Source organism: Pseudomonas sp. GW823-FHT02F05 (genome assembly GCF_058797315.1).
In genome coordinates, this window is record NZ_JBXAJM010000008.1 from 1 (window position 1) to 230,686 (window position 230,686).

Below are 230,686 nucleotides of genomic sequence, written 5' to 3' on the forward strand. Positions count from 1 at the left end.
GCTTGCCTGCGATGCAGACACCTCGGTATATCTGGTACACCGAGGTGATGCTATCGCAGGCAAGCCAGCTCCCACATTGGGTTGGTGTGGTCAGTGTTTGATCAGTTTGTCCAAGCCATCCAGTAAACGCTTTAACGCGCCCTGGTTGGCCTGCATCACCTTGAGCCCAGCCTGCGCCATCTTGCGTGCGTCCTGGGGCAACTCAAACAACTGTCGCACCGCTTCGGCCAGCCCATCGGCATCGTCCACCTCTCGCAAAGCCCCGGCGTCGCGCATCATCGCGGTGATGTCGAGGAAGTTGAAGACATGCGGGCCCATGATCACCGGTTTACCCAGCGCCGCCGGTTCCAGCGGGTTGTGCCCGCCGGTCGGTACCAGGCTGCCGCCGACAAATGCGCTGTCGGCCAGGGCGTAAAGAAACAGCAATTCGCCCATGGTGTCGCCAAGCAGCACCGCGGTTTGCTCGGTGACCGGCTCACCGCTGGAGCGACGCACGGTGGCAAACCCTTGCTGCACGCAGCGCTCAAACGTCGGGCCAAAGCGCTCCTGATGACGAGGCACCAGAATCAGCAGTGCATTGGGATAGTTCGCCAGCAACTGGCGATGAGCTGCCAGCACCACGTCGTCTTCACCTTCGTGGGTACTGGCGGCGATCCAGACCGGACGCTCGCTGGCGCCCCATTGTTCACGCAGGGCGGCGGCGCGGGCCGTCAACTGAGAGTCGATGCTCAGGTCGAACTTGATCGAGCCGGTCACTTCCACGGTTTCAGGCCGTGCGCCCAGGCCGCGAAAACGTTCGGCCTCTGTCTCGGTCTGTACCGCGAACAAGCTCATTTCTGCCAGCATCGGCGCCGTCAGCTTGGCAAATCGCGCATACCCCTTGGCCGAACGCGCCGACAGCCGCGCATTGGCCAGCGCCACCGGGATACCGCGCTGGGCGCAGGCATGGATATGGTTGGGCCACAGCTCGGTTTCCATGATCACCGCCAGCGTAGGCTGCACGCGGTCGAGAAAACGCTTGGCGGCGCAGGGCAAGTCGTACGGCAAATAGCAGTGCTGGATGCGCGGTTCGTTGGCAAATAGCGCCTGGATACGCTCGGAACCTGTGGGTGTCATGCAGGTGACAGTCATCGGCAGCTGTGGATAACGCTCCAATAAGCCGCGAATCATCGGGGCGGCGGCAATGCTTTCGCCGACCGACACCGCGTGCACCCAGATCCCGCCGGGCCGCATCACCGGCAAGCCATAGGAAAACCGCTCGCCCACCCGCTTGGCATAGGCCGGCGCTTTGCGCGCACGCAACCACAAGCGTAAAGCCACCAACGGCAGCGCCAGGTAAAACAGACAGCTGTAGAGAGTTCTATTCATGGCGGCGGAGTTTATCGGCTTTTTCAGTCGATCGCCTGCAAGCACTCGGCAAAACGTTTGGCCAAGAAGCGAGCGGCGGGCCCCAGGTGCTCGTCGCGGCGCCACACCAGTTCCACCACCAGGGCGGGCGGGGTCCATTCGCTGGCCAATTCGACCATCTGTTGCTGGTAGGTCGGGTATTGCACGATATGCCGAGGCAGCCAGGCCCAGCCCAGGCCACTCATCAGCCATTCGGCCAATACATAGAAGCTGTCAGCACGCCATACCAAGGGGCTGGCCGCCTCGCTGCCGGGGTAGACGCTGGTCTGGGTCGACATCAGCAACTGCCGAAACTGGGCCAGGTGTTGGCACGTCACGTACTGCTCCTTGGCCAACGGGTGATTGACTCCGCACACCGTGACCATTTCCACACTGCCCACCACCCTTCGCTCCAGGGCTTCGGGAATCTGATCGTGATAGAACAACAGCCCCAGGTCCGCCTTGCGCTCCACCAGCTTGCGCGCCACATCGCCCTGAGCCGCGCTGGACAACTGCACCTCTAAAAGCGGGTAGTGCACCGCCAGCGCCTCCAGGCTGTCGAGCACAGGCTGGAACAACATCGCCTCATCCTGAGCCAGGCGCAGGCAGGCTTCCTCGCCGCGGGTCAACGACAACGCCCGGCCCGTGAGGCGCTCACACTGGCGCAGCACCTCACGCGCTTCCTCCAGCAACACACTGCCGGCCTCGGTCAGGCGCGGTTGCCGGCCGCTGCTACGTTCGAACAGGACAACGCCCAAGTCCGCCTCCAGCAGGGCAATGCCACTGCTGACCGCCGATTGCGCCTTGCGCTGCCCACGGGCCACGGCAGAAAACGAACGCTGCTCGGCGACGCTGACAAACAGCCGCATCTGCTCCAGATCCCATTGCACGCTCATGGCTCAACCCATCTCAATTCCAGATAGGTAATGACTTTACCCCATCTGGCGAACCTCTAGAATGCCGACCTTATCAAATGCGCATCACGTCGAGGATTGCCCCATGAATGCCGCCTACTACTACTTGGCCATCGCCATCTGCTCGGAAGTGATCGCCACCGTTTCCATGAAAGCCATCAAAGGCTGGAGCACCCCTATCCCGTTGCTGCTGGTGATCGTCGGTTACGGCGTGGCGTTCTGGATGCTGACCCTAGTGGTACGCACCGTGCCGGTCGGCGTGGCATACGCGGTATGGGCCGGGATGGGCATCGTGATGGTCAGCATCGCGGCGTTGTTCATCTATGGGCAGAAGCTGGATGTACCGGCGATGCTGGGGATGGGCCTGATTGTGCTGGGCGTGGTGGTGATTCAGCTGTTCTCGAAAACCGCCGGGCACTGACCGCCACTCAACAGCCTGTATACTGCGCCTCTTGTCTTGAACACTGAGGTCGCCGATGCCATCCGTTATTTCCACCGACGTTCTGATTGTCGGCGCCGGGGTTGCCGGCCTCTGGCTCAATGCGCGCCTGCGCGGCCAGGGGTTTTCCACGGTACTGGTGGAAAGCGCCACCCTGGGCGGCGGGCAAAGCCTGAAGTCCCAGGGGATCATTCACGGCGGTGCGAAATACGCCTTGCATGGCGCGCTCACCGGCGCCTCCGAAGCCATTGCCGATATGCCGCGCCGCTGGCGTGAAGCCCTGGCCGGCAGCGGCGAGCTGGACCTGTCCGGTGTGCGCGTGCTGTCCCAGGCGCATTACTTGTGGTCGCCCGGCACGATTGCCGGCAACCTCACCAGCTTTTTTGCCAGCAAGGCCGTGCGTGGCCGCGTCGATCAGGTCAAGGGCGACGAACTGCCCTTGGCGCTGCAGGACCGTCGCTTCAAAGGCAAGGTCTATCGCCTGGCCGAGCTGGTGGTGGACGTGCCCAGCCTGATCAACCGCCTGGCGCAATTGGCCGGTGACGGTCTGCTTGCTGGTCAGCACATCGAACCGTTGCTGGAGGGTGGCACCCTGGTGGGCTTGAAGGTCGATGGCCGTGAAATCCGCGCCCAACGCATAGTCCTGAGCGCTGGCGGCGGCACGGCAGACTTGCTCGCCGCCCTGGGCCATAGCCAGCCGGCCATGCAAAAACGCCCGCTGCACATGATCATCGCCAAAGGCCCCGGCCTCAAGCCGCTGTACGCCCACTGCCTGGGCGGCGGCACCAAGCCGCGGATCACCGTAACCACCCACCCGGCCGCCGACGGCAACTGGGTGTGGTACATGGGCGGCGATATCGCCGAGGCTGACGGTGTGGCGCGTACGCCGCAAGAACAGATCGCCACCGCGCAAAAAGAGCTGGCGCAACTGCTGCCCTGGATCGACATGAGCCAGACTCAGTGGGCCACCCTGCGGGTGGATCGCGCCGAGCCGCTGCAATCGGGGCTGAGCCGTCCCGATAACGCGTTCCTTGCCGAAGACGGCCGTCTGCTGGTGGGCTGGCCCACCAAACTGGCCCTGGCGCCGGACTTCGCCGACCGCGTACTCCACGCCCTGGAGCGCGACGGCATACGCCCCAGCGCCAGCGCCCCTCTGCCCGAACTGCCAACCCCGGCAATCGGCCAACCCGCCTGGGAGCAACTGTTGCCATGAGCCTGCCAACCCTGCACGACCTGCATCGCCCCCTGGGCAGCACCGGCCTGCTGGTGTCGCCCCTGGGCCTGGGCACCGTCAAGTTGGGCCGCGACCAAGGGGTGAAATATCCCAACGGCTTTCAGATCCCTGGCGACGACGACGCCCGCATGTTGTTGCGCCAGGCCCGCGAGCTGGGCATCAACCTGATCGACACCGCGCCGGCCTACGGCATGAGCGAAGAGCGCCTGGGGCCGCTGCTGCGTGACCAGCGCAAGGACTGGGTAATCGTCAGCAAGGTTGGCGAAGAGTTTGCCAATGGCGTGTCCCACCACGATTTCAGCGCGGCCCATACGCGAATGTCGATTGAACGCAGCCTGAAACGACTTGAAACGGATTTTATCGACCTGGTGCTGGTGCACTCCGACGGCAACGACTTGCATATCCTCAATGATTGCGAGGTTTACCAGACCCTGGCGCAGCTGAAGAAAGACGGCAAGATCCGCGGTTTCGGCTTCTCCGGCAAAACCGTCGAAGGCGGGGTGAAAGCGCTGGAGCAGGGCGACTGTGCGATGGTCACCTACAACCTCAACGAACAGGCTGAGAAGGCCGTGATCGACTATGCGGCCGCCCACGGCAAGGGCATCCTGGTGAAAAAGGCGCTGGCCAGCGGCCACGTATGCCTGGAACCGGGAATGGATCCAATTCAGGCCAGTTTCACCTTGTTGTTCGCGCAAACGGGCGTCGCCAGTGCTATTGTCGGGACCATTAATCCGCTGCACCTGGCCCATAACGTAGCAACTGCTGCCCGGGTCATTCGTCAACTCTGATGCCGCCCACGCGGCCGACCCCGTCGCAAGAAGGAGCCGACATGCCGCGTACGCTCATAAGAAAGAACCCCAGCAACTTCAAGACACTGCCGCTGCACGTCGAAGCCACCCCCGAAGGCCTGAGCTACCAGAGCGTCGGCATGCCGCTCAACTTCGCCCAGACCCTGCAACGGCGCAAGCCGGTCGAGGTACCAGATGCCGAACGCTTCGCCCTGGAACTGGCGAACCTCGGCGTCTCGGTACGCCTGACCCTGCACTGGCAAAACAAGGACTACTGGGTGCTGGTGCGCCAACGCCGCCAGGACCGTGGCGATGTGGTGCTCAAGCTGATCTCCGGCTACGTCCCGGCCCATGAACTGAACCTGCCGCTGCACACCGCCATCCAGGAAATTGCCGAAGAGTGCCTGCTCGAAACCCCCGAAGGCTGGCTCGGCGGGCGCTTCAACGACACCTGGCTGCCGGCGCCCTACTCCGCCGCCCTGCATTACCGCGAGGCCCTACCGTTTCGGCTCAGCCCCTTGTCCGGCGCCGCACGCCCGGTACGCTGCGCCACCATGCAACTGATCGAGCGCCCACGGGCCTATGTGCACCTGCCGACCGCCTCGCTGCAATTGATTTATGACCTGCGCCTGGAAGTGCCGAAGGAAGCCAAGTCCCTCAGCTTGTTTCATGTGGATGAGCGTTTGGAGGGTGACCAACTGGTGGCGCGCCTGGACCGTCAGCGCCCGGACCTGTACTTGATGCCGCTCAAAGATGGCGAGCCACTGGCAGAGTTGTACACGGTCAAGAAAGACCAACTGTACCCGGCCAGCACGCGCGGCCTCTATCTGGCGGAAAGTTTTGCCCAGCAAGAAGGCTGGCTGGTGCGCGATGAGCGGATTCGCTGGAAGGATTGGCTCAGGCAGCAGGGCCTGGCAGAACCGGAAAAAGACTCGAAGCTCAAGCGCTTGACCGGCAAGGCACGGCAGATGCTGCGCAAGATCGTGCCGAAGAAAAGCTAGGGGCGAGCAGGCTCGCCCCACGGGGTATCACTCGTTGTTGCGGATCTTCTCGACAATCGCAGTGGTGGAGCTGTTTTCAACCAACCCCAGCACTTTGACCGTGCCGCCGTAGGCGCTGACGATGTCCGCACCGACTACCTGATCGACAGTGTAGTCACCACCCTTGACCAGCACGTCGGGCTTGACCTGGGCCAACAGGTTTTCCGGGGTGCCTTCGGAGAAGCTGATCACCCAGTCCACCGCGCCCAGGCCCGCGAGTACCGCCATGCGCCGGTCAACACTGTTGATCGGGCGGCCAGGACCTTTCAAGCGGCTGACCGAAGCGTCATCGTTGACCGCAACGATCAAGCGATCGCCTTGGGCGCTTGCCTGCTCCAGGTACGTCACATGCCCGGCGTGCAGGATGTCAAAGCAGCCGTTGGTGAACACAATGCTTTCGTTGTGAGCTCGAGCATCGTCAATTGCCAGCAGCAACTGCTCCAGGCCCAGCACACCGCGCTCCGAGCCTTCGGAACGCTGGATCGCACGGCGCAACTCAGGTGCGCTGATGGCTGCAGTACCCAGCTTGCCCACCACAATGCCCGCGGCCAGGTTAGCCAAGGCCACGGCGTGGGGCAGTTCCTCGCCAGCCGCGATAGACGCAGCCAGAGTAGAGATTACCGTGTCACCGGCGCCCGTAACGTCAAACACTTCACGGGCACGCGCCGGCAGGTGCATCGCCGGGTGACCCGGACGCAACAGGGTCATACCGTGCTCGCCACGGGTCACCAGCAAGGCGCCCAAGTCGAGATCGGCCATCAGCGCCGCGCCCTTGCTCACCAGTTCGTGCTCATCAGCGCAACCGCCGACGATGGTTTCGAACTCACTGAGGTTGGGCGTGAGCAGGCTGGCGCCTCGGTAAACCGAGAAGTCCTTGCCCTTGGGATCGGCCAACACCGGAATGTTGCGAGCCTTGGCGGCCTGGATCAACACCTGGTGATTCTGCAAGGCGCCTTTGCCGTAGTCGGACAACACCAGCACCTTGATACCGTCGAGCAGCGCGTCGACCTGGTCGCCGAGGGCCAGGGCGTCGGTGGCGAAGGGTTCTTCGAAATCGATACGCAGCAACTGCTGGTGACGGCTCATGACCCGCAGCTTGACGATCGTCGGCTGATGAGCGATGCGCTGGAACAACGCATGCACGCCGGCACCCTGCAGGCTGTTGGCCAGACTTTCGGCCGCTTCGTCGTCGCCGGTCACCCCCACCAGGGAGGCCGGGGCGCCGAGGGCGGCAATATTGAGCGCGACGTTGGCAGCGCCACCTGGGCGGTCTTCGATTTGCTCGACCTTGACGACCGGTACCGGAGCCTCAGGGGAAATCCGTGAGGTACCACCATGCCAGTAACGGTCGAGCATGACATCGCCGACCACCAAGACAGCGGCTTGATTGAATCGCGGCATGGACAACTTCATGGAGCAACCCACATACAAAATGAACAGGGGCGCGATATTAGCACAGGGTTTGCGATGGCTTGCGACCACCGCAGGGCAAATGTGGGAGGGGATTTGCTCTCTGTAGGAGCGAGCTTGCTCGCGAAAAACTCACAGACGCCGCGTTTATTCAGGAAGCGCGGTTTATCGTTGAGGTTTTTCGCGAGCGAGCTCGCTCCTACATTTCCTTTACACCGTGATGCCGGTTGGATCAGGTGATATCAGCCTGCACCGGTGCATCCAGACCCATGGCATGCAGGCGGGCGTAGTAACCGTTCTGCGCCAACAACTCGCCATGGGTACCACGCTCGACAATCCGCCCGTCGTCCATCACCAGGATCAGGTCAGCCTTCTCGATGGTGGACAAACGGTGCGCGATCACCAGGGTCGTGCGGCCTTGCATGACCTTATCGAGTGCCGCCTGGATATGCCGCTCGGACTCGGTATCGAGGGCCGAGGTGGCCTCGTCGAGGATCAGCAACGGCGCGTTCTTGAGCAATGCACGGGCAATCGCCAAGCGCTGGCGCTGGCCGCCGGACAACAGCACACCGTTCTCACCCACCTGGGTATCGAAGCCCTTGGGCAACTGATCGATGAAGTCCTTCGCATTGGCATCCGCTGCCGCCGCTTCCACATCGGCACGAGGTGCACCGGCCAGGTCGCCGTAGGCGATGTTGTTGGTCACAGTGTCGCTGAACAGGGTCACATGCTGGGTGACCTGGGCAATGTGTTTGCGCAGGTTGAGCAACTTGTAGTCTTCAATCTCGATGCCATCGAGCAGGATTTCACCGCTTTCATGATGGTAAAAGCGCGGGATCAGGCTGGCCAGGGTCGACTTGCCACTGCCCGAGCGCCCCACCAGCGCAATCATCTGCCCAGGCTCGGCGGTGAAGCTGATGTCCTTGAGCACATGGCGATCGGTGCCAGGGTAGGTGAAGTTCAGGTGACGAACTTCCAGGCGACCGCTGACCTTGTCGCGTTCGAGAGTGCCGTGGTCGACCTCCACGTCTTCGTCCAGCTGTTCGAAGATACTTTCGGCGCCCGCCACACCTTTCTGAATAGTCGAGCTGACCTCCGAGAGCTGGCGGATCGGCTTGGGCAACAAGCCCGCCAGAGTGATGTAGGCCACCATGTCACCCGCCGAGGCGTCGCCACGCAGGTACAGCACCAGGAACATCAGCACGGCCATGGCGGAGTAGATCACCAATTGCAGCGCCGGGGTGTAGATCGCCCCGGTGCGGGTCATGCGCAGTTGCTTGTTGGTGTTGCTCTGGCTGGCCTTGAAAAAGCGCTTCTGTTCGTAGATTTCACCGCCGAAGCTGCGCACCACGCGGTAGCCCTGGATGGTCTCCGAGGCCACATGGGTCACGTCGCCCATGGCCACCTGGATCTTCTTGCTCTGCTTACGGAATTTCTTGCTGGCGGTACTGACCATCACGGCAATCAACGGCAGGATCGCGATCATTACCAACGTGAGGCGCCAGTTCATGTACAGCAAGGAGGCGAACAGGAAGATCACCGTCATGCCTTCGCGGATCACCACCTTGATAGCATCGGTCGCGGCCCCCGTGACCATGGTCACGTTGAAGGTGATGCGGGAAATCAGATGCCCGGAGTTGTGATTATCGAAGTAGCGGTTGGGCAGCGTCAGCAGGTTGTTGAACAGTTGCACCCGCAAGTCGTGGACCAGACCCAGGGAGACCTTGGCCAACAGGTAGTTGCCCAGGAACGAGCCAAGGCCCTGCCAGGCCGCGATCAGGATGATCAGCAGCGGCACTGCCTGCAGCAATTGCAGGTCGCGCAAAAAGGGCACGGTCGGGAATAGCACAGCTTCCGGATTGGAGAGACCGTCGACAAAGTACTTGAGGATGTAACCCAGCATCGGTTGGGTCGACGCGAAAATCAGAAATCCAAGGATACTCAACGCGAACAAGCCCATATAGGGCTTAACGTAACTGAGCAGGCGGAAGTATATTTTCAAGCTCGAAGGGCTTGCGCTCGGACTGGAGTCGGTCATATCACGCGGCGTTTTGAAAAAGGAGGCTGACTTTAGCACAGCTTCTCTGTTGTACTTGCACCCGGCGTAAGCCGCGGCCCGGTTGGATCCTACCGGCGACATTACTTAGCCACTAGCTTAAGATGGTCGGCTTTCTATTTCTGGAATGGCTTTACTGTATGCACTCCAAGCGCCTTACCTATGGCTCAAATCGCGTTTTCGACTTCCTGGTCCTATGGATTTTGCCTGTTGGCTTGCTGCTGCTCCTGAGTGCACTGTTCTTTGTCGGCAATCGCAATGTACTGCACCGCATTGTCTACATCCTGTTCAGCGTACCGACCTTGTTTCTGTTGTGCATGCGCCCTCGGGAATTCAAGGACCTGCTGCGCGAGCCCCTGGCAATCGCGTTCCTGGCGTTCTCCGCCTGGGCGTTGACCAGTCTGCTCTGGAGCCCGGCGCCCAGTTCCGATACTGACCTGTTCAAGCGACCATTGAATACCTTCATGCTGTTTGGCGGCTGCGGTCTGCTGCTGCATTACCGCAACGAATTGTTCAAGCCGATCTTCTTCAGCGCTGCGGTGATTGCGCTGGTGGTCAGCCTGGGTAACCTGGTGGCGTTCGCCAAGGGTTATTCGCCCGGCATGCGCATGATCGGCGGCCTGGGCGCCCTCGACAACCCACTGCTCAGCTCGCATCTGTTTGGCTTTTTCACGGTGTACTGGCTGTATGTCTGCATGACTACCCAGCGTCTCAAGGTGCTGTGGTTCAGCGTTCCGGCCCTGGCGGTCATGACCGCCGCGGTTTTGGCAACCGGTTCACGTACTGCATTAGTAGCGTTGACGCTGGCCATCCTATGGTTGAGCTTTGTCAGCCGTAACCGCCGCGCAGCGATGCTTTTCGCCGGTATGGTGCTGGGTGCAGCCGGGCTCTTGTTGTTTTTCCCCGAAATGATCACTGGACGCGGCAGCTCGTTCCGACTCGAACTGTGGACCATGACATTACAGCTCATCGCCGAACACCCCTGGATTGGGCATAGCTACGATTCCGAGCTATACCTGACCGTATCCGATGGCTACCAACTGCGCGAACCCCACAGCTTCGCCCTCGGGGTGCTTTATTACGTCGGCATCATCGGCTTTATCCCCTGGGCCTTCATGCTCGGTTGGGCTCTATACAAAAGTCTGCAGCAACGCGCCCAGCCGCTGTTCATCCTGGCTTCGTCACTGCTGGCCTACGGCATCGGTGCGGGCCTGACCGAAGGCGGCGGCATTCTGTCGCGCCCTAAGGAGCACTGGTTCCTGCTGTGGATTCCGTTGGCAATTATCACCGGCCTGAGCATCGCCCAGCGCCATCGCAGCCTGCTGCGCATGCCGGTGCAGAACCTCAAGCCCGCAGCGTTTGAACAACTTTGCAGCAACGCCCACGTGATTGAGGCCGATGGCCTGGGTCCCAAAGTCCTGCGCCTGGAGGACGGCAGTTTCCTCAAGCTGTTCCGCCCACGCCGCTGGTACACCTCCGGCAGCTTCAACCCGTACTCCGAGCGCTTTGCCAGCAACAGCGAGCAACTGCGCACCCTGGGCATTCCTACCCCGCACATCCTCGGGCTCTACCGCCTGAGCGACGCCAGCAGCGCGGTGCGCTACACGCCGTTGCCCGGCCTGACGTTGCGCCAAGCGCTGCAAAGCCTGGACAGCAGCCTGCGTGAATCACTGGTTGAGCGCTTTGGACGGTTCATGGCGCAACTGCACGAGCGCGGCGTGTACTTCCGTTCGCTGCACTTGGGTAACGTGTTGTTGATGGACGACGGTGAGTTCGCCCTGATCGACGTGGCTGACCTGCGCATCTACCCGTCTTCACTGCGTTACGCCTTGCGCCAACGCAACCTGCGCCACATGCAACGTTATCCTCAGGATCGCAACTGGCTGTTCGAAACGCACTTCGAACAATTGGTCAAAGGTTACGCCTCGGAGGCGAGCCCAGCGGCCACTGCGAAAATCCGCGAGCAGGTCCAGAGCCTGTAAACACCTGTAGGAGCGAGCTTGCTCGCTCCTACAGGGGGCGGCGTCGGTTCAGTTCTTGAGCGGCGCCAGATACAACCGCACTAGCCCGCGCAAGGTCTTGCGCCCCCAGAACTTCAAAGGGATCTGCTTGAGCACCTCCCGCGCCAACGGGCGGTCGCGGTCGGCGGTCTTGAGAAACATCGAGTTCAGGAAGTTGTAGCGAACCGCGTCATAGGCCGGGTGCTCGCTGAACTTGGCGTAGGTCTTGAGGATGTTCTGGGTCATGTAGCGGTGGTTCTTGTACGTGTTGCTGGCGTGCTGGCGATACTTGGCCATCACCACGTCAAGGGCGTCGATGGTGTAGCCCGCCGCCGTGATCTTCAGTTGGATCAGCAAGTCTTCCAGGGGAATCTGCGGGTCGAAACCACCGACCTCCTCCAGCACTTCGCGACGAATCAGCATGGTCGGCGCCGGTGGAAACGGCTTGCGGTCCAAGAACAGGTCATCGAAGTCCAGACGTCGAAACGGCACGTCGCGACGCTGTTTCTTCTCCGGGTGCAGGTTGCCATCCCCGTCGATCAGCTCGATATTGCCAGCACACATGCCCACCTTCGGCTTGCCGTCCATATACGCCACCTGGGTGGCAATACGGTCCGGCAACATGATGTCATCCGAGCCGAACGGTGCGATCAGGCTACCCTTGGCGCGAGCGACCGCACCGTTCAAGGTCGCGCTGAGCCCTTGGTTCTGCTGCACCTGGAAATCAAAGCCGTGCTCGGCCTGCAAGCGCTGGATGCGTTCGACGCTGTCATCCTTGGAGCCGTCGTCGACTACCAACAGCTCGATATTGGGGTAGGTCTGCCCCAGCACGCTAAGAATGCTTTGCTCGATGTACTGACCATGGTTGTAGGAAGCGATGATCACCGAGACCAGGGGTTGTTGCTGATTCATGCTCTACCTACTTCACGCAAACCGGTTTCAATCAGGGTCAGGTACTTGTGCTTGAACTCGTCGAGGGTGTGGTTGGCCTCCAGATAGCGGAACACCTCCTCCCCCTTGGCGCGCAATTGTTCATCGCTCAAGGCCAGGTAAGTGTCCAGGGCCGCAGCCAATTGTTCGACATTGCCTGGATCATGGGACAAGCCGCCCGCACCCTGCACCAGTGGCAGCATCGCCGGGCCGTTGGAGGCGATCACCGGAAGGTGGCCGCTCATGCCTTCCAGCAAGGCCAAGCCCAGGCCTTCGAACAGCGACGGCATGGTCCAGATATCGAAGCCGCGCACGTACTTCATGCCGTCTTCGCGAAAGCCCAGCAAGTGCGCACGGCCGGTCAGGCCGAGGCGCTCGATGTCGGCACGCAGGTCCGCTTCGGCACGGCCAGAACCAATAATCCCCACCTGCGCCTCAGGGTATTTGTCCTTGAGCGTGGCGAAGGCCTGCAGCAGATGGGTATGCCCTTTGATCGGCACGAGGCGGCCCAGGGCGCCGATCATCCGTGCATCCATCGGCAGGCCCAGGGCCTTGCGTGCGTCTTCACGGGACAGCTGCAAAGCCTCTGCCTGGGGAATGTCGATCGCGTTGGTGACGTAGGTGGTGTTCTCAGGGGTGAACCCGCAATTGAGGTCTACCAGGTAGTCCTTGACCGCTTCGGACACCCCGACAAAACGCCACGCCGGGCTGACCCAGCGCTGGGTCTGACGCCGACGGTAACCACGGGCGTACTCGCCAAAGCCGTGGGAGATGCCGATGCACAGCGGGATCTTCAACCAGCGGTTGAGCGACAGCATCATGTTCACCGACTTGAAGCGGTTACAGATGACCACGTCGAACTTCTGCTCGCGGCAGTACTTGTAGATCTGCCACATGGCGCCAAAGCGAATGCCCTTGAGGGACTTCTCCGGCAGCTCGAAATAATGGGAGTGCTCGGCCACGCTCAGGGGCTGGCCGGGCAGCGGGCGCCCACTGAGAAATCCGGAGGTCACCTCGAAGCGCTCAGCCGGCAGGGATTTGACGATTTGCTCACCCAAGTCCGCGAAGTCATGGGTCTTGACGTTGTAGTCCGGCTGTAACTGCAAAACCTTGAAACGAGGCTTCATAACTCTCCATGCAGCGATCTGGCTACGGGCATGCAGCCCGGTAAAAAGGGCGACAGGCGCATAACGGCCTGCCTTCAATCGGCTCTCAGTCCTGCTTCAGGACCCACAACAGCTCGTGACGGCGCACGGCCTTGCGGAAGAATTCGTTCTCGCCATAGGGCGATGGACTACGGCCCGCCAGCAGTTGCTGCAACCACCTACGCACTCGACGCTTGAACGGCGCTGGCGGCTGCAGGTCGTGCATCATGCCCAGGGCCATGGCCTTGTCCTGCTGCTGGCTCAAGGCGAGAGCGAAACTGCACGGCACCAGTTCCACAGCACCATCGAAACGTGGCGGCAGCGCCACGCCAGCGCCGGAATCGCCCATTGGCCAGCGGTCGTTATCATGCAGGTGATTGGCGTAGCCGAGCAATGTGTCGGGCTGCCACTCCAGGCCCTGCAAGGCTTCCAGCACTGCCGCGTGGGCGCAGATATGGTCGGCGTGAGGGTCAAGCAACGGCGTGGGCAAGACGATGACCTGGGGCCGCGCCTTGAGCAGCAGCGCCCGCAGGTCGGCGATCAGGTTATGCCAGGTCGGTGCACCATCAGCATCGCCAGGCAGGGCAAAACCATTGAACTGGCGGAACAGCCGCGTATCGGCCAAACCGGCTTCGCGGGAGGCTTGAGGCTGATCTGGCGCGGCCTGCATGGCTTGCAATTGCATGCAGAAGTACCCCAACTGCACGCACTGCGCCTCGGGCACGCCCGCCCAGCGGGGCACGGCGACGCTGTCCCAGGCCCGCAAACGGCCCTTGAGGCGCGCAGCTTCAGCCTTGGGCAGGCCCATGTTCTGATAATGCTCAGCTTCGATTTCACCGGCCGTCAGCGTGACGATCCAGCTTTCAGTCGCCTGGCTGTAAAGGCTGAACGCAGCCAGCTCGGCATCGTCGGCATGGGGCGCGATCACCATCACACGTTGCTGGCGATAGTCCGGCTGGCGAAAGCGCCACAGCGTCGGCTGCCCCTTTATCCGGCAAAAACGCCCGCGCAATTCGAGCTTGCCCGCGGCCAAGGCTTCGGCGGCGCCGGTCAGGTTCAGATAACGCCGCCCAGCGACGCCGCGCTCGAAGGCTTGCCGGTCCGGGCTTTGCAGGCCCAACAGGTCCACCGCAGGGTCGAAGAAACGCCCCAGCCAGGTACTTTTCAACTCAATGCCGACGATCAGGGTTTCATCCGCCGCCAACTGCGCATCCAGCAACAGCCGGCCCGCCTCCAGGCGCAAGCCGGGCTGTTCGCTGCCGGCCGGGAACGCGTACTCATAGCTGTCTTTGGGCGAGTAAAACAGGTGATCGGCAAACCAGGCTTCATGGGCGGCCCACAGCAGCACCGCAAGGATCAGCGGCAACCACCAGGCGACCAGTACGCCGGTGGCGACCAACACCAGCACGCCGATCAATAGCGCAATACGCTTGTTACGCCGATGGCGCTTGAGCAGTTGCTGTTTACGGCTCATACACTGAACACCGGCACCGGGTTGCACCAGCGCTCCTTGTATTCACGGTCGGAACGCCCGAAGGAGAAGCGCAGCGACTTGTTCGCCGCCCGTGCCTGCTCCCAGGCACTTTGGGTATTGAGAAAACTCAGCACGCTGCCGGGGCTGAATGCACGGGTTTCAGGGTCGACGCCGCCATTGACATACTCGGCACTGAACCACTCGTTGGACTGCACCTGATACACCAATTGCACTGCAATCGGCGCGTCGTTCAGAAACAGCACCGAGCCGAACAGGAATTCCTTGAGCAACTCCAGCACCTCGGCCAGACGCGCCGCGCCCGCCGCCGGGAAGCCCCAACGACGCTGGAACAGGTCGCAATAGATCGCCGCCAGTTCTACGCTGGAAAACTCACTGACCGCCCTTACCAAGCCGCCCGCCTCTTCCAACAGGCGCAGTTCACGCCGCTGGTTGTAGCGAAACTTCTTCGACAGGTCTTCGGGAGTACGCGCCATGGCCAATTGCTCGGCCTGGGGCTTGAGGGTGCTCACGCGCCCTTGATTGAGCGTCGACAGGTAGCGCGCACGATGACGCAACGGCAGTTGCGCATCGGCAGCAATCGGCAGGATGATCTCGGCGTTGCCCAGGTCAAACAGGCCTTTCTTGCCGCTGCGCTTGAGCACATCCTTGGACAGCGCCAGGTCGCGTCCCCAGGTGGCGATTGCCCCCTTGAGTTCACCACCGTGCTCCCAGCCCAGGTAGCGCACAGGTATCTGCGCCAGCCCGGCCAACCGCTCAATCACCTGGGGATGGGTCGCCACACTGCCGCCGTAACGCTGCCAGGCCTGGGCGTAAACCTCGGCCTCGACAGGCGCCCAGCCACGTTCCCGCCAGCCCTGGAAGCGGTTCAGCATTTAAACCACGGCGTCATAAGGGTCCACGCCGTCCTTGACCACCAGAATGTCTTCCATGATCAGGTACTGCAGGTCCGAGCCGAAGAACATGTTCAGCGCGTCGGTCGGCGAGCAGATCATCGCTTCGCCACGGCGGTTGAGCGAGGTGTTCAGGGACACGCCGTTACCGGTCAGCACTTCCAGCTCTTTCATCATGTCGTAGTAGCGCGGGTTGTATTCGCGCTTGAGCACCTGGGCACGGGAAGTACCGTCTTCGTGCACCACTTCCGGTACACGGGTCTTCCACTCTTCGGCGACTTCAAAGGTGAAGGTCATGAACGGCGCCGGGTGATCGACCTTGATCATCTGTGGGGCCACGGTGTCGAGCATCGACGGGCAGAAAGGCCTCCAGCGCTCGCGGAACTTGATCTGGTGGTTGATGCGATCCGCGACGCCGGTTGCACTTGGGCAACCGATGATCGAACGACCGCCCAACGCACGCGGGCCAAACTCCATGCGGCCCTGGAACCAGGCTACCGGATTGCCGTCGACCATGATCTTGGCAATGCGCTTAGGCATGTTCTCGATCTTGCGCCAGTTCGGCTTGCTCTCGTGCTTGGCACACGCGGCAATCACGTCTTCGTTGCTGTAGGACGGGCCGAGGTAGACGTGTTCCATCTTCTCGACCGGTACACCACGAGCATGGGACACGTAGGCCGCCGCACCGACGGCGGTGCCGGCATCGCCGGAAGCCGGCTGTACGAACAGCTCTTTGACGTCGTCACGGGCAATGATTTTCTGGTTCAGCTTGACGTTCAGCGCACAGCCGCCGGCGAAGGCCAGCTTGCCGGTGTCCTTGAGGATGTCGCCCAGGTAGTGGTCGATCATCTGCAAGGCCAGTTTTTCGAACAGCGCCTGCATGCTGGCTGCATAGTGGATGTACGGTTCGTCGGCGATGTCGCCTTCGCGTTTCGGCCCCAGCCACTCGATCAGTTTTGGCGAGAAGTAGAACCCCTTGCCCTTCTCTTTGTAGCGGCGCAGGCCGATGACGTTGGCGTAGTCGGTGTTGATCACCAGTTCGCCGTTTTCAAAGGAGGCCAGGCGCGAGAAGTCGTATTTGCTGGCATCGCCGTACGGCGCCATGCCCATGACCTTGAACTCACCATCGAGCATCTCGAAACCGAGGAACTCGGTGATTGCGCCGTACAGGCCGCCGAGGGAGTCCGGATCGTAGAATTCCTTGATCTTGTGGATCTTGCCGTTTTCGCCGTAACCAAAGAAGGTAGTGGCGTACTCGCCCTTGCCGTCAATGCCCAGGATCGCGGTTTTTTCCTGGAAGCCCGAGCAGTGGTAGGCGCTGGATGCGTGAGCCAGGTGGTGTTCTACGGGTTCAATCTTGATTTTCTTCGGATCGAAGCCCAGTTGCTCCAGGCACCAGACGATCTTGTTGCGATAGCGCTTGTAGCGACGGTTGCCCATCAGGATCGCGTCAAGGGCGCGGTCCGGGGCGTACCAGTAACGCTTGGCGTAGTGCCAGCGCGCCTCGCCGAACAGGCTTATCGGGGCGAACGGGATCGCCACCACGTCAACGTCCGAAGGCTTGATGCCAGCCTGCTCCAGGCAGAACTTCGCCGACTCGTAGGGCATGCGGTTCTTTGCATGTTTGTCGCGTACGAAGCGCTCTTCTTCGGCGGCCGCAATCAGCTTGCCGTCGATATACAGGGCTGCGGAAGGATCATGGCTAAGGGCGCCGGACAGGCCAAGAATCGTCAATGCCACTGGGGTCTAGCCTCTTTTAGTCTGCATGCAGGCGCATCGCGCCTGAAAAAAGTGTGTTTCCCGCCGGGGCGGGAAACAGCTAAAGGGCGGGATTATAGCTTAAAAGCAGTAGGAAGCTGTTAGCGCAGCTCGATGCTGCCGTCCGCGCTTTGGCGGTAGATCGTGTAGGGCAGGACGAGCGTGTCCAGGACAGCAGAAACGGGCACATCAAGAATGCCCCAGGGAATACCATTCAGCGAGAGATCACTTGCGGAGTTCGGCGGTCCATGCAAGACACACAAGTCATAAACCACGCCGCTATAAACACGCGGAACAGAGTTGCAGTACGTTTTCTTCCTCTTGAGGTTCAGAACAGTGACGTCATCGCCACGCAGTACCGTGGTCGTAGTGCCGCAGCCGCCCATGAGCAACGATATTCCCAGCAATACCAGCAACCTCAGAATAGGAGTCCGCATAGTTGATTCTTCTTGTTTGTTAATAAAGACCGAAAACCTAACACCACAGAACCAAGGCTTCAGGCTTACGCAGTCGACGCTAAGCGTAGGATGCATCCCATTGCGCCCAGCGGTAAGGATTTCGGCAAATCAGAGGGCGAGTCGTTAAACTTGTAACATTTTCGCCTACGCCCCTCACTTGCGCGCTACCAACCGGCCTTTTCATGACTCCTTCTGCCCCAACCTGCCTTGCCTTACTGCTGGGCCTGTGTAACACCGCCCAGGCCGACAATACGCCCCTGATCCTGGACCCCAGCGTGGTCACCGGCTCGCGCAGCGCCAGCCCGACGTTCGATTTGCCCTATTCCGTGGACGGCATCAACCGCGAGCAGATCAGTGACGGCCAGCTCGGCATCAACGCCTCCGAAGCCCTGTCCCGCGTGCCCGGCCTGGTGGTGCAGAACCGTCAGAATTACGCGCAAGACCTGCAGATCTCGTCCCGAGGCTTCGGCGCCCGTTCAGCATTCGGCGTGCGCGGCATCAAGCTGATCGCCGACGGCATCCCCGCCAGTACCCCGGATGGCCAGGGCCAGGCCGCGACGTTCAACCTCGACACGGCCGAGCGCATCGAAGTGCTGCGCGGCCCGGCGGCGACGCTGTATGGCAGCAACGCCGGGGGCGTGATCCAGATGTTCTCCCGCGACGGTGAAGGCCCGCCGCGTATCGGCGCCGAAACCCTGGTGGGCAGCGACGGCCTGAACAAGAACCACCTCAGCGCCGAGGGCGCGGCGAATGGCGCCGGGTTTGTGCTCGACGCCTCGCGCATGGACACCAACGGCTACCGCGATCACAGCAGCGCGCGCCGCGACCAGACCTTCGCCAAGCTCAATGTCGAGCCCGATGACGACAGCAAGCTGGCATTGATCTACAGCAGCCTGGAGCAGAACGGTACGCAAGATCCACTGGGGCAAACCTGGGCAGCGTACAAGGCAGACCCGCGCTCGGTAAGCGCCAATGCGCTGAACTACAAGACGCGTAAAAGTATCGATCACCAGCAATTGGGGATGAATTACGAGCGGTATTTCGGTGGCGCGACCTTGCAGGTCAATACCTACACCGGGAGGCGCAGTGTGATTCAGTACCTGTCGATCCCCAAGGGCACGCCCGCCAACGAACGCGGCGGTGGCGTAGTGCAATTTGATCGAAAGTTCTACGGCGGCAGCGTGCGCTGGCTGCAGCCCATCGAAAGCGCGCCTGGCGAGCTGACGATCATTACCGGCCTGGACTTCGACCAAAGCGAAGACAGCCGCCATGGCTATCAGAACTACAGCGGCAACACCCTCGGCGTGGAAGGCCAACTACGCCGCGACGAAATCGACACGGCTCGCAGCCTCGACCCGTATATCCAAGCCAACTGGGCCCTCGACCGCTGGACCCTGCAAGCCGGCGTGCGCCACAGCACGATGCAAATGGACGTTGACGATCAGTTCCTGAGCAATGGCGACGCCAGCGGCAACAAGACCTACCAGAAAAACACCCCTTCGATGAGCGTGATGTACGCGCTCACCCCCGACTTGCACGCCTACATCAGCGCAGGCAAAGGCTTTGAAACCCCGACTCAGGCCGAGCTGGCCTATGCACCGGGCAACGCCGAGGGCTTCAACTTCGGCTTGAAGCCGTCTGAAAGCACGCAATATGAAATGGGCGTGAAAGCGCAACTGAACAACACGCGGATCAACGCCGCCATTTTCCAGATCACCACCGAGGACGAACTGGTGGTGCAGCAATCCATCGGAGGCCGTACCAGCTACCAGAACGCCGGTCGCACGTTGCGCCGCGGCTTCGAACTGGGTGTTGAAAGCCAGCTGAGCGACCACTGGAGCACCAGCCTCGCCTACACCCGCCTGCAGGCGACCTACGACAGCGACTTTACCAGCGGCGCCAACACCATCGACAAAGGCAACTACCTCCCCGGCGTGCCACAAACCACCCTGTTCGCCGAACTGAACTGGAAACCACGGGACTGGGTCAGCACCGCCATCGAAGGCCTGTACCGCAGCAAGGTCTACGTAGAAGACACCAACCAGCAACACGCCGCACCGGCCTACAGCGTCTTCAACTGGCGCGCGCGGTTTGAGCAGAAGGTAGAGCACTGGACCTTTCACCAGACCCTGCGCCTGGATAACCTACTGGATCGTCAGTACGTGGGGTCGGTGATTGTGGGGGATGGCAATAACCGCTATTACGAAGCGGCGCCGGGGCGATCGTGGTATGCGGGGGCTGGGGCGCAGTACCAGTTCTGAATGCAGCGCCTGGACGGGCGCCATCGCGGGCAAGCCCGCTCCCACATTTTGACCGCGTTCAAAGATCAAGTGTGGGAGCGGGCTTGCCCGCGACAGGTTTAACTGCCGACACCCGCCTCTTTGGGCAACCGCTGATCAATCACCCGATACAACGCACTGCCTTGCGGCCAGTTACGCATAAACCTTGCACGATCTTTGGCATAGGCCGGCGCAAAGCTGGCAGCGGAAGAGTGCTGGCACATCGCATCCAGGTCAATCATCGCCCAGCGCCCGTCGCTCCAGAACAGGTTATGGCCTTTGAAATCCCCATGGCTGATGCGCTCGCGGATCAAGTCGGCAAACAGCTGGTCCAGCGCCTGCAACTCGCTCTCGGGCGCCTCGCCGCTCTCCACATACGGCGCAAAGCGCTCGATGATGTCCGGCCCAGGCAGGTATTCGGTGACCAGATAGGCGCGGCTGCGCAACCACAGGAACCGTTTCTCCAGCACCGCCAGCGGCTTGGGTGTGGCGAAGCCCAGGAAGGCCAAGCGGTTGCCTTCGCGCCAGGAGTGCCAGGCGCGGCTCGGGCGCCAGAAGCGCTTGAGCCAATGGGCAAAACCCTTGATGTTGTAGCGCTTGATCACCAGCGGCCGACCGGCCACGTCGACCTTGGCCACGCTCGCCGCGCCACCGGTCTTGTACAGGTGACCCTGGTCGAGCAACGCATCGGCCTGCTCAAGCACCGGCACCATGGCGGCTTCTTCTTCGCGGCGGATCGCACGCAAGCCAAAAGCGCCGCGCACCACACTGAACAGCGTGCATTCGCGGCCGGTCTTGTCCAGGTAGTCTCTCAAGCGCCAGGCGCTGACTTTACGCACCTGTTTTTCCAGGGCTTGCATTGGCAAGGCGTGTTCGCCGTTGGCCAGCAAGTAATACACCAGCAACTCCTCGGTAAAGGGCTCGAGGTTTTTCGGCAGTTGGGCGAAGAACACACCGAGGTTCTCCAGCACTCGATTGCGCGATAGCGCCTTGCCCGCCTCTTCGACACGAATGCCGGCGCCATCGATCAGATACAGCTTGCCATCCTTGCGTAGCAAGTTGTCCAGGTGCAGGTCTTCTTGCCACAGGCCCTTGGCATGCATCTGGGCGATCGCGCCCAGCGCTTCGGCGAGCACAGCGGCTTGTTCGTCCGCCAACGGCGGCAGGTTTTCGACGGCGAGCCAAGCGTCGGACAGGCTTTGGGCCCCCTCGATAAATTCAAACAGCAGCCAACCACCCTCGCCGTCCTGCAAGCCATCGGCCAGCAGCAACGGCGTGGTCAGGCCTTGCTCAGCCAACAGACGCACACCCGTGAGCTCACGCTGAAAATGCCGCGCCGCCTTGCTGCCCACCAACAACTTGGCCAACACCGGGCGACCACGCCACACGGCGGCACCCACGTAGCGCTGCCCCGGCAACACCCGCAGCAGGCTCAGCAATTGCAATTGCCCAGGGCCGGCGGCATCCGCCAGGTCGAGGGTCAGTGGCAGGCTGGGGGTACGCCCAGCCGATTTCAGCTCGGATAAACGCATCAGCGGTTCTCCTTGTGGCTGCGGCGCGCGGTCAGGCGCTGGTGCCAAGTGGACACCAGGGCACCGTCCTCGGGCTGCTCAAGGTACGCCGCCAGCAGTTGGCGCACCTGCGCATCCGACCATTGCGGCGCACGGCGCAGCAGCGGTTCCAGGTCCTTGACCCGGTCACGCCAGCCAAACAACAGCGGGCGAGTTTTCTCCAGGTCGATCAACTGTGCGGCATACCCCTCACCGGCAGGCTGCAGGAAAATATGCTTGGGGTAAAAACAGCCATGCACCTGCCCGACGCTGTGCAGATGACGCGCCAGCTTGCCGCAGGCCAACAGGATCGCACTGTGCTGGGCTGCGCTCAATTGCGCCCACTGCTCCAGCAACGAATCCAGGTCATTCCAGCCATCCAGGGCCCGTGTGAGCAGCATCGCCCGGCGCTCGCCTTTGACCTTGCGCTCACCGAAGAACGCCGCTTGCAGGGCCGGGATGCCGAGCTTTCGATACAGGCTGATGTTGCGAAACTCGCGGGCAAAACTCGGCTCGCCAAACGGCCGGTGCAAGGTGCGTGTGAGGTAGTTGCTCTGGCGTTTGAGGTAGTAGCCCTGCCCCTCAAGCTCCAGGCGATACACACTGCTCCAACCGTCGCCGCTGGTGTTCGGCTCGTCCACCGCATCCAGTTGCTTGGCCCACAGGGCGTCGAAGGTCGCCAGGCCGTTGCGCTCAAGCAGAGCGCGGTCTTCAGCCGCCAGGAAGTCACTCATTCGCGTCCCTCGAAAAACTTCACCACATGGCGAATTCGCTGTTTGTCCGACGCGGTCAGGTGCGCGCGCTGGCGATATTGCAGGTAGAAACGCAGGCGCTGGGTGGCCGACAAGTGATACTTGGCGACTTTGTCCAGGCAGGCCAAGTCCTTGGTGATGCGGTACTTGAGCCAGAAGCCGCGCCAGAAATCACCGTTGGGGCAGTCGATCAGGTACAGGGTGCGCTGGTCGTCCACCAGCAGGTTGCGCCACTTCAAGTCGTTATGGGTGAAGCGGTGATCGTGCATGGTGCGCGTGTATTCGGCGAGCTGGCGGCTGATGCCATCGACCCACCGGGGGTCTTTGAGGCGCTCATCGTGACGCTCGGCCAGCACCGACAGATCTTCGGTCTTGGGCAGTTCACGGGTGATCATGGCGCCACGGTTATAGGCCAGGCCCTTGCGGTCCAGGCCCCAGGCCACCACGTCGGCGGTGGGGATGCCCCACTTGGCGAAACGCTTGAGGTTCTGCCATTCGGACTTCACCCGCGGCCGACCCAGGTAACGACGCAGGCCCTTGCCGGCACCTACGTAGCGCTTGACGTAATAATTGACCCCGCCACGCTCCACCCGAATCACTTCCGACAACGGGTCGCGGGTCAGCCGCTCGCCTTGCAAGGCGAACACCGCGTCCAGGCTTCCAAAGTCATCCGCCAGGGCGGCGTAGGCAGGTTCCAGATTCCAACCCGCCATCAGATTGCATCCCCGTATCGTTGTTTACGCGCATACAGCTTTGCTGCCATGCGTTCCAGCGCAGACAACAGCGCGGTTTGCTCCGCCAGGATCTGGCGCAGCGGCTGCTGGAAATAGGCCTTGAGAAAACGCAGCTTGTCGCGCTGGGTCAAGCCGATCTCCAACGCGGAGTAATACAGGCCGGCCAAGTCTTTGTTGCGCCAGCGCACCGGGATCGTCGCACGCACCTGGGCACGGTGCAGGTCGATCACCGACAGCTTGAGGTTGTCGACACCGATGGGCCGGTCGGTGTGCAGCAGGAAATGGCAGAGGTAGCAGTCACGGTGGTTGACGCCACCGCGGTGCATCGCGCCCACGGTACGCGCCAGCTCAAGGGTCAAGGCATGCTTGATCGCCGGCACGGGCGGTTGCTTGACCCAGTCGAGGGTCAGGTCTTCCAGGCTGATGATGGGGGTCAGTTCCTGGGTGATGATGAACGAGTGCTGGTCGGCCGGGTTGCTGCCTTTTTCACCGAACGCCACGGCGGTCATGGTCGGTACACCAAGCGCCTGCAAGCGCTGGATCGCCACCCACTCCTGGCCCGCGCCCAACACCGGCAATTTGGCAGTAACCAGGTTCTTGAGGATTTCGCCCCAGCCGATCCCACGGTGGATCTTCACAAAATAAGGCTGGCCCTCGACCACCGTACGCAACGTACGGCGAGCGGCCAGCTCGCGGAACACCTGGCCTTCCAGCTTCTCGACCTCGGCGAACGCATCGCGTCCAGCCCAGAGGGTCTTGAAGGGTTCGGCTAGAATCAACTTCATCGGTTTGGCTCCGCCAGAATCAGGTCCGCAGCGTACTGCGGCATGCTAAAGAGGTCGGCCGTCTCGGCGAAGGCCAGACCATTGCGACTCCAGGTCGCACGCGCTTGTGGGTCGTCGAGCATATCGACCAGATACTGGTTGAGCTGGGTTTGCTCGAACGGCTCGTCCAACACCCGGCCGCTCTGGGCCTTGTCGATGTAGAACGCGTAGCCGCACACCTGGCTCACCAGTACCGGGAGGCCGGCGACCACCGCTTCGACCAGCACCATGCCGGCCGCCTCGTTGTACGCGGGGTGAATCAACAGGTCCGCCCCCAGCAGGAAACGCGGAATATCATTGCGGCCCTTGAAGAACTGCACCTGGTCGCCCAGGCCCAGCGCCGCGCTCTGCAATTGGAATACTTTGGGGTCGTCCTGGCCGATTACAAATAGCCGGGTACGTTTCTTCAGCCGCGAGGGCAGTGCGGCCAGCGCCTTGAGGCTGCGGTCGACGCCCTTGGTCTTGAACCCCGAACCGATCTGCACCAACAGCAGATCATCCTCGGCCAAGCCGAATTCAGCGCGGAACTCAGAGCGGATCTCGGCGGCGTTCGGCGGGGCGCGGCGGTCGCGGGCAATACCCGGTGGCAACAGGTGAAAACGCTCGGCCTGGGTGCCGTAATACTGGGTAAACAGCTGTTGCTGATGCTCGGACAACACCATGATCTGCGTCTTGGCGTTTTTATCGAACACGGCGCGCTCGTATTCGGCAAAGTGCTTGTAACGCCCGAACCAGCGATACATCGGGTTGCGCAGGGTCTGGGCCTTGTCCTCGAACACACCGTCGGCGGCAAAGTACAGGTCCAGCCCCGGCATCTTGTTGAAGCCCACCACGCGGTCCACTGGGCGCTTGGCCAGGTCGGCCTGGATCCAGGCGTAGAGCTTTTCGTTGCGGCGGTGGTTGACCAAGGCCTTGACCGGCGCCACCAGCACCTCAAAGCCTGGCGGGATATCACCTTCCCAGATCAGGGTGTACACCCGAATGCTGTGGCCGCGCTGCTGGCATTCCAGGGCGATGCGCATGAAGTCGCGCTGCAGGCCACCGAAAGGAAAGTACTTGTACAGAACAAAAGCCAGTTGCATCAGTGCTGCTCCTCGGCCAGTAACAACGTGCTCAGCCGGCTTGCGACACGCTCAGGGTTCAAGCGCGTGAAGCACAGGGGCGACTCGCGGGCGATGTCGAACCGCCGCAGGTCGTCGGCAGTGGGTTGATAAGTGCACTGTTTTTGCAGGCAAGGCGCACACGGCCAGTCGCTGGCCAAGTGAATCTGGCCCTTGCCGTAGGCACCGGTGAGGCCTGGGTTGGTGGGGCCGAACAGGGAAATGGTCGGCACGTCCAATGCCGCCGCCAAGTGGCCAAGGCCGGTGTCGACGGCCACGCAGGCACGGGCGCTCGCCAAGACACGGGCAACGCCCGCCAGGTTGAGCTTGGGCAACACTTCGGCGTTGGGCAGGCCGAGGGCCAGGCGTTCGGCCCGCGCCTTTTCGGCGGCGTTGCCCCACGGCAGCTTTACGTCCACGCCCAGGCGGCCCATGCGTTCGGCCAGCTCGCGCCAATAGGCTTCGGGCCAATGCTTGGTGTCCCAGGTAGTACCGTGCAGCAGCAATACGAACGGTTTTTTCGGCGGCAGGCCGAGCAGCTTTTCAACGCTCAGGCCGTAGTCGCCCAGGCGTTGGGGCAGGTCGTAGCCCAGCGCCACGGCGAACAGCTGGCGCAAACGCTCCACCGCATGCTGCCCACGGGCCACGGCCAGGCGCCGCGAATAAAAGCGCGCAGCCAGGGGTTCACGCGCAGAATCTTTGTCGAAGCCAGCGATGGGCGCCCGCACATAGCGCGTCAGCCAGGCGCTTTTGAGCAAGCCCTGGGCGTCGATCACCAGGTCATATTTAGTCGACTGCACCGCCTGCTTGAAGCGCCGCCATTCGCCGCTCTTGACGGTTTGCCAGAGGTTCTTGCGCCAGCGGCGAATCGCTACCGGGATGACCTTGTCGACCGCCGGGTGCCAGGTTGGGATTTCGGCAAAGCCTTCTTCCACCACCCAGTCGAACCGAATGCCGGGAATCGCCCGTGCTGCATCAGTGAGGGCCGGCAAGGCATGGATCACGTCGCCCAGGGATGAGGTCTTGATTACCAGAACCCGCAACTCAGTGAACCTCGACCACGTCGCCCTGCAAACGCTGCAAGGCATCGGTTACCGGCTGGGGCAGCAACTGGCGCAGGCAGTTGTAGTGGCCGAAGCGGCAGGTGCGGTCAAAACACGGACTGCAATCCAGACCCAGGCGCACCACTTCGACCTTGTCGGCCAACGGCGGAGTGAAGCCTGGGGATGTGGAGCCGTACACGGCCACCAGCGGACGGTTCAGCGCCGCCGCCACATGCATCAGGCCGGAATCGTTGGACACCACCGAGTCGGCGCACGACAACAGGTCGATGGCCTCAGCCAGGGACGTGTCGCCACTGAGGTTCACCGCTTCTTCACGCAGGCCGGGTATAAGGCGCTGGCGAATGTCTTCGCCCACCGAATGATCGTTCTTGGAACCGAACAACCACACCTGCCAGCCTTCGCGGATCTTGGTATCAGCGACTTTGGCGTAATGCTCCGACGGCCAGCGCTTGGACTCGCCAAACTCGGCGCCAGGGCACAAGGCCAATACGGGCCGATCCAGGGTGAGGCCGAACTTGGCCAGCGCCGCGTCGCGGGTCACCGGGTCGATCTGCAAGCTGGGGCGTGGGTACGGCTTGGGCAGTTCAGCACCCGGCTCGTAGGCCAAAGCCATAAAGCGTTCGATCATCAACGGGTAACGGGCTTTATCCAGGGTGCGCACGTCGTTGAGCAGCACATAGCGAAACTCGCCGCGCCAGCCGGTGCGCTTGGGGATACCGGCAAAGTACGGCACCAGCGCCGACTTCAGCGAGTTAGGCAGCAGGATCGCCTGGTCGTACTGGCCGGCCATGGACTTGCCGATGCGTCGGCGGGTCGCCAACTCAAGGGCGCCGTGGCCGAGCGGGAAGCTCAAGGCCTTGCGCACCTCGGGCATGCGCTCAAGGATCGGCCGGCTCCACTCAGGGGCGAGCACGTCGATCTGGCAGTCTGGATAGCGCAGACGCAGGCACTGAAACAGTGTCTGTGCCATCACCATGTCACCGACCCAACTGGGCCCAACGATCAGAATATTCATGTAGTTTCCACAAACGATGCGGGGAGGCCTATGCCTCCCCGCCTCGATAATGACTGTAGATCGCGGTGCGCCAGGGAGCATCTTTATGTGGGAGCTGGCTTGCCTGCGATCGCATCACCTCGGTATCCCTGATAAACCGAGGCGCCTGCATCGCGGGCAAGCCCGGCTCCCACATTAATCCGCATCCCATATAAAAATTGGCGTCGCCAATCAGTCGAGTTTCAATTTAAGCCCAGCGCCTGCCAGATTCGCATCACCTGTCGCCGCTCGTCGGCGAACTGGTCCCCGGCTACCGTACCGGCCTCGTTCTGCAAAGCCTGGCGGTGCGCGGCTGAGCGATAAGCCTTGTACACTTCACGCAGCAAATGGGCATCGGCGGCGGGCATCAGCCCGACCTGCTCCAGGCCCTCCAGAATGCGGATATTGTCGGTGTAGCGCAGCAACGATGGATGTTGCGCAGACCACGCCAAAGCCGCGTATTGCACCATAAATTCAATATCGACGATACCTCCGGCGTCCTGCTTGAGGTCGAACAGCGCCGTGGCCTCGAAGGCATTGGCGCCCCTGCCGGCCGTCGTGGCCTTGGTGCCCAGGTTGTCACGCATCTTGGCACGCATCTCGCTGACCTCCTGGCGCAGCTTCTCCAAGTCCCGCTCACGCCCCAACACGTTAGCCCGTACCTGCTCGAACGCCTGGCCCACATCCTGGCTGCCCACCAGTACCCGCGCGCGGATCAGGGCCTGATGTTCCCAGGTCCAGGCTTCATTTTGTTGATAGCGATCAAACGCCCCCAGGGAACTCACCAACAAGCCCGATGCGCCGGAAGGTCGCAGGCGCATGTCCACTTCATACAGTTGGCCGGAGTTGGTCTGGGTGGTCAGCAGGTGAATGATGCGCTGGCCCAGGCGTGTAAAGAATTGCGCGCCATCGATCGGCTTGGCACCGTCCGTCTCGGCCTGGGGGTCGCCGTCATGGATAAACACCAGGTCCAGGTCCGAACCATGCCCCAGTTCGATGCCGCCCACTTTCCCATAACCGACAATGATGAACCCAGGATCGCACAGGGTGCCGTCCAGTCGCTGCGGCGAGCCGTGACGGGCGACCGTCTGGCGCCAGGCCAGGGCCAGCACTTGTTCAAGAATCGCTTCGGCCAGCCAGGTGAGGTAGTCGCTGACCTTCATCAACGGCAGGCTGCCGGCGATTTCGGAAGCGGCCACCCGCAGGCGGTGCGCCAGTTTGAAATGGCGCAAGGCTTCCATTTGCTGCTCAAGGTCATCTTCGGGAATGCGCGTGAGGCGCTCGCGCAACTCAGCGGCCAGCTCCGGCGCCAGCGGCGGCTTGAACAAGCGGCCTTCGTTGAGCAATTCGTCCAGCAACAGCGGAAAACGGGTGATCTGCTCGGCGATCCACGGGCTGGCCGCGCACAATGTCAGCAGGCGACGCAGGGCGTCGGGGTTCTCAGTCAGCAACACCAGGTAGGCCGAACGCCGGGCAACGGCTTCCACCAGCGGCAACACGCGCTCCAGGACCAGGTCCGGGTTGGCATGTTCAACGGCCTGGGCCAGCAGGCGCGGGATGAACGCATCCAGGCGCTCGCGCCCCAGGCGCTGCATGGCGCGCAACTGCGGGCTGGCACGCAGGCTGGCCAACGCCTTGAGGGCCTTGGGGGCATCGGTGAAACCACCTTCACTCAGTTGACGGCACGCCGCGTCGTCATCCTGGGATTCCTCCCACAGTGGCAACCATTCACCACCGACCACCAATTCGCTTTCTTCGCCTTCTTCCTCATCAGGGTCGGCAATCACCTGGCGAAAGTGCCAGTCCACGCGACCACGCCAGTACATCAGGCGCTCGTGGAACGCGGCCCAGTCACTGAAGCCCAGCATAAAGGCAATGCGCGCCTGGTCTTCGGGCCTGTCCGGCAGCATTTGCGTCTGGCGGTCGGCAATCGCCTGGATCGCATGCTCGGTGTAGCGCAGGAACTCGTAACCGCTGCGCAGCTCGCTGATCACCGCCGCGGGCAAATACCCCTGGCCTTCCAGCGTGCCCAGCACGTTCAACAGCGGGCGTTGCTGCAGGCTGAGGTCGCGGCCGCCATGGATCAGTTGGAATGCCTGCGCGATAAATTCCACCTCACGAATGCCGCCCGCGCCCAGCTTGATATTGTCGGCCATGCCCTTTCGCCGCACTTCCTGCTGGATCAGTTGCTTCATGGTGCGCAGCGCTTCGATGGCCGAGAAGTCCAGATAACGGCGATAGACAAACGGGCGCAGCATGTCGAGCAGTTGCGCGCCAGCCACCTGGTCGCCGGCCACCACCCGCGCCTTGATCATGGCGTAGCGCTCCCAGTCCCGACCCTGGTCCTGGTAGTACTGCTCCAGCGCGTTGAAGCTCAGCACCAGGGCGCCGGCCGAACCGTAGGGGCGCAGGCGCATGTCGACGCGGAAGACAAAACCATCGACGGTCATCGGGTCCAGGGCCTTGATCAGTTTTTGACCCAGGCGAATAAAGAACTCCTGATTATCCAGGGCGCGCTTCACGCCCACCGTTTCACCACCTTCGGGATAAGCGAAGATCAAGTCGATATCCGACGACAGGTTCAGCTCCACTGCACCGAGCTTGCCCATGCCGAGGATGACCATGTGCTGTGCCTCGCCGCTGCGTGCGCCGGTCGGCGTGCCGAACTGGGCGCAGTGGCGCTGGTACAGCCATTGATAGGCCTGGTCGATGCAGGCGTCGGCCATGTCGGACAGATCGCGACAGGTTTGCACCAGGTCGGCCTGGCGTGTGAGGTCGCGCCAGATGATGCGCACCTGCTGGCGCGTGCGTTGGCGGCGCAGCACGCGGCCCAGTTCATCTTCTGTTTCGGCCTGTTGCACGGCACCGGCTATCTGGCTGCATAGCTCGCCGGGCGCGAAACCGCGGTCCAGCTCGCCCCAGGCCACCAGCTCCAGCAACATCAAAGGGTCACGAACACTCTGTTCAATGACGAAATCACTGGCGGCGCACACGCGGGCGAAGTCGGCCCACCGTTGCGGCGCCCACGCAGAAAGGCCATGATCGTCATCCAGCGCGGCCACCGCGTCACGAAATGACTGTTCGGCCCGGTTGGCGTAAGGCAACAGAATGGCCGGCAGTTCGGCCAGCGTTGGAAGGCTCATGGTCTATCCTTGATCGGCGTGTAAATGGCGTGTAGTTGTGAAGGCAAGAGCCATGCTCGGTGAAGGACTGTCGAACAAAGGTTAGAAATAGCTGAAATTAAATTAATCTTGGCAGGCAATATCAAAGTTTCACCTTTTCTTGTTCGCAATAGACCAACAATAACGATTATGCTCACCAGCAAGACCGAGCCATACGCTCAGTCTTGTGTAGTTTTACTACTCGTATATACATTCGAAAGGCTGAAATGGCCGACGATTTGTAGTAAAACTACAGGACGCCGAAGCAACCTTCGGCCATCCAAGAATTTATGTCGTCTGCCCACAAGGCCAGTCGCAAACTTCAGGCAACCGATTCTGGTAGCCTTTCCGCCCTGGAGCAAGCCATGCAAGACCTCGATCCCGTCGAAACCCAGGAATGGCTGGACGCCCTGGAATCGGTTCTCGACAAAGAAGGCGAAGACCGTGCTCACTACCTGATGACCCGTATGGGCGAACTCGCGACCCGCAGCGGCTCGCAACTGCCTTACGCCATCACTACGCCATACCGCAACACCATCCCCGTTACCCACGAAGCACGCATGCCTGGCGACCTGTTCATGGAACGCCGCATTCGCTCGCTGGTACGTTGGAACGCCATGGCGATGGTAATGCGCACGAACTTGAAAGATTCGGACCTGGGCGGTCACATCTCCAGCTTCGCTTCCAGCGCAACCCTGTATGACATCGGCTTCAACTACTTCTTCCAGGCCCCGACCGACGAACACGGCGGCGACCTGATCTACTTCCAGGGCCACACCTCGCCAGGCGTCTACGCCCGTGCGTTCATGGAAGGTCGCATCAGCGAAGAACAAATGAACAACTTCCGCCAGGAAGTCGACGGTCAGGGCCTGTCGTCCTACCCTCACCCTTGGCTGATGCCTGACTTCTGGCAGTTCCCGACCGTTTCCATGGGCCTTGGCCCGATCCAGGCGATCTACCAGGCACGCTTCATGAAGTACCTGGAAGCCCGTGGGTTCATCCCGGAAGGCAAGCAGAAAGTCTGGTGCTTCCTGGGCGACGGCGAGTGCGACGAACCGGAATCCCTGGGCGCCATCTCCCTGGCCGGCCGCGAGAAGCTCGACAACCTGATCTTCGTCATCAACTGCAACCTGCAGCGCCTCGACGGCCCGGTTCGCGGCAACGGCAAGATCATCCAGGAACTCGAAGGCGTGTTCCGCGGTGCTCAGTGGAATGTGACCAAAGTCATCTGGGGCCGTTTCTGGGACCCCCTGCTGGCCAAGGACGTCGACGGTATCCTGCAACGTCGCATGGACGAAGTCATCGACGGCGAGTACCAGAACTACAAGGCCAAAGACGGCGCGTTCGTTCGCGAGCACTTCTTCAACACGCCTGAACTCAAGGCCATGGTTACCGACCTGTCCGACGACGAAATCTGGAAGCTCAACCGTGGCGGCCACGACCCGTACAAGGTCTACGCGGCGTACCACGAAGCGGTCAACCACAAAGAACAACCCACCGTCATCCTGGCCAAGACCATCAAGGGTTATGGCACCGGTGCCGGCGAAGCGAAGAACACCGCGCACAACACCAAGAAAGTCGATGTCGACAGCCTGAAGTTGTTCCGCGACCGCTTCGACATCCCGGTCAAGGACGAAGAGCTGGAGAACCTGCCGTTCTTCAAGCCAGAGCCAAACAGCGCCGAAGCCCGCTACCTGAGCGAGCGTCGCAGCGCACTGGGCGGCTTCGTGCCACAGCGCCGCGCCAACAGCTTCAGCGTACCGACGCCAGACCTGAGCACCCTCAAGGCTATCCTTGACGGCTCGGGCGACCGTGAAATCTCCACCACCATGGCCTTCGTGCGCATCCTGGCGCAGCTGGTCAAGGACAAGGACATCGGCCCGCGCATCGTCCCGATCATTCCGGACGAAGCCCGTACCTTCGGTATGGAAGGCATGTTCCGTCAGTTGGGCATCTACTCCTCCGTCGGCCAGCTCTACGAGCCAGTCGATAAAGACCAGGTGATGTTCTACAAGGAAGACAAGAAGGGCCAGATCCTCGAAGAAGGCATCAACGAAGCGGGCGCCATGAGCTCCTTCATCGCTGCCGGTACTTCGTACTCCAGCCACAACCAGCCAATGCTGCCGTTCTACATCTTCTACTCGATGTTCGGCTTCCAGCGTATCGGCGACCTGGCCTGGGCCGCTGGCGACAGCCGCACCCGTGGCTTCCTGATCGGCGGCACCGCCGGCCGCACCACGCTGAACGGCGAAGGCCTGCAACACGAAGACGGTCACAGCCACATCCTGGCTGCCACCATCCCGAACTGCCGCACCTTTGATCCAACCTACGGCTATGAGCTGGCGGTGATCATCCAGGACGGCATGAAGAAGATGACCGAAGAGCAGCAGGACGTTTTCTACTACATCACCGTGATGAACGAGTCCTACCAGCAGCCAGCCATGCCGGCCGGTGTGGAAGAAGGCATCATCAAGGGCATGTACCTGCTCGAAGAAGACACCAAGGAAGCGGCGCACCACGTACAGCTGATGGGCTCCGGCACTATCCTGCGTGAAGTACGTGAAGCGGCGAAGATCCTGCGCGACGAGTTCAACGTCGGTGCCGACGTATGGAGCGTCACCAGCTTCAACGAACTGCGTCGCGATGGCCTGGCCGTAGAGCGCAGCAACCGCCTGCACCCTGGCCAGAAACCAGCCAAGAGCTACGTCGAAGAGTGCCTGGCCGGCCGTAAAGGTCCAGTCATTGCCTCTACCGACTACATGAAACTGTTTGCTGAACAAATTCGCCAGTGGGTCCCGTCCAAGGAATTCAAAGTCCTGGGCACCGATGGTTTCGGCCGCAGTGACAGCCGCAAGAAGCTGCGTCACTTCTTCGAAGTCGACCGTCACTTCGTGGTGTTGGCAGCCCTGGAAGCCTTGGCTGACCGTGGTGAGATCGAACCCAAGGTGGTGGCTGAGGCTATCGTCAAGTTCGGGATCAACCCGGAAAAACGCAACCCACTGGACTGCTGAGGAGATTTTTTGTGAGCGAACTCATTCGCGTACCTGACATCGGCAGCGGTGAAGGTGAAGTAATCGAGCTGTTTGTGAAGGTCGGCGACACCGTCGAAGCCGACCAGAGCATCCTGACCCTCGAGTCGGACAAGGCGAGCATGGAAATCCCTGCTCCCAAGGCCGGCGTGGTCAAAAGCCTGAAAGTGAAGCTGGGCGACCGTCTGAAAGAAGGCGACGAACTGCTGGAGCTGGAAATCGAAGGCGCTGCTGATGCAGCCCCTGCGGCCGCGGCTCCGGCCGCCGCCGCACCTGCACCTGCTGCTGAAAAGCCTGCCGCTGCCGAGGCTGCTCCAGCCCCGGCCGCTGCACCTGCCGCCGCGACCGTCCAGGACATTCACGTCCCGGACATCGGTTCGTCGGGCAAGGCCAAGATCATCGAGCTGCTGGTCAAGGTCGGCGACACCGTCGAAGCCGACCAGTCGCTGATCACCCTGGAGTCCGACAAGGCTTCCATGGAAATCCCATCGCCGGCTGCCGGCGTGGTGGAAAGCATCGCGGTCAAGCTGGAAGACGAAGTCGGCACCGGTGACTTCATCCTCAAGCTCAAAGTACAAGGTGCTGCGCCAGCCGCCGCACCAGCACCGGCTGCTGCTCCGGCTGCCAAGGCTGAAGCGGCACCTGCCGCTGCTGCCCCTGCTCCGGCCGCAAAAGCCGAAGCTGCGCCAGCCCCTGCGGCTGCTGCGCCTGCGCCAAGCGGTGCCAAGGTTCACGCCGGCCCAGCCGTGCGTCAGCTGGCCCGTGAATTTGGCGTCGAGCTGAGCGCTGTTGCAGCCAGCGGCCCTCACGGCCGTGTGCTGAAGGAAGACGTGCAGGTTTACGTCAAAGCCATGATGCAAAAAGCCAAGGAAGCTCCGGCTGCCGGCGGCGCTACCGGTGGTTCGGGCATTCCGCCGATCCGCACCGTGGATTTCAGCCGTTTCGGCGAAATCGAAGAAGTGCCGATGACCCGCCTGATGCAAATCGGCGCGGCAGGCCTGCACGCCAGCTGGCTGAACATCCCGCACGTGACTCAGTTCGACCAGGCCGATATCACCGACCTGGAAGCGTTCCGCGTTGCGCAGAAAGCCGTGGCCGAGAAGGCCGGCGTGAAGCTGACCGTGCTGCCACTGCTGCTCAAGGCCTGTGCACACCTGCTCAAGGAACTGCCGGACTTCAACAGCTCGCTGGCGCCAAGCGGCAAGGCGATCATTCGCAAGAAGTACGTGCACATCGGCTTTGCGGTCGACACCCCGGATGGCCTGCTGGTACCGGTCATCAAGAACGTCGACCAGAAGAGCCTGCTGCAACTCGCTGGCGAAGCGGCTGCGCTGGCTGCCAAGGCCCGCGACAAGAAGCTCACCCCGGACGACATGCAGGGCGCTTGCTTCACCATCTCCAGCCTCGGCCACATTGGCGGCACTGGCTTCACGCCAATCGTCAACGCGCCGGAAGTGGCGATCCTGGGTGTGTCCAAGGCCACCATCCAGCCTGTGTGGGACGGTAAAGCGTTCCAACCCAAGCTGATGCTGCCACTGTCGCTGTCCTACGATCACCGTGTGATCAACGGCGCCGCGGCTGCGCGCTTCACCCAGCGCCTGAGCCAGTTGCTGAACGACATCCGCACCATCCTGCTGTAAGTCGCAGGGCCTTCCTGTTGCCGGGAAGGCCCTTGCCACACCGATTTCCGAGCGCCACGCTCGTACCTCAACCCCGCCACTTGGCGGGGCTTTTTTTGCCTGTATTTTGTAGGAGCGAGCTTGCTGTGGCGAGGGAGCTTGCTCCCGCTGGAGTGCGAAGCGCTCCCAAGATTTTGGGGCCGCTGCGCAGCCCAGCGCAAGCAAGCTTGCTCGCCACACGCAAGCACCCTACCTGCGTCAACGCACCACCGATCACCCCAATTACAGAAATCCCTTGCGCGGCCGATAACAGGCTTATAGCACTTAGCCTTCATCCTCTCTTGTCACTGCGTCCTGCATGATGCAACCTTGCCGCAGTCGACAGTCAAGAGGGCGTGAGCCCAGCGCAGTGCGCATTTTCCCAAGCGAGTTTCCCCATGAAAAGCCAACCCGATGTCGCCCGTATGGCGGCCGAGGTAGTGACGCAATTACCGGTGCCTTCGCGCCTCGGTATGCTGCGTTTCGAGCGGCTTAATGAGGCAAGCTGGGCCCTGCTCTACCTCGATCCCAATTGCGAACGCCAGTTCGGCCTGCCGGCGGTTGAACTCTGCGCCTTGATCGGCACACCCTACGCCAGCCTGATGGAACCCCAGGCGCGCTACCAGTTGCACGATGCGATCCAGCAGCAACTGGCCCACAGCCCCCATTATCTGGTGCGCTACAACCTGCACACCCATGACGGCCCGCTGAGCGTGCTGGAGATGGGCGAGGCCTACAAACAACATAACCGCCACCTGGTGCGCGGCTACCTGATGGTGGTCGAGGGGCTGTTCAGCGAGACCAGCGCACCCGCCCCGACGGTCGACCTGGAAAACCAGAACAGCCGCCTGCAAATCGCCCTGGAGCTCAACCAGCGAGCGCAGCAGGAGCAGTTGCAACACCTGGAGCGAGTGCGCGCCCAGCAAGAACTGATCCTGCTGCTGGCGCGCCAACGCTACACAACGCCAAATTCCCTGCAAGAAGCCGCTGAACTCATCACGCGCAGCGCCTGCGACATTTACCAGATCGACTGCGCCAGCATCTGGAACCTCGAAGGCCATCATCTGGTACCGATCTCCGCCTATCACCGCGCCGATCAACAACACCATCTGCCTGAAGCCATCGATGCCAGCGGCTTCCCGGATTACCTGGAAGCCCTGCACTCCAGCCGCGCGATCGACGCCACCCACGCCCTGCGCGACCCACGCACCCGGGAAATGGCTGAAAGCCTGCGCGCCAAGGACATCCACGCGATGCTCGACGCCAGCATCCGCGTCGACGGCCAGGTCGTCGGCGTGCTGTGCCTGGAGCAAGGTGGCAGCCCACGCGCCTGGCAGTCCGATGAAATCGCGTTCGCCGGCGAGCTGGCAGACCAGTTCGCCCAAGTCATCAACAACCACAACCGCCGCACTGCCACCAGCGCCCTGCACCTGTTCCAGCGCGCCGTGGAGCAAAGCGCCAACGCGTTTTTGCTGGTCAATTGCGACGGCGTGGTGGAGTACGTCAACCCCAGCTTCACCGCGATTACCCAATACAGCGCCGAAGAAGTCCACGGCCATCGCCTGGCCCAACTGCCAGCCCTGGAAAACCTCAGCGAATTGCTGTTCGACGCGCCTTCGGCCTTGGCCAAAAGCAACAGCTGGCAAGGCGAGTTCAAGAGCCGCCGCAAGAACCTGGAACCGTACTGGGGCCAGCTGTCGATTTCCAAGGTGTATGGCGACAACCGCGAGCTGACCCACTACATCGGCATCTACGAAGACATCACCCAGACCAAGCTGGCGCAACAGCGCATCGAACGCCTGGCCTACACCGACAACCTGACCAACCTGGGCAATCGCCCGGCGTTCATTCGCAACCTCGACGAGCGCTTTGCCCGCGACAGCGACAGCCCGATCAGCCTGCTGTTGGTGGACATCGACAACTTCAAGCGCATCAACGACAGCCTCGGCCACCAGACTGGCGACAAGTTGCTGATCAGCCTGGCGCGCCGCCTGCGCAACAGCTTGAGCAGCGGCGGCAGCCTGGCGCGTTTTGCCAGTAACGAATTCGCGGTGCTGTTGGACGATGCCGACCTTGAGACCGGCCAACTGGTGGCCAGCCAGTTGCTGACTACCCTCGACAAGCCGATGTTCGTCGACAACCAGTTGATCAGCGTCACCGGTTCCGTGGGCCTGGCCTGCGCGCCGCTGCATGGCCGCGACCCGCAGACCCTGATGCGCAACGCCGGCCTGGCCCTGCACAAGGCCAAAGCCAACGGTAAGCACCAAGTGCAAGTGTTTACCGAAGCGCTGAATGCCGAGGCCAGCTACAAGCTGTTCGTGGAAAACAACCTGCGCCGTGCCCTGACCCAGAACGAGCTGGACGTGTTCTACCAGCCCAAGCTATGCCTGCGCAGCGGTCGCCTGCTGGGCATGGAAGCACTGTTGCGCTGGAACCACCCGGAAAAAGGCATGATCCGCCCCGACCAGTTCATCAGCGTGGCTGAAGAAACCGGGCTGATTATCCCCATCGGCAAATGGATCGCGCGCCAGGCCTGCCGCATGAGCCGGCAATTGACGGCCGCAGGCCTGGGCAACTTGCAGGTGGCCATCAACCTGTCGCCCAAGCAATTTTCCGACCCGGACCTGGTGGCCTCGATTGCCACCATCCTCAAGGAGGAACAGCTGCCGGCCAACCTGCTGGAGCTGGAGCTGACCGAAGGCTTGCTGCTGGAAGCCACTGAAGATACGCGCCTGCAACTGGACCAGCTCAAGAGCTTCGGCCTCACCCTGGCGATGGACGACTTCGGTACCGGTTACTCGTCGCTGAGCTACTTGAAAAAATTCCCCATCGACATCATTAAGATTGATCGCAGCTTTATCCATGAAATCCCGGACAACCAGGACGACATGGAAATCACCTCGGCGGTGATCGCCATGGCCCACAACCTCAAACTCAAGGTCGTGGCCGAAGGCATCGAAACCGCTGAGCAGTTGGCGTTCCTGCGCCGGCACCGTTGCGACGTGGGCCAGGGCTACCTGTTCGACCGCCCGATCCCGGGTGCCGAGCTGATGCAGAGGCTTAAACGCTACCCGCGCGGGCCAATCGCCTGACAGCGCTGTAACACTCGGGCACACTGGCTGTCTGACAATTTACTGTTACTCAACCTGACGAGAGGACTGATCATGGTCTTGCGCTCGGAAATTCTGGTGAACAAAAACGTGCTGCCTACTCAAGAACAAGCGTTGCCTGGTCGTGAAACCCCGATGAAGTTACCTGAAACGCACTTCGTCAACGGCAACCCACTGCTGGGCCCGTTCCTGGATGACGTCGGCTTTGCGATCTTCGGCCTGGGCTGCTTCTGGGGCGCAGAACGCAAGTTCTGGCAGCGCGACGGCGTGGTCAGCACCGTGGTCGGCTACGCTGGCGGCTTTACGCCTAACCCCACTTATGAAGAAGTCTGCTCGGGCCTGACCGGCCATAGCGAAGTGGTGCTGGTGGTGTATGACCAGGCCAAGGTGAAATACGAAGACCTGCTGAAAATGTTCTGGGAACTGCACAACCCGACCCAGGGCATGCGCCAGGGCAACGACATCGGCAGCCAGTACCGTTCGGTGATCTACGCCACCACGCCTGAGCAACTGGCGGCAGCCAAGGCCAGTGCCGAGGCGTATCAGCAAGAGCTGAGCAAGGCCGGCCTGGGTGAGATCACCACGGAAATCGAAGAGGCCCCGACGGTGTACTTCGCCGAGGCGTATCACCAGCAGTACCTGGCGAAGAACCCCCAGGGCTACTGCGGGATCGGCGGCACGGGCGTGACCTGCCCGATCTGACCCCTGTGCCATGATCATTCCCACGCTCCGCGTGGGAATGCCGTACTGGATGCTCCGCGTCCGCTTTTAACATCGTGACGCGGAGCGTCACAGGCTGCGTTACCACGCGGAGCGCGGGAACGATCGGTTACTCGGCGATCAGCCAATCCATCTGCCAGCCACCCTGGGTCTGGCCCAGTTGCTTGGACAACCATGGCAGCAACTCACGCAATTCCTCTTCCAGGCCCCACGGCGGGTTGGCAATCGCCAGGCCCGAGCCGATAAGGGTATTGGGCGTGTCCAGCGGATGCACCAGCAACTCCACACGCAGCAGCTTCGGCGCACCGGTACCGGCCAGGTCCTGATAGAAACGGCGCAACATGCGCTGGTCTTTCACCGGGTACCAGATCGCCGCCACCGTCTGGCGCATACGGCTAACAGCCTCCTTGAGGGACGCGGCGCAACGCTGCATTTCGTCGAGTTTTTCAAACGGCGGGTCGATCAGCATCAGCGCGCGCTTTTCCGGCACTGGCAGCAAGGCCCGTGGCACGTGCCAGCCTTCGCCCAGGTGCACTTTGACGCGGCGATCACCCTTCATGTTGTCCTTGAGCAGCACGCCATCTTCAGGGTGCTTCTCGTTGAGCAGCACACGGTCCTGGGGCCGCGTGAGGCGGCGCGCCAGTTCCGGCGAGCCCGGGTAGTAGCGTAACTGGCCATCCGGGTTCATCTCGTGCAACACGCGCATGTAGTCGGCGGTCAGCGGCGGCAGGTCGCTTGCGCCCCACAGGCGGGCGATGCCTTCCAGGTACTCACCGGTGCGGTTGGCCTGGTCGCCCTGCAAGTCATACAAGCCAATGCCTGCGTGAGTGTCGAGGTAGGCGAACGGCTGTTCCTTGCGCGACATCAGGGCGATGAGGCGGGTCAAGGTCAGGTGTTTGAAGACATCGGCATGGTTGCCGGCGTGAAAGGCGTGACGATAATTCATGGTTGCTCCTGCGCAGGGGGCGAAGTTTACCTTCTACCGGTGCAAAGGTGCAGGGCCGCATGGCGGGCGGCACGGAAGTGACGCTATCGCCAGGGGCTCAACTGAGCTGCGAGGCAAGGTAATCAGCCAATGCACCAGGGCTGATTTGCGGCCTGCGTGCGAAGTAGGCGACTTTATGCTGCAAGGTTGCTGGCGTAAACGCGGTATAGAGGTCAGGACGCTGCTCTTGGAGCCATTGCAGCAGATTGTCGACCAGCACCTGTGGAGACTGTTGAGCCATATGCTTGAGCAACGATGCCGGTACCTGCCACCAGGGGCTGACTGGGGCCGCAGTGACTGGTTTGGCCGCCACCGACAGCGGCTGGCCGTTGATCAAGTAGCGCTGGAACACCGGTAGCACGCCCCCGGCCCCGTCGCCTAATGACTGCAACATCGGCAAAAGGTGCGCGCCGTCCCAGAAACGCAAAAACACCGGTTGGCTTTCCGGCAGGTACACCTGGGTCAAACCCTTCAAATGCGCGATCACCACCTCCAGCGGGCTGGACGAGACCGCCAGCCAGCCCCAATCCGGCGCTTGGGTGGTGGCTATCCAATCGAGAAAGGCACTGCTCGGCTCAACGACGCCAACGTAGGGCATGACCTCATCCCAGTCAGCGTAGGCCGTGTCCGCCCAGATCGGTCGCGGCATCTTTGCAGCGGCCGTGGCTTGCCAGGCGGCGAGCGGCTTGGCGTCGCTGGCATTGCCCAGCACGGCGTACAGCTGTTCATCAGGCTGCAACGGGTATTGCGCCAGCCAGGCATTGGGCGTCAAGAGCGCGGGCATCAGGACGCACTCCGTGTATGGGCGTCGATGTCGCATTGGCCGTTCTTGCAGCGCTCGCATTCTTCGCAGAACGGCGCGCTGCGTTTGAGGCTGAACACTTGTGCACGGCTTAACGGCGCGGGAACCGCTGCCAATACAGCCTCTTTCAACCCAGGCATTAACGGCGCCGGCGTCGGGGCAGGCGCGCTGCCGAGCTGGATCGGCACACTGCTGAAAATCCCGCCCGCTGACAATGTGATCGACTGCCCGCCCGCCTGGATCGTCACGCTGGCACCCGCATCAATGATGATGCTTTGCCCGGCCCCCAGCGCAATGATTTGCCCGGCACGCATGTGCTGCGAACCGCCAACCACCAGATGGTCATCCTGCTTGAGCTCGGTCAAACGGTTGCCGTGGGTGATGCGCTGCTCCTGGCCCTGCAACTCATGGCGCGACTCGCCGCCCACCTGCACGCGACGCTGGTTATCGACCTGTACCTGTTGGTCGTGCAACACATGCTGGGTCCAGTCCCGCTGGGCGCGCAGGTAGATTTCCTCGGCACCCTTGCGGTCCTCGATACGCAGTTCGTTGTAGCCACCACCGCCAGGGCTGCTCTGGCTACGCCAGAGACTACGGGTCTTGTCCGCGGGCAGGTCGAGGGGCACAGGCGTGGCGGCGTTGGGCAGGCACCCCACCACCAGCGGCATATCCATGTCGCCATTGACGAACCCCACCAGCACTTCCATGCCAACCCGGGGTATCAGCACCACGCCATAACGGTCATGGGCCCAGCCACTGGCGACCCGCAGCCAGCAACTGGAATGGTCGTTGTGCTCGCCGACACGATCCCAGGCCAGTTGCACCTTGACCCGGCCGTATTCGTCACAGTGAACCTCACTGTCAACCGGGCCGGTGACCACTGCACTTTGATATCCCGATACCGTCGGGCGCGGCTGCTCCGGCAAGGGCGGACGAAACACCGCATCCCATGGCGCGGCGACAAATGCGTTGCGATACCCTTGGCGCAGTTCCCCTCCGTCCTCCTCGGTGACCGCTTCCTCCAGCACCTGAGGCTGCTTGCCTTCATGGCGCACCTGCGTCACCAGCCACAGGTCGTTCCAGTCCTCACGGGGGTGCTCACGCAACTGCAGAAACCGGCCACTGGCCAACGCCGGCTCATCGCCCTGGCCATGGGCACTACGATAGTCGCTGCGGTACCGCTCCAGGCCACGCTGGGCGAGGCATCTGCCTTGGGCTCGGTCGGAAAACTTGCCGGGGTAGTGCTGCGCTTCAAGCTTGGGCAATGACTTGTCGACGGCTGCGCTTTCCAGCTCGACATGGGGTTTGCGAAAGTCGTAATCGCGAAGATTCAACGCCGTGGTGCAGGTCGCCAATTGCAAGGTGAAGCGCTTGATCGCAGGGTTAGCGGCGACCATTCCCGAACCAGGCCGGTACGGCGTGGGCTGATCTGCCTGGGCAAATACGGTCTGGTCATCGCCAAACACCAGCAGATGCCCTGCGGGGGAATGCTGGAAGTGATAGTGAATACCCAGCTCGGCACACAGGCGCTGGATGAACGCCAGGTCGCTCTCGCCGAACTGCACGCAATATTCACGCTCCGGGTAATCACCGCTCAACCGGAACTCAAAGCGATCACTGTGAATCCCCTGCCCTGCCAGCACCTGAGCAACAATCTGCGGCACCGTCTTATGCTGAAAAATGCGCTGGTGGCTGCTGTGTGCCAGGTACGCCAGATGCGGCGCAAGGCTGAGCTGGTAACGCGTCAGGCGCCGGCCCGAGTCGCCCTGGGCAACCCGATACACCAGGCCGTGAACGCCATGCCCCTGATCGTCGAAGCCCAAGTACACCTGGCGATGCAGCAAGCCCTCCAGGTCGATATCCGGCTGCTCGCTGACCAGCTCAAGTTCAAAACGATAGGGCTGGCTGATGGCCTCGGTGCCGTCGAACGCGAACACCTCGAAATCACTCGGCGCCCCATCCAGGGCCAGGGTAAATGCAGGTTGGTTGGCAGGAGCGAACATCCGGTGTTTCTCTGCGAAGGGTGGGCGGTCGATTCTGCACCAGCCGTTCGCCTTGCCGAGCGCTGCCTCGGCAAATAAGTAAGGTCCTACGTGAGCACCGCTGGAACCCACGAGCATCGACGGCAATTGCACCAATCAGCCCACACAAAAAAAGGCCCAGTGTCCTTCGGACGTGGGCCTTTCTTGTTCGTTCAGCAGGCGTTAAACGCCCAGCGAATTACTTGTTCAAGTTGTAATCTTTTTCCGCAGCATCAAAACGCTCGACCATGCCCACCGTCGGTGCGCCCATCTTGCTCACGAAGTAGATCGCCAGGCTGGCGAAGATGAAGCCTGGGATGATTTCGTACAGGCCCAGCAATTCGAAGTGCTTCCACACGATCACGGTGATCGCGCCGACCAGGATGCCGGCCAGGGCGCCGTTGCGGGTCATGTGTTTCCAGATGACCGAGATCAGTACCACGGGGCCGAAGGCTGCACCGAAACCGGCCCAGGCGTAGCTGACCAGGCCCAGTACGCGGTTTTCCGGGTTGGCGGCCATGGCGATGGCGATCAAGGCCACTACCAGCACCATGATGCGACCGACCCATACCAGCTCAAGCTGGGAAGCGCCTTTGCGCAGGAACGCCTTGTAGAAGTCTTCCGTCAGGGCGCTGGAGCACACCAGCAGTTGGCAGCTCAGGGTGCTCATCACAGCCGCCAGAATGGCCGACAGCAACACACCGGCAACCCATGGGTTGAACAGGATTTTGGCCAGCTCGATAAACACACGCTCTGGGTTTTCAGTCACCGGGCCCGCCACTTCCGGGTGCGCCGAGAAGTAAGCGATACCGAAGAAGCCCACCGCCACGGTGCCGCCCAAGCACAGGATCATCCAGGTCATGGAGATGCGACGCGCCTTGGCGATCGACTTAACCGAGTCCGCCGCCATGAAACGCGCGAGGATGTGCGGCTGGCCGAAGTAGCCCAGGCCCCAGCCCATCAACGAGATAACGCCGATGAAGGTGGTGTTTTTCAGCATGTCGAAGCTGGTCGGGTCCTTGGCTTCAATGGCCAGGAAGGTGGTGTCTACGCCGCCGGTGGCCAGCAGCACGATAATCGGCGTGAGGATCAGCGCGAAGATCATCAGCGTGGCTTGTACGGTGTCGGTCCAGCTGACTGCCAGGAAACCACCGATGAAGGTGTAGGCAATAGTCGCTGCAGCACCGGCCCACAGCGCGGTCTCGTAGGACATGCCGAAGGTGCTTTCGAACAGGCGGGCGCCGGCGACGATGCCGGAGGCGCAGTAGATGGTGAAGAACACCAGGATCACCACGGCGGAGATGATCCGCAGCAGGCCGCTTTTATCTTCGAAGCGGCTGGAGAAGTAATCCGGCAGGGTCAGGGCGTCGCCGTTGTGTTCGGTCTGCACGCGCAGGCGGCCGGCCACGAACAACCAGTTGAGGTAGGCACCGACGATCAGGCCGATGGCAATCCAGCTTTCCGACAGACCGGACATGTAGATCGCGCCCGGCAAGCCCATCAACAGCCAGCCGCTCATGTCGGAAGCACCGGCGGACAAGGCTGTCACCACGCTACCGAGGCTGCGACCGCCCAGGATGTAATCGGAAAGGTTGTTGGTGGAGCGATAGGCCATCAGGCCGATCAGCACCATTGCTGCGATGTAGATCACGAACGTGATCAGGGTTGGATTACTAACGCTCATAGGAGTGACGCCCTGGCTTTGTTTTTATGTAGCGACGGTCATGGGGACGGCCACCCGTGGATAACCGGATAGACGAACCTGCATGCCGCGCATTTATGACTGGCGTTTCCCCAGGAAAGCCGCCAGCCGATGAACCCACCCAGAGGGTTGGTTGCACCTTGGTGCGCGAATGCTATTCAACAAAGCAAATAAGGTGCAACCAGTTTCTGCCGTTTAAGTTGCACCCAAGTATGTTTTAGGACAAACGCGCTTTTTTTGCTCCTTTTCGGAGCAAGAACAGCTGATCTCAGAAGCAAATGCACCAGCGCGAAGCGGATTCGGTCGTGTGTTTATTTTTTTCCGATCAAGCGTCGAATATTTAACCAACAAAAGGGTTGCACCCGGTTGCACCTCAGGATGGGCAAAGCTAATCTTGCCGCCAGCAGATGCCACTCGGTAGTGGCACCCATGAGGATAAAAAAATGGCAACGACCACCCTTGGGGTCAAACTCGACGACCCGACCCGCGAACGCCTGAAGGCCGCCGCGACCTCCATTGATCGCACGCCGCACTGGCTGATCAAGCAGGCGATTTTCAATTACCTGGAGAAACTCGAGGGTGGTGCAACCCTGTCCGAGCTCAATGGCTTGAGCACCAAGGAGGCCGATGATGCCGGCGAGGTCCAGGCCGACCACGCCCACCAGTGCTTCCTTGAGTTCGCCGAGAGCATCCTGCCGCAATCGGTATTGCGTGCCGCAATCACCGCCGCTTACCGCCGCCCCGAGCCGGAAGTGGTACCGATGCTGATCGAACAGGCGCGCCTGCCGGCACCGATGGCCGAAGCCACCAACAAGCTGGCCGCGAGCATTGCCGAAAAACTGCGCAATCAGAAGAGTGCCGGCGGCCGTGCCGGTATTGTTCAGGGCCTGCTGCAAGAATTCTCCTTGTCGTCCCAGGAAGGCGTGGCGCTGATGTGCCTGGCCGAAGCGCTGCTGCGTATCCCGGACAAAGGCACCCGCGATGCGCTGATCCGCGACAAGATCAGCACCGGCAACTGGCAGCCCCACCTGGGCAACAGCCCATCGCTATTCGTCAACGCCGCTACCTGGGGCCTGCTGCTGACTGGCAAGCTGGTGTCCACCCACAACGAAGCAGGCCTGACCTCGTCCCTGAGCCGCATCATCGGCAAGAGCGGCGAGCCGATGATCCGCAAGGGCGTCGACATGGCCATGCGCCTGATGGGTGAGCAGTTCGTCACCGGCGAAACCATCGCCGAAGCCTTGGCCAATGCGAGCAAATTCGAAGCCAAGGGCTTCCGCTATTCCTACGACATGCTCGGTGAAGCCGCACTCACCGAACACGACGCCCAGAAGTACCTGGCCTCGTACGAACAAGCCATTCATTCCATCGGCAAAGCCTCCCATGGCCGTGGGATCTATGAAGGCCCGGGCATCTCCATCAAACTCTCCGCCCTGCACCCGCGCTACAGCCGTGCGCAGTACGAGCGTGTGATGGATGAGCTGTACCCGCGCCTGCTGTCGCTGACTTTGCTGGCCAAGCAGTACGACATCGGCCTGAACATCGACGCCGAAGAAGCCGACCGCCTGGAGCTGTCCCTGGACCTGCTCGAGCGCCTGTGCTTCGAGCCGCAATTGACTGGCTGGAACGGCATCGGCTTTGTGATCCAGGCGTACCAGAAGCGTTGCCCGTATGTGATCGACTACGTCATCGACCTGGCCCGCCGCAGCCGCCATCGCCTGATGATCCGCCTGGTAAAAGGCGCGTACTGGGACAGCGAAATCAAGCGCGCCCAGGTCGAAGGCCTGGAAGGCTACCCGGTCTACACCCGCAAGGTATACACCGACGTTTCCTACATTGCCTGCGCACGCAAACTGCTGTCGGTGCCGGAAGTCATCTACCCGCAGTTCGCCACGCACAACGCCCACACCCTGTCGGCTATCTACCACATCGCCGGTCAGAACTATTACCCCGGCCAGTACGAGTTCCAGTGCCTGCACGGCATGGGTGAACCGCTGTACGAACAGGTTGTAGGCAAGGTTTCCGAAGGCAAGCTGAACCGTCCGTGCCGTGTATACGCACCGGTTGGTACCCACGAAACACTGCTGGCCTATCTGGTACGCCGCCTGCTGGAAAACGGTGCCAACACCTCGTTCGTCAACCGTATCGCTGACCAGTCCATCTCGATCCAGGAATTGGTAGCCGACCCGGTGGCCAGTATCGAGCAAATGGCAACCCAGGAAGGCGGTTTCGGCCTGCCACACCCGCGCATCCCTTTGCCGCGTGACCTGTACGGCAGCGACCGCGCCAACTCGGCCGGTATCGACCTGGCCAACGAACATCGTCTGGCCTCGCTGTCCTGCGCCCTGCTCGCCACTGCTCACAACAACTGGAAAGCCGCACCGATGCTCGGTTGCGCCGCCAGCAATGAAACGGCTCAACCGGTGCTGAACCCGTCCGACCTGCGTGATGTGGTCGGCCAGGTACAGGAAGCCACCGTCGAAGACGTCGACAACGCCATCCAGTGCGCCATCAGCGCCGCACCGATCTGGCAGGCCACCCCGCCCGCCGAACGCGCTGCCATCCTGGAACGCGCCGCCGACCTGATGGAAGGCGAGATCCAGCCGCTGATGGGCCTGCTGGCCCGTGAAGCCGGCAAGACCTTCGCCAACGCCATCGCGGAAGTGCGTGAAGCCGTGGACTTCCTGCGCTACTACGCAGTGCAGGCGCGCAACGACTTCACCAATGACGCCCACCGCCCATTGGGCCCAGTGGTGTGCATCAGCCCGTGGAACTTCCCGCTCGCCATCTTCAGCGGCCAGGTAGCTGCAGCGCTGGCTGCCGGTAACCCGGTGCTGGCCAAGCCTGCCGAGCAGACGCCGCTGGTGGCTGCCCAGGCCGTACGCATCCTGCTTGAAGCCGGCATTCCGGAAGGTGTGCTGCAATTGCTGCCAGGCCAGGGCGAAAGCGTCGGTGCCCGTCTGGTGGGTGATGATCGCGTCAAAGGCGTGATGTTCACCGGTTCCACCGAAGTGGCGCGCCTGCTGCAACGCAATGTCGCCGGTCGCCTGGATGCCCAGGGTCGCCCGATTCCGCTGATCGCCGAAACCGGTGGCCAGAACGCGATGATCGTCGATTCCTCGGCGCTGACCGAACAAGTGGTGATCGACGTCGTATCGTCGGCCTTCGACAGCGCCGGTCAACGTTGTTCGGCCCTGCGCGTACTGTGCCTGCAGGAAGATTCGGCAGACCGTGTGGTCGAAATGCTCAAGGGCGCCATGGCTGAATGCCGCCTGGGTAACCCGGAACGCCTGTCGGTCGACATCGGCCCGGTGATCGACGCCGAAGCCAAGGCCGGTATCGAGAAACACATCCAGGCCATGCGCGACAAAGGCCGCAACGTTTACCAGGTGGCGATTGCCGACGGTGAAGAGATCAAGCGCGGCACCTTCGTGATGCCGACCCTGATCGAGCTGGAAAGCTTCGACGAACTGCAACGCGAGATCTTCGGCCCGGTATTGCACGTAGTGCGCTACAAGCGCAAAGAGATCGACCAGCTCATCGGCCAGATCAACGCTTCCGGCTACGGCCTGACCCTGGGCGTGCACACCCGCATCGACGAGACCATCGCCAAGGTGATCGACAACGTCAATGCCGGTAACGTCTACGTCAACCGCAACATTGTTGGCGCCGTGGTCGGCGTGCAGCCGTTCGGCGGCGAAGGCCTGTCCGGCACTGGCCCGAAAGCCGGTGGCCCGCTGTACCTGTACCGCTTGCTGTCGACTCGTCCTACCGATGCGATCGAGCAATCCTTCGTACGGGGCGACAAGCTGGCCGCGCCGGATGTGCGCCTGCGTGATGCCATGAGCCAATCGCTGACCGCCCTGAAAACCTGGGCCGACGGCAATAAGTTCAGCGAACTGAGCGCGTTGTGCACGCAGTTCGCCGCCCAATCGCAGAGCGGTATCACCCGCCAACTGGCCGGCCCGACTGGCGAGCGCAACAGCTACGCCATCCTGCCGCGCGAGCACGTGCTGTGCCTGGCCGAAGTGGAAGGCGACCTGCTGACCCAACTGGCGGCGGTATTGGCCGTCGGTGGTTCGGCGGTATGGCCGGAAACCGAGCTGACCAAGGCCTTGTTCCCACGCCTGCCTAAAGAGATTCAGGCGAAGATCAAGCGCGTGGCCGACTGGTCCAAGGACGACGTGGTGTTTGACGCTGTGCTGCATCACGGTGATTCCGACCAACTGCGTGCGGTGTGCCAGCAAGTGGCGCAGCGCGGTGGGGCAATTGTCGGGGTGCATGGCATGTCGCAAGGCGAAACGGCGATTGCGCTGGAGCGTCTGGTGATCGAGCGTGCGTTGAGCGTTAACACTGCTGCAGCGGGTGGTAACGCCAGCCTGATGACCATCGGCTAACTGATACAACGCGGCTGATCGCGGCTGATCGTTCCCACGCTCCGCGTGGGAATGCAGCTCAAGGACGCTCTGCGTCCAGAAGCGTGACGCGGAGCGTCAAAAGAGGCGTTCCCACGCAGAGCGTGGGAAAGATCTCGATGCCTCGCCAGCGTTCTGCCCTTCTATCACTTAAATCAATCTTGCTATCCACCCTCCATTCGCGGACTTAGACTCAGGCCAATTCCTTCAAAGGTACGCCGCCATGTCCGAGACGCTGCTCAGTTCCCGCAATCTGGCTTTCGAGCTGTACGAAGTCCTCGATGCCGAGGGCCTGACCCAGCGCGAGCGGTTTGCCGAACACAACCGCGAAACCTTCGATGCCGCGATCAGCACGGCGCGCAACATCGCAGAAAAGTACTTCGCCCCTCACAACCGCAAGAACGACGAAAACGAACCGCGCTATGAAAACGGCCAGGCGATCCTGATCCCCGAGGTCAAACCCGCCGTGGACGCCTTCCTTGAAGCCGGCTTCCTCAACGCAGCACGTAGCTTTGAAGCAGGCGGCATGCAACTGCCGACCCTGTTGTCCCAGGCCTGTTTCGCGCACTTCCAATCGGCCAACGCCGCCTCGACGTCCTACCCGTTCCTGACCATGGGCGCCGCCAACCTGATCGAAAGCTTCGGCACCGAGGAGCAGAAACAACGCTTCCTGCAGCCAATGATCGACGGGCGCTTCTTCGGCACCATGGCCCTGACCGAGCCCCATGCAGGCTCCTCCCTGTCGGACATTCGTACCCGTGCAGAGCCCGCGACTGACGGCAGTTATCGGCTCAAGGGCAACAAGATCTTTATTTCCGGTGGCGACCATTCGCTATCGGAAAACATCGTGCATATGGTGCTGGCAAAATTGCCGGACGCTCCCGCAGGCGTGAAGGGCATTTCGCTGTTTATCGTGCCCAAGTTCATGGTCAACGATGACGGCAGCCTGGGCGCTCGCAACGATGTGCTGCTGGCAGGGCTGTTCCACAAGATGGGCTGGCGCGGCACCACGTCCACGGCGCTTAACTTTGGCGATAACGGCAACTGTGTCGGCTATCTGGTGGGCAAGCCGCACCAGGGGCTGAGCTGCATGTTCCAGATGATGAACGAGGCACGCATCGGCGTGGGCATGGGCGCGGTGATGCTCGGTTACGCCGGCTACCTCTACTCCCTGGACTACGCCCGCGAACGGCCCCAGGGGCGCCTGCCTGATAGTAAAGACCCGAGCACCGCACCGGTGGCGATCATCCAGCACGCCGACATCAAGCGCATGCTACTGACCCAGAAAGCCTATGTGGAAGGCGCCTTTGACCTCGGCCTCTACGCGGCGCGGCTATTCGACGACACCACCACCCTGCAAACCGACACCGAGCGCAAGCAAGCCCACGAACTGCTCGACCTGCTCACGCCCATCGTCAAATCCTGGCCGTCGGAGTTCTGCCTCAAGGCCAACGAGCTGGCGATCCAGATTCTCGGCGGCCACGGCTACACCCGCGAATACCCGGTGGAGCAGTACTACCGCGACAACCGCCTGAACCCCATCCATGAAGGCACCCACGGCATCCAGTCCCTGGACCTGCTCGGGCGCAAATTGGCGCAGAACGGCGGCGCCGGTTTAAAGCAGTTGATTCGCCTGATCGCCGAAACCGGAGCCCGGGCGCAAAAGCACCCTTCACTCACGGCACTGCGAGAGCCTCTGGAGCAACTGGTAAACCGGCTGCAAAGCGTCACGATTGGCCTGCTGACCGATCTCGCCCAAGGCAAGGTCAACAGCAGCCTGGCGAACTCGGCGCTGTACTTGAAAGTGTTCGGGCACACGGTGATTGGCTGGCGCTGGCTGGAACAGGCGATCCGCGCCGAAGAAGGGCTGGCCAAGGGTGACGCGGCTGACGCGGCCTTTTATAAGGGCAAGCTCCAGGCCGCCCGGTACTTCCTGACCTGGGAAGTACCGAGCTGCCATCATGAACTGGCGATTCTGGAGGCACGCGACGATACGTGCCTGGGGATGCAGGAAGCGTGGTTCTAATAGCGGCGAAATAGTCTGGCGCGCGAACTAATGAACTAGAGTTCTAAACGACTGTGATTTCTGACAGTTACTGACGTGGCTTCTCAAGGGGTAGGCTTTCAGGTATCGAGAGCGTGTTCACACTGACTTCCATACCGATGACCTCCTGCTGCCCCTTTTGAGGAATCAACATGAAAACCACCCCGAAAATTATTCTCGTCGATAAGAACGGCGATCCTTCCATCGCAAAGGATATAACGCTTGATGAATACTTGATCTCTGCCAACTCAGGCGATGTCTTGGACGTTTTGGGAAACAAGAAAACAGTAATTAACAAAGTTTTCAAATTTACAGCCAACGACGAATACAGCATCGAAATCGTGTACGAGTAAACATCGGAAAAAGCCTGGCGCGCGCGCTGACAAACGTTGCGCACCAGCATGCTTTTATTATGGCTGCCCAATCACCTTGGAGATCACGTCGACCGTGGCGCTGACTTGCTCTTGGTAACGGTCGAGTTCCTGCTGGTGAGCCTGTTGCATTTCAATCTGCTCGGCGCACAGGTTCAGCGCGGCCAGTACCAATAGCTTGTCACCGATCAGGGTCGGGTACTTTTTCTTGGTAACCGCCAGGGAGGCCTTGAGCATGGTCACGGCATGCATCAGGGTCTGATCTTCGCCGGCCGGTGCCTTGATCGAGTAATCCTCTCCGAGAATCGAAACGACCTTTATGCCCTCACTCATGCGCTGACAGGCCCTGCACTTACACGCTCAACCAGCGCCTGAATGCGGGCGGCGGTGGCGCCGTGCTTTTCTTCCTGTTCCATCAGGTTCAGTTGCAGGCTGTCGTTTTCGTCCTTGGCGCGGGCCAGCTCGGCCTTGAGGGATTCGTTGCTGCCCAGCAATTCTTGATTCTGCTGTACGAGGTCGCTGACCAGTTGTTCCAATTGGCTGAGGGATGCTTCTAACATTTTGATTTCTCGGGCTTTTAAAAAGGGCGGTGACGATAAAGAAAATTCACCTCGGATGCCAGGGTTATCCCTGGCCGCGCAGCCCGATGATGCAAGGCCGGGCCGCACTTTCGAGCCTTAGTGACTGCATTTACCCGATCTGGTTCCTGAACTCACCCAACCCCTGGTCCGATGCGACAAAAGCGCGCGCCCCCTTAAGACTTTAGTCGCATGGCCGATAAGGCGGGCACACCTCGTCTCATGGCCGCATGGATAGCGCCTCCCCCAGGACTCCAGCATGTCTCTTCGTAATATGAATATCGCCCCGAGGGCCTTCCTCGGCTTCGCGTTTATTGGCGCCTTGATGTTGTTGCTCGGTGTGTTCGCCCTGAACCAGATGAGCAAAATTCGTGCAGCCACCGAAGACATCACCTCGGCCAGCGTCCCCAGCATTCGCGCCCTGGATGAATTCACCCAACTGACCCTGCGCCTGCGCGTGCTGTCGTACCGCTTGCTGACCAACCGCGAGCCGGATGTACAGCAAAAGACCCTGGAAGCCTTTGAACTGCGCAATCAGCAGATTCGCACAGCCCAGGACATCTACGAAAAACTGATCACCAGCACCGAAGAGCGCAACGTCTACAACGAGTACGTCCGCTTGCTGGGCCAGTACCGCCAGATTGAAGAGCGCATGAAGAGCCTGTCTCGCGCCAATCAGGTCAACGAGCTGCGCAGCCTGCTCAACACCGAGTTGCTGGACAACTCCGAGCAGGTCAATGCGGTCTTGACCCGCTTGCTGGATATCAATAACGACGACGCCAACGCCACCAACCAGCGCGCCAAAGACCAATACGACATGGCCTTTGACCTGGTGGTAGGCCTGCTGGTGATTGCCACGGCACTGACCTTGCTGTTTGCCTGGTTGCTGACCCGCAGCATCACCCTGCCCATCGCCCAGGCGCTAGAAGCCGCCGAAGAAGTGGCCGAAGGCAACCTGACGCGCCCGATCAGTGTGGACGGCAACGACGAAGCCGGGCGCCTGCTCGCGGCCATGGCCAAGATGCAACACAAACTGCGCGACACCCTGCAACGTATCGCCGGCTCCGCCACCCAGCTTGCGTCTGCCGCTGAAGAGCTGAATGCGGTCACCGACGAAAGCGCCCGTGGCCTGACCCAGCAGAACAACGAAATCGAACAGGCCGCCACTGCCGTCAACGAGATGACCAGTGCGGTGGAAGAAGTCGCACGCAACGCGGTGAGCACCTCCGAAGCTTCGCGCAACGCCACCACCTCTGCCGGTGACGGCCGCGACCTGGTGCAGGAAACCGTTAGCGCTATCGAACGCATGAGTACCGATGTGCAGGCCACCGCCTCCCTGATTGGCGACCTGGCCAATGAATCGAGGGATATCGGCAAAGTGCTGGACGTGATCCGTGGCCTGGCCGACCAGACCAACCTGCTGGCCCTGAACGCCGCGATCGAAGCAGCGCGAGCCGGGGAAGCCGGGCGTGGTTTCGCCGTGGTGGCTGATGAAGTGCGGGCGCTGGCCCATCGCACCCAGCAGTCCACCAGCGAAATCGAGCGCATGATCGGCAGCATCCAGACAGGCACTGAACACGCGGTGGATTCGATGCGCAACAGCACCGAGCGCGCCGAATCGACACTCAACATCGCCCGAGGCGCGGGCCTGTCGCTGGACACTATCAACACGGCGATTGTGGAGATCAACGAGCGCAACCTGGTGATCGCCAGTGCGGCGGAAGAACAGGCTCAGGTGGCGCGGGAAGTGGACCGCAACCTGGTGAATATCCGTGACCTGTCGGTGCAATCGGCAACCGGCGCCAGCCAGACCAGCGCGGCGAGCGGTGAGTTGTCGCGCTTGGCGGTGGATCTGAATGGGATGGTCGGAAGGTTCCGCCTCTGAAATAAGCCTTTGCTCACACCGCATACCTTGTGGGAGCTGGCTCGCCTGCGATAGCAATCTGTCAGCTGACGCCCATGGCGCCTGGCACACCGCAATCGCAGGCAAGCCAGCTCCCACATTTGGCCGATGTGCAGCCACAAAAGCTTTTTGACAGCGCAGCAATTCAACAGGTTAGAATCCCTGGCACGCAGACTGCATGGTCAGTTTGCACCCTGTCTTCCCCTGCCCTGGAGTACTGCCTTTGAATGCGACGACCATCAACAGCCTGTTCTTGATCGGCGCGTTGCTGGTGACTGCGAGCATTCTGGTGAGTTCGCTTTCGTCACGCCTGGGTATCCCCATCCTGGTGATTATCCTGGCCGTGGGCATGACCGCCGGGGTCGATGGCGGTGGCATCATTTTCGATAACTACCCCACCGCCTATCTGGTGGGCAACCTCGCCCTCGCCGTGATCCTGCTCGACGGCGGTTTGCGCACCCGGGTGGCGAGTTTCCGCGTGGCGCTGTGGCCGGCCTTGTCCCTGGCCACGGTGGGGGTGTTGATTACCACCGGCCTCACGGGCATGGCCGCGGCCTGGCTGTTTAACCTCAACATCATTCAAGGCTTGCTGATCGGCGCCATCGTCGGCTCCACGGACGCCGCGGCGGTATTCTCGCTGCTGGGCGGCAAGGGCCTCAACGAACGGGTCAGCGCCAGCCTGGAAATCGAATCCGGCAGCAACGATCCGATGGCGGTGTTCCTCACCGTCACCCTGATCGACATGCTCGCCAGCGGCCAGACCGGCCTGCACTGGAGCCTGCTCACGCACCTGATCCGCGAATTCGGCATCGGTGGCCTGGTAGGCCTGGGCGGCGGCTGGCTGATGCTGCAACTGGTCAACCGCATCAACCTGGCCAACGGCCTGTACCCGATCCTGGTGATCGCCGGTGGCCTGTTCGTATTCGCCCTGACCAACGCCCTGCACGGCAGCGGCTTCCTCGCCGTGTACCTGTGCGGGCTGGTGATCGGCAACCGCCCGGTGCGCAGCCGCCATGGCATTTTGCATATGCTCGACGGCATGGCCTGGCTGGCGCAGATCGGGATGTTTTTGGTGCTGGGCCTGCTGGTCACGCCTCACGATTTGCTGCCCATCGCCGTGCCCGCCCTGGGCCTGGCGCTGTGGATGATCCTGTTTGCCCGGCCGCTGTCGGTGATGGTTGGCCTGCTGCCATTCAAGGCGTTCCACGGTCGCGAAAAAGCCTTTATAGCCTGGGTGGGCCTGCGCGGCGCGGTACCGATCATCCTCGCGGTGTTCCCGCTGATGGCCGGCCTGCCCCATGCGCAGCTGTACTTCAACCTGGCATTCTTTATCGTGCTGGTCTCGCTGTTGGTGCAGGGCACCAGCCTGCCGTGGGTGGCCAAGTTGCTCAAAGTCACCGTACCGCCAGACCCGGCGCCGATCTCCCGCGCGGCCCTGGAAGTGCACGTTACCAGCGAGTGGGAGTTGTTCGTCTACCGCCTGGGCGCCGAAAAATGGTGCATCGGCGCGGCCCTGCGCGAGCTGAAAATGCCCGAAGGCACGCGCATCGCCGCGCTGTTTCGTGGCCAGCAACTGCTCCATCCGTCGGGTAGTACGGTGCTGGAAGTCGGCGATTTGCTCTGTGTGATCGGCCACGAACACAACCTGCCGGCCCTGGGCAAATTGTTCAGCCAGGCGCCGCAACGGGGCCTCGATTTGCGCTTCTTCGGTGACTTCGTACTCGAAGGCGACGCCCAGCTGGGCGCGGTTTCCGCCTTGTACGGGCTCAAGCTTGAAGGTATCGACCCGGACATGCCATTGAGCCGCTTCATTACCCAGAAGGTTGGCGGTGCACCGGTAGTCGGCGACCAGGTGGAGTGGAACAACACCATCTGGACCGTCGCCGTCATGGACGGGAACAAGATTGGCAAAGTCGGCGTCAGATTCCCCGAAGGAAGTCGCCCGGGCCCCGGACTCTTCCTCTAAACTGCGGGACAACGACGCCCCGATTCTTCACTTTGCAAGACCGGTCTCTATGCCAACCCTGCGTACTTTTCTCGCCACTGCCCTGCTGGGCCTGACCCTTTGTGTTGGCAGCGTATACGCCGCCGACCCGCCCAGCGCCGAAGCCGTCCAGCAAAGCCTGGATAAACTGCCCGACCGCAAGCTGCCTGACGCCGACATGAAGGCGCTGCAGGCGACCCTGCAACAGACCCTGACCTACCTGGGCAATCAGCAGGACTACGAGCAGCGCCTGGCCGACCTCAAGCGCCAGCTGGAAGAGGCCCCGCGCCAGACCAATGAGAACCAGCGTGAGCTGGCGCGCCTCAAGGCCACCAAAATCATTCCGGTGGCCCAACGCTACGCCAGCCTGCCGGTGCCGCAGCTTGAGCAGTTATTGGTGCAACGCAGCACCCAGCAAGGCGACCTGCAAAAAGAACTGGCCGACGCCAACAGCCTGACCATCGCCGCCCAGACCCGCCCTGAGCGCGCCCAGACCGAGATCAGCAGCAGTCAGACGCGCATCCAGCAAATCAACGCGACGCTCAAGCTTGGCAAAGACAATGGCAAACCTCTCAGCGGCGACCAGCGCAACCAGCTCAACGCCGAACTGGCGGCCCTGAATGCCTTGATTCCCCTGCGCCGCCAGGAATTGGCCGGCAACAGCCAGCTGCAAGACCTGGGCAACAGCCAGCACGACCTGATTCAGGAAAAAACCGCACGCCTGGAGCAAGAAATCCAGGACCTGCAAACCCTGATCAACCAGAAACGCCTGGCCCAGTCCCAGCAGACGGTGACCCAACAGTCCATCGAAGCGCAGAAAGCCGGCGGCAGTAGCATCCTTGCCAAGGAAAGCGCAGACAACCTGAAGCTGTCCGACTACCTGCTCAAAAGCACCGACCGCCTCAACGACCTGACCCAGAAAAACCTGCAGACCAAGCAGCAACTGGACACCGTGACCCAAAGCGATTCGGCCCTGGACGAGCAGATCAACGTGCTCAAGGGCAGCCTGCTGCTGTCCAAGATTCTCTATAAACAAAAGCAGGCCCTGCCGCGTCTCACCGTGGACAAAGACCTGGCCGACGACATCGCCAACATTCGCCTGTATCAGTTCGAGGTCAACCAACAGCGTGAGCTGATCAGTTCCCCAAGCGCCTATGTGGACAACCTGCTGGCGAACCAGCCACCGGATGAGGTCACCCCGCAACTGCGCCGCACCTTGCTGGAAGTGGCGATCACCCGCAGCGACCTGTTGGAGCGTCTGAGCCGCGAGCTGAGTGCACTGCTCAACGAATCCATCACCCTGCAACTGAACCAGAAACAACTGCTCAGCACCGCCAGCACCCTGCGGGCCACGCTCGACGAGCAAATGTTCTGGATCCCCAGCAACAAGCCGCTGGACACTGAATGGCTGGAAACCGTACCGGCGCATCTGAGCAAACAGGTCACCACCCTGCCTTGGGCGTCCAGCGTCAGTGAGCTGTATGACGGCCTGACCCAACGCCCACTGCTGTTCCTGCCGTTGCTGTTGCTGATCGGCGCGCTGTTGTGGCGACGCAATGCGCTGTATGTGCGCCTGAAAAAGGTTCACCAGGACATCGGCCACTTCAAGCGCGACAGCCAGTGGCATACGCCGCAGGCCATCCTGATCAACATCCTCCTGGCAATGCCCGTGGCCTTGGGCCTGGCGCTGTGCGGCTACGCGTTGCAGATCGACGCCCGCGGGCAAAACGCCAACCTGGGCGCGGCCTTGCTGCAGATCGCCCAAGCCTGGCTGGTGTTCTACACCGCCTACCGCATCCTCGCGCCGGGCGGCGTGGCGGAGCTGCACTTTCGCTGGGAGAGGCCGCAGGTCGAATTCCTGCAAGGCTGGATACGCAAGCTCGGGCTGGTGGTACTGGCGCTGGTGGCCGTGGTCGCGATTGCCGAACATCAACCGGCCGCGCTGGCTGACGACGTGTTGGGTATCGCCGTGGTACTGACCTGCTACGGGCTGATGGCCTGGCTGCTGGGCCGCCTGCTGCTGAACAGCCCGACCCACGAAAAGGCCTCGTTGTTTCGCAAAGCTATCGGGGTGGTGTTCACCGCGCTGCCCATCGCTCTGTTTATTGCCGTGTGCTTTGGCTATTACTACACCGCGCTGAAACTCAGCGACCGGCTGATCAATACCCTGTACCTGCTGATGTTCTGGCTGGTGATCGAAGCCACCTTCGTGCGCGGCCTGGGTGTTGCCGCACGGCGCCTGGCCTACGCCCGGGCCCTGGCCAAACGCCAGGCAGCCAAGGAGGCCGGTGACGGCGAAGCGGTGATCGAAGAGCCGACCCTGGACATCGAGCAGGTCAACGAACAGTCCATGCGCCTGATCCGCCTGGCCCTGCTCGGCGGCTTTATCGCGGCGCTGTACTGGGTGTGGTCGGACCTGATCTCGGTATTTTCCTACCTGGACAACGTCACCCTGTACGAATACACCAGCGGCACAGGTGCAAATATCAGCATGGTGCCCATCAGCATCGGCGACCTGCTGGGCGCGTCGATCATCATCGGTATCACCTTCGCCCTGGCGCGCAACCTGCCCGGCCTGCTCGAAGTCCTGGTGCTGTCCAAGCTCGACCTGGCCCAAGGCAGCGCCTACGCCACCACCACCTTGCTGTCCTACATCATTGCCGGCGTGGGCTTTGTCACCACCCTTTCCACCCTCGGTGTGAGCTGGGACAAGCTGCAATGGCTGGTGGCCGCGCTGTCGGTGGGCCTGGGTTTCGGCATGCAGGAGATCTTCGCCAACTTCATCTCCGGCATCATGATTTTGTTCGAACGCCCGGTGCGCATCGGCGACACCATTACCATCGGCAACCTGTCGGGTACGGTAAGCAAGATCCGCATTCGTGCCACCACCATCACCGACTTCGACAACAAGGACATCATCGTCCCCAACAAAACCTTCATCACCGGGCAACTGATCAACTGGTCGCTGACCGACACCATCACCCGTGTCACCCTGAAACTGGGCGTGGACTATGGCTCCGACCTGGACCTGGTGAAGGAATTGCTACTCAAGGCGGCGCGAGAAAACCCACGGGTACTCAAAGAGCCGGAACCCCACGTGTATTTCCTCAACTTCGGCGAAAGCACCCTCGACCACGAACTGCGCATGCATGTTCGCGACCTGGGCGATCGCAACCCGGTGTTGGACGAGGTCAACCGCTACATCAATCGTGAGTTCAAGAAACAGCACATCAACATCTCGTTCCGGCAGATGGAAATCTACCTGAAGAATCTTCACGGCCAGGAATACAAATTGGTGCCGGCCGAAGACGAGCGCAAGACCATTGCCGAGCCGCTCGACAAGCCCGACGCCCCCGAGCCTCCTGCAGGCAAAGTCGTGGATGCGCCGGAGCCGCCACCCAGCAAACTCGACTAAACGCCCTATCCCCAGCAGAATGCTCGGACATTCTGCTGGAGATGGCCGGTGAAAGCCCTCGACGAACTGACCTTCGACAACCGCTTCGCACGCCTGGGCGACGCATTCTCGACCCACGTACTGCCAGAGCCCCTCGACGAGCCGCGCTTGGTCGTCGCGAGCAAGGCCGCCATGGCCCTGCTCGATCTCGACCCGGCCGTGGCCGAAACCCCGGTATTTGCCGAGCTGTTCGGCGGCCACAAGCTGTGGGCCGAGGCAGAACCACGGGCGATGGTGTATTCCGGTCATCAATTCGGCGGCTACACGCCGCAACTGGGCGATGGCCGCGGGTTATTGCTGGGCGAGGTCCATAACGAGGCCGGCGAGCATTGGGATTTGCACCTCAAGGGCGCCGGGATGACGCCTTACTCGCGCATGGGCGACGGGCGTGCCGTGTTGCGCTCTTCGATTCGTGAATTCCTCGCCTCCGAGGCCCTGCATGCGCTAGGCATCCCCACCAGCCGCGCCCTGTGCGTGATCGGTTCCAGCACGCCGGTATGGCGGGAGAAACAGGAACGCGGGGCGATGGTTTTACGCCTGGCCCACAGCCATATTCGCTTCGGACACTTCGAATATTTCTACTACACCAAGAAGCCTGAGCAGCAGGCCGAACTCGCCGAGCACGTGCTGAACCTGCACTACCCCGAATGCCGCGAGCAACCCGAGCCTTACCTGGCGATGTTCCGCGAGATCGTCGAGCGCAACGCCGAAATGATCGCCAAATGGCAGGCTTATGGTTTTTGCCACGGCGTGATGAACACCGACAACATGTCGATCCTGGGCATTACCTTCGACTTCGGGCCCTTCGCGTTTCTCGATGATTTTGACGCGCACTTCATCTGCAATCATTCCGACCATGAAGGGCGCTACTCCTTCAGCAACCAGGTGCCGATCGGGCAGTGGAACCTCAGCGCCTTGGCCCAGGCGCTTACACCGTTCATCAGCGTTGACGCACTGAAAGAAGCCCTCGGCCTGTACCTGCCGCTGTATCAAGCGCACTACCTGGACCTGATGCGCCGCCGGCTGGGGCTGACCACCGCCGAAGAAGACGACCAGACGCTGGTGGAGGGTTTGCTCAAGCTGATGCAGAACAGCGGTGTGGACTACACGCTGTTCTTCCGCCGCCTGGGCGACGAATCGGCGACGTTAGCCGTGGCGCGGTTGCGTGATGACTTTGTCGACATGGCCGGGTTTGATGCCTGGGCCGAGCGGTACAAGGCCCGTGTTGCACGGGATGGGGATTACACCCAGGAACAGCGCCGTGAGCGCATGCACGCGGTCAACCCGCTATATATCCTGCGTAACTACCTGGCCAAAAACGCCATCACCGCCGCCGAATCAGGCGACTACAGCGAAGTGCGGCGGCTGCATGACGTGCTGACCAGGCCGTTTGAGGAACAAGCGGGCATGGAGCAGTACGCGCAACGGCCCCCGGATTGGGGTAAGCATTTGGAGATTAGTTGTTCGTCGTGACCCCTTAGATAAAGGTCTCCACCGACACCCCGAAACGCTCGGCCAGCCAACGAATCTGGCGCACGTTGAGCTGGCGTTTTCCGCTCAGTATCTCCGAGACAACCGATTGCGCCCCAACGCCAGGAAGGTCACTCTGGGTAAGATTGTGCTCGCGCATCATGTAGCGCAGCACATCGACCCCGCTGGCTACGGGCATTGGGCGATGCTCACGATCATAAGCTTCGATCCAGTCGCTCAGAATGTCGACCAGGCTCATCAGCGGGCTGTCCTCGTCTTCACCCACCAGACTCAATAGCTCATCCAAACCGCATACCAATGCGTCGTAATCTGCCTCGTTTTCCGGCTTGCGCAGCACAGGCGAAACGAACTGCCAGTGCTCTGCCGCCACTCGCATAAGTGCGCTCATCTGATTTTTTCCTTCCATTTGTTTTTCTCATAATCACGGTGGTCAAGCAGGTGTTTGATGTAAACGCGCTGCATTCGATACTGCACCGACGCAATCAACCTCAGCTTGTTACCGCCAATATCAAATACATGAAATTCACCTACCTTGTCGGTGGCGGGAAACATGGCTTTCATTGCGGCAAAGTCCTTGGGGGCGTTGCGCTTGATCACGCGATACCACTGATCCAGAGCTGTTGCAGAGCGCGGCCATTTTTCTTTTGCTTCCCAGATCCTGCTTTCACTGATGACTCGCATGCAACGTCCTTATCGCATCTTGCTATGAAGGGTAAACCTGAATTCGAACTATCGCAATTTGCTATAGCCGCAAACAGACCGGTGGTGCACAACAAAAAGCCTAGCCACACCGTTCACGCTGGCGAGGACGAAAATGTGAGCGAATAAGTATCTATATCCTTGACAAACCTCTGTCTCGACACCAAATACCCAACTGGCCAAACCCCAGGAGCCTCCGATGTCCGAACCTCTTGTCATCCCCTGCCCTCATTGCAACGGCCTCAACCGTATCCCCGGCGAACGCCTGGGTGACGCGCCCAAGTGCGGGCGTTGCAAGCAGCCGGTGTTGCTGAACAAACCCTTTGATTTGAAACAGGGCGACTATGCCAGCCAGATCAAGGGCGACCTGCCGCTTTTGGTCGATGTGTGGGCCGACTGGTGTGGGCCGTGCAAGTCGTTTGCGCCGGTATTCGAACAAGCAGCCGGGCAGTTGGAAGGCAAGTGCCGGCTGGCGAAGCTGGACAGCGAGGCTAACCAGCAGCTGTCGGCGCAATTGGGGATTCGCTCGATTCCCAGTTTGATTCTGTTCAAGAACGGCCGCGAAGTGGCGCGCCAGAGCGGGGCATTCCCGTTGCCGCAGTTGATGAGTTGGTTGAGCAGCCAGGGGGTGTAAACATTCCCCTCAATCAACTCGGTCAATGTGGGAGCTGGCTTGCCTGCGATGCAGGCGACTCGGTCGGTCTGATACACCGAGGCGATGCCATCGCAGGCAAGCCAGCTCCCACATTGAATGCATTTCAGCTTCAGGTCAGCGGGGCTTCACGGTCCATCATCTGGCTGACCAGCATGACGCCCAGTTCGCTTAGCTGGTGGATGGCCAGCGCTACGTCGCGGTGTTCGCCGGTGAGGTCGTTGGACAGGTTGAGCAGCAAGGTGCGCACCGAGGAGAAGGTTTCGTAGCTGTTGAGCACCAGGGTTTCGGTGGGGAGGTTGGGTGTAACGGTGAATAAATTCATATTTTCGTTCTCTGCCAGGGCCATCGCCTTCTTGCTACTAAACAAGGGGCGGCAGCTGTACGCAGGTTAGTAGACCGGTAGAACGAAAGCAAAACCCGGCGCACCCTAAGGCGCCCTGCGCACAGCCACCATCAGATAGGCAAAAAACGCCATGCTTGGAGCGATGCACATGCTTTCGTCTGAGTGGGCTACTAAACCCGATCACTGAACATTCAGCGACCGGCAAACCTTAGAGACGCCCATCCAGACGCACAAGCCGGCGGATTCTGGCGTAGCTGTAGGCAAGGTTACAAGGCACAAGCCCAATTACCAGAGGAGTCCTACAGACTCTGTGAGACAAATCCAACTCACCTGTCGAAATGCAATCCAAACTGTGGGAGCTGGCTTGCCTGCGATGCAGTCAACTCGGTGATTCAGGCACACCGAGTCGATATCTTCGCAGGCAAGCCAGCTCCCACATTTGGATCGCGGTGCCTCATCTCGATCAGCGTGGGCTGTCAGGCCGTAACCGGCAAGCCCGGCTCCCACCGTGTTCGGTGTTGCCTGTTGGGTCAGGCGTTTTCCAGCAGGTTGTGCAGGTCTACGAACTGCTGCGTCAGCTTATGCCGTGGGTCCAGGTGGATCAGCGGCTTGCTCTCCTGGTGCGACTCGCGCATACGCACGGAGCTGGCCAGGTACACCGGCAGTACCGGCAGCCCTTCGGCAATCAACTCATCGAGAATCTGTTGCGGCAGGCTCGCCCGTGCCTGGAATTGGTTGACCACGATGCCTTCCACTTCCAGGCCTTCGTTATGGTCGTCCTTCAATTCTTCGATCTCAGCCAGCAGGCCATACAGGGCCTGGCGGGAAAAGCTGTCGCAATCGAAGGGGATCAGTACGCGATCGGCGGCAATCAGCGCCGAAACCGCGTAAAAATTCAGCGCTGGAGGCGTATCCAGGTAGATTCGATCGTAATCTTCGCTCAGTTCATCCAGCAGCTTTCGCAGCTTGTTGATCTTGTGCTTGGCCTCAAGCTTGGGCTGCAGGTCGGCCAGTTCCGGGGTGGCGGTGATCACATGCAGGTTATCGAAGGGGGTTTCGTAGATATCTACCCTGTTTTTCTTCGAAAACGGCCCCGTCGACAGGGTTTGCTTGAAAAAATCCGCGATTCCCATGGGGATGTCGTCGCCCGTCAGCCCGGTGAGGTACTGAGTTGAGTTGGCCTGTGCATCGAGGTCCACCAACAGGGTTCGATAACCTTCGCTGGCGCTGACCGCCGCCAGGTTGCAGGCGATGCTGGACTTGCCCACACCGCCTTTTTGATTGAACACCACGCGCCGCATGGAAAAACCTCCGTGTATCAATGAATCCCCCGAGTGTAGAGCGCAAAAGCGCTGGTTAGCTACCTCGTTCATCCTTACGCGCTGTCTGGCTCACAAATGAATGGAAACCGCGCAACGATCGAGTCCGGCCTTCGCTCGCCGATAATCTGTAAATTCTTCCAACTTATTTGGGATCAATAGTGAACAAACTTTCACCACTATTTGCTAGAACCCCACGGCACCGGGATAATGCGCGCCATACGGCCATTGCTCCCTGTCCCGGAATCCGGGGCCATTGGCCGCACATGGAAGCCCGCAGGGGCGGGATAACTTCTCAGTGATCAACTTCAACATCGCCCAATGGCGCGCCTGGGCTCCTGGCCTTGCGAGTGCGGACGACTGGTACGCCTGGTGCCGGGACCCGGTGTTGCCGCCTGTCAGCGAAGCGTCCCCCGATGTGTCATTTTTGCCAGCCATGCAGCGCCGCCGTCTGAGCCGGCTGGCGCGCATGGCGTTCAGCGTCGGCTGGCCGCTGGCAGAGGGCCTTGAAGACCTGCCACTGGTGTTTATTTCCCGCCATGGTGAAACCCCGCGCACCTTGGACATTCTCAGCGACCTGGCCAACGAGCAGCCGCTGTCGCCGACTCAGTTCAGCCTGTCGGTGCATAACGCGGTAATTGGCCTGTGGTCGATCCTGCGCAATGAAACCAGCGAGATGACCGCCCTCGCCACCGCCGGCGATGGCCTCGAACATGGCCTGCTCGAAGCCGCCGCTCTGCTCAACGAAGGCGCCGCTGCCGTATTGCTGGTGATCACTGAAGAACAACCGCCCCACGCCTACGCCAGCTGGATTACGGATGTGCCGTTCCCCTATGCCCTCGGCCTGTTGCTCACGCCGGGCGACGAGTGGCAACTGGAACTCACCACTGGCACTGTCCAACTCACTCAAACCCAGTGGCCCCACGCCCTGAACCTGCTGCGCACCCTGCTGACCGAACAGGGCGCCTGCCAACATGCCTGGAAGAACCGAGTATGGAACTGGCAACGCAAGCCCTGACCCACAAGCCACGGCAGGCCTATTATTGGCGCCTGTTCGCCACGGCCCTCAGCTTTTGCCTGTTCGGCATCGGCGGGCTGTGCCTGCGTTTGCTGGTGTTTCCGCTGCTCAGTTGCCTGCCGGGCGACGCCACCCAGCACCAACGGCGCGCACGCCACACCATCAGTTGCCTGTTCTGGTTTTTCATTCGCCTGATGAAGGGCCTGGGCATTCTCACCTACAGCGTCGAGGGTGCCGAAAAGCTCGGCCGCCCTGGCCAGATGATCGTCGCCAACCACCCGTCACTGATCGACGTGGTGTTCCTGATCGGCCTGATGCGCCAGACCAACTGCGTGGTCAAGCAGAGCCTGTTCCAGAACCCGTTCACCCGCAGCCCGGTACGCGATGCCGGCTATATCAGCAACGACGGCAGTGCCGATATGCTCGATGCCGCAGCCGATGCCCTGCGCGCCGGCCAGACGCTGATCATCTTTCCCGAAGGCACCCGCACCACGCCGGGCGCGGCGCCGGCCTTTCATCGCGGCGGTGCGGCCATTGCGCTGCGCGGTGCGACAATCATCACGCCAGTGGTGATCACGGTCAGCCCCACCACCCTGACCAAGGCCGAACCCTGGTATCGCATCCCCCACCGTCGATTTCACTTCAGTTTGCGCGTGGGCGCCGATATAGAGCCACAAGCGTTTGCCGCAGTCGGGCCCGCGCCCCAGGCTTCACGCAAGCTCAACGATCACCTGCATCACTATTTCATTAAGGAGCTCGCCGAAGATGAGCGACCAACACCGCCTTGAGCACGACATAAAGACGCTGATCATCGAGGCCCTGGGCCTGGAAGACATCAGCCCCGACGATATTGGCAGCGACCAGACCCTGTTTGGCGAAGGCCTGGGCCTGGATTCGGTCGATGCGCTGGAATTGGGCCTGGCGATCCAGAAAAAATACGGCATCAAAATCGATGCCGACGCCAAGGACACCCGCAATCACTTCACCAACGTGGCCAGCCTTGCGGCGTTCGTCACGGCCCGACAGGCAGCTTGAGACCGTACCATGCAAACTCGTGACGATATCTTCAACACCCTGCGCGACGCCTTGGTGGAACTGTTTGAACTGCCCCCGGAACGCGTCACCCTCGACGCCAACCTGTACCAGGACCTGGAAATCGACAGCATCGACGCCGTGGACCTGATCGACCACATCAAGCGCCAGACCGGCAAGAAAATCGCCGCCGAAGAGTTCAAGGCGGTACGCACGGTGAACGACGTGGTAGAGGCGGTGTACCGTCTGGTCCAGCCCGCCGCATGAGCCGGTTGATCGGCCTTGGCCTGTTATTGGCGGGGCTGCTGTACCCCTTCGCGGTGTATTACGGCACCGAGCATTTTGCACCTTGGCAGTTCGGCTTGCTGCTGGGCAGCCTGTGGCTGTTGCGCGCGTTCACCGCTGCGCGGCGCCCGGGCAGCCGTTGGATGGCGGTGGTGGTGATCGTGTTTTGCCTGGCACTGGCATGGTTCGATAACCCCCAGTGGCTGCGCTGGTACCCGAGCCTGGTCAGCGGATTCATGCTGGCGCTGTTCGGCCTGAGCCTGAAGTACGGCCCGCCGATAGTCGAGCGCCTGGCACGCATGACCGACCCGCACCTGCCGCCCCACGCGGTGGTGTATACCCGCCGGGTCACCCTGGTGTGGAGTGTGTTTTTTCTCTGTAATGGCCTGCTCGCCGCCGCGCTCACCCTGTGGGCGCCGCTGAGCTGGTGGACGTTGTACAACGGCCTGATCGCCTACGGGTTGATGGGCTTGTTGTTTGCCGTGGAATGGCTGGTACGACAAAGGGTTCGAGGCCGCGTATGAAAGGGTTGAAACTTGAGCACTTGCTGCTTGAGCCACTGCAAGATCGCGGGGTGACCGCCGAGCCCCTCATGAATCACGCGCAACTGTGCGAGCACTCCCTGAGCCTCGCCGCAGGCCTCAAGGCCCGGGGTATCCGGCGCCTGGCCGTGCACCTGGAAGACGCCGGCCTGCTGGCGATTGCGCTGCTGGGCGCCTGGCGGGCCGGTGCGAGCGTACTGCTGCCCGCCGACCTGCAACCCCAGACGCGCCAGCGCTGGGCCGACGCCGTGGATGCCTGGCTGGTCGAAGCCAGCGACCTGGACGCGCTGTATCAAGCGCCCTTGAGTGCCGCCGCCCTCGATCTGGACAACTGCCAACTGAGCCTGTGCACCTCCGGCTCCAGCGGCGAGCCCAAGCGCATCGACAAGTCCCTGCGCCAGTTGGCCAATGAAGTAGAGGCGCTGGAAGCCCTGTGGGGCAAAGATCTCAAGGACGCCTGCATCATCGGCAGCGTCGCTACCCAGCATATCTACGGCTTGCTGTTTCGCGTGTTGTGGCCGCTGTGTGCCGGCCGCACCTTTGTACGCAAGCAACTGGCGTTCCCCGAAGACATGCAGCGCGCCAGCCGTGAGCACCCGCAATTTGCCTGGGTGGCCAGCCCGGCGCTGCTCAAGCGCATGGGCGACAACCTCGACTGGCCGGCACTGAGCCAGGTTGCACGGGTATTTTCCTCCGGTGGCGCGTTACCGGTTGATGCGGCCGGCAGCCTCTACGACCGTTTGCAGCAATGGCCGACAGAAATCCTCGGCAGCTCGGAAACCGGTGGCATCGCCTGGCGCCAGGGCGCGCAACCCTGGCAGCCGTTTGCCGATGTGCAACTGAGCCAGGATGCCGACGGCGCTCTGCGTATCGCATCAAAATACCTGCCCGAAGGGCACATCGAACAGACTGCCGACGCTGCACGCATTCATGCCGATGGCCGTTTTGAGTTGCTGGGCCGCCTGGACCGTATCGTCAAGCTGGAAGAAAAACGCATCTCCCTGCCGATGTTGGAACAAGCGCTGATCGCCCATGAATGGGTGTGCGACACCCGCCTGGGCGTGGTGCAGGAAAACCGTGCGTCCCTGGGTGCCGTGGTGGTGCTCACCGACGCGGGGCTGCATGCCCTGCGCAACCAGGGACGCCGCACGCTCACCCAGACCCTGCGCCAGCACCTGAGCCAACATTGCGAAGCCCTGGCCTTGCCACGCCGCTGGCGCTTGTTGCGCCAACTGCCGCTGAACAGCCAGGGCAAATTGCCCCAGGCCGGTATCGAAGCCTTGTTGCTGGCGCCTCGCCCCAAGGGGCCTGAGGTGTTGGCACAAGTCGAAACCGAAGGTGAATGGACCTTGCAACTGAGCATCCCACCGGACCTGGCCTATTTCAGCGGGCACTTCCCGGTCACCCCGGTATTGCCGGGGGTGGTGCAGGTGGAATGGGCGTTCAACCTGGGCCAACAATTGCTCGACCTGCCAACCCGGTTCGCCGGCATGGAAGTGCTCAAGTTCCAGCAACTGGTGCGCCCGGGCGATCACATCGAATTGCATCTGCGCTTTGATCGGGAGCGTAGCAAACTGTACTTCGCCTATCGCAATGGGGTTGCAGCGTGCTCAAGCGGGCGGATCGTGCTGGATGCCGCGCATGCATAACCTGTTCTTGTGGCAAGGGAGCTTGCTCCCGCTGGAGTGCGAAGCGCTCCCAACCCAGGCATCACCCACTCCCAGGATGATCTCGGTCGCCTCCATTGGGGCTGCTTCGCAGCCCAGCGGGAGCAAGCTCCCTCGCCACGGGGTTTGCGCAGGCTTTGAATATGCATAACCCCTGCGCTTTGATCCCGGTATACAACCACGAAGCCGCCGTGCCGGCCGTGGTCCACAGTGTGCTGAAGAGCGGTCTGCCCTGCCTCTTGGTGGACGATGGCAGCAGCGCCGCGTGCGCAGCCGTGCTGGCGCAATTGGCGACGCTGGATAACGTCACCCTGCTGACCCTGCCCAGCAACCAGGGCAAGGGCGCCGCCGTGATGGCCGGTTTTCGCGAAGCAGCGCGGCTGGGCTATACCCACACCCTGCAAGTGGACGCCGATGGCCAGCACGACCTGCGCGAAGTCCAGACCTTTATCCACACCTCACGCCAGCACCCCGAGGCCGTCATCTGCGGCTACCCCGAATACGACGACAGCGTGCCCAAGGGTCGCCTGTACGCACGTTACCTGACCCACGTGTGGGTCTGGATTAACACCTTGTCGCTTGAGATTCGCGACTCGATGTGCGGCTTTCGCGTGTACCCGCTGGCGCCGACCCTGGCGCTGATGGACTCGGCCTACATCGGCACGCACATGGATTTCGACTCGGACATCCTGGTGCGCCTGGCCTGGCGCAACCAGCCGATGCGCTGGCTGCCCACCCAGGTGCACTACCCCGCCGACGGCCTGTCGCACTTTCGCTTGTTGCGCGACAACCTGCGCATCAGCGCCATGCACACGCGGTTGTTCTTCGGCATGCTCGTGCGCGCGCCGATGATCCTGTGGCGACGGTGGCAAGCATGAACGACAGCACCAAGCATTGGGCCGACCGCGAGGAACGCGGCAGCTTCTGGCTGATGAAATTCACCGCGGTCGCGGTCAAAGTCCTCGGCCGTCGCCTATTGAGCCCGTTGCTCTACAGCATCGTCTTTTACTTCTTCCTGTTCGGCCGCACCGCACGCCACAGCGCCTGGCAATACCAGCAGCGGCTGGCGCAATGGAGCGGGCGCAATGACTTGCTGCCGAGCCACCGCACAGTCTTTGCCCAGTTCATGGCCTTCGCCGATTCGCTGCTCGACAAGCTGGACGTGTGGAACGGCAAGCTGCGCCTGGAGCAAATCGAGATCAACGACCCGGCGCAGTTGCGCAGTCAACTGCGTGGCGAGCGCGGGCAGATGTTGGTGGGTGCGCACCTGGGTAACCTGGAAGTGTGCCGCGCCCTCGCGGAGATTGGTGAACAGGTCACCATGAATGTGCTGGTGCACACCAAGCACGCCGAGCGTTTCAACCGTCTGCTGGGCGAGGCCGGCGCGACCCATTTGCGCCTGATCCAGGTCAGCGAATTGGACCCGGCCACCATGCTGCTGCTCAGCCAGCGCCTGGACGATGGCGAGTGGCTGGCGATTGCCGGCGACCGCATCCCGCTGCACGGCGGGCGCACGGTGCGCGTGGACTTCCTCGGACACACGGCGGCATTTCCCCAAGGCCCATGGCTGCTGGCGGGCTTGCTCAAGTGCCCGGTCAATCTGCTGATGTGTCTCAAGCACCAGGGTCGCTATCGCCTGACTATCGAGCCCTTTGCCGATTTGATCGAATGGAAGCGCAGCACCCGTGAGCAAGTCATTGCCGAATGGACCACCCGCTACGCCGCACGCCTGGGCCAGTTCTGCCTGCAAGCGCCCCAACAATGGTTCAACTTTTACCCTTTCTGGAAGACCGATGACGACGCCTCTTGAGCCCATCACCTTTGGTGAACGCCCCCTGCGCATCGAAGACGTGCTGGCCCTGGCCAACCGCCAGGTGCCCACTCGCCTGCAGGACGATGCCGCGTACCGCCAACGCATCGCCAAGGGCGCGCAGTTCCTCGACTCGCTGCTGGACAAGGAAGGCGTGATCTACGGCGTGACCACCGGCTACGGCGACTCCTGCGTAGTGGCGGTGCCGCTGGAGCACGTCGAAGCCTTGCCGCGTCATCTGTACACCTTTCACGGTTGCGGCCTGGGCAAATTGCTTGATGCCCAGGCTACTCGCGCCGTACTGGCGGCGCGTTTGCAGTCGCTGTGCCATGGCGTGTCCGGGGTGCGTGTGGAACTGCTGGAACGCCTGCATGCCTTCCTCGAAAACGATGTGTTGCCACTGATCCCGGAAGAAGGCTCGGTCGGCGCCAGTGGTGATCTGACGCCGCTGTCCTATGTGGCTGCGACCTTGTCCGGCGAACGTGAAGTGCTGTTCCGTGGCGAACGCCGCCCGGCGGCCGACGTACACCGCGAGCTGGGCTGGGAGCCGCTGGTACTGCGGCCCAAGGAAGCCCTGGCACTGATGAACGGCACCGCAGTGATGACTGGCCTGGCCTGCCTGGCCTTTGCCCGCGCCGACTACCTGTTGCAACTGGCCACGCGCATCACCGCGCTCAACGTGGTGGCGCTGCAAGGCAACCCGGAACACTTCGACGAGCGCCTGTTCGCCGCCAAGCCGCACCCTGGGCAGATGCAAGTCGCCGCGTGGCTGCGCAAGGACCTGGCCATCGACGCGCCCACCGCCCCCCTGCATCGCCTGCAAGACCGTTATTCGTTGCGCTGCGCGCCCCACGTGCTCGGCGTATTGGCGGACAGCCTGAACTGGCTGCGCTCGTTCATCGAGATCGAACTGAACAGCGCCAACGACAACCCGATCATCGACGCCGAAGAAGAACGTGTGCTGCATGGCGGGCACTTCTACGGCGGGCATATCGCCTTCGCCATGGACAGCCTCAAGACCCTGGTCGCCAACGTTGCCGACCTGCTCGACCGCCAGCTCGCACTGTTGGTGGACGTGCGCTACAACCATGGCCTGCCGAGCAACCTCTCAGGCGCCCCGGCTGACCGCGCCATGATCAACCACGGCTTCAAGGCCGTGCAGATCGGCACCAGCGCCTGGACCGCCGAAGCGCTGAAAAACACCATGCCGGCCAGCGTGTTCTCGCGCTCCACCGAGTGCCACAACCAGGACAAAGTGAGCATGGGCACCATCGCTGCCCGCGATGCGATCCGCGTGCTGGAGTTGACCGAACAGGTCGCCGCCGCGACCTTGCTCGCCGCCAACCAAGGCGTGTGGCTGCGCGCCCAGGCCGAGGATGCCCGCCCACTGCCACCAGCACTGGCCGCGATGCACGCCGAACTGGCCCAGGACTTTGCGCCGGTCATCGAAGACCGCGCCCTGGAAGGCGAACTGCGCCTGTGCCTGCAACGTATCGCCGCGCAACACTGGAGGCTGCATGCGTAGCCCCGGCGTGTTGCACAGCGACACTGAAATCCTTGTGCCTTTTTTCGACATCGACACCATGAACGTGGTGTGGCACGGGCATTACGTGAAGTACCTGGAAGTGGCGCGCTGTGCGTTGCTGGACAAGATCGGCCATAACTATACGGCGATGCTCGAAGCCGGCTACGCCTGGCCGGTGATCGACATGCAGCTACGTTATGTGCGTGGCGCGACCTTCGGCCAGACCATCAATGTGCGCGCCAGCCTGGTGGAGTGGGAGAATCGTTTGAAGGTCAATTATTTGATCACCGACCTGGCCAGCGGCGAGCGTTTGACCCGCGCCAGCACCGTGCAAGTGGCGGTGCAAATCGCCAGTCGCGAAATGCAGCTGGCCTCGCCCAAAGTCTTTACCGACGCCGTAGAGAGAGCCCTGGAATGAGACCCCCTGTAGGAGCGAGCTTGCTCGCGAAGATCGCCAACGATAACGCGGGGCGCCTGACACCCCGTGGGGCCCTCAGGTTTTTCGCGAGCAAGCTCGCTCCTACGGTGGCTGCGTTGTTGCTGAGCTTCAGCGCCCAGGCTTTTGACTTGCAGCAGTTGAGCGATCAGCTTGCCAAACCCTCCGTGATCCACGGCAACTTCACCCAGGAAAAACACCTGCGCGCCCTGCCCCAGCCATTGGTGAGCAAAGGCACCTTCGTGCTCGCCAAGGACCACGGCCTGCTGTGGCTGTTGAAAGCGCCTCTGCAACAGGACTACCGCATCACCTCCCAAGGCATTGCCCGCCGTGACGCCAATGGCTGGCAACTACTGCCAAACAAGAGTGCCGGCGCCGAACAGAATCGTTTGTTCCTGGCGGTACTGCAGGGCGACAGCAGTGGCCTGCAGCGCGACTTCGACCTGCAACTGCAAGGCGAGGCCCAACAATGGAAGCTGACGCTGACCCCGCGTTCGCTGCTGCTCAAGCAAGTGTTCACCCAGATCAATATCGACGGTGGCGCACTGGTGCGCACCATTGAACTGCTGGAAACCCAAGGCGACAGCACGCTGTTGCGCATGCAGGACAGTACCGCCGACCAGCCGTTGAGCAATGCGGAGCAACACGACTTTGCCCAGTGAGCGCCTGCTGCCGCGTCTGTTCCTGACCTTGCTGGTGGCCGTGCTGGCCCTGGCAGGCTGGCAGTGGCGTGATGGCGCGCCGTTGTCGGCCAATCTGATGGAACTGGTGCCCGGCAGCACGCCGGACGCCTTGGAACTGCAAGCCGAACAGCGCATGCAAGAGCCGCTCAACCGCGAAATGCTGGTACTGGTGGGGCATGCCGACCGCCAGCAAGCGGTGGCCGTGGCGCAGCAACTGGGTGAGCGTTGGCAGGCCAGCGGCCTGTTTGAAAAAGTGCAGTGGAACCTGCAAGCCGACTTGCCAGCGTTGCGCGAACAACTGCTGCGTGGGCGTTTGTCGATGCTCTCGTTCAAGGACCGCGAACAACTGATCCAGCAGCCTGAGGCGTTCATCCAGCAACGCGTGCAATCGCTGTTCGACCCCTTCACCGGTTTCAGCCTGGTGCCAAGCCAGGACGATTGGCTCGGCCTCACCGGGCGCATCCAGAACAGCCAACCGCAACACGGTGCGGTGCAAATGGACATCGGCAGCGGCGCCTTGATCGCCGATGCCGACGGCAAAAGCTGGGTGCTGCTGCGGGCCCGCACTACCGGCAACGCCTTCGACATGAAGTTGCCGCTGCAAGTGGCGGACTTGCTGAAGGCCAGCCGCGAGCAAGCCAGCGCACACGGCGCGCAACTGCTCGCCGCCAGCGGTTTGCTCTATGCGGCCAACGGGCAACAGCAGGCCACTCGGGAAATGACCTGGGTCGGCGGCGGCGCCACCCTGGGCATCCTGTTATTGCTGCTGCTGGCGTTCCGACGCTGGCGGGTGTTGCTGGCATTCGTGCCGGTACTGGTGGGCATGCTGTTTGGCGCGGTGGCATGTGTGGCGCTGTTTGGGCATATGCATGTGATGACCCTGGTGCTGGGTTCCAGCCTGATCGGCGTGGCAGTGGATTACCCGCTGCATTACCTGTCCAAAAGCTGGAGCCTGCAACCGTGGCGCAGTTGGCCGGCGTTGCGCCTGACCCTGCCAGGGCTGAGCCTGAGCCTGGCCACCAGCGCTATCGGCTACCTGGCGCTGGCCTGGACGCCGTTCCCGGCGCTGACCCAGATTGCGGTGTTTTCGGCTGCCGGTTTGGTCGGTGCCTATTTGTGTGCCGTGTGCCTGTTGCCCGCGCTGCTCAAGGGCGTGGAACTGCGCCCGGCGCAATGGCCGCTGCGTGTCGCCCAAAGCCTATGGCAGCTGCGCACGGCCTTGCTCGAACGCGTGCCCAGTTCGGTGCTGCTGGTGGGGGTGCTGCTGTTCTGCGCGGCGGGCCTGTGGCAACTGAACACTAAAAACGATATCCGCCAATGGATCGGTGCGCCGCCGCAGTTGCTGCACGAAGCCCAGGCCGTGGCGCGCATCACCGGGTTCCAGCCCACCAGCCAGTTTTTCCTGGTGCGAGCAGACAATCAGCAGCAGTTGCTGGAGCGCCAGGCCGCCCTGGGCAAACGCTTGGAGCAGTTGGTGCAGATGGACAAGCTCCAGGGCTACCTGGCGCTCAATCAACTGGTCAACCTTCCCGGCGAGCAACAACAGCTGCGCGAGGCGCTGAACAACCTGGCGCCACACTGGAAACCGCTACTGGACCTCGGCGTGCCCCTCAGCGCCCTGCAAGCCGAAGTGGCGCAGTTGCAGGCGCTGCCCACCGCAGACATCGACGCCGCACTGCAAGGCCCGCTGGCCGAGCCTTGGCGCACGCTGTGGCTCGGCCCGGTGGATGGCGGCGTGGCGGCCATGGTCAGCCTGCAAGGCTTGAACAACCCGGCGCTGCTGCGGGTGCAGGCGCTGGACTTGCCCGGCGTGCAGTTGGTGGACCGCTTGGGTGACTTGAACCGGGTGTTTGCCGACACGCAGATCAGTGCTGCCGAATTGAAGTTGCTGTCTTGCGTGCTGATCGTGCTATTGCTGATTGCGCCCTTCGGCTTTGGCGGCGCCTTGCGTATCGTCGCCCTGCCGCTGCTGGCTGCGTTGTGCAGCCTGGCCAGCCTCGGTTGGCTGGGCCAGCCGCTGACTTTGTTCAGCCTGTTTGGCCTGCTGCTGGTCACGGCCATCAGCGTTGACTATGCGATTTTGATGCGCGAGCAGATCGGCGGCCCTGCCGTCAGCCTGTTGGGAACACTGCTGGCGGCACTGACGACTTGGTTGTCGTTCGGCCTGCTGGCGGTCTCCAGTACACCGGCCGTGAGCAATTTCGGCTTGTCGGTCAGCCTGGGCCTGGCGTTCAGCTTTATGCTGGCACCCTGGGCCAGCCGCCAGAAACACGCCTTATGAATGTGATTAGCGCCCATGCGGCAAGGAGCCCTCGTGCCCACAGTTGAAATGGAACGTCGCCAGGTGGTGGTGATCGGTGCCGGGCCTTCCGGTGCCATCGCGGCCGCGCTGTTAAAGCGCAAAGGGCATGATGTATTGATCATCGAGCGCGAGCATTTCCCGCGTTTCTCGATTGGCGAAAGCCTGCTGTCGCACTGCATCGACTTCATCGAAGAAGCCGGCATGCTCGACGCTGTGCAAGCTGCAGGCTTCCAGGTAAAAACCGGCGCCGCATTCGCTTGGGGCGAGCGCTACAGTGCCTTTGATTTCAGCGACACCTTCAGCAACGGCAAGCCCACCACCTTTCAGGTGCAGCGCGGCGAGTTCGACAAATTGCTGGCCGACCAGGCGGCGTTGCAAGGCGTGGAAATCCGCTACGGCCAAACCATTGTCGGCGTGGATTTTTCTGCCGAGAGCCGGTATTTGCATGTGCGCCGCCAGAATGGCAGCGAGTACCACCTCAAGGCCAGGTTCGTGCTCGATGCCAGCGGCTACGGCCGTGTGTTGCCACGCCTGCTGGACCTGGAAGCACCGTCGAATTTCCCGCAGCGCCAGGCCGTATTCACCCACGTCGAAGACCGTATCGAACACCCAGGCTTTGACCGCAGCAAAATCCTGGTGACCACTCACCCGACCAAGCGCGATATCTGGTTCTGGACCATCCCGTTCAGTAACGGCCGTTGCTCAGTAGGCGTGGTCGCAGCCAAAGAGCATTTCGAGGGTGCCGACAGCGACCTCGACGCCTGCCTGCGCGGCTTTATCGAGCAAACCCCAAGCCTGTCCGGCGTGCTGCAAAATGCCGTCTGGGATACCCCGGCGCGCACCATCGGCGGCTACTCGGCCAACGTCAAAACCCTGCACGGCCCAGGCTTTGCGCTACTGGGCAATGCGGCGGAATTCCTCGACCCGGTGTTCTCTTCCGGCGTGACCATTGCCATGCGTTCGGCCAGCATGGCCGCAGGAGTACTGCACCGCCAATTGAGCGGCGAAACGGTGGACTGGCAAACCGAGTTCGCCGAACCGCTCAAGCGCGGTGTCGATACCTTCCGTTGCTACGTCGAGGGCTGGTACGCGGGCACGTTCCAGGACGTGATTTTCCATCCTGGCAGTTCACCGGAGATTCGCCGCATGATCAGCTCTATCCTGGCCGGTTACGCCTGGGATGAACACAACCCGTTTGTCAGCGAGCCGAAGCGGCGCTTGCGGATGTTGTCGGATATTTGTGCGAGTGAAGCGGTATGAGCAGCCCTGGCGTCGAAAAAAACTACCTGAGTCAAAACTACGTCGAAGAAACCCGCTTCGGCTTCTGGTTCCTGCGCAGCCATACCTGGCAGCATCACGTATTGCGCGTGGCGATCAATGACCTGCGCAGCCTGTTCAGCGAACCGCTGCCGGTGGCGCCGGTGTTGCTGGATGCCGGTTGCGGCCAGGGCAAATCCTTCCAGTTGCTGCATCAGGTGTTCGCGCCTTCGCGCCTGATCGGCCTGGATGCCGACCCTCACAGCCTGGCACTGAGCCGCGAAGAAGCCGCGCGCCTGGGCCTGGACGTCGAGCTGATCGGCAGCGACTGCGCGACCCTCAACCTAGCGGATGCCAGCGTCGATATCCTGTTCTGCCACCAGACCTTCCATCATCTGGTGGAACAACATCGCGCACTCAAGGAGTTCTATCGGGTGCTCAAGCCGGGCGGCTATCTGCTGTTTGCCGAATCCACCGAAGCCTACATCGACACCTGGGTGATTCGCTGGCTGTTCCGTCACCCGATGCATGTGCAAAAGAGCGCCGACGAGTACTTGGAGATGCTGCGCGAGCAGGGCTTTGAGTTCGCTGCTCAGAACATTTCGTACCCTTACTTGTGGTGGAGCCGTTCCAGTGACTTCGGCCTGCTGGAACGTTGGGGCCTGCGCAAGGCACCGCCCGTGGGCCAGCGCGAGGAAACCCTGGTCAACTGCGTGGCCCGTAAACCTGTGGAGAATGCGGCCCCATGATGCGCCTGCTGTTGATAAGTTGCCTGTTGCTGCTCAGCGCCTGTGCCAGCCAGGCGCCGCTGCCGGAAAAAATGCCGGCCCTGGCCTTGCCGATGCAATTGCATGTGCAGCGCCTGGCAGACGGCCAGAGCCAGGACTGGCTGCTGGTGATCCAGCGCGAAGGCCGCGCGATTCGCTGGTCGATGATGGACCCGCTGGGCATTCCCCTGGCCCGGCAAAAACTGCTTGATGGGCAGTGGCAGGCAGACGGCTTGCTGCCGCCCAACCCCCAGGCGCGCACGCTATTTGCCGCGCTGCTGTTTGCCCTGACCGCGCCCGGTGACGTACCGGCGTTGTATCCCACTGCCCAGGCCATGGACCTGACGCGCACGCTGCCGGGCCACTGGCAGATCGTCTACCAGTCTTCGGAGGTGTTCAGCGTGAACATGGCCGACCCGCCGCTGAGTTACCGCATCAGCCCGCTGGGTGTGAGCCGATGACCGCCTACCTCAACGCCCTTGGCGTGATCTGCGCCCTTGGCCGTGGCCAGGCTCAAGTCAGCCGCAAGCTGTTTGCCGGCGACTGTTCGGGCATGCGTGCCGAAAGCGGCTGGGTGCCGGAACGCGTAGTGCCGGTGGCCGCCGTATACGGCGAACTGGCGAGCCTGCCCCCTGAACTGGCCCAGCAAAGCAGTCGCAATAACCAGTTGCTGTTGGAAGCGGCGCTGCAGATCGAAGATCAGATTCGTCAGGCCATCCAAACCTACGGCGCTGACCGGGTCGGGGTTGTGCTCGGCACCAGCACCTCGGGCATTGACGAAGCCAGCCGTGGCATTGCCCATTACCTGCAGAACACGCAGTTCCCCGCTGACTACGATTACCAGCAACAGGAACTCAGCGCCCCGGCCAACTTCCTCGCCGACTGGTTGAAAGTAAGCGGCCCGGCCTATGTGATTTCCACCGCCTGCACCTCCAGCGCCCGTGCATTGATGAGTGCCCAGCGCCTGTTGGACCTGAGGGTGTGCGATGCGGTGATTTGCGGCGGCGTGGACAGCCTGTGCAAGCTGACGCTGAACGGGTTTACCGCGCTGGAAGCGGTGTCTGCCGAGCGCTGTAATCCGTTCTCGGTGAACCGCAACGGCATCAATATCGGTGAAGCGGCGGTGCTGTTCCTGATGAGCCGCGAGCCGGCCCCCATCGCCTTGCTGGGCAGCGGCGCCAGTTGCGACGCGCACCATATCTCTGCGCCCGAGCCCAGCGGCAAGGGCGCGTTGCTGGCCATGCGCAAGGCCCTGGCCAGTGCAAAGCTTTCGCCCGAGCAGATCGGCTACCTGAACCTGCACGGCACCGCGACCCAACACAACGACGCCATGGAAAGCCTGGCGGTCGCCAGCCTGTTTCCCGGCGGCGTCGCCTGCTCATCGACCAAGCCCATGACCGGCCACACCCTCGGCGCTGCCGGGGCACTGGAAGCCGCGTTCTGCTGGCTGAGCCTGACCCATCGCCTGCTGCCACCCCACGTATGGGACGGCCATCCCGACCCGGCGCTGCCCGCCTTGCAATGGGTGCGCAGCGGCGACAGCTTCAAAAAACCCTGCCTGATGAGCAACTCGTTTGCCTTCGGCGGTAACAATGTCAGCCTGATAATCGCAGAGGCCCCATGATCGATTGGCCACTCGCCGAACTGCTGCCCCATGCGGGCGACATGATCCTGATCGACCAGGTGCTGTCGTTCGATGAAGAGCAGATCCACACCCGCGTCACCGTCAAGCCCGGCGGCCTGTTCAACCGTGCTGACGGTAGCCTGCCAGCCTGGGTCGGCATCGAGCTGATGGCGCAAAGCGTCGCCGCGTATGCCGGTTGCCATGCACGCCAGCAAGGCAAGGCCGTGGAACTCGGTTTCCTGTTGGGCACACGTAAGTTCGAGTGCAACGTGGAGCACTTCCCGGCCGGTGCCGAGCTGAATATCCACGGCCTGCGCTCCCTGGAAGACGACAACGGCATGGGTGTGTTCGAATGCCACCTCACCGGCGACGGTATCCAGGCCAGCGCGCGCCTAAACGTATTTCGACCGCCCCAGGCGGCCAACTATTTAGATGAATCGAAGGACGATACGCCATGACTGAATCCGTACTGGTCACCGGCTCCAGCCGTGGTATCGGCCGCGCCATTGCCCTGCGCCTGGCCCAGGCCGGCCATGACATTGTGCTGCATTGCCGCAGCGGTCGTGCCGAAGCCGACGCGGTACAGCTCGAGGTCCAAGCCCTGGGGCGCGAGGCACGCGTGCTGCAGTTCGACGTGGCGGATCGCGCTGCGTGCAAAGAGATCCTTGAGGCCGATGTGGAGCAGCATGGCGCCTATTACGGCGTGGTGCTCAATGCCGGCCTGACCCGCGACGGCGCCTTTCCTGCTCTGTCGGAAGACGATTGGGATGTGGTGATGCGCACCAACCTGGATGGTTTCTACAACGTGCTGCACCCGGTGATGATGCCGATGATTCGGCGCCGCGCCGCCGGGCGTATCGTGTGCATCACCTCGGTGTCCGGGCTGATCGGCAACCGCGGCCAGGTCAACTACAGCGCCTCCAAAGCCGGCTTGATCGGCGCGGCCAAGGCGCTGGCCATCGAGCTGGGCAAGCGCAAGATCACCGTCAACTGCGTGGCGCCGGGCCTGATCGACACCGCGATGCTGGATGAAAACGTGCCGGTAGAAGAACTGATGAAAATGATCCCGGCCCAACGCATGGGCACGCCGGAAGAAGTCGCCGGCGCCGTGAACTTCCTGATGTCGGCCGAAGCCGGCTACATCACGCGCCAGGTGCTGGCCGTGAACGGGGGCCTGTGCTGATGAAGCGCGTTGTCGTCACCGGCATGGCCGGCGTGACCTCCCTGGGCAGCGACTGGGACACCATCGCCGCGAACTTTCGCGCCAACCGCAGCGGCATCCGGCGCATGGATGAGTGGGACCGTTTCACCGAATTGAACACGCGCCTGGCCGGCCCTATCGACGATTTCGTCGTGCCTGCTCACTGGACGCGCAAGCAACTGCGCAGCATGGGCCGCGTCTCGCGCCTGGCCGTGTGGGCGGCGGAGCAGGCGTTGCAAGACGCCGGCCTGCTCGGTGACGAGTCGATCAAGGACGGACGCATGGGCGTGGCCTGTGGCTCGTCCACCGGCAGTACCGATGAGATCAAGGCGTTCGGCAATATGCTGCTCAACTCGGTGGCCGAGGGGCTCAATGCCAACTCCTATGTGCGCATGATGCCGCACACCACGGCGGCAAATATCAGCATCTTCTTTGGCCTCACGGGCCGGCTGATTCCTACCTCCAGCGCCTGCACCAGCGGCAGCCAGGGCATCGGCTACGCCTATGAGGCAATCAAGTTCGGGCGCCTGCCGTTGATGCTTGCGGGCGGCGCAGAAGAACTGTGCCCCACCGAAGCCATGGTGTTTGATGCGCTGTACGCCACCAGCCTGAAAAACGATGCGCCGCAAACCAGCCCTCGTCCCTACGACAGCGGCCGCGACGGCCTGGTGATCGGTGAAGGTGGCGGCATGTTGGTGCTCGAAGAGTTGGAACACGCACTCGCGCGAGGCGCGCATATTCATGCGGAGCTGGTCGGCTTCGGCAGCAACGCCGACGGCCAGCACACCACCCGCCCGGAACAGAAAACCATGCGCCGCGCCATGGAGCTGGCCCTGGAAGACGCAGGTCTTGAACCGTCCGCCATCGGCTACGTGAACGGCCATGGCACGGCTACCGATCAGGGCGACATCGCCGAAACCCTGGCCACCAGCAGCCTGTTTGGCAGCCGCATGCCGATCAGTTCACAGAAGAGTTTCCTCGGCCACACCCTGGGTGCCTGCGGCGCGCTGGAATCGTGGTTCAGCATCGAGATGATGAACCGCGACCAGTACGTGCACACCTTCAACCTGGACGCGGTCGACCCGCAATGCGGCGAGCTGGACTACCTGCAAGGTGGCTTTCGCCAGATGCACAACGACTACGTGATGAACAACAACTTTGCCTTCGGCGGCGTCAACACCTCGTTGATCTTCCGCCGCTGGAGCTGACTTTTTAATCGACTGGAGAAAACGGAATGTCTTCCCTGCTACGCGCTACCCTGATCACGCTGGCCCTGCTGACCACGGCTGGCTGCACCAGCAAACCGGTGCTCAACACCCAGCACGAGTTGCCGGCCACGAGCCAGGTCAGCGAAGAAAAAATGAAACAGGTGATCGTCGCCGCCCTGCAAAAACGCGAGTGGACGGTACAACGCCTGAGCCCGCAACTGGTGCAGGCCGAGATCACCGTGCGCGGCCAGTTCTACGCCGCAATCGACATCCGCTACACCCGCAACAGCTACGCCATCACCTACCGCGACAGCCGCGACCTGGGCTACAAGGACGGTAAGATCCATCGCAACTACAACCGTTGGGTGAGCATGCTGGATCGGGATATTCTGGCGGGGTTGCGTACTTACAGCGTGAATGAAGCAAATACTTCTCCCCAAAACTGACCCCCTTGTGGCGAGGGAGCTTGCTCCCGCTGGACTGCGCAGCAGGCCCATTTTTAGGGCCGCTACGCGACCCAGCGGGAGCAAGCTCCCTCGCCACAGGTTATTGAGCGGCCTTACGCGTCAACAACTCCACAAACCCTTTCGCCATTGGCGTTTGCGCGCCCTTGCGCTGCACCAGCCACACCGCCGTCACTGCCTGTGGGTCGAGCAAGGTGCGATAGACCACGCCATCAATGCGGATGCGCTGGTAAGACGCCGGCAGCACCGACACCCCCAACCCCGCCGCCACCAGGCCGATGATGGTCATTGCTTCCCCTGCTTCCTGAGCAAAGTGCGGGCTGAACCCGGCGTCGCGAGCGAGGTTGAGCAACTGCGCGTACAAGCCGCTGCCGTAACTGCGCGGGAAGAACACGAAAGGCTCCTCGGCCAATTGCTCCAGATGCAAGCCGCGCTCGCTGCCTTGCGCCAACGGGTGGCCGGCGCTCAATACCGCGACCAAGGGTTCGCGCATCAACTCGATCACTTTCAGTGAGTCGGGCAAGGGCAAAGGCCGCATTAGCCCAACCTGAATCGACTCATCCACCAGCGACTCGGCTACTTGGGTGCTGCTCATTTCTTGCAGGTTCAGATGCACCGCCGGGAATGCCTGGCGGAAGGCAAAGATCGCCTGGGGAATGCTGGCGTTGAACGGCGCAGACGAGGTGAAGCCGATCTTCAATTCACCCAGTTCCCCCAACTGCGCACGCCGCGCCACATCTGCCGCCTTGTCGACCTGGGCCAGCACCAACCGTGCCTCTTGCAAGAACAAGCGCCCGGCCTCGCTCAGCTCGACCCGACGATTGGTACGCTCGAACAAGCGGGCGCCCAGCTCGTGTTCCAGCGCCTGGATCTGCTGGCTCAGGGGCGGCTGCGAGATGCCCAGCACCTGCGCGGCGCGGCCGAAGTGCAGTTCTTCGGCAACGGCGATGAAGTAGCGCAAATGGCGAAATTCCATGCAAGCCTCATTAGGTCGTAAAAGCTATCAAACAGGTCGAACAATATATTGGAAAGAATCATTAGCCAGCTATATGCTTTTTCGTATTGTCAGTCCTGGCAGACTTTCCTCCCCGAGGTCCCTCGTGAATCCTGCTGTTGCTCCACTTGCCCAACACACCCCGCCCTCAGCCCTTGATGACGTGGTGGCGCAGCTCAACGACGCGTACATCGAAAAAGGCACGCCGATGTTCATGCGCACCGTGCTGGCGCTGTTCTCCGGCGGCTTCGCCACCTTTGCGCTGTTGTATTGCGTGCAGCCGATGATGCCGGCGCTGTCCCACGAGTTTTCCATCAATGCGGCGCAAAGCAGCCTGATTTTGTCCGTCGCGACCGCCATGCTCGCCTGCGGCCTGCTGATCACCGGGCCGATATCCGACAGGCTGGGGCGCAAGCCGGTGATGGTCGCTGCGTTGTTCTGTGCGGCGCTGGCCACCATCGCCAGCGGCTTGATGCCGAGCTGGGAGGGCATCCTGTTGATGCGTGCACTGGTGGGCTTGTCCTTGAGCGGCCTGGCCGCCGTGGCCATGACCTACCTCAGCGAAGAGATCCACCCGCAGCACATCGGCCTGGCCATGGGCCTGTACATCGGCGGCAACGCGATTGGGGGCATGAGCGGGCGCCTGATCATCGGCGTGTTGATCGACTTCGTCAGCTGGCACACCGCAATGCTGATCATCGGCGCCCTGGCGTTGATCGCTGCCACGGTGTTCTGGAAGATCCTCCCCGAATCGCGCAACTTCCGCGCCAGCAGCCTCAAGCCACGCAGCCTGGTGGACGGCTTTGTCATGCACTTCAAGGACGCCGGCCTGCCGTGGCTGTTCCTTGAAGCCTTCCTGCTGATGGGCGCGTTCGTGACGATGTTCAACTACATCGGCTATCGCCTGCTGGCCTCCCCCTACGAGCTGAGCCAGGCGGTGGTCGGTTTGCTGTCAGTGGTGTACCTCTCGGGCATCTACAGCTCGGCGAAAATCGGCTCCCTGGCCGACCGCCTCGGCCGCCGCCGCGTGCTATGGGGCACCATCGTGCTGATGCTCGCCGGCATGGCCCTGACGCTGTTCACGCCTTTGTGGCTGGTGGTACCGGGCATGCTGGTGTTCACCTTCGGCTTCTTCGGCGCCCACTCGGTCGCCAGCAGCTGGATCGGCCGCCGCGCAGTGAAAGCCAAGGGGCAGGCGTCGTCGCTGTACCTGTTCTGCTATTACGTGGGGTCGAGCATTGCCGGGACTGCGGGTGGGTTTTTCTGGCACTTTGCCGGGTGGAACGGGATTGGCGGGTTTATCGTCGCGCTGCTGATTGGCGCGTTGCTGGTGGCGTTGAAGCTGGCGAAGTTGCCGCCACTGGGCCATGTGAAAGCCTGAGGCGACTGGCTTTATGTGGGAGCTGGCTTGCCTGCGATAGCGGTGTTGAATTCGCCGCCGCCATCGCAGCGATGCGGCGACCCGACAAGCCAGATCCCACATTTTGTTTTGCGTTTTACTCGTGGTATTGCGCCGATAGTTCGTGCACTGCGCGCAAGAACGCACCCGCGTGCTCCGGGTTCACTTCCGGTGTGATGCCGTGGCCAAGGTTGAACACGTGGCCACTGCCCTTGCCATAGCTGGCCAGGATGCGTCCGACTTCGGCGCGGATCGCTTCTGGCTTGGCGTACAGCACGGTCGGGTCCATGTTGCCTTGCAGGGCAACCTGGTTGCCGACGCGACGGCGCGCTTCGCCGAGGTCGCAGGTCCAGTCCAGGCCCAATGCATCGGCGCCCGCGTCAGCGATGCTTTCCAGCCACAGGCCGCCGCCTTTGGTGAACATGATCACCGGAACCTTGCGGCCTTCGTGCTCACGGATCAGGCCGCTGACGATCTTGCGCATGTAGGCCAGGGAGAACTCCTGGTACGCCGCCGCCGACAGGTTGCCACCCCAGGTGTCGAAAATCTGTACCGCTTGGGCACCCGCCATGATCTGGCCGTTGAGGTAGGACGTGACCGACTGCGCCAGCTTGTCCAGCAACAGGTGCATGGCTTGCGGGTTGTCGTAGAGCATGGCTTTGGTCTTGCGGAAGTCTTTCGACGAGCCGCCTTCAACCATGTAGGTGGCCAGGGTCCAGGGGCTGCCGGAGAAACCGATCAGCGGCACGCGGCCGTTGAGCTCGCGGCGGATGGTGCTCACAGCATCCATCACGTAGCCCAGGTCTTTGTGTGGGTCAGGGATCGGCAGGGCTTCGATATCGGCCAGGGTGCTGACGACTTTCTTGAAGCGCGGGCCTTCGCCGGTTTCGAAGTACAGGCCTTGGCCCATGGCGTCCGGGATGGTGAGGATATCGGAGAAGAGGATGGCCGCATCCAGTTGTGGGTAGCGGTCCAGCGGCTGCATCGTGACTTCGCAGGCGAACTCCGGGTTCATGCACAGGCTCATGAAATCACCGGCGTTGGCGCGACTGGCGCGGTATTCCGGCAGATAGCGACCGGCTTGACGCATCATCCACACCGGGGTGACGTCTACGGGTTGCTTGAGCAGGGCACGAAGGAAACGGTCGTTCTTGAGGGCAGTCATGTCGGCATCCGCAAAAAAAGTGCGGGCATTTTCTCAGAGCGCGACGCAAAAGGCACGGAATGCACCGTGCCTTTTGTCTATCGGGTCAATTTGTCGCGGCAATGCCGCCGCAGGATCGCTCCCACGCTCCGCGTCATGCTGTTCGGGACGCGGAGCGTCCTGGCGGCATTCCCACGCAGAGCGTGGGAACGATCATCAGACTTGCAGGTAGTCCAGGATGCCTTCGGCGGCGTTACGGCCTTCGAAGATCGCGGTGACCACAAGGTCCGACCCACGCACCATGTCGCCACCGGCGAAGATCTTCGGGTTGCTGGTCTGGTGCTTGTACTGGCCTTGTTCCGGGGCCACGACGCGGCCCTGGCTGTCGGTCTGGATTTCGAACTGCTCGAACCACGACGCCGGGCTTGGGCGGAAACCGAAGGCGATGACCACGGCGTCGGCCGGGATGATTTCTTCGGAACCCGGGATCGGCTCGGGGCTGCGACGGCCACGGGCGTCCGGTTCGCCGAGACGGGTCTCGACCACCTTCACACCTTCCACACGGTCTTCACCGACGATGGCGATCGGCTGGCGGTTGTAGAGGAATTTCACGCCTTCTTCCTTGGCGTTCTTCACCTCTTTGCGCGAGCCGGGCATGTTGGCTTCGTCACGGCGATAAGCGCAGGTCACCGACTTGGCGCCCTGGCGGATCGAGGTGCGGTTGCAATCCATCGCGGTGTCGCCACCGCCCAGCACCACGACCTTCTTGCCCTTCATGTCGACGAAATCTTCCGGCGACTTTTCAAAGCCCAGGTTGCGGTTGACGTTGGCGATCAGGAAGTCGAGCGCGTCATACACGCCGGGCAAGTCCTCACCGGCAAAGCCGCCCTTCATGTAGGTGTAGGTGCCCATGCCCATGAACACCGCATCGTATTCGGCGAGCAGTTGCTCCATGGTGATGTCTTTGCCGACTTCGGTATTGAGACGGAACTCGATACCCATGCCGGTGAACACTTCACGACGGTGGCTCAGTACGGTTTTTTCCAGCTTGAATTCAGGGATACCGAAGGTCAGCAAGCCACCGATTTCCGGATTCTTGTCGAACACCACCGGGGTCACGCCGCCACGCACCAGCACGTCGGCACACCCCAGGCCAGCAGGGCCCGCGCCGATGATCGCGACGCGCTTGCCGGTCGGCTTGACCTTGGACATGTCCGGGCGCCAGCCCATGGCGAACGCCGTATCGGTGATGTACTTCTCCACCGAACCGATGGTTACCGCGCCGAAACCGTCGTTGAGGGTGCAGGCACCTTCACACAGACGGTCTTGCGGGCACACCCGGCCGCAGACTTCCGGCAGGGTGTTGGTCTGGTGAGACAGCTCGGCGGCGGCGAGGATGTTGCCCTCGGCCACCAGTTTGAGCCAGTTGGGAATGAAGTTGTGCACCGGGCACTTCCATTCGCAATACGGGTTACCGCATCCCAGGCAGCGGTGGGCCTGGTCGGCCGAGTGCTGGGGCTTGAAGGGTTCGTAGATTTCCACGAACTCTTTCTTGCGTTGACGCAACAGTTTCTTCTTCGGATCTTTGCGCCCGACATCGATGAACTGGAAGTCGTTATTCAGACGTTCAGCCATGTTAAAACCTCATCAAACTGTTCAGGCGCATATCACTGCGGGTTGGCACGGATGCTGGAAAGCAACGATTTCAGGTTGGCAGCCTTGGGCTTGACCAGCCAGAAACGACGCAGGTAATCATCGAGGTTTTCGGCGAGGTTGCGACCCCATTCGCTGCCGGTTTCCTCGACGTACTCGTCCAGCACGTGCTGCAAGTGGTTCCGGTAGGATTCCATGGCTTCGCCGCTGATGCGCTGGATCTCGACCAACTCGTGGTTGACCTTGTCGACGAAGGTGTTGTCCTGGTCGAGCACGTAGGCGAAACCGCCGGTCATGCCCGAACCGAAGTTGTAACCGGTCTTGCCCAGTACCGCGACAAAGCCTCCGGTCATGTACTCGCAGCAGTGATCGCCAGTGCCTTCCACCACGGTGTGAGCACCGGAGTTACGCACGGCGAAACGCTCACCGGCAGTACCTGCGGCAAACAGCTTGCCACCGGTGGCGCCGTACAGGCAGGTGTTGCCGATGATGGCACTGTCCTGGGTCTTGTACACACTGCCAGCCGGCGGAACGATGACCAGTTTGCCGCCAGTCATGCCCTTGCCCACGTAGTCGTTGGCGTCGCCTTCCAGGTACATGTGCAGGCCGCCGGCGTTCCACACGCCGAAGCTCTGGCCCGCAGTGCCCTTGAAGCGGAAGGTAATCGGCGCTTTCGCCATGCCCTGGTTGCCGTGCTTGCGCGCAATTTCGCCAGAGATGCGTGCACCGATGGAACGGTCGCAGTTGCAGATATCCAGCGCGAATTCGCCACCGCTGGCGTCGTTGATCGAGGAGCCGGCCATTTCGACCATTTTCTCGGCCAGCAGGCCTTTGTCGAACGGTGGGTTGCGGTCCACCTGGCAGAATTGTGGCTTGTCTGCCGGGATGTGATCGCTGCCCAACAGCGGCGTGAGGTCCAGATGTTGTTGCTTGGCGGTCTGGCCTTCGAGGATGTCCAACAGGTCGGTGCGACCGATCAGCTCTTCCAGCGAACGTACGCCCAGCTTGGCCAGCCACTCCCGGGTTTCTTCGGCGACATAGGTGAAGAAATTCACCACCATGTCGACGGTGCCGATGTAGTGATCCTTGCGCAGTTTTTCGTTCTGAGTCGCCACGCCGGTGGCGCAGTTGTTCAGGTGGCAGATACGCAGGTATTTGCAGCCCAGGGCGATCATTGGCGCGGTGCCGAAGCCGAAACTTTCGGCGCCGAGGATCGCGGCCTTGATCACATCGAGGCCGGTTTTCAGGCCGCCGTCGGTCTGTACTCGCACCTTGCCGCGCAGGTCGTTGCCGCGCAGGGTCTGGTGGGTTTCGGCCAGGCCGAGCTCCCACGGTGCACCGGCGTACTTGATCGAGGTCAGCGGCGAAGCGCCGGTGCCGCCGTCGTAGCCGGAGATGGTGATCAGGTCGGCATAGGCCTTGGCCACACCGGCGGCGATGGTGCCGACGCCGGCTTCCGCCACCAGTTTCACCGAGACCAGGGCCTGGGGGTTGACTTGTTTCAAGTCGAAAATCAGCTGCGACAAGTCTTCAATCGAGTAAATGTCGTGGTGCGGCGGTGGCGAGATCAACGTCACGCCCGGCACCGCATAGCGCAGCTTGGCGATCAAACCGTTGACCTTACCGCCTGGCAATTGACCACCCTCACCCGGCTTGGCGCCTTGGGCCACCTTGATCTGCAGCACCTCGGCATTCACCAGGTACTCCGGGGTCACCCCGAAACGGCCGGTGGCCACCTGCTTGATCTTCGAGCTTTTGAGCGTGCCGTAGCGCGCCGGGTCTTCACCGCCTTCGCCGGAGTTGGAACGCGCACCCAGGCGGTTCATGGCTTCGGCCAGGGCTTCGTGAGCCTCGGGCGACAGGGCGCCCAGGGAAATACCGGCGGAGTCGAAGCGCTTGAGGATCGAATCCAGCGGCTCGACCTGGCTGATGTCCATCGGCGTGTCCAGGGTCTTCACCTTGAACAGGTCGCGGATCATCGACACCGGGCGGTTATCCACCAGGCTCGTGTATTCCTTGAACTTGGCGTAGTCGCCCTGCTGCACAGCGGCTTGCAGGGTGTTGACCACGTCCGGGTTGTAAGCATGGTATTCGCCACCGTGCACGAACTTGAGCAGGCCACCTTGCTGGATCGGCTTGCGCGCGCTCCAGGCTTCGGCGGCCAGGGCTTTTTGCTCGGCTTCGATGTCGACGAAACGCGCACCCTTGATGCGGCTCGGTACGCCACGGAAACTCAGCTCGCAGACTTCCTCGGACAGGCCGATGGCTTCGAACAGTTGCGCACCGCGGTATGAGGTGACGGTGGAGATACCCATCTTCGACAGGATCTTCAGCAGGCCCTTGGTGATGCCCTTGCGGTAGTTCTTGAACACCTCATAGAGGTCTCCCAGCACTTCACCGGTACGGATCAGGTCACCCAGCACTTCGTACGCGAGGAACGGGTACACCGCCGAGGCGCCGAAACCGATCAGCACCGCAAAGTGATGCGGGTCGCGGGCGGTGGCGGTTTCCACGAGGATGTTGGAGTCGCAGCGCAGGCCTTTTTCGGTCAGGCGGTGGTGCACCGCACCGGTCGCCAGGGACGCGTGGATCGGCAACTTGCCAGGCGCAATGTGGCGGTCGGTGAGTACGATCTGGGTACGACCGGCACGCACGGCTTCTTCAGCCTGGTCAGCAACGTTACGCACTGCGGCTTCAAGGCCCAGGCTCTCATCGTAGTTCAGGTCGATGATCTGGCGATCGAAGCCCGGACGCTCCAGGGTCATCAGCGAGCGCCACTTGGCCGGGGAAATGACCGGCGAGCTGAGGATCACACGGGAGGCATGCTCAGGCGATTCCTGGAAGATGTTGCGCTCGGCACCGAGGCACACTTCCAGGGACATCACGATGGCTTCACGCAGCGGGTCGATCGGCGGGTTGGTCACCTGGGCGAACTGCTGGCGGAAATAGTCGTACGGCGTGCGCACGCGCTGGGACAGCACGGCCATTGGCGTGTCATCGCCCATGGAGCCGACGGCCTCGTAGCCTTGCTCACCGAGCGGACGCAGCACCTGGTCGCGCTCTTCGAACGTGACCTGGTACATCTTCATGTACTGCTTGAGCTGGTCGACGTCATAGAAAGCCGAACCGTGGTCGTTGTCTTCCATGGTCGCCTGGATGCGCAGGGCGTTCTTGCGCAGCCATTGCTTGTACGGGTGACGGGACTTCAAGCGGTTGTCGATGGCGTCGGTGTCGAGGATCTGCCCGGTCTCGGTGTCCACGGCCAGGATCTGGCCAGGGCCCACACGGCCTTTGGCGATCACGTCTTCAGGCTTGTAGTCCCACACGCCGATTTCCGAGGCGAGGGTGATGAAGCCGTTGGTGGTGGTCACCCAACGCGCCGGGCGCAGGCCGTTACGGTCGAGCAGGCACACCGCGTAGCGGCCGTCGGTCATGACCACGCCGGCCGGGCCGTCCCACGGCTCCATGTGCATCGAGTTGTACTCGTAGAACGCACGCAGGTCCGGGTCCATCGTCTCGACGTTCTGCCACGCTGGCGGAATGATCATGCGCACGCCACGAAACAGGTCGATGCCGCCGGTGACCATCAGTTCGAGCATGTTGTCCATGCTGGAGGAGTCGGAACCCACGCGATTGACCAGCGGGCCGAGCTCTTCGAGGTCCATCAAATCGTTGGCAAACTTGGTGCGACGGGCCTGGGCCCAGTTGCGGTTGCCGGTAATGGTGTTGATCTCGCCGTTGTGGGCGAGAAAGCGGAATGGCTGGGCCAGCGGCCATTTCGGCAGGGTATTGGTGGAAAAGCGCTGGTGGAACACGCAGATTGCGGTTTGCAGGCGCTCATCGCTCAGGTCTGGATAGAAGGCGGTGAGGTCCGCCGGCATCATCAGTCCTTTATAAATGATGGTCTTGTGGGAAAAGCTGCAGATGTAATGGTCGGTGTCGGCGGCGTTGAGCACCGACGAACGACGACGGGACGTGAACAGCTTGATCGCCATGTCCTGGTCGCTCAGGCCATCGCCTGCGATGAACACTTGTTCGATCTGCGGCAGGCGCTCCAGGGCCAGGCGGCCGAGTACGCTGGTGTCGATGGGCACTTTGCGCCATCCGACGATTTGCAGGCCGGCGGCGGCGATCTCGCGGTTCATGTTCTCGCGAGCGGCTTCGGCTTTTACCGGGTCCTGGTTGAAAAACACCATGCCCACGGCGTACTGCTTGGGCAGTTCGACCGCAAATTGCTCTTTGGCGACAGCGCGCAGGAACTGGTCGGGCTTTTGAATCAGCAAGCCACAGCCGTCACCGGTCTTGCCGTCGGCGTTGATCCCACCGCGGTGGGTCATGCAGGTCAGGGCCTCGATGGCCGTTTGCAAAAGGGTATGACTGGGTTCGCCCTGCATGTGGGCTATCAGGCCGAAACCGCAGTTATCCTTGAATTCATCGGGTTGGTACAGACCTGCTTTCATAGACACTTTCTCACCAGGCTGCCTCTTTTACCGAGGCAAATTTCTTTTCAATTCAACCGGTTACCTTCCACGCCGAACGTACGCCGGCTTAGCGGGGGCAAAAGGGAGGTCATTGTACACACCGACACAGACGCTCACAAATTTAGCGACGAAATGTCGCAAATCTATGTCGCATTTATGAAAGGTTTAAAGCGATATGCTGTGCTAGTCAAAACTTTTTTAATTCTGACCGCTACGACTCAAAAGCCACTGTGACGCAGACACCACAAAGCGCGCGGTCTCGGGAGACTGCACGCACTTGCGGATTTTTTTGAGGTGCCGGGAGGGCGGCCTGGGTAAGGCCGCCGGATCTTCAGCGAGTTGCTGCCAGTTCTTGTTGAACGCTGGCAACAGTGCGAGGCCAAGGTTTACCAGCCTGAACCTTCGCTGGCAAGGCCTTGATGGCAGAATCGGCTGCGGCGCGGCTTGGGAAGCTGCCGTAGGTGATCACGTAGAGAGGCTTGCCGTTGAGCACTTTCTTGAAGTAACGGTACTGGCCGCCCTGCTCTTTGACGAACGCCTGGGCGTTGGCTTCGGAGCTGGTGCCGAGGATTTGCACCACAAAGTTACCGGTAGGCTGGCTGCTGTACCAGCTGCTGCCAGCAGCGCCGGCCTTGGCAACGGTGGCGGCTGGTTTTTCCGCAGGCTTGGCGGCCGGGGCTGGTTTGGCGGCTGGCGCTGGTGCGACAGGCTTGGTCACCGGAGCAGGCTTGGCGGTAGCAACGGTGGGCGCCGGCGTCGGAGTCGGCTTGGCGACCGGAGCAACCGGTGTCGCTGGCACACCGGCCGGTACGCCTGCAGGTGGCGCGGTGGTGGTCACGGTCGGCGGCGTGGCGCTGGAGCCTTCCACCGGCACACCGTCGTCACCTTCGGAGATGCCACCGGCTTCTTCGGCCAGAGGGCCGCGCATCACAGGTTGGCCGACCATCGGCAGGTTGGTCGGTTGGCCGGAGTTGGCAAATTCGACGTTTGGCGTGGGCTTGCCCAGTGGCAACTGCGCCTGTTCGGTTGGCGCGCCAGTGGTTGTCGGTGCTTTGTTGCGGCCCGGGATCAACCAGGCGGCGGCAACAGCGACCACGACAACGGCGGAAATAGCCAATACGTGCTTCTTAGGCATAGTGAACCCCATCTTTGGACGCTTGACCGCAGAGCGGCTGGCAATCATGGCTTCGATCATGGCATCGCGGGCAACCTGGTTGATATTTCCAGGCCAGCCATCGGAGCTTTCGTGAATATCAGAGATCTGCGCAGCGGTGAAAAGTTCGATACCCGCCCCTGCGCCTTCAAGACGTTGTGCAAGGTATTCGCGGGTTTCTTCCTCTTCGTACGGCTGCAACTCGATGACGTGAAACAGCTCCTGCTCACCGCTGATCTGCTCCAGATCGGCGATCAACGACGACTCACCGAACAGGAACACATGCGGGCGACCTTCCGGCGTACCCGCTGCCAGCGCCAGCAAGGCTTCCAGGGCCGATTCGTCGAGCTGCTCGGCGTCGTCTACCAACAGGTAGACTTCCTGGCCGGTCAGGCCCAATTGCACCACCTGCTTGAGAATCGCGTTCGGCTCGGCGTTGGAGACGTTCAACGCTTGCGCCACCTCGCGCAGTACGCCAGCCGCATCACCGGCACCGCGGGCAGATACCACCACGCTCTGCACCGATTGTTTGTTGGTGCTGGCCACCAGCGCCTGGCGCAGCAAGGTCTTGCCGCTGCCCAGAGGGCCGGTCACCACCAGCAGCAACTGGCTGTAGCGCGCAAGGTGATGCAACTGCCCAAGTACCGGCTTGCGCTGGGCGGGGAAGAACTTGAAACCCGGCACCCGTGGTGCGAAGGGGTCGTGGCTCAAGTGATAATGGCCGAGGAACGCCTCGTCGGCATGCAAACTAGTCATCGGGTCTTATTAACCTTTGAGCTGGGCCAGGGCGCGGTAATCCGCTCCCAGCGTGGCCTGTAGAATCTCTTTTGGATAATCGTCGGTCACCACGGCATCGCCGATGTGGCGCAGCAGTACCAGTCGAAGTCGACCGTCGATCACTTTCTTGTCTATCGCCATATGTTCAAGGAAATCCGCCTCGGTCATCTCCGTGGGCGGAACAACCGGCAAACCGGCACGCTGGAACAGGCGGATACCGCGATCGCGCTCTTGGGCGCTGATCCAGCCCAGGCGCTGCGACATATCCAATGCCATCACGGTGCCAGCCGCTACGGCTTCCCCATGCAACCACACACCATAGCCCATGTGCGTTTCGATCGCATGGCCGAAGGTGTGGCCCAGGTTCAGCGTGGCCCGCACGCCGGACTCACGCTCGTCGGCGTTGACCACCAGCGCCTTGGCCGCGCAGGAGCGGGAAATCGCTTCGGTCAGGGCTACCTGATCGAGGGCGCGCAAGGCGTCCATGTGTTCTTCCAGCCAGGTCAGGAACGGCTCATCGCAAATCAGGCCGTACTTGATGACTTCCGCCAGACCCGCCGACAGCTCGCGCGGCGGCAAGGTGTTGAGGGTAGCGGTGTCGATCAGCACAGCCTGAGGCTGGTAGAACGCGCCGACCATGTTCTTGCCCAGCGGGTGGTTGATGCCGGTCTTGCCGCCCACCGACGAATCGACCTGGGACAGCAAGGTGGTCGGCACCTGGATGAAATCCACGCCGCGCTGGTAGCAGGCCGCGGCAAACCCGGCCATGTCGCCAATCACACCGCCGCCCAGGGCGACCACAGTGGTTCGACGGTCATGGCGCGCAGTCAGCAGGCCATCAAAGATCAGTTGCAGGGTTTCCCAGTTTTTGTGGGCTTCGCCGTCAGGCAACACCACGGAGATCACCGAGTACGCCGCCAGGCTGCGGCTCAGACGCTCAAGGTACAGCGGCGCGACCGTTTCGTTGGAGATGATTGCCACCTGTCGGCCGGCAATATGCGGCGCAAGCAGTTCGGGCTGGTCCAACAGACCTGCGCCAATGTGGATCGGGTAGCTGCGCTCGCCTAGATCGACCTTAAGTGTCTGCATGTGTCCCCGCGTTGAAGATGTATTAACGACCGGCACTGTCGACATCTCGACACCGCCTGGTGGCTCTACGCCATACCTTATAAGGTCATGGCGCGCCGCCGAGAATAGCGCATTTCGGGCCAGGCTTTAACGGGGTGGCAACCGTTGCAGGCGCTCAAGGATGTCAAGTACGACCATCCGAGGTGGCCGTTCATCGGTTTCCACCACCAGATCGGCGATTTCCCGATACAGCGGATCGCGCAGCGCCAGCAGGTCCCGCAGGGTTTTCGCCGGGTCGGCGGTGCGCAGCAACGGGCGATTGCGATCACGGGCGGTACGGCCCACCTGCTGTTCGACCGACGCGTGCAGATACACCACCCGACCACCGGCATGCAGCGCCCGACGGTTTTCATCGCGCATGACGGCGCCACCGCCGGTCGCCAATACCACGCCATCGCAGCCGCACAGCTCGGCAATCATCGCCTGCTCGCGGTCACGAAAGCCCAGCTCGCCTTCTTTATCGAAGATCCATGGGATATTGGCACCCGTGCGCAATTCAATTTCCTTGTCGGAATCTTTGAACGGCAGGCGCAGCTCTTTGGCCAGCAAACGGCCGATGGTGCTTTTTCCAGCCCCCATCGGCCCTACAAGAATCAAATTTCGCACAGAATCAACGACTCACAGCAATCGCCTGGTTATTCATGATACGCGGAGTCAGGAATACCAGCAGCTCGGATTTTTTCTCCGCCAGCACATCGCGCCGGAAAAGGCGGCCAAGATACGGCACATTGCCCAAAAATGGCACTTTATCTACCACTTTGCTTTGGGTGTTGGAGAAAACCCCGCCAATGACGATGGTCTCGCCATCCCTGACCAGAACCTTGGCGTTGACCTCGTTTTTCTTGATCGGCGGCACGTCATTGAGTCGGTTCAGGTAGTCGGGCTCATCCTTGGTGACCTTGACCGCCATGATCACATGGTCGTCGGGAGTGATTTGCGGCGTGACTTCAAGCGACAGCGAGGCCTCTTTGAACGACACCGAGGTGGCACCCTGGGAGGTGGATTCCTGATAAGGAATCTCGGTGCCTTTGAGGATGCGTGCAGTCTCTTTGTCGGAGGTGACGACCTTGGGCTGCGAGACGATCTCACCGTTGCCGGTTTTTTCCATGGCGGTCAGCTCAAGGTCCAGCAACAGGTTGTCGGTGATATAGGCGATCCCCAGGCCCGAGGTTCCGGCCAGCGACCCCAAGTCGACAAAGGGTGAACTGGGTGGGTTTTGCGGCGGCTCGGCACCCTCCGCCAGCGGCTTGCCAATACCGCCAACCCCGCTGTTGCCACGGGTGAGCCGCCCACCCCAGCGCACACCCAGGCTTTTGTCGTAGTCGACATTGGCCTCCACAATCCGCGCCTCGATCATGACCTGGCGTACCGGGATATCCAGTTGCGCCACGATGCGCCGCAGCTCTTCGAGCCGCTCGCCAGTCTGGTAGGCGATGATGTTGTTGGTGCGGTCATCCACCGCCACCGAACCGCGCTCATCGGTGGCGCCCTCAAAGCCGGTCACCGACTGAAACAGCTTGGCCAGGTCGGCGGCCTTGGCGTAATTGACCTGCAGCAGCTCCCGACGCAAGGGCGCCAGCTCGGCCATCTGCTTGCGCGACTCCAGCATCAACAGCTCGCGAGCAGCCAATTCATCGGCGGGCGCCACCAGCAACACGCCCGCCTTGACTCGCTTGTCCAAGCCCTTGGTTTGCAGTACCAGGTCCAGAGCCTGGTCCCAGGGCACATCCTTGAGCCGCAGGGTGATCGAGCCCTGCACCTCATCGCTGGTCACCAGGTTGAGCCCGGCGACATCGGCAATTTGCTGCAAGACCGCACGCAGGTCGATGTCCTGGAAATTCAGGGTCAGCTTGGCGCCTGTATAGCTGACCGGCTGGGCACTGTCGGGCGGCGGCAGTTGGATAAGGTCCAGGCGATTGGGCACAGCAGCAGCCATCGGTGCCGTGAACGCTATCCATAGCGCCACACCGAAGGACGAGAAGGTCCTTTTCATTGTTTGATTCCGTTATGAGTTGACGTTCAGCACAAGGGTTCGCGGGCGTTCCAGCCAGGCGCCCTGTCCATCGGGAAACAGCTCCACCAGCTCGACAGCAGCGTCTTGAATGGCCGTGACCTGGCCATGGTCCGGCCCCAGGTAATCACCCACCGCCAGCCGATACACCCTGGCCCCAGCCCGCAACAAGGCAAAGGCCTGCGCACCACGGGACAACGTACCGACCATTTCGAACTGATCGAGGCGCATACCCTCCAACAGTCCCCGTGGCCGGGTGAAATCCGGGGCAAGGGCCGGGCGGCCCGGAACGTGCGGTGCCTGCAAGGCGGGCGGCGTGAACGGGTCGCGCAAGGACGAGGGTTCGTAGACAAATTGCGGCCCTGGGTCGAGCACCTGACGGGCCTTGCCGTTTTGCAGGGTGCTGCGATAGGTCTTGGCGAGCATGTTCAGACGCAACAAGGCGCCCTGATGCCCGAGCGCAATATCCTGCACGGTAACGACCCGTGGCAACCCACCCAAGGCACTGACAAACGTCGCCAGGTCGTGGTAAACCCCGGACGCGCTTATCTGCATGGGTTGTTCGATATAAAGCTGCCGAGGCGCTTCATCCAGCACGGTGATGCCTTCGACCCACACCCCATGGGCAGACGCCAGCCGGGCGATGTCTTCCAGCACGGCAGGCAGCTCGGACTCGCCGGGCAATTGCCCTAGAAGGCTGGCGAGATTGTCTTCCATGCTCCGGACTTGCCGGGTGCGCACCTCAAGGCTCGCGGCCAGGCCGGTCTTTTCTGTGAGTTGCTGCTGCAGCGCCTGCTCCCGCGCCTCAAGCCCGTGCAATCGCTCCCGCTGCGGCCCCCCATGCGAAACCTCGCCCAGCACCAGCACCAGGCCGGCCAGCACACAGCCAAGCAGCACCTTGCCCGGCAGGGACCATTTGACAGCGTTGTAAGAGAGCGTGGAAAAATCGAGCCTGGGCAGGCTCATGGTTGCGCCTCGCTGGACTCTCCCTGGCGCACCATCAGCTGGAATTCACTTTCGCCGCGTGCACCTTCGGTTTGCACGCGCTGCAGACGGGTCGAACTGGAGCCGTGGATTGGCTTGAGTTGCTGCATCAAACGGGCGATATCCTGGTTGCTTTCTGCCGTGCCGCGAATGCTGATGGTGTCGCCGTTCGCAACCACCTCATGCAGATGGACACCTTCAGGCACCGAGCGAGCCAATTGCTCGAACAATCGGGCACCGGAAGAGCGGGCATCGTGCAGGTCCTGAACCACCTTCATGCGTTCGGCCAGTTGCTGGCTTCGCGCCTGCAAGTCGTCGATAGTCCTGATCCGCGAGTCCTGGGTAGCGATGTGCTCTTCCAGGCGGCTGTTGCGGCTTACCTGCCGGTCTATCGCCTGGTCGATCACTTGATCAGCCAACCACAGTGCCGCGAGCGCCACGCAGGCAAACGCCAGCAATAGCACCAACAGGTATTTGCGCCTGCGCTCCGCGAGGGCCTGGCGCCAAGGCAAAAGATTGATTCGTGTCATCCAGCGAAACTCCTAAGGGCCAGCCCGCAAGCCACTCCCATCCCTTGGGCATCCAAGGCCCATTGTGCACCATCGACTCTATGACCCGGCGTGAAGCTGGCAAAATCCTGAAGGCAAGCGCGCTCCAATGCAAACCCTTCTACATCGACCACCCGCGGCACCAGCCCCGCCAGGGCCAAAACCGCCTCGCGCGCTTCGACCTGCTCACGCAGGCACGCCGCCAGCATCACCTCTACCCACTGCGGGCCTTGAGCCGATGGCCCTTGAACCTGAAAGTCGATGGCCACCTCGTCCAATGGATAGGGGATGAACTGGTCGGCTTCCATCTGGATCTTCCAGGCCATTTCCTCATCACTGAGGCCGGCGTCCATGTCAATCAGCCGGGTAATTACCGACGGGCCCGCAACCGCCACGGCGGCGTACCGGGCCGAGGTACCCAGGCGCGACAGTGCCTGTTGCAGCATACGGCCCACACCCTCAAGATCCAGCAAGGTACCGTCCACCACCGCCTGGGGCGGCAGCATTTGCATAACGTAGCCCTGGACGCTGAAACCGCCTGATGAACGGCCCAGTTCGATCAGCTTGATGCCGCTGTCATTGATATCGACCCCCAACACCGTGTCGACTTTTCGCCTGAAAAATCCCTTTCCCATAAAACTCCCCAAAACTTTCCCTGTCATACCGGCTGTCATCTCGCCTGATTGCTGCCAGGCACCTTGCATTCGGTCGGCTTGTTCAAGGCTCGCGAATGACGCCCCAAGCTGAAAAATGCTTTAATGCCCAGCGTTTTTTCCCGCTTTTTATCTGCTGCCCGGGTCGATCCATCGTTTGCCATGCATCCCCGACGCGTAACTCATTCTTTTCTCTGGAAATCCAAAAGCCTTGATTCGTCTGCTGAAGTTTTTCGGGTACTCCATTGTCGCCATCGTTTGCGGGCTGCTGCTCGTACTCAGCGGGGCCTACCTCTACCTTAGTCCGGGTTTGCCCTCCGTAGAGGCCCTCAGAAGTATCCAGTTGCAGATTCCTTTGCGGGTCTACAGCAGCGATGAAAAACTGATCGCGGAGTTCGGCGAAATGCGCCGCACACCGATCCGTTTCGCCGACATTCCACCCAATTTCATCAGCGCTTTGTTGTCTGCCGAAGACGATAATTTCGCCAACCACTACGGCGTAGACCCCAGCAGCCTGGTGCGTGCAGCCACGCAATTGGTAAAAAGTGGACACATTCAATCGGGTGGCAGCACCATCACCATGCAGGTGGCGAAGAACTTCTTCCTCACCAGCGAACGCAGCTTTTCCCGCAAGGCCACCGAAATCCTGCTGGCGCTGCAGATCGAACGCCAGTTGACCAAGGATGAAATCCTCGAGCTGTACGTCAACAAGATCTACTTGGGCAACCGCGCCTACGGCATCGAGGCCGCGTCCCAGGTCTACTATGGCAAGTCGATTCGTGACGCCAGCCTGGCGCAAATGGCGATGATCGCCGGCCTGCCCAAGGCACCGTCGCGCTTCAACCCGCTGGCCAACCCGGCGCGCAGTAAAGAACGCCGTGACTGGATCCTGGGCCGCATGTACAAACTGGGCAAGATCGACCAGGCCGCTTATGAAAGTGCCGTAGCCGAGCCGCTGAACGCCAGCTATCACGTGCCGACCCCAGAAGTGAATGCACCCTATATCGCCGAAATGGCCCGCGCCGAGATGGTTGGCCGTTATGGCAGCGAGGCCTACACCGAAGGTTTCCGCGTCACCACGACGGTGCCGAGCAACTTGCAGGAAATCGCCAACCATTCGGTACATGAAGGCCTGATCACTTATGACCAGCGTCACGGCTACCGTGGCCCCGAGTCGCGCCTGCCGGGCAAGACCCTGAGTGCCTGGACCACCGAATTGGGCAAACAGCGTTCGATCAGCGGCCTGGACCCGGCCATCGTCACCCAGGTAACCAAGGACGGCATCCAAGTGCTGACCCGCTCTGGCGAAGCCCATGTAGCCTGGGACAGCATGAAGTGGGCACGCCCGTTCCTGAACACCAACAGCATGGGCCCGATGCCCAAGCAGCCATCCGACGTGGCCCAGGTGGGTGATTTGATCCGCGTGCAACGCCAAAAGGATGACAGCCTCAAATTCAGCCAGGTGCCGCTCGCCCAGGGCGCCCTGGTGTCCCTGGACCCGCAGAACGGTGCGATCCGCGCACTGGTCGGCGGCTTTGCCTTCGAGCAGAGCAACTACAACCGCGCTACCCAGGCCAAGCGCCAGCCGGGCTCCAGTTTCAAGCCGTTTGTCTACAGTGCCGCGCTGGACAACGGCTACACCGCCGCCAGCCTGGTCAACGACGCGCCAATCGTGTTTGTCGATGAATATCTGGACAAGGTCTGGCGCCCGAAGAATGACACCAACACGTTCCTCGGCCCGATCCGTATCCGCGAGGCGCTGTACAAGTCACGCAACCTGGTGTCGATCCGCCTGTTGCAGGCGATGGGCGTAGGCAAGACCATCGACTATATGACGCGCTTTGGCTTCGCCAAGTCGGACCTGCCGCCAAACCTGTCCCTGGCCCTGGGTACCGCGACCCTCACGCCGATGGAAATCGCCACCGGCTGGAGCACCTTTGCCAACGGCGGCTACAAGATCGCGCCGTACCTGATCGACAAGATCGAAAGCCGCAATGGCGACACCCTGTTCACCGCCAACCCGCCACGGGTACCCGGCGATGTGGTCAATGGTGTGGCCGCGACCGACGGGCTTGCGGTACCGAGCAACGGCGGTATCACCATCGAGGCGACGCCAGGCACACCGTCGGCCGCAAACGCCGGCGCACCGGCCGAACCGCAAGCGCCAGCGGTTGCCGAGCGCATCGTGGACGGCCGCACTACCTACATCCTCAACAGCATCCTGCAAGACGTGATCAAGAAGGGCACCGGCCGCCGCGCACTGGCTCTGGGCCGTGCGGATATCGCTGGCAAGACCGGTACCACCAACGAGTCCAAGGACGCGTGGTTCTCCGGCTACAACGGCGACTACGTGACCACCGTGTGGACCGGCTATGACCAGCCTGAAAGCCTGGGCCGCCGCGAGTTTGGTGGCACCGTCGCCCTGCCGATCTGGATGAGCTACATGGGCGCAGCGCTCAAGGACAAGCCGCTGCACACCCAGCCAGAGCCAGAAGGCATCCTCAGCCTGCGCATCGACCCGATCAGTGGCCGCGCAGCTTCACCGAGCACGCCGAATGCGTACTTCGAGCTGTTCAAGAGCGAAGACACACCGCCATCGGTCAACGAACTGGGCAACGGCGCAGTGCCGGGCAGCCCGCTGCCGGCGGATGAAGGCGCGCCGATCGATTTGTTCTGACCTGATCACGCTGATCGGCCGATCGTTCCCACGATCCGCGTGGGAATGCATCCTGTGACGCTCTGCGTCACGATCTTAAAAGCAGACGCGGAGCGTCCAGGTGGGCATTCCCACGCAGAGCGTGGGAAAGATCAGCCACGGGACATCAGCCACAAAAAAGCCCCGACTGATCACTCAGGCGGGGCTTTTTTTGCGGGTGTGTCTACAACGGCTTAGCCGTTGAACACATCATCCACGCTTTGCAGCGGGTAGTTCTTTGGATACGGCAGGGTAGCCACACCAGTCTCGATAGCGGCCTTGGCCACGGCATCGGAGATCAGGGTGATCAGGCGCTTGTCCATTGGTTTCGGAATGATGTACTCACGACCGAATTCCAGCTTGGCGCCACCGTAGGCGTCACACACATCCTGAGGTACCGGCAGCTTGGCCAGTTCACGCAGGGCGTTGGCAGCGGCCACTTTCATTTCTTCGTTGATGCGCTTGGCGCGAACGTCCAGGGCACCACGGAAGATGAACGGGAAGCCCAATACGTTGTTGACCTGGTTCGGGTAGTCCGAACGGCCGGTGGCCATGATCACGTCGCTGCGAGTGGCGTGGGCCAGTTCTGGAGAGATTTCCGGATCCGGGTTGGAGCAGGCGAACACGATAGGGTTCGGCGCCATGGATTTGAGGCCTTCAGCGCTCAGCAGGTTCGGGCCGGACAGGCCAACGAACACGTCGGCACCGTCGAGGGCGTCAGCCAGGGTGCGCTTGGAGGACGGATGGGCAAACATCGCCTTGTACTGGTTCAGGTCGGTGCGCTCGGACTGAATCACGCCCTTGCTGTCGACCATGTAGATGTTTTCCAGCTTGGCGCCCATGCTGATGATCAGCTTCATGCAGGAAATGGCCGCGGCACCGGCGCCCAGGCAGACGATTTTCGCCTCGCCCAGGGTTTTGCCAGCAATTTCCAGGGCGTTGATCATGCCGGCTGCGGTAACGATCGCGGTGCCGTGTTGGTCATCGTGGAATACCGGAATGTCGCACTGCTCGATCAGGGCCTTTTCGATCTCGAAGCACTCAGGTGCCTTGATGTCTTCCAGGTTGATGCCACCGAACGTGATGGAAATGCGCTTGACGGTGTCGATGAACGCCTGCGGGCTTTCGGAATCGACTTCGATGTCGAAAACGTCGATGCCGGCAAAGCGCTTGAACAGCACGCCTTTGCCTTCCATGACTGGCTTGGAAGCCAATGGGCCGAGGTTACCCAGGCCCAGAATCGCGGTGCCATCGGAAATCACTGCAACCAGGTTGCCTTTGCCGGTGTACTTGTACGCCAGCTCTGGGTCACGGGCGATTTCACGTACGGGTTCGGCAACACCAGGGCTGTAGGCCAGCGACAGGTCGCGGGCAGTGGCAGTGGCTTTGGTGAGCTCTACACTCAGCTTTCCTGGACGAGGATGGGCATGGTATTCGAGAGCGGCAGTTTTCAAATCAGACATATCGGCATTCCGCTTTTACTGTTGGTCGACGGACCGCCGAGGATACGCGTGTCGTAAAGTCCCTACAAGACTGGGCAGTCACAGGTGTCAAGGGCCCTGCGCTACGACTTTTGGCCAAGAGCCACGGGATATAAGGGCTCAACTGTTCACAATCGAAATAAAAAATGTCTACAATTTTTTATTCAAAAGCGCCGATTTCAGCATGCCGGGGTCGGTTATTGGCAACAGCCAGCGCGCTTGGCCTTTTTTCAGGCCGCCACGGCGGGCTCGATCCTGCACCCAACCGCGCGCCTCAATGGTGCGGCCTTGCAGACCATCGAGCATGGCCGTATCGAACTGGCTGATCAGCTCGGGCGCAATACGCAATACCAGTGAACCCTGCAGTTCAATCCAGATTCCACCGCGATTGCGCTCGATCTTGCTGACCCGACCGGCCACCAGGGCAAACCCGGAGCGCTTGAGATTCGCCACGCTGTGCACTGGCGATTGGCGCCACAGGCCGAGCCGTGCCTGGCGGGCGCTGTTTTCGGCCGCCTGCTGGCAGGCCATCAGGTCGACATTCGGCGCGACGCCCACTTGGTACCCCAAACCCTCGGCCAGCAGTTGCGCCTCCAGATTCTCGCCATTGGCGCCGTAGAGGTGAGCCAGGGTGCGCCCGTAATGATCTTTGCCTTCGCGCCCCGCCACCAGGCCGACACGCCCATCGCTGGCCTTGACCAACGCCTGCAGGCGCTGACGGGCGGCGACAGCGAATGGCTCGTCAGGGCGACCCTTCTTGCCGGTTTCCGGCGCGTTGAGGCCGATCATGCGCACGCTGCGACCGTCCTTGAGGCGTACCGTGTCGCCATCCACCACACGCTGTACCTCCACACGCACGACGGCCGCCGGGGCGGGGCAGAAGGGGTTGGCCTGAGCGGTCGCCAGCCAAATCCCAGGCACAAAAAAGGCGCCCACAAGGGACGCCTTTTTCAACAGCAGGTAAAAGCCCATAAGGCTCTTGAACCTTACTCTGCTGGAGTAGCAGCAGGCTTCTTGCCGAAAGCACCAAAGCGATCTGCGAAGCGCTGTACGCGGCCGCCGGTGTCCAGAGTTTTCTGCTTACCGGTGTAGAACGGGTGGCACTCGTTGCATACGTCAGTACCCAGTGGCTTGCACAGGTTCGAACGAGTTTCGAACTTGTTGCCGCAGCTGCAGGTGACTTCGATGGTTTCGTACGCTGGATGGATATCGGCTTTCATGGCACTTCCTCGGGCTAGCGTGCCGCCACTCGACACTATTGTCGAATACCGCACGTAATTAGGCCGCGGATTCTACCAGACCTTTTTAATCACGCAAGCGGCGGTAATGGTCGAAAACTCCCTTTCATCAGATATTCCTCACACACCGCCGTCAATGTGGGAGCCGGGCTTGCCCGCGAAGGCGGTGTGTCAGTCACTGCATCTGTTACTGCACTAGCGCTTTCGCAGGCAAGCCAGCTCCCACAAGATCCGATTCCAGTACTGGAGACGGGACACCCCCGGTCTGCTAGGCTCGCGCCCCTGCGCCACCGCTTGCCTTTATTGATGAGAATCCTCGCGTGCCCGACGCCATTTTGCGCCTAGCCCTGCCCTCGCCCCTGCGCCGCCTGTTCGATTACCGGGCCCCGCCCGGCGTGTCGCGTGCGCAGTTGCAACCGGGCATGCGCGTGCGCGTGCCGTTCGGGCGCCGGGAAATGATCGGCATTCTGGTGGAAGTCACCGACCACAGCGAAGTGCCTGCCGAAAAGCTCAAGCCGGCAATTGCCCTGCTCGACGCCACACCACCGCTGCCGCCCGCGCTGTTCAAGCTGTGCCTGTGGACCGCGCAGTATTACCAACACAGCCTGGGCGATACCTTGAGCTGGGCGCTGCCTGTGCTGCTGCGCCAGGGCGAACTGGCCGAAGCGCGCCAGGAGCGTTTCTGGTCGATGGTGCCCGGCGCACGCCTCGACGACCCGCGCATCGCCCGCGCTCCGCGCCAGCGTGAGGCCCTGGCCACCTTGGCACAACACCCACACGGCGTGGCCCATCAGCTATTAAGCAAGCTGATGCTGAGCAAAGACAGCCTCGACCTGCTGCTGGCCAAGGGCCTGGTGCAGGTGGAAATCCGCAAACACGCCCCGGACCCGCGCCACGAACACTGGCTGGCCCAGCCGGAGTTGCCGCTAAACCCCGAGCAACGCGCCGCGTATGAGGCGATTCGCGCCGGTTTCGACAGTTTCCACGCGTTCCTGCTGGCCGGCGTCACTGGCAGCGGCAAGACCGAGGTCTATTTGCAGCTGATCCGCGAAACCCTGCAGGCGGGCAAGCAGGCACTGGTGCTGATCCCCGAGATCAACCTGGGCCCGCAGACCGTGGCGCGTTTCGAGCAACGCTTCAATGCCCGGATCGCCCTGGTGCACTCAGCGGTCAATGACCGTGAACGCCTGGAGTCGTGGCTAGCGGCGCGGGACGGCGAGGCCGACATTATTATCGGCACGCGCTCAGCACTGTTCACGCCGATGAAAAACCCCGGGCTGATCATCGTCGACGAGGAGCACGATGGCTCCTATAAACAGCAGGAAGGTTTGCGCTACCACGCCCGCGACCTCGCGCTGGTACGCGCCCGCCAGGAAGACATCCCGATTGTGCTGGGCTCGGCCACGCCGTCCCTGGAAAGCCTGCACAACGCCTACACCGGCCGTTACGGGCTGCTGCGCCTGAACGAGCGTGCTGGCGGCGCCAAACAACCGCGCTTCCTGCGCCTGGACGTGAAAAGCCGCCCGCTGGACAGCGGTATTTCCGGCCCGATGCAACAGGCCATTGGCCAGACCCTGGCCGCCGGCCAGCAAGTATTGGTATTTCTCAACCGCCGCGGCTTTGCCCCGACGTTGCTGTGCCATGACTGCGGCTGGATGTCCGGGTGCGAGCGCTGCGATGCGCGCATGACGGTGCATCAGCGCCACGGCGAGTTACGCTGCCATCACTGCGGCCATGTGGAACGGGTACCGCGCCATTGCCCGCAGTGCGGCAAGGTGGACCTGCGGCCCGTGGGCGCCGGCACCGAGCGCGCCGAAGAACGCCTCGGCATTCTGTTCCCGGACTACCCGGTGCTACGGGTGGACCGCGACAGCACGTCGCGCAAAGACGCCATGAACCAACTGTTCGCCACCATACACAAAGGCCAACCGTGCATCCTGGTGGGCACGCAGATGCTTGCCAAAGGGCATCACTTCCCACGGGTCACCCTGGTGTCGATCCTGGATGCCGACGGTGGGTTGTTCTCCGGGGATTTTCGCGCCAGCGAACGCATGGCGCAGTTGATCGTGCAGGTGGCAGGACGCGCCGGGCGGGCCGAAGAGCCAGGCAGGGTGATTATCCAGACGCACCTGGCCGACCACCCGCTGCTGATTCAACTGACGGAACAAGGCTACTTTGCCTTCGCCGAACAGGCCTTGAGCGAACGCCGCGCCGCCGGCCTCCCGCCCTTTGCGCACCTGGCGCTGCTGCGTGCCGAAGCCCACAAACCCGGGCAGGCCGAAGGCTTTCTTGATGAGGCCTGCAGCGCCGCTGAGCGTTTATTGGGCGAACTGGCCCTCAGTGGCATCGAACTACTCGGCCCGGTGCCAGCGCCCATGGAGCGGCGCGCCGGACGTTATCGCGCTCAGCTACTCTTGCAGGCAACCTCCCGCGCCCCGCTGCATCGGCTATTAAGTCGCTGGATGCTTGAGCTGGAGCAACTGCCCAGCGGTCGGCAAGTGCGATGGTCGCTGGATGTAGACCCGGTAGATTTGTATTGAGGGTAATTACGTCATCGCAGGCAAGCCAGCTCCCACATTATGAAATGTGAATACCCTTAAATGTGGGAGCGGGCTTGCCCGCGAAGAGGCCCGCAGGTCCGCCATATAGTCTGAACGGTTGGCAAGCCCGCCCTCGCCACGGATAATGCCCAGTTTTTCCACCTGCGCATCGCGCGCCGCCGCTTGCGGTCGAAAGAGAACACCATGAAAGACACCATTCGCCAGCTGATCCAACAAGCCCTCACCCAACTCGTCCACGAAGGTGTGTTGCCTGAAGGCCTGTCGCCGGCGATCCAGGTGGAGAACACCCGCGACAAGACCCATGGCGACTTCGCCAGCAACATCGCGATGATGCTGTCCAAGCCGGCCGGCATGAAACCGCGCGACCTGGCAGAAAAAATCATCGCAGCCCTGCCGGCTGACGCCAGTGTCACCAAGGCCGAAATCGCCGGCCCAGGCTTTATCAACTTCTTCCAGAACACCCAGGCCCTGGCGTCGCGCCTGGATGCCGCCCTGGCCGATGCGCGCATCGGTGCACGCAAGGCCGGCGACAGCCAGCGCGTGGTCATCGACCTGTCGGCACCGAACCTGGCCAAGGAAATGCACGTGGGCCACCTGCGCTCCACCATCATTGGCGACGGCGTGGCACGGGTGCTGGAATTCCTCGGCGACACCGTGATCCGCCAGAACCACGTGGGCGACTGGGGTACCCAGTTCGGCATGCTGATGGCCTACCTGCAGGAAAACCCGATCACCAGCAACGAGCTGGCCGACCTGGAAAACTTCTACCGTGCCGCCAAAAAGCGGTTTGACGAGTCTGAAGAGTTCGCCGACCGCGCCCGTGGCCTGGTGGTCAAGCTGCAAGCCGGCGACGAAGAGTGCCTGGCGCTGTGGAACCGCTTCCGTGAAATTTCCCTGTCCCATTGCCAGGAAATCTACGAGCTGCTCAACGTGAAACTGACCATGGCCGACGTGATGGGCGAAAGCGCCTACAACGACGACCTGATCAACGTGGTCAACGACCTCAAGGCCAAGGGCCTGCTGGTCGAAAGCAACGGCGCCCAGTGCGTGTTCCTCGAAGAATTCAAGACCGCCGACGGCGAGCCGCTGCCGGTGATCATCGTCAAGGCCGATGGCGGCTACCTCTACGCCACCACCGACCTGGCCGCCGTGCGTTACCGCAGTGGCGTGCTCAAGGCTGACCGTGCACTGTACTTCGTCGACCAGCGCCAGGCCCTGCACTTCCAGCAGGTGTTCGAAGTGGCGCGTCGCGCCGGTTTCGTCACCCACCCGATGCATATGGAGCACATGGGCTTTGGCACCATGAACGGCGCCGATGGCCGCCCCTTCAAGACCCGCGACGGCGGCACCGTGAAGCTGATCGACCTGCTGACCGAAGCCCAGGAACGTGCCTACAACCTGGTGAAGGAAAAGAACCCGGAGCTGGCCGAGGCCGACCTGCGCAACATCGCCCGCGTGGTGGGCATTGGCGCGGTGAAATACGCCGATCTGTCCAAGCACCGCACCAGCGACTACAGCTTCAACTTCGACCTGATGCTCAACTTCGAAGGCAACACCGCGCCGTACCTGCTGTACGCCTACACTCGCGTGGCCGGGGTATTCCGCAAGCTGGGCAAGGACTTCAGCGAAGTTGAAGGCCAGATCGCGCTGGACGCCGCCCACGAACAGGAACTGGCGGCCAAGCTCGCGCAATTTGGCGAGGTGCTCAACAGCGTTGGCGAAAAAGGCACGCCGCACATCCTGTGCACCTATTTGTACGAAGTGGCCGGCCTGTTCTCCAGTTTCTACGAGAACTGCCCGATCCTGACCGCCGACGACGAAGCCCAGAAACAAAGTCGCCTGCGCCTTGCCGCATTGGCTGGACGCACCCTCAAGCAAGGCCTGGAACTCTTGGGCCTGGAAACTCTGGAGCGTATGTAAGTTGGCTGCCAAGAAAAAACCTGCACCCAAGCGCGGCGCCAGCCGCTACCAGGCCCCGGCGAAGCAACCGATTCCGGGTTGGCTGTGGATGGCCATCGGTCTTACGGTCGGCGCATTTATCGTGTTTCTGATGAAGCTGGAGCCCGGCCAGGGCGATGACGTCAAGCGCGTCAAACAGGAGCAGCAAAAGGCCACGAAAATCGCCGAAGCCAACAAGACCGCGCCGAGCCCGACCGCACCGGTAAAGCCCAAGTACGACTTCTACACGCTGCTGCCGGAATCGGAAGTGATCGTGCCGCCTGACGCCGTGCCGGAAAAAACCCTGCCGACGCCACAAGTGCCGACCACGCCGGTAACCCCAGCGGAAGCGGCAAAAATCGACACGGCGCGCGCCCAGGCCGCGCTGGCCGGTATCACGCCGCCGCCAGCACCGCCAGTGGCAGCCACCAAGGCTGCGCCGGTGACCAAGTTCTTCCTGCAAGCGGGCTCGTTCCCGAAACAGGCGGATGCGGACCGTGTACGCGCACAGATCATTCTGTTGGGCCAATCGGTATCGGTTGAGTCCGGCACGGTGAAGGACGCGACCTGGTATCGCGTATTGGTGGGGCCGTTCAGCAACCGCGAACAGCTGACCGTGGCGCAAAAGCAATTGGCCGGCGCCGGGTTTAGCAACCTGTTGTTACAACAACGCCAGAGCCGCTGACTCATACTCACTGATCGTTCCCACGCTCCGCGTGGGAACGTGTCCCTTGACGCTCTGCGTCACAGAGCAGGCGCAGAGCGTCAAGGCGGCATTACCACGCGGAGCGTGGGAACGATCACCACTCGTCTGCCCTGCCTTCCTACGGTTGAAATCCCCCTCGCCACCCCCATATGAGTTTCCATCAGGGCATTTTCGCCCCGCTGCGTGGAGACTCTCCCCTTGACCACCATCGTTTCAGTACGTCGCCACGGCAAAGTTGTCATGGGCGGCGACGGCCAGGTTTCCCTGGGCAACACCGTGATGAAAGGCAACGCCAAGAAAGTGCGCCGCCTGTACCACGGCCAGGTGCTTGCCGGCTTCGCAGGCGCAACCGCCGACGCCTTTACCCTGTTCGAGCGTTTCGAAGGCCAGCTTGAGAAACACCAGGGCCACCTGGTGCGCGCCGCTGTGGAACTTGCCAAAGAATGGCGCACCGACCGCTCCCTCAGCCGCCTGGAGGCCATGCTCGCGGTTGCGAACAAAGACGCTTCCCTGATCATCACCGGCAACGGCGATGTGGTTGAACCCGAGCATGGCCTGATCGCCATGGGTTCAGGTGGCGGCTACGCCCAGGCTGCGGCCAGCGCGCTGCTGAAGAAAACCGACCTGTCGGCCCGTGAAATCGTCGAGACCGCCCTGGGTATCGCTGGCGATATCTGCGTGTTCACCAACCACAATCAGACCATTGAGGAGCAGGACCTCGCCGAATAAGCCCTGGGCTTATTCAGGCTTGAGGCCGCCAAACACTATGTCCATGACTCCCCGCGAAATCGTCCATGAACTCAACCGCCATATCATCGGCCAGGACGATGCCAAGCGCGCCGTTGCCATTGCGCTGCGTAACCGCTGGCGCCGGATGCAACTGCCGGAAGAACTGCGCGTTGAAGTAACGCCCAAGAACATCCTGATGATCGGCCCTACCGGCGTCGGCAAGACCGAGATCGCCCGTCGCCTGGCCAAATTGGCCAATGCCCCGTTCATCAAGGTCGAAGCGACCAAATTCACCGAAGTCGGTTATGTGGGCCGCGATGTCGAGTCGATCATTCGTGACCTGGCTGACGCCGCCCTGAAGATGCTGCGCGAACAGGAAGTGACCAAGGTCAGCCATCGCGCCGAAGACGCCGCTGAAGAGCGCATCCTCGACGCCCTGCTGCCACCGGCACGCATGGGTTTCAACGAAGACGCCGCACCTTCATCGGATTCCAACACCCGTCAGCTGTTCCGCAAGCGCCTGCGTGAAGGCCAGCTGGATGACAAGGAAATCGAGATCGAAGTGGCCGAAGTGTCCGGCGTGGATATCTCTGCCCCGCCTGGCATGGAAGAAATGACCAGCCAGTTGCAAAACCTGTTCGCCAACATGGGCAAGGGCAAGAAGAAAAGCCGCAAGCTCAAGGTCAAGGATGCGCTCAAGCTGGTGCGCGACGAAGAAGCCGGACGCCTGGTCAATGAGGAAGAACTCAAGGCCAAGGCCCTGGAAGCGGTCGAGCAACATGGCATTGTGTTTATCGATGAGATCGACAAGGTGGCCAAGCGTGGTAACTCCGGCGGCGTGGATGTCTCCCGCGAAGGCGTGCAGCGCGATTTGCTGCCGCTGATCGAAGGCTGCACGGTCAACACCAAGCTGGGCATGGTCAAGACTGACCACATCCTGTTTATCGCCTCCGGTGCCTTCCACCTGAGCAAGCCGAGCGACCTGGTGCCCGAGCTGCAAGGCCGCCTGCCGATTCGGGTGGAGCTCAAGGCACTGACGCCGGGCGACTTCGAGCGCATCCTCAGCGAACCGCATGCCTCGCTCACCGAACAGTACCGCGAGCTGCTGAAAACCGAAGGGCTGGGTATCGAATTCCAGGCTGACGGTATCAAGCGCCTGGCGGAGATCGCCTGGCAGGTCAACGAAAAGACCGAGAACATCGGTGCCCGTCGCCTGCATACCTTGCTTGAGCGCCTGCTTGAGGAAGTGTCTTTCAGCGCCGGCGACATGGCCGGTGCGCAGAATGGCGAAGCGATCAAGATCGATGCCGAGTATGTGAACGGTCACCTGGGCGAATTGGCGCAGAACGAAGACTTGTCTCGTTATATCCTGTAAGCCTCACTCAATGTGGGAGTGGCTTGTGTGGGAGCTGGCTTGCCTGCGATAGCATCACTTCAGTGTTCCTGAAACACCGAGGTGCCTGCATCGCGGGCAAGCCCGGCTCCCACATTGGTCCCTCCCACATTTTGAGCCGGTTCCTACAGGGTTTTCTCCAATGTCGAAATTTCCTACCGCAGTAAACCTGCATAAAACCTCCAATACCCTCGGCCTGACCTACGGGCCAGACGAAACCTACCAGTTGCCCGCCGAATTCCTGCGGGTGCACTCCCCTTCTGCCGAGGTCCAGGGCCACGGCAAACCCATCCTGCAATTCGGCAAGCTCAACGTCCGGTTGATCAAGCTGGAACCCGCCGGCCAGTACGCACTGAAATTGACCTTCGACGACGGTCATGACAGCGGACTATTCACCTGGGACTATCTCTATCAGCTGGCCGTACGTCAGGACGCTCTATGGGCCGACTACCTGGACGAGCTCAAAGCCGCTGGAAAAACCCGCGATCCGAGTGAGTCGGTCGTGCGGCTGATGCTCTAGCACAGGGGTCTTGCTGTTTAGAGCGCATTTTCTAATTTCATCTGCTTGAATGCCCTGTCGCGTGGCCAACGATTGGCCTGCTTGCGAAAAAAAATAAACTCGGGTAACCAATGGAGCTGGCAAGTTCCCTGCATTTGACGATGCGGTATCAACGGTCACCCGAGTCGCAGTACCAGGCTGGTGTCGTGTATCGAAATTGGGTGCGCAGCAATCGCCGGTACTCGTCTTTCGGACAATGGAGCGTCGTAGATGAGTAACAAGAATAACGATGACTTGAAACGCCAGGCCTCGGAAAACACCCTGGGGTTGAACCCGATCATCGCGTTACGCAAAAAGGATTTATTGGCCTCGGCCAAGATGGTGCTGACCCAAGCCATCAAGCAACCGTTGCACAGCGTCAAGCACGTCGCCCACTTTGGCGTTGAATTGAAGAATGTGATGTTCGGCAAATCCGCGCTGGTGCCCGAGGGCGACGACCGTCGCTTCAACGACCCAGCCTGGAGCCAGAACCCGCTCTACAAACGTTATTTGCAGACTTACCTGGCGTGGCGCAAGGAGCTTCACGACTGGATCGACGACAGCAACCTGTCGGCACAAGACATCAGCCGCGGCCACTTCGTGATCAACCTGATGACCGAAGCCATGGCCCCCACCAACAGCGCGGCCAACCCGGCGGCGGTCAAACGCTTCTTTGAAACCGGCGGCAAAAGCCTGCTCGACGGCCTTTCCCACCTGGCCAAGGACATGGTGCACAACGGCGGTATGCCCAGCCAGGTCAACATGGGCGCCTTTGAAGTCGGCAAGACCCTGGGCACCAGCGAAGGCGCGGTGGTGTTTCGCAACGATGTGCTGGAGCTGATCCAGTACAAGCCCATTACCGAGCAGGTGCATGAGCGCCCGCTGCTGGTGGTGCCGCCGCAGATCAACAAATTCTACGTCTTCGACCTGTGCCCGGATAAAAGCCTGGCGCGCTTCTGCCTGCGCAATGGCCAGCAGACCTTTATCGTCAGTTGGCGCAACCCCACCAAGGCCCAACGCGAATGGGGCCTGTCGACTTATATCGAGGCGCTCAAGGAAGCAGTGGATGTGGTCACGGCGATTACGGGCAGCAAGGATGTGAATATGCTCGGTGCCTGCTCCGGCGGCATCACCTGCACCGCACTGTTGGGCCACTACGCGGCGCTGGGCGAGAAGAAGGTCAACGCCCTGACGCTGCTGGTGAGCGTGCTGGATACCACCCTGGACACCCAGGTGGCGCTGTTTGTGGATGAACAGACTCTGGAAGCGGCCAAGCGCCACTCCTATCAGGCCGGCGTGCTGGAAGGCCGCGACATGGCCAAGGTCTTCGCCTGGATGCGCCCCAACGATCTGATCTGGAACTATTGGGTCAACAACTACCTGCTGGGCAACGAGCCGCCGGTGTTCGACATCCTGTTCTGGAACAACGACACCACACGCTTGCCGGCCGCGTTCCATGGCGACCTGATCGAACTGTTCAAGAACAACCCACTGGTACGCGCCAACGCCCTGGAAGTGTGCGGCACGCCCATCGACCTCAAGCAGGTCACCGCCGATATCTACTCCCTGGCCGGCACCAACGACCACATCACGCCGTGGCAGTCCTGCTACAAGTCAGCGCAGTTGTTCGGCGGCAAGGTCGAGTTTGTGCTGTCCAGCAGCGGGCATATCCAGAGCATCCTCAACCCGCCGGGCAACCCCAAGGCACGCTACCAGACCAGCGAGGGCCTGGCCGGCAGTGCGTTGGAGTGGCAGGAGAATGCTACCAAGCACACCGATTCGTGGTGGCTGCACTGGCAGGTTTGGCAGGCGGAGCGGGCGGGAAAACTGAAAAAAGCCCCGACGACATTAGGCAATAAAACCTATGCAGCCGCTGAAGCGGCGCCGGGTACCTATGTACATGAACGCTAGGCATTCTTGTGATTGAAATGAGATCAGATGTGGGAGCTGGCTTGCCTGCGATAGCGATGGGCCTGCTCACTAATCGCGGCCTGAAAGAATGCCATCGCAGGCAAGCCAGCTCCCACACTGACCGAGTTCCTACAGACCAATAGCACCACTTCACAGGGCTTGAGCATGGCGCAACCGTTCATCTTCCGTACCATCGACCTGGATGGCCAGACCATCCGCACGGCGGTACGCCCGGGCAAGCCGCACTTGACCCCGCTGCTGATCTTCAACGGCATCGGCGCCAACCTTGAGCTGGTGTTTCCGTTCGTCCAGGCCCTGGACCCGGACCTGGAAGTGATCGCCTTCGACGTGCCCGGCGTGGGCGGTTCCTCGACGCCGAACCGACCCTATCGCTTCCCCGGTCTGGCCAAACTCACCGCGCGTATGCTCGATTACCTCGACTATGGCCAAGTGAACGCCGTGGGCGTGTCCTGGGGCGGAGCGCTGGCCCAGCAATTTGCGTATGACTACCCCGAGCGCTGCAAGAAATTGATCCTCGCGGCCACCGCGGCCGGGGCCTTCATGGTGCCGGGCAAGCCCAAGGTGTTGTGGCTGATGGCAAGCCCCAGGCGTTATATCCAACCGTCCCACGTGGTGCGCATTGCACCGATGATTTATGGCGGTTCGTTCCGCCGTGATTCCAAACTCGCCGCCGAGCACGCCAGCAAAGTGCGCTCGGCCGGCAAGTTGGGTTACTACTGGCAGCTGTTCGCGGGCCTGGGCTGGACCAGCATTCATTGGTTGCACAAGATCCGCCAGCCCACCCTGGTGCTGGCCGGGGACGATGACCCGCTGATCCCGCTGGTCAACATGCGCATGCTCGCCTGGCGCATCCCCAATGCACAGTTGCACATCATCGATGACGGCCACCTGTTCCTGATCACCCGGGCCGAAGCCGTGGCGCCGATCATCATGAAGTTTCTGGAGGAGGAGCGCCTGCGCGCCGTGATACATCCGCGACCGGCGGTGTGAAGGACCACACCACCGCGCAACTTGCCAGGAACCGACTATGGTTCTGGATTGGCGTGCCTGCTTGATGACTTGACGAAGGAGTGTTGGCTCATGCGAGAAAGACCCGTGACGAACCCGGCGCCCACCCCCGCTGCGTTCATCAACGCGCAAAATGCGATCACCGGCCTGCGCGGCCGGGACTTGCTGTCAACCCTGCGTACCGTCGCCGCACACGGCCTGCGCAACCCGGTGCACACCGCCCGCCACGCCCTGGCCCTGGGCGGCCAGCTGGGCCGCGTGCTGCTGGGTGAGACCGTGCACGAACCCAACCCCAGGGACCATCGCTTCAGCGACCCCACCTGGAAGCTCAACCCACTGTACCGGCGCAGCTTGCAAGCCTATCTGAGCTGGCAAAAACAGACACGGCAGTGGATCGACGACAGCACCCTCAGTGACGATGATCGCGCCCGCGCGCAGTTCGCCTTCGCCCTACTCAACGATGCTGTCTCCCCTTCCAACACCCTGCTCAACCCGCTGGCGATCAAGGAGCTGCTCAACTCTGGCGGCAACAGCGTGGTGCGCGGCGTGAGCAACTTGTTCGAAGACCTGCTGCACAACAACGGTTTGCCGCGCCAGGTCAGCAATCACGCCTTTGAAGTGGGCAAGACCGTGGCGACCACGCCCGGTTCGGTGGTGTTTCGCAACGAACTGCTGGAGCTGATCCAGTACAAGCCCATGAGCGAAAAACAATACGCCAAGCCGCTGCTGGTAGTGCCGCCGCAAATCAACAAGTACTACATCTTCGACCTGAGCCCGGCCAACAGCTTTGTGCAATACGCACTGAAAAACGGCCTGCAGACCTTTATGGTCAGCTGGCGCAACCCGGACGTGCGGCATCGCGAATGGGGCCTGTCCACCTACGTCGCGGCGCTGGAAGAAGCGCTCAACGTATGCCGGGCCATCACTGGCGCCCGCGAGGTCAACCTGATGGGCGCCTGCGCCGGCGGCCTGACCATCGCCGCGCTGCAAGGCCACCTGCAAGCCAAGCGCCAGTTGCGGCGCATCTCCAGCGCCAGTTACCTGGTAAGCCTGCTGGACAGCCAGATCGACAGCCCCGCAACATTGTTCGCTGATGAACAAACCCTGGAAGCCGCCAAGCGCCGCTCCTACCAGCAAGGCGTGCTGGATGGCCGCGACATGGCCAAGATATTTGCCTGGATGCGCCCCAACGACCTGATCTGGAATTACTGGATCAATAATTACCTGCTGGGCAAGGAACCGCCGGCGTTCGACATCCTGTACTGGAACAACGACAACACGCGTCTGCCCGCCGCCCTGCACGGCGACCTGCTGGACTTCTTCAAGCACAACCCCCTGAGCCATCCCGGTGGCCTGGAGGTATGCGGCACGCCCATCGACTTGCGCAAGGTCTCGGTGGACAGCTTCAGCGTGGCCGGCATCAATGACCACATCACGCCGTGGGACGCGGTGTACCGCTCCACGCAACTGCTGGGTGGCGAGCGGCGCTTTGTGCTCTCCAACAGCGGGCATATCCAGAGCATCCTCAACCCACCGGGCAACCCCAAGGCCAACTACGTCGAGAACCTCAAGCTGAGCAGCGACCCGCGCGCCTGGTATTACGACGCCCAGCACGTCGAAGGCAGTTGGTGGCCACAATGGCTGGAGTGGGTACAAAAACGCTCCGGCGTACAACGCGAAACCCTCACCGCCCTGGGCAACCAGAATTACCCACCGATGGAAGCGGCGCCGGGTACTTACGTGCGCGTGCGCTGAGCTCAGCAATCAACTTTAAGAAGACTGGATGAAGACCCGCGACCGTATCCTTGAATGCGCCCTGCAGTTGTTCAACCACAAGGGCGAACCGAACGTATCGACCATGGAGGTGGCCAATGAGATAGGGATCAGCCCCGGCAACCTCTACTACCACTTCCATGGCAAGGAGCCGTTGGTGCTGGGGCTGTTCGAGCGCTTTCAGTGTGAGCTGGCGCCACTGCTGGACCCTCCTGCGGATGCGCAACTGGAAGCTGAGGACTACTGGCTGTTTTTGCACCTGATTGTCGAGCGCATGGCCCACTATCGGTTCCTGTTCCAGGACTTGTCGAACCTGGCGGGGCGCTTGCCCAAGCTGGCCAAGGGGATCCGTCACCTGCTCACGGCGCTCAAGCGCACCTTGGCGTCATTGCTTGCGCGGCTGAAGGCGGCAGGGCAACTGGTTAGCGATACCCAGGCGTTGGGGCAACTGGTGGAGCAGATCACCCTGACATTGCTGTTTTCGTTGGATTACCAACGGATTCTGGACCGTGAAGGTGAGGTACGGGTGGTGGTGTACCAGATCATGATGCTGGTGGCGCCGCATCTGCTGCCAACGGCGCGGCAGGCGACCGAGCGGTTCGCCTTGAAGTACCTGGATGACACCGATTAAACATGTAGGAGCGAGCTTGCTCGCTCCTACAAAATGGGGAATGCGGCGTTTTTGAGGCTTGCATAAAAAACGCCCAATCTTCGCAGACCGGGCGTTTTATGTGTCCCGTAAAAATCAGGACTGACTGGATGGCGTCGGGGTAACCGGCGTTGCAGTCGGGGTAGCAGCCGCATGCGTCGGCGCGGACACCGAATTGGCGGTAGAAGCGGCCGGTGCTGGTGCAGTGGCTGGCTTGGCCGCCGCGGCAGGCTTTGCGGCTGCCGGTTTTTTCGCTACCGCAGGCTTTTTGGCCGCTGCAGGCTTGGCAGCGGGTTTCGCAGCGGCGGGCTTGGCAGCAGGTTTAGCGGCAGCGGTTTTAGCCGCAGGTTTGGCAGCCGGTTTAGCCGCAGGTTTCGCGGCGGCTTTAGCGGCCACTGGCTTAGCGGCAGGCTTGGTAGCCGGTTTGGCGGCAGCAGTTTTAGCCGCAGGCTTGGCAGCAGGTTTCGCCGCGGCTTTGGCCGGCGCTTTGACAGCGGGTTTGGCAGCTGGCTTGGCGGCGGCTTTAACCAGAGGCTTGGCGGCAGTTTTGGCGGTGGGTTTTGCAGCGGCGGTTTTAGCCGCAGGTTTGGCCGCCGGTTTTGCTGCAGGCTTGGCCGCGGCGGTCTTGGCGGGAGCCGCTTTGGCGCCGGTGAGTTTTTCGATTTGCTTGGTCAAGGTATCAACCTTGCTATGCAGCGCCTTCAACTCAGCCTTGCTCGGTACGCCCAGTCGCGAAATAGCACTGTTGAGGCGCTTGTCGAACGTTTCTTCCAACTTGCCCCAGGTATCCGAAATACTCGATTTGGCGGAACCCGCACTCGCCTTGGCAGCGTCGACTTTTTTACCGACCGTGCTCTTGGTCAACTTCTCGGCCTTCTCGCCGTCTTTGACCAAGGTCTCGAAGAGTTTGCTGCCGTCACTGTCGATCTTCGAGTACACGCCTAAACCAGCGAGCCAGATTTTGCGGGAATATTCTTCAACTTTCCCGACCCACGAGCTGCCTTCTTTCTGAGTAGTCTTTTTAACAGCCATCCCGATGTCTCCTTAGTGTTTACGCGCGACACGTTCGAGCAATGCCGTCAGCTCTTCGAGCTTAGCAGAGAGTGTCTCCACGTCATGTTTAGACGCAATGCCGATCCGATTCAAGGCACTGCCGACACGAGTATCAAAAGCTTTTTCAACTTTATCCAGTTGAACTTCGACCAGGCCTTTGACGCCGGAGACGTTACTCTTTACTTGGTCAATCTGACTGTTGGCGGCATCAAGTTGTTCAACTACAACTTTTTTACCTTTACTTTCAACACGTTGACCGCTTCTAACGAGTTCCTTGAAGTACTCGCCGCCTTCGCTGCCGACCTTGGCATAGGCGCCAAGACCCGCCAGCCAAATCTTGCGGGCGTAGCTTTTAACCTCACTCAGGGGGGTGGTCTGAACGTCGATTTTTTTCTTCAAAATAACTTTGGCCATGGTGCACCTCACACAGAATTGGGTGGCGGACGGCCCGCAAGAGTTGAGGGCTTGGGCACAAAGTAAGGTTTAAAATTAGAATCGGCACCCTAAGCACAGCCGTATCAAGCCAGGGCCTTATCCAGGGCCTTTTCGATTTCGGACTTGATCGTGCCACTCATGGCCGACATCAGCAGGCCAAGTTCCACATCAATGCGCAGCGAATCATCGGCCACCAATACCGTGCCTTTAACCCCGGAGCGCTTGAGCTTCAGGGTGTCGCCAGCCCACGAAGACTCCACCCCATATTTATCCTCGAGTTTGCGCGCCAATTGCTCCGCCTTGGCCCGCGCCTGTTCTTTTCCCAGGGTATGTTCACGCTCAACGGTAATACGGGCCATTGCAATGACTCCTCTTTATAACGACTCAGAACACCCGCCATGCGGCAAAAGGTCTCGATGAGCGTCTATCTTACCTGCAGCCTTGCCAAGACAAAGCAGGCCTTGGGGATTATCATGTCCCGCATTCTCTTTTGGTGACAGCGATATGACTGATCAGCGCAAAGGCAGCGATGCCGAACCCACCACTCACTTCGGCTTCAAGAACGTCCCGGAAAGCCAAAAGGCGGAAAAAGTCGCTGAGGTGTTCCACTCCGTGGCAGCCAAGTACGACCTGATGAACGACGTGCTCTCCGGCGGCATGCACCGCCTGTGGAAGCGCTTCACCATCGAGTTGTCGGGCGTACGCACCGGCAACCGGGTGCTGGACATCGCCGGTGGCACAGGCGACCTGGCGGCCAAGTTCTCCAAGCTGGTTGGCCCCACCGGCCAGGTGGTATTGGCCGATATCAACGGCTCGATGCTCAAGGTTGGCCGCGACCGACTGCTCGACAAAGGCGTGGCCGGCAATATCGAGTTCGTCCAGGCCGATGCCGAGAAGCTGCCGTTCCCCGACAACCATTTCGACTGCGTGACCATCGCGTTCGGCCTGCGTAACGTGACTCACAAGGAAGACGCGATCCGCTCGATGCTGCGCGTACTCAAGCCGGGTGGCCGCCTGCTGGTGCTGGAATTCTCCAAGCCGACCAACGCGCTGATGTCCAAGGTCTACGACACCTATTCGTTCGCCTTCATGCCACTGATGGGCAAGCTGATCACCAACGACGCCGAGAGCTACCGCTACCTGGCCGAGTCGATCCGCATGCACCCGGATCAGGAAACCCTGAAGTCGATGATGGTGGAGGCCGGTTTCGACCGCGTGACCTACCACAACATGACGTCCGGCATCGTTGCCCTACACCGCGGCATCAAGCCCTGATGCTGCTGCAAGGTCTTCTCGCCAGCGTTGAGCACGGTCTCAACCGTGTACTGCGCCTGGACAGCACCGCCCTGGCGCGGCTCGCGCACCTGACCGGCAAAGTCATTGCCGTTGATTGCCGCAGCCCCGCCGTGCAGCTGTTTATCCTGCCCAGCGATGAAGGCCTGCTGCTCGCCACCCAATGGGCCGCTGAAGCCGACTGCACCCTGCGTGCACCAGCCTCAAGCCTGTTGCACCTGGCACTGAGCCGCAACAAGACCGCCATCCTCCACAGCCCCGAGGTGGAGCTGGAAGGCGACAGTGCGGTGCTGATGGACTTGGCCGCCGTGCTGCAAGACCTGGAGCTGGACTGGGAATATGAACTGTCGCGCTGGCTCGGCCCCGTCACCACCCAGTTGATCAGCGGGCACCTGCGCAGCCGCTCGCGCTGGTATCAGCAAGGGTTCGCCAGCCTCAACCAGAACCTTGCCGAATACCTGAGCGAAGAATCGCGCACCCTGGTCGGGCAACGGGAAGCGCAAGCGCGCTTTCGCGAGCTCGACAAGGCCAAAATCGACCTGGAACGCCTCGAGGCCCGCTTCGAGCGCTTGAGCCGTTCCCTTGATCCAAGCGATAACGCATGAAGCTGCTCGCCGTCCGCCGTTTGTTTCGTATCCAGCGCGTCGTAATCCGCTACCGTCTCGATGACCTGCTGTTTGCCCTGCCCTTGCCGTGGTTCCTGCTAGCGGTGCGTTATGTGCTGCCGTGGCGCTGGTTGCCCCGCAAGCCGTCGCCGTTGAGCCGTGGCGCCAGCCTGCGCTTGGCGTTGCAGGATTTGGGGCCTATCTTCATCAAGTTCGGGCAGATCCTCTCCACCCGCCGCGACCTGTTGCCCGAAGACATCGCCGACGAGCTGATGCTGCTGCAGGACCGCGTGCCGCCGTTCGATTCGCAGCAGTCGATGGCGCTGATCGAAGAACAGCTGGGCCAGAAGATCAGCGAGGTGTTCAGCCGCTTCGACGTCGAGCCCCTGGCCTCGGCCTCGGTCGCGCAGGTTCACGCCGCGCAGCTCAAGACCGGCGAAGAAGTGGTGGTGAAAGTCATTCGCCCAGGCCTCAAGCCGATCATCGGCCAGGACCTGGCATGGCTGTTTATCCTCGCCCGCGCCGCCGAACGCTTCTCCGCCGATGCGCGCCTGCTGCACCCGGTGGACGTGGTCGCCGACTACGAAAAAACCATCTACGACGAACTCGACCTGCTGCGCGAAGCGGCCAATGCCAGCCAATTGCGACGCAACTTCGAAGGCTCGCAACTGCTGTATGTGCCGCAGGTGTATTGGGACTGGTGCCGGCCAAAAGTGCTGGTGATGGAGCGCATCTACGGCGTGCAGGTTACCGACCTCGCGACCCTGGCCGACCAGCGCACCGACATGAAGATGTTGGCAGAACGCGGTGTGGAGATTTTCTTCACCCAAGTGTTCCGCGACAGTTTCTTCCACGCCGACATGCACCCGGGCAACATCTTCGTCAGCACCGTCAACCCGTGGAGCCCGCAGTACATCGCCATCGACTGCGGTATCGTCGGCAGCCTCACCCCGGAAGACCAGGATTACCTGGCGCGCAACCTGTTTGCCTTCTTCAAGCGCGACTATCGCCGTGTGGCGCAGTTGCACATTGATTCGGGTTGGGTGCCAGCGGAAACCAAACTCAACGAATTCGAAGCGGCGATCCGCACCGTGTGCGAGCCGATCTTCGAAAAACCGTTAAAGGATATTTCGTTCGGCCAAGTGCTGATGCGCCTGTTCCAGACCGCGCGGCGCTTCAATATGGAAGTGCAGCCGCAACTGGTGCTGTTGCAGAAGACCCTGCTGAACATCGAAGGCCTGGGCCGCCAGCTCTACCCGGACCTCGACTTGTGGAACACTGCGCAACCCTTCCTGGAACGCTGGATGCGCGAGCGCATGAGCCCGAAAACCATGCTGGGCAACCTGCACAGCCAGTTCGAGCAACTGCCGCACCTGGCCAACATGACCCGCGACCTGCTGGAGCGCATGTCCCAGCCCCATGCCAAGGACCCTGAGCCACCGTGGCGCAAGCGCAAGGACGACTGGTTCCTGCGCCTGCTCGGCGCCGCGCACCTGGTGGGCGGCGTGATGCTGGCGATTGGTGGGCCATTGAACCAACTAGGCCACTGGCCAGCGGGCATCATGGTCGCCGTGGGCGTTTATCTGATCGTGCGTCGATAGCCCATCCGGTTATACACTGTCGCAAATTGCCGGAGCCGAACATGAAAGACTGGCTGGATGAGATCAAGTGGGACAGTGACGGCCTGGTGCCGGCCATTGCCCAGGACTACAAGACCGGGCGCGTGCTGATGATGGCCTGGATGAACCGCGAGGCCCTGAGCCTCACCGCCGCCGAGCAGCGCGCCATCTACTGGTCACGTTCGCGTGGCAAACTGTGGCGCAAGGGCGAAGAGTCCGGGCACGTGCAGACCCTGCACGAGCTGCGCCTGGACTGCGATGCCGACGTGGTAATCCTCAAGGTCGAGCAGATCGGCGGCATTGCCTGCCACACTGGCCGCCACAGTTGCTTCTATCGCGTGTTCGAGAATGGCGAATGGAAGGTTGTGGAGCCGGTGCTCAAAGACCCGCACGCCATCTACCCAGCAGGACACTGAACATGAGCGATACCCTGAACCGTGTGGCCCAGGTGCTGGAAGACCGCAAAGGCGCGGATGCCGACAGCTCCTACGTCGCCAGCCTGTACCACAAGGGCCTGAACAAGATTCTGGAAAAACTCGGCGAAGAATCCGTCGAGACCATCATTGCGGCCAAGGACGCGCAAATCAGCGGTGATTACAGCGATGTAATCTATGAGACCGCAGACTTGTGGTTCCATAGCCTGGTGATGCTCGCCCAACTGGGGCAGCACCCACAGGCCGTGCTGGATGAACTGGACCGTCGCTTCGGCTTGTCCGGGCACGCCGAGAAGGCCTCGCGCCCGTCCGCCTGAATAACTGAGACTTGAGGATTTGAAGCATGGGCATTTTTGACTGGAAACACTGGATCGTCATTCTGGTGGTGGTGGTATTGGTGTTCGGCACCAAGAAGCTCAAGAACCTGGGCACCGATGTGGGCGAGTCGATCAAGGGCTTTCGCAAAGCCATGAACGATGATGAAAAGCCGGCCGAGCCAAGCGCCAACCCGGTGCCACCGGCCCAGCCTGTTCACCCGCAGGCCACCCAGCCGATCACTGAGCGCCGTACCTTCGACGTGCAGGCTGAAAAGGTCCAAGAGCCGACCCGCAAAGACTCGTGAGCACTGACTAATGTTTGGTATCAGCTTCTCTGAACTGCTGCTCGTCGGCCTGGTGGCCCTGCTGGTACTGGGGCCGGAACGCCTGCCCGGTGCCGCACGCACCGCCGGCTTGTGGATCGGGCGCCTCAAGCGCAGTTTCAACGCGATCAAACAGGAAGTTGAACGGGAAATCGGTGCCGACGAAATCCGTCGGCAATTGCACAACGAGCACATCCTCTCGTTGGAGCAGGAAGCCCGCAAGATTCTTTCCCCGGTGCAAGAGCCGGCCAAGCCGGTAACGCCGGTGGCCGAGCACAGCATCGCGCCAGCCCCTGTGGCCGACGCCACACCGGCAGCGCCCGCCCCACCGACGCCTGCGCCGACGCCCGTCGCGTCGCCCGCGCCCCATGACCCTACATTGCCGCCGCGAGCCCCATGAGCGCTGATAAACCGGAAAACGACCAGCACATGCCGCTGGTCTCGCACCTCACCGAGTTGCGAACCCGCCTGCTGCGTTGCGTGGCGGCGATCTTCATCATCTTTGCCGGGCTGTTCGCCTTTACCCAGCAGATCTACACCTTCGTCTCGACGCCTCTGCGCCAGTACCTGCCGGCCGGCGCGACGATGATCGCCACCGATGTATCGTCGCCGTTCCTGACCCCCTTGAAGCTGACCATGATGGTCTCGCTGTTCCTGGCGATCCCGGTGATCCTGCATCAGATCTGGGGCTTTATCGCGCCGGGCCTGTACAAGCACGAGAAGCGCATCGCTGTGCCATTGCTGGTGTCGAGCATCTTGCTCTTCTACACCGGCATGGCCTTCGCCTACTTCCTGGTGTTCCCGCTGATCTTCAAGTTCTTCGCTGCCGCCACCCCGGCCGGCGTGGAGATGATGACCGATATCACCAGCTACCTCGATTTCGTGATGACGCTGTTCTTCGCCTTTGGCGTGGCATTCGAAATTCCGGTAGCGGTAGTGTTGCTGGTGTGGATCGGCGTGGTCGACGTCAAGTACCTGAAAAAGATCCGCCCGTACGTGATCATCGGCTGCTTCGTGGTCGGCATGATCCTCACGCCACCGGACATCTTCTCCCAGACCTTGCTGGCCGTGCCGATGTGGATGCTGTTCGAGGTGGGCATCCTGTTCAGCGGCCTGATCAGCAAGCGTGGCGAACACCCGGATGACGCGCCTGCCGACGACGACCAACCGCCAGCGACCCAGCCGTGAACCTGCTGCTGCTCGAAGAGGCCGACTTTATCGCGGCCGACCGCGTAGTGCTGCGTGATCGTCGCCTGGTGCATATGCAGGAGGTTCACCGCGCCGCCGTCGGTGACACCCTGCGTGTGGGCCGCATTGGCGGGCTGATGGGCAATGCCCAACTGCTGCGCCTGGAAGCCACTGAAGCCGAACTGCAAGTGAGCTTCGACCAACCGCCACCGAGCAAACTACCCCTGACCTTGCTGCTGGCCCTGCCCCGCCCGAAGATGCTGCGCCGGGTGCTGCAAACCGTGGCGGCCATGGGCGTGCCCAAGGTGGTACTGGTCAACAGCTACCGCGTGGAAAAAAGCTTCTGGCAAACCCCGTTCCTGGAGCCGGAAGCGGTGCGCGAGCAACTGATTCTCGGCCTGGAACAAGCGCGGGACACGGTGCTGCCCGAGATCATTATCGAGAAACGCTTCAAGCCGTTTGTGGAAGATCGTCTGCCGGCCATGGCGGCTGGCACCTTGGGCCTGATCGGCCATCCGGGCGATTACCCGGCCTGCCCCCGAGCCCTCGAGGAACCGGTGACCCTCGCGATCGGCCCGGAAGGCGGCTGGATTCCCTATGAAGTGGACCTGCTGGCCAAGGCTGGTTTACAGCCGGTGCAACTGGGTGCACGTATTTTACGCGTCGAAACCGCCGTAACGGCCCTGCTCGCCCGCCTGTTCTAACCCCCCGTCTGATCGTTCCCATGCTCTGCGTGGGAATGCCGCTCAGGACGCTCTGCGTCCGCCCTTGTGACGCAGAGCGTCACGCCATTCATTCCCACGCAGAGCGTGGGAACGATCACCAGAGCGTGGGAATGATCAAGTATCCCCGTGCGTTGCCGATAGCCTTTGAATAAGTCCAAGCCTTGTTCCAGGGGAGTTCGCAGCATGTATCGTTGGTTAGCCGAGAAGTTGGGGAATGTAAGCGTCAACCGCAAGCTGAGCGTGGGCTTTGGCCTGGTGTTGCTCCTGACGCTGTTGATCACCTTTACCGGCTGGACCGGCCTGGGGGATGTGATCAGTCGCGGCGACAAGCTGGGCTTCATTTCCAGCCTCAATGGCCTGACCAAAGACCTGCGCCTGGCGCGCCTGGACTTCGATATGCGCCGTGGCGAGCAAGGCACGGACAAGGTCGACGGCCTGCTCGCCCACCTCGACAGCGGCCTGAAGACCGCCGCCGAGCTGATCGAGCAACCTGACGACAAAGCCCTGGTCGAGCAACAGCAGGAAGCCTTGAACCAATACAAAAAGGCCTTCGCCGCCATGGTCCAGGCGGGCCTCAAACGTGAGGGCGCCCGCAGCAAGCTCGGAGACACCGCCGACAATGCCGTCGCCAAGATCAACGAAATCGAAAAAGCCCTGCTGCAAGGTGACAGCGTCGCCCAGTTCAACAGCGTGGTCGAGCAGAGCAAGCTGATCCAGCAATCGCGCTTCCAGGTACGCGGCTACACCTACAGCGGCAAGGTCGAAGCCGAGCAACCGGCCCTGGATGCCATCGACAACGCCCTGAAAAAAATCACCGAACTGCAAGGCCAGTTGCCTGCGCAATACCAGGCCAACCTGCAAGAAGCCGGGGCTTCACTGCAAGCCTACCGCGCTGCCGTCAGCCAGTATCGCGATTCCCAGGTCGCCAGCGCAGCAGCGCTGAAAACCATGATCGCCCAAGGCGACATCCTGCTGGGCCACAGTGAAAAACTCACCGTCTCCCAGACCGCCGTGCGTGACGCAGATGCCGCGCAGGCCAAATACCTGTTGCTGCTTGCCACCGTGCTGGCGCTGATCGTCGGCATCTTCGCAGCCTGGGCCATTACCCGCCAGATCGTCATCCCGCTCAACCAGACCCTCAAAGTCGCCGAGCGTGTGGCCTCCGGCGATCTGAGCCACAACCTGGAATCGGGCCGCCAGGACGAACTGGGCCAATTGCAGCGTGCCATGCAAAGCATGACCGTGGGCCTGCGCGAGTTGATCGGCGGGATCAGCGACGGGGTCACCCAGATCGCCAGCGCCGCTGAGCAGTTGTCGGCCGTGACCGAACAAACCAGCGCCGGGGTCAACAGCCAGAAGGTCGAGACCGACCAGGTAGCCACCGCCATGAACGAGATGGCGGCCACCGTGCAAGAAGTGGCGCGCAACGCCGAAGAGGCCTCGGAAGCCGCCGTGGCTGCCGACCAGCAAGCCCGTGAAGGCGACCAGGTGGTGGGTGAAGCTATCGCCCAGATCGAGCGCCTGGCCACCGAAGTGGGTAATTCCACGGTGGCCATGGGTGAACTCAAGCGCGAAAGCGACAAGATCGGCAGTGTGCTCGACGTGATCAAATCCGTGGCCCAGCAAACCAACCTGCTGGCCCTTAACGCCGCCATTGAGGCGGCGCGTGCCGGTGAGGCCGGGCGCGGCTTTGCCGTGGTGGCCGACGAGGTGCGCAGCCTGGCCCAGCGCACGCAGAAGTCCACTGAAGAGATCGAAGAGCTGATCGTCGGCCTGCAAAGTGGTACCCAGCAGGTGGCAACCATCATGGACAACAGCCGCGGGCTGACCGAGAGCAGTGTTGAGCTGACGCGCCGGGCCGGCCACGCGCTGGGCAATATCACCCGTACCGTCTCGACCATCCAGGCCATGAACTCACAGATCGCCACCGCCGCCGAGCAGCAAAGCGCCGTGGCTGAAGAGATCAACCGCAGCGTGCTGAATGTGCGCGACATCTCCGAGCAAACCTCGTCGGCCAGCGAAGAAACTGCGTCCTCCAGTGCCGAACTGGCGCGCCTGGGGATCTACCTGCAGACCCTCGTCGGGCGCTTCCGAGTCTGAATTACCCTACACGGCGGCTTACCAAAGCCGCCGCAACTTGTGAAATCTCCTACACAGTTATCAGCCCTCCACGGTCCCGAATCGAATTAGCGTTTCATGTGTCGCGAAACGCTTTCTCTGATTCGGAGGTTCACCATGTTTCTTCGGCTGACCCGCATGCTGGTCAATGCCAGCGTCCGCCTCAAGCTAGCCCTGGGTTTTGGCCAAGTGCTGATCCTCAGTTTCCTGATCGCAGCCACCGGCTGGCAAGCCTTGAGCGCCGTGCTTTACCGATCCGACAGCCTGACGGTCCTGGGCCATCTGGCTGTCGAAGCCGAGGCCATGCGCGCCGACCGCATCGTGTACCGCACGCTGATGGACAGCAACAGCCTGGACAAGATGAACCAAAGGATTGAACAGATCGACCAGTATCTGACCGGCCTTTCGAGCCGCTTGCGAGCCGCCACCGACCGACAATGGCTGGAAGAAGCGGCTCTGTTGGTGTCGGGCTCGAAAGCCGCGCTCGTACAGTTGCCACCGTTGCTGGCCGCGCGCGAGCAGATCCGTCCAGCGCTCAAGAAGTCCGCCCTGCAGGCCAGTGACACCCTCGCTCAACTGGCCAGTGACTTGCCCGATCAAAATGACGAGAAGGCCCTCGACACCATCGAGAACCTGCGCCAGGCCATGGAGCAAGCCGAAGATCGAGCGCAGAGCCCCGCCTGGGCGGCCGTTACCTTAAAGGCCTACGCCAATGCGTTCGACCAGTCGCTTGATGAACTGCAGGCCGCGCTGGCTTCCGTCACCGCGCTCCCGGTGGACTCGACGCTGCTCAAGACCGATTTGGCCAACTACCGTGAACAACTGCTAAAGCTCGAGCAAGCCCAGCTCGATACCGAAACCGTGCAAAACAGCCTCGAACAGCGACTCAACGAGCTGCGGGACAAGAGCAATCTGCTGAGCCAGAGCCAGAACGCCAGGCGCAACAACGAGGCGGACCAAACCCGTACGTTGCTGATCAGCGTGACAGTGGCCGCCCTGGCACTGGGCACGCTGGCCGCCTGGTGGATCGCCCGGCAGATTGCGGCGCCACTGCGAGAAATTCTCGGCGCCGCCCACCGTGTTGCCGAGGGCGACCTCAGCCATGACATGGCGGTCGACCGTCGCGACGAACTCGGCCAGTTGCAGCAAAGCATCGGGCAAATGACCCGCAGCCTGCGTAGCCTGATCAGCAGTATCGGTGACAGCGCCCGGCAGATCGCCGGAGCGGCCACGCAGTTATCCACCGTCACCGAGCAGACCCGCAGCGGGCTCAACGAGCAGAAAGATGAAACCGACCAGGTGGCGACGGCAATGAATGAAATGCTCGCCACTGCCCAGGAAGTGGCGCGCCACGCCGAACGCGCCTCGGTGGCGGCCCAAGAAGCCGACCATCAGGCCGGCGCCGGTGAGCAGGTGGTCACCCAGGCCGTGGAGCAGATTGGCAACCTGGCCAGTGAAATGGCGCTGTCAGGCCGTGCGATGCTCGCGCTGCAACAGGAGAGCCAGAAGATCGCCAGTGTGCTGGACGTGATCAAGTCTGTTTCTCAGCAGACCAACCTGCTGGCCCTGAACGCCGCCATTGAAGCGGCACGTGCGGGCACTGCCGGCCAAGGCTTTGCGGTGGTCGCCGACGAAGTGCGCAGCCTGGCCCAACGCACTCAGGAATCGGCCGAGGAGATCGAAGGGCTGATCCTCGGCCTGCACAATGGCACTCAGCAGGTGGCAGACATCATGGACAGCAGCCGCAACCTGACCGACAACAGCGTCGCCCTGACCCGCGACGCCGGCGACGCTCTGAGCGCCATTGCCCGCACGGTGTCGATCATCCAGGAAATGAACCCGCAGATCGCCGCCGCAGCGGAACAGCAAAGCGCTGTGGCCGAGGAGATCAACCGCAGTGTGTTGAAGGTGCGGGACGTGTCGGAACAAACCGCCGCCGCCAGCGAGGAAACGGCGGCCGCGAGTGTTCAGTTGACAAGGTTGAGCCTGGACTTGCAGACGCTGGTCGACAAATTCAAGCTTTGACCTGTGGCGAGGGAGCTTGCTCCCGCTGGGCTGCGCAGCGGCCCCAAAATCTTGGGAGCGCTTCGCACTCCAGCGCGAGCAAGCTCGCTCGCCACAGAGGCAAATATTTCTACAGGACTTGGCGCAGGAAGGCCTGGGCACGCGGGTCTTTTGGCGCATTGAAGAACTCGGCCGGGGCGGCGTCTTCCAGCAGTTTGCCGTGATCGAAAAACAACACCCGGTCTGCCACTTCCCGGGCAAAGCCCATCTCGTGGGTGACGCACACCATGGTCATGCCTTCCAGGGCCAGGGTCTTCATCACGTCGAGCACTTCACCGACCATTTCCGGGTCGAGGGCCGAGGTGGGCTCGTCAAACAGCATCACCTTGGGCTCCATGGCCAGGGCTCGGGCAATGGCGACTCGCTGCTGCTGGCCGCCTGACAGGCGCGATGGAAACTCGTGGGCCTTCTGCGCAATACCGACCTTTTCCAAGAGCGCCAGGGCCTTGGCCTCGCGCTCTTGCTTGCCGCGCTTGCGCACGACCTTTTGCGCCAGGCACAGGTTTTCCAGCACGGTCATGTGGGGGAACAGGTTGAAGTGCTGGAACACCATGCCGACTTCACGGCGGTAGGCATTCACGTCGGTCTTAGGGTCGGCCAGTTGCAGGCCGTCGATGCTCACCGAACCCGAATCGAACGCCTCCAACCCATTCAGGCAGCGCAAGAAGGTGGACTTGCCGGACCCCGAAGGACCGATCACCACCAGCACCTCGCCCTTGGCCACTTGGGTGGTGACGTGATCCACCGCGCGCACCAGTTGCCCACGGGTATCGAAGACTTTTACCAGATCGCGTACTTCAATCACTTTGGGCAAGCCTCCGCTCAAGCCGGCTGGCCATCTTCGACAGCGGCAGGTTGATCAGCAGGTACAAGCCCGCCACACAAAACAGGATTTCAAACGGCGAGAACGAGGTGGTGATCACTTCGCGGCCGCTCTTGAGCAACTCGGTAATCGCGATCACCGACACCAGGGACGTGTCCTTGACCAGGCTGATAAATTGCCCGGCCAGGGGCGGCAGCACACGCTTGAAGGCCTGCGGCAGTACCACGTGGCGCATCGACTGGCTGGCGCTCAAGCCCAGGGAACGCGCCGCTTCATCCTGGCCACGGGTGATGGACTGCACGCCGGCGCGCACGATTTCGGCCACGTAGGCACCCGTGAACAACGACAGCGCGGCAATCCCGGCAAACTCCCGGGACAGGTTGAGCACCGTGCCGATAAAGAAATAGAAAATGAAGATCTGCACCAGCAGCGGCGTGCCCCGCACCAGCTCGACATAGATTGTCGACAGATCGCGCAAGGTGGGATTTTTCGACAGCCTGCACAGCCCGGTCGCCAAGCCAATCGCCAAACCCAGGATGCCGGACACCACCGACAGCCACAGCGTGGTCCACAAGCCCCACATCAATGGTCCCAATGCCCATTGCCGGGTCACGCCGACCACATCGCCTTCAGCCACATCGTCGCCGCGCGCCACTTGCAGACTGTTATCGGCGACTGTGAGCTTTTGCTCGACTCCGGCGTCGTTGCGCAGGGTGACTTCGGCCGTATCGCCTTTGCGCACCAACTCGACCACGGTGGAAATATCCGCGGCGCGCTGGGAGGTCTCGGCTTGATAGGCGAAGTATTGGGGGACGCGATTCCAGCGCCATTCGTAAGACATCAACGACGTGGCGTAGTACAAGGCACCCGCCAGGCCGACCAGCACGACCACCGTCAGCAGGTGCCAGGGCCATTGGGCTTTTTTCTGTTTCATTTCACTTTCCGCATAGGTGTCGCCTGATAGGCCGCCATCGCGGGCAAGCCCGCTCCCACAGGTTGATGTGTGAATAAGTCAAATGTGGGAGCTGGCTTGCCTGCGATACAGGCAACTCGGTGTCAGGCCTTATTCCATGTCCTTGAGCCACTCGGAGCTCTTGAACCACTTGTCATGGATGCGATCGTAGGTGCCGTCGTTACGGATCTGGTGCAGGAAGTTGTTGATGAAGTTGATGCTGTCGTAATCGCCTTTCTTCAAACCGAACGCCAGGGGCTCAAAGGTGAAGGGTTCTTCCAGGAACACCAGTTTGCCGTTACCGACTTTCTTCTCGGCCACCACGTTGTACGGTGCGTCGTAGACGAACGCGTCAGCCTTGCCGTTGACCACGTCGAGCACGCCTTCCTGCTCGTTGTCGTAGCCGTGGTACTTGGCCTTGGAGATCAGCTTCTTGGCGACCATCTCACCGGTGGTGCCGAGCTTGGAGGTCAGGCGGTATTTCTCATCGTTCAGGTCTTTGTAGGATTTGATGGTGCCTTCCAGTTCCTTGCGGATCAGCAACGTCTGGCCGACCACGATGAAGGGTTCGCTGAAATTCAGGCGCAGGTTGCGTTCCTGGGTCAGGGTCATGCCGCTGCCGATCATATCGAACTTGCCGGTCAGGAAGGCCGGGATGATGCCGTCGTAACCGGTGGACACCAGCTCCAGCTTGACGCCCATGGACTTGGCCATAGCCTTGAGGATGTCGACTTCGAAACCGATGATTTCACCGCGCTTGTCGGTCATTTCGAACGGCATGTAGGTGGGGTCCATGCCAACTTTCAACGTGCCGCGCTTGACAGCCTCATCAATGGCGCCGGCCTGGGCCGCAGTGGCAGCGACCAGCGCGGTGACGCCGAGCATCAGCATCGAAAGATACTTTTTCATCATCAAGACCCCTGAACGATTCTTATAAGGTTGGCGCACAAGAGGGCTGCGCCATTTCGGGGTGCGATCCTAACCCACTCGTTGTCCGCCACAAAGGTTTCACCGGTAAATGTTATCGGCGTGTGTCGGAAAACCCTGACAGCGACCCGGCCAAACACAGGCGCAGACGCTTCAGCGCGGCCTCTCGATCAGGGATTGATGTGTAAGCAGTTATGACGATCAGTCGATCTCGGCTATCCAGGCCGTATCCCTGAACCACTTGTCATGCAGGCGATCGTAGGTGCCGTCCTGGGCGATCTGGTTGAGAAAATGGTTGATCCAATTGAGGCTGTCGTAATCGCCTTTTTTCAGGCCGAACGCCAAGGGCTCAAAGGTGAAGGGTTGCTCAAGTGCCAACAATGCACTGTTCTGTGGCCGACTCATCGCGATCAGGTTGTAGGGCGCATCATGGATAAAAGCATCGGCCTTGCCTTCAACGACCTGCCGCACGCCTTCTTCCGGGTTGGGCACACTGCTGAGCCGCGCTGATATGAGAAAGCGTTGTGCTGCGGCTTCACCGGTGGTGCCTTGGGTGGTAACCACGTGGTAACTGGCGTCGTCCAGTTCTTCAATACTGGAGACCTTCCCGGCCATGCGTGGGTGCAGCAGCACCGTCTGGCCCACCACGACAAACGAGTCACTGAAGTTGAGTTTGAGGTTGCGCTCTTGAGTGACCGTCATGCCGCTGCCAATCAGATCAAACTTGTTCGTCGTCAGCCCCGGCAACAGATCCGTGTAAGGCACTGCCACCAATTCAAGCTCTACGCCAAGTGCGCGGCTCATGGTATGGAGCAAGTCAATTTCAAAGCCGACGATGCGCCCCTGCTTATCGAGCATTTCGAAAGGGACGTTATTGGGGGTTGTACCGACCTTAAGCACGCCACGGCGCACAGCGTTGTCCAGCGCGCCCGCGTAAAGCAAGCCTGCGTGCCCCCCCAGGAAAAAGCCCATCAGCAATGCCAAACAATACCTTTTGATCATGAATGCCCCCGTGGCGAGTCCAATTTGGGGGGCGATCCTAACCCAGCCGCGGGCACGGCAATACGCCTCGAGCAAAGGTCTTTTGTTTCGAAATAACAAGGAGTTAGCGACAAAAAGGAAGAAGCGAAAAACGCTGTAGGACCAACGTTTGAAACACCCCCGAAGTGAGCCTTCGGGGGTGCCTGAATCAGGCCGGTTGGGCCTGGGACGACTGTGGTTGCAGGGGCAGCAACGGCGCGTGCGGATCGGCCTTGATCGAGGCACGCCAAGCGCCTAGCCACTCGACGTGGCCTTCGCTCCACACCTGCTCATGCAGGCGAGCCAGGGCCACCGGGTCGCTGAGCAAGGCCAGGCGTTCGCTGTTGTTGAGGCCGGCCGGGCCGACTTTCAACGCGTGGCGAACCCGTTCCATGCGCAGGTATTCGATGGGCTCGGCCTCACGGTGCCGCGAGGTCGCCAAGGCGCAGGCCAGGGCGTTCTGCTGCGGGTCTACCACCGAACGCACAAAACCGTCGTTGAGGGCGTGCCAACGGTTTTCGTGGGTGTACTTCTCGGTCGAGAGCAGGGCTTGCGGCGGGTTGTATTCCTCAGGGATCAGGAACAGGCTCTCGTCGCGGGACTTGAGGCCCAGCTTGACCCGGCTGGAAATCACCGACACCGGGATCGACAGCATCAGCGAACCGACGATCGGCACCAACCACCACAGGAAGCTCGGGTTCAGCCACACCACCAGCAGGGCCCACAGGAAGCCCAGCAGGGTTTGCGGACCATGACGCTTGACCGCTTCGCTCCATGGCGTGGAGTCATCGTCACGTTGCGGCGAGTTCCAGGTTGCGGCCCAACCGAGGAACGCGGCGAGGACGAAACGGGTGTGGAAGATCATCCGCACCGGCGCCAGCAGCATGGAGAACAACATCTCCAGCAGCATCGACAGGGTCACCTTGAACTTGCCACCGAACTCTTTGGCGCCCTTGGCCCAGATCAAGATGATGCTGAGCAGTTTAGGCAGGAACAACAGCACGATGGTGGTGGAGAACAGCGCCACCGCCTTGTCCGGATGCCATTGTGGCCATAGCGGGTACAACTGGCGCGGGGCCATGAAGTATTGCGGCTCCATCAGCGTGTTCACCGCCAGCAAGGCCGTGGACAGCACCAGGAAGAAGAACCACAACGGCGCCGACAGATAAGACATCACGCCGGTGAGGAACACCGCACGGTGCACCGGGTGCATGCCTTTGACCAGGAACAGGCGGAAGTTCATCAGGTTACCGTGGCACCAGCGACGGTCACGCTTGAGTTCGTCCAGCAGGTTCGGCGGCAGTTCTTCGTAGCTGCCCGGCAGGTCGTAGGCAATCCACACGCCCCAGCCGGCACGGCGCATCAGCGCGGCTTCAACGAAGTCGTGGGAGAGGATCGCACCGGCAAACGCGCCTTTACCGGGCAGCGGCGCCAGGGCGCAGTGCTCGATAAACGGCTTCATACGGATAATGGCGTTGTGGCCCCAGTAGTGGGATTCACCCAACTGCCAGAAGTGCAGGCCGGCGGTAAACAGCGGGCCGTACACGCGAGTGGCGAACTGCTGCATGCGCGCATACAGGGTGTCCATGCCCGACGCACGCGGCGCGGTCTGGATAATCCCGGCATCCGGCGTGGCTTCCATCAGGCGCACCAGGCTGGTCAGGCACTCGCCGCTCATCACGGAGTCAGCGTCGAGAACGACCATGTACTTGTAGTCACCGCCCCAACGACGGCAGAAGTCGTCGAGGTTGCCGCTCTTGCGCTTTACGCGACGGCGACGACGGCGATAGAAGATCTTGCCGAAACCACCCGCTTCGCGGCATACGTCGAGCCAGGCTTGCTGTTCGGCGATGCAGATGTCGGCGTCGTTACTGTCGCTGAGCACGAAGAAATCGAAGCGGTCCAGATCACCGGTTGCGGCCACCGATTCGAACGTCGCACGCAAACCGGCGAATACACGCGGCACGTCTTCGTTACAGATCGGCATCACCAGGGCGGTGCGCGCATCCTTTGGAATCGGCTCGTCACCGGCGCTTTTACCGGAGATACGGTATTTATCGTGACCGGTCAGCAGCTCCAGGAAGCCCATGAGCGCAGTCCAGAAACCGGCCGACACCCAGCAGAACAGAATCCCGAACATGATCAGGATGCTGGTTTGCAGCGCGTAAGGCAGTACTTGGGTAGCGGTTTGCAGCAGGGTCTGGTTGCGGATCTCGTCGAAGTCGACCAGCGACCAGCCTTGGTACGGCATGATGCCTTTCATGTACCAGCCGGCCACGATGGTCTGGCCCAGCATCAGCACCAACAGGATGTAACGACGGATCGAGCCCACGGTACGCCAGCGCGCAGCCGGCAGTACCCGCTCGTCTTTCGGTGGCTTGGGCGGGTTGGTGCGCCCGGTCATCCGGCGCCAACCGCGCACCAGGATGTTGGTGCGCCAAGGCTCGGGCACCACTTTGGTCCGACGGATCGGCGGCGTGGCCTTTAGGCACACACGACCGCTGGCATCGAGCGCCAGCATCTCGGCGTCTTGCAGCTCTTCGGCGCTGTTGAGGGTCAAGCGGCGGCCAACCGACGCTTGGGCAGCGTCGGTCGGTGCGTCGAAGGTCTTGGACGACAGACGTTCGTGCAGCTCGCTGAAGGACTTGCAGCCCGCCAGCTCGGCGCGCTGCTCAGCCGTCATGGGTAGATGCGCCAGATACTCGGACAGAGTCTCTGGCTTGACTTGAGAATTACTCATCGGCAGGCAACTGATAGCTCCAGGTTTCGGTCAGGACTTGCTCGGTCTTGATCGGCTCCGGCGTGGCTGGGGCAGCCTCAGGCTGTTTGGCTTCCTTGTCCTTGGCGTCTTTCTTGGCCTGTTTCTCATGCTGCTTGGCCAAGACTTTATCGGCCTTGAGCACATGGTTGGAAACCGACTCAGCCTCAGGCTGCACGATATCCTGCACCAGTGCCGCGCGCATTTCGGTCGGCTTGCTTGCGTCCTTGATCTTCATACGCAGGGTCAGGCGCCAGCCTTTGGTGTGTTCGTTGTAGCGCACGCTGTTTTCAACCAGTTCAGCGTTATCACCCACACTCACCTGGCTACGCACCGGGGCGTCCGGCAGCAGTTTCTTCAGGGACGGGCCCTCGAAGTCCACCAGGTAGGCCACGCTGCCATCCGGCTGACGGATCAGGTTCGATTGCTTCACATCACCCGTGGAGCGCAGGGTCTGCTTGACCCAGGCACTGTCCGGCGAATGGAAGGCCGCGTCGTCCAGTGTCCAGTGCAGGCGGTAGGCCACGTCCAGCGGCTTGCCGACTTCCGGCAGTTCGGCCGGGCTCCAGAACGCCACGATGTTGTCGTTGGTTTCATCGGCGGTCGGGATCTCGACCAGGTCGACAGAGCCTTTGCCCCAGTCACCTTCAGGCTCGATCCAGGCGCTTGGGCGCTTGTCGTAGTTGTCGTCCAGGTCTTCGTAGTGGCTGAAGTTGCGGCCACGTTGCAGCAGGCCGAACCCACGCGGGTTCTCGACGCTGAAGTTGCTGACCGACAGATGTTTAGGGTTGTTCAGCGGACGCCAGATCCACTCGCCATTGCCGGCGTGAATCGACAGGCCGCTGGAATCGTGGAGCTCGCGGCGGTAGTTGAGGACCTTGGACGGCTGGTTGGCGCCGAACAGGAACATCGAGGTCAACGGCGCAACGCCCAGCTTGCTGACCTTGTCACGCAGGAACATCTGGGATTTGACGTCCACTACGGTGTCGGTGCCAGGACGCAGGATCAGGCGATAAGCGCCAGTGGCGCGTGGCGAATCCAGCAGCGCGAAAATCACCAGGTGCTTGTCACCCGGCTTTGGACGCTCGATCCAGAACTCGGTGAAACGCGGGAATTCTTCGCCAGACGGCAACGCGGTGTCGATCGCCATGCCACGGGCAGACAAGCCGTACACCTGATCCTTGCCCACGACGCGGAAATAGCTGGCGCCGAGCATGGTCATGATTTCGTCTTGCTTGTCGGCCTTGTTGATCGGGAAAAGCACACGGAAACCGGCGTAACCCAGCTGTTCGGTGGCTTTAGGATCAAATTTCACGTCGCCGAAATCGAAACGCGTCGGGTCGTACTTGATTTCATGCACGCTGTCGGCGGTGACTTCGTTGATTTTCACCGGGGTGTCGAAATGCATCCCCTGGTGATAGAAGGACAGCTTGAACGGGGTGTTCTGATCGGCCCACTCGGCTTTTTCATTGCGGAAACGAATCTTCTGGTAGTCAGCGAATTTCATTTCGCGGAATTCGTTCGGCAAATTGCTGCGCGGAGCTTCGTATTTCTGCCCAGCCAGCTCTTTTGCCTTGGCCGACACATCATCCAGACTGAACGCCCACAGTTGACCCGCGCCGAACAGGCAAAACAGGGCAGAGCCCGTCACCAGTGCGTTTCGTAACCGTTTGGCAGACAATTTTGGTGCATTACAGGGACTAACAATCACGAGCAACCCTCGCCGAAAACAGATCAAAAAACCAACGGCCAGCTATCTATATGCCAGGTTGGCGAGCAATGTTCCGACTCCTCTGGGGCGAAATGATTCCCCATGCGGTTGTCGGACAAGGCTCTACCTAAGTCAAAAATGGACCAAACAACGCTGATCCCCGTAGCGCGCGATTATCTAGTAGCCCGCGAGACAACGCATCAGGGACAGTGAAGTATTTGTAGCGAAACCCTGCGTTTTTAGGCATTAACGTCGTTTTTCATACATTCATGTCTGTAAGAGGAAGGTCACAGGGCCATCATTGACCAAGTGCACCTGCATATCCGCGCCAAAACGCCCCGACGCCACCTTGCCATGCAATTGTTGCGCTTGTAACAACAAGTGCTCAAAAAGCGCCGCTCCCAGGGCCGGAGGAGCCGCTGTGGAGAAGCTGGGCCGTAGCCCGCTTTTGGTATCCGCCGCCAGGGTGAACTGCGACACCAGCAGCAAACCGCCGCCGATGTCCTTGAGGGACAGGTTCATCTTGCCCTCCTCGTCACTGAACACCCGATAGTTAAGCAGCTTGTGCAGCAGTTTGTCGGCGCTTTCGGGCGTATCTGAAGGCTCGACGGCCACCAGCACCAGCAAACCCTGGTCAATCGAGCCTATCACCTCCCCTGCGACCTCAACCCGGGCGCCACGCACCCGCTGCAACAAGCCCTTCATGCTTCTTCAGGCGGCAGGTCGAGCAGGCGCCGGGCCATTTCGCCGGTCGCACGCACCAGTGCGTCGGTGATGCCCGGCTCGGACGCCGCGTGCCCTGCTTCGCGGATCACCTGCAACTCGCTGTTGGGCCAGGCCTGATGCAGCTCCCAAGCGTTATCCAGCGTGCAGATCATATCGTAGCGGCCATGGATGATGACGCCAGGCAGATGGGCGATCTTGTGCATATCGCGAATCAGCTGGTTGGGTTCCAGGAAGGAGTTGTTGGTGAAGTAATGGCATTCGATACGTGCGATGGACAAGGCGCGCTGCGGCTCGGAAAACCGTTCCACATGCTGCGGGCTCGGGCACAGGCCCAACATACGGCCTTCCCAGCCCGACCAGGCTTTGGCCGCATGCATCTGGGCGATCTGGTCGTTGCCGGTCAGGCGCTTGTGGTAAGCGGCAATCATATCGTGGCGCTCTTCCACCGGGATGGGTGCCACATAGTCCTGCCAGTAGTCCGGGAACAGGCGGCTCGCGCCCTCCTGGTAGAACCAGCGAATATCCTGCGGGCGGGCGAGGAAGATGCCGCGCACGATCAGGCCATGCACGCGCTCGGGGTGGGTTTGCGCGTAGGCCAGGGCCAGGGTCGAACCCCAGGAACCGCCGAACAGCACCCATTTGTCGATGCCCAGGTGCTCGCGGATGCGCTCAAGGTCGGCGACCAGATCCCAGGTGGTGTTGTTCTCGAGACTGGCCCTTGGCGTAGAGCGGCCGCAGCCACGCTGGTCGAAGGTGACAATATGGTAGAGGTTCGGGTCGAAATAGCAGCGGCTCTGGGCGTCGCAACCGGAGCCGGGGCCTCCATGGATGAACACGACAGGCAAGCCTTCGGGGGAGCCACTTTCATCGACGTACAGGGTGTGGGTGTCATCGACAGCCAGATCGTGCCGGGCGTAGGGTTTGATCTGCGGGTACCAAGTCTGCATTGCGTGCTCCGTAGGGTGTCGGGTTCATCCCTGGGGGGACGTCTATTATTTTGCCGTCTGGCATCATAAACCCGAATTGTGCAATGAGCATGTCCTTGAGCACTTAGACCTGTGTCAGCAGTTCGCGCCTCAGGTAACCAAGCAGATAGTCATACAGCCGATCCACCTCCGGCACCTGGCCGCGTGCCCGCAAACAACCGTGGGCCAGCCCTTTGCCGGGATGGCGGTGTGTCAGTTGATAAAAGTGTTGCTGAACCCCCGTTGTCGCAGGCAAGCCAGCTCCCACATTTCGAGCGCATTCTCATGATAGAGCGCGGTCAAGCGGGCTTGCTCGCGAAAGCTATTGCAGCAGCACCAACAATTACCGGTAGTGCTTCTGCCCCCAAGCCAACAGCCCTTCCAGCAACTGCCTCAACACCACCTGCGTCGGCTCGGCCAAATCATGGCGATAACGGAACGGCTCGAACTCCTCCATATAGGTGCTCTGGCACAACTCCAGCTGCACCGCATGAATATCCTGCGCCGGGTTGCCGTAGTGACGGGTGATATGGCCGCCCTTGAAGCGCCCGTTCAGCACATGGGTATATTGCGGATGCTGAGCGCAGATGGCTTCCAGCTGGCTGGCCAGCTGCGGGTCGCACGCAGCGCCGTTGAAGGTACCCAAATTGAAGTCCGGCAATTTGCCGTCAAACAGGTGCGGGATCACCGAGCGGATCGAGTGCGCGTCGAACAGCAGCGCGTAGCCGAACTCGGCCTTGAGGCGTGCCAGTTCTTCCTGCAGTTGACGGTGGTACGGACCCCAGATTTTTTGCAGGTAACTGGCCCGCTCCTCCTCGGAGGGCGTTTGCCCTTCACGGAACAACGGCACGCCATCGAACAGCGTCTCTGGGTACAGGCCGGTAGTAGCACCGGCATACAGCGGCGCGTTGTCGGAGGGCCGGTTGAGGTCGATGACAAACCGCGAGTACTCCGCCGCCAGGGTGCTGGCGCCCAGCTCTTCGGCAAAGTCATACAACAGCGGAATATGCCAATCGGTATCCGGCAGGCTTTGCGCCTCGGTTATCAACCCGGCCTCCACCGCAGGGGTGAGCCGCAGGCCGGCGTGGGGCATGCTGATCAGCAGCGGCACGCGGCCTTGTTTGAATGTCAGAACCTTATCCACAACTGCATCCTCTCAAACAGTGACGTCGACGCCGTGGCGCACGACGCGTTTATCCAGTTCGCCACCCAGCCAGTAGGCCAGGTCGGCGGGGCGATCGATCTGCCAGGCGACAAAATCCGCGACCTTGCCCACTTCCAGGGAACCATGGGTATCGCCCAGGCCCAACGCGGTGGCCGCGTGTTGCGTGGCGCCGGCCAGGGCTTCTTCCGGGGTCATGCGGAACAGGGTGCAGGCCATGTTCAGCATCAGCCGCACCGACAGCGCCGGTGAAGTGCCGGGGTTGAGGTCGCTGGCGATGGCGATCTTCACGCCGTGTTTGCGCAGGGCATCCATGGGCGGCAACTGGGTTTCACGCAGGAAGTAGAACGCGCCCGGCAATAGCACGGCGACGGTACCGGCCGCAGCCATGGCGATGGCGTCTTCTTCAGTCATGAATTCCAGGTGGTCGGCCGACAACGCGTGGTAGCGCGCCGCCAGGCTTGAGCCATGCAACGACGAGAGTTGCTCGGCGTGCAGCTTCACCGGCAAGCCAAGTTGCTGGGCGACCTTGAATACCCGCTCAACCTGCTCGGGGGAAAATGCCAGGTATTCACAGAAGGCATCGACCGCATCCACCAACCCCTCAGCGGCCAGGGCCGGCAGCATCTGGCTGCAGATGTGCTCGATGTAATCGTCGGCGCGGTCCTTGTACTCCGGCGGTAACGCGTGGGCGGCCAGGCAGGTGGCGCGCACGCTGACCGGCAGCGCTTCACCCAGGCGCCGGACCACGCGCAACATCTTGCGTTCGTTGGCCAGGTCCAGGCCGTAGCCGGACTTGATTTCCACCGTGGTCACGCCGTCACGCAGCAAACTGCGCAGGCGCTTTTCAGCGCACAAGAACAGCTCATCTTCGCTCGCCGCACGGGTTGCGCGCACAGTGCTGGCAATGCCGCCGCCCTTGGCCGCGATCTCGGCGTAGCTGACACCTTCGAGGCGCTGCTCGAATTCGCCGCTGCGATTGCCACCGAACACCGTATGGGTGTGGCAATCGATCAGCCCGGGAGTGACCCACGCGCCTTGCAGGTCATGCACCTGGGCGTAATCCGCGGTTGGCGCCTGGCTGCGGGGGCCGACCCACTCGATGAGCGAGCCGGCAGTCACCATGGCGGCATCCTCGATGATCGAGTATTTGCCGTTGGCCATGGTTGCGACGTGGCAGTGTTGCCAAAGCGTTTTCATCAACGCCTCCCTAAGTTATCGATGAGACAAAACCGGGTCGTAATCGACCTTGGCCGTTTGCCCGGCGGCAGGCTTGACCCACAGCCAGTAGGCGATGATCAGCAGCACGATCCACACGGCGCCTACCATCAACGCCGCCTGGGTATCCGGGAAGTAACCGAGTACACCAAACACAAACAGCATGAACACAATGGCCGCCGCCGGCGCATAAGGCCAGAACGGTACCGGGAATTTCAGTTCGGCGATCTGCGCCTTGGTCATCGAGCGGCGCATGGCGACCTGGGTAAACAGGATCATCAGCCATACCCACACGGTGGCGAAGGTGGCAATCGAGGCGATCAGCAGGAACACGTTTTCCGGGATCAGGTAGTTGAGTACCACACCGCCGAGCAAGGCGGCGCCCATGACCACCACGGTCATCCATGGCACGCCTTGTTTGGACAATTGCGCGAAGCCCTTGGGCGCCTGCCCTTGTTGAGCCAGGCCGTACATCATGCGCCCGGCGCCGAAAATGTCGCTGTTGATCGCCGACACCGCCGCCGAGATCACCACGATGTTGAGGATGGTCGCCGCCGAGCCAATCCCCAGGTTGCTGAAGATCTGCACGAACGGGCTGCCCTGGCTGCCGATCTGCGGCCACGGGTAGATGGCCATCAACACGAACAGGGTGAGCACGTAGAACAGCAGGATACGCAGCGGCACAGCGTTGATCGCCTTGGGGATCACCCGCTGTGGGTCCTTGGCTTCACCGGCGGTGATGCCGATGATTTCGATGCCACCAAAGGCAAACATCACCACCGCAAACGAGGCGATCAGCCCACCGATGCCGTTGGGCATGAAGCCGCCGTGGGCCCACAGATTGCTCAAGCCACTGGCCTGGGTTTCGCCTGCCGAGTGAATACCAAACAGCATGATGCCAAAACCGCCGAGGATCATCGCCACAATGGCACCGACCTTGAGCAACGACAGCCAGAACTCCATCTCGCCAAAGACTTTGACGTTGCACAGGTTCAGGCCGCCGATCAGGAATACGATGCCCAGCACCCAGACCCAACGGGCCACTTCGGGAAACCAGAAGCCCATGTAGATGCCGAACGCGGTGACGTCGGCGAGGCAGACGATGATCATTTCAAAGGCGTAGGTCCAGCCGAGGATAAACCCGGCCATGGGCCCCAGGTAGGTGCTGGCGTAGTGGCCGAAGGAGCCAGACACCGGGTTGTGCACGGCCATCTCACCGAGGGCGCGCATCACCATGAATACAGCAGCGCCGCCGATCAGGTAGGCCAGCAGCACGGCAGGACCGGCCATTTGGATGGCGGAGGCAGAGCCATAGAACAGCCCGGTGCCGATCGCGGAACCGAGGGCCATGAAGCGAATATGTCGGGCGTTGAGCCCGCGTTTCAAACCTTTTTCTGGCTGGTGCATTTCTCGTCCCTAATTATTCTTATGAGGAGAAGATCGTTCCCACGCTCGGCGTGGGAACTCCGACCTGGACGCTCCGCGTCCGCTTTTAGAGCGGTGACGCAGAGCGTCACAGGATGCATTCCCACGCGGAGCGTGGGAATGATCAGGCACAGACCGAGTCCCGGTCAGAGGCTTGGCAGCAACTTGGCCGGCACCAGCTCATTCAGGCAGCGGCTGGCGAGCAGTTCGCTGGCGGCGTTGATGTCCGGGGCGAAGAAGCGGTCCTTGTCATAGAACGCCACCTTGTCGCGCAGGATGCCACGGGCTTTTTCCAGCTTGGGCGAGGTCTTCAGGCCGTCGCGCAGGTCCAGGCCCTGGCACGCCGCGAGCCATTCCACCGCGAGGATGCCCCGGGTGTTCTCGGCCATTTCCCACAAACGCTTGCCCGCAGCCGGGGCCATGGACACGTGGTCTTCCTGGTTGGCCGAAGTCGGCAAGCTGTCGACGCTATGGGGATGGGCCAGCGCCTTGTTCTCGCTGGCGAGCGCGGCGGCGGTCACCTGGGCGATCATGAAGCCGGAGTTCACCCCGCCATTGCCCACCAGAAACGGCGGCAGTTGCGACATGTGCTTGTCCATCATCAACGAGATCCGGCGCTCGCTCAGGGAGCCGATTTCGGCAATGGCCAGCGCCATGTTATCGGCGGCCATGGCTACGGGTTCGGCGTGGAAGTTGCCACCGGAAATCACATCGCCTTCGGCGGCAAAGACCAACGGGTTATCCGACACTGCGTTGGTTTCTACCACCAGCACCTCGGCGGCCTGGCGCAATTGAGTCAGGCACGCGCCCATGACCTGTGGCTGGCAACGCAGGGAATACGGGTCTTGAACCTTGTCGCAGTTCTGGTGCGATTGGGACACCTGGCTGCTCTCACCGAGCAGGTCACGATAGGCCGCTGCCGAGTCGATCTGGCCACGCTGGCCACGCGCCGCATGAATACGCGCATCGAACGGCGAACGCGAACCCAGTACCGCTTCCACAGTGAGGCCGCCGCAAGCGAGGGCAGCGGCGAACAGGTCTTCGCCTTCGAACAGGCCACGCAGGGCATAGGCCGTGGACACCTGGGTGCCGTTGAGCAGCGCCAGGCCTTCTTTGGCGGCCAGGGTCAGCGGCGTGAGGCCGGCGATTTTCAGTGCCTCGGTGGCTTCCAGCCATTCGCCCTTGTAACGCGCCTTGCCTTCGCCAAGCAGTACCAGGGACATGTGCGCCAGCGGCGCCAGGTCACCGGAAGCACCCACTGACCCCTTGAGCGGAATGTGCGGGTACACCTCGGCGTTGATCAGCGCGATCAGCGCGTCGATCACCTGGCGACGAATCCCGGAGAAGCCACGGCTCAGGCTGTTGACCTTGAGCACCATGACCAGTCGCACCAGTGCATCGCTGATCGGCTCACCGACGCCGGCGGCGTGGGACAGCACCAGGGAACGCTGGAGGTTTTCCAGGTCTTCGCTGGCGATGCGGGTCGATGCCAACAGGCCAAAACCGGTGTTGATGCCGTAGGCGGTGCGGTTCTCGGCGAGAATCTGCTCCACGCAGGCAACGCTGGCTTCGATCTGGGCCGAGGCGCTGTCATCCAGGCTGAGGGTTACTGGCTGCTGGTAGATGGCACGCAGTTGGGCGAGGCTCAGTTGGCCTGGAATCAGGTTTAGCGCAGTCACATTCATACTCCTTGTGAATTGTTCTTAGGTGTTCAGTGCAAATTCGGTAAAGCAGTGTCTTTAAGCAATAGGGCAGCGGCGGCAATATCCGGCGCCAGCCAGCGGTCCTGTTCATACGCAGGGACCACTTCGCGCAGCAAACGCCAGGCGCGGTCGGTACCGGCGCCGAAGCGCTGGTCCTTGAGAAACTCGAAAGCCTGGGCCGCCAGCAGGTACTCGATGGCAAGAATCTGGGTGACGTTGGCCAGCACCTGGTGCAACTTGAGCGCGGCGTTGGTGCCCATGCTCAAGTGGTCTTCCTGCAGGCCCGAGGTGACGAAGTTGTCGAGCACCGCCGGTTGCGCCAGCTGACGGTTTTGCCCGCACAGGGACGCGGCGACGTACTGCACGATCATCATTCCGGAGTTGACGCCCGGGTTGCTCACCAGGAAGGCTGGCAGGCCGCTGACATGCGGGTTGACCAGGCGATCCAGGCGACGCTCGGCCACCGAACCGATCTCGGCCATGGCGATGGCGAGCATGTCGGCCGCCAACGCGACGGACTGCCCGTGAGGGTTGGCCTGGGACACCACGCGGTAATTATCCGGCGTGCCCAGCACCAGCGGGTTGTCGGTGGCGCTGTTGAGTTCGGTCTCGATCTGGCGCGTGGCGTGTTCTACCTGGTCGCGGGCCGCGCCGTGAATCTGCGGAATCGAGCGAATGCTCAAGGCGTCCTGGGTGCGAATACCTTTGCTGCTGGCAATCACCTCACTGCCGTCGATCAGGGCACGCAGGTTGATACCTACGTGCTGCATGCCCGGGTGCGGCTTGAGGGCGATGATGGCTTCGTCAAAGGCGTCAATCTGGCCGCGCTGGGCTTCGAAGCTCATGGCACCGATCACGTCGGCCCACTGCAGCAAGTGATGCGCGTCGGCCAGGGCCAGGCAGCTCAGGCCGGTCATGCACGGCGTGCCATTGACCAGGCACAGGCCGTCTTTGGCGCCGAGCACCACCGGCTGCAATCCTTCAGCCTGCAACGCGTGTTGCGCCGTGACGATCTGGCCGCGATAACTCACATTACCAACGCCCAGCAGGGCCACGCCGATATGGGCCATGTGGGTCAGATACCCCACCGAGCCTTGGGACGGTACTTGCGGGGTGATGCCGTGGTTGAGCAGCGCCAGCAGCGCGTGCACCACCTGCGGATGCAGGCCGGATTTGCCGTGGCTGTAGTTGATGATCGCCGCGCAGATGATCGCACGGGTTTGCTCATCGCTGAGCACCGGGCCGACGCCGCAGGCGTGGCTCAACAGCGTATTGCGCGACAGTTGGCTCAGTTGCTCGGTCTTGAGCGAGACGTTGCACAACGCGCCCAGGCCGGTGTTGACACCATAGGCACGCTCGCCGCTGGCGACGATGCGCTGCACGATGGCCTGGGCATTGTCGATACGCGCCCAGGCGTGGCCCGACAGTTCGAGCATGGCGCCGTGGCGGGCGACGGCGGTGACGTCCTGCCAGCGCATGGGGGTGTCGGCGATGATGATTTTGGTTGCCTGGGACATCTTCATACCTTCTTCAATTCTTAGGCAGCATTGATCGTTCCCACGCTCTGCGTGGGTACGCCGCCTGGGACGCTCTGCGTCCCCCCAAGTGACGCGGAGCGTCACGAAATGCGTTCCCACGCGGAGCGTGAGAACGTTCAAGCCCGGATCAGACCACCGCCGCCCGCCGCTGAACAAAGCGGTCCACATACTCATCCGCCGGCGAGTGCAGAATCTCTCGCGGCGTGCCGACCTGGATCAGCTTGCCGTCCTTGAGGATCGCAATGCGGTTGCCGATGCGCACGGCCTCGTCGAGATCGTGGGTGATGAACACGATGGTCTTGTGCAGGGTCTTTTGCAGTTCGAGCAATTGGTCCTGCATCTCGGCGCGGATCAACGGGTCGAGGGCGCTGAAGGCTTCGTCCATCAGGATGATGTCGGTGTCGGCCGCCAAGGCGCGGGCCAGGCCCACGCGCTGGCGCATGCCACCGGACAGCTGGTGCGGGTATTTGTTTTCGTAGCCTTTGAGGCCCACGGTTTCGATCCAGTGCAACGCACGTTCGGCGCAGACCTGCTTGGTTTCGCCACGCACTTTCAGGCCGTAGGCAACGTTGTCGAGCACGCTCTTGTGCGGCAGCAGGCCGAAGCTCTGGAACACCATGCTGATCTTGTGCCGACGGAATTGGCGCAGGGCTTCCATGTCCAGTTGCAGGATGTCTTCGCCATCCACCAGGATCGCGCCGCTGGTGGGGTCGATCAGGCGGTTGAAGTGGCGTACCAGGGTGGATTTGCCCGAACCCGACAAGCCCATGATCACAAAGATCTCACCGGTGCCGATGCTCAGGGACAAGTCATTGACGCCGACCACGCAACCGGTCTCGGCCAGTACGTGGTCTTTGGTCTTGCCCTGGCCGACCATGGCCAGCGCATCCTTGGCGCGTGCGCCGAAAATCTTGAAGACGTTTTTGACTTCGATTTTGCTGACAGTCGTCATTTGCTCGCCTCATGCCGTGGGCGGCCATAAGCCTGGGTAATGCGGTCGATGACCACTGCAAGAATCACGATCGCCAGCCCGGCTTCAAGGCCGCGGCCGACGTTGAGGGTCTGGATGCCGACGAGTACGTCTTCACCCAAGCCACGGGCACCGATCATCGAGGCGATCACCACCATCGACAGCGCCATCATGGTGGTCTGGTTGATCCCGGCCATGATGCTTGGCAGCGCCAGCGGCAATTGCACGCCGAACAGTTGCTGCCAGCGGTTGGCGCCGAAGGCGTTGATGGCTTCCATGACCTCGCCATCGACCTGGCGAATACCCAGGTCTGTCAGGCGAATCAGCGGCGGCGCGGCGTAGATCACCGTAGCGAAAATCGCCGGGACCTTGCCCAGGCCGAACAGCATCAGCACCGGGATCAGGTACACGAAGCTGGGCATGGTTTGCATGATGTCCAGCAGCGGCATCAGCACCGAACGCAGGCGATTACTGCGCGCCGACAAGATACCCAGGGGGATGCCGATCAACACCGAAATCACCGTGGCCACCATCATCAATGCCAGGGTTTGCATCAGCTTGTCCCACAGGCCAACGGCGCCCACCAGGAACAGCAAACCGACGATCACCGCCGTGGTCACCACCTTGCGTGTGGCGTGCCAGGCGATGCCCCCGACGATGGCCAGCATCAGCCACCAGGGCGCTGCGCGCAGCAGGCCTTCCAGGTTGACGATGGTCCACAGCAGCGTATCGGAGATGTGCCGGAACACATCGCCGTAGTTGGTGACCAGTGCGTCCACCCAACCGTTGACCCAGTCGGCGATGGAAAAGGTAAAGCTCTCAGGAAACATATCGTGCTCTCGATCCAGTGGGTTGTGGCCAGCCGCCCGGCCACCCTTGAGGGTAGCCGTGCACACTTGACCTACAAGGCCGCGTCGATTTTCTTGGCTGCGTCTTCGCTCACCCAGGCGTGCCAGACTTCAGGATGTTCCTTGAGGAATATTTTCGCCAGTTTCGGCGACTCGATCCGCTCCTTGGCCATGCGGCCCAGGTTCTGGTTCAGCAGGTCGATGGGCAGGTTGACCTTTTCCAGCACGGCCACCAGCTCCGGGGCTTGTTCGTGGAAAGTCTTGGAGAGGCCGACCTTGATGCTCACGGTTTTGTCCACGCCGGGCTTCTCTTCCAACTTGACCAGGTCGACCTGGCCCATCAGCGGTGTGGGTGACCAGTAGTAGAACAGGATCGGCTCGCCGCGCTTGTAGCTCGACAGCACCGCCGCATCCAGCGCCGGGCCGGTGCCCGGGCGGAAGTTGGTGTAGGTGCTTTCCAGGCCGTAGCTCTTGAGCATTTCGCTGTTGTCCAGCTCGCAGGTCCAGCCGGCCGGGCAGTTGTAGAAGCGGCCTTTGGACGGCTCTTCCTGGTCCTTGAACACCGAGGCGTACTTGCCCAGGTCGGCGATGTTTTTCAGGTCCGGCGCCTTGGCTTCCAGCTTGCGCTTGGCGTCGCCTTCGATCACATAGCGCGGCACGTACCAGCCTTCGACCGCGCCCACCACCGGGGCACCGACGCCCACAACTTTGCCGGCCTTCTCGGCTTTGTTCCAGACCTCGCTGCGGCCTACCCACTCCTCGGCGAACACTTGGATGTCGTTGCTGCCCAGGGCGTTTTCCATGGTGATGGAATTGCCCGGCAAGCTGTCGGTTTTGCAGTCGTAGCCTTTTTCCAGCACGGTTTGCAGGATGTCGGTGAGCAACATGCCGCTTTCCCAATTCAGGCCGGCGAATTTCACCGGTTTACCCGACTCGCACCAACCGGCCGCCTGGGCGCCGGCACTTGCCAGCAAGCCAGCCGCGAACAAAGTAGCCAGCAAGGTCTTATTCATAGTCATTGTTGTGACGCTCCCAATCTTGAAATGGATTACGGCAGTCAGTAGGCGTCCTGCCCTGTCCACGTCCCATCAGGCTTGTGCAGCCAGCTCGTTTGTTATGGGTGAAGCGCCCTGCTCTTTTGGCAGGATCAGGTGATCGGGTACCGTGCCGTGCCATTTTTTCGCACACACGTAATACAGGGCCGCCGGCAGTACCAGGCCGATGATCCAGGAGATATCCACATCACCCAGCGCGGCCACCAGGGGACCGGTGTAGAACTTGGTGGAGATGAACGGCAACTGCACCAGTACGCCGAACACATAGACGCTGATGCCCAGCAGGTTCCAGCGGCCGTAGCGACCGTTCGGGTCGGCCAGCGCCGGCACGTCATAACGCTCGCGGGTGATGCAGTAGTAATCCACCAGGTTGATCGCGCTCCAGGGCGTAAAGAACGCCAACAGGAACAGGATGAACGACTTGAATGCACCGAGGAACGAATGTTGGCCGAGCAACGCGATCAGCGTGGCCGTGCCGACGATCATCAACACGAACACCAGACGCTGCAGACGCGTGACCTCCAGACGCCCACGAAAGCCGCTGATGATAGTGGCGATGCACATGAAGCTGCCGTAGGAATTGAGCGTCGAGATGGTGACCTTGCCGAACGCGATGCTGAAATACAGCAACGCAGCGGTGGCCCCCGTGCCGCTCAAGCCAACGATGTACGCCACCTCGTGACCGGCAAACTGCCCGTTGGACATGGCCGCGGCAAACACGCCGAGGACCATCGCCACTTGGGCCCCGATGACTGAGCCTGCGCCAGCAGCGAGAAAGGTTTTAACCGATGACGTGTGGCTCGGCAGGTAACGCGAGTAATCCGCCACGTAAGGGCCGAACGCAATCTGCCAAGAGGCCGCCAGCGACACGGCCAGCAGGAAACTGCTCCAGCTGAAGTGGCGGATCTGCAGGAGCGCGCCAACGTCGGTCTGGCTCATCAGGCGGCTGAACAGGTACACAAAGGCAACCACGCCAATCAGGCTGGCAACCCGGCCGATGAAGTGGATCACTCGGTAACCCAGCACCGTGACCAGCACGATGACACTGGCGAAGATCAGGATGCCGACGCTGTCGCTGACCCCGAACAACTGGCCCAGCGCCTGGCCCGACAACACGGTACCGGTGGCGGTGAAACCCAAGTACATCAAGCACACCAGCACAATCGGAATGGCCGCCCCATACACGCCGAACTGCACCCGGCTGGAAATCATCTGCGGCAGGCCAAGCTTGGGCCCTTGCGCCGCATGCAGCGCCATGACGCCACCGCCGATCAATTGACCGATGAGCAAGCCGATCAACGACCAGAACACATCACCGCCCAGCACCACGGCCAACGCCCCGGTAACAATCGCAGTGATCTGCAGGTTGGCACCCATCCACAGGGTGAATTGACTGAATAGACGACCATGTCTTTCCGCTTCCGGGATGTAGTCGATCGAACGTTTCTCGATCAACGGGGTGGTGTCGTTTGCAGCCATGTTGTTCAACCTCTGATGGATTGTTTTGTATGCATCTTGCTCTTCTGTGGGCGCTGGCTTGCTGTGGCGAGGGAGCTTGCTCCCGTTCGACAGCGAAGCTGGAGCCGGCTTTTTGGGGCTGCTTCGCACCCCAGCGCAAGCAAGCTTGCTCGCCACACAAGCCCACCCCACATTGAGTTACTTGATCATCGGCAGGTTCAGGCCTTGTTCCTTGGCGCAGTCGACAGCGATCTGGTAACCCGCATCCGCATGACGCATCACCCCGGTCGCCGGGTCGTTGTGCAGCACGCGGGCAATCCGCTCGGCCGCTTCGTCAGTACCGTCGCAGACAATCACCATCCCCGAGTGCTGGGAGAAGCCCATGCCCACGCCGCCACCGTGGTGCAGCGAGACCCAGGTGGCGCCGCTCGCGGTGTTGAGCAAGGCGTTGAGCAGTGGCCAGTCGGACACAGCGTCGGAGCCGTCCTGCATGGCTTCGGTTTCGCGGTTCGGGCTGGCGACCGAGCCGGAGTCCAGGTGATCACGGCCGATCACGACCGGCGCGGACAGCTCGCCGCTGCGCACCATTTCGTTGAACGCCAGGCCCAACTTGGCACGCTGGCCCAGGCCGACCCAGCAGATACGTGCCGGCAGGCCCTGGAAGCTGATGCGCTCGCGGGCCATGTCCAGCCAGTTGTGCAGGTGGGCATCGTCCGGGATCAGTTCTTTGACTTTGGCGTCGGTCTTGTAGATGTCTTGCGGGTCGCCGGACAGCGCCGCCCAACGGAACGGGCCGATGCCACGGCAGAACAGTGGGCGGATGTAAGCCGGTACGAAACCTGGGAAGTCGAACGCGTTTTCCACGCCCTCTTCCTGGGCCATCTGGCGGATGTTGTTGCCGTAGTCGAAGGTCGGGATGCCTTGCTTCTGGAATTCGAGCATGGCTTTGACGTGGACGGCCATCGACTGCTTGGCGGCCTTGATCACGGCGGCCGGCTCGGTCTTGGCGCGAGCGCGGTATTCGTCCCAGGTCCAGCCGGCCGGCAGGTAGCCGTTGAGTGGGTCGTGGGCGCTGGTCTGGTCGGTGACCATGTCCGGGCGCACGCCGCGCTTGACCAGTTCCGGCAGGATCTCTGCGGCGTTGCCCAGCAGGGCGATGGAGATGGCCTTGCCTTCCTTGGTGTACTTGGCGATACGCGCCAGGGCGTCGTCGAGGTCGGTGGCCTGCTCGTCGACGTAGCGGCTGCTCAGGCGGAAGTCGATGCTGACTTGCTGGCACTCGATGTTCAGCGAGCAGGCGCCGGCCAGGGTCGCGGCCAGTGGCTGCGCGCCGCCCATGCCGCCGAGGCCGGCGGTGAGCACCCAGCGACCGGTCAGGTCGCTGTTGTAATGCTGGCGGCCGGCTTCCACGAAGGTTTCGTAGGTGCCTTGAACGATGCCCTGGCTGCCGATGTAGATCCAGCTGCCGGCGGTCATCTGGCCGTACATGGCCAGGCCCTTGGCATCCAGTTCGTTGAAATGCTCCCAACTGGCCCAGTGCGGTACCAGGTTGGAGTTGGCAATCAACACGCGCGGGGCGTTGCTGTGGGTCTTGAACACGCCGACCGGCTTACCGGATTGCACCAGCAGGGTTTCGTCGTCGTTCAGATTGGTGAGGCTCTCGACGATCTGGTCGTAGCACTCCCAGTTGCGCGCCGCACGGCCGATACCGCCGTACACCACCAATTCTTTGGGATTCTCGGCCACTTGCGGGTCGAGGTTGTTCATCAGCATGCGCAGCGGCGCTTCGGTCAGCCAGCTTTTGGCGGTGAGCTTGTTACCGCGGGCGGCGCGGATTTCGACGTCACGGTATTTTGTAGGCTTGGTCACAGCTAGGACTCCTCGGCGATCGATGCGCGAACATGGATGGTGCGAAGTCTTACGCACACATCTTTACTTGTATGTACAAGCATATGCAATCGAGCGGCCAACTTTTGAAATGAGCCTCGCAGATTTTTTCCAAAGGCGCGCGCAAGCCTTGATAATCAAGGCTTGGAGGTTTGATGAAATTTCTTACGGAGGCGTTTTACAGCAAAGAGGATTTGTCACGACAGCGTGGCTTTGCGTCACGCTGGGGCGTTCGGTAACAAATTGGTGCGCGGTCTTGGGAACAGCGCACAAACAAATGTGGGAGCTGGCTTGCCTGCGATAGCGGTGTGTCAGTCAGCACATCCTAGGCTGATACACCGCTATCGCAGGCAAGCCAGCTCCCACAGTTTTTAACCGCGTGCGGTCAGTTCGATGATGCAGCAGCGGCCTGTGACCGATATTTCCAGCAGTTCAGTGTTACCGTCCACTTGCAGGCAATCGTGGTGGCCGAGCTTCTCGCCCAGCACCTTCACTTCGTCCGCCACGCTGAAAACCAGCACCGTCTGCGCGGTACTGAAAAACTGCTGCACGCCATCCATCCACTGCAAGCGTGCATGGTAACGCTCGGGCGAATAGATAAGATTGAAGTCGCGGATCGGCCCGGTGATCAAACGGCATGACACCTGGCTTTCGCCCTTGAACGCGAACGGCTGCAACGGTAACAACCCGCGCTGCTCCTCACCGTCTACGGTCAGCACCATGCCGGCGCCTTTGATCACCGTAATCACGCGCTGGTAACCGGCGAAGGTGGAGAACCCACCCGACTCGGCGATATCGGCAATCGACAAACGCCAGCCAAATCCATCCAGGCCGGTGCCGGCGTCGCGACTGACTTCTTCGGTACTGCCGCCGCCGTTCTTCCACGGCATGCGTACGTAGTCGGCGGCGCGCCAGACGTTGATCTCACTCATTTACTGAAGCGTCCTTCGAGGCTGTGACGGGAACCGGGGTGGATCAACCGCGCCGCAGTCACCGGCTGGCGACCCGACCAGGTGCGTCGGCGAATCAACAGGCACGGCTCGCTCGGCTCGATCTGCAACAACTTGCACTCGGCGGCATCGGCGAGAATCGCCTCAACCACATGCTCACCCTCAGTCAACGGCGCGACCTGGTTCAAATAGGCATACGGGGTTTGCTGGGTGAAGTCCTGCTGCAGGTATTCCGGCGCGACCAGAGCGTTGACGAAACGGTCTTCGATTTGCACAGGAATGTCGTTCTCGTAATGCACGATCAACGAGTGGAACACCCGCCCGCCTTCGCGCATTTCCAAGGCGACGGCGCGCTCGGAACCAGCAGCTTCTTCGCCCAGGGTGATGACCTGGCAAGTGTGCCGATGCCCGCGGGAAGCGATTTCATCGGCGATGTTGTGCACTTCAAACAGGGCCGACTGGCTCTTGGGCTCGGCCACGAAGGTACCCACGCCTTGCATACGCACCAACAAGCCTTCGGCGGTCAGCTCGCGCAGGGCGCGGTTGATGGTCATGCGGCTGAAGCCCAACTGGCTGACCAGCTCGCTTTCCGACGGCACGCGGTAATGGGGCGGCCAGTTGCCGTTGAGGATCTGCTGGCTGATCATCTGTTTGACGCGGGCATACAAGGGCGCCGGACTTTCGTCCATGTGGGCAGCCAGCGAAGAGTTGGCGGGCGGAGTCGGCACAGGGAATCCTTGCAGGGGAAAAAGATGCATAGATTGCCGGAGTTTACCGAGCAGGCAAACGTCTGTATATGTATATACAAATAAACACACGACCGGGGTGCCTTGATCATGTCCGCTTTCTTTGCCGAACGCGCACTGCTGCCTAATGGATGGGCCAATGATGTACGTCTTGAAGTCAGCGCCGATGGCCTGCTGACAAAGGTTGAGCCCAATGCCAGTGCAGAAGGCGCGGAACGGCTCAGGGGCCCGGTGTTGGCGGGCATGCCGAACCTGCACTCCCATGCCTTCCAACGCGCCATGGCGGGCTTGGCCGAAGTGGCCGGCAACCCCAATGATAGTTTCTGGACCTGGCGCGACTTGATGTACCGCATGGTCGGCAAGATCAATCCCGAGCAGTTGCAGGTCATCGCCCGCCAGCTGTATATCGAAATGCTCAAGGCCGGCTACACCTCGGTGGCCGAGTTTCATTACGTGCACCACGATGTCAGCGGCCAGCCCTATGCCGACCGTACGGAGCTGTCCCGCCAGATCAGCCAGGCGGCCGCCAGCAGCGGGATCGGCCTGACCTTGCTGCCGGTGCTCTACACCCACGCGGGTTTTGGTGGCCAAGCGCCGAATGAAGGCCAGCGACGGTTTATCAACAGCACGGAACACTACCTGGACCTGCAAGCACGCCTGCAGCCCATTCTGGCGGCACAACCGGCGCAGCAACTGGGCCTGTGCTTCCACTCCCTGCGCGCCGTAACCCCCGAACAAATCCATACCGTGCTGGGCGCCAGTGACAAAAACTGCCCCGTGCATATCCACATCGCCGAACAGCAAAAAGAAGTCGACGACTGCCTGGCCTGGAGCGGCAAGCGCCCGTTGCAGTGGCTGTATGACAATGTCGAGGTGGATGATCGCTGGTGCCTGGTGCATGCCACCCATGCCGATGCCGACGAAGTCACGCGCATGGCCAACAGCCGAGCGATTGCCGGTTTGTGCCTGACCACCGAAGCCAACCTGGGCGATGGGATTTTTCCGGCGGTGGACTTCCTCGCTCAGGGCGGCCGCATGGGCATCGGTTCCGACAGCCATGTGTCACTGAGCGTGGTGGAAGAACTGCGTTGGCTGGAATACGGCCAGCGCCTGCGCGATCAACGGCGCAACCGCCTGTATCGCAGCGATCAGCCGATGGTGGGTCGCACGCTGTTCGATGCTGCGCTGGACGGTGGCGCACAAGCGCTGGGCCAGCCGATTGGTCGACTGCAAGTGGGCAAGCGTGCGGACTGGATAGTGCTGGACGGTAGCGACCCGTACTTGGCGACGGCCAGTGAGGATGGAATTCTCAACCGCTGGCTATTTGCCGGTGGTGATCGGCAAGTGCGCGATGTACTGGTCAATGGCAAATGGGTGGTGCGAGATGGGCATCATGCTGGCGAAGAAGACAGCAGTCGGGCATTCACCCAGGTCCTGAAGGACTTGCTGAACTGACGACCAACCCATAACAACTGTGGGAGCTGGCTTGCCTGCGATACAGACACCTCGGCGCTTCAGTTACACCGGGTTGATGCTATCGCAGGCAAGCCAGCTCCCACATTTGATTGAGGGGCCGCAAATTACTGAGACGTCTTCGCCATCTGCTTATCCGACGTGCGCCAGATCAACCGCGTGGTGTCATAGCCTTGCTGTCGCGCCCTGCTCAGCAGGTCTTCGCGGGTATCGGCACTCACCGTCGGCGTGCGCGACAGGATCCACATATAGCGACGGCTCGGGCTGCCGACGATGGCGGTCTTGTAGTCATCGCTGACATACAGCACCCAGTAGTCGCCCTTGGCAACGCCCGGCAACAGCGATGTAAACCAGTTATTGAATTCCACCCACAGTTTGTCGGTCTTGCCTGGCACCTGCGGCGTTGCCGTGCCTTTGGCCTCTTGCCACTTCCACTCAGGCGTCAGGCAGCGGTTGAAAACCGACATGTCACCATCAGGCAGCAAGGTGTAGCGGGCTTCGGATTGCGCACAGTTGCGCTGGAAGTACATCGGCAACCGGGCCAACTCATACCAGGTGCCCTGGTAACGCTTGAGGTTGACGTTGCTCGCAGTCTTGGGTTGCAGATCATCGCCAGAATGGCTGGCGCAGCCCGCCAAAAACAGGCTGGCGCAAAGGAACAAAACAAAACGCATCATTCTTCTTCTCCCGCAGGCTCGCGCCCCGGTTTACTTCAGGCCTTGCCCGGAAAACATCAGAACTTTGTCACCGGCGTACTGCACGCTGATAAAGCTGTTTTTATCGCCCCAGGTGCAGCTGGACATGCCCAGTGCGCCGGAACAATCGGTTGGCTTGCCCAGCAACGACTCCACCTCGGCCTTGGCCATGCCGGCCGAGAGCTTTTGGTAGTTTTCTTGGGTGACCTTGCTGCAAGCGGCTAAGAGCACGCAAAAAGCCAGCAGGGCGAGACGGCGTATAGACATGGAAAAGCTCCTGGAGAGACAAAGCAGCTGGGGTATCTGCCAGAAGCTTAGAAGGGAAAAGGGGTGTCTGGTTCCCGACGAGCGAAAACAAAAAAGCCCCGAAAACGCTGAAACGTTTCGGGGCTTCTTTAACGGTGATCCATCTCACAATACAGCGGCTCACCGCTCGTTACGGCTTACTTCTTGTGATAGGCCGTCACGCGCTCAACTTCTTCCTTCGAACCCAGGAATACCGCCACACGCTGGTGCAGGCCTTCAGGCTGAATGTCGAGGATGCGCTGGTGGCCGTCGGTGGACGCACCGCCTGCCTGTTCAACCAAAAACGACATCGGGTTGGCTTCGTACATCAGGCGCAGCTTGCCTGGCTTGGACGGCTCGCGGCTGTCGCGTGGGTACATGAACAGCCCACCACGGGTCAGGATGCGGTGTACGTCGGCAACCATCGCGGCCACCCAGCGCATGTTGAAATTCTTCTTCAGCGGGCCTTCTTCGCCTTCCATCAGTTCGTTGACGTAGCGCTTCACCGGTTCTTCCCAGTGGCGCTGGTTGGACATGTTGATGGCAAATTCCTGGGTAGAAGCAGGAATCGAAATGTCTTCGTGGGTCAGCACGAAGCTGCCCATTTCACGGTCCAGGGTGAAGCCCTTGACGCCGTCGCCCAGGGTCAGCACCAGCATGGTCTGTGGGCCGTAGATCGCGTAGCCGGCAGCAACCTGCTCGGTGCCTGGCTGCAGGAAAGCCTTTTCGTTCAGGGCTTCGTTCTGGCTCAGGTATTCGTTGGGGCAACGCAGTACCGAGAAGATGGTGCCGACCGGTGCGTTGATGTCGATGTTGGACGAACCGTCCAGTGGGTCGAACACCAGCAGGTATGCGCCCTTCGGGTATTTGCCTGGGATCTGGTAGGCATTGTCCATTTCTTCGGACGCCATGCCGGCCAGGTGGCCGCCCCATTCGTTGGCTTCGAGCAGGATTTCGTTGGACAGAACGTCCAGTTTCTTCTGCACTTCGCCCTGCACGTTTTCAGTGCCCATGCTGCCCAGGACACCGCCCAGTGCGCCTTTGGAAACGGCGTGGCTGATTTCCTTGCAAGCACGCGCCACCACTTCGATAAGGAAGCGCAGATCGGCAGGCGTGTTGTTGCTGCGGGTCTGCTCGATCAAATAGCGACTCAAGGTAACGCGGGACATGGAAGGCTCCGGAGAATGGGGGGCTAAAAACCCGCGCAGTTTAGCGCGAGTCGGGGCTGATTTCCTCTAATCAGAGGATTTAACGCCAATAGAGTTCACGACCGAACGCAATAGCCCTCTGCAGGAGCGAGCTTGCTCGCGAAAAACTCACACGCGCCGCGTTCATTCAGCAAGCACGCGTTATCGTTGGAGCTCTTCGCGAGCAAGCTCGCTCCTACAGGGGTATCAGTTAGTCGAGGGCTTTCCAGATCTCGGTGGCGTACTCGCGGATGGTGCGGTCAGAGCTGAACCAGCCCATGCGCGCCGTGTTGAGCACCGCCGAGCGCCACCAGGCCTTGGAGTCGTGCCAATGCGCCTCGACCCGCGCCTGCGCGTCCCAGTAGGCGTCAAAGTCGGCACACACCAGGAAGCGATCGTAGTCGATCAGCCCATCGATCAGGCCCACATAGCGGCCCGGGTCATCCGGCGAAAATACCCCACCACGGATCGCTTGCAGCACGTCGTTCAAGCGATGGGACGCGGCGATGTCCGGCCCGGCGCTGAACTCGCCGGCGTGCTTGCGGGCTTCTACCTGCTGGGCGCTGAGGCCAAAGATAAACATGTGCTCGGCGCCGACCCGCTCGTGCATCTCCACGTTGGCGCCGTCCATGGTGCCAATGGTCAGCGCGCCGTTGAGGCCGAACTTCATGTTGCTGGTACCCGACGCCTCAAAGCCGGCCGTGGAAATCTGCTCCGACAAATCCGCTGCCGGAATGATGCTTTCCGCCAGGCTGACGTTGTAGTTGGGCAGGAACACCACCTTGAGCAGGCCGCGTACGGTCGGGTCGTTGTTGACGGTGCGGGCGATGTCGTTGGTCAGCTTGATGATCAGCTTGGCCTGGTGATAACTGGCCGCTGCCTTACCCGCGAAGATCTTCACCCGCGGCACCCAATCGATGCCCGGCTCGGCACGGATCGCCTGGTACAGCGCCACAGTGTGCAGCAGGTTGAGCAGTTGGCGCTTGTATTCATGGATGCGCTTGACCTGCACGTCGAACATCGCCGCCGGGTTGATCGCAATGCCCAGGCGCTCATGGATGATCTGCGCCAGTGCGCGCTTGCTGTGCAGGCGCTGTTCAGCGAACGCTTTGCGGAAGGCCGGTTTCTCGGCAAAGGGTTCCAACTCGATAAGACGCTGCTCGGGCTGGTCCAGAATATCCGGGCCCAGGGCTTCCACCAGCATATCGGTCAACTTGGGGTTGGCCTGGTACAACCAGCGACGGAAGGTAATGCCGTTGGTTTTGTTGTTGATGCGCTCGGGGTAGAGCTTGTGCAGTTCGGAGAACACCGTGCTGCGCATTAGCTGGGTATGCAAACCGGACACGCCGTTGACGCTATGGGAGCCCAGGAATGCCAGGTTGCCCATGCGCACGCGGCGGCCGTTGTCTTCTTCGATCAGCGACACAGCGCGCAAGACATCAAAGTCGTGGATGCCTTTGGCACGCAGCGAGTCGATGTGCTGGGCGTTGATCAGGTAGATGATCTGCATGTGCCGCGGCAGCATGCGCTCCATCAAACCGACAGGCCAGGTTTCCAGGGCCTCGGGCAGCAAGGTGTGGTTGGTGTACGAAAGGGTCTCGACGGTGACATCCCACGCGGCTTCCCACGGTACATCGTGCAGGTCGACCAGTTGGCGCATCAACTCGGCCACGGCGATGGACGGGTGGGTGTCGTTGAGCTGGATGGCGGCGTGCTCGCCCAGGCTGAGCACCGAACCGTGCATGTTCTTGTGGCGGCGCAGCAAATCCTGCAGGGACGCGGAGACGAAGAAATATTCCTGGCGCAGGCGCAGTTCCTGCCCTGCTTCGGTGCTGTCGGCCGGGTAAAGCACTCGGGAGATGCTTTCGGCACGGGCCACCTCGGCGACGGCGCCCAAGTGGTCACCGGCGTTGAAGCGCTCCAGATGCAGGTCTTCTACAGCCCGCGCACGCCATAGGCGCAGGGTGTTGACGCTGGCGCCGCGCCAACCGACGACCGGCGTGTCATAGGCAACAGCACGTACGGTTTCGTTGGGCGACCATACCTGGATCATCTTGCCGGAGGCGTCCGCAACGGTTTCGACGCTGCCGCCAAAGCCAATCGGGTAAATCACTTCGGCGCGCTCGAATTCCCAAGGGTTACCGAAATCCAGCCAGCGTTCGGTCTGTTCCTGCTGCCAACCGTCGACAATGGCCTGGCGGAACAGGCCGTGTTCATAACGAATGCCATAGCCGTGGCCAGCAATGCCGAGGGTCGACATGCTTTCCATAAAGCACGCCGCCAGCCGGCCCAGGCCACCGTTGCCGAGCGCCGCGTCGGGCTCCAGCAGGCGGATGCGTTCCAGATCCACGCCCAGCTCCGACAGCGCTTCGCGAGCGATCTCCAGCACACCCAGGTTGCTCAGGCTGTCGTAGAGCAACCGGCCAATGAGAAATTCCAGGGACAGGTAATAAACGCGCTTCTGGCCTTTGCGATAAATACGTCGCGTGTGGTCCATCCAGTGATCGACCATCTGGTCGCGGGCGGCCAGCGCAATGGCTTCGAACCAATCATGGTCGAAGGCGTGATCCGGGTCCTTGCCCACCGCGTAGGTGAGTTTGGTCAAGACAGCATCGCGGAATGCGGCTACCTCTGCTTCTCGTGCAAGCGGTTCCTGAGACATCGGTGCGACCTCGGGCGAGATTGAAGGAGTTGCTAGAGCCTAGTCGGTCTGACAGACGGTAGACGTGCTGGTTCGGCAGTTTTTTAACTCATTCGCCATGGGCTGAATTTGATGCAGGGGTCGTGCCCGATCAGACCGTGGCTAAACCTTTGAGCTGAAACCTGCAAAATATTGTTCAAAAAACCACCAATCCCGGTATGATCGCGCGCCCGGATAACGCCCCACCTTGGAACCTTGATGAAGCCTCAACTGATCGCCGCCGCGGAACTCGACCGTCTAGAGACCTGGCAGAAATATTCCGCCCATATGTGCGGCGGCTGCGTGTCCAGCTGCTGCACGCTGCCGGTGGAGGTGAAGATCAAGGACCTGATCCGCATTGGCATCGTCGATGAGTTCGAGCGCGGCGATCCGCCGAAGAACATCGCCAAGCGTTTGCAGAAAGAAGGCATCGTCGAGCGGTACAACAACAAGTCCGAAATTTTTACCCTGCAGCGCATGAGCAACAACGACTGCCTGTACCTGGATCGTAAGACGCGCTTTTGCACTATTTATGACAAGCGCCCGGATACGTGCCGCAACCACCCGAAAATCGGGCCGCGGCCGGGGTATTGCGCGTATAAGCCCAAGGAAGTGGTGCGCGAGACTAACTTCAAGACCCTCGACAAGTTCTAAGTTTTTGATCGTTCCCACGCTCTGCGTGGGAATGCAGCTGTGGACGCTCTGCGTCCGCTCTTGAAAGCAGGACGCGGAGCGTCCCAAGCGGAGTTCCCACGCGGAGCGTGGGAACGATCACACGATCACAACACACAAACTGCAGGCATAAAAAAACGCCCCCGGCCTTTCGACCGGGGGCGTTTTTCATTCAGCCTGAGTTAACTCAGTTCTTGGCTTTCTTGGCAGCGCGGGTACGCTCGCCTTCGTCCAGGATCTTCTTACGCAGGCGGATCGACTTAGGCGTGACTTCGCACAGCTCGTCGTCCTGGATGAATTCCAGGGCCTGTTCCAGGGTGAAGCGAACAGGTGGAACCAGAGCGATGGTTTCGTCTTTGCCCGAAGCACGCATGTTGTCGAGCTTCTTGCCTTTGGTTGGGTTCACGCCCATGTCGTTGTCGCGGCTGTTCAGACCAACGATCTGGCCGTTGTAGATCTCTTGACCGTGTTCAACGAACAGCTTGCCACGCGCCTGGAGGGTTTCCAGGGAGTAGGTCAGCGCCTTGCCGGTTTCTACCGATACCAGAACACCGTTCTGACGGCCGGACATGTCGCCGGACTTCATGGTGTCGTAGCGATCGAAGATCGAGGTCAGGATGCCAGCACCGTTGGTCAGGGTCAGGAACTGGTTACGGAAACCGATCAGACCACGAGCAGGGATGTTGTATTCCAGACGCACACGGCCTTTGCCATCCGGCACCATGTTGGTCAGGTCGCCCTTACGCAGGCCCATCTCTTCCATGACCTTGCCCTGGGACTCTTCCGGGGTGTCGATGGTGACGTTTTCGAACGGTTCCTGCTTCACGCCGTCAACCTGACGGATGATCACTTCCGGACGACCAACACCCATTTCGAAGCCTTCGCGACGCATGGTTTCGATCAGTACCGAGAGGTGCAGCTCACCACGGCCGGAGACCTTGAACTTGTCAGCCGAGTCGCCTTCTTCAACGCGCAGAGCAACGTTGTACAGCAGCTCCTTGTCCAGACGCTCCTTGATGTTACGGGAGGTCACGAACTTGCCTTCTTTACCGCAGAAAGGCGAGTCGTTTACCTGGAAGGTCATGGAAACGGTTGGCTCGTCAACGGTCAGAGGCTTCATCGCCTCGACGTTGTCCGGCTGGCACAGGGTGTCGGAGATGAACAGCGAGTCCATACCGCTCACGCATACGATGTCGCCAGCGAAAGCTTCTTCAACGTCGATGCGGTGCAGGCCGTGGTGACCCATCAGCTTCAGGATACGACCGTTACGCTTCTTGCCGTCAGCGCCGATAGCGACAACCGGGGTGTTCGGCTTGACGCTACCACGAGCGATACGGCCAACGCCGATAACACCCAGGAAGCTGTTGTAGTCCAGTGCCGAGATTTGCATCTGGAACGGGCCTTCACGGTCGACTTTCGGTGCTGGTACGTTGTCGACGATCGACTGGTACAGCGGAGTCATGTCTTCAGCCATGTCGGTGTGGTCAAGACCAGCAATACCGTTCAGGGCCGAAGCGTAGATGACTTGGAAGTCCAGCTGTTCTTCGGTGGCACCCAGGTTGTCGAACAGATCGAAGATCTGGTCCAGAACCCAGTCCGGACGCGCGCCTGGACGGTCAACCTTGTTGATGCACACGATCGGACGCAGGCCGGCTTCGAAAGCCTTCTTGGTCACGAAACGGGTTTGCGGCATAGGGCCGTCTTGAGCGTCAACCAGCAGCAGAACGGAGTCAACCATCGACATTACGCGCTCTACTTCGCCGCCGAAGTCGGCGTGGCCCGGGGTATCCACGATGTTGATGTGGTAGCCGTTCCAGTTGATAGCGGTGTTTTTTGCCAGGATGGTAATACCGCGCTCTTTTTCCTGGTCGTTGGAGTCCATCACGCGCTCGTCGTTGAGCTCGTTGCGCTCCAGGGTGCCGGATTGACGCAGGAGTTTGTCTACCAGGGTGGTTTTACCATGGTCAACGTGAGCAATGATGGCGATGTTACGTAGATTTTCGATCACTTGTGTATCTCGATCAGAGGATTCGGTGTGCTGACAGGTCGTGGCAGCGATTAACAGTAGAGTCAGGCCTTGCCGTTACAGCTTGACGGCAGAGTCGGGGGGCCGGTGACGCAGGCCACAGGCAAACAGCCCCGGGCTCTTAGCTCGGTCGATAAACGCGCACATTGGCATGCCCCTCACTGAGCAAATGGTGGGCATGCAGGCGACTCATCACGCCTTTGTCGCAATACAACAGGTACTGACGGCTGTTATCCAGTTCCTTGAAACGCGCGTTCAGTGCGTAGAACGGCAGCGTTTGCACGTCGATGCCAGCGATTTCCAGCGGCTCATCTTCGGCGGCATCCGGATGACGGATGTCGACGACGATCTGGCCCGCCAGGGCTTCGCTGACTTCTTCGATCTGCACATCCTGGCCCAATTCGTCGATCACTCGATCGATTGGCACCAGCTTGGCGTTCTCGAGCGCACGCTCCAGAATCGCCATGTCGAATTCTTTTTCTTCATGCTCCACGCGGTGACGCTTGGCGTGAGTCTTGGGGTTCACCGAAATGACCCCGCAGTATTCAGGCATATGCTTGGCAAAGTCGGCGGTGCCGATTTGCTCTGCCAGGTCGATGATGTCCTGCTTGTGGCTGGCGATCAGCGGGCGTAGCACCAGCTTCTCGGTCACGCAGTCAATGATCGACAGGTTAGGCAGCGTCTGGCTGGAAACCTGGGAAATCGCTTCGCCGGTCACCAGGGCGTCGATCTGCAATTGATCGGCGATTCGGGACGCAGCGCGCAACATCATACGCTTCAATACTACGCCCATATGACTGTTATCGACTTTGCCGAGAATTTCGCCCAGCACTTCCTCGAACGGTACGCTTACAAATAGCACGCGTTGGGAGCTGCCGTATTTCTTCCAGATAAAGTGCGCAACTTCCATCACGCCCAATTCATGTGCACGCCCGCCCAGGTTGAAGAAGCAGAAGTGGCTCATCAGGCCGCGACGCATGATCTGGTAGGCCGCAACCGTGGAATCGAAACCGCCGGACATCAATACCAGGGTCTGTTCCAGGGCACCCAGCGGGTAGCCGCCGATGCTGTTGTGCTGGCTGTGGATCACGAACAACCGTTGGTCGCGAATTTCCATGCGCACTTCAATTTGTGGCGCTTTCAGGGAAATTCCAGCGGCACCGCACTCGCGACGCAGCTTGCTGCCGACGTATTTCTCGACGTCCATGGAGCTGAACGGATGCTTGCCGGCACGCTTGCAGCGCACCGAAAAAATCTTGCCTTCAAGCGCACTACCGTAGTGCTGCTTGCACTTTTCGGTGATGTCGTCGAAGTCGCCCAGCGGGTACTCATCCACCTGCAGGAAATGCGCGATGCCCGGCATGCAGCTCAGGCGCTCGGTCATGTCCTTCAAGGCTTTGGCGTCGGTAATGCGGGTTTCCAGCTCGAGGTTGTCCCACACGCCGTTCACCACCACAGCCGGGTCCAGGTCACGGAGCACGGCACGGATGTTCTTGGCCAACTGACGGATGAAACGCGTCCGTACCGGTCGGCTTTTGATGGTGATCTCGGGGAAGACTTTAACGATTAATTTCATGGAAACAGCGCGCGCCGGGCCTGCTGAAAAAGGGGGGCGCGGATTATAGCGGAAATCGCTCAAGGTTTAACCAGTTAATATGCATTGCATACGCAATGCACCAAAACGGGTCATTTGCACAAATAAACGCTACATTGCAGTGCGCTATTTATGCCGTTTTTGCCGATTGCACCGTTATAGGGGCCATTTTGAGGCAAAACGGCCATGTTGGCGCACTGGCATGCAATTTGCTCTCTTGTGAGGCAGGTTGCCTTGGCGGAGTATCCGCGCCGGCATCACCCAAATTCTAAGGGCTAACTCCACTACCCCAAGCCCGAAGCCACCCGGAGGACACCATGTCGAAGTCGGTTCAACTCATCAAAGATCATGACGTTAAATGGATTGATCTGCGCTTCACGGACACAAAAGGCACTCAGCACCACGTGACCATGCCGGCTCGCGATGCGCTGGAAGATGACTTCTTCGAAGTCGGCAAGATGTTCGACGGTTCCTCCATCGCAGGCTGGAAAGGCATCGAAGCCTCCGACATGATCCTGCTGCCAGACGACAGCACCGCCGTACTCGACCCATTCACCGAAGAGCCGACCCTGATCCTGGTGTGCGACATCATCGAACCTTCGACCATGCAAGGCTATGACCGCGACCCACGCGCCATCGCCCACCGTGCCGAGGAATACCTGAAGTCCACCGGTATCGGCGACACCGCATTCTTCGGCCCTGAGCCAGAGTTCTTCATCTTCGACTCGGTGAAGTTCAAATCCGACATCTCCGGCTCCATGTTCAAGATTTTCTCCGAGCAAGGCTCGTGGATGTCCGACCAGGACGTGGAAGGCGGCAACAAAGGCCACCGTCCAGGCGTGAAAGGCGGCTACTTCCCAGTACCACCGTTCGACTTCGACCATGAAATCCGTACCTCCATGTGCAACGCACTGGAAGAAATGGGCCAGACCGTTGAAGTTCACCACCACGAAGTGGCGACTGCCGGCCAGAACGAAATCGGCGTGAAATTCAACACGCTGGTGAAGAAGGCTGACGAAGTTCAAACCCTGAAATACTGCGTGCACAACGTTGCCGATGCCTATGGCCGCACCGCTACCTTCATGCCTAAGCCGCTGTACGGCGATAACGGCTCGGGCATGCACGTTCACGTATCGATTTCCAAAGACGGCAAGAACACCTTCGCCGGCGAAGGCTATGCCGGCCTGTCCGACACCGCTCTGTACTTCATCGGCGGCATCATCAAGCACGGCAAGGCCCTGAACGGCTTCACCAACCCGTCGACCAACTCCTACAAGCGTCTGGTCCCAGGTTTTGAAGCGCCGGTGATGCTGGCCTACTCGGCACGCAACCGCTCCGCCTCGATCCGTATTCCTTACGTCAACAGCCCTAAAGGCCGTCGTATCGAAGCGCGCTTCCCAGACCCGGCTGCCAACCCTTACCTGGCCTTCGCCGCCCTGATGATGGCCGGCCTGGACGGTATCCAGAACAAGATCCACCCTGGCGACGCCGCTGACAAAAACTTGTACGACCTGCCGCCTGAAGAGGCCAAAGAGATCCCACAAGTGTGCGGCAGCCTGAAAGAAGCCCTGGAAGAGCTGGACAAGGGCCGTGCGTTCCTGACCAAAGGCGGAGTTTTCAGCGACGACTTCATCGACGCTTACATCGCCCTGAAAAGCGAAGAAGAAATCAAAGTACGCACCTTCGTACACCCACTGGAATACGAGCTGTACTACAGCTGCTAATCCGGTAGCGCTGCTTGAGGTAGCGTGATGAGAAAGATCTCCTTCGGGAGGTCTTTTTTTTGCCTGAGATTATTTACGTCCCCCTCCTGTAGGAGCGAGCTTGCTCGCGAAAAACGCAAAGACACCGCATTTTTTCAACATTGGCGCGTTATCGTTAGCGACCTTCGCGAGCAAGCTCGCTCCTACAGAGGATCGCCCTTGAAATATCGACTTGTATTTGCCCTGCTGTTCATCAGTGCCAGTGCGAGCGCTGCGCCGCCTACGCTCGAACCCTTGCTCAACAGCATCGCCGAACGCCTGGAGATTGCCGACCAGGTAGCACTGAGCAAATGGGACAGCCACAAACCCGTGGAGGACAAGAAGCGCGAGCAAGAGGTGATCGCCAGCGTCACTGCCCAGGCGCCGAGCTACAAGCTGGACCCGGCCGCTGCCGAGCAGTTCTTCGCCGCCCAGATCGAAGCCAACAAACTGGTGCAATACACCCATCTGTCCGATTGGCAGTTCCAGGGCAAAGCGCCCGACGACCCGCGCCCGGACCTGGTCCAGCAGATCCGCCCTCGACTGGACGAGCTGCAAAAAAGGCTGCTGCAGCAACTGGCCGACTTCACTCCACAGCGCACCGACCCGCAGTGCCCGCAATGGCTGGCCGAGGCCGTGCACGAACCGCTGAATGATCCGCTGCGCCAACTGGCGATGATCCGCGCCACCGCCGAGCTTTGCATCTATAAAGATTAAAAGGACTGCAAATCCAATTAAAAATGTGGGAGCTGGCTTGCCTGCGATAGCGGTGTTGAATGCACCACCGCTATCGCAGGCAAGCCAGCTCCACACTGACTGCGATTCGCCTTAAATCTTCAGTTGCTGAACAACCTTCACAAAACCGCACTATATTGGTGCGATAGCCTGCACCCTTCTCAATTGCCCAGCCCATTTTGGTTCGAAACTTCCCGTTGAGGCTGGCAGAACGCCACAGTTTCGCGCCTGAAACCCTTATTTCAGGGCATTAGCGCTTCTTTTCGGAGCCTTGGTTTGGTTTTTGCATTTTCCTTGTATCAGCGTGTGCCTCAAGCCCACGCCTTGCTCCAAAAGAGGTCCCGATGACCATCAGCGATGCACTGCACCGTTTGTTACTCGACAACCTGACCACCGCGACCATCCTGCTCAATGCCGACCTGCGCCTTGAGTACATGAACCCGGCGGCGGAGATGCTCCTGGCCATCAGCGGCCAGCGCAGCCATGGGCAGTTCATCAGCGAATTGTTCACCGAGTCGGCCGAAGCCTTGAGTTCGTTGCGCCAGGCCGTGGAGCAGGCACACCCGTTCACCAAGCGCGAAGCGATGCTCACCGCGCTCACCGGGCAAACGTTGACCGTCGACTACGCCGTGACCCCGATCCTGAGCAATGGCGCGACCCTGCTGCTGCTCGAAGTCCACCCCCGCGACCGCCTGCTGCGCATCACCAAGGAGGAAGCGCAGCTGTCCAAGCAGGAAACCAGCAAGATGCTGGTGCGCGGCCTCGCCCATGAGATCAAAAACCCGCTGGGCGGTATTCGCGGCGCGGCACAGTTGTTGTCCCGCGAGCTGCCGGACGAGCACCTCAAGGACTACACCAACGTCATCATCGAAGAAGCCGACCGCCTGCGTAACCTGGTGGACCGCATGCTGGGCTCCAACAAGCTGCCGTCCCTGGCAATGACCAACGTGCATGAGGTGCTGGAGCGCGTCTGCCAATTGGTCGAGGCCGAAAGCCAAGGCTGCATCACCTTGGTGCGCGACTACGACCCAAGTATTCCCGACGTGTTGATCGACCGCGAACAGATGATCCAGGCGGTGCTCAACATCGTGCGCAACGCCATGCAGGCCATCAGCAGCCAGAATGAGCTACGCCTGGGCCGCATCAGCCTGCGCACCCGCGCCCTGCGCCAGTTCACCATCGGCCATGTGCGCCACCGCCTGGTGACCAAGGTGGAGATCATCGACAACGGCCCCGGCATTCCTGCGGAGCTGCAGGAAACCATCTTCTTTCCCATGGTCAGCGGCCGCCCGGACGGTACCGGGCTGGGCCTGGCCATCACCCAGAACATCATCAGCCAGCACCAGGGCCTGATCGAATGTGAGAGCCACCCTGGCCACACCACGTTCTCGATCTTCCTGCCATTGGAACAAGGAGCCCCCACGACATGAGCCGTAGTGAAACTGTCTGGATCGTCGATGACGACCGTTCTATCCGCTGGGTCCTCGAGAAAGCCTTGCAACAAGAAGGCATGACCACCCAGAGCTTCGACAGCGCCGATGGGGTGATGAGCCGCCTGGCACGTCAGCAGCCGGACGTGATCATTTCCGATATCCGCATGCCTGGCGCCAGTGGCCTGGACTTGCTGGCGCGCATTCGCGAGCAGCACCCGCGCCTGCCGGTGATCATCATGACCGCCCACTCGGACCTGGACAGCGCTGTCGCGTCCTACCAGGGCGGCGCCTTTGAATACCTGCCCAAGCCATTCGATGTGGATGAAGCGGTGGCGCTGGTCAAGCGCGCCAACCAGCACGCCCAGGAACAACAGAACCAGGAAGCGCCGCCGACCCTGACCCGCACCCCGGAAATCATCGGGGAAGCGCCGGCGATGCAGGAAGTGTTTCGCGCCATCGGGCGCTTGAGCCACTCCAACATCACTGTGCTGATCAACGGCGAATCGGGGACCGGTAAAGAACTGGTGGCCCACGCCCTGCACCGCCACAGTCCACGGGCGGCGTCGCCGTTTATCGCGCTGAACATGGCGGCGATCCCCAAGGATTTGATGGAGTCCGAGCTGTTCGGCCATGAGAAAGGCGCGTTCACCGGCGCAGCCAACCTGCGTCGCGGGCGCTTTGAACAGGCGGACGGCGGCACGCTGTTCCTCGATGAGATCGGCGACATGCCGGCCGATACCCAGACTCGCTTGCTGCGCGTACTGGCTGACGGCGAGTTCTACCGTGTGGGCGGGCATACGCCGGTGAAGGTGGATGTGCGCATCATCGCGGCCACCCACCAGAACCTGGAAACACTGGTGCATGCGGGTAAATTCCGTGAGGACTTGTTCCACCGCCTCAACGTGATCCGCATCCACATCCCGCGCATGTCGGACCGTCGCGAAGATATCCCCACCCTCGCCCGCCACTTCCTCAGCCGCGCCGCCCTGGAGCTGGCCGTCGAGCCCAAGCTGCTCAAAAGCGAGACCGAGGAATACCTCAAGAACCTGCCATGGCCCGGCAACGTGCGCCAGCTGGAGAACACCTGCCGCTGGATCACCGTGATGGCCTCCGGGCGTGAAGTGCACATCAGCGACCTGCCACCGGAGCTGCTGAGCCTGCCGCAGGACTCGGCCCCCGTGACCAACTGGGAACAGGCGCTGCGCCAATGGGCGGACCAGGCCCTGGCACGCGGCCAGTCGAACCTGCTGGACAGCGCGGTGCCGGCGTTCGAGCGGATCATGATCGAGACCGCCCTGAAGCACACTGCCGGCCGTCGTCGCGATGCGGCCGTGCTGCTGGGTTGGGGGCGCAATACCCTGACCCGCAAGATCAAGGAATTGGGGATGAAGGTGGACGGTGGGGATGATGATGAGGGTGACGAGGCCTGAACCCCAAGACCGCTGAAGGTCTAGTGTGGGAGCCGGGCTTGCCCGCGATGGCGGTGTGTCAGTCACCCGATAGAGGGCTGACACACCGCCCTCGCAGGCAAGCCAGCTCCCACATTGGTTTTGTGCAATGCCTGCAGACTGTGCACCGCTTCAATGCACGATGAACCGGCATTGAGCACAGACCAGAAAACTCGCATATCGCTTTCGCTACAAATTTCTTGGCAGTAGAAACAAACAAAGCCCCGTATTCCGGGGCTTTGCGCTTTTTGGCATTTTTTTCCAGCAGCAATTGCAAGTTTTGGCACGCCCCCTGCAATAACCCCAGTACTACCCAGTTTCGGGGACCTTGGTACAGGCAGGCCGAGAATCCCCTCTTTAACACCGAAGCCTCAGGCTTCACCCCGTTTTGGGAGCCCTGGTACAGGCAGGCCGGGAACTCCCTCTTTTATTGCTCTTGGAGATGGATCTCCAGCCGCCAGCGGCCATCGACCTCTGCACCGCTCCACTCCCCACGCAACGGCCGGGCCGCCACCAGGTTCAGCAGCAAGCCAGCATCGGTCTTGCGTATGCGCCAATTCACGTCCTTGTCATTGACCTTGAGCTGCCCGCTGGCTGCCTTGCCTTGGGCGTCAAACAGCAACGCCACGGTGCCGTCGATATGCTCGCCGTGCAGCTTGGGTTCGTTGTTGAACCACACCACCAAACCATCCGCCGCAGGTTCTACCTGTTGCAGCTCCAGCGGCTCTGGGGTGGTCAAGCGACCGATCATCAAGCCAATCATCAAGCCGACAATCGCCAATGAGCCCAACACCCTCGGCAATAGCTTCGGTCTCGGGTCGTCTTCGGGGGTAGAATGCAGCGCATCTTTGCCTTCGGAGCCGTGCATGTTTCACGTCATCCTTTTTCAACCAGAAATTCCGCCGAATACCGGCAACGTTATCAGGCTGTGCGCCAACAGTGGCTGCCACCTGCATTTGATCGAGCCGTTGGGCTTTGACATGGACGACAAGCGCCTGCGCCGTGCCGGGCTGGACTACCACGAGTACGCCACCCTCAAGCGCCATGCCGACCTCGCCAGTTGCCTGGAGAGCCTGGGCCACCCACGGCTGTTCGCGTTCACCACCAAGGGCTCGCGGCCGTTTCATGATGCCAACTTTGCCGAGGGCGACGCGTTCCTGTTCGGCCCGGAGAGCCGAGGCCTGCCGGCCGAGGTGCTTGACGCATTGCCCGATGGCCATCGCCTGCGCTTGCCGATGCGTGAAGGCTGCCGCAGCCTGAACCTGTCGAACACCGTAGCCGTTGCCGTCTATGAAGGCTGGCGCCAACTGGGCTTTAAATAACACCGCATAACAAATGTGGGAGCGGGCTTGTGTGGGAGCCGGGCTTGCCCGCGATGCAGGCACCTCGGTGTGTCAGTCACACCGCAGTGATGCTATCGCAGGCAAGCCAGCTCCCACACAAGCCCGCTCCCACATTTTAGAACGGCATCGCTCAGCAAATTACTGAACGGTTGGCGCGCCTTCCTGTTGCATGCGCTGCAGCTCTTGGGCGTACAGGGCATCGAAGTTCACCGGGGCCAGCATCAGGGCCGGGAACGAACCACGGGTGACCAGGCTGTCCAGGGTCTCACGGGCATACGGGAACAGGATGTTCGGGCAGAACGCACCCAGGGTGTGGCTCATGGACGCTTCGTCCAGGCCCTGGATCAGGAAGATACCGGCCTGTTGCACTTCAGCGATGAAAGCGACTTCTTCACCATTCTTGACGGTGACCGACAGGGTCAGCACGACTTCGTGGAAGTCACCTTCCAGGGATTTCTGACGGGTGTTCAGGTCCAGCGCAACGCTTGGGGTCCACTCCTGACGGAAGATGGCCGGGCTTTTCGGCGCTTCGAACGACAGGTCACGCACGTAGATCCGCTGCAGCGAGAACTGTGGGCCTTGAGCTTCTGCTGCTTCGGTGTTCTGTTGATCAGTCATCGCAGATCCTTCTTTATCTTGGGTTCTTGAGGGTTTAGGCGTCAGGCGGACAGCAGCGCATCAAGTTTACCGGCGCGCTCCAGAGCGAACAGGTCGTCGCAACCACCGATATGCCGGGTGCCGATCCAGATCTGCGGGACCGACGTGCGGCCAGCCTTCTGGGCCATTTCGGCGCGCACCTGGGGCTTGCCATCGACCTTGATCTCTTCAAAGGCAACACCCTTTTTCTCAAGCAAGGCCTTGGCCCGCATGCAGTAAGGGCACCAATCGCTGGAATACACGACAACCTGGCTCATATCACTTCACCAACGGCAGGTTATCGCCACGCCAACTGCTGATACCACCCGACAGCTTGGCGGCGGTGAAGCCGGACTTGAGCATCTCACGGGCGTGGGTGCCGGAGTGCTGGCCCTGGGCATCGACCAGGATGATGGTCTTGGCCTTGTGCTTTTCCAGTTCGCCCAGACGCGCAATCAGCTTGTCCTGGGGAATGTTCAGGGCGCCAACGATATGGCCGGCGGCATAATCCTTGGCCGGGCGAATATCGACGACGACGGCCTCATCCTTGTTGACCAGCGCGGTCAGCTCCGACGTGCTCAGGCTGCGACCACCGCGGCTCAGTTCGTGAGCGATCAGCAGCGCCAGCAGGATGACGAAGGCGCCCACAAGCAGGTAGTGGGCAGTGGCAAATGCAATCAGGTGATCAACCATCAAGGAGGTTCCAGGGCGTTAAAATGGCGGTAAGTATACACAGCCGCCAGGGGGGGCCAACCCCCGTAAAGCGGTGACGTGGTTGGAACTTCGCTTTAAACTGCCACTCCCTTTTCAATTGTCTTCCTTTATTAGCGCCGCGAGAGGATCTATGACTACCACGCCTAAACCTTTGGTCCTGATAATTCTCGATGGCTTCGGACACAGTGAAAGCCACCACGACAACGCGGTGTACTCGGCCAACAAGCCGGTACTGGACCGCCTGACCGCCACCGTGCCCAACGGCCTGATCTCAGGTTCCGGCATGGACGTGGGCCTGCCGGACGGCCAGATGGGCAACTCGGAAGTCGGCCACATGAACCTAGGTGCCGGACGAGTGGTGTACCAGGACTTCACTCGTGTCACCAAGGCGATCCGCGATGGCGAGTTCTTCGAGAACCCGACCATCTGCGCGGCGGTCGATAAAGCCGTTGCCGCCGGCAAGGCCGTGCACTTCATGGGCCTGTTGTCGGACGGCGGCGTACACAGCCATCAGGATCACTTGGTCGCCATGGCCGAACTGGCGTTCAAGCGCGGCGCTGACAAAATCTATCTGCACGCCTTCCTCGACGGCCGCGACACGCCACCTAAAAGCGCGCAATCCTCCATCGAACTGCTGGATACCACCTTCGCCGCCCTGGGCAAGGGCCGTATCGCCAGCCTGGTGGGCCGTTACTTCGCCATGGACCGCGACAACCGCTGGGACCGTGTCGCCCAGGCCTACAACCTGATCGTCGACGGCCAGGCCGAATTCAACGCGGCCACCGCCCAGGAAGGTCTGGACGCGGCCTACGCCCGCGGTGAAAGCGATGAATTCGTCAAAGCCACCACCATCGGCGAGCCGGTGAAAGTCGAAGACGGCGACGCCGTGGTGTTCATGAACTTCCGCGCCGACCGCGCCCGTGAACTGAGCCATGTGTTCGTCGATGAAGGCTTCAAGGACTTCGAACGCGTGCGCCAGCCGAAGGTCGAGTTCGTCATGCTCACCCAATACGCCGCCAACATCCCGGCCCCGTCGGCGTTCGCCCCGGGCAGCCTGGAGAACGTGCTGGGCGACTACCTGGCCAAGAACGGCAAGACCCAACTGCGCATCGCCGAAACCGAGAAATACGCCCACGTGACGTTCTTCTTCTCTGGTGGCCGCGAAGAGCCGTTCCCCGGCGAAGAGCGCATCCTGATCCCGTCGCCAAAAGTCGCTACCTACGACTTGCAGCCGGAAATGAGCGCACCGGAAGTCACCGACAAGATCGTCGACGCCATTGATCACCAGCGTTATGACGTGATCGTCGTCAACTACGCCAACGGCGACATGGTTGGCCACAGCGGCAACCTGGAAGCGGCGGTCAAGGCCGTGGAATGCCTGGATAAATGTGTTGGCCGCATCGTCGACGCGCTGGAAAAAGTCGGCGGCGAAGCGCTGATCACCGCCGACCACGGCAACTGCGAACAGATGTCCGACGAATCCACCGGCCAGGCGCACACCGCGCACACCACCGAGCCGGTGCCGTTCATCTACGTCGGCAAACGTGACCTGAAAGTGCGTGAAGGTGGCGTGCTGGCGGATGTGGCGCCGACCATGCTCAAGCTGATGGGGTTGGAACAGCCGAAGGAGATGACCGGGACCTCGATCCTGGTCTGATCCAAAGTACGCCACAAAACAGTGTGGGAGCGGGCTTGCCCGCGATATCGGCTAATCAGTCGACATCTATGTCGCTGACCCACCGCAATCGCGGGCAAGCCCGCTCCCACATTGGTTTGCGGCGCTTTGAGAGATATCTTTTTGCCATACCAGCACCACTCGGCACCTATCTTGCCCACCAGCCCCAATTGGGCGTTTTTTTTGCAGCGCTTGGCGGGCATACTAGGCCGTCCTTTTCCCCTGGTGTCGCCCGCCTCTATGCTTCGCGCCTTGATAACCCTTGCTCTTGTCTGCCTGCTCCAACCGGCGTTTGCCGATGAGCGCGCACAAACCCAACAACAGTTGGACGCTACGCGTCAGGACATTACCGAGCTGAAAAAGCTGCTCGGCAAGCTCCAGGAAGAAAAATCCGGGGTGCAGAAAGACCTGCGCGGCACGGAAACCGAAATGGGCAAGCTGGAGAAGCAGGTCCAGGAGCTACAAAAAGAACTAAAGAAGAGCGAGTCGGAACTGGAGCGACTCGACGCTGAGAAAAAAAAACTCCAGAGCGCACGCGTTGAACAGCAACGCCTGATCGCGATCCAGGCCCGTGCCGCGTACCAGAGCGGCCGCCAGGAGTACCTCAAGCTGCTGCTCAACCAGCAGAACCCGGAAAAATTCGCCCGTACCCTCACCTATTACGACTACCTGAGCCAGGCGCGCCTGGCGCAATTGAAGGGGTTTAACGAAACCCTGCGCCAATTGGCCAATGTCGAACAGGAAATCGCCGACCAGCAATCGCAGCTGCTCGACCAGAAAACTGCCCTCGACACCCAGCGCGACCAGCTCGATAAAGTACGCAAGGAACGCCAGCAGGCCCTGGCCAAGCTCAACAGCGACGTAAAAGCCCGCGACGCCAAGTTGCAGGCCCGCGAGCAAGACCAGGCCGACCTGGCCAAAGTCCTCAAGACCATTGAAGAAACCCTGGCCCGCCAGGCACGCGAGGCCGAAGAAGCGCGGCAAAAAGCGCTGATCGCCCAGCAGGAAGCCGAAAAAAAGCGTCAGCGTGAGGCCGAACTGGCTGCCACCACCGACGCTCCGGCCCCGCGCAAACCGGCGCGTGCAGCGCCTGGCCCGTTGGTTTCCAGCAGCGGCGAGTCGTTCGGCGGCCCTTTTGCTTCAGCACGAGGCAAACTTCCATGGCCGGTTGATGGTCGATTACTGGCACGCTTTGGGGAAACCCGTGGCGATGACACCCGCGCCAAGTGGGATGGCGTGATGATCAGCGCCTCTGCCGGCAGCCAGGTCCACGCGGTGCACGGTGGGCGCGTGGTGTTCGCCGATTGGTTGCGGGGCGCCGGCTTGCTGGTGATTCTTGACCACGGTAATGGCTATTTGAGCCTTTACGGCCACAATCAGACACTACTCAAGTCGGCAGGTGATGTTGTAAAAGCCGGTGAATCCATCTCCACTGTCGGTAACAGTGGCGGCCAGGACACCCCGGCGCTGTACTTCGCTATTCGTCAGCAGGGCCGCCCGAGCGACCCTGCACAATGGTGCCGGTCCCAAGGATAGGGTCGCATCTACATTAGGAGTTCGTTCGACATGCTGCATTTGTCCCGCCTCACTTCGCTGGCCCTGACGATCGCCCTGGTGATCGGCGCGCCTCTGGCTTTTGCCGACCAGGCCGCACCGGCTGCACCTGCCATGGCTGCGACGACCAAGGCGCCATTGCCGCTGGACGAGCTGCGCACCTTTGCCGAGGTCATGGACCGGATCAAGGCAGCGTATGTCGAACCCGTAGACGACAAGGCCCTGCTGGAAAATGCCATCAAGGGCATGCTCAGCAACCTCGACCCGCACTCCGCTTACCTGGGCCCGGAAGATTTCGCCGAGCTGCAGGAAAGCACCAGCGGTGAGTTCGGCGGCCTGGGCATCGAAGTGGGCTCCGAAGACGGCCAGATAAAAGTGGTCTCGCCTATCGACGACACCCCGGCGTCCAAGGCCGGCATCCAGGCCGGCGACCTGATCGTGAAGATCAACGGCCAGCCGACCCGTGGCCAGACCATGACCGAAGCCGTCGACAAGATGCGCGGCAAGCTCGGCCAGAAGATCACCCTGACCCTGGTACGCGACGGCGGCAACCCGTTTGACGTGACCCTGGCCCGTGCGACCATCACGGTCAAGAGCGTGAAAAGCCAGCTGCTGGAGTCGGGCTACGGCTATATCCGTATCACCCAGTTCCAGGTCAAGACCGGCGACGAAGTGGGCAAGGCACTGGCCAAGCTGCGCAAGGACAACGGCAAGAAGCTCAACGGCATCGTGCTTGACCTGCGCAACAACCCAGGCGGCGTGTTGCAGTCGGCGGTCGAGGTGGTCGACCACTTCGTCACCAAGGGCCTGATCGTCTACACCAAGGGCCGTATCGCCAACTCCGAGTTGCGCTTCTCGGCCACCGGCAACGACCTTAGCGAGAACGTGCCACTGGCGGTATTGATCAACGGCGGCAGCGCCTCGGCCTCGGAAATCGTCGCCGGCGCCCTGCAAGACCTCAAGCGCGGTGTGCTGATGGGCACCACCAGCTTCGGCAAAGGCTCGGTGCAGACCGTATTGCCGCTGAACAACGACCGTGCACTGAAGATCACCACGGCGCTGTATTACACGCCGAACGGCCGCTCGATCCAGGCCCAGGGCATTGTGCCGGACATCGAAGTACGCCGCGCCAAGATCACCAACGAGATCGATGGCGAATACTACAAAGAGGCCGACCTGCAAGGCCACCTGGGCAATGGCAACGGCGGTGCCGACCAGCCAACCGGCAGCCGCGCCAAGGCCAAGCCGATGCCGCAGGACGATGACTACCAACTGGCCCAGGCGCTCAGCCTGCTCAAGGGCTTGAGCATCACCCGCAGCCGTTGATCATGCGTCTTGCCCTGATCTTCGCTGTGCTGTGCAGCCTGGCGGGGGTCGCTCAAGCGGCCACTGCCAGCGAACCGCACAAAGCCTACCTGACGCTTATCATCGACGACCTGGGGCAAAACCTGCCTCGGGATCGTCGCGTGCTTGCGCTACCCGGCCCGGTGACCGCCGCCATCATGCCGGACACGCCCCACGCCGCCGAATTTGCCCGTGAGGCCCACAAGGCTGGCAAGATCGTGATCCTGCACATGCCCATGGACCCGGCCACCGGCCCATTCGCCTGGCACCCGGAGCTGTCCATCGAAGAACTGGGCAAACGCCTGGACGCGGCATTTGAAGCCGTGCCCTACACCGCCGGCATCAACAACCACATGGGCAGCCGCATGACCGCACAACCGGCAGCGATGGCCTGGCTGATGGGTGAGTTGCAACGGCGTCACAAGTTCTTCGTCGACAGCCGCACCAGTGCGCAAACCGTCGCCGCCGCCGAGGCGCAGAAGATCGGTTTGGCCCATGTGTCGCGGGATGTATTTCTCGATGACGAACGCACCGAGGCGGCGATTACCACGCAACTGCAGACCGCGATCAAACTGGCGCATAAACAGGGTTCGGCAGTCATGATCGGGCATCCTTACCCACAGACGCTGGCGGTGCTGGAGCGCGAGTTGCCCAAGCTCAAGGCGCAGGGCGTGGAGTGGATCGATATCAAGTTGATGATCAGCGTGCGCAGTAATCGGGCGATGAGTGCCCACGGCAAAAACGGCATCTATCGCTGACAATCACTGTGGCGAGGGAGCTTGCTCCCGCTGGAGTGCGAAGCGCTCCCACGATTTCAGGGCCGCTATGCAGCCCAGCGGGAGCAAGCTCCCTCGCCACAACAGCTCACTTACAGATATTGCGCCATGATTTCGTCTATACGGCCGCTGTTGCGTAACTCATCCAATGCGGCCTGGAGCCTGGCCACCAGCTCATCCGGCACGTCTTTGTTCAACGCCAGGTAAAGCTGCGCACTGTTGAAGCGCAATACCGTCTTGAGCCCGTTCACCCCCACCTGCCGCGCCAGGTAACGCCCAGCGGGGTCGCCTGTGGCCCACAGGTCGATCTGGCCTTCCATAAGCTTTTGCGCATTATCCTGGTCACGCAGGGCGACTATCGGCTTGAGCCCCTGCTTGTCCAGGCTTTCGGCAATGGCATCGCCTTTGTAGGCGCCAATCTTGTAGCGGCGCGCTTGCTCCAGATTTTCCAACTCGATCTTGCTGTCTGCCTTGGCCAGCAACACCCAATCGTCCGGGCCGATAGGGCCGACCCATTTGAACAAGGCTTCACGATCTGGCAACCGCGCCATTACAAACACGCCGTAACCTGGCTGTTCCAGGGCGAGCTTGTAGATTCGCTCCCAAGGAAAACGCAGAGTGAGGTTGTAGGAAATGCCAGCGCGCTTGAAGGTTTCGCGCACGATGTCCACGGCAATGCCTTCGATGTTCTCGTCCTTGGCGAAGTTCTTGCCGTTTTTCGCCATGTTGTAGGGCGGGAAATTTTCCGTCAGCAACACCAGGGAGGCGTCAGACGGTTGTTCGGCGTGTGCCGTAGCCACCATGAACATGGAGGAACTGGCGAGGGCGAGCAGCAGGTGTTTGAACATGAAGGCTACCGGAATCCATGGCAAGCGCAGAGAGTGCCGCGAGCCTGCCATGGTGTCCAGCAGCGTTTAGCGCACGACGATACCGCGCGCTGCCATGTAGGCCTTGGCCTCGGGCACGGTGTATTCGCCAAAGTGGAAAATACTCGCCGCCAGCACCGCGCTGGCATGGCCTTCGAGCACGCCATCGGCCAGGTGTTGCAGGTTGCCAACCCCACCCGAAGCGATCACCGGGATGCCCAGTGCATCGCTGATGGCGCGGGTGACGCCCAGGTCGAAGCCGTTTTTCATGCCGTCCTGGTCCATGCTGGTCAGCAGGATTTCACCGGCGCCCAGGCCTTCCATCTTCATCGCCCACTCCACCGCGTCCAGCCCGGTAGGCTTGCGCCCGCCGTGGGTGAAGATCTCCCAGCGCGGGGTTTCGCCCGGGCCGGAGACCTTCTTGGCGTCGATAGCCACCACGATGCATTGCGAACCGAAGTGCTGCGCGGCTTCGCCGACAAACTCGGGGTTGAACACCGCAGCGGTGTTGATCGAGACCTTGTCCGCACCGGCATTGAGCAGGTTGCGGATGTCTTGCACTGTGCGCACGCCGCCACCCACGGTCAGCGGGATAAACACCTGGCTGGCCATGCGCTCGACGGTATGCAGCGTGGTATCGCGGCCATCGACGCTGGCGGTGATGTCGAGAAAGGTAATCTCGTCGGCACCTTGCTCATCGTAGCGACGGGCAATTTCCACCGGGTCGCCGGCGTCACGGATGTTCTCGAACTTGACGCCCTTGACCACGCGACCGTTGTCGACGTCCAGGCAAGGGATGATGCGTTTGGCCAGCGCCATGGTCAGTCCTCAGCCGTTGTAGGCGTCGCAGTAAGCCTGGGCTTCGGCGACGTCCAGAGTGCCTTCATAGATCGCACGGCCGGTGATGGCGCCGATGATCCCAGGCGCCTTGGCGTCCAGCAGCGACTTGATGTCGCCCAGGTTGTGGATGCCGCCGGAAGCGATCACCGGAATCTTGGTGGCCGCTGCCAGGGCTGCGGTGAAAGGTACGTTGCAGCCCTGCATCATGCCGTCTTTGGCGATGTCGGTATAAACGATGGCGGACACGCCGTCGGCTTCGAACTGCTTGGCCAGGTCGATCACTTGCACGGTGCTGATTTCAGCCCAGCCGTCGGTGGCGACGAAGCCGTCCTTGGCATCCAGGCCGACGATCACCTTGCCAGGGAACGCGCGGCAGGCTTCGGCGACGAAGGCTGGGTCTTTCACGGCCTTGGTGCCGATGATCACGTAGCTCACGCCCGCTTTCACGTAGTGCTCGATGGTTTCCAGGGAGCGGATACCGCCGCCGATCTGGATCGGCAGGGTCGGGTAGCGCTTGGCGATGGCGGTGACCACCTCGCCATTGACCGGCTGACCTTCGAAGGCGCCGTTCAGGTCCACCAGATGCAGACGACGGCAGCCCCCTTCTACCCATTTGGCAGCCATGCTCACCGGGTCATCGGAGAACACGGTGGAATCTTCCATGCGGCCTTGGCGCAGGCGGACACAAGCGCCGTCCTTGAGATCGATAGCGGGGATAATCAGCATCTGGCAAACCTTATTCGATATTCAGCAATGCTTGGGAAATCAGGGTTTCTCAAGCGACCACAAGTCGCTTTCGATGCTTTCGAACCTTTCTTTAAGGAGCGTCTGCGTGTCGAAAATCGCCCTGTTGTAATAATGCGGCGCCACTTCGGTGGTGAACAACTCAAGAATTTCGGCGACCTCGAACGAGCCCAGCTTGAGCTCGAAGCGGTCTTCCATGAACCGCTTGATCTTGTCGGTAGCCTCACGCTCCTGCTCGGGCGCGAGGTTCAAGATCGGCGGCTTCGGCTTCCTGGCCATTTACCAGCGACCATCCCACGCGGCGAAGTTCTGCAGCAATTGCAGGCCATGGGTATGGCTTTTCTCCGGGTGAAACTGCACGGCAAAGCGCGAACCATCGGCCAGTGCGGCGGCAAAATCGACGCCGTAATGCCCGCCACCCACCACCTGGCGCGGGTTACCGGCGGCGATGTAGTAGCTGTGCACGAAGTAGAAACGCGCCATGTCCGGGATGTCGTGCCACAGCGGGTGATCGACGGTGCGGCGCACTTCGTTCCAGCCCATGTGCGGGACTTTGAGGTGCTCGCCATCTTCATGCAGGTCTTTGCCGAAGAACTTCACCTGCCCTGGAAACAGGCCAATGCAGTCGACACCGCCGTTCTCTTCACTGCTGTCGAGCAAGGCTTGCATGCCCACGCAGATACCGAGGAAGGGGCGGTCCTGGCTGACTTCGCGCACCAGGCTATCAAAGCCCAGGCGACGGATCTCGGCCATGCAATCGCGAATCGCGCCGACGCCGGGGAACACCACACGGTCGGCTTCGCGAATCACGTTGGCATCGCTGGTGATCAGCACCTTGCCAGCGCCTACATGCTCAAGGGCCTTGGCCACCGAGTGCAGGTTACCCATGCCGTAATCGATAACCGCGACCGTCTGCATTACAGGACGCCCTTGGTCGACGGCATTTGCCCGCCCATGCGCTCATCGACTTCCACGGCCATGCGCAGTGCGCGGCCGAAAGCCTTGAACACGGTTTCGATCTGGTGGTGAGTGTTGGTGCCGCGCAGGTTGTCGATGTGCAGGCTGACCAGTGCGTGGTTGACAAAGCCCTGGAAGAATTCCTGGAACAGGTCGACGTCAAAGCCACGGCCCACGTTAGCGCGGGTGTACGGCACGTGCATCTGCAAACCCGGGCGACCGGAGAAGTCGATGACCACACGGGACAGCGCTTCATCCAACGGGACATAAGCATGGCCGTAGCGACGGATGCCTTTTTTGTCGCCGATGGCCTTGGCAAACGCCTGGCCGAGGGTGATGCCCACGTCTTCCACCATGTGGTGGTCGTCGATATGCAGGTCGCCTTTGCCGACGATATCCAGGTCGATCAGCCCGTGACGGGCGATCTGGTCCAGCATGTGCTCAAGAAAAGGTACACCGATATCAAATCGGGCCTTTCCGGTGCCATCCAGGTTGATCGAGGCTTTGATCTGGGTTTCCAGAGTGTCGCGCTCGACAGATGCCTTACGTTCGGCCATCACCAGCTCCGCAAAATCATTGGGCGAAAAAGGCAGCCATTATAGGGGCGCAGGCGCTAAACAGAAACAACGAAGGGGATAAGACTGACGAGTTGGAGCGAGGAATGTCGGGGATAGACATGTGCATACATGTGAGCATGGGCTTATGTGGGAGCTGGCTTGCCTGCGATGCATACACCTCGGGGTATCAGTTACACCGCAGTGATGCTATCGCAGGCAAGCCAGCTCCCACACAAGCCCGGCCCCCACAGGAGCCGGGCCCACCCTTATTGCGGTGTCAGTGGAACAGTACCGCGGTCTTCTGCAGGGTCACCCACACACCCCACGCCAGCGGAATACCCACTACCAGCCACGCGGCAATCGCCAGCGGCTTGCTGGCGGCGGAGGCCTTCCACTCCAGCACGGTGCTCGCATCAGCACCTTTGTCATGGCCCAGCGCCTGTTCGGCGGCAAGTTCCGCGTCGGTCATGAAGTACTTGTCGGCCACCGGGCGCACCAGCAGGTTGCAGATGAAGCCCAGCACCAGCAGGCCGGCCAGGATGTACAAGGTGATGTCGTAGGCCGCGGCGCGTTCAACGCCGATGCTCAACTGGTATTCACGCAGGTAGTTCACCAACACCGGGCCCAACACGCCCGCAGCGGCCCAGGCGGTCAACAGGCGACCGTGGATCGCGCCAACCATCTGAGTGCCGAACAGGTCCGCCAGGTAGGCCGGAACCGTGGCAAAACCACCGCCGTACATCGACAGAATGATGCAGAACGCGGCCACGAACAGCGCCACGTTACCCAGGTGCCCCAGGTTCGGGATCAGCGCGTACAGGGCAAAGCCCAGGGCGAAGAACACAAAATAGGTGTTTTTACGCCCCAGGTAGTCGGAGAACGACGCCCAGAAGAACCGGCCACCGATGTTGAACAGGCTCAACAGGCCGGTAAAACCAGCGGCAATGGCTGCAATGGAGGCCAGCTGGCCCGCATCCAATTGACCAAATGGCACATCAACACCCAGCAACTTGCCGCCAAACACTTCCTGCAGCAGTGGCGAAGCCATGCCCAGGATGCCGATACCGGCCGACACGTTCAGGCACAGCACCAGCCATACCAGGCGGAACTGCGGGGTTTTCCACGCGACATTCACATGCACATGGCGGTGAGTGATCATCGCATTGCTGGCTTTTTTCGCCGGAGCAGTCCAACCCTCAGGCTTCCAGCCGGTTGGCGGCACGCGATACAGCAGTGCACCACCGATCATGAACACGAAGTAAATCGCCGCCATGACTACAAAGCTCTGCCATACACCGACGCTGGTCGGTGAAGAGAAATGGCCCATCAGCGCCGCGGCCAAAGGTGCACCCACCATCGCGCCGCCGCCAAAGCCCATGATCGCCATACCGGTCGCCATGCCGCGTTTGTCCGGGAACCACTTGATCAAGGTCGAAACGGGCGAGATATAGCCCAGGCCCAGGCCAATACCGCCAATGACCCCGGAGCCGATCCACATCAGCCAGATCTGGTGGGTATAGATACCCAAGGCCGAGATCAGCAGGCCACCACACCAGCACAGCGCCGAGACAACACCAGCCTTACGCGGCCCGGCGTGTTCCAGCCAGCCGCCCCAGATTGCTGCGGAGCAGCCCAGGAAGATGAAGAACAGGGTATAGATCCAGCCCAGCATGGAGATGGGCCAGTCGCATTGGGACGAAAAGACTTGGGCGATAAAGCTCATGTCCGGCGCGCAGGCCACCGGCGCGGTGATACCCAGCGCCTTGGACAAGGGCAGCCAGAACACCGAGAAGCCGTAGGCCATGCCGATGCACAAGTGGATGGCCAGTGCGGCCGGTGGAACCAGCCAGCGGTTGAAGCCCGGCTTGGCGATGATGCGCTCCTTGGACAGGAACGCAGGCTGTGCGGCGGCATTGCCGGCCACAGTGCTAGTGCTCATTGGTGTTTCCCCCAGTTATTGGTATGCGTCCGTCAGGCGCTCTCTCCCTCGGCCTTGCACGCAAAGCGTGGCCGTTTTGTTGAGTGAAGCTCCCTTTTAGGCGCGACGTTAAGTCGCAGAAGGCGGACGAACGTGCAGAGATTAGCACCAGTGGATGACGGAAAAATCAAACTGCCACTACCTTTTTTCGATTATCTGTATTTTCTTGACGTCAAAATCCCATTTCCGCACCGGTGGATACAATGTAACGATCCGTGAACTGACGCCGGCCTTCGGGCGTTATACTCTGCGGCTAAATTTTGAAATCGACATACAAGGACTCGCCCATGAAAGCGTTCGGCAAAATCCTGGGTCTGGTACTTCTCGGGCTGTTGCTGATCATTGTGGCGCTCGGCTTTGCCCTGACCCACCTTTTCGATCCCAACGACTACAAAGAAGAAATTCGCCAGATAGCCCGCGACAAGGCCCACATCGAGCTGACGCTCAATGGCGATATCGGCTGGAGCCTGTTCCCCTGGCTGGGCCTGGAGCTTCATGAAGCCAGCGTCGCAACCCTGACCGCACCGACTCAACCGTTTGCCGACTTGCAGATGCTCGGCCTCTCGGTGCGCGTACTGCCACTGCTGCGCCGCGAAGTACAAATGAGCGATGTGCGTGTCGAGGGCTTGAACCTGCGCCTGAACCGCGACAAACAAGGTCACGGCAACTGGGAAGACATCGGCAAGAACCTGCCCGACGAAACCGCCGGTGCCCCCGCTCCCGCGCCGGTCGAACCGGTGGCTGAAACCAAGCCGGAAAAACCGCCGCAGCCGATCCGCCTGGACATCGACAGCCTGACCATCAACAACGCCCGCGTCGAATACACCGATGAACAGACCGGCAAGCAATTGAGTGCCGAAAGTATCCAGTTGAGTGCCGGTGCCATCCACGAAGGCGCCAGCATCCCGCTGAAACTCACGGCGTTCCTGGGCAGCAACCAGCCGCTGATGCGGGTCAAGACTGAGCTGAACGGCAACTTGCGCATCCAGCGCGCGCTCAAGCGTTATCAGTTCGAAGACATGCGCTTGAGTGGCGAAGCCACCGGTGAGCCGTTGCAAGGCAAGACCGTGAGTTTCTCCACCCAGGGCCAACTGCTGGTGGACCTGGCGGCCAACGTCGCCGAATGGACCAACCTGAAACTGGCGGCCAACCAACTGCGCGCCTTGGGCGAACTAAAGGCCAATGACCTGGACAAAACCCCGCAGATCAGCGGCGCCCTGTCGGTTGCCCAGTTTGACCTGGCCAAGTTTCTTGAGAGCGTCGGCCACCCACTGCCTGCCATGGCCCCAGGCAGCCTGAGCAAGGTCGAACTGGTGAGCCGCCTCAAGGGCACGCCCACCAGCGTCGCCCTGGAAAACTTGAACCTGAAGCTCGATGCCAGCACCTTCACCGGCCGCGTCGCCGTGGATGACTTCGCCAAGCAGTCACTGCGTGTGCAGCTCAAGGGCGATACCTTCAATGCCGACAATTACCTGCCGGCCAAATCCGAAGCCGCCAAAGGCGCAACCGCCGCACGCCAGGCCGAAGTACAGAGCAGCGAAGCCGGCGCCATGGCGGCAGGCGGCAACACGCCATTGCCCGAGGCGCCGACCAAAGGTGCCTGGAGCAATGACAAACTGCTGCCGCTGACCCGCCTGCGCAGCCTGGACGTGAATGCAGACCTGGCCTTTGGCGAACTGACCCTGAGCCAGTTGCCCATTCAGAACGCGGTGCTCAAAGCCTCCGGCATTGACGGGCAACTCAAGCTCGACACCCTTAGCGGCGGTCTCTACAACGGCACGTTCCAGGCCAACGGCACACTCGACGTACGCCAGGACACGCCAGTGCTGGCCCTGCAAAGCCACATCAAGCAGGTGCCCGTTGAGCGCATCCTGCAGGCCCAAGGGAAAAACCCGCCGGTCAAAGGCCAGCTCACCCTCGACAGTAACCTCACCGGCCGCGGCAACAGCCAGAAGGCCTTGATCGACAGCCTCAACGGCACCACCAGCATCGTGATCAACAACGGTGTGCTGCTCAATGCCAACATCGAGCAGCAACTGTGTACCGGCATCGCCCTGCTCAACCGCAAGACCCTGAGCGCCACACCAGGCGGCAAGGACACGCCCTTCCAGGAACTGCGCGGCAACCTCACGTTCCGTAACGGCGTGGCCAGCAACCCCGACCTGAAAGTACGCATTCCTGGCCTGACGCTCAACGGCAACGGTGATGTGGATTTACGCGTGCTGGGCATGGACTACCGCGTCGGCATCATCGTCGAAGGCGACAAGCGCGACGTGCCGGACCCGGCCTGCCAGGTCGGCGCCAACTTCCAGGGCATTGAGGTGCCACTGCGCTGCCGAGGCCCGCTTGAGCTTGGCGCCAAGGCCTGCCGCCTGGACAAGGACGGCCTGGGCCAGGTCGCCCTCAAGGCTGCCGGCAACCGCCTCAACGAGAAGCTGGAAGAGAAACTCGACAAGGTTAACCCCAAGCTCAAAGACGCATTGAAAGGCCTGTTCAACCGATGAGAACCGAGCAGTTTTCACAAGCGGTGCTGGACTGGTACGACCGCCATGGCCGCCACGACCTGCCTTGGCAACAGGGCATCACCCCTTACCGGGTGTGGGTGTCGGAGATCATGCTGCAACAGACCCAGGTCAGCACCGTGCTCAACTACTTCGACCGGTTCATGGCGTCCCTGCCGACGGTCGAAGCCCTGGCCGCCGCGCCGGAAGATGAAGTGCTGCACCTGTGGACGGGTCTGGGCTACTACACACGGGCGCGCAACCTGCAGAAGACCGCCAGGATCGTGGTGGCCGAACACGGCGGCGAATTCCCCCGCGACGTGGAAAAGCTCACCGAGCTGCCGGGCATCGGCCTGTCCACCGCTGGCGCGATTGCCAGCCTGAGCATGGGCCTGCGCGCGCCGATCCTCGACGGCAACGTCAAACGCGTGCTGGCGCGCTTTACCGCGCAAGAGGGTTACCCGGGCGAGCCCAAGGTCGCCAAACAGCTGTGGGCCACCGCAGAGCGCTTCACACCCTTTGAGCGCGTCAACGCCTACACCCAGGCCATGATGGACATGGGCGCCACCCTGTGCACCCGCAGCAAACCCAGCTGCCTGCTGTGCCCGCTGGAAAAAGGCTGCGAAGCCCACATGCTGGGCCTGGAAACACGCTACCCGATCCCGAAGCCGCGCAAGACCATCCCGCAAAAGCGCACGCTGATGCCGATGCTGGCCAACGCAGAGGGCGCGATCCTGCTTTACCGTCGCCCGTCTACGGGCTTGTGGGGCGGCTTGTGGAGCTTGCCGGAGCTGGACGACCTGCAAGACCTGGATCACCTCGCCAACCAGCACGCGCTGGCGCTGGGCAAGCATCAGGAACTGCCCGGGCTGGTCCACACTTTCAGCCACTTCCAACTGGCCATCGAACCCTGGCTGGTCCAGGTCGAGGAAACCGCCCATCACGTGGCCGAGGCCGACTGGCTCTGGTATAACCTCGCCACCCCGCCGCGCCTGGGCCTTGCCGCCCCGGTGAAAAAACTGCTGAAGCGCGCGGCCGACGTATTGAACGCAGGAGTTTCGTCATGACCCGCACCATCATGTGCCGCAAGTACAAAGAAGAACTGCCAGCCCTGGAGCGCCCTCCGTACCCAGGTGCCAAGGGCCAGGACATCTACGAGCACGTCTCCGCCAAAGCCTGGGGCGACTGGTTGAAACACCAGACCCTGCTGATCAACGAAAAACGCCTGAACATGATGAACGCCGAAGACCGTAAATACCTGGCCGGCGAAATGGACAAGTTCTTTTCCGGCGAGGAATACGCCAAGGCCGACGGCTACGTGCCGCCTGCTCAATAATTGATCAAAAACCAGGGTCTGCACGTAAGCGACGGTAATAATTAAATATTTTTTGAAAACTTGCTTGACGACCCCCTGAAAAACCCGTTTAATGCGCCCCGTTGCCCAGATAGCTCAGTCGGTAGAGCAGGGGATTGAAAATCCCCGTGTCGGCGGTTCGATTCCGTCTCTGGGCACCAAAATACCGAGAAACCCCAAGGAACAATGCGTTCCTTGGGGTTTTTTATTGCCTGCGATTTAATGCGACTCACGCATTTACGGACACGATGTCGCAGCAGGACGATTGAGGGTTATTTTTGGCTGGACTCAATCGTTCAGCCTTTACCCAAATCTCAGTTGTAAGGTTTTTTCATGACCCGCTTCTTGCTTTGCACCCTGTTACTACTGACCGCCCTGCTCAGTGGGTGTGCCACGCAGCTGGACGTAGCGATCAACGCGACGCCTGATCCCGACTATCACTTCGACCGGCAGGCAACCGTGCTGGTGACCTCCACTGGCGGAAGTGATGAAAACTCACTCAATGCTCGCTACTACCTGCGTGACATGGTCCGCGCCATGCAGGACCAGGGCTTTCGCAATGTCTTCACCGACACCACCCTGCCCAAGAACCACGCGCCGATCAAAATGACCGTCACCCTGGACGTCGACAGCAAGCAGGTGACGTATCGCTATACCGCCACCGAATACGGGCAGGTGGCAAAAAGCACCACCACTCAATGCAAGAAGAACAAGAAAAAGACCGACCAACTGACCTGCACCAGCACTCCAAACACCTCCTACGGCCCGGTAGGGACCTCGGAGCGCACCGGCTACACCACGCTCACCACCTTCCGGGTCACCGCTCGTGATGAAGTGAGCAGGCGCGCTGTCTACCTGCTAAGGGCGTCGTCCTATAACGACGACTGCCAAGCCGCCAAGGTCGAAGCCTTCCTGGTGCAGCAGGGTTTGCAGAACCTGAATTTCCAGGACCGCGTGCAGCGCAATTACACGGTCACGATGCCTGAAAGCTTCCGCTGCAAATAATCATCTGCTCGACAGGCCCTTGGCTCAAGGGCCTCCTTACTTGAGCAAGAACACCATCAACGGGTTGTCATTCAAGCGCCCTTGATAGCTCGGCGCCAGGTGCTCCACCGGCGACCCCTTCAACAGCGCGGTCTCCTTGCGCGACACGATCACCCAGGAGGGCCGGGGCAGCGCCGCCAACTTCTCAAGCTCGTGACGCCCGACAAACAGCGGCTGTTCATCGTGATCCAGGTTCATCATGTAGCGCACCGCCCAGGTATCCCGGGCCAGATCGACAAACACCAAGGGACCTGGCTGCGTCTGGCGCAACGCCTCCACCTGGCTGACAAACCGCCGGGTGTCGAATTGCAGGTCCTTGGCCGGCTCTATCACTGTCACAAGCAACAGCCATTGCGCCACCAGCGCGATCAGACTGAGCCACACCAACCGCCATGCTCGCTGCCAGGCAATCAACGCTGCGGCTTGCAGCACCACCAGCACGCCGATCATCAACGGCAAGGAAATCTCCGGCCAGTAGCCCTGCTTGTGCCAGGCGTGTCGACACACAAACAACACAACCACGCACAACGCCGGCAGCGCCGCGACCAGCCATTCGTAGCCACGACGCACGCCCACCAGCCAGCCTTGCGCATGCAGCAGCCCATAGGCAGCGACAGCCGCAAACATCGGCACCATCGGCAGAATGTAATAAGCGCGCTTGAAGTGCGGTACCGACAGGCCGAGCAGAATCATCAAGCCGCAGCCCCCGAACCGCACCAGCAATTGCAGGTGCTCATTGCCCCAACGCTCGGGCCAGCGATGGCGCAACGCAAACAGGGTCGCAAACGCCAGCGGAACCACCGGGAAGTAGCGGTACAAGCTCAGTTGGAAGTAAAAGTAAAACGGCTCACCCGACTCATCCAGACGCCCACCGACTTGCATCTTGAAGACTTCATCGGCAAACGCAGCGCCACCACTGAACCGCGCAAGCTTCATCAGCAGCCACCAGCACGCTGCGAGCAACACCAGGCCGGCAACGCCGTGGATCAGCACCTGCCGGACACGCTCTCCCGGCTTGCCCAATGCCCAATACACACACACCACCCCGCAGACTTCAATCAACCCCAGCGGCCCACGTATGGCAAAACCCAGGATGAACAGCGGGAACACCGCCAGTTGCCTCAGCCGTGACCCGAGGCGTTCGCCGGTGTGCAGCAGATAGAAACTGCCCACGCATAACAACGCGACCATCTGATCCAGGCACACCGAGCGCGACTTTTCGAGTAACTGGGCGGTGAGCAGCGTGAGCAGCACCGTCAGCAGCGACCAGGCACGGCTGTAGGGTGCCAGCAGGCGATACATCAGCGCGATCACCCCCGCCGACGCGAGCGCTGTGGGCAGCACATTCGCCAAGTGGTTCGGCGCGTCAAACAAGCGGGCGAATAGATAACTGAAGAAGGTCGCGGTGCCGGGGTAATCCGCATAGGGCTGGCCGTAGGTGGTGGGGAAAAGACTCGCGCCATGGCGATACATTTCCTGCATGAACAGCGCCCAACGCCCGTCAAAACCCTGGGGCTGCTGAACCCAGATACCTACTGTGAACAACAAGAGAGCGACCAGGAAAATACCCAGTGACTCCAGGCGAAAACGGTTGCGGTGATCCATCGGTTGACCTGTCAGGTGGGAAGCGCTGGCGTATGGTGCCGAACGCGCCCCTGAATGGCGCCTGAACAGACCTGAACATTCACGTGGTTACCGACTGGTGGGCCACACCACTGCCGGGATCAGGCGAACGTAGGCCAACTCGGCAACCAGCTCGATCAGGGTCTGCAGGATCACCACCGTTGCGGCCAAACCGCGCACATCCTCCGGCAGGGCCAGCGCCAATGGCAAAACCACCAGCGAGTTCCGGGTCGACGCACTGAACGTCACCGCCCGCGCCGTCACCGCTGGCAGTGCGAACAGCCGCGCAGCCCCAATGCCCATCAACGGTGCCAACAGTACAAAGGCCACGTAGATTGGAATGACCGGCAACAACAAATTGATATCTCGCACCACCGCAGTGATGTGCGAAGCGAGCACGACAAACAACACCAGCGCCATCGCCGGCACCGGCAACCACGCCCAGGCGCTGCTCCAAAGACCGATAGCGCTCGAACGCCGCGCAAGCGCGCTGGTGAGGACAGCCAGAAGCATCGGCACCACAATCAAGCCCACGAACGCCTCTACAAATGGCCCCGCCGCTACCACCACGCTGGATTGCTCGCCCAACATCAGCCCCAGGTATACCGGCAACAGCAGCAGTTGCAGCAAAAGCAACAGCGGGGTTGCCGCCAGCATCGAACGCGAATCGCCCTTGCCGATATGGGTAAACACCACCACGTAGTCGATACAGGGCGTTAGCAACACCAGCAGAGCGCCCACCAGCAACGCCGGACGCTCCACCAGGCCGCGGGTCAACCCCCACACCAGCAAAGGCACCAGAATGAAATTGGCCAGCAGCAAGGCCGCCATGAATCGCTTGTTGCCCAAGCCTTGGCGCAGCTCAAGAAAGGGTATCTGCAAAAACATCGCATACATCAGCACGGCGATGGCAGGTGTCACCCAAAGGCTGAAGCCCTGCGCCGACAAGGGCCAGAACAGGCCAAACGTGACGGCAACAAAGACGGCAACAAAGTAGATCGGGACCTGATGGTGTTCCAGGGTGTCACGGGTCATGGGCGGGCTCTGGTGGGTCAATAGACTGTCAGCCTAAGTACCCGCGCAGATAAGGTCGAGCACTACAGCAATCATTGCCGCCCGAGAAACCCTTGGGATTTACCCCAACCTGCGCTTCAATACACCCTCCAGACCAGACCCCCAAGGACGTTGAGCCCATGGCCTCGCCAAACAAGCAGCAAAAACGCGCCCACCGGGCAAAAGCCAAGGCCAAGCAAAACCGCACCCAGCGCGCCGTGGCGCACAAGCCGGATGCTTTTGCTGGCGACGACAGCCGCATCGACCTTGAGTCGGTGGATTTGACTGAACTGTTCGTCGAAATGCGTGCCGCTGGCGAGATCAGCCAGCAGGCGCTGTGTGCGGTGTTCCTGGCGCACCCGTTGCTGGCGTTGGTGCTGGAGCAGGAAGGCGAAGAAGAAGCGACCGACTTTATCCTGGCGGCGCTGATCGAGTATCGGCAGTGGGCGACGGACAGCGATGACGAAGCCGCGGCGTTAGCGTGGATTGAGTCGCCGCAGTTCCAGGCCGATTACGTGGCGGCGTCCCAGGCGCTGGCCAACGCCCCCGACTGACACAAAATAAAAATGTGGGAGCGGGCTTGCCCTAATGCCAGTCAGTTAAGAGTTCGAGCAGACAACCAGTGACTTGTGGCGAGGGAGCTTGCTCCCGCTGGACTGCGTAGCAGTCCCATTTTTGGGGCCGCTTCGCGCCCCAGCGGGAGCAAGCTCCCTCGCCACAGTTACCGATTCTGTCTTAACTGACTGGCAAGCCCGGCTCCCACATTGTTGCGCGGTGCATTACCACCGTCTCTCGTCAGTTAAGCGCCGCAGCCCCTACTCTTTGGGCCTCGCGACGGCTCGCCACCACCAACCCCGCCAATACCACCAGCAAGCTCAGAACCCCGGTGGCGATGATCTCGACCCGGTGCGCTTCCTGGAACAGCATGATGGTCAACGTACCGACGATAAACACCATTACCGCGTACGTCAGGCCTGGGAACAGCCACATCTTGAAGACGATCTTCTCGCCCGCTGCCGCACGCTTCTGGCGCATGCGCAGTTGCGACACGGCAATCACCAGGTACACCAGCAACGCAATGGCGCCGGAGCTGGCCAGCAGGAATTCGAACACCGCCGCCGGAGCGACGTAGTTGGCGAATACCGCCAGGAACGCGGCGCCGGTAGACAGCAACACCGCCCAGTAAGGCGTGCCGCTCTTGTTGGTGCGCTTGGCCACGGCCGGTGCGTCACCGCGACGGCCCAGGGAGAACAGCATGCGCGACGCGGTGTACAGCGCCGAGTTGAGGCAACTGGTCACGGCAACCAGCACCACCAGGTCGACAATCAGCTTGGCGTTCGGGATACCCATGCGCTCCAGCACGGTCTGGTAGGAACCTACGGCAGCCAGGGTCGGATCGTTCCAAGGCACCAGGGACACCACGATGAAGATCGACAACAGGTAGAACAAACCAATCCGCCAGATCACCGAGTTGGTGGCCTTGGTGATTTGCTGGCCCGGGTTCTTCGATTCGGCTGCGGCGATGGTGACAATCTCGGTGCCCATGAACGAGAACATGGTGGTCAGGATCGCCGCCAATACGGCACCCATGCCGTTGGGCATGAACCCTTGGGTATCGAACAGGTGCGAAACACCGCTGACCTGGCTGGTGGGCAAGAAGCCGAAGATCGCGGCCAGGCCGAGGATCACAAAGCCCACGATCGCCACGACCTTGATCAGCGCAAACCAGAACTCAAACTCGCCGTAGTTCTTCACGCTGAACAAGTTGGTTGCGGTGAGCAGCAAGGTAATGACCAGGGTGAACACCCAGATCGCCACGTCGGGGAACCAGGCGTGCAGGATGGTCGCCGCCGCGTTGGCTTCCAGTGGAATCACCAGCACCCAGAACCACCAGTAGAGCCAGCCAATGGTGAAACCGGCCCAGTGGCCGATTGCCCGGTCGGCATAGGTAGAGAACGAACCGGTATCCGGTGACGCAACGGCCATCTCGGCCAGCATGCGCATCACCAGGACTACCAGCGTACCGGCGGCTGCATAGGCCAACAGCACAGCCGGGCCGGCAGCAGCGATCGCATGGCCGGAGCCGACAAACAAACCGGCGCCGATGACACCGGCAATCGACAGCATGGTGACGTGACGCGGTTTGAGCCCCTGTTCGAGGTCATTGGAGCTTTGCGTACTACTCATTGACACACCTTTGCGAGGAATTGCGAAAACGGTTCGCCCGGCTTGCAGCCTTTCTCGTGAAAAGAATCCAACAGGGCGTTCTTTATTTTTTACGCAAGATTTGCGCCAAAATATTTCAGAACCACAGTTGGCGGGGGCTGTAGGACAATTCACTACTCATCGCAAGTCATTGAGAACAATGGCATTCCGCTATAGCGTTACCGTGCGACTCACATTCATGGCATTGCGACGCACCAAAAACACACACAAAAAGTACGTGACGCCCCATAACCGGGCTGATATGGACCGTTTGCCCGGTTAACCCTTCCAACACCCGGCCAAAGCTGGCACCATCGCGCCCTTTTTTACGCGAAGCCTGTGGATCTTTCCGGGTCAAACGTCTGTAGGTTGTTGATGGCGCGACACACTGCTGCGCCGATGCGACACCCTGCCGCAGACCACCGGTTAACCGTCCGCAGCGCTGTTGGCTGTCATCCAAACGCTATGCTAGCTTGGCGCCTCGCCAGGAAGGCGGCCCAACAGCGAAGATCGCAACGAACACAATGAGGACCGCACATGGCCGAGGCCACGCCCGCGCTTGAAATCCGCAACTTGCATAAACGCTATGGTGAGCTTGAGGTACTCAAAGGTATCTCGCTGACCGCTCGCGACGGCGATGTGATCTCGATCCTGGGTTCCTCCGGTTCCGGCAAGTCCACTTTCCTGCGCTGCATCAACCTGCTGGAAAACCCGCACCAGGGCCAGATACTGGTGGCCGGCGAAGAACTCAAGCTAAAGGCCGCGAAAAACGGCGAACTGATGGCCGCCGACGGCAAGCAGATCAACCGCCTGCGCAGCGAAATCGGGTTTGTGTTTCAAAACTTTAACCTGTGGCCGCACATGAGCATCCTCGACAACATCATCGAGGCTCCTCGGCGCGTGCTCGGCCAGAGCAAGGCCGAAGCGATAGAAGTGGCCGAGGCCCTGCTGGCCAAGGTTGGTATCGCCGACAAGCGCCACGCCTACCCTGCGCAACTCTCTGGTGGCCAACAACAACGCGCGGCGATTGCGCGTACCCTGGCGATGCAGCCTAAAGTCATCCTGTTCGACGAACCGACGTCGGCGCTTGACCCGGAAATGGTCCAGGAAGTACTTAATGTGATCCGCGCGCTGGCCGAAGAAGGCCGCACCATGCTGCTGGTCACCCACGAAATGGGCTTCGCCCGCCAGGTATCCAGCGAAGTGGTGTTTTTGCACCAGGGCCTGGTCGAAGAGCAAGGATCGCCACAGCAGGTATTTGAAAACCCGCTTTCGGCGCGCTGCAAACAATTCATGTCCAGCAACCGCTAACGGAGCAACATGCATGCAGACCTATAAGAAATTCCTTCTGGCCGCGGCCGTCTCGATGGCATTCAGCGCCACGGCCATGGCAGAAACCTTGAAGATGGGGATCGAAGCGGCCTACCCGCCGTTCAACAATAAAGACGCCAGCGGTAACGTTGTCGGCTTCGACAAGGACATCGGCGACGCCCTGTGCGCCAAGATGAAAGTCGAGAAGTGCGAAGTGTATGTGTCCGACTGGGACGGCATCATCCCTGCCCTGAACGCCAAGAAGTTCGACTTCCTGGTGTCTTCGCTGTCGATCACCGACGAGCGCAAGCAGGCGGTTGACTTCACCGACCCGTACTATTCCAACAAGCTGCAGTTCATTGCGCCCAAAGCCACTGCGGATTTCAAGACCGACGCCACTTACCTCAAAGGCAAGGTGATCGGTGCACAGCGCGCAACGCTGGCCGGTACCTACCTGGAAGACAAGCTGCCGGACACCGAAGCCAAGCTCTACGACACGCAGGAAAACGCCTACCTCGACCTGACCTCCGGTCGCCTCGACGGCATCCTGGCTGACAAGTACGTGCAGTACGAATGGCTCAAGAGCAAAGACGGTTCGGCCTATGAATTCAAAGGCGACCCGGTGGTAGAAAGCGACAAGATCGGTATCGCCGTACGCAAAGGCGACCCGCTGCGCGAGCGCCTGAACAAAGCCCTGGCAGAGATCAAGGCAGACGGCACCTACAAGAAGATCAACGACAAGTACTTCCCGTTCAGCATCGAATGATCTGAACGGCCTGCCCGACGCGCTCCTGCGAGCGCGCTGGCTTTTAGCAATGCCTGCCGCGATATGAAAACACCATGAATTTCGATCTCTACGGATTCGGCCCGGCCCTTGCCGCCGGCGCGCTGATGACCGTCAAACTGGCGCTCACGGCCCTGTGCCTGGGGCTGGTGCTCGGCCTTGCCGGCGCCTTGGCCAAGACCTCCCCGTACAAGCCACTGCAATGGCTGGGCGGTGCGTATTCGACCATCGTTCGCGGTATTCCCGAATTACTGTGGGTGCTGCTGATTTACTTTGGCACCGTCAACCTGATGCGTGCGCTCGGTGAGTTCTTCGGCAACCCCGACCTGTCGCTGAGTGCCTTCGCCGCCGGCGTCATCGCCCTGGGCCTGTGCTTCGGCGCCTACGCAACGGAAGTGTTCCGCGGCGCGATCCTCGCCATTCCCAAGGGCCACCGCGAAGCCGGTGTGGCGTTGGGGCTGTCGAAGTTTCGGATTTTCACCCGGCTGATCATGCCGCAGATGTGGCGCATCGCCCTGCCGGGCCTGGGTAACCTGTTCATGATCCTGATGAAAGACACCGCGCTGGTGTCGGTGATCGGCCTGGAAGAAATCATGCGCCACGCGCAGATCGGCGTGACCGTGACCAAGCAACCCTTCACCTTCTTCATGGTCGCCGCCTTCATGTACCTGGGCCTGACCGTACTGGCGATGACCAGCATGCACTTCCTGGAAAAACGCGCCGCCCGCGGCTTTGCAAGGAGCACCCAATGAGCGGCGACTACAGCTGGCTATCGCACTTTGACCTGGGCCTGAACTGGGCCGTGATCATCAAGTGGCTGCCGAAGTTGGCCCAGGGCGCAACCCTGACCCTGGAGCTGGTGGCAATCGCCGTGATCGCCGGCCTGCTGCTGGCGATCCCTCTGGGCATCGCCCGCTCTTCGCGCCGCTGGTACGTGAGCGCCCTGCCCTACGGCTATATTTTCTTCTTCCGTGGCACGCCGCTGCTGGTGCAGTTGTTCCTGGTGTATTACGGCCTGGCGCAGTTCGACGCCGTGCGCAACAGCTTCATGTGGCCGTACCTGCGAGACCCGTTCTGGTGCGCCACCGCCACCATGACCCTGCACACCGCCGCCTACATTGCCGAGATCCTGCGCGGTGCGATCCAGGCCATCCCGCCGGGCGAAATCGAAGCAGCGCGGGCCCTGGGCATGTCCAAGCCCAAGACGCTGTTCTACATCATCCTGCCACGCGCCTCGCGCATCGGCCTGCCGGCCTACAGCAACGAAGTGATCCTGATGCTCAAGGCCAGCGCCTTGGCCAGTACCGTGACCCTGCTGGAACTGACCGGCATGGCGCGCACCATCATTGCCCGCACTTACCTGCCGGTGGAGATTTTCTTCGCCGCAGGGTTGTTCTACCTGCTGATGGCCTACGTGCTGGTGCGCGGCTTCAAACTGCTGGAAAAATGGCTGCGCGTCGATGCATGCCAAGGACGTTGAGGCACGCTTCCAGGCACTGGATGCATTCCTGATCGAGTACCAAGGGCTGTGGCGACCACGGCCCTTTACTCAGTTGCAGTTGCCCTGGGAAACCGAGCATCCCGAGTTATCCCACTGGCTGCGCAAGCGTTCGCTGGCCGAAGCTGAAGCCAGTCACAACCAACCCCACGACCTGCCCGCGCCCACACCTTTTCCACAGCTGGCCGCTCACGCGCTGCGCCTCGCTACTGTGGATAAGTTACCCACGCACACCCTTGAGCCCGCTCGCCATCGTTTGAATGTCGACGTGCCAGGGCGCAAATGGCAACAGATCGAAGCCTTCGGCGCCGCGCTGACCTTTACCCAAACGCCTGCCCACTGGCTGGACTGGTGCGCCGGCAAAGGCCACCTAGGCCGCCGCCTGCTGCAACCCGGCCAACGGTTAACTTGCCTGGAATATGACCCCGCCCTGCTCGCCTCCGGCCAAGCCTTGAGTGATCGCCACGACCTGCCCGCAACCCATCATCTGCAAGACGTGATGGCGGATGTCGCGATCCAGCCCGAACACACGCCGGTCGCCCTGCATGCCTGCGGCGACCTGCATGTGCGCCTGCTACAACTGGCCAGCGCCGCCGGCTGCAAACAACTGGCCCTGGCGCCCTGCTGCTACAACCGCATCACCGCCGACCGTTATCAACCCCTCTCCGCCGCCGGGCGCGCCTCCTTGCTGCAACTGTCGATTGATGACCTGGGCCTGCCCCTGAGCGAAACCGTCACCGCCGGCAACCGTGTACGCCAACAACGGGACACCTCCATGGCCCGCCGCCTGGGCTTTGACCAACTGCAACGGCAACTGCGTGGCTGCGACGACTACCTGCCAACACCTTCCCTGCCCGCCAGTTGGCTGGATAAACCCTTTGCCGACTATTGCCAGGAACTGGCAAGCCTCAAGGGCTTATCCACCGGCGAGCAGAACTGGCCGGCCCTGGAAGCCCACGGCTGGCAACGCCTGGCCGAGGTGCGCAACCTTGAGTTAGTGAGAGGCTTGTTTCGACGCCCATTGGAACTGTGGTTGGTATTGGACCAGGCACTGTTCATGGTGGAACAGGGCTACAACGTCGAGGTCGGCAGCTTCTGCGAACCATCGTTGACCCCTCGCAACCTGATGGTGCTGGCCGAGCGCGAATAAAGGGCAAAAAATCCTACAAGCGCCCTGTGGATAACTCTGTTGATGAATACTTTGCAGAGGCCCTAGATATCGGCACTTCACACCCAAAGCCGGCCTGGTCATTTTTTGTTCACAAAATAAAGTGCACACAAAACAGGCAGTTGCAGCGTGCTGAGAACTGCTGCACAAAATGGCTGTTTCGTGACACCCGTTACCAACCGATTGTGCATAAGCATCTGGCGCCACGCGCATAACGGGCGCTTTATGCGGTCTGTTTTGGCGCCTTCAGCCACAGGCAAACCTCGTTGATATCATCACTGGCCAGCCGTTTCGCCACGTTATCCAGTGGGTCGGATGAGTAGGCCAACGCCTCATTGATGGCCATATCGCGATGAACTTCCAACGGCTCTTTGCCCAAGCGATGCTTGAACGCCTCGACCATGTCCAGGCTGAAGGGGTTGCTCTCATCCACCTGGTTAATCACCACCTGCACAACCGGCGGGCGCTCGCCCTCAAGGTGCGGAGCGAGCAGCAGGTCCAGATGATCCAGGGTCCCAAGGCAAGCAGCGTCCGCCTGCACGATGACCAGCACCACATCGGCAACGCTCAACGCTTGATGGAAATAGACGTTATTACCCGCGGGCGTATCGATGATCACCGTGTGCCGCTCGCTGAGCCCCAGGCACCCAAGACGCTGCGCCAGCCAACCGGGCTCCTGCTTGAGCCAGCGCTCGAGGCTTTCCTGCTGCTGGATATCGATATCGCCGAACGTCATCACCTGGCAACCGGCAAAGCCCAACTGCTGCAAGGGCGCCCATTGCCCATGCTCCAGACTGGTGCGGCCGATTCCGGGCAAGGTGGAACTGACCCCAAAGTGATGATGCAAGGCATTCTGCGGGTCCAGGTCCAGCGCCACCACCGACTCGCCCAGGCGCTGCAACCCACTGCTCAAGGCCGTGACCAGCGTGCTGCGGCCCACACCGCCATTGATAGACACCAACGCCACTATTTTAGGGCGCAGCTCCGGGGCATTGAGGGGCTGTTGGTAAATACTTTCGTCAGGAACACTGCCGAAAAAGTGCATTCTTGCATTGATGCCGTCGGCATCATGGGTAACGTCTTTGCCAAACAACGCCAGAATTTCTTTGCTTAGGCTCATAGCCTGCTCCTCACGACGCAGCTTAAAGACGTGAAGGTCAGCAAGTGCGGGCACTTGCCGCAGGTCTTTTTATAGGCGCCCTTGTTGGGGGCATTCTGTGACAAAGGGTTTGAAGTGTCATTATTTTGCTGTTTTTATGCTCGGGTTTTTAGATGGACGGTAGATAGTCAATTTAATGGCTTTTTCAGCGTGTGTTTTCCACAGGCTTGCAACCTGTGAAAACGTGCCCAAGACAGCCTAATCGCAAGAAACCTCAGACTTTGCAAAAATAGTCAGAATTCAGGGGTTTACAGAACCTTTCCAATCGCTATAATCGTCGCCCTAACACGCCGGTATAGCTCAGTTGGTAGAGCAACTGACTTGTAATCAGTAGGTCCCGGGTTCGACTCCTGGTGCCGGCACCATACAAGGTTCCAGAGAAGGCTTTCAAAATCTCTGGAACCCCCGAAAAACCCGCCTTCTGGCGGGTTTTTTCGTTTTGACATTCCGTCGGATTCCGCCAAAATCTTATGGATACCAGCCGAAAACCACCTCGATTTTCACGGGCAATCGTCCGCCCTGCCCGCCCATCCTTCATCAGCAGGCCTGCACACAAATCAGCGACGAACTGGGGCATGGTCGTCTCGACGTGGTATCGGCTTATAACGATGATCGAGCACGAGCAAAACATTCGACATGGCGCTGTTCCTGGCGGATCTTCTCACCGGGTCGCATGCCATTCGCGAACGTCACCTACGCCAAGCAAAGACCATTCAAGCGGAGATCTCTAATCGCTTGCACGAAGATAATCCATGGACCTGGCAGCGAAAGCATCTCGCATGGTTTCTAAACCGTCACGTGAACCAGCATGCTGAATCGACGCGCTATTACTGGCTACTGACCGCGCATTTGCTCACTCTTCGCTTAGGAAAATTCAACCTATAGATGAAGGTCAAAAACCGGTCAGAAGCAGGCTGATGGTGTAAGTGGCTCAATTGACGTGTGAGGTTGTTTGGCTATTCGCTCGAAGTCATTGAACGAGTAGGGCTGTGTAAAAAATCAGACATCCACTGGCCACGTTCCGCGCCGCACCATTTCCCGCACCCGATCAGCACCATTGGCGCGTACCAGCAATTCCATACGGGCTTTTTCGATGTCCTCGGCACTCCATTGCTCGGTGGCCATGGTGGCTTTTTCGTGAGACCAGCCATTGTCGTAGTGACGGACCACATACTGCTGTTGGTATGCCCACATCTCGGTGCCCGGAATCGGGGTCACGATAAACGGGTTGGCGTAGGCCATGCCTGCGCCCATAAGGCTGACGGCATAATCAATGGTATTACCGATTTGCCCCAGGCTTTCGATGAACGGCTGTTCGGCAGCCGAGGCCGGCGGGTTGACGAAGCCGAGCATGAAGCCGCCCGTCACCTGAATTCCGCACTCGGTAAACATCTGGATGATCTCAAAGGTTGCCTGCTGAATCGCGTTGAAACGCGACTTGTTGGAGTTCACCAGGCTCTCTTCGTTGGCGCTCTCCACCGCAAGGTAAATGTTGTAGCAACCGTTGTCGGCGATTGAACGGATAAACGTCTTCGCCGTGAGACCGCCGCGAATGGCAGCGATGACGTTGCGGTAGTGCGGGCTTTTGAGTTCCTGCTCATCAAGTTCCGCCAGAAATCGCTCGCCCTTGTGCAGCAGCACCAGATTGAACAGGCTCAGCCCACCTTCCTCGACCCACGGCAAATGGTGTTTCTTCAACAGCTTGCCGACCTCCATAGCGTACAGCGGGTCATGCATCAAGTGATCGTCTTCGATCAACACTTCGGTCACGCCTTGTTTGACCAAATCCGCCAGATGCAGGTCGAACCAGTCCAGCCCCAATGCCCGCCAGGGGCCGTTGATTTTGGGGATATAGCAGAAGTTGCAATTGACGTTGCAGCCTATGGTGGAAAAGATCTGCGCCCAGGCGCCGGTCTTGCGCACCCGCGCACCGGAGGAATGATAGGGCTGCAAGTAGTTGTTCATGTTCAGGAAACTGAAATCCGGCAACGGCATGACGCCCAGCCGCTCATCCAGATCCTGCCGGGCCGGGACAATGCTCAAGTAGCTGGATTTGCGCGTCGGTCGAACTAGTTGGCCACTGTAGCTGCGATAGGCGATGCCCGGCACCGCGTCGACATTGCCGCCTTCATGGGTGACCGCGTCGAGCAGCAGCGTGAAGGCGCGATCCGCTTCGTTGATCAGGGTGAAATCGAAAGGCGAGTCCAGCAAGGCATTCTGCCAGTCACCGCTGGAATGGGCACCGCCCGTCACCAGCAGCAAATTTGGATCGATGGATTTCACCAGGTCGGCCAGCGCCCGGGCGTTGCCCCATTGCACGGTGTAGTTGCACTGGATGCCGACGATGTCCGGTTGTGCATCTTCGATGATCTTGCGCATTTGCACATCGGTGAGGCCATAGCGGACCAAATGGCCCTGATCGACGTTCACCAGAGTGTTTTCCTGGGACCAGCCGGCGAATGGCGCGTCGACGATCTGCACGTCGTAGCCGGCGCGCTTGGCCACCGTGGCGATGCGCAACAGGCCAATGGGCGTGCCGGCGCGTTTCATTACTTCGAACGTGTCGATGCCGATGTCGGCAAATGCGCTGCCCAGCGGTACCGGCTCAATCAGCCGCGTGTAAGGCGGCACGAACAGCAACACACGTGGCGCTTCGCCATTTGCGCGGCGGCGAATGCCGCTGCGGCTGGACTTCAATGACGGTAGTCCCAGATGCTGGAGCGCAGGACGAGTGGGCGCCACGCTGAATCGTGGCAGGTCGCGTTCAATTCTTGTGGCGCCTTCAGAGGCAATCAGGTCCATCTCAAAGCTCCTTTACAACAGTGATGTCGGCGTTGGGCTGGCCTGTTTTCGAGGTGGCGATAACAGCGCCAACGATAATCAGCAGTGTGGGAATAATCAGGATCGGGCTGGCATGGCTTTGCCCTATGGCCACCAGCAGCAGGGTCGAGATCAGGGGGGCCAGATAGGAGAGAGCGCCGAGCATCGCCAGGCTGCCGTGCTTGGTGGCGTGGTCCCAGGCGAAAAACGCCAGGCCCACCGGCCCCAGGCCAAGGCCGACGATGGCCGCCCATTGCCCGGCGCTTGGAATGACCGCGGTTTCAAACGCCAGATGGCAGACCAGGCCGGCCACTGCGACGAGGCCACAGATGCCACCAATGATGCTGCTTGGCACGTCACTGAAACGGCGGTTGATCACCGAATAGGACGACCAGACCAGCGCGCAGGCGAAGGCGGCCAGGTAGCCGGCTACCGGCATGGCGGCGGCTTCATCCGAGGCGCGCTGTTGCATGATGAACGCCGTACCGGCCAACCCCAGCAGCGCGCCGAGTAACTGGCGTTTGCGCAGCCGTTCCCCCGCGCTGAAGGCCGAGAGCAGCACAATCAACAGTGGCCACAGGTAGGCAATCAGGCTCGCCTCGGCAACCGGGGCAGCCTTGAGGGCGAAAAAATACAGCGCGTGGTAGGCGAATATCCCTAGAAAACCGACCGCCCATACCGACCAGGGCTGACGCCAGCTGCGAAACCCCGCCATGCCGTTGCGGCCAAGGATGCACAGGCTCGCTACAAACGCGACGGCAAAACTCAGGGTCAGCAGTTGGAAGGGTGGAATGCCTTCGGTGAGGCTGGTCAGCAACGCCAGGCATGACCACAGGAACACCGCGATCACGCCGATGGCGGTGGCCGAGGCTGCGGCTCTGACAGACACCTGTGTTTTGGCAGTGTGCGTCACTTCGGTCATCTACGCCCCGTCTGATTTATCCTTGTCGGTGGGGCAATCATAGAAAGGTCCGGCCGGGCGGGTATTGATGAGCACTGCTGAAGATTTGTTCAGGCCTGCCGGATTCACCTTACCCGCGAACTTCGTCGCACCGTGGCCGGGGTCAGGTCGCGGTTCTTTTTCAGGGCGTGGGTGAGTGCACTTTGATCGGCATAACCGACGCGGTGGGCGATCTCGGTGATCGACAGCGCGGTTTCGCACAGCAAGTCGATGGCACGGTTGAGACGCAAGGTGGCGATATGCGCAAAAGGCGTGCTATTCAAATGCCGAGCGAACAGCACGTAGAGTTGCCGCTCGCTGGTGCCTGCCACCCGTGCAATCTCGGTGGCGCTAAGCCGGCTGTCCAGATGGCTTTCAATGTAAGCGAGTGCCCGTGCCAGGGTGAACTGACCATGCTCAGGGATGATTCCGGGCGGCAGCGTCAGCGAAGACAGCAGCAAAGTACTCCAGGACTCTGCCACCTGAGGTGAACTGGTCAGCAAGGGCGCGCTGCGGCTGGCGTATTCGAGTAAATGGCGGATTTCCGGGCCTACTGGGAAAAAGCGTTTGTCGGCCTGGAGTCTGGTCGACAGGTCGAGATTCTTGGGCCCGCCGAACGTCGTGGCCGGCACGTCGAGTACCAGAAAGGTATTGGCCTTTTGCGCCAGAAACGCATGGCGAGCACCGGCAGGAATTACCACGCCCTGACTCCAGTCGACCTTGCCGGCCCGACCGTCGACTTCGATGTCCATGGAGCCGGACTGCGGCAGCACGAGCTGATGAAAGTCGTGATCGTGCAATTCGACTTGGCCCGAATACGAACGAAGGGCCAGTGAAACCGCTGGGTTATCGTGACTGCCCATAGCGCCTCTCCGTTGGCTCAGGTTCACATCATGCCTGAGTCAGAGAACCCGGTGCCACTCCCGCGAGCGCTCAGGGGAGATGCGACGAGTCATCGGCAAGAACTCGTGCGGGACGCGGGCTGATTTCATCGCGGGCAAGCCCGGCGCCCACAGCGCAAAGCCCTGGCCAGGATAGGCCAGGGCTTTTTACGAATGACAACCCATGCGCCCATAGCGATATGGCACTTAGCCACTTTTCCAATTGACACCCCCTCCCCACTCCGTTAAAAACCCCGCCTTGCTTGCGTTTTTATCGAGACATGGATGTTGTCCAAACCCCCGCTGTTCAAATACCGCCGCTATTGGCTGGCGGTCATCATCGTGTTGCTGGCGATTCTTGATCCTTTCGGCCTGGCCAGTTCCAGCGACAAGGCGTCGGCGCAGTGGCTCAATCGTATGTTCGCCAGTCACTACCCGAGCCTTGGGCAGCAGCGGGTGGCGGTGGTGTTGATCGATGATGCCTACCTGATGCGCAATAACAGTTCGTGGCCCATGCCCTATGGCGAGCAGAGCAAGTTGTTCAAGCGCTTGCTGGCGTACAAGCCCCAGGCGGTGTTTGTGGATTTGCTTTATAGCCACGACCACTCGTTTGGCGACCCGACGCGGGGCAGCCAGTTGCTGGCGAATGTGTTTGAGCGTTATCAACGCCAACGCATCCCATTGTGGCTGGCCAATACTGGGTTGACTCGGGCAGAGGCGGGCCAGGCGAATACGCTGGCGCCGTTCATGCAGGTGAGCCAGCCGGCGCTGGTTGTATGGGAAGGGGTGGATGACAAGTATCCACTGGCGATGCGCACACATGCAGGGCTGATGGAAACTCCCGCCCTGTCGCTGTATCGAGTGTTCTGTGCCACGCAGCACTGCAAGCAGCCGCCGGTGGATGTGCAAGCCGCTGCGCAGCGCCAGCCCATCGCGGTGCAGTGGGGGCTGAAGCTGGCGCCCGAACAGGCACGTATTGCCGATATCCGCCACTGCGCGCCGGCACGGCATTTTTTGCTGGACGGGGTGGCGCAGTTATTTCAGGCGGTGTTCTGGAAGCTCGACGACTCGGCCCAGGCGCGCTGCCCTTATACGCTGACGTTGTCGGCCAGTGACCTGGAGGTCAGCGACCCCGACGACCAGGCATTGGTCGCCGAGTTACTGCGCGACCGCCTGGTGTTGGTGGGCGCCAATATTGCTTCCACCGGGGACCTGGTGGAGTCGCCGGTACACGGCCAACTCCCCGGCGTTTACCTGCACGCCATGGCGCTGGACAACCTGATCAATGCGGGCATGGACTACGACCATGAACCGGCCAATTTCCCCCACCTGCCGTTCAATTGGCTGGACCTGCTGGAGCTCGGGCTGCTGGCGTTGATCGCAGTGCTCAAGGCGCTGCACGCACGTCGCCTGGCGGGCCATCGCACCTGGAGCCGGTGGCGGCGCCAGGAAATCTGGTTTTTTACCTCGCCGTGCCCGTCGTGGCTGTTGGTGATGTCGATGTTGGCGGGGGTCAGTGTGTTGCTGAGCCTCAATGACATCACCCCGGTCAACGTGCTGGGCATTGTGTTGCTGTCGTTGGTGCTGTTCAGCGAGCGGATCGAAGCCTTCTTCGACCGCGATCGCCGAGTGCACCGCTCTGCTATCTGACTCAAGGAAACCAAGGATGAACAGAAGCCTCATCGTCTTGCTCGCCGCCCTCTTCACCCCGGGCGCCTGGGCAGAAACCCACAGTATCAAGGCGTTCCTCGCCGACCCGGTGACAGTGCTGGACGAGCAGGGCAAGCAACAACGTGAGCTGGCGAAAAAGGACGCGCCCACCCAGCCCCTGCCGGTGTTGCAGTACAACCAGGCACTGGATCTGGTGCAGGTAGAACTGGCAGGCCAGAAGGTGTGGCTGGACACCATGGATTTGCGCATCGAGCCCCCGCTGAACGTCGTCGACCTGCCCTGCCAGGGCCTGACCAAAAGCCAGGCCAAGGACAGCCGCAACAACTCCACCATCGGTTTTGGTGCCGGCTGCAATCAATAAAAGGAGCGTTGCGGTGAAGGGATATCTAGTAGCAGCCAGCCTGTTGGCCAGTTCGGTGCTCAGTGGTTGCGCCACCTTGAAAGGCGCAGACCAGGCGTTTATGAACCTGGTGGGGCCCTCGACCCAGTCCCGGGTTCAGGGCCATTACGTGGATAACAGCGACGTACGCCAGTATTACAAGCTCGACCCACAGCGCCAGAGCCAGCAGCGTTTGAGCTACGACGGGCGTGCGGTACCGGCCGCTGAAGCGCGCCAGCAGAACCTGGTGGATATCCCGATGCTGCAAGGCTACTTGCAGGGCATCGTCACGCGCTTGTCCAAGGGCTGGCCGGGGGAGTTGCCGCCGCTGCAGGTGAAGATCACCGACAGCTATGGCTTCGGGCCGTCGGCAGACCCCTACGGCAACCTGTTCGTGCCGCTGGGCATGCTGGACAACGTCGCCAGCGAAGACGAAATCGCCGCGATGCTGGGCCATGAAATGAGCCACGTATTGCTGCATCACCATGACCGCATGGCCGCTTTCCAGCAGCAGAAAGACATGTTCACCACCGTGGCCTCCACGGTCGCCTTGGCCACCATGGCTGCCGATACGGGCGTGGACCGCAGCTCCGGTACGATGAAACTGTTCAGTAAAGACCCAGCCGGCACCCAGAAGACCATCGGCAACACCGTGCTGTATACCGCCCTGGCCAATACCTTTTCCGATCAGGTATGGAGCACCGCCTGGGGCCGCAGCCAGGAAGACCAGGCCGACTTGCTGGGCACCGACTTGATGATCCGTGCCGGTTACGCGCCGCGAGCCGCCACCCATAGTCTGGAGCGCCTCAACGACTTCCAGGGCAAGCAGAAGCCCTTGCTCACGGGGTTCCTCACGGCGCGCAAGAATGCCATGCAGGATTCGCTGCAGCAGTTCAATCTCGACCAGTTCACCAAAGAGCTGGACGTGCTGGTCAAGGATGGCTTGACCACCGGCATCACCGCGACCAGCCAATACTTCAACCGCTCACATATGTCGGCCATGGACCGCGACACCGAGCTGCGCCAGTACTTGCAACGCGAGTATCGCCAGGAACGCCGCGCCCGGGTCAACCCGCAAAGCTGGTCGAAAATGAAGAATACGCCCCAGGTGGCGAAGGCTTTGCAGGGCTATAAAGACGCGTACTTCGCAATTGATGCCCTGGAAAAAAACAAGGTGCCGCAGGCTGACGCTTTCATCCGCAAGGCCCTGGCCTCGCCGGTAAAAGACCAGCCGAGCATTCGGCGCACCGCCTATACCGTGCGCCTGGCCCAGGGCAAAAACAGCGAAGCGGTGAAAGAGTTGCAGGCGATCAAGGACTGGTCCCTGGCAGGACCTTCCACCTATGACTTGATGATCAGCTACCACCTCAAGCGCGGTGACGGGCAATCGGCCCTGGCGATGATCGACAAGGCGGAACGCAACCTGGGCTCGGAGGAACTGTTTATTACCGAGAAGCTGTTGGCCAACCAGCAACTGCAGAATGCGCAGCAGGTGCAAAGCGTGCTGCGCAAATGCGAGCAGTACCCGACGCGCAAAGAGAACTGCAAAAAGCTCGCACCGGTCAAAGCCTGACGCCCCCGCGAGCGGACAATAAAAAACCCCGAACCAGTCGGGGTTTTTTATCGCCTGGCATCAGGCACGACATTTGATCAATTAGAAAACGTTGATCGGGTAGTCGGCGAACAGACGGATTTCGTTACCGCCTACGTTGTAGTTGCTGGCGTTGTTGGAAACGCGCAACCACGAGGCACGGGCACGCAGGCTCAGGTCTTTGGCTGGGCCGCTCTGTACCACGTACTTGAACTGGTTCCAGATTTCACGCTCGGTGCCATCGCCACGGCCAGTGCCGTCGTCGATGTTGGTGCCGCGCACGTAGGCAATGTTGTAGGTCAGGCCCGGTACGCCGAAGGTGGCGAAGTCGATGCCATAACCTGCTTGCCAGGAGCGCTCGTCCTTGCCGTTGAAGTCGGACCAGTAGGAGTTGGCCAGCAGGATGGTATTGCCGCCGTCGCCAATGCCGCCAGCGTTGCGGTAGCCACCGTACAGGTAGCCGGTGTCACCGGTGCTGCGCTGGTGAGCGAGGGTGAAGCTGTGCGCGCCAACGGCCCAGGTAGCGCCCAGGCTCCAGATCTTGTTGTCGCGAGCGTCCGCATCACCTTGGTTTTCCAGGGCGAAGCTGCGGTCCAGCTTGGTTTTGTAACCGTTGAAGTCAAACGTCAGCGACTGTTGTTCTGGCAGGGCCAGCACGTAGTTGACGTTGACGTATTGCTTCTTCAGCACGTCCTGCATGTCGGAGGCGTACAAAGCAGCCGACAGGCTTTCGGTGAATTTGTAGCTACCACCGATGTAGTTGATGCTCTTCAAACGGCCGCTGTCGCTGCCCTCGGCGCTCTTGCGAGCTTCCTTGGTGAAGTGACCAGCATCCAGTTGCAGGCCGGCGATCTCTTTGGAAACGATCGAGGTGCCCTCGTAGGTTTCCGACAGCAGACGCGAGTTGTCGTATTGCAGGACCGGCACGGCCGGCATCTGCTGACCGTATTTGATCACGGTGTTGGAGATACGCGCCTTGACGGCTGCGCCGCCTTTGGCCAGGTCGTTGGCGGCTTCTCCGCTGTCACCTTGCTTGAAGAAGTCGATACCGCCAGCGCCGCTGCGACCTTTACCACCATCCAGGCGGATAGCGTATTGGCCAATCACATCCACACCCACACCGACGGTGCCTTGGGTGAAGCCGGACTCGAACTTGCCGATGAAGCCTTGGCCCCATTCAGCTTTGTCCTGCTTGCCGTTTTTGTAGTCACGGCTGATGTAGGCGTTACGTGCTGCGATGTTCAGGTGGCTGTCTTCAACGAAACCCTTGGATTGCTCCTGGTCGTTTGCCATTGCTGTCGATGCGCTCAAAATCCCCAGAGCGATCAGACTCATCCGTTGCTTCAACATTTTCTTATATTCCTTATTACGGGTTGAGTACGCGCTGTGACACCAGGCTCCTGTTGCTTTTCTGGTGTCGACCTTGCCAGCAAAAAGAAGGCCCGCGGACGACTGAACTGCCGCGGGCCTTTTTTATTGGATTTAGTCATGGTGGTTAGCCACAGGCGTTGGGCGCAATCCTATGCGGGCGTTGAACTATGTGTCAATTTCGTGAATCGTCTGTATTTAGGCGATATTCGTCTAAGCAGCGGGCTAAAGCGGCGGGATGAAAGCCTTGAAAACACCTTGATCAGCCCTTGTAAACACATTAAGTAACAAATCCGCATGCAATGCGCTAGGGAATAGATAACGCGCGCAAATGCAAAGCATTACCATTCGCGCACAATTTTCCTGCCACATCATTTGGATACACTCCCATGCCTGCCCCTCGCCTGACGCCCCTCTCCCTTGGGCTCTCTGTCCTGCTGTCTGCTGGTTTTGCCGGTGCGGCCACGGTCCTGCCCGAAACCTCGATCAGCGTGGAAGCAGACGAAGACGACCCACGGGTCAAAGAGACCAGCACCGCCACACGCACCGCGACGGCTGTTCGCTACGTGCCCCAGGCGATCGACTCAGTCAAAACCGAGAGCCTGCGCTCCTATGGCACCAACGATCTGGGCCAGGCATTGAGCGGTATCCCCAACGTCAGCAGCGGCGCCGATACACGCTTCGACAGCCTGCGCATACGCGGTTTCGACGCCAGCAATGACTTCTATCTGGATGGCATTCGCGACGACAGCCAGTACGTACGTGACCTGCATAACATCGAGCGTATCGAAGTGCTCAAGGGGCCGGCCGCCGTGCTTTACGGGCGAGGCGGCCAGGGCGGGATCGTCAACCGGGTGAGCAAACTGCCAAGCCCAGGGCAAAAGTCCAGCATCGAAGCCCAAGGCGGCAGCAACGATTTGCGCAGCCTGTATGCCGACCTGAGTACCGACCCCACCGATAACATCAGCCTGCGCCTGAACATGGGCAACCAGGACAACAATAGCTTTCGCGATGGCGTCAGCGGCAACCGCCAGTTGTTCGCGCCGTCGATGAGCTGGCAGCTCACTCCAGAGCTGAACTGGCTGGTGCAATACGAATACAGCCGCTACAACCGCACCCCAGACCGTGGCATTCCTGGTGTCAACGGGCGCCCGGCGGATGTCAGCCGCAGCACCACTTACTTTGATCACGGCGATTACATAGACGATAAGTCCCAGTCGCTGCGTTCCAGACTTGCCTACGAGCTCAACGCCGACTGGCAGCTGCGCCACACCCTCGGCGTGTTCAAGCTCGACAGCGATTTCGACAATACTTACCAGACCGGCTATGACCCGAAAACCAACACCGTCAGCCGCCAACACTGGCAGCAGGACCTGACCACCCGCAACGTGTTCAACAACCTGGAGCTGGAAGGCGGTTTCGACACCTTTGGCCTGGAGCACCGCCTGCTCACCGGTATTGAGCTGGGCAGCCAGCGCCGTGATCCGAAGCTGTACTCCGCTCGAGATGGCAAGACGGTGCCGAGCCTGGACCTCAACCAGCCCAACCGCCGCCTGAGCCACACCGGGAGCATGCGACTGTCGAGTAACAACCACACCGAAGTCGAAAGCCGCGCCCTCTACATACAGGACCAACTGCGCCTGAATGACCAGTGGCAACTGCTGGGCGGGCTGCGTTACGACCGCTTCGAAGTGGACACCACCAACAAGCTGCTCGACATCCAACAGAACGTGAAAAGCCACAGCACCAGCCCGCGCGTCGGCCTGGTGTGGACGCCCCTGGAGCACCACTCGTTCTACGCCTCGTGGAGCAAGACTTTCACCCCAGCAGGCGGCGGCCTGATCGGCATCACGCCGAACGCCACCGGCAACGTCAACGACCTGAGCCCGGAGTTGACCAAGCAAAAAGAAATCGGCGTGAAGAGCGACTGGTTCGATGAGCGCCTGAGCACCACCCTGGCTGTGTACGAGCTGGAACTCTACAACCGCCGCACCAGCGACCCGCTGGACCGTACCATTACCCTGCTCACCGGCGAACAACGCTCACGCGGCGTGGAGCTGACCGCCACCGGCAAGATCGTCGACAACTGGTATGTGCGCGGCGGCGTAGGTCTGCAGGATGCCAAGGTGGAGAAGGACAACAACGGGTTTGAGGGCAAACGGATCAGCGACGTGGCCAAGCGCAACGCCAGCCTGTTCATCACCTGGAAGCCGGAGATGGGCTGGTACGCGGAAACCGGTTTGACCCTGGTGGGCGATCGTTACGCCGACAACCTCAACACCGTGGTGTTGCCTGGTTATGGCCGCTGGGACGCGCTGGCCGGGTTCCGTCAGAAAGAATGGGACGTGCGGGCAGCACTGAACAATATCGCTGATAAAAACTACTACGCCTCGGCGACCAGTGCGGCGCAGATTCAACCAGGCGAGCCGCGAAGCCTGGTAGTCACCGGTACCTACAGCTTCTGACACACCTCATGGGAACCAAAGCCTGTTCCCACACTGGTTAGGTATTGCCCACAACATCAGCGCCTGGCGCAGATCCCTGTGGGAGCGGGCTTGCCCGCGAAAGCGGTGTGCCAGTCACCCAATCTTCAACTGAACCACCGCCATCGCAGGCAAGCCAGCTCCCACACTGGTTAGATATTGTCCAAAAAATCAGCGCCTGGCGCAGATCCCTGTGGAAGCGGGCTTGCCCGCGATAGCGGTGTGCCAGTCCCCCAATCTTCAACTGAACCACCGCCATCGCAGGCAAGCCAGCTCCCACAGTCGGTTTCAGGTGTGTTCTTTAGTTGCTCATCAACTCGCACAACGCCTGCACTTCGTCCTCCGTGAACAACCCAACCGGGTAGCGCTCACTCATCACGCTGCGCAAATCAGGCAATTGCCTGACCTGTGGCGAGCCGTTCGCCTTCAACCAAAGGGCCAACGCATGGATGGCGTCTGCGTCGACCCGCAAAGGGTGGAACGTACGCGTGTTCATCAGGTGGACATCGGCATTCATTTCAGCGCTCTCTCCTGCTGCGTGAGCGGCTAACTTACTCAAGGTTTGTGACAGAACTGCACGGTCATCCCCCTTGGGCCACTGTAACCACAGCGATACAAGAGCTATGCCAATGTGCCCTGTTCACCGGCATGCAGGCATGAAAAAGCCCGCGACCGGGCTGGGTCGCGGGCTTGCGGGGAACACTGCAAACGCGCGGTGCTCGTGCGCCATCAAGGCGCTGTTACAACTGCACTCACTTTCGCTGCGGGGCTGGCTGCTGTTGGGTCAGGCAATGGATATTGCCCCCACCCAGTAACAATTCGCGGCCCGGCACCATCACCACTTCATGTTGTGGGAACAGGTTCTGCAGGATTTGCTTGGCCTGATCGTCCAACGGGTCATCGAAACTCGGCGCGATGATGCCGCCATTGACGATCAGGAAGTTGACGTAGGAACCGGCCAACCGCACGGTCGGATTACGCTCCTGGCTACCGTCAACCAGGTCTACCCCGGCGCATTCCTCCTCAGTGGCATACAGCGGACCCGGAATCGGCATTTTATGCACGATGAACGAGCGGCCCTGGGCATCGGTGCTGCTTTGCAGCACGTCCATGGCTGCGTGGCAGCGTGGGTAGTTCGGGTCTTGCGGGTCATCGGTCCAGGCCAACAGCACTTCGCCCGGGCGCACGTAGCAGCAGAAGTTATCCACATGGCCGTCGGTTTCGTCGTTGAACAGGCCATCCGGCAACCAGATGATCTTGTCTACCGCCAGGTTATCGCTGAGCACCGCCTCAATGGCCGCACGATCAAGGTGCGGGTTGCGGTTGCGGTTCAACAGACATTCTTCGGTGGTGATCAGGGTGCCTTCGCCGTCGACATGAATCGAACCGCCTTCAAGCACAAAGCCTTCAGTGCGGTAACGCGGTGCGCGCTCCATCTCGAGGATCTTGCCTCCCACCTGGGAATCGCGATTCCACGGTGCATACAGGCCGCCGTCAAAACCACCCCAGGCGTTGAAGTCCCAGTTCACACCCCGTACTTCTCCACTGCCGTTGATCACGAAAGTGGGGCCGGTGTCGCGAACCCAGGCGTCGTCATTGGACATTTCCACCAGGCGGATATTGGGTACGTCCAGGCGGGCACGGGCGTTTTCGTACTGGCTGGCGGAGACCGCGACGGTCACCGGCTCAAAACGTGCGATGGCCTTGGCCACCGTCACATGGGCCGCCTGAGCAGGCTTACCGCCCAGGCGCCAGTTGTCTGGGCGCTCGGGCCAGATCATCCAGGTCTGGGTCTGGGGCGCCCATTCGGCAGGCATGTGAAAGCCATCGGCGCGAGGTGTGCTGTGCAAGGTGGTCATGGCGATCAGGGCTCCGAATGGGGTCAAGGGCAACTTTATAATGGATAAAAATCGGCTTTAACAGACTAAAAACATGATAGATGCTCGGGTCTGCAAAAAATAGCCGATAACAATCGATAAATCACAGTTGCTCATCCAGCACTTTCGACAGCATGTCCACAAAGAAGTCCACACTGCGTCTGGACGTCACCATCGGCGGCTTGATTTTGAGGATATTCAGATAATCACCGGTAGGCTGCATGAAAATCCCCAGTTCCCGCAGCCGGTCACACAACAAGGCGGTTTCTGCAGTCGCAGGTTCGAGGGTCTGGCGATCGCGCACCAGTTCAAGGCCCAGATAGAAGCCCGAACCGTGCACGGCACCGACGAGCGGATGGCGATCGATCAATTCCTCCAACCGTGCCTTGAAATGCCCACCTACCAGTTGGGCGTTTTCCCACAGCTTTTCCTCTTCCATCACATCCAGCACCGCCATGCCGATCCGGCAACTGACCGGACTGCCTCCTGATGAGGAGAAGAAGTAACCCTCGGCTTCCAGCGCCTCGGCAATTTCTCGGCGGGTGATCACTGCACCCAACGGCTGGCCGTTGCCCATGCCTTTGGCCATGGTGATGATGTCAGGCACCACACCTTGCTGTTCAAACCCCCAGAAGAAATGCCCCATGCGGCCGTAACCCACCTGCACTTCATCGGCGATGCACACGCCTCCCTGGGCACGGACCAGGCCATACACCTGTTGCAGGTAACCCGGTGGCAGGGAGATGCCGCCGGCATTGCCGTACACCGGCTCACAGATGAACCCGGCTAATTGACGCTGGCTCGCGGCGATTTTCGCCAGGTTATGCTCCACGCTTCGTACATAGTCCGGCGCGCTGTCCGGCCCGCGGAATTCACCGCGGTAGGTATTGGGCGCGGTCACCGGGTGTACCCAATCCGGGCGGCTGCTCAAGGCCTGGGGGTTATCGGCAATCGACGTGGACACGGCATCCGCCGCCACCGACCAGCCGTGATAGGCCTCCAGCACACTGAGCATGTCGCGCCCGCCGCTGTAGGCCCAGGCCAAACGAATCGCCAGGTCATTGGCCTCGGTGCCGCTGTTGACCAGGAACACCCGGTCCATGCCCTCCGGCGCCAACGCCAGCAGGCGCTCGGAGAACTCGGCAACCGCCGCGTAGTGAAACCGCGAGTTGGTGTTGAGCAACGACCACTGCCGAGCCGCCACTTCAGCCATGCGCGGGTGGCCATGGCCCAGCACGGCCACGTTGTTGAGCATGTCGAGGTACGATCGGCCCTGCATATCGATCAGGTGGTTACGCCAGCCGCGCTCGATACGCGGTGGGTCGGCGTAGTAGTGCTTCTGGGAGCGGGCAAAGCTGGCATCACGCCGGGCCAGCAGGGCTTCTGGGTCCAGTTCCGGCTCCGCATCACAGGCCAGGCCCAATAGAGCTGCGGGTGACGGGCACAACGCCTGCCACGCCAACGCCCGGGAAGGTGTGCAGAACAGCGGAGGCTCAAGGTCGGCGCGGCACAACTGCACAGTCAACGGCGCATGAACCTCGCCCAGCACCTGCCCTTTGACCAAGGTTGCGCCCGGCTTGAGTGATGTGCGCACGCCCCACAAGCGCAGGCTCAGGCCGCTGTCGTGCAAACACAGCAAGCCGTCGGTACCTTCACGCAGCATTCCCGCAAAGGGTGCTTCCAACACTGTGCCGTGGGGCAGATGCAGTTCGACATGCAGGGGGAACGTCTCGGGCTCTAGCGCACTGTCGGGGCGGGTGCGCGACAAGCGGTATTGCCCATAACGACTGGCCGCCAGCCCATGCACCGTCGCCGCTTGATCCAGCAAGCGCCGATCGATGCCGGGAGTCTCCCAATTGCCAGCCTCGAAATGCGGGCTGAGTACGCCCAGGTCGATCAGCGCAAACTCGCGGCCCACCAAGCCTGGCAATAAAGGCGCGAAGTCTTGGTTGGCGACGGGCGGTAATGTTTTGCCGACGCTGCGCAGAATAGCCGCTTGCATGAGTTCGAAGGGCACCGACGTGGCGATATGGAAGATTTCCCACTCGTGTTCGGCGTTTTTCTTTAGATAAACGTTGTCCGGGTCCAGGCGTTGCTGCTGCTCACTGCTGAGCACCAACACCGCCGCGCGAGCGACGATCAACGGCCACAACACCTCCAGCTCTTCGCGCTGCAACGGCGTGACCGCGTGGCAGGCCTGGATCGCCGGCAAGAGAGCAAATGGATCACCGTCGGCATGGTGCAACAGCGCCGCGCAGGTCACCGACAGATCGGCAATTCGCCAGGTGTGCACCAGATCGCCGAAATCGATCACGCCTTGTATACGCCAGTGCCGCTGGGCATCACGCTGCCACATCACGTTGTCGTCGGTGATGTCCATGTGCACCGCTTGCCAAGGCAGGTGTGCCGCCAACGGCTGGACATGCGCCTCGACCTGCCTGGCTGCCTGCTCCAAAGCAGCACGCTGCGGCAGGTCGGGCAAGGTTGCCAGCAGGTGGGTGATCAATGCTTGCGCGTGGCGCGGGTCCCATTGCAGGGTGCGCGCAAGGCCAGGGTGCTCGAAACCTGCCAGCGCGAGGCTCATCTGCCCGCACAGCTCACCAAAGCCTTCGATCACGGTGCGGCTCAGGTGGGGTAAATGCGTCAGGGGCTGGCCGTCGATGTAGTCCAGTAGCCGCAGGTGCAGGGTTTGGTCATCGACGTTGACCGTCAGCAACTCCTCACCCGCCAAGGTCTGGATGACCTTGGGAACACGCAGGCCGGCATGCGCGCCCAGGCTGTTGAGCGCTGCGTGTTGGGCTTGAAGTTCAACCGCGGCGTAGTCACCCCGGCAGATTTTCAAAACGAAGCGGCCCCGTGTGCTGTCAATTCGATAGTTGAGGTCTTGCTGACTGCCCAACGAGTGTAATTTGCCCGCCATACCATAGTGCCGCTCGAGCAGGCATGCTGCTTGCTCGGGGGTTACTTGTGGGCAAGGCAAGCTGGCACGGTGGGTCAACGTGGCTAACGACATTGTGACGACCTTTGTTTTTTCAGGCGTCTATATCGCCATTGTTCAGGGGCACAAGGCAACCCCCTAGTAATACAGCGCTTGCACCACCCGGCTCGCACCACTCAAGCTATGCTTCATCCGCATAATGTCTATCTAAGGAAAGGGCCCTCCGATATGCGCATTCTCGTTACTGGCGGCGCTGGCTTTATCGGCTCAGCCCTGATCCGCCACCTGATCCAGCACACCGAGCACGAGGTGCTCAACCTGGACAAGCTGACTTACGCCGGCAACCTCGAGTCGCTGACCAGCATCGCGTCCAACAGCCGCTATGAGTTTGTCCAGGCCGATATCATCGACCAGGCCACCGTCAGCGCCTTGCTCGCACGCTTCGAACCCGATGCGATCATGCACTTGGCGGCCGAGTCCCATGTCGACCGCTCCATTGACGGCCCGTCGGATTTTATCCAGACCAACATCGTTGGCACCTACAGCCTGCTGGAAGCCACGCGAGCCTATTGGCAGAAGCTGGCAGAGCCGGCAAAAAGCGCATTCCGTTTCCACCACATCTCCACTGATGAGGTGTATGGCGACCTGCACGGCGTGGACGACCTCTTCACCGAGACCACGCCTTACGCACCGAGCTCGCCGTATTCCGCGAGCAAGGCAGCGTCCGACCACCTGGTACGCGCCTGGCAGCGCACCTATGGCCTGCCGGTGCTGTTGACCAACTGCTCGAACAATTACGGGCCGTTCCATTTCCCCGAAAAATTGATCCCGCTGGTGATTCTCAACGCCCTGGCGGGCAAGCCACTGCCGGTGTATGGCGATGGTCTGCAGGTGCGTGACTGGCTGTTCGTCGAGGATCATGCCCGTGCGCTGCTCACAGTGGTGACCACTGGGGTTGTGGGCGAAACCTACAATATCGGCGGCCACAACGAACAGAAGAACATCGACGTGGTACGTGGGATCTGCGCCCTGCTGGAAGAACTGGCGCCGCAACGCCCAGCCGGTGTGGAGAAATTCACTGACCTGATCACCTTCGTCAAGGATCGCCCAGGCCACGACCAACGCTACGCCATCGACGCCAGCAAGATCGAACGCGAACTGGGCTGGGTCCCGGAAGAAACCTTCGAGACCGGCCTGCGCAAAACCGTACAGTGGTACCTCGATAATCTGGAATGGTGCAGCAGGGTCCAGGACGGCAGTTATCAGGGAGAACGATTGGGCAACACCGACTTGAAGGATCTAATCGCATGATGAAGGGAATTGTATTGGCTGGCGGCTCCGGCACTCGCCTACACCCCATTACGTTGGGAGTGTCCAAACAGCTGTTGCCGGTGTATGACAAGCCGATGATCTACTACCCGATATCCGTGCTGATGCTCGCAGGCATCAAGGACATTCTGGTGATCTCCACTCCGGTAGACCTACCGCAGTACCGAAACCTGCTGGGAGACGGCAGCCAGTTTGGCGTGCGTTTCACGTATGCCGAACAGCCTTCCCCGGACGGGCTGGCTCAAGCATTTATCATTGGCGAAGAGTTCATCGGTGATGACGCGGTGTGCCTGATTCTGGGGGACAACATCTTCCACGGCCAGCATTTTGGCGATCAGTTACGCACCGCAGCCGAGCGCTCCTCGGGCGCTACTGTTTTCGGCTATTGGGTGAAAGACCCGGAGCGCTTCGGTGTGATTGATTTCGATAAAGAGGGCCGCGCCCTTTCCATCGAAGAAAAACCGGCAAAGCCCAAGTCACCGTATGCCGTGACCGGCCTGTACTTTTACGACAACGACGTGATCAAGATCGCCAAGGCGGTCAAGCCTTCGCCACGCGGCGAGCTGGAGATCACCGACGTCAACAATGCCTACCTTCAGCGTGGCGATCTTCACGTTGAACGCTTCGGCCGTGGGTTCGCCTGGCTCGACACCGGCACCCATGACAGCCTGCTGGAAGCCTCGACCTACGTTCAGACCATCGAGCACCGCCAGGGCTTGAAAGTGGCCTGCCTGGAAGAGATCGCCTATGAAAATGGCTGGATCGATCGTGATTATCTGCTGGAGCGCGCCAAGTACTTTGGCAAGACCGGCTACGGCCAATACCTCTACTCGCTTGCCGGAGAGACCCAGTGAATGTAGTTGAAACCACACTACCCGGCGTACTGATCCTCGAGCCAAAGGTATTCGGCGACGAACGCGGTTTCTTCTACGAAAGCTTCAATGCGCGCGCCTTTGAAGCAGCCACCGGGCTCAAGCGTAATTTCGTGCAGGACAATCACTCACGCTCGCAAAAAGGCGTGCTGCGAGGTTTGCACTATCAGCTTGAACACACTCAGGGCAAGCTGGTACGTGTTACCTACGGTGAAGTGTTGGACGTAGCGGTCGACATCCGTCGCAGCTCACCCAACTTTGGCCAGTGGGTGGGTGTCCGCCTGTCGGCACAGAACCATCGCCAACTCTGGGTGCCGGAAGGCTTCGCCCATGGTTTCGTGGTGTTGAGTGAGTACGCAGAGTTCCTGTACAAAACCACCGACTACTACCAGCCAAGCGCCGAGCGCAGCATTCTCTGGAATGATCCGACGCTGGCCATCGACTGGGAGCTGGCCGAACCGCCGCAACTCTCCGCCAAGGATCAGGTCGGCAAACTGCTGATGGAAGCTGACTTGTTCCCATGAAAATCCTCATCACCGGCCAACACGGCCAAGTCTCCCAGGAGCTGCAACAGCGGCTCAAGGGCCTGGGCGAACTCCTCGTCCTGGGCCGCGACCAGCTTGACCTGACAGACGCAGACCTTATCCGCCGGCAAGTGCGCGCCCATCGCCCTGGACTGATCATCAACGCTGCGGCCCACACCGCCGTCGATCTGGCCGAGAGCGAGCCGGACGCTGCGTTCGCCATCAATGCCATCGCCCCCGGCATCCTCGCCGAAGAGGCCAAGGCGTTGGGTATCCCGCTGATTCACTACTCGACCGACTACGTGTTCGACGGCACCAAACCTGCCCCGTACACCGAAAGCGACACGCCGAACCCATTGGGTGTGTACGGCCAGAGCAAGCTGGCGGGCGAGCAGGCGATTGCGGCTGCAGGCGGCGAGTACCTGATCTTGCGCACCAGTTGGGTCTATTCCAGCCACGGCAAGAACTTCCTGCTGACCATGCAGCGCCTCCTGCAGGAAAAACCGCAGATGCGCATCGTGGCCGACCAGATCGGTGCGCCGACCTGGGCCGGGACTATCGCCAACAGCACCCGCGTGCTGATCGAGCAGTGGCAGGCCGGTAAGGCAGGGGATTGGGGTGTTTACCACCTCACTGCCCAGGGTGAGACTTCATGGTTCGGCTTTGCCCAAGCCATTGGCGAGCAACTGCGCGCCGAGGGCAAGGCCTGCGCCGAGCTGGAGCCGATCCCTTCCAGCGCCTACCCGACCCCCGCCAAGCGCCCGCTGAACTCGCGCCTGGACTGCACCCGCCTGCAACAGCAATGGCACGTCAGCCAGCCCCAGTGGCAAGACGCATTGCACGAGTGTCTTGCACAGCAGCACTAGGCATAATGCGCCTGTACCCACAGGCGCGACTTCCATGACCCCACCCCTTCCGCGAAGACCCCGCTGGCGCAGCCTCGCCCTGCTGGCTCTGTGCCTGGCACCGCTGTTGTGGCCGCTGGAGCATTTGGCCGAGCGCTATTACCGCAGCGAGCTGGCCGGGCAAAACCGCCAGACCCTCGACCTCTACGTCGCCAACTTGCTGGGCACCCTGCACCGCTACGAAATACTGCCGCAGATCCTCGGGGACTTACCGGCCCTGCGCACTGCATTGGGCGCGCCCCACGTCAGCACCCACCTGGTCAATGCCAACCAGTTGCTCAAGGACGTCGCCGCCCAGGCCGGGGTAGAGGTGATGTATCTGATGGACACCACCGGCAAGACCCTCGCCGCGTCCAACTGGGACAAACAAGACAGCTTTGTGGGGCGCAACTTTTCCTTCCGTCCGTATTTCAGCGAAGCCATGGCCGGGCGCCTCGGACGGTTCTTCGGCCTGGGCACCACCTCGGCCAAGCGCGGCTACTTCTTCGCCGCCGCGGTGCGTGACGGCGATACCATCATCGGCGTGCTGGTGGTGAAGGTCGACCTGGACCACACCGAAAGCCTGTGGGGCAATACCCCGGAACAATTGCTGGTCACCGACCACAACGGCGTGGTGATCCTCACTTCGCGCCCGCAATGGCGATTCCGCGCCACGCGGCCACTGACCGCCGAAGAACGCCAGGCCATCATTGCTATCCAGCCCTACCCCACCCGCGACCCGCAGCCGTTGAGCCTCAGCAGCAGCGCTTGGCTGCGCCAGTCCACGGCTATCGCCGAGACCGGCTGGAACGTGGAAATCCTCGCGCCGCGCTCGCTGATCAACCGTCCGGTGCGCACGGTCGTCGCCGTGGGCGGTGCCACGTTGTTGGTGCTGATGCTGTTGCTGGGGTTGCTGATGCAGCGCCGCCGGCACTATCTGGAACGCATCGCCTTCGAAGCCAAGGCCCGCCGCGAGTTGGAAATGCGCGTGGCCGAGCGTACCAGCGACCTGGAGGGCCTTAACCGGCGCCTTAAACAGGAAGTGCTGGAGCGCGAGCATGCCCAGCAAGAACTGGTGCGCGCCCAGGATGATCTGGTCCAGGCCGGTAAACTCTCGGCGCTGGGCACCATGTCGGCGAGTATCAGCCATGAATTGAATCAGCCACTGGCGGCGATTCGCAGCTATGCCGAAAACGCCGAGATCCTGCTCGACCATGAGCGCACCAACGATGCCCGCGGCAACCTCAAGCTGATCAGTGAATTGACCGGGCGTATGGCCTCGATCATCGCCCACTTGCGCGCCTTCGCCCGCCGTGACCGTCACGCGCCGGAGAGCGTGGCCCTGCAACCGGCACTGGATGACGCCCTGGCATTACTGGCCAAGCGTCGGCGTTCGATGGAGGTGGAGTTGATTCGCGACTTGCCAGAGGCGACCTTGTGGGTGCAGGCCGGTGAAACCCGTCTGCGCCAGGTGCTGGGTAACTTGCTGGCCAATGCTCTGGACGCCCTCACCGAAAAAGGCCCGCCACGCAGACTCTGGCTGAGTGCCGAAACCACGCCCCAGGGCGTCAACCTGTACATTCGCGACAATGGCCCGGGCTTTTGCATGGAAGCCCTGGGCCGCGCCAGCGAGCCGTTCTACACCACCAAGACGCGCACCCAGGGCCTGGGCCTGGGCCTGGCGATCTGCGACACCCTGATGCGCGCCTTCGGCGGCGAACTGTTGTTCGCCAACCACAAGGAGGGCGGCGCGCTGTTAACCTTGAAATTGCGCGCCGGCTCGCCGGGCGTCAGTCTGCAACCGTCCGAGGACCGCAGTGTATGAGTATCGACAACTCGATTCAGGTGGTATTGATCGACGACGATCCACACCTGCGTCAGGCCCTGTGCCAGACCCTGGACCTGGCCGGCCTGAAAGTCCTGCCCCTGGGAGAAGCCAACGGGCTCACCGCACGCCTGTCCCGCGACTGGCCGGGCGTGGTAGTCAGCGACATTCGCATGCCCGGCATGGACGGCCTGGAACTGCTGGCTGAACTGCACGGCCAGGACCCCGACCTGCCGGTGCTGCTGATCACCGGCCACGGCGACGTACCGCTGGCGGTGCAAGCCATGCGTGCCGGCGCCTATGACTTCCTGGAAAAACCCTTCGCCAGCGACGCGCTGCTCGACAGCGTGCGCCGTGCCCTGGCCCTGCGCCGGCTGGTGCTGGACAACCGCAGCCTGCGCCTGGCTCTCAGCGACCGCCAGCAACTCAGTACGCGCCTGGTAGGGCACTCGCCACAGATGTTGCGCCTGCGCGAGCAAATCGGTGCACTGGCCGCGACCAAGGCCGATGTGCTGATCCTCGGCGAAACCGGGGCAGGCAAGGAGGTCGTCGCCCGCGCCCTGCACGATCTCTCAAGCCGACGCAGCGGCCCGTTTGTGGCGATCAATGCCGGGGCGCTGGCGGAATCGGTGGTGGAAAGCGAACTGTTCGGCCATGAACCCGGCGCGTTTACCGGCGCGCAAAAGCGCCGCATCGGCAAGTTCGAGTTTGCCAATGGCGGCACGCTGTTTCTGGATGAAATTGAAAGCATGAGCCTGGATGTACAGGTCAAGTTGCTGCGCCTTTTACAGGAGCGCGTCGTGGAACGCCTGGGTGGCAATCAGCTGATCCCGCTGGATATCCGCATTATCGCCGCCACCAAGGAAGACCTGCGCCAGGCCGCCGACCAGGGCCGCTTCCGTGCCGACTTGTATTACCGCCTCAATGTGGCGCCGCTGCGCATCCCCCCGCTACGAGAACGGGGCGAAGATGCGCTGATGCTGTTCCAGCACTTCGCCGACGAGGCCAGCAGCCGCCACGGCCTGCCCTTGCACGAACTGCAACCGGGCCAGCGCGCGCTGTTGCTACGCCACAGCTGGCCGGGCAATGTGCGGGAACTGCAAAACGCCGCGGAGCGTTTCGCCCTCGGCCTGGAGTTGGCCCTGGATAACACCCAGGACCACCCCGCCGCCGGTGTGCTGACTTCCACACCTGGAGGCCTGAGCGAGCAAGTCGAACAGTTCGAAAAAAGCCTGATCGCCGCCGAACTGACCCGCCCCCACAGCTCTGTGCGCAGCCTCGCCGAAGCCCTGGGCGTACCGCGCAAAACCTTGCACGACAAACTGCGCAAACACGGCCTGAACTTCGCCGACAGTGCCGGCCAGAGCGCCGATGACGAATGACATCGTCCACCTACAAAGAGGCCGCCATGAGCCGTGATAGCCGTTACCTGGAATCCATCCTCCACCACGACATCCCACTCACCCGGGAAATGGGCCTCAGGGTGCTCGACTGGCAACACGACCAACTGCAACTGCACCTGCCCTTGCAAGCCAATATCAACCACAAGAGCACCATGTTCGGCGGCAGCCTCTACTGCGGCGCCGTGCTGGCGGGTTGGGGTTGGCTGCACCTGAAGCTGCGTGAAGCCGGGATTGAAGACGGGCACATCGTGATTCAGGAAGGGCAGATCAGCTACCCGCTGCCGGTGACCCAGGACGCGACAGCCATTTGCGCGGCGCCGGATGAAAAGATTTGGAAGCGCTTCGTGGCGACCTATCAGCGCTATGGGCGGGCGCGGTTGGCGCTGGAGACGTGGATTGTGAATGAGGGCAGTGCAGAGCGTGCCGTCGTCTTTACCGGCCAGTACGTCCTGCATCGCTAGCAGCCATGACACAAAACAACTGTGGGAGCGGGCTTGCCTGCGATAGCGGTGGATCAGCCAATAGCTGTATGACTGACACTCCGCCATCGCGGGAAAGCCCGCTCCCACATTTTGCTCTGCAGTGGCCTTAAGATCTGGCCAGGGTCAACAGCCGCTCACGCCACGCCGCCTTGGCCGGCAACGCCAGAAAGAACGGGTTCAGCAACGACTCCCGCGCCGGGTAGCTGAACGGCTTGCCATTCAACTCCAATACTTCACCCCCAGCTCCTTCCAATACACCCTGGGCCGCTGCGGTATCCCACTGCGAGGTCGGCGCCAGGCGCGGATAACAATCGGCACTGCCCTCGGCTAATAAGCAAAACTTCAAGGAGCTGCCGATGTTCGCCAGTTTCAACTCGCCCAAGCCTTCACTGAGGCCATTCAGCAGGCGCTCCTGCTCAGGGCTGGTATGACGACGGCTGGCCACCACCGTAAAGGCCTCACCCGAGGCCGGAGCCTGGCGTACTTGAATCTGCTTGGGCGCTGCATTGACGTCCGACCGCCAAGCCCCCAGGCCCGCGCCGCCGAAGTAGCAACGGCCAGTGGTCGGTATCGACACCACGCCGAACACCACGCGGCCCTGTTCGATCAATGCAATATTGACGGTGAACTCTTCACTCCCAGAAATGAATTCCTTGGTGCCATCCAGAGGGTCCACCAACCACCAGCGCTGCCAGCCGGCACGCACGCTCTGATCGATATCGGCGTCCTCTTCAGACAGCACTGGAATGCTTGGGTCCAGCGCGGTGAGGCCTGCGAGAATGAGATGGTGGGCAGCCAGGTCGGCAGCCGTCACGGGAGAATCATCCGCTTTGGACGTCACGGCTACCTCGGCACGCCAGTACGGCAGGATGGCTTCACCCGCCTGCCGAGCCATCTCAATGACCGGTGCGATAAACGGGTGGCCTAAAAACAGTTCGCTCATGCGGTGAACGCTCCACGCTGGGTCAACAGATCTCTCACCAGATACAGCGCAGCCAGGGCGCGACCTTCGCTGAACTGCTCGTTTTGCGCCAGCGCCGACAGCTCACGCAGGTTGACCCGGTCTACCCGCATTGGTTCGGGCTCATCACCTTCAAGACGCTCTTCGTAGAGATCGGTAGCCAACACCACCTGGATCTTCTGGCTCATATAGCCGGGCGACAATGACAGCTCGGTGATGTGCTCCAACTGCCGTGCACCGTAGCCGGCCTCTTCCTTGAGTTCGCGGTCTGCCGCTGCAAGCACGTCTTCGCCGGGCTCGATCAGGCCTTTGGGCAACGACAATTCATATTCGTCAGTGCCGCCGCAGTATTCTTCCACCAGCACTGCATGATCTTCATCGATCATCGCCACAATCATCACGGCGCCATAGCCCGTGCCACGCCCGACAAGACGCTCATAGGTCCGCTCAACGCCATTGGAAAAGCGCAATTGCACTTCCTCCACGCGGAACAAACGGCTACTGGCGACTATTTCGCGGGCGAGGACAGTGGGTTTCTGGCGCATAAACGGCTCCTTGGCGTGATCGGGTTACTATACCGTGGCTTTTCCGATTGTCTGTGTCGGATATTTTTACTTACATGAGACCCCACCATGTCCTCTCTGCCCTGGCACGCCATCGACACCGTCCTGCTGGACATGGACGGCACCCTGCTCGACCTGCATTACGACAACCACTTCTGGATGGAACACCTGCCGCAACGCTATGCCGAACTGCACGGCGTAAGCCGAGCCATGGCCGAGATGGAGTTGCAGCCACTGTTCGAGCGTAACGCCGGACAGTTGCAATGGTATTGCCTGGATTTCTGGAGCGCCGAGCTCAAGATCCCGGTGCGCGAGCTCAAATTGGAAACCGCCCACCTGATTGCCCTGCGTCCGGATGCCGATACCTTCCTGGCGGCGATCAAACAGGCCGGCAAGCGCGTGATCATGATCACCAACGCTCATCGTGATTCGCTGTCATTGAAGTTGGAGCGCATTGAACTGGCGCCGTATTTCGAGCGATTGATCAGCTCTCACGACTACGGTTTCCCCAAGGAAAACCCGCAATTCTGGGAGGCCTTACAAACGGATATCCACTTTGACCCGGCCCGTAGCCTGTTTATAGATGACACTTTGCCGATCCTGCGCAGTGCCCGGGATTTCGGCGTGGGATATTTACTGGCAGTGAAAGAACCTGATAGCAAAAAAGGCTCAAAGGACACCGCAGAATTTGCGGCCGTCGGGGATTATCGAGAACTCATCGCCGGGCTTATGTAGGAGCGAGCTTGCTCGCGAAAAACGTCAACGATAACGCGTGCTTCCTGGGTGAACGCGGTGCCTGTGAGTTTTTCGCGAGCAAGCTCGCTCCTACAAAAGGGTGAGCTTGCTCATTTTATCCTGCGTATTACTCAGGGATGCGCAGTGTCTGGCCCGGGTAGATCTTGTCCGGGTGCGACAACAGTGGCTTGTTAGCCTCGAAAATCTTGTTGTACTTATTCGCGTCGCCATAGACCGTTTTAGAGATTGCGCTGAGAGTGTCACCGCTTTTCACAACAACAAAGCGTGAAGCCACCACGACTGGACCACTGACAGTAATCTGGTCATCCACACTTGCCACGCCGGCAATGTTGCCCAGCGCCAACAGGATCTTTTCTTTCTCTTCCTGCGTGGCCACTTCACCGGTCACTGTGACCTTGTCGCCATCCACCGTGGTTTGCACGTTTGGATTACCCAGGCCCACCTTGCTCACATGCTCCTTCAACTGCTCACTGGCGTTCGCATTACCCGGCGTCAACAGGTCGACAATCTTTTCGCCGGCTTCTTTGATAAAGCTAAAAATACTCATGGTGCGCTCTCCTTGGGATTTAATTTCCAGATGCCCAAGACTAGACCAGTCCTGCCGACTTGGGTTCCAGACTGGCTAAAGACTCAAAAGTATCGCAATCACCCCTGCCTGGAATAAGCCCGACGAAAACGCGGGTGAACCTTGATCGACGCCCTCTATCAATAGATCAATACTGGCGATTAGACGTGACCCTTTGTCGCGCCTAGTCTAAACACTGATCAATCCGCCGGTGGTACTGCCCCATGAACGCCAAGCGCCCTCACTGCGCGGCGCCCGCTCTCGAATCGACCGCGCCCGTCGCCAGCCAGAGCTATCACTATTGCAATCTTGAACACACTGAAGTCGCCAGCACTGCGCTGGCCGAAGAAGTGGCGTTGGCGATTGCCTACAACGATATCAGCCAGGCGGTGATGCTGGTGACGCCTACGGACCTGGAAGACTTCATTGTAGGTTTCAGCCTCGGCAGCGGCATTATCACCGACGTTAACGACATTTATGACCTGAAAATCAGCGGGTCAGGCGCAGCCCAGTACGCTCAGGTGCAGGTTTCCAGCCGTGCGTTCTGGAACCTCAAGCAGCAACGCCGCCAATTGGCGGGCACCAGCGGCTGCGGCCTGTGTGGCGTGGAAGCGGTAGAGCAAGCATTGCCCGACCTCCAGGTACTGCCCGGCGCGCCCTTGCCGCCGGCGCAGTGGCTCGACGGCCTGCGCCAGCGTATCAGCGCATTCCAACCCCTGGGCCAGCACAGCGGCGCCGTGCATGCGGCGGTTTTTATGAACAGCCAGGGGGAATTGCTGATGGGTCGCGAAGACATCGGCCGGCATAACGCCCTGGATAAATTGATTGGCGCGTTGATCCGCCAAAAGATTCCGACCGACGGCGGCCTGGCGATTGTTACCAGCCGCTGCAGCCTCGAATTGATTCAGAAAGTCTTGCGCGCGGGTATCCAGACCCTGGTCAGCCTGTCGTCGCCCACCGGCCTGGCCTTGCAATGGGCGCGCCGGCACAACCTCAACCTTATCCACCTGCCGCAAAAAAGCGCGCCACGGGTCTATAGCCCTGCGATGGAGCACCAGCCATGAGCCTTCACCACCAAGCCGACCAGACCCCAACCCCACGCTACAAGCCCTATAAAGGCCCAGCCGGTGGCTGGGGCGCCCTGATCAGTGTGGCGCAAGCCTGGCTGACCAGTGACAACGCCCTGAAAAACCTGCGCATGATGCTCAAGACCAATCAGAACGGCGGCTTCGACTGCCCGGGCTGCGCCTGGGGCGACTCGCCGGAAAGCGGCATGGTCAAGTTCTGCGAAAACGGCGCCAAGGCGGTCAACTGGGAAGCCACCAAGCGCCGTGTCGATGCGGCCTTCTTCGCCAAGCACAGCGTCACGGCGTTGCTGGAGCAAAGTGACTACTGGCTGGAGTATCAGGGCCGCCTGACGGAGCCAATGCGCTATGACGCCGAGAGCGATCGCTACCTGCCCATCAGTTGGGATGCAGCGTTCGATCTGATCGGCAAGCACCTCAACGCGCTGCCCAGCCCGAACATGGCCGAGTTCTACACCTCGGGCCGCGCCAGCAACGAAGCCGCCTACCTGTACCAGTTGTTCGTACGCGCCTTTGGCACCAACAACTTCCCGGACTGCTCGAACATGTGCCACGAAGCCAGCGGCGTAGCCCTGGCGCAGAGTGTCGGCGTGGGCAAAGGCACTGTGACCTTTGATGACTTCGAACATGCCGATGCCATTTTCGTCTGGGGCCAGAACCCCGGCACCAACCACCCACGCATGCTCGAGCCGCTGCGCGAAGCGGTGAAACGCGGCGCTCAGGTGGTGTGTATCAACCCCCTGAAAGAGCGCGGCCTGGAGCGCTTCCAGCACCCGCAACATCCGCTGGAAATGCTCACCAACGGCGACAAGCCGACCAACACCGCCTACTTCCGCCCGGCGCTGGGTGGCGATATGGCTATCTTGCGTGGCATGGCCAAGTTCCTGCTGCTGTGGGAACGCCAAGCCCTGGCCGAAGGCAAGGAAGCGGTGTTCGACCACGACTTCCTCAATGAGCACACTGCCAACGTCCTGGAATACCTGGGTCAGATCGACGACACCTCGTGGGAGGAGATCGTCGAGCAGTCCGGCCTGACCCTGGTGGAGATTGAGCAAGCGGCACGCATGTACGCCAAAGGCAAGAATGTAATCATGTGCTGGGCGATGGGGATTACCCAGCACCGCCACTCGGTGCCGACCATCCAGGAAATCGCCAACCTGATGCTGCTGCGCGGCAATATCGGCCGCCCAGGTGCCGGGCTGTGCCCGGTGCGTGGCCACAGTAACGTACAGGGCGACCGCACCATGGGCATCAACGAACGCCCACCGGTGGCGTTTCTGGACGCGCTGGAGCGTCGTTTCCAGTTCCAGGTGCCTCGCGACAATGGCCATAACGTGGTGGAAGCGATTCACGCCATGCTTGAAGGCCGCTCCAAAGTCTTTATCGGCCTGGGCGGCAACTTTGCCCAAGCCACGCCAGACAGCACGCGTACCTTTGAAGCGCTGCGAAATTGCGACCTGACCGTGCAGATCAGCACCAAGCTCAACCGCAGCCACCTGATGCACGGTAAAGATGCGTTGATCCTGCCGTGCCTGGGCCGCACCGACATAGACATCCAGGCCGACGGCCCGCAAGCGGTGACGGTGGAAGACTCGTTCAGCATGGTCCACGGCTCCAACGGCCAACTGCAACCGCTGTCGAAACTGATGAAGTCCGAGCCGGCGATCCTGGCGGGCATTGCTGCCGCCACCCTGGGCAGCAAGCCCGTGGATTGGAACTGGCTGGTGGCCGACTACGGGCGCATCCGCGACCTGATCGCCGACACCATCCCAGGCTTCAAGGACTTCAACGAGAAGATCAAGCATCCAGGCGGTTTCTATCTGGGTAACTCCGCCGGCGCACGGCGCTGGAACACTCCATCAGGTCGCGCCAACTTCCGCCCGAACATCTTGCCCAAAGACCTGATCCACGAACGCACCCACGCCACGGGCCGAGTGCCGGACCTTATCATGCAGTCAATGCGCTCCCATGATCAGTACAACACCACCATCTACGGCCTGGACGACCGTTATCGCGGGGTCAAAGGCCAGCGTGACGTGCTGTTCGTCAACGAAGCCGACATCATCCGCCTGGGCTTCAAGCCGGGGCAGAAGGCAGACATCGTGTCGCTGTGGGAAGACGGCCGTGAGCGCCGCGTGAAGGGCTTTACGCTGCTGGCATTTGATATTCCGGCGGGGCAGGCGGCGGCTTACTACCCCGAAGTGAACCCATTGGTGCCATTGGAAAGCACTGGCGATGGTAGCCATACGCCAACGTCCAAGTTTGTTGCGATTCGCTTGGAAGCGGCGAGTGACAATGGGTTGATCATGGCGCGCTCGGCCTGACTTGATCCGAGATATGTGTTTCTTGAACTACCGCTTTCGCGGGCAAGCCCGCTCCCACACTGGGATGGGTTCACCATTGAGACTGTGTGGACCGATCGAATGTGGGAGCGGGCTTGCCCGCGAGAGGCCAGCACAAGCACCACACATTCTGCAGGCACAAAAAAAGGCCGCTTTTGCATAAAAGCGGCCCTTCCGAAGTAGCTAAAGACCCGTAAAAACGACTTAAGTTCCCCATACAAAACAGCAACTTAGCAAATTGTATACAACCTCTGCCGCCGGTCGGATTTCGATTGTCAGCGCCTCGATACAACCTCAGGATCGCGCCGTCATCCCTTGAGGTTTCCCTGAATGAAGTTCTCCTCGATTCTCTTGTTGTCCCTTGGCC

The 230,686-nt window shown here is 61.1% G+C and carries 190 protein-coding genes, 2 tRNA genes and 6 pseudogenes (1 of these 198 cut by a window edge); 101 read left to right on the forward strand and 97 right to left on the reverse strand.

What is annotated here, in order from left to right; all coding sequences use genetic code 11:
- Window positions 1–90: 90 nt before the first annotated feature.
- Window positions 91–1,368, reverse strand: coding sequence for a lipid IV(A) 3-deoxy-D-manno-octulosonic acid transferase (waaA, locus tag AC1RAC_RS11330; RefSeq protein WP_057975430.1), 1,278 nt, complete (start codon window positions 1,366–1,368; stop codon window positions 91–93).
- A gap of 23 nt (window positions 1,369–1,391) precedes the next feature.
- On the reverse strand, window positions 1,392–2,282 hold the full coding sequence (locus tag AC1RAC_RS11335) for a LysR family transcriptional regulator (RefSeq protein ID WP_014716644.1): 891 nt from the start codon (window positions 2,280–2,282) through the stop codon (window positions 1,392–1,394).
- Between the two features lie 103 nt (window positions 2,283–2,385).
- Between AC1RAC_RS11335 and AC1RAC_RS11340 the strand changes: the two genes are divergently transcribed.
- Genes AC1RAC_RS11340 through AC1RAC_RS11355 form a run of 4 tightly spaced genes read left to right on the forward strand, consistent with a single transcriptional unit; the run spans window position 2,386 to window position 5,762 of the window.
- Window positions 2,386–2,721, forward strand: a complete 336-nt coding sequence (locus tag AC1RAC_RS11340; protein WP_003188013.1) for a DMT family transporter — start codon at window positions 2,386–2,388, stop codon at window positions 2,719–2,721.
- Between the two features lie 55 nt (window positions 2,722–2,776).
- Entirely contained in the window at window positions 2,777–3,952 is a 1,176-nt protein-coding gene (locus AC1RAC_RS11345; RefSeq protein ID WP_057975429.1) for an NAD(P)/FAD-dependent oxidoreductase, read from the forward strand.
- Complete coding sequence (locus AC1RAC_RS11350; RefSeq protein WP_034125629.1) at window positions 3,949–4,761, forward strand: aldo/keto reductase; 813 nt, start codon at window positions 3,949–3,951, stop codon at window positions 4,759–4,761. Before AC1RAC_RS11345 ends, AC1RAC_RS11350 begins: the two co-directional genes overlap by 4 nt.
- A 41-nt stretch (window positions 4,762–4,802) precedes the next feature.
- Window positions 4,803–5,762 carry a hypothetical protein gene (locus AC1RAC_RS11355; RefSeq protein ID WP_003188010.1) on the forward strand — a complete coding sequence of 320 codons (960 nt, stop codon included), beginning with the start codon at window positions 4,803–4,805 and terminating at the stop codon, window positions 5,760–5,762.
- A gap of 27 nt (window positions 5,763–5,789) precedes the next feature.
- Here AC1RAC_RS11355 and hldE read toward each other — a convergent pair whose 3' ends face one another.
- Both hldE and msbA read right to left on the reverse strand, forming a co-directional pair.
- Window positions 5,790–7,214 (reverse strand): bifunctional D-glycero-beta-D-manno-heptose-7-phosphate kinase/D-glycero-beta-D-manno-heptose 1-phosphate adenylyltransferase HldE, encoded by a 1,425-nt coding sequence (gene hldE, locus AC1RAC_RS11360; RefSeq protein WP_034125865.1) that lies wholly within the window; start codon window positions 7,212–7,214, stop codon window positions 5,790–5,792.
- Between the two features lie 229 nt (window positions 7,215–7,443).
- Entirely contained in the window at window positions 7,444–9,249 is a 1,806-nt protein-coding gene (gene msbA, locus AC1RAC_RS11365) for a lipid A export permease/ATP-binding protein MsbA (protein ID WP_054918872.1), read from the reverse strand.
- Window positions 9,250–9,407: 158 nt separating this feature from the next.
- On the opposite strand from msbA, the gene AC1RAC_RS11370 reads away from it, so the two are divergent.
- On the forward strand, window positions 9,408–11,249 hold the full coding sequence (locus AC1RAC_RS11370; RefSeq protein WP_089042114.1) for an O-antigen ligase family protein: 1,842 nt from the start codon (window positions 9,408–9,410) through the stop codon (window positions 11,247–11,249).
- A 48-nt stretch (window positions 11,250–11,297) separates the two neighbouring features.
- Here AC1RAC_RS11370 and AC1RAC_RS11375 read toward each other — a convergent pair whose 3' ends face one another.
- The 6 genes from AC1RAC_RS11375 to AC1RAC_RS11400 all read right to left on the reverse strand — a co-directional run bounded on the left by AC1RAC_RS11375 (window position 11,298) and on the right by AC1RAC_RS11400 (window position 17,922).
- A complete protein-coding gene (locus tag AC1RAC_RS11375; protein ID WP_492616590.1) occupies window positions 11,298–12,179 on the reverse strand; it encodes a glycosyltransferase in 882 nt (293 codons plus the stop codon).
- Window positions 12,176–13,324, reverse strand: a complete 1,149-nt coding sequence (locus AC1RAC_RS11380; RefSeq protein WP_034125625.1) for a glycosyltransferase family 4 protein — start codon at window positions 13,322–13,324, stop codon at window positions 12,176–12,178. Before AC1RAC_RS11380 ends, AC1RAC_RS11375 begins: the two co-directional genes overlap by 4 nt.
- An 85-nt stretch (window positions 13,325–13,409) precedes the next feature.
- Window positions 13,410–14,816 (reverse strand): PIG-L deacetylase family protein, encoded by a 1,407-nt coding sequence (locus AC1RAC_RS11385; protein WP_314545908.1) that lies wholly within the window; start codon window positions 14,814–14,816, stop codon window positions 13,410–13,412.
- Window positions 14,813–15,709 carry a GNAT family N-acetyltransferase gene (locus AC1RAC_RS11390; protein WP_072445864.1) on the reverse strand — a complete coding sequence of 299 codons (897 nt, stop codon included), beginning with the start codon at window positions 15,707–15,709 and terminating at the stop codon, window positions 14,813–14,815. Before AC1RAC_RS11390 ends, AC1RAC_RS11385 begins: the two co-directional genes overlap by 4 nt.
- Window positions 15,710–17,467: a carbamoyltransferase family protein gene (locus tag AC1RAC_RS11395; RefSeq protein ID WP_014716634.1), complete on the reverse strand. Its 1,758-nt coding sequence runs from the start codon at window positions 17,465–17,467 to the stop codon at window positions 15,710–15,712.
- A 119-nt stretch (window positions 17,468–17,586) separates the two neighbouring features.
- Window positions 17,587–17,922, reverse strand: a complete 336-nt coding sequence (locus AC1RAC_RS11400) for a YceK/YidQ family lipoprotein (protein ID WP_054896243.1) — start codon at window positions 17,920–17,922, stop codon at window positions 17,587–17,589.
- Between the two features lie 203 nt (window positions 17,923–18,125).
- Between AC1RAC_RS11400 and AC1RAC_RS11405 the strand changes: the two genes are divergently transcribed.
- Window positions 18,126–20,204 (forward strand): TonB-dependent receptor family protein, encoded by a 2,079-nt coding sequence (locus AC1RAC_RS11405; protein ID WP_492616591.1) that lies wholly within the window; start codon window positions 18,126–18,128, stop codon window positions 20,202–20,204.
- Between the two features lie 98 nt (window positions 20,205–20,302).
- On the opposite strand, the gene AC1RAC_RS11410 is transcribed toward AC1RAC_RS11405, so the two are convergent.
- From AC1RAC_RS11410 to glnE, 8 genes are all read right to left on the reverse strand, one after another.
- Window positions 20,303–21,754 carry a lipopolysaccharide kinase InaA family protein gene (locus AC1RAC_RS11410; RefSeq protein ID WP_492616592.1) on the reverse strand — a complete coding sequence of 484 codons (1,452 nt, stop codon included), beginning with the start codon at window positions 21,752–21,754 and terminating at the stop codon, window positions 20,303–20,305.
- Window positions 21,754–22,506, reverse strand: a complete 753-nt coding sequence (locus tag AC1RAC_RS11415; RefSeq protein WP_034125618.1) for a lipopolysaccharide kinase InaA family protein — start codon at window positions 22,504–22,506, stop codon at window positions 21,754–21,756. Before AC1RAC_RS11415 ends, AC1RAC_RS11410 begins: the two co-directional genes overlap by 1 nt.
- Window positions 22,503–23,237 (reverse strand): lipopolysaccharide kinase InaA family protein, encoded by a 735-nt coding sequence (locus AC1RAC_RS11420; protein WP_003187993.1) that lies wholly within the window; start codon window positions 23,235–23,237, stop codon window positions 22,503–22,505. The genes AC1RAC_RS11415 and AC1RAC_RS11420 overlap by 4 nt, the downstream gene beginning before the upstream one ends.
- Complete coding sequence (gene rfaP / locus AC1RAC_RS11425) at window positions 23,237–24,043, reverse strand: lipopolysaccharide core heptose(I) kinase RfaP (RefSeq protein ID WP_492616593.1); 807 nt, start codon at window positions 24,041–24,043, stop codon at window positions 23,237–23,239. Before rfaP ends, AC1RAC_RS11420 begins: the two co-directional genes overlap by 1 nt.
- Window positions 24,040–25,164, reverse strand: coding sequence for a glycosyltransferase family 4 protein (locus AC1RAC_RS11430; RefSeq protein ID WP_034125617.1), 1,125 nt, complete (start codon window positions 25,162–25,164; stop codon window positions 24,040–24,042). Before AC1RAC_RS11430 ends, rfaP begins: the two co-directional genes overlap by 4 nt.
- The gene (gene waaC / locus AC1RAC_RS11435) at window positions 25,164–26,225 is read right to left on the reverse strand and encodes a lipopolysaccharide heptosyltransferase I (RefSeq protein WP_168223981.1); all 1,062 of its coding nucleotides are present in this window, start codon (window positions 26,223–26,225) and stop codon (window positions 25,164–25,166) included. The genes AC1RAC_RS11430 and waaC overlap by 1 nt, the downstream gene beginning before the upstream one ends.
- 1 nt (window position 26,226) lies before the next feature.
- A complete protein-coding gene (gene waaF, locus AC1RAC_RS11440) occupies window positions 26,227–27,261 on the reverse strand; it encodes a lipopolysaccharide heptosyltransferase II (protein ID WP_054918888.1) in 1,035 nt (344 codons plus the stop codon).
- Window positions 27,262–27,482: 221 nt separating this feature from the next.
- Window positions 27,483–30,422 (reverse strand): bifunctional [glutamate--ammonia ligase]-adenylyl-L-tyrosine phosphorylase/[glutamate--ammonia-ligase] adenylyltransferase, encoded by a 2,940-nt coding sequence (glnE, locus tag AC1RAC_RS11445; protein ID WP_492616594.1) that lies wholly within the window; start codon window positions 30,420–30,422, stop codon window positions 27,483–27,485.
- A 383-nt stretch (window positions 30,423–30,805) separates the two neighbouring features.
- Here glnE and aceE point away from each other — a divergent pair, with 383 nt between their 5' ends.
- From aceE to msrA, 4 genes are all read left to right on the forward strand, one after another.
- Entirely contained in the window at window positions 30,806–33,451 is a 2,646-nt protein-coding gene (gene aceE / locus AC1RAC_RS11450; RefSeq protein ID WP_492616595.1) for a pyruvate dehydrogenase (acetyl-transferring), homodimeric type, read from the forward strand.
- 11 nt (window positions 33,452–33,462) lie between these two features.
- On the forward strand, window positions 33,463–35,109 hold the full coding sequence (gene aceF / locus AC1RAC_RS11455) for a dihydrolipoyllysine-residue acetyltransferase (protein WP_054918893.1): 1,647 nt from the start codon (window positions 33,463–33,465) through the stop codon (window positions 35,107–35,109).
- A 416-nt stretch (window positions 35,110–35,525) separates the two neighbouring features.
- Window positions 35,526–38,219 (forward strand): putative bifunctional diguanylate cyclase/phosphodiesterase, encoded by a 2,694-nt coding sequence (locus AC1RAC_RS11460; protein WP_054918895.1) that lies wholly within the window; start codon window positions 35,526–35,528, stop codon window positions 38,217–38,219.
- A 72-nt stretch (window positions 38,220–38,291) separates the two neighbouring features.
- The gene (gene msrA, locus AC1RAC_RS11465) at window positions 38,292–38,939 is read left to right on the forward strand and encodes a peptide-methionine (S)-S-oxide reductase MsrA (RefSeq protein WP_014716620.1); all 648 of its coding nucleotides are present in this window, start codon (window positions 38,292–38,294) and stop codon (window positions 38,937–38,939) included.
- A gap of 127 nt (window positions 38,940–39,066) precedes the next feature.
- On the opposite strand, the gene AC1RAC_RS11470 is transcribed toward msrA, so the two are convergent.
- The 4 genes from AC1RAC_RS11470 to putP all read right to left on the reverse strand — a co-directional run bounded on the left by AC1RAC_RS11470 (window position 39,067) and on the right by putP (window position 44,449).
- Window positions 39,067–39,903, reverse strand: a complete 837-nt coding sequence (locus AC1RAC_RS11470; protein WP_054918897.1) for a 23S rRNA (adenine(2030)-N(6))-methyltransferase RlmJ — start codon at window positions 39,901–39,903, stop codon at window positions 39,067–39,069.
- A gap of 97 nt (window positions 39,904–40,000) precedes the next feature.
- Entirely contained in the window at window positions 40,001–40,726 is a 726-nt protein-coding gene (locus AC1RAC_RS11475) for a DUF4123 domain-containing protein (RefSeq protein ID WP_054918898.1), read from the reverse strand.
- On the reverse strand, window positions 40,726–42,747 hold the full coding sequence (locus AC1RAC_RS11480; RefSeq protein WP_057975418.1) for a type VI secretion system Vgr family protein: 2,022 nt from the start codon (window positions 42,745–42,747) through the stop codon (window positions 40,726–40,728). The genes AC1RAC_RS11475 and AC1RAC_RS11480 overlap by 1 nt, the downstream gene beginning before the upstream one ends.
- A gap of 217 nt (window positions 42,748–42,964) precedes the next feature.
- Window positions 42,965–44,449, reverse strand: coding sequence for a sodium/proline symporter PutP (gene putP, locus AC1RAC_RS11485; protein WP_034125609.1), 1,485 nt, complete (start codon window positions 44,447–44,449; stop codon window positions 42,965–42,967).
- Window positions 44,450–44,910: 461 nt separating this feature from the next.
- On the opposite strand from putP, the gene putA reads away from it, so the two are divergent.
- The 3 genes from putA to AC1RAC_RS11500 all read left to right on the forward strand — a co-directional run bounded on the left by putA (window position 44,911) and on the right by AC1RAC_RS11500 (window position 51,279).
- Window positions 44,911–48,864 carry a trifunctional transcriptional regulator/proline dehydrogenase/L-glutamate gamma-semialdehyde dehydrogenase gene (gene putA / locus AC1RAC_RS11490; RefSeq protein ID WP_280089421.1) on the forward strand — a complete coding sequence of 1,318 codons (3,954 nt, stop codon included), beginning with the start codon at window positions 44,911–44,913 and terminating at the stop codon, window positions 48,862–48,864.
- A gap of 241 nt (window positions 48,865–49,105) precedes the next feature.
- A complete protein-coding gene (locus AC1RAC_RS11495; protein ID WP_492616596.1) occupies window positions 49,106–50,908 on the forward strand; it encodes an acyl-CoA dehydrogenase in 1,803 nt (600 codons plus the stop codon).
- 170 nt (window positions 50,909–51,078) lie between these two features.
- Window positions 51,079–51,279, forward strand: a complete 201-nt coding sequence (locus tag AC1RAC_RS11500; RefSeq protein ID WP_072445851.1) for a hypothetical protein — start codon at window positions 51,079–51,081, stop codon at window positions 51,277–51,279.
- A gap of 57 nt (window positions 51,280–51,336) precedes the next feature.
- Here the strand turns inward: AC1RAC_RS11500 and AC1RAC_RS11505 are convergent, their stop codons facing one another.
- Together AC1RAC_RS11505 and AC1RAC_RS11510 are read right to left on the reverse strand one after the other, a co-directional pair.
- Entirely contained in the window at window positions 51,337–51,630 is a 294-nt protein-coding gene (locus AC1RAC_RS11505) for a cell division protein ZapA (protein WP_003187971.1), read from the reverse strand.
- Window positions 51,627–51,857, reverse strand: a complete 231-nt coding sequence (locus tag AC1RAC_RS11510; RefSeq protein ID WP_003187970.1) for a hypothetical protein — start codon at window positions 51,855–51,857, stop codon at window positions 51,627–51,629. The genes AC1RAC_RS11505 and AC1RAC_RS11510 overlap by 4 nt, the downstream gene beginning before the upstream one ends.
- A 343-nt stretch (window positions 51,858–52,200) precedes the next feature.
- On the opposite strand from AC1RAC_RS11510, the pseudogene AC1RAC_RS11515 reads away from it, so the two are divergent.
- The 5 genes and pseudogenes from AC1RAC_RS11515 to selO form a co-directional block, all read left to right on the forward strand.
- Window positions 52,201–52,857: pseudogene (locus AC1RAC_RS11515) on the forward strand (MCP four helix bundle domain-containing protein); the annotation flags it as partial.
- Window positions 52,858–53,160: 303 nt separating this feature from the next.
- A pseudogene (locus AC1RAC_RS11520) lies at window positions 53,161–53,760 on the forward strand (methyl-accepting chemotaxis protein); the annotation flags it as partial.
- Between the two features lie 241 nt (window positions 53,761–54,001).
- Window positions 54,002–55,744: a potassium/proton antiporter gene (locus AC1RAC_RS11525; protein WP_003187967.1), complete on the forward strand. Its 1,743-nt coding sequence runs from the start codon at window positions 54,002–54,004 to the stop codon at window positions 55,742–55,744.
- Window positions 55,745–55,793: 49 nt separating this feature from the next.
- Entirely contained in the window at window positions 55,794–59,177 is a 3,384-nt protein-coding gene (gene mscK, locus AC1RAC_RS11530; protein ID WP_054896228.1) for a mechanosensitive channel MscK, read from the forward strand.
- 48 nt (window positions 59,178–59,225) lie between these two features.
- Complete coding sequence (gene selO / locus AC1RAC_RS11535; RefSeq protein WP_492616597.1) at window positions 59,226–60,689, forward strand: protein adenylyltransferase SelO; 1,464 nt, start codon at window positions 59,226–59,228, stop codon at window positions 60,687–60,689.
- 4 nt (window positions 60,690–60,693) lie between these two features.
- Here selO and AC1RAC_RS11540 read toward each other — a convergent pair whose 3' ends face one another.
- Together AC1RAC_RS11540 and AC1RAC_RS11545 are read right to left on the reverse strand one after the other, a co-directional pair.
- Window positions 60,694–61,095: a helix-turn-helix domain-containing protein gene (locus AC1RAC_RS11540; RefSeq protein ID WP_034125602.1), complete on the reverse strand. Its 402-nt coding sequence runs from the start codon at window positions 61,093–61,095 to the stop codon at window positions 60,694–60,696.
- Complete coding sequence (locus tag AC1RAC_RS11545) at window positions 61,092–61,388, reverse strand: type II toxin-antitoxin system HigB family toxin (RefSeq protein ID WP_072445845.1); 297 nt, start codon at window positions 61,386–61,388, stop codon at window positions 61,092–61,094. The genes AC1RAC_RS11540 and AC1RAC_RS11545 overlap by 4 nt, the downstream gene beginning before the upstream one ends.
- A gap of 217 nt (window positions 61,389–61,605) precedes the next feature.
- Here AC1RAC_RS11545 and trxC point away from each other — a divergent pair, with 217 nt between their 5' ends.
- Entirely contained in the window at window positions 61,606–62,040 is a 435-nt protein-coding gene (gene trxC, locus AC1RAC_RS11550; protein ID WP_054896225.1) for a thioredoxin TrxC, read from the forward strand.
- A gap of 130 nt (window positions 62,041–62,170) precedes the next feature.
- Here trxC and AC1RAC_RS11555 read toward each other — a convergent pair whose 3' ends face one another.
- Both AC1RAC_RS11555 and AC1RAC_RS11560 read right to left on the reverse strand, forming a co-directional pair.
- Window positions 62,171–62,383: a DUF6124 family protein gene (locus tag AC1RAC_RS11555; RefSeq protein ID WP_198848412.1), complete on the reverse strand. Its 213-nt coding sequence runs from the start codon at window positions 62,381–62,383 to the stop codon at window positions 62,171–62,173.
- Between the two features lie 551 nt (window positions 62,384–62,934).
- Window positions 62,935–63,705, reverse strand: coding sequence for a ParA family protein (locus tag AC1RAC_RS11560; RefSeq protein ID WP_034125599.1), 771 nt, complete (start codon window positions 63,703–63,705; stop codon window positions 62,935–62,937).
- Between the two features lie 316 nt (window positions 63,706–64,021).
- Between AC1RAC_RS11560 and AC1RAC_RS11565 the strand changes: the two genes are divergently transcribed.
- From AC1RAC_RS11565 to AC1RAC_RS11660, 20 genes are all read left to right on the forward strand, one after another.
- A complete protein-coding gene (locus AC1RAC_RS11565) occupies window positions 64,022–64,741 on the forward strand; it encodes a beta-ketoacyl synthase chain length factor (protein WP_492616598.1) in 720 nt (239 codons plus the stop codon).
- Complete coding sequence (locus tag AC1RAC_RS11570; protein WP_054919413.1) at window positions 64,717–65,529, forward strand: lysophospholipid acyltransferase family protein; 813 nt, start codon at window positions 64,717–64,719, stop codon at window positions 65,527–65,529. The genes AC1RAC_RS11565 and AC1RAC_RS11570 overlap by 25 nt, the downstream gene beginning before the upstream one ends.
- A complete protein-coding gene (locus AC1RAC_RS11575; RefSeq protein ID WP_034125597.1) occupies window positions 65,507–65,776 on the forward strand; it encodes a phosphopantetheine-binding protein in 270 nt (89 codons plus the stop codon). The genes AC1RAC_RS11570 and AC1RAC_RS11575 overlap by 23 nt, the downstream gene beginning before the upstream one ends.
- Window positions 65,777–65,785: 9 nt before the next feature.
- Window positions 65,786–66,040 carry an acyl carrier protein gene (locus tag AC1RAC_RS11580; RefSeq protein ID WP_003187949.1) on the forward strand — a complete coding sequence of 85 codons (255 nt, stop codon included), beginning with the start codon at window positions 65,786–65,788 and terminating at the stop codon, window positions 66,038–66,040.
- Entirely contained in the window at window positions 66,037–66,582 is a 546-nt protein-coding gene (locus AC1RAC_RS11585; protein WP_057975408.1) for a COG4648 family protein, read from the forward strand. Before AC1RAC_RS11580 ends, AC1RAC_RS11585 begins: the two co-directional genes overlap by 4 nt.
- A complete protein-coding gene (locus tag AC1RAC_RS11590; protein WP_492616599.1) occupies window positions 66,579–68,249 on the forward strand; it encodes an ApeI family dehydratase in 1,671 nt (556 codons plus the stop codon). The genes AC1RAC_RS11585 and AC1RAC_RS11590 overlap by 4 nt, the downstream gene beginning before the upstream one ends.
- Window positions 68,250–68,410: 161 nt before the next feature.
- Window positions 68,411–69,145 (forward strand): glycosyltransferase family 2 protein, encoded by a 735-nt coding sequence (locus AC1RAC_RS11595; protein ID WP_440840982.1) that lies wholly within the window; start codon window positions 68,411–68,413, stop codon window positions 69,143–69,145.
- Window positions 69,142–70,077 carry a lysophospholipid acyltransferase family protein gene (locus tag AC1RAC_RS11600; RefSeq protein ID WP_054896220.1) on the forward strand — a complete coding sequence of 312 codons (936 nt, stop codon included), beginning with the start codon at window positions 69,142–69,144 and terminating at the stop codon, window positions 70,075–70,077. Before AC1RAC_RS11595 ends, AC1RAC_RS11600 begins: the two co-directional genes overlap by 4 nt.
- Complete coding sequence (locus tag AC1RAC_RS11605) at window positions 70,061–71,602, forward strand: HAL/PAL/TAL family ammonia-lyase (RefSeq protein ID WP_032893923.1); 1,542 nt, start codon at window positions 70,061–70,063, stop codon at window positions 71,600–71,602. The genes AC1RAC_RS11600 and AC1RAC_RS11605 overlap by 17 nt, the downstream gene beginning before the upstream one ends.
- Entirely contained in the window at window positions 71,595–72,020 is a 426-nt protein-coding gene (locus tag AC1RAC_RS11610) for an acyl-CoA thioesterase (protein WP_034125591.1), read from the forward strand. Before AC1RAC_RS11605 ends, AC1RAC_RS11610 begins: the two co-directional genes overlap by 8 nt.
- Window positions 72,017–72,700 carry an outer membrane lipoprotein carrier protein LolA gene (locus tag AC1RAC_RS11615; protein WP_197900273.1) on the forward strand — a complete coding sequence of 228 codons (684 nt, stop codon included), beginning with the start codon at window positions 72,017–72,019 and terminating at the stop codon, window positions 72,698–72,700. Before AC1RAC_RS11610 ends, AC1RAC_RS11615 begins: the two co-directional genes overlap by 4 nt.
- Entirely contained in the window at window positions 72,672–75,002 is a 2,331-nt protein-coding gene (locus tag AC1RAC_RS11620; RefSeq protein ID WP_492616600.1) for an MMPL family transporter, read from the forward strand. The genes AC1RAC_RS11615 and AC1RAC_RS11620 overlap by 29 nt, the downstream gene beginning before the upstream one ends.
- Window positions 75,003–75,035: 33 nt before the next feature.
- Window positions 75,036–76,283 carry an NAD(P)/FAD-dependent oxidoreductase gene (locus AC1RAC_RS11625; RefSeq protein ID WP_057975403.1) on the forward strand — a complete coding sequence of 416 codons (1,248 nt, stop codon included), beginning with the start codon at window positions 75,036–75,038 and terminating at the stop codon, window positions 76,281–76,283.
- The gene (locus AC1RAC_RS11630; protein WP_197900275.1) at window positions 76,280–77,029 is read left to right on the forward strand and encodes a class I SAM-dependent methyltransferase; all 750 of its coding nucleotides are present in this window, start codon (window positions 76,280–76,282) and stop codon (window positions 77,027–77,029) included. Before AC1RAC_RS11625 ends, AC1RAC_RS11630 begins: the two co-directional genes overlap by 4 nt.
- Entirely contained in the window at window positions 77,026–77,508 is a 483-nt protein-coding gene (locus AC1RAC_RS11635) for a hypothetical protein (protein ID WP_054896213.1), read from the forward strand. The genes AC1RAC_RS11630 and AC1RAC_RS11635 overlap by 4 nt, the downstream gene beginning before the upstream one ends.
- Window positions 77,505–78,671 (forward strand): beta-ketoacyl-[acyl-carrier-protein] synthase family protein, encoded by a 1,167-nt coding sequence (locus tag AC1RAC_RS11640; protein ID WP_492616601.1) that lies wholly within the window; start codon window positions 77,505–77,507, stop codon window positions 78,669–78,671. Before AC1RAC_RS11635 ends, AC1RAC_RS11640 begins: the two co-directional genes overlap by 4 nt.
- Window positions 78,668–79,129 carry a hotdog family protein gene (locus AC1RAC_RS11645; protein ID WP_054919435.1) on the forward strand — a complete coding sequence of 154 codons (462 nt, stop codon included), beginning with the start codon at window positions 78,668–78,670 and terminating at the stop codon, window positions 79,127–79,129. Before AC1RAC_RS11640 ends, AC1RAC_RS11645 begins: the two co-directional genes overlap by 4 nt.
- Window positions 79,126–79,854 carry a 3-oxoacyl-ACP reductase FabG gene (gene fabG / locus AC1RAC_RS11650; protein WP_014716589.1) on the forward strand — a complete coding sequence of 243 codons (729 nt, stop codon included), beginning with the start codon at window positions 79,126–79,128 and terminating at the stop codon, window positions 79,852–79,854. The genes AC1RAC_RS11645 and fabG overlap by 4 nt, the downstream gene beginning before the upstream one ends.
- The gene (locus tag AC1RAC_RS11655) at window positions 79,854–81,080 is read left to right on the forward strand and encodes a beta-ketoacyl-ACP synthase (RefSeq protein WP_032893933.1); all 1,227 of its coding nucleotides are present in this window, start codon (window positions 79,854–79,856) and stop codon (window positions 81,078–81,080) included. The genes fabG and AC1RAC_RS11655 overlap by 1 nt, the downstream gene beginning before the upstream one ends.
- 26 nt (window positions 81,081–81,106) lie before the next feature.
- Window positions 81,107–81,526 (forward strand): hypothetical protein, encoded by a 420-nt coding sequence (locus tag AC1RAC_RS11660; RefSeq protein ID WP_003187927.1) that lies wholly within the window; start codon window positions 81,107–81,109, stop codon window positions 81,524–81,526.
- Between the two features lie 100 nt (window positions 81,527–81,626).
- Here the strand turns inward: AC1RAC_RS11660 and AC1RAC_RS11665 are convergent, their stop codons facing one another.
- Complete coding sequence (locus AC1RAC_RS11665; RefSeq protein ID WP_492616602.1) at window positions 81,627–82,520, reverse strand: LysR family transcriptional regulator; 894 nt, start codon at window positions 82,518–82,520, stop codon at window positions 81,627–81,629.
- A 124-nt stretch (window positions 82,521–82,644) separates the two neighbouring features.
- Between AC1RAC_RS11665 and AC1RAC_RS11670 the strand changes: the two genes are divergently transcribed.
- Window positions 82,645–83,919, forward strand: coding sequence for an MFS transporter (locus AC1RAC_RS11670; RefSeq protein WP_314545804.1), 1,275 nt, complete (start codon window positions 82,645–82,647; stop codon window positions 83,917–83,919).
- A gap of 115 nt (window positions 83,920–84,034) precedes the next feature.
- Here the strand turns inward: AC1RAC_RS11670 and hemE are convergent, their stop codons facing one another.
- The 10 genes and pseudogenes from hemE to pilM form a co-directional block, all read right to left on the reverse strand.
- The gene (gene hemE, locus AC1RAC_RS11675) at window positions 84,035–85,102 is read right to left on the reverse strand and encodes a uroporphyrinogen decarboxylase (protein ID WP_003187922.1); all 1,068 of its coding nucleotides are present in this window, start codon (window positions 85,100–85,102) and stop codon (window positions 84,035–84,037) included.
- Between the two features lie 195 nt (window positions 85,103–85,297).
- Window positions 85,298–86,716 (reverse strand): FAD-dependent oxidoreductase, encoded by a 1,419-nt coding sequence (locus tag AC1RAC_RS11680; RefSeq protein ID WP_197880879.1) that lies wholly within the window; start codon window positions 86,714–86,716, stop codon window positions 85,298–85,300.
- Between the two features lie 32 nt (window positions 86,717–86,748).
- A complete protein-coding gene (gene gltB, locus AC1RAC_RS11685) occupies window positions 86,749–91,194 on the reverse strand; it encodes a glutamate synthase large subunit (protein ID WP_492616603.1) in 4,446 nt (1,481 codons plus the stop codon).
- A 352-nt stretch (window positions 91,195–91,546) separates the two neighbouring features.
- Window positions 91,547–93,124, reverse strand: a complete 1,578-nt coding sequence (locus tag AC1RAC_RS11690) for an SPOR domain-containing protein (protein WP_054896205.1) — start codon at window positions 93,122–93,124, stop codon at window positions 91,547–91,549.
- 9 nt (window positions 93,125–93,133) lie between these two features.
- Window positions 93,134–94,234, reverse strand: a complete 1,101-nt coding sequence (gene aroB / locus AC1RAC_RS11695; RefSeq protein ID WP_054919444.1) for a 3-dehydroquinate synthase — start codon at window positions 94,232–94,234, stop codon at window positions 93,134–93,136.
- Between the two features lie 126 nt (window positions 94,235–94,360).
- Window positions 94,361–94,879 carry a shikimate kinase AroK gene (gene aroK / locus AC1RAC_RS11700; protein ID WP_003187914.1) on the reverse strand — a complete coding sequence of 173 codons (519 nt, stop codon included), beginning with the start codon at window positions 94,877–94,879 and terminating at the stop codon, window positions 94,361–94,363.
- Between the two features lie 4 nt (window positions 94,880–94,883).
- A pseudogene (locus tag AC1RAC_RS11705) lies at window positions 94,884–96,140 on the reverse strand (type IV pilus secretin PilQ); the annotation flags it as partial.
- Window positions 96,141–96,278: 138 nt separating this feature from the next.
- The gene (locus tag AC1RAC_RS11710; RefSeq protein ID WP_198790480.1) at window positions 96,279–97,250 is read right to left on the reverse strand and encodes a pilus assembly protein PilP; all 972 of its coding nucleotides are present in this window, start codon (window positions 97,248–97,250) and stop codon (window positions 96,279–96,281) included.
- Window positions 97,247–97,798, reverse strand: a complete 552-nt coding sequence (locus tag AC1RAC_RS11715) for a PilN domain-containing protein (protein ID WP_127880489.1) — start codon at window positions 97,796–97,798, stop codon at window positions 97,247–97,249. Before AC1RAC_RS11715 ends, AC1RAC_RS11710 begins: the two co-directional genes overlap by 4 nt.
- The gene (gene pilM / locus AC1RAC_RS11720) at window positions 97,795–98,451 is read right to left on the reverse strand and encodes a type IV pilus biogenesis protein PilM (RefSeq protein ID WP_034125864.1); all 657 of its coding nucleotides are present in this window, start codon (window positions 98,449–98,451) and stop codon (window positions 97,795–97,797) included. The genes AC1RAC_RS11715 and pilM overlap by 4 nt, the downstream gene beginning before the upstream one ends.
- Before the next feature lie 232 nt (window positions 98,452–98,683).
- On the opposite strand from pilM, the gene AC1RAC_RS11725 reads away from it, so the two are divergent.
- Complete coding sequence (locus tag AC1RAC_RS11725; RefSeq protein ID WP_371262626.1) at window positions 98,684–101,146, forward strand: penicillin-binding protein 1A; 2,463 nt, start codon at window positions 98,684–98,686, stop codon at window positions 101,144–101,146.
- Window positions 101,147–101,358: 212 nt separating this feature from the next.
- Here AC1RAC_RS11725 and AC1RAC_RS11730 read toward each other — a convergent pair whose 3' ends face one another.
- The 3 genes from AC1RAC_RS11730 to rpmE all read right to left on the reverse strand — a co-directional run bounded on the left by AC1RAC_RS11730 (window position 101,359) and on the right by rpmE (window position 103,865).
- Complete coding sequence (locus AC1RAC_RS11730) at window positions 101,359–102,627, reverse strand: malic enzyme-like NAD(P)-binding protein (RefSeq protein ID WP_005784034.1); 1,269 nt, start codon at window positions 102,625–102,627, stop codon at window positions 101,359–101,361.
- A gap of 168 nt (window positions 102,628–102,795) precedes the next feature.
- Complete coding sequence (locus AC1RAC_RS11735) at window positions 102,796–103,617, reverse strand: thermonuclease family protein (protein WP_492616604.1); 822 nt, start codon at window positions 103,615–103,617, stop codon at window positions 102,796–102,798.
- A 14-nt stretch (window positions 103,618–103,631) separates the two neighbouring features.
- On the reverse strand, window positions 103,632–103,865 hold the full coding sequence (rpmE, locus tag AC1RAC_RS11740; RefSeq protein WP_005784030.1) for a 50S ribosomal protein L31: 234 nt from the start codon (window positions 103,863–103,865) through the stop codon (window positions 103,632–103,634).
- A 338-nt stretch (window positions 103,866–104,203) separates the two neighbouring features.
- On the opposite strand from rpmE, the gene AC1RAC_RS11745 reads away from it, so the two are divergent.
- The 10 genes from AC1RAC_RS11745 to AC1RAC_RS11790 all read left to right on the forward strand — a co-directional run bounded on the left by AC1RAC_RS11745 (window position 104,204) and on the right by AC1RAC_RS11790 (window position 117,092).
- Window positions 104,204–106,423 carry a primosomal protein N' gene (locus AC1RAC_RS11745; protein ID WP_034125571.1) on the forward strand — a complete coding sequence of 740 codons (2,220 nt, stop codon included), beginning with the start codon at window positions 104,204–104,206 and terminating at the stop codon, window positions 106,421–106,423.
- A 204-nt stretch (window positions 106,424–106,627) separates the two neighbouring features.
- Window positions 106,628–108,364: an arginine--tRNA ligase gene (gene argS, locus AC1RAC_RS11750; protein ID WP_014716573.1), complete on the forward strand. Its 1,737-nt coding sequence runs from the start codon at window positions 106,628–106,630 to the stop codon at window positions 108,362–108,364.
- A 1-nt stretch (window position 108,365) separates the two neighbouring features.
- Window positions 108,366–109,067 (forward strand): SPOR domain-containing protein, encoded by a 702-nt coding sequence (locus tag AC1RAC_RS11755; RefSeq protein WP_003187899.1) that lies wholly within the window; start codon window positions 108,366–108,368, stop codon window positions 109,065–109,067.
- A gap of 219 nt (window positions 109,068–109,286) precedes the next feature.
- Window positions 109,287–109,817, forward strand: coding sequence for an ATP-dependent protease subunit HslV (hslV, locus tag AC1RAC_RS11760; protein ID WP_003171209.1), 531 nt, complete (start codon window positions 109,287–109,289; stop codon window positions 109,815–109,817).
- 37 nt (window positions 109,818–109,854) lie between these two features.
- On the forward strand, window positions 109,855–111,192 hold the full coding sequence (gene hslU / locus AC1RAC_RS11765; protein ID WP_034125569.1) for an ATP-dependent protease ATPase subunit HslU: 1,338 nt from the start codon (window positions 109,855–109,857) through the stop codon (window positions 111,190–111,192).
- Between the two features lie 160 nt (window positions 111,193–111,352).
- Entirely contained in the window at window positions 111,353–111,730 is a 378-nt protein-coding gene (locus AC1RAC_RS11770; RefSeq protein WP_054919456.1) for a gamma-butyrobetaine hydroxylase family protein, read from the forward strand.
- A gap of 249 nt (window positions 111,731–111,979) precedes the next feature.
- Window positions 111,980–113,659 carry a class II poly(R)-hydroxyalkanoic acid synthase gene (phaC, locus tag AC1RAC_RS11775; RefSeq protein ID WP_054896198.1) on the forward strand — a complete coding sequence of 560 codons (1,680 nt, stop codon included), beginning with the start codon at window positions 111,980–111,982 and terminating at the stop codon, window positions 113,657–113,659.
- 165 nt (window positions 113,660–113,824) lie between these two features.
- Window positions 113,825–114,670: a poly(3-hydroxyalkanoate) depolymerase gene (gene phaZ / locus AC1RAC_RS11780; protein ID WP_019820034.1), complete on the forward strand. Its 846-nt coding sequence runs from the start codon at window positions 113,825–113,827 to the stop codon at window positions 114,668–114,670.
- 90 nt (window positions 114,671–114,760) lie between these two features.
- On the forward strand, window positions 114,761–116,443 hold the full coding sequence (phaC, locus tag AC1RAC_RS11785) for a class II poly(R)-hydroxyalkanoic acid synthase (protein ID WP_198798951.1): 1,683 nt from the start codon (window positions 114,761–114,763) through the stop codon (window positions 116,441–116,443).
- 28 nt (window positions 116,444–116,471) lie between these two features.
- Window positions 116,472–117,092, forward strand: a complete 621-nt coding sequence (locus tag AC1RAC_RS11790; RefSeq protein WP_492616605.1) for a TetR/AcrR family transcriptional regulator — start codon at window positions 116,472–116,474, stop codon at window positions 117,090–117,092.
- Window positions 117,093–117,206: 114 nt separating this feature from the next.
- On the opposite strand, the gene AC1RAC_RS11795 is transcribed toward AC1RAC_RS11790, so the two are convergent.
- The 3 genes from AC1RAC_RS11795 to AC1RAC_RS11805 form a co-directional block, all read right to left on the reverse strand.
- On the reverse strand, window positions 117,207–118,142 hold the full coding sequence (locus AC1RAC_RS11795; RefSeq protein ID WP_054897527.1) for a phasin family protein: 936 nt from the start codon (window positions 118,140–118,142) through the stop codon (window positions 117,207–117,209).
- Window positions 118,143–118,154: 12 nt separating this feature from the next.
- A complete protein-coding gene (locus AC1RAC_RS11800; protein ID WP_034125563.1) occupies window positions 118,155–118,577 on the reverse strand; it encodes a phasin family protein in 423 nt (140 codons plus the stop codon).
- A 104-nt stretch (window positions 118,578–118,681) separates the two neighbouring features.
- Window positions 118,682–118,957: a polyhydroxyalkanoic acid system family protein gene (locus AC1RAC_RS11805; protein WP_034125562.1), complete on the reverse strand. Its 276-nt coding sequence runs from the start codon at window positions 118,955–118,957 to the stop codon at window positions 118,682–118,684.
- Between the two features lie 145 nt (window positions 118,958–119,102).
- Between AC1RAC_RS11805 and ubiE the strand changes: the two genes are divergently transcribed.
- From ubiE to AC1RAC_RS11865, 12 genes and pseudogenes are all read left to right on the forward strand, one after another.
- Entirely contained in the window at window positions 119,103–119,873 is a 771-nt protein-coding gene (gene ubiE, locus AC1RAC_RS11810; RefSeq protein ID WP_003171186.1) for a bifunctional demethylmenaquinone methyltransferase/2-methoxy-6-polyprenyl-1,4-benzoquinol methylase UbiE, read from the forward strand.
- On the forward strand, window positions 119,873–120,496 hold the full coding sequence (locus AC1RAC_RS11815) for a ubiquinone biosynthesis accessory factor UbiJ (protein WP_492616606.1): 624 nt from the start codon (window positions 119,873–119,875) through the stop codon (window positions 120,494–120,496). The genes ubiE and AC1RAC_RS11815 overlap by 1 nt, the downstream gene beginning before the upstream one ends.
- A complete protein-coding gene (gene ubiB / locus AC1RAC_RS11820; RefSeq protein ID WP_019820016.1) occupies window positions 120,493–122,097 on the forward strand; it encodes a ubiquinone biosynthesis regulatory protein kinase UbiB in 1,605 nt (534 codons plus the stop codon). Before AC1RAC_RS11815 ends, ubiB begins: the two co-directional genes overlap by 4 nt.
- Window positions 122,098–122,138: 41 nt before the next feature.
- On the forward strand, window positions 122,139–122,531 hold the full coding sequence (gene hisI / locus AC1RAC_RS11825) for a phosphoribosyl-AMP cyclohydrolase (RefSeq protein ID WP_003187884.1): 393 nt from the start codon (window positions 122,139–122,141) through the stop codon (window positions 122,529–122,531).
- A gap of 2 nt (window positions 122,532–122,533) precedes the next feature.
- Window positions 122,534–122,866, forward strand: a complete 333-nt coding sequence (locus tag AC1RAC_RS11830; RefSeq protein ID WP_003187881.1) for a phosphoribosyl-ATP diphosphatase — start codon at window positions 122,534–122,536, stop codon at window positions 122,864–122,866.
- Between the two features lie 26 nt (window positions 122,867–122,892).
- Window positions 122,893–123,171, forward strand: coding sequence for a twin-arginine translocase TatA/TatE family subunit (locus AC1RAC_RS11835; protein ID WP_003187877.1), 279 nt, complete (start codon window positions 122,893–122,895; stop codon window positions 123,169–123,171).
- A 10-nt stretch (window positions 123,172–123,181) separates the two neighbouring features.
- On the forward strand, window positions 123,182–123,589 hold the full coding sequence (tatB, locus tag AC1RAC_RS11840; protein WP_054897529.1) for a Sec-independent protein translocase protein TatB: 408 nt from the start codon (window positions 123,182–123,184) through the stop codon (window positions 123,587–123,589).
- On the forward strand, window positions 123,586–124,377 hold the full coding sequence (tatC, locus tag AC1RAC_RS11845; protein ID WP_034125559.1) for a twin-arginine translocase subunit TatC: 792 nt from the start codon (window positions 123,586–123,588) through the stop codon (window positions 124,375–124,377). Before tatB ends, tatC begins: the two co-directional genes overlap by 4 nt.
- Window positions 124,374–125,081, forward strand: coding sequence for a 16S rRNA (uracil(1498)-N(3))-methyltransferase (locus AC1RAC_RS11850; protein WP_054897530.1), 708 nt, complete (start codon window positions 124,374–124,376; stop codon window positions 125,079–125,081). The genes tatC and AC1RAC_RS11850 overlap by 4 nt, the downstream gene beginning before the upstream one ends.
- 204 nt (window positions 125,082–125,285) lie before the next feature.
- Window positions 125,286–126,344, forward strand: a pseudogene (locus AC1RAC_RS11855) (methyl-accepting chemotaxis protein); the annotation flags it as partial.
- Between the two features lie 144 nt (window positions 126,345–126,488).
- Complete coding sequence (locus AC1RAC_RS11860) at window positions 126,489–127,202, forward strand: methyl-accepting chemotaxis protein (RefSeq protein ID WP_370712509.1); 714 nt, start codon at window positions 126,489–126,491, stop codon at window positions 127,200–127,202.
- 135 nt (window positions 127,203–127,337) lie between these two features.
- Window positions 127,338–129,245, forward strand: coding sequence for a methyl-accepting chemotaxis protein (locus AC1RAC_RS11865; protein ID WP_492616607.1), 1,908 nt, complete (start codon window positions 127,338–127,340; stop codon window positions 129,243–129,245).
- A gap of 109 nt (window positions 129,246–129,354) precedes the next feature.
- Here AC1RAC_RS11865 and AC1RAC_RS11870 read toward each other — a convergent pair whose 3' ends face one another.
- From AC1RAC_RS11870 to hutC, 21 genes and pseudogenes are all read right to left on the reverse strand, one after another.
- Window positions 129,355–130,089 carry an amino acid ABC transporter ATP-binding protein gene (locus tag AC1RAC_RS11870; protein WP_034125863.1) on the reverse strand — a complete coding sequence of 245 codons (735 nt, stop codon included), beginning with the start codon at window positions 130,087–130,089 and terminating at the stop codon, window positions 129,355–129,357.
- A complete protein-coding gene (locus AC1RAC_RS11875) occupies window positions 130,082–131,041 on the reverse strand; it encodes an amino acid ABC transporter permease (RefSeq protein ID WP_032893984.1) in 960 nt (319 codons plus the stop codon). Before AC1RAC_RS11875 ends, AC1RAC_RS11870 begins: the two co-directional genes overlap by 8 nt.
- 129 nt (window positions 131,042–131,170) lie before the next feature.
- Window positions 131,171–131,968 carry a transporter substrate-binding domain-containing protein gene (locus AC1RAC_RS11880; RefSeq protein ID WP_032901820.1) on the reverse strand — a complete coding sequence of 266 codons (798 nt, stop codon included), beginning with the start codon at window positions 131,966–131,968 and terminating at the stop codon, window positions 131,171–131,173.
- 219 nt (window positions 131,969–132,187) lie between these two features.
- Complete coding sequence (locus AC1RAC_RS11885) at window positions 132,188–132,988, reverse strand: transporter substrate-binding domain-containing protein (RefSeq protein ID WP_057975385.1); 801 nt, start codon at window positions 132,986–132,988, stop codon at window positions 132,188–132,190.
- A gap of 179 nt (window positions 132,989–133,167) precedes the next feature.
- Window positions 133,168–135,746 (reverse strand): annotated as a pseudogene (gene mdoH / locus AC1RAC_RS11890) (glucans biosynthesis glucosyltransferase MdoH); the annotation flags it as partial.
- Window positions 135,739–137,475, reverse strand: coding sequence for a glucan biosynthesis protein G (locus AC1RAC_RS11895; protein ID WP_034125862.1), 1,737 nt, complete (start codon window positions 137,473–137,475; stop codon window positions 135,739–135,741). The pseudogene mdoH and the gene AC1RAC_RS11895, both read right to left, overlap by 8 nt.
- A 267-nt stretch (window positions 137,476–137,742) precedes the next feature.
- Window positions 137,743–138,180, reverse strand: a complete 438-nt coding sequence (gene dtd / locus AC1RAC_RS11900) for a D-aminoacyl-tRNA deacylase (RefSeq protein ID WP_034125553.1) — start codon at window positions 138,178–138,180, stop codon at window positions 137,743–137,745.
- Entirely contained in the window at window positions 138,177–139,148 is a 972-nt protein-coding gene (gene pip / locus AC1RAC_RS11905; protein WP_034125552.1) for a prolyl aminopeptidase, read from the reverse strand. Before pip ends, dtd begins: the two co-directional genes overlap by 4 nt.
- Window positions 139,149–139,251: 103 nt before the next feature.
- Window positions 139,252–139,365, reverse strand: a pseudogene (locus AC1RAC_RS11910) (alpha/beta hydrolase); the annotation flags it as partial.
- 144 nt (window positions 139,366–139,509) lie between these two features.
- A complete protein-coding gene (gene hutG, locus AC1RAC_RS11915; RefSeq protein ID WP_072445801.1) occupies window positions 139,510–140,310 on the reverse strand; it encodes an N-formylglutamate deformylase in 801 nt (266 codons plus the stop codon).
- 12 nt (window positions 140,311–140,322) lie between these two features.
- Window positions 140,323–141,528 carry an imidazolonepropionase gene (gene hutI, locus AC1RAC_RS11920; RefSeq protein ID WP_072445800.1) on the reverse strand — a complete coding sequence of 402 codons (1,206 nt, stop codon included), beginning with the start codon at window positions 141,526–141,528 and terminating at the stop codon, window positions 140,323–140,325.
- Window positions 141,529–141,543: 15 nt separating this feature from the next.
- Complete coding sequence (locus AC1RAC_RS11925; RefSeq protein ID WP_034125549.1) at window positions 141,544–142,953, reverse strand: amino acid permease; 1,410 nt, start codon at window positions 142,951–142,953, stop codon at window positions 141,544–141,546.
- A gap of 164 nt (window positions 142,954–143,117) precedes the next feature.
- Window positions 143,118–144,656, reverse strand: coding sequence for a histidine ammonia-lyase (gene hutH, locus AC1RAC_RS11930; protein ID WP_492616608.1), 1,539 nt, complete (start codon window positions 144,654–144,656; stop codon window positions 143,118–143,120).
- A 26-nt stretch (window positions 144,657–144,682) separates the two neighbouring features.
- A complete protein-coding gene (gene hutH / locus AC1RAC_RS11935; RefSeq protein ID WP_492616609.1) occupies window positions 144,683–146,191 on the reverse strand; it encodes a histidine ammonia-lyase in 1,509 nt (502 codons plus the stop codon).
- Window positions 146,192–146,339: 148 nt separating this feature from the next.
- The gene (locus AC1RAC_RS11940; protein ID WP_252949454.1) at window positions 146,340–147,164 is read right to left on the reverse strand and encodes a quaternary amine ABC transporter ATP-binding protein; all 825 of its coding nucleotides are present in this window, start codon (window positions 147,162–147,164) and stop codon (window positions 146,340–146,342) included.
- On the reverse strand, window positions 147,161–148,012 hold the full coding sequence (locus tag AC1RAC_RS11945) for an ABC transporter permease (protein WP_492616610.1): 852 nt from the start codon (window positions 148,010–148,012) through the stop codon (window positions 147,161–147,163). Before AC1RAC_RS11945 ends, AC1RAC_RS11940 begins: the two co-directional genes overlap by 4 nt.
- Before the next feature lie 71 nt (window positions 148,013–148,083).
- Window positions 148,084–149,049 carry an ABC transporter substrate-binding protein gene (locus AC1RAC_RS11950; protein ID WP_492616611.1) on the reverse strand — a complete coding sequence of 322 codons (966 nt, stop codon included), beginning with the start codon at window positions 149,047–149,049 and terminating at the stop codon, window positions 148,084–148,086.
- Window positions 149,050–149,118: 69 nt separating this feature from the next.
- Window positions 149,119–150,564 carry a purine-cytosine permease family protein gene (locus AC1RAC_RS11955; RefSeq protein WP_034125547.1) on the reverse strand — a complete coding sequence of 482 codons (1,446 nt, stop codon included), beginning with the start codon at window positions 150,562–150,564 and terminating at the stop codon, window positions 149,119–149,121.
- 177 nt (window positions 150,565–150,741) lie between these two features.
- The gene (gene hutU, locus AC1RAC_RS11960; protein WP_054897538.1) at window positions 150,742–152,412 is read right to left on the reverse strand and encodes a urocanate hydratase; all 1,671 of its coding nucleotides are present in this window, start codon (window positions 152,410–152,412) and stop codon (window positions 150,742–150,744) included.
- A 389-nt stretch (window positions 152,413–152,801) separates the two neighbouring features.
- Window positions 152,802–153,362 (reverse strand): HutD/Ves family protein, encoded by a 561-nt coding sequence (locus AC1RAC_RS11965; protein ID WP_057975381.1) that lies wholly within the window; start codon window positions 153,360–153,362, stop codon window positions 152,802–152,804.
- Window positions 153,359–154,069 carry a histidine utilization transcriptional repressor HutC gene (gene hutC / locus AC1RAC_RS11970; protein ID WP_224796965.1) on the reverse strand — a complete coding sequence of 237 codons (711 nt, stop codon included), beginning with the start codon at window positions 154,067–154,069 and terminating at the stop codon, window positions 153,359–153,361. The genes AC1RAC_RS11965 and hutC overlap by 4 nt, the downstream gene beginning before the upstream one ends.
- A 147-nt stretch (window positions 154,070–154,216) precedes the next feature.
- Here hutC and AC1RAC_RS11975 point away from each other — a divergent pair, with 147 nt between their 5' ends.
- Window positions 154,217–155,581: a formimidoylglutamate deiminase gene (locus AC1RAC_RS11975; RefSeq protein ID WP_492616612.1), complete on the forward strand. Its 1,365-nt coding sequence runs from the start codon at window positions 154,217–154,219 to the stop codon at window positions 155,579–155,581.
- Between the two features lie 125 nt (window positions 155,582–155,706).
- On the opposite strand, the gene AC1RAC_RS11980 is transcribed toward AC1RAC_RS11975, so the two are convergent.
- From AC1RAC_RS11980 to AC1RAC_RS11995, 4 genes are all read right to left on the reverse strand, one after another.
- The gene (locus AC1RAC_RS11980; protein ID WP_034117302.1) at window positions 155,707–156,276 is read right to left on the reverse strand and encodes a lipocalin family protein; all 570 of its coding nucleotides are present in this window, start codon (window positions 156,274–156,276) and stop codon (window positions 155,707–155,709) included.
- Between the two features lie 30 nt (window positions 156,277–156,306).
- Entirely contained in the window at window positions 156,307–156,561 is a 255-nt protein-coding gene (locus AC1RAC_RS11985) for a hypothetical protein (protein WP_003187823.1), read from the reverse strand.
- A 176-nt stretch (window positions 156,562–156,737) separates the two neighbouring features.
- A complete protein-coding gene (locus tag AC1RAC_RS11990) occupies window positions 156,738–157,748 on the reverse strand; it encodes a class 1 fructose-bisphosphatase (protein ID WP_003187818.1) in 1,011 nt (336 codons plus the stop codon).
- A 229-nt stretch (window positions 157,749–157,977) separates the two neighbouring features.
- The gene (locus AC1RAC_RS11995) at window positions 157,978–160,428 is read right to left on the reverse strand and encodes a glycogen/starch/alpha-glucan phosphorylase (protein WP_034125542.1); all 2,451 of its coding nucleotides are present in this window, start codon (window positions 160,426–160,428) and stop codon (window positions 157,978–157,980) included.
- A gap of 237 nt (window positions 160,429–160,665) precedes the next feature.
- Between AC1RAC_RS11995 and AC1RAC_RS12000 the strand changes: the two genes are divergently transcribed.
- Window positions 160,666–161,100, forward strand: coding sequence for a YkgJ family cysteine cluster protein (locus AC1RAC_RS12000; protein ID WP_003187815.1), 435 nt, complete (start codon window positions 160,666–160,668; stop codon window positions 161,098–161,100).
- A gap of 205 nt (window positions 161,101–161,305) precedes the next feature.
- Here the strand turns inward: AC1RAC_RS12000 and typA are convergent, their stop codons facing one another.
- Both typA and thiI read right to left on the reverse strand, forming a co-directional pair.
- Window positions 161,306–163,126 carry a translational GTPase TypA gene (gene typA, locus AC1RAC_RS12005; RefSeq protein ID WP_014716526.1) on the reverse strand — a complete coding sequence of 607 codons (1,821 nt, stop codon included), beginning with the start codon at window positions 163,124–163,126 and terminating at the stop codon, window positions 161,306–161,308.
- Window positions 163,127–163,265: 139 nt separating this feature from the next.
- The gene (thiI, locus tag AC1RAC_RS12010; RefSeq protein ID WP_034125541.1) at window positions 163,266–164,720 is read right to left on the reverse strand and encodes a tRNA uracil 4-sulfurtransferase ThiI; all 1,455 of its coding nucleotides are present in this window, start codon (window positions 164,718–164,720) and stop codon (window positions 163,266–163,268) included.
- A 335-nt stretch (window positions 164,721–165,055) separates the two neighbouring features.
- Between thiI and glnA the strand changes: the two genes are divergently transcribed.
- The 4 genes from glnA to ntrC all read left to right on the forward strand — a co-directional run bounded on the left by glnA (window position 165,056) and on the right by ntrC (window position 170,078).
- A complete protein-coding gene (gene glnA, locus AC1RAC_RS12015; protein WP_003187811.1) occupies window positions 165,056–166,462 on the forward strand; it encodes a type I glutamate--ammonia ligase in 1,407 nt (468 codons plus the stop codon).
- A 198-nt stretch (window positions 166,463–166,660) separates the two neighbouring features.
- Window positions 166,661–167,197: a chorismate mutase gene (locus AC1RAC_RS12020; RefSeq protein ID WP_259038122.1), complete on the forward strand. Its 537-nt coding sequence runs from the start codon at window positions 166,661–166,663 to the stop codon at window positions 167,195–167,197.
- A 362-nt stretch (window positions 167,198–167,559) separates the two neighbouring features.
- Window positions 167,560–168,645 carry a nitrogen regulation protein NR(II) gene (gene glnL, locus AC1RAC_RS12025; protein ID WP_014716523.1) on the forward strand — a complete coding sequence of 362 codons (1,086 nt, stop codon included), beginning with the start codon at window positions 167,560–167,562 and terminating at the stop codon, window positions 168,643–168,645.
- Window positions 168,642–170,078, forward strand: a complete 1,437-nt coding sequence (ntrC, locus tag AC1RAC_RS12030; protein ID WP_003187806.1) for a nitrogen regulation protein NR(I) — start codon at window positions 168,642–168,644, stop codon at window positions 170,076–170,078. Before glnL ends, ntrC begins: the two co-directional genes overlap by 4 nt.
- Window positions 170,079–170,523: 445 nt before the next feature.
- Here the strand turns inward: ntrC and AC1RAC_RS12035 are convergent, their stop codons facing one another.
- Entirely contained in the window at window positions 170,524–170,964 is a 441-nt protein-coding gene (locus AC1RAC_RS12035) for a hypothetical protein (RefSeq protein WP_032894013.1), read from the reverse strand.
- On the opposite strand from AC1RAC_RS12035, the gene AC1RAC_RS12040 reads away from it, so the two are divergent.
- Entirely contained in the window at window positions 170,963–171,418 is a 456-nt protein-coding gene (locus AC1RAC_RS12040; RefSeq protein ID WP_054919496.1) for a tRNA (cytidine(34)-2'-O)-methyltransferase, read from the forward strand. The two genes, AC1RAC_RS12035 and AC1RAC_RS12040, sit on opposite strands and share 2 nt — an antisense overlap.
- A gap of 159 nt (window positions 171,419–171,577) precedes the next feature.
- Here the strand turns inward: AC1RAC_RS12040 and secB are convergent, their stop codons facing one another.
- The 3 genes from secB to AC1RAC_RS12055 are packed head-to-tail and all read right to left on the reverse strand — an operon-like array spanning window position 171,578 to window position 172,768.
- Complete coding sequence (gene secB, locus AC1RAC_RS12045) at window positions 171,578–172,057, reverse strand: protein-export chaperone SecB (protein ID WP_032894017.1); 480 nt, start codon at window positions 172,055–172,057, stop codon at window positions 171,578–171,580.
- 41 nt (window positions 172,058–172,098) lie between these two features.
- Window positions 172,099–172,353, reverse strand: a complete 255-nt coding sequence (gene grxC / locus AC1RAC_RS12050; RefSeq protein WP_003171118.1) for a glutaredoxin 3 — start codon at window positions 172,351–172,353, stop codon at window positions 172,099–172,101.
- 1 nt (window position 172,354) lies between these two features.
- A complete protein-coding gene (locus AC1RAC_RS12055; protein WP_032901811.1) occupies window positions 172,355–172,768 on the reverse strand; it encodes a rhodanese-like domain-containing protein in 414 nt (137 codons plus the stop codon).
- Window positions 172,769–172,919: 151 nt separating this feature from the next.
- Here AC1RAC_RS12055 and gpmI point away from each other — a divergent pair, with 151 nt between their 5' ends.
- The 4 genes from gpmI to AC1RAC_RS12075 all read left to right on the forward strand — a co-directional run bounded on the left by gpmI (window position 172,920) and on the right by AC1RAC_RS12075 (window position 178,120).
- Entirely contained in the window at window positions 172,920–174,446 is a 1,527-nt protein-coding gene (gpmI, locus tag AC1RAC_RS12060; RefSeq protein ID WP_492616613.1) for a 2,3-bisphosphoglycerate-independent phosphoglycerate mutase, read from the forward strand.
- A gap of 258 nt (window positions 174,447–174,704) precedes the next feature.
- Window positions 174,705–176,000, forward strand: coding sequence for a murein hydrolase activator EnvC family protein (locus AC1RAC_RS12065; RefSeq protein ID WP_003187792.1), 1,296 nt, complete (start codon window positions 174,705–174,707; stop codon window positions 175,998–176,000).
- Window positions 176,001–176,030: 30 nt separating this feature from the next.
- Window positions 176,031–177,344 carry a S41 family peptidase gene (locus AC1RAC_RS12070; protein WP_492616614.1) on the forward strand — a complete coding sequence of 438 codons (1,314 nt, stop codon included), beginning with the start codon at window positions 176,031–176,033 and terminating at the stop codon, window positions 177,342–177,344.
- A gap of 2 nt (window positions 177,345–177,346) precedes the next feature.
- Complete coding sequence (locus AC1RAC_RS12075) at window positions 177,347–178,120, forward strand: divergent polysaccharide deacetylase family protein (protein WP_054897548.1); 774 nt, start codon at window positions 177,347–177,349, stop codon at window positions 178,118–178,120.
- Window positions 178,121–178,230: 110 nt separating this feature from the next.
- Here AC1RAC_RS12075 and AC1RAC_RS12080 read toward each other — a convergent pair whose 3' ends face one another.
- The 7 genes from AC1RAC_RS12080 to AC1RAC_RS12110 all read right to left on the reverse strand — a co-directional run bounded on the left by AC1RAC_RS12080 (window position 178,231) and on the right by AC1RAC_RS12110 (window position 184,041).
- The gene (locus tag AC1RAC_RS12080) at window positions 178,231–178,986 is read right to left on the reverse strand and encodes a substrate-binding periplasmic protein (RefSeq protein WP_054897549.1); all 756 of its coding nucleotides are present in this window, start codon (window positions 178,984–178,986) and stop codon (window positions 178,231–178,233) included.
- A 66-nt stretch (window positions 178,987–179,052) separates the two neighbouring features.
- Window positions 179,053–179,823 (reverse strand): imidazole glycerol phosphate synthase subunit HisF, encoded by a 771-nt coding sequence (hisF, locus tag AC1RAC_RS12085; RefSeq protein ID WP_003187786.1) that lies wholly within the window; start codon window positions 179,821–179,823, stop codon window positions 179,053–179,055.
- Between the two features lie 9 nt (window positions 179,824–179,832).
- Complete coding sequence (gene hisA / locus AC1RAC_RS12090) at window positions 179,833–180,570, reverse strand: 1-(5-phosphoribosyl)-5-[(5-phosphoribosylamino)methylideneamino]imidazole-4-carboxamide isomerase (protein ID WP_032894030.1); 738 nt, start codon at window positions 180,568–180,570, stop codon at window positions 179,833–179,835.
- A 39-nt stretch (window positions 180,571–180,609) separates the two neighbouring features.
- Window positions 180,610–180,867, reverse strand: coding sequence for a DUF2164 domain-containing protein (locus tag AC1RAC_RS12095; RefSeq protein WP_032894032.1), 258 nt, complete (start codon window positions 180,865–180,867; stop codon window positions 180,610–180,612).
- Window positions 180,868–181,506, reverse strand: a complete 639-nt coding sequence (hisH, locus tag AC1RAC_RS12100) for an imidazole glycerol phosphate synthase subunit HisH (RefSeq protein WP_054897551.1) — start codon at window positions 181,504–181,506, stop codon at window positions 180,868–180,870.
- On the reverse strand, window positions 181,506–182,102 hold the full coding sequence (gene hisB, locus AC1RAC_RS12105; protein WP_003187781.1) for an imidazoleglycerol-phosphate dehydratase HisB: 597 nt from the start codon (window positions 182,100–182,102) through the stop codon (window positions 181,506–181,508). The genes hisH and hisB overlap by 1 nt, the downstream gene beginning before the upstream one ends.
- 277 nt (window positions 182,103–182,379) lie before the next feature.
- Window positions 182,380–184,041, reverse strand: a complete 1,662-nt coding sequence (locus tag AC1RAC_RS12110) for an OFA family MFS transporter (RefSeq protein ID WP_054897552.1) — start codon at window positions 184,039–184,041, stop codon at window positions 182,380–182,382.
- Window positions 184,042–184,367: 326 nt separating this feature from the next.
- On the opposite strand from AC1RAC_RS12110, the gene AC1RAC_RS12115 reads away from it, so the two are divergent.
- The 5 genes from AC1RAC_RS12115 to AC1RAC_RS12135 all read left to right on the forward strand — a co-directional run bounded on the left by AC1RAC_RS12115 (window position 184,368) and on the right by AC1RAC_RS12135 (window position 188,940).
- Window positions 184,368–186,584, forward strand: coding sequence for an AsmA family protein (locus AC1RAC_RS12115; protein ID WP_492616615.1), 2,217 nt, complete (start codon window positions 184,368–184,370; stop codon window positions 186,582–186,584).
- A complete protein-coding gene (gene mutY / locus AC1RAC_RS12120; protein ID WP_054897554.1) occupies window positions 186,581–187,648 on the forward strand; it encodes an A/G-specific adenine glycosylase in 1,068 nt (355 codons plus the stop codon). The genes AC1RAC_RS12115 and mutY overlap by 4 nt, the downstream gene beginning before the upstream one ends.
- Window positions 187,645–187,917, forward strand: a complete 273-nt coding sequence (locus tag AC1RAC_RS12125; protein ID WP_034125530.1) for an oxidative damage protection protein — start codon at window positions 187,645–187,647, stop codon at window positions 187,915–187,917. The genes mutY and AC1RAC_RS12125 overlap by 4 nt, the downstream gene beginning before the upstream one ends.
- A 103-nt stretch (window positions 187,918–188,020) precedes the next feature.
- Window positions 188,021–188,096 (forward strand) — tRNA-Phe (locus AC1RAC_RS12130).
- 172 nt (window positions 188,097–188,268) lie between these two features.
- A complete protein-coding gene (locus AC1RAC_RS12135; RefSeq protein WP_034125529.1) occupies window positions 188,269–188,940 on the forward strand; it encodes a hypothetical protein in 672 nt (223 codons plus the stop codon).
- A gap of 36 nt (window positions 188,941–188,976) precedes the next feature.
- Here AC1RAC_RS12135 and AC1RAC_RS12140 read toward each other — a convergent pair whose 3' ends face one another.
- Both AC1RAC_RS12140 and AC1RAC_RS12145 read right to left on the reverse strand, forming a co-directional pair.
- Window positions 188,977–190,584 (reverse strand): ArnT family glycosyltransferase, encoded by a 1,608-nt coding sequence (locus AC1RAC_RS12140; RefSeq protein WP_492616616.1) that lies wholly within the window; start codon window positions 190,582–190,584, stop codon window positions 188,977–188,979.
- 87 nt (window positions 190,585–190,671) lie between these two features.
- Complete coding sequence (locus AC1RAC_RS12145; RefSeq protein ID WP_054919524.1) at window positions 190,672–191,637, reverse strand: arsenic resistance protein; 966 nt, start codon at window positions 191,635–191,637, stop codon at window positions 190,672–190,674.
- 158 nt (window positions 191,638–191,795) lie between these two features.
- Here AC1RAC_RS12145 and AC1RAC_RS12150 point away from each other — a divergent pair, with 158 nt between their 5' ends.
- The gene (locus AC1RAC_RS12150; RefSeq protein WP_034125526.1) at window positions 191,796–192,209 is read left to right on the forward strand and encodes a hypothetical protein; all 414 of its coding nucleotides are present in this window, start codon (window positions 191,796–191,798) and stop codon (window positions 192,207–192,209) included.
- A gap of 241 nt (window positions 192,210–192,450) precedes the next feature.
- Here the strand turns inward: AC1RAC_RS12150 and gabP are convergent, their stop codons facing one another.
- Complete coding sequence (gabP, locus tag AC1RAC_RS12155) at window positions 192,451–193,842, reverse strand: GABA permease (protein WP_492616617.1); 1,392 nt, start codon at window positions 193,840–193,842, stop codon at window positions 192,451–192,453.
- A gap of 555 nt (window positions 193,843–194,397) precedes the next feature.
- On the opposite strand from gabP, the gene AC1RAC_RS12160 reads away from it, so the two are divergent.
- The 5 genes from AC1RAC_RS12160 to AC1RAC_RS12180 all read left to right on the forward strand — a co-directional run bounded on the left by AC1RAC_RS12160 (window position 194,398) and on the right by AC1RAC_RS12180 (window position 198,603).
- Window positions 194,398–195,171 carry an ABC transporter ATP-binding protein gene (locus tag AC1RAC_RS12160; RefSeq protein WP_010213906.1) on the forward strand — a complete coding sequence of 258 codons (774 nt, stop codon included), beginning with the start codon at window positions 194,398–194,400 and terminating at the stop codon, window positions 195,169–195,171.
- Window positions 195,172–195,184: 13 nt separating this feature from the next.
- Window positions 195,185–195,937, forward strand: coding sequence for an ABC transporter substrate-binding protein (locus AC1RAC_RS12165; RefSeq protein ID WP_014716503.1), 753 nt, complete (start codon window positions 195,185–195,187; stop codon window positions 195,935–195,937).
- 74 nt (window positions 195,938–196,011) lie between these two features.
- On the forward strand, window positions 196,012–196,707 hold the full coding sequence (locus tag AC1RAC_RS12170) for an ABC transporter permease (protein WP_005783890.1): 696 nt from the start codon (window positions 196,012–196,014) through the stop codon (window positions 196,705–196,707).
- A gap of 38 nt (window positions 196,708–196,745) precedes the next feature.
- Window positions 196,746–197,435, forward strand: a complete 690-nt coding sequence (locus AC1RAC_RS12175; protein WP_032803763.1) for an ABC transporter permease — start codon at window positions 196,746–196,748, stop codon at window positions 197,433–197,435.
- Window positions 197,416–198,603 carry a methyltransferase gene (locus AC1RAC_RS12180; RefSeq protein WP_089042083.1) on the forward strand — a complete coding sequence of 396 codons (1,188 nt, stop codon included), beginning with the start codon at window positions 197,416–197,418 and terminating at the stop codon, window positions 198,601–198,603. Before AC1RAC_RS12175 ends, AC1RAC_RS12180 begins: the two co-directional genes overlap by 20 nt.
- A 241-nt stretch (window positions 198,604–198,844) precedes the next feature.
- Here the strand turns inward: AC1RAC_RS12180 and bcsQ are convergent, their stop codons facing one another.
- Window positions 198,845–199,741 (reverse strand): cellulose biosynthesis protein BcsQ, encoded by an 897-nt coding sequence (bcsQ, locus tag AC1RAC_RS12185; RefSeq protein WP_054896622.1) that lies wholly within the window; start codon window positions 199,739–199,741, stop codon window positions 198,845–198,847.
- Window positions 199,742–200,069: 328 nt separating this feature from the next.
- On the opposite strand from bcsQ, the gene AC1RAC_RS12190 reads away from it, so the two are divergent.
- Window positions 200,070–200,145 (forward strand) — tRNA-Thr (locus AC1RAC_RS12190).
- 634 nt (window positions 200,146–200,779) lie between these two features.
- Here the strand turns inward: AC1RAC_RS12190 and AC1RAC_RS12195 are convergent.
- From AC1RAC_RS12195 to AC1RAC_RS12205, 3 genes are all read right to left on the reverse strand, one after another.
- A complete protein-coding gene (locus AC1RAC_RS12195) occupies window positions 200,780–202,582 on the reverse strand; it encodes a B12-binding domain-containing radical SAM protein (RefSeq protein ID WP_186526734.1) in 1,803 nt (600 codons plus the stop codon).
- Between the two features lies 1 nt (window position 202,583).
- The gene (gene yddG / locus AC1RAC_RS12200; RefSeq protein WP_181124541.1) at window positions 202,584–203,522 is read right to left on the reverse strand and encodes an aromatic amino acid exporter YddG; all 939 of its coding nucleotides are present in this window, start codon (window positions 203,520–203,522) and stop codon (window positions 202,584–202,586) included.
- A gap of 104 nt (window positions 203,523–203,626) precedes the next feature.
- The gene (locus tag AC1RAC_RS12205) at window positions 203,627–204,403 is read right to left on the reverse strand and encodes a helix-turn-helix domain-containing protein (RefSeq protein WP_072445772.1); all 777 of its coding nucleotides are present in this window, start codon (window positions 204,401–204,403) and stop codon (window positions 203,627–203,629) included.
- Between the two features lie 303 nt (window positions 204,404–204,706).
- On the opposite strand from AC1RAC_RS12205, the gene AC1RAC_RS12210 reads away from it, so the two are divergent.
- The 3 genes from AC1RAC_RS12210 to AC1RAC_RS12220 are packed head-to-tail and all read left to right on the forward strand — an operon-like array spanning window position 204,707 to window position 208,044.
- Complete coding sequence (locus AC1RAC_RS12210; RefSeq protein ID WP_492616618.1) at window positions 204,707–206,071, forward strand: CHASE2 domain-containing protein; 1,365 nt, start codon at window positions 204,707–204,709, stop codon at window positions 206,069–206,071.
- 16 nt (window positions 206,072–206,087) lie between these two features.
- Entirely contained in the window at window positions 206,088–206,453 is a 366-nt protein-coding gene (locus AC1RAC_RS12215) for a hypothetical protein (RefSeq protein ID WP_181124537.1), read from the forward strand.
- A 13-nt stretch (window positions 206,454–206,466) separates the two neighbouring features.
- Window positions 206,467–208,044 carry a M48 family metallopeptidase gene (locus tag AC1RAC_RS12220; protein WP_054896636.1) on the forward strand — a complete coding sequence of 526 codons (1,578 nt, stop codon included), beginning with the start codon at window positions 206,467–206,469 and terminating at the stop codon, window positions 208,042–208,044.
- An 81-nt stretch (window positions 208,045–208,125) separates the two neighbouring features.
- Here the strand turns inward: AC1RAC_RS12220 and AC1RAC_RS12225 are convergent, their stop codons facing one another.
- On the reverse strand, window positions 208,126–209,412 hold the full coding sequence (locus tag AC1RAC_RS12225) for an OprD family porin (protein WP_034125518.1): 1,287 nt from the start codon (window positions 209,410–209,412) through the stop codon (window positions 208,126–208,128).
- Window positions 209,413–209,819: 407 nt separating this feature from the next.
- Between AC1RAC_RS12225 and AC1RAC_RS12230 the strand changes: the two genes are divergently transcribed.
- Window positions 209,820–211,895 carry a TonB-dependent receptor gene (locus tag AC1RAC_RS12230; protein ID WP_072445769.1) on the forward strand — a complete coding sequence of 692 codons (2,076 nt, stop codon included), beginning with the start codon at window positions 209,820–209,822 and terminating at the stop codon, window positions 211,893–211,895.
- 319 nt (window positions 211,896–212,214) lie between these two features.
- Here AC1RAC_RS12230 and AC1RAC_RS12235 read toward each other — a convergent pair whose 3' ends face one another.
- From AC1RAC_RS12235 to AC1RAC_RS12245, 3 genes are all read right to left on the reverse strand, one after another.
- Complete coding sequence (locus tag AC1RAC_RS12235) at window positions 212,215–212,430, reverse strand: hypothetical protein (protein WP_054922627.1); 216 nt, start codon at window positions 212,428–212,430, stop codon at window positions 212,215–212,217.
- Window positions 212,431–212,665: 235 nt separating this feature from the next.
- A complete protein-coding gene (gene aguA / locus AC1RAC_RS12240) occupies window positions 212,666–213,772 on the reverse strand; it encodes an agmatine deiminase (RefSeq protein ID WP_089042074.1) in 1,107 nt (368 codons plus the stop codon).
- A 121-nt stretch (window positions 213,773–213,893) separates the two neighbouring features.
- Window positions 213,894–216,803 carry an aminotransferase gene (locus AC1RAC_RS12245; RefSeq protein ID WP_057975366.1) on the reverse strand — a complete coding sequence of 970 codons (2,910 nt, stop codon included), beginning with the start codon at window positions 216,801–216,803 and terminating at the stop codon, window positions 213,894–213,896.
- Window positions 216,804–216,956: 153 nt separating this feature from the next.
- On the opposite strand from AC1RAC_RS12245, the gene rfbB reads away from it, so the two are divergent.
- The 7 genes from rfbB to AC1RAC_RS12280 are packed head-to-tail and all read left to right on the forward strand — an operon-like array spanning window position 216,957 to window position 224,026.
- Window positions 216,957–218,039, forward strand: a complete 1,083-nt coding sequence (rfbB, locus tag AC1RAC_RS12250; RefSeq protein WP_054896641.1) for a dTDP-glucose 4,6-dehydratase — start codon at window positions 216,957–216,959, stop codon at window positions 218,037–218,039.
- Window positions 218,036–218,911, forward strand: a complete 876-nt coding sequence (gene rfbA / locus AC1RAC_RS12255) for a glucose-1-phosphate thymidylyltransferase RfbA (protein ID WP_003187717.1) — start codon at window positions 218,036–218,038, stop codon at window positions 218,909–218,911. The genes rfbB and rfbA overlap by 4 nt, the downstream gene beginning before the upstream one ends.
- On the forward strand, window positions 218,908–219,453 hold the full coding sequence (gene rfbC, locus AC1RAC_RS12260; protein WP_047712353.1) for a dTDP-4-dehydrorhamnose 3,5-epimerase: 546 nt from the start codon (window positions 218,908–218,910) through the stop codon (window positions 219,451–219,453). Before rfbA ends, rfbC begins: the two co-directional genes overlap by 4 nt.
- On the forward strand, window positions 219,450–220,319 hold the full coding sequence (gene rfbD, locus AC1RAC_RS12265; protein ID WP_262020059.1) for a dTDP-4-dehydrorhamnose reductase: 870 nt from the start codon (window positions 219,450–219,452) through the stop codon (window positions 220,317–220,319). The genes rfbC and rfbD overlap by 4 nt, the downstream gene beginning before the upstream one ends.
- Before the next feature lie 34 nt (window positions 220,320–220,353).
- A complete protein-coding gene (locus AC1RAC_RS12270) occupies window positions 220,354–222,162 on the forward strand; it encodes a sensor histidine kinase (protein WP_034125510.1) in 1,809 nt (602 codons plus the stop codon).
- Complete coding sequence (locus AC1RAC_RS12275) at window positions 222,159–223,544, forward strand: sigma-54-dependent transcriptional regulator (RefSeq protein ID WP_034125509.1); 1,386 nt, start codon at window positions 222,159–222,161, stop codon at window positions 223,542–223,544. The genes AC1RAC_RS12270 and AC1RAC_RS12275 overlap by 4 nt, the downstream gene beginning before the upstream one ends.
- Before the next feature lie 26 nt (window positions 223,545–223,570).
- Window positions 223,571–224,026, forward strand: coding sequence for a thioesterase domain-containing protein (locus AC1RAC_RS12280; RefSeq protein ID WP_034125508.1), 456 nt, complete (start codon window positions 223,571–223,573; stop codon window positions 224,024–224,026).
- Window positions 224,027–224,153: 127 nt separating this feature from the next.
- On the opposite strand, the gene cysQ is transcribed toward AC1RAC_RS12280, so the two are convergent.
- Together cysQ and nudE are read right to left on the reverse strand one after the other, a co-directional pair.
- Window positions 224,154–224,990 (reverse strand): 3'(2'),5'-bisphosphate nucleotidase CysQ, encoded by an 837-nt coding sequence (gene cysQ / locus AC1RAC_RS12285; protein WP_072445764.1) that lies wholly within the window; start codon window positions 224,988–224,990, stop codon window positions 224,154–224,156.
- The gene (gene nudE / locus AC1RAC_RS12290; protein ID WP_014716485.1) at window positions 224,987–225,553 is read right to left on the reverse strand and encodes an ADP compounds hydrolase NudE; all 567 of its coding nucleotides are present in this window, start codon (window positions 225,551–225,553) and stop codon (window positions 224,987–224,989) included. Before nudE ends, cysQ begins: the two co-directional genes overlap by 4 nt.
- An 87-nt stretch (window positions 225,554–225,640) precedes the next feature.
- On the opposite strand from nudE, the gene yrfG reads away from it, so the two are divergent.
- On the forward strand, window positions 225,641–226,306 hold the full coding sequence (gene yrfG, locus AC1RAC_RS12295; RefSeq protein ID WP_492616619.1) for a GMP/IMP nucleotidase: 666 nt from the start codon (window positions 225,641–225,643) through the stop codon (window positions 226,304–226,306).
- 127 nt (window positions 226,307–226,433) lie between these two features.
- Here the strand turns inward: yrfG and lysM are convergent, their stop codons facing one another.
- A complete protein-coding gene (gene lysM, locus AC1RAC_RS12300; RefSeq protein ID WP_032894105.1) occupies window positions 226,434–226,874 on the reverse strand; it encodes a peptidoglycan-binding protein LysM in 441 nt (146 codons plus the stop codon).
- A 242-nt stretch (window positions 226,875–227,116) separates the two neighbouring features.
- Between lysM and fdhD the strand changes: the two genes are divergently transcribed.
- The 3 genes from fdhD to AC1RAC_RS12315 form a co-directional block, all read left to right on the forward strand.
- Complete coding sequence (fdhD, locus tag AC1RAC_RS12305) at window positions 227,117–227,956, forward strand: formate dehydrogenase accessory sulfurtransferase FdhD (protein WP_003187702.1); 840 nt, start codon at window positions 227,117–227,119, stop codon at window positions 227,954–227,956.
- Window positions 227,953–230,301, forward strand: a complete 2,349-nt coding sequence (locus tag AC1RAC_RS12310) for an FdhF/YdeP family oxidoreductase (RefSeq protein ID WP_186526723.1) — start codon at window positions 227,953–227,955, stop codon at window positions 230,299–230,301. Before fdhD ends, AC1RAC_RS12310 begins: the two co-directional genes overlap by 4 nt.
- Window positions 230,302–230,649: 348 nt before the next feature.
- Window positions 230,650–230,686, forward strand: the start of a protein-coding gene (locus tag AC1RAC_RS12315; protein ID WP_034125502.1) for a glycine zipper domain-containing protein. 446 nt of this gene lie beyond the right edge of the window; the window shows 37 of its 483 coding nt (coding positions 1–37); the start codon lies at window positions 230,650–230,652; the stop codon falls past the right edge of the window.

What these genes read in the sequence shown, in the direction of transcription:
- AC1RAC_RS11600 (WP_054896220.1), top strand. Translation starts at nt 69,142, where the DNA reads ATGAACGACAGCACCAAGCATTGGGCCGACCGCGAGGAACGCGGCAGC.
- hldE (WP_034125865.1), bottom strand. Translation starts at nt 7,214, where the DNA reads ATGAAGTTGTCCATGCCGCGATTCAATCAAGCCGCTGTCTTGGTGGTC.
- AC1RAC_RS11615 (WP_197900273.1), top strand. Translation starts at nt 72,017, where the DNA reads ATGAGACCCCCTGTAGGAGCGAGCTTGCTCGCGAAGATCGCCAACGAT.
- AC1RAC_RS12135 (WP_034125529.1), top strand. Translation starts at nt 188,269, where the DNA reads ATGACCCGCTTCTTGCTTTGCACCCTGTTACTACTGACCGCCCTGCTC.
- AC1RAC_RS11545 (WP_072445845.1), bottom strand. Translation starts at nt 61,388, where the DNA reads ATGCGAGTCATCAGTGAAAGCAGGATCTGGGAAGCAAAAGAAAAATGG.
- putA (WP_280089421.1), top strand. Translation starts at nt 44,911, where the DNA reads ATGGCAACGACCACCCTTGGGGTCAAACTCGACGACCCGACCCGCGAA.
- AC1RAC_RS11990 (WP_003187818.1), bottom strand. Translation starts at nt 157,748, where the DNA reads ATGTCCCGCGTTACCTTGAGTCGCTATTTGATCGAGCAGACCCGCAGC.
- hemE (WP_003187922.1), bottom strand. Translation starts at nt 85,102, where the DNA reads ATGACTGCCCTCAAGAACGACCGTTTCCTTCGTGCCCTGCTCAAGCAA.
- AC1RAC_RS11655 (WP_032893933.1), top strand. Translation starts at nt 79,854, where the DNA reads ATGAAGCGCGTTGTCGTCACCGGCATGGCCGGCGTGACCTCCCTGGGC.
- secB (WP_032894017.1), bottom strand. Translation starts at nt 172,057, where the DNA reads ATGACTGATCAACAGAACACCGAAGCAGCAGAAGCTCAAGGCCCACAG.
- tatB (WP_054897529.1), top strand. Translation starts at nt 123,182, where the DNA reads ATGTTTGGTATCAGCTTCTCTGAACTGCTGCTCGTCGGCCTGGTGGCC.
- putP (WP_034125609.1), bottom strand. Translation starts at nt 44,449, where the DNA reads ATGAGCGTTAGTAATCCAACCCTGATCACGTTCGTGATCTACATCGCA.
- bcsQ (WP_054896622.1), bottom strand. Translation starts at nt 199,741, where the DNA reads ATGAGCCTAAGCAAAGAAATTCTGGCGTTGTTTGGCAAAGACGTTACC.
- AC1RAC_RS11620 (WP_492616600.1), top strand. Translation starts at nt 72,672, where the DNA reads ATGCGGAGCAACACGACTTTGCCCAGTGAGCGCCTGCTGCCGCGTCTG.
- AC1RAC_RS11500 (WP_072445851.1), top strand. Translation starts at nt 51,079, where the DNA reads ATGAAAACCACCCCGAAAATTATTCTCGTCGATAAGAACGGCGATCCT.
- waaA (WP_057975430.1), bottom strand. Translation starts at nt 1,368, where the DNA reads ATGAATAGAACTCTCTACAGCTGTCTGTTTTACCTGGCGCTGCCGTTG.
- fabG (WP_014716589.1), top strand. Translation starts at nt 79,126, where the DNA reads ATGACTGAATCCGTACTGGTCACCGGCTCCAGCCGTGGTATCGGCCGC.
- ntrC (WP_003187806.1), top strand. Translation starts at nt 168,642, where the DNA reads ATGAGCCGTAGTGAAACTGTCTGGATCGTCGATGACGACCGTTCTATC.
- AC1RAC_RS11400 (WP_054896243.1), bottom strand. Translation starts at nt 17,922, where the DNA reads ATGCGGACTCCTATTCTGAGGTTGCTGGTATTGCTGGGAATATCGTTG.
- hslU (WP_034125569.1), top strand. Translation starts at nt 109,855, where the DNA reads ATGTCCATGACTCCCCGCGAAATCGTCCATGAACTCAACCGCCATATC.
- hisI (WP_003187884.1), top strand. Translation starts at nt 122,139, where the DNA reads ATGAAAGACTGGCTGGATGAGATCAAGTGGGACAGTGACGGCCTGGTG.
- AC1RAC_RS11595 (WP_440840982.1), top strand. Translation starts at nt 68,411, where the DNA reads ATGCATAACCCCTGCGCTTTGATCCCGGTATACAACCACGAAGCCGCC.
- glnL (WP_014716523.1), top strand. Translation starts at nt 167,560, where the DNA reads ATGACCATCAGCGATGCACTGCACCGTTTGTTACTCGACAACCTGACC.
- AC1RAC_RS11735 (WP_492616604.1), bottom strand. Translation starts at nt 103,617, where the DNA reads ATGGGCTTTTACCTGCTGTTGAAAAAGGCGTCCCTTGTGGGCGCCTTT.
- AC1RAC_RS12110 (WP_054897552.1), bottom strand. Translation starts at nt 184,041, where the DNA reads ATGAGCACTAGCACTGTGGCCGGCAATGCCGCCGCACAGCCTGCGTTC.
- AC1RAC_RS12145 (WP_054919524.1), bottom strand. Translation starts at nt 191,637, where the DNA reads ATGACCCGTGACACCCTGGAACACCATCAGGTCCCGATCTACTTTGTT.
- AC1RAC_RS11715 (WP_127880489.1), bottom strand. Translation starts at nt 97,798, where the DNA reads ATGACACGAATCAATCTTTTGCCTTGGCGCCAGGCCCTCGCGGAGCGC.
- phaZ (WP_019820034.1), top strand. Translation starts at nt 113,825, where the DNA reads ATGGCGCAACCGTTCATCTTCCGTACCATCGACCTGGATGGCCAGACC.
- rpmE (WP_005784030.1), bottom strand. Translation starts at nt 103,865, where the DNA reads ATGAAAGCCGATATCCATCCAGCGTACGAAACCATCGAAGTCACCTGC.
- AC1RAC_RS12230 (WP_072445769.1), top strand. Translation starts at nt 209,820, where the DNA reads ATGCCTGCCCCTCGCCTGACGCCCCTCTCCCTTGGGCTCTCTGTCCTG.
- hutH (WP_492616609.1), bottom strand. Translation starts at nt 146,191, where the DNA reads ATGTCCCAGGCAACCAAAATCATCATCGCCGACACCCCCATGCGCTGG.
- AC1RAC_RS11950 (WP_492616611.1), bottom strand. Translation starts at nt 149,049, where the DNA reads ATGACTATGAATAAGACCTTGCTGGCTACTTTGTTCGCGGCTGGCTTG.
- AC1RAC_RS11940 (WP_252949454.1), bottom strand. Translation starts at nt 147,164, where the DNA reads ATGACGACTGTCAGCAAAATCGAAGTCAAAAACGTCTTCAAGATTTTC.
- AC1RAC_RS11995 (WP_034125542.1), bottom strand. Translation starts at nt 160,428, where the DNA reads ATGTCTCAGGAACCGCTTGCACGAGAAGCAGAGGTAGCCGCATTCCGC.
- AC1RAC_RS11375 (WP_492616590.1), bottom strand. Translation starts at nt 12,179, where the DNA reads ATGAATCAGCAACAACCCCTGGTCTCGGTGATCATCGCTTCCTACAAC.
- hisF (WP_003187786.1), bottom strand. Translation starts at nt 179,823, where the DNA reads ATGGCGCTGGCCAAACGCATCATCCCTTGCCTGGACGTCGACAACGGT.
- pilM (WP_034125864.1), bottom strand. Translation starts at nt 98,451, where the DNA reads ATGGGAAAGGGATTTTTCAGGCGAAAAGTCGACACGGTGTTGGGGGTC.
- AC1RAC_RS12075 (WP_054897548.1), top strand. Translation starts at nt 177,347, where the DNA reads ATGCGTCTTGCCCTGATCTTCGCTGTGCTGTGCAGCCTGGCGGGGGTC.
- AC1RAC_RS11350 (WP_034125629.1), top strand. Translation starts at nt 3,949, where the DNA reads ATGAGCCTGCCAACCCTGCACGACCTGCATCGCCCCCTGGGCAGCACC.
- msrA (WP_014716620.1), top strand. Translation starts at nt 38,292, where the DNA reads ATGGTCTTGCGCTCGGAAATTCTGGTGAACAAAAACGTGCTGCCTACT.
- AC1RAC_RS11800 (WP_034125563.1), bottom strand. Translation starts at nt 118,577, where the DNA reads ATGGCCAAAGTTATTTTGAAGAAAAAAATCGACGTTCAGACCACCCCC.
- hutC (WP_224796965.1), bottom strand. Translation starts at nt 154,069, where the DNA reads ATGGACGAAAGTCCGGCGCCCTTGTATGCCCGCGTCAAACAGATGATC.
- AC1RAC_RS11790 (WP_492616605.1), top strand. Translation starts at nt 116,472, where the DNA reads ATGAAGACCCGCGACCGTATCCTTGAATGCGCCCTGCAGTTGTTCAAC.
- hisA (WP_032894030.1), bottom strand. Translation starts at nt 180,570, where the DNA reads ATGCTGATTATCCCCGCTATCGATCTCAAGGACGGCGCTTGTGTCCGC.
- AC1RAC_RS11865 (WP_492616607.1), top strand. Translation starts at nt 127,338, where the DNA reads ATGTTTCTTCGGCTGACCCGCATGCTGGTCAATGCCAGCGTCCGCCTC.
- hisH (WP_054897551.1), bottom strand. Translation starts at nt 181,506, where the DNA reads ATGCAGACGGTCGCGGTTATCGATTACGGCATGGGTAACCTGCACTCG.
- AC1RAC_RS11635 (WP_054896213.1), top strand. Translation starts at nt 77,026, where the DNA reads ATGATGCGCCTGCTGTTGATAAGTTGCCTGTTGCTGCTCAGCGCCTGT.
- AC1RAC_RS11630 (WP_197900275.1), top strand. Translation starts at nt 76,280, where the DNA reads ATGAGCAGCCCTGGCGTCGAAAAAAACTACCTGAGTCAAAACTACGTC.
- lysM (WP_032894105.1), bottom strand. Translation starts at nt 226,874, where the DNA reads ATGAGTATTTTTAGCTTTATCAAAGAAGCCGGCGAAAAGATTGTCGAC.
- gabP (WP_492616617.1), bottom strand. Translation starts at nt 193,842, where the DNA reads ATGAGTAGTACGCAAAGCTCCAATGACCTCGAACAGGGGCTCAAACCG.
- AC1RAC_RS11335 (WP_014716644.1), bottom strand. Translation starts at nt 2,282, where the DNA reads ATGAGCGTGCAATGGGATCTGGAGCAGATGCGGCTGTTTGTCAGCGTC.
- AC1RAC_RS11540 (WP_034125602.1), bottom strand. Translation starts at nt 61,095, where the DNA reads ATGAGCGCACTTATGCGAGTGGCGGCAGAGCACTGGCAGTTCGTTTCG.
- AC1RAC_RS11495 (WP_492616596.1), top strand. Translation starts at nt 49,106, where the DNA reads ATGTCCGAGACGCTGCTCAGTTCCCGCAATCTGGCTTTCGAGCTGTAC.
- AC1RAC_RS12180 (WP_089042083.1), top strand. Translation starts at nt 197,416, where the DNA reads ATGCATGCCAAGGACGTTGAGGCACGCTTCCAGGCACTGGATGCATTC.
- AC1RAC_RS12280 (WP_034125508.1), top strand. Translation starts at nt 223,571, where the DNA reads ATGAGCCGTGATAGCCGTTACCTGGAATCCATCCTCCACCACGACATC.
- AC1RAC_RS12035 (WP_032894013.1), bottom strand. Translation starts at nt 170,964, where the DNA reads ATGCACGGCTCCGAAGGCAAAGATGCGCTGCATTCTACCCCCGAAGAC.
- mscK (WP_054896228.1), top strand. Translation starts at nt 55,794, where the DNA reads ATGCCAACCCTGCGTACTTTTCTCGCCACTGCCCTGCTGGGCCTGACC.
- AC1RAC_RS11580 (WP_003187949.1), top strand. Translation starts at nt 65,786, where the DNA reads ATGCAAACTCGTGACGATATCTTCAACACCCTGCGCGACGCCTTGGTG.
- rfaP (WP_492616593.1), bottom strand. Translation starts at nt 24,043, where the DNA reads ATGAAGTTGATTCTAGCCGAACCCTTCAAGACCCTCTGGGCTGGACGC.
- AC1RAC_RS11965 (WP_057975381.1), bottom strand. Translation starts at nt 153,362, where the DNA reads ATGAGTGAGATCAACGTCTGGCGCGCCGCCGACTACGTACGCATGCCG.
- AC1RAC_RS12310 (WP_186526723.1), top strand. Translation starts at nt 227,953, where the DNA reads ATGAGCCTTCACCACCAAGCCGACCAGACCCCAACCCCACGCTACAAG.
- AC1RAC_RS11795 (WP_054897527.1), bottom strand. Translation starts at nt 118,142, where the DNA reads ATGGCTGTTAAAAAGACTACTCAGAAAGAAGGCAGCTCGTGGGTCGGG.
- nudE (WP_014716485.1), bottom strand. Translation starts at nt 225,553, where the DNA reads ATGCGCCAGAAACCCACTGTCCTCGCCCGCGAAATAGTCGCCAGTAGC.
- AC1RAC_RS11420 (WP_003187993.1), bottom strand. Translation starts at nt 23,237, where the DNA reads ATGGCGGGTTGGAATCTGGAACCTGCCTACGCCGCCCTGGCGGATGAC.
- AC1RAC_RS11505 (WP_003187971.1), bottom strand. Translation starts at nt 51,630, where the DNA reads ATGAGTGAGGGCATAAAGGTCGTTTCGATTCTCGGAGAGGATTACTCG.
- yrfG (WP_492616619.1), top strand. Translation starts at nt 225,641, where the DNA reads ATGTCCTCTCTGCCCTGGCACGCCATCGACACCGTCCTGCTGGACATG.
- AC1RAC_RS11860 (WP_370712509.1), top strand. Translation starts at nt 126,489, where the DNA reads ATGAACGAGATGGCGGCCACCGTGCAAGAAGTGGCGCGCAACGCCGAA.
- AC1RAC_RS11680 (WP_197880879.1), bottom strand. Translation starts at nt 86,716, where the DNA reads ATGGCTGAACGTCTGAATAACGACTTCCAGTTCATCGATGTCGGGCGC.
- AC1RAC_RS11575 (WP_034125597.1), top strand. Translation starts at nt 65,507, where the DNA reads ATGAGCGACCAACACCGCCTTGAGCACGACATAAAGACGCTGATCATC.
- AC1RAC_RS12160 (WP_010213906.1), top strand. Translation starts at nt 194,398, where the DNA reads ATGGCCGAGGCCACGCCCGCGCTTGAAATCCGCAACTTGCATAAACGC.
- hisB (WP_003187781.1), bottom strand. Translation starts at nt 182,102, where the DNA reads ATGGCCGAACGTAAGGCATCTGTCGAGCGCGACACTCTGGAAACCCAG.
- AC1RAC_RS11835 (WP_003187877.1), top strand. Translation starts at nt 122,893, where the DNA reads ATGGGCATTTTTGACTGGAAACACTGGATCGTCATTCTGGTGGTGGTG.
- AC1RAC_RS12150 (WP_034125526.1), top strand. Translation starts at nt 191,796, where the DNA reads ATGGCCTCGCCAAACAAGCAGCAAAAACGCGCCCACCGGGCAAAAGCC.
- AC1RAC_RS12195 (WP_186526734.1), bottom strand. Translation starts at nt 202,582, where the DNA reads ATGGACCTGATTGCCTCTGAAGGCGCCACAAGAATTGAACGCGACCTG.
- aroB (WP_054919444.1), bottom strand. Translation starts at nt 94,234, where the DNA reads ATGCAGACACTTAAGGTCGATCTAGGCGAGCGCAGCTACCCGATCCAC.
- fdhD (WP_003187702.1), top strand. Translation starts at nt 227,117, where the DNA reads ATGAACGCCAAGCGCCCTCACTGCGCGGCGCCCGCTCTCGAATCGACC.
- AC1RAC_RS11815 (WP_492616606.1), top strand. Translation starts at nt 119,873, where the DNA reads ATGCTGCTGCAAGGTCTTCTCGCCAGCGTTGAGCACGGTCTCAACCGT.
- rfbB (WP_054896641.1), top strand. Translation starts at nt 216,957, where the DNA reads ATGCGCATTCTCGTTACTGGCGGCGCTGGCTTTATCGGCTCAGCCCTG.
- AC1RAC_RS12140 (WP_492616616.1), bottom strand. Translation starts at nt 190,584, where the DNA reads ATGGATCACCGCAACCGTTTTCGCCTGGAGTCACTGGGTATTTTCCTG.
- AC1RAC_RS11475 (WP_054918898.1), bottom strand. Translation starts at nt 40,726, where the DNA reads ATGCCCGCGCTCTTGACGCCCAATGCCTGGCTGGCGCAATACCCGTTG.
- AC1RAC_RS11805 (WP_034125562.1), bottom strand. Translation starts at nt 118,957, where the DNA reads ATGGCCCGTATTACCGTTGAGCGTGAACATACCCTGGGAAAAGAACAG.
- aguA (WP_089042074.1), bottom strand. Translation starts at nt 213,772, where the DNA reads ATGACCACCTTGCACAGCACACCTCGCGCCGATGGCTTTCACATGCCT.
- AC1RAC_RS11730 (WP_005784034.1), bottom strand. Translation starts at nt 102,627, where the DNA reads ATGTCTGATTTGAAAACTGCCGCTCTCGAATACCATGCCCATCCTCGT.
- AC1RAC_RS11610 (WP_034125591.1), top strand. Translation starts at nt 71,595, where the DNA reads ATGCGTAGCCCCGGCGTGTTGCACAGCGACACTGAAATCCTTGTGCCT.
- grxC (WP_003171118.1), bottom strand. Translation starts at nt 172,353, where the DNA reads ATGAGCCAGGTTGTCGTGTATTCCAGCGATTGGTGCCCTTACTGCATG.
- AC1RAC_RS12125 (WP_034125530.1), top strand. Translation starts at nt 187,645, where the DNA reads ATGACCCGCACCATCATGTGCCGCAAGTACAAAGAAGAACTGCCAGCC.
- phaC (WP_198798951.1), top strand. Translation starts at nt 114,761, where the DNA reads ATGCGAGAAAGACCCGTGACGAACCCGGCGCCCACCCCCGCTGCGTTC.
- AC1RAC_RS11830 (WP_003187881.1), top strand. Translation starts at nt 122,534, where the DNA reads ATGAGCGATACCCTGAACCGTGTGGCCCAGGTGCTGGAAGACCGCAAA.
- AC1RAC_RS11380 (WP_034125625.1), bottom strand. Translation starts at nt 13,324, where the DNA reads ATGAAGCCTCGTTTCAAGGTTTTGCAGTTACAGCCGGACTACAACGTC.
- AC1RAC_RS11390 (WP_072445864.1), bottom strand. Translation starts at nt 15,709, where the DNA reads ATGCTGAACCGCTTCCAGGGCTGGCGGGAACGTGGCTGGGCGCCTGTC.
- AC1RAC_RS11885 (WP_057975385.1), bottom strand. Translation starts at nt 132,988, where the DNA reads ATGATCAAAAGGTATTGTTTGGCATTGCTGATGGGCTTTTTCCTGGGG.
- phaC (WP_054896198.1), top strand. Translation starts at nt 111,980, where the DNA reads ATGAGTAACAAGAATAACGATGACTTGAAACGCCAGGCCTCGGAAAAC.
- AC1RAC_RS11880 (WP_032901820.1), bottom strand. Translation starts at nt 131,968, where the DNA reads ATGAAAAAGTATCTTTCGATGCTGATGCTCGGCGTCACCGCGCTGGTC.
- AC1RAC_RS11980 (WP_034117302.1), bottom strand. Translation starts at nt 156,276, where the DNA reads ATGATGCGTTTTGTTTTGTTCCTTTGCGCCAGCCTGTTTTTGGCGGGC.
- AC1RAC_RS12235 (WP_054922627.1), bottom strand. Translation starts at nt 212,430, where the DNA reads ATGAATGCCGATGTCCACCTGATGAACACGCGTACGTTCCACCCTTTG.
- AC1RAC_RS11470 (WP_054918897.1), bottom strand. Translation starts at nt 39,903, where the DNA reads ATGAATTATCGTCACGCCTTTCACGCCGGCAACCATGCCGATGTCTTC.
- AC1RAC_RS12065 (WP_003187792.1), top strand. Translation starts at nt 174,705, where the DNA reads ATGCTTCGCGCCTTGATAACCCTTGCTCTTGTCTGCCTGCTCCAACCG.
- AC1RAC_RS11370 (WP_089042114.1), top strand. Translation starts at nt 9,408, where the DNA reads ATGCACTCCAAGCGCCTTACCTATGGCTCAAATCGCGTTTTCGACTTC.
- msbA (WP_054918872.1), bottom strand. Translation starts at nt 9,249, where the DNA reads ATGACCGACTCCAGTCCGAGCGCAAGCCCTTCGAGCTTGAAAATATAC.
- AC1RAC_RS11385 (WP_314545908.1), bottom strand. Translation starts at nt 14,816, where the DNA reads ATGAGCCGTAAACAGCAACTGCTCAAGCGCCATCGGCGTAACAAGCGT.
- waaF (WP_054918888.1), bottom strand. Translation starts at nt 27,261, where the DNA reads ATGAATATTCTGATCGTTGGGCCCAGTTGGGTCGGTGACATGGTGATG.
- yddG (WP_181124541.1), bottom strand. Translation starts at nt 203,522, where the DNA reads ATGACCGAAGTGACGCACACTGCCAAAACACAGGTGTCTGTCAGAGCC.
- AC1RAC_RS11340 (WP_003188013.1), top strand. Translation starts at nt 2,386, where the DNA reads ATGAATGCCGCCTACTACTACTTGGCCATCGCCATCTGCTCGGAAGTG.
- glnE (WP_492616594.1), bottom strand. Translation starts at nt 30,422, where the DNA reads ATGAGCCTTCCAACGCTGGCCGAACTGCCGGCCATTCTGTTGCCTTAC.
- AC1RAC_RS12070 (WP_492616614.1), top strand. Translation starts at nt 176,031, where the DNA reads ATGCTGCATTTGTCCCGCCTCACTTCGCTGGCCCTGACGATCGCCCTG.
- AC1RAC_RS12205 (WP_072445772.1), bottom strand. Translation starts at nt 204,403, where the DNA reads ATGGGCAGTCACGATAACCCAGCGGTTTCACTGGCCCTTCGTTCGTAT.
- AC1RAC_RS11570 (WP_054919413.1), top strand. Translation starts at nt 64,717, where the DNA reads ATGGAACTGGCAACGCAAGCCCTGACCCACAAGCCACGGCAGGCCTAT.
- mutY (WP_054897554.1), top strand. Translation starts at nt 186,581, where the DNA reads ATGAGAACCGAGCAGTTTTCACAAGCGGTGCTGGACTGGTACGACCGC.
- cysQ (WP_072445764.1), bottom strand. Translation starts at nt 224,990, where the DNA reads ATGAGCGAACTGTTTTTAGGCCACCCGTTTATCGCACCGGTCATTGAG.
- AC1RAC_RS12270 (WP_034125510.1), top strand. Translation starts at nt 220,354, where the DNA reads ATGACCCCACCCCTTCCGCGAAGACCCCGCTGGCGCAGCCTCGCCCTG.
- AC1RAC_RS11480 (WP_057975418.1), bottom strand. Translation starts at nt 42,747, where the DNA reads ATGTTCGCTCCTGCCAACCAACCTGCATTTACCCTGGCCCTGGATGGG.
- AC1RAC_RS11975 (WP_492616612.1), top strand. Translation starts at nt 154,217, where the DNA reads ATGTCCGCTTTCTTTGCCGAACGCGCACTGCTGCCTAATGGATGGGCC.
- AC1RAC_RS12080 (WP_054897549.1), bottom strand. Translation starts at nt 178,986, where the DNA reads ATGTTCAAACACCTGCTGCTCGCCCTCGCCAGTTCCTCCATGTTCATG.
- AC1RAC_RS11925 (WP_034125549.1), bottom strand. Translation starts at nt 142,953, where the DNA reads ATGCACCAGCCAGAAAAAGGTTTGAAACGCGGGCTCAACGCCCGACAT.
- AC1RAC_RS11555 (WP_198848412.1), bottom strand. Translation starts at nt 62,383, where the DNA reads ATGAATTTATTCACCGTTACACCCAACCTCCCCACCGAAACCCTGGTG.
- AC1RAC_RS12225 (WP_034125518.1), bottom strand. Translation starts at nt 209,412, where the DNA reads ATGTTGAAGCAACGGATGAGTCTGATCGCTCTGGGGATTTTGAGCGCA.
- AC1RAC_RS11410 (WP_492616592.1), bottom strand. Translation starts at nt 21,754, where the DNA reads ATGCGTTTATCCGAGCTGAAATCGGCTGGGCGTACCCCCAGCCTGCCA.
- AC1RAC_RS11645 (WP_054919435.1), top strand. Translation starts at nt 78,668, where the DNA reads ATGATCGATTGGCCACTCGCCGAACTGCTGCCCCATGCGGGCGACATG.
- AC1RAC_RS12055 (WP_032901811.1), bottom strand. Translation starts at nt 172,768, where the DNA reads ATGGTTGATCACCTGATTGCATTTGCCACTGCCCACTACCTGCTTGTG.
- AC1RAC_RS11710 (WP_198790480.1), bottom strand. Translation starts at nt 97,250, where the DNA reads ATGAGCCTGCCCAGGCTCGATTTTTCCACGCTCTCTTACAACGCTGTC.
- AC1RAC_RS11640 (WP_492616601.1), top strand. Translation starts at nt 77,505, where the DNA reads ATGACCGCCTACCTCAACGCCCTTGGCGTGATCTGCGCCCTTGGCCGT.
- AC1RAC_RS12210 (WP_492616618.1), top strand. Translation starts at nt 204,707, where the DNA reads ATGTTGTCCAAACCCCCGCTGTTCAAATACCGCCGCTATTGGCTGGCG.
- AC1RAC_RS12095 (WP_032894032.1), bottom strand. Translation starts at nt 180,867, where the DNA reads ATGGCCAGGAAGCCGAAGCCGCCGATCTTGAACCTCGCGCCCGAGCAG.
- AC1RAC_RS11770 (WP_054919456.1), top strand. Translation starts at nt 111,353, where the DNA reads ATGTCGAAATTTCCTACCGCAGTAAACCTGCATAAAACCTCCAATACC.
- dtd (WP_034125553.1), bottom strand. Translation starts at nt 138,180, where the DNA reads ATGAAGGGCTTGTTGCAGCGGGTGCGTGGCGCCCGGGTTGAGGTCGCA.
- AC1RAC_RS11405 (WP_492616591.1), top strand. Translation starts at nt 18,126, where the DNA reads ATGACTCCTTCTGCCCCAACCTGCCTTGCCTTACTGCTGGGCCTGTGT.
- AC1RAC_RS12115 (WP_492616615.1), top strand. Translation starts at nt 184,368, where the DNA reads ATGAAAGCGTTCGGCAAAATCCTGGGTCTGGTACTTCTCGGGCTGTTG.
- AC1RAC_RS11345 (WP_057975429.1), top strand. Translation starts at nt 2,777, where the DNA reads ATGCCATCCGTTATTTCCACCGACGTTCTGATTGTCGGCGCCGGGGTT.
- AC1RAC_RS11355 (WP_003188010.1), top strand. Translation starts at nt 4,803, where the DNA reads ATGCCGCGTACGCTCATAAGAAAGAACCCCAGCAACTTCAAGACACTG.
- AC1RAC_RS12000 (WP_003187815.1), top strand. Translation starts at nt 160,666, where the DNA reads ATGAAGCCTCAACTGATCGCCGCCGCGGAACTCGACCGTCTAGAGACC.
- aceE (WP_492616595.1), top strand. Translation starts at nt 30,806, where the DNA reads ATGCAAGACCTCGATCCCGTCGAAACCCAGGAATGGCTGGACGCCCTG.
- ubiE (WP_003171186.1), top strand. Translation starts at nt 119,103, where the DNA reads ATGACTGATCAGCGCAAAGGCAGCGATGCCGAACCCACCACTCACTTC.
- AC1RAC_RS12040 (WP_054919496.1), top strand. Translation starts at nt 170,963, where the DNA reads ATGTTTCACGTCATCCTTTTTCAACCAGAAATTCCGCCGAATACCGGC.
- pip (WP_034125552.1), bottom strand. Translation starts at nt 139,148, where the DNA reads ATGCAGACTTGGTACCCGCAGATCAAACCCTACGCCCGGCACGATCTG.
- AC1RAC_RS11605 (WP_032893923.1), top strand. Translation starts at nt 70,061, where the DNA reads ATGACGACGCCTCTTGAGCCCATCACCTTTGGTGAACGCCCCCTGCGC.
- glnA (WP_003187811.1), top strand. Translation starts at nt 165,056, where the DNA reads ATGTCGAAGTCGGTTCAACTCATCAAAGATCATGACGTTAAATGGATT.
- AC1RAC_RS11510 (WP_003187970.1), bottom strand. Translation starts at nt 51,857, where the DNA reads ATGTTAGAAGCATCCCTCAGCCAATTGGAACAACTGGTCAGCGACCTC.
- AC1RAC_RS11660 (WP_003187927.1), top strand. Translation starts at nt 81,107, where the DNA reads ATGTCTTCCCTGCTACGCGCTACCCTGATCACGCTGGCCCTGCTGACC.
- hutH (WP_492616608.1), bottom strand. Translation starts at nt 144,656, where the DNA reads ATGAATGTGACTGCGCTAAACCTGATTCCAGGCCAACTGAGCCTCGCC.
- AC1RAC_RS11585 (WP_057975408.1), top strand. Translation starts at nt 66,037, where the DNA reads ATGAGCCGGTTGATCGGCCTTGGCCTGTTATTGGCGGGGCTGCTGTAC.
- gpmI (WP_492616613.1), top strand. Translation starts at nt 172,920, where the DNA reads ATGACTACCACGCCTAAACCTTTGGTCCTGATAATTCTCGATGGCTTC.
- AC1RAC_RS11690 (WP_054896205.1), bottom strand. Translation starts at nt 93,124, where the DNA reads ATGACTAGTTTGCATGCCGACGAGGCGTTCCTCGGCCATTATCACTTG.
- AC1RAC_RS11590 (WP_492616599.1), top strand. Translation starts at nt 66,579, where the DNA reads ATGAAAGGGTTGAAACTTGAGCACTTGCTGCTTGAGCCACTGCAAGAT.
- AC1RAC_RS11560 (WP_034125599.1), bottom strand. Translation starts at nt 63,705, where the DNA reads ATGCGGCGCGTGGTGTTCAATCAAAAAGGCGGTGTGGGCAAGTCCAGC.
- rfbD (WP_262020059.1), top strand. Translation starts at nt 219,450, where the DNA reads ATGAAAATCCTCATCACCGGCCAACACGGCCAAGTCTCCCAGGAGCTG.
- AC1RAC_RS11415 (WP_034125618.1), bottom strand. Translation starts at nt 22,506, where the DNA reads ATGAGTGACTTCCTGGCGGCTGAAGACCGCGCTCTGCTTGAGCGCAAC.
- AC1RAC_RS11430 (WP_034125617.1), bottom strand. Translation starts at nt 25,164, where the DNA reads ATGCAACTGGCTTTTGTTCTGTACAAGTACTTTCCTTTCGGTGGCCTG.
- thiI (WP_034125541.1), bottom strand. Translation starts at nt 164,720, where the DNA reads ATGAAATTAATCGTTAAAGTCTTCCCCGAGATCACCATCAAAAGCCGA.
- trxC (WP_054896225.1), top strand. Translation starts at nt 61,606, where the DNA reads ATGTCCGAACCTCTTGTCATCCCCTGCCCTCATTGCAACGGCCTCAAC.
- AC1RAC_RS11460 (WP_054918895.1), top strand. Translation starts at nt 35,526, where the DNA reads ATGAAAAGCCAACCCGATGTCGCCCGTATGGCGGCCGAGGTAGTGACG.
- AC1RAC_RS12165 (WP_014716503.1), top strand. Translation starts at nt 195,185, where the DNA reads ATGCAGACCTATAAGAAATTCCTTCTGGCCGCGGCCGTCTCGATGGCA.
- AC1RAC_RS11665 (WP_492616602.1), bottom strand. Translation starts at nt 82,520, where the DNA reads ATGGAATTTCGCCATTTGCGCTACTTCATCGCCGTTGCCGAAGAACTG.
- AC1RAC_RS11945 (WP_492616610.1), bottom strand. Translation starts at nt 148,012, where the DNA reads ATGTTTCCTGAGAGCTTTACCTTTTCCATCGCCGACTGGGTCAACGGT.
- AC1RAC_RS11985 (WP_003187823.1), bottom strand. Translation starts at nt 156,561, where the DNA reads ATGTCTATACGCCGTCTCGCCCTGCTGGCTTTTTGCGTGCTCTTAGCC.
- AC1RAC_RS11955 (WP_034125547.1), bottom strand. Translation starts at nt 150,564, where the DNA reads ATGGCTGCAAACGACACCACCCCGTTGATCGAGAAACGTTCGATCGAC.
- AC1RAC_RS11875 (WP_032893984.1), bottom strand. Translation starts at nt 131,041, where the DNA reads ATGAAACAGAAAAAAGCCCAATGGCCCTGGCACCTGCTGACGGTGGTC.
- gltB (WP_492616603.1), bottom strand. Translation starts at nt 91,194, where the DNA reads ATGAAAGCAGGTCTGTACCAACCCGATGAATTCAAGGATAACTGCGGT.
- AC1RAC_RS12170 (WP_005783890.1), top strand. Translation starts at nt 196,012, where the DNA reads ATGAATTTCGATCTCTACGGATTCGGCCCGGCCCTTGCCGCCGGCGCG.
- rfbA (WP_003187717.1), top strand. Translation starts at nt 218,036, where the DNA reads ATGATGAAGGGAATTGTATTGGCTGGCGGCTCCGGCACTCGCCTACAC.
- AC1RAC_RS12275 (WP_034125509.1), top strand. Translation starts at nt 222,159, where the DNA reads ATGAGTATCGACAACTCGATTCAGGTGGTATTGATCGACGACGATCCA.
- tatC (WP_034125559.1), top strand. Translation starts at nt 123,586, where the DNA reads ATGAGCGCTGATAAACCGGAAAACGACCAGCACATGCCGCTGGTCTCG.
- AC1RAC_RS12215 (WP_181124537.1), top strand. Translation starts at nt 206,088, where the DNA reads ATGAACAGAAGCCTCATCGTCTTGCTCGCCGCCCTCTTCACCCCGGGC.
- hutI (WP_072445800.1), bottom strand. Translation starts at nt 141,528, where the DNA reads ATGAAAACGCTTTGGCAACACTGCCACGTCGCAACCATGGCCAACGGC.
- ubiB (WP_019820016.1), top strand. Translation starts at nt 120,493, where the DNA reads ATGAAGCTGCTCGCCGTCCGCCGTTTGTTTCGTATCCAGCGCGTCGTA.
- AC1RAC_RS12245 (WP_057975366.1), bottom strand. Translation starts at nt 216,803, where the DNA reads ATGTCGTTAGCCACGTTGACCCACCGTGCCAGCTTGCCTTGCCCACAA.
- argS (WP_014716573.1), top strand. Translation starts at nt 106,628, where the DNA reads ATGAAAGACACCATTCGCCAGCTGATCCAACAAGCCCTCACCCAACTC.